The organism is Mastigocladopsis repens PCC 10914 (assembly GCF_000315565.1).
Classification (GTDB): Bacteria; Cyanobacteriota; Cyanobacteriia; order Cyanobacteriales; family Nostocaceae; genus Mastigocladopsis; species Mastigocladopsis repens.
In genome coordinates this window covers 576714-806098 of the sequence record NZ_JH992901.1, presented here as the reverse complement: position 1 = coordinate 806098, position 229385 = coordinate 576714, and the positions used below count along the sequence as shown (strand labels likewise).

General features: G+C 43.7%; 237 protein-coding genes, 2 tRNA genes and 6 pseudogenes (2 of these 245 cut by a window edge). 123 read left to right on the top strand and 122 right to left on the bottom strand.

Translation table 11 applies throughout. The annotated features are described in order from the left end of the window. Positions 1-824: the start of an IS1182 family transposase gene (locus MAS10914_RS0105865; RefSeq protein WP_017313974.1), read on the bottom strand. Its footprint begins 829 nt before the window's first position; the window shows 824 of its 1653 coding nt (coding positions 1-824); it begins with the start codon at positions 822-824; its stop codon lies beyond the left edge, outside the window. Between the two features lie 1160 nt (positions 825-1984). Here MAS10914_RS0105865 and MAS10914_RS0105860 point away from each other — a divergent pair. The 5 genes from MAS10914_RS0105860 to MAS10914_RS0105845 all read left to right on the top strand — a co-directional run bounded on the left by MAS10914_RS0105860 (position 1985) and on the right by MAS10914_RS0105845 (position 8490). Beyond that, complete coding sequence (locus MAS10914_RS0105860; RefSeq protein ID WP_026082353.1) at positions 1985-2587, top strand: helix-turn-helix domain-containing protein; 603 nt, start codon at positions 1985-1987, stop codon at positions 2585-2587. Between the two features lie 21 nt (positions 2588-2608). Further along, a complete protein-coding gene (locus MAS10914_RS0105855) occupies positions 2609-5680 on the top strand; it encodes a peptidase domain-containing ABC transporter (protein WP_017314975.1) in 3072 nt (1023 codons plus the stop codon). A gap of 26 nt (positions 5681-5706) precedes the next feature. Further along, positions 5707-5856 (top strand): hypothetical protein, encoded by a 150-nt coding sequence (locus MAS10914_RS33935; RefSeq protein WP_156818095.1) that lies wholly within the window; start codon positions 5707-5709, stop codon positions 5854-5856. Between the two features lie 32 nt (positions 5857-5888). Beyond that, a complete protein-coding gene (locus MAS10914_RS0105850) occupies positions 5889-7451 on the top strand; it encodes an HlyD family efflux transporter periplasmic adaptor subunit (protein WP_017314974.1) in 1563 nt (520 codons plus the stop codon). A gap of 274 nt (positions 7452-7725) precedes the next feature. Then, a complete protein-coding gene (locus tag MAS10914_RS0105845; protein ID WP_017314973.1) occupies positions 7726-8490 on the top strand; it encodes a peptidylprolyl isomerase in 765 nt (254 codons plus the stop codon). A gap of 113 nt (positions 8491-8603) precedes the next feature. Here MAS10914_RS0105845 and MAS10914_RS0105840 read toward each other — a convergent pair whose 3' ends face one another. The 10 genes from MAS10914_RS0105840 to MAS10914_RS0105795 all read right to left on the bottom strand — a co-directional run bounded on the left by MAS10914_RS0105840 (position 8604) and on the right by MAS10914_RS0105795 (position 17834). Then, a complete protein-coding gene (locus MAS10914_RS0105840) occupies positions 8604-9422 on the bottom strand; it encodes a peptidylprolyl isomerase (RefSeq protein WP_017314972.1) in 819 nt (272 codons plus the stop codon). Between the two features lie 51 nt (positions 9423-9473). Beyond that, the gene (locus tag MAS10914_RS0105835; protein ID WP_017314971.1) at positions 9474-10508 is read right to left on the bottom strand and encodes an aldo/keto reductase; all 1035 of its coding nucleotides are present in this window, start codon (positions 10506-10508) and stop codon (positions 9474-9476) included. Beyond that, positions 10505-11608 carry a T3SS effector HopA1 family protein gene (locus MAS10914_RS0105830; RefSeq protein WP_017314970.1) on the bottom strand — a complete coding sequence of 368 codons (1104 nt, stop codon included), beginning with the start codon at positions 11606-11608 and terminating at the stop codon, positions 10505-10507. The genes MAS10914_RS0105835 and MAS10914_RS0105830 overlap by 4 nt, the downstream gene beginning before the upstream one ends. Positions 11609-11697: 89 nt before the next feature. Next, positions 11698-12879 carry a phosphotransferase gene (locus MAS10914_RS0105825; RefSeq protein WP_017314969.1) on the bottom strand — a complete coding sequence of 394 codons (1182 nt, stop codon included), beginning with the start codon at positions 12877-12879 and terminating at the stop codon, positions 11698-11700. Positions 12880-13251: 372 nt separating this feature from the next. After that, a complete protein-coding gene (locus tag MAS10914_RS0105820; RefSeq protein ID WP_017314968.1) occupies positions 13252-13449 on the bottom strand; it encodes a hypothetical protein in 198 nt (65 codons plus the stop codon). A 53-nt stretch (positions 13450-13502) separates the two neighbouring features. Then, a complete protein-coding gene (locus MAS10914_RS0105815) occupies positions 13503-13700 on the bottom strand; it encodes a hypothetical protein (RefSeq protein ID WP_017314967.1) in 198 nt (65 codons plus the stop codon). A 53-nt stretch (positions 13701-13753) separates the two neighbouring features. Further along, a complete protein-coding gene (locus MAS10914_RS0105810; protein WP_017314966.1) occupies positions 13754-13951 on the bottom strand; it encodes a hypothetical protein in 198 nt (65 codons plus the stop codon). A 53-nt stretch (positions 13952-14004) separates the two neighbouring features. Then, complete coding sequence (locus MAS10914_RS0105805) at positions 14005-14202, bottom strand: hypothetical protein (protein ID WP_017314965.1); 198 nt, start codon at positions 14200-14202, stop codon at positions 14005-14007. 502 nt (positions 14203-14704) lie between these two features. After that, positions 14705-16114: a M16 family metallopeptidase gene (locus tag MAS10914_RS0105800; RefSeq protein ID WP_232224261.1), complete on the bottom strand. Its 1410-nt coding sequence runs from the start codon at positions 16112-16114 to the stop codon at positions 14705-14707. 142 nt (positions 16115-16256) lie between these two features. Continuing rightward, positions 16257-17834 carry a M16 family metallopeptidase gene (locus MAS10914_RS0105795; protein WP_017314963.1) on the bottom strand — a complete coding sequence of 526 codons (1578 nt, stop codon included), beginning with the start codon at positions 17832-17834 and terminating at the stop codon, positions 16257-16259. Between the two features lie 259 nt (positions 17835-18093). Between MAS10914_RS0105795 and MAS10914_RS0105790 the strand changes: the two genes are divergently transcribed. After that, entirely contained in the window at positions 18094-18708 is a 615-nt protein-coding gene (locus tag MAS10914_RS0105790; protein ID WP_017314962.1) for a TetR/AcrR family transcriptional regulator, read from the top strand. A 183-nt stretch (positions 18709-18891) separates the two neighbouring features. Here MAS10914_RS0105790 and MAS10914_RS0105785 read toward each other — a convergent pair whose 3' ends face one another. Continuing rightward, positions 18892-19338 carry a DUF4332 domain-containing protein gene (locus tag MAS10914_RS0105785; RefSeq protein WP_017314961.1) on the bottom strand — a complete coding sequence of 149 codons (447 nt, stop codon included), beginning with the start codon at positions 19336-19338 and terminating at the stop codon, positions 18892-18894. 348 nt (positions 19339-19686) lie between these two features. Here MAS10914_RS0105785 and MAS10914_RS0105780 point away from each other — a divergent pair, with 348 nt between their 5' ends. From MAS10914_RS0105780 to MAS10914_RS0105745, 8 genes are all read left to right on the top strand, one after another. Continuing rightward, entirely contained in the window at positions 19687-22092 is a 2406-nt protein-coding gene (locus MAS10914_RS0105780) for a methyl-accepting chemotaxis protein (protein ID WP_017314960.1), read from the top strand. Between the two features lie 528 nt (positions 22093-22620). Beyond that, positions 22621-23997, top strand: a complete 1377-nt coding sequence (locus MAS10914_RS0105775) for an aminopeptidase P family protein (RefSeq protein WP_017314959.1) — start codon at positions 22621-22623, stop codon at positions 23995-23997. A gap of 251 nt (positions 23998-24248) precedes the next feature. Beyond that, positions 24249-25703: a signal recognition particle protein gene (ffh, locus tag MAS10914_RS0105770; protein WP_017314958.1), complete on the top strand. Its 1455-nt coding sequence runs from the start codon at positions 24249-24251 to the stop codon at positions 25701-25703. Positions 25704-25978: 275 nt separating this feature from the next. After that, positions 25979-26239 carry a 30S ribosomal protein S16 gene (gene rpsP / locus MAS10914_RS0105765; RefSeq protein ID WP_017314957.1) on the top strand — a complete coding sequence of 87 codons (261 nt, stop codon included), beginning with the start codon at positions 25979-25981 and terminating at the stop codon, positions 26237-26239. Next, on the top strand, positions 26202-26633 hold the full coding sequence (locus MAS10914_RS0105760) for a KH domain-containing protein (protein ID WP_071599798.1): 432 nt from the start codon (positions 26202-26204) through the stop codon (positions 26631-26633). Before rpsP ends, MAS10914_RS0105760 begins: the two co-directional genes overlap by 38 nt. A 227-nt stretch (positions 26634-26860) precedes the next feature. After that, on the top strand, positions 26861-27037 hold the full coding sequence (gene rpsU, locus MAS10914_RS0105755) for a 30S ribosomal protein S21 (protein ID WP_017314955.1): 177 nt from the start codon (positions 26861-26863) through the stop codon (positions 27035-27037). Positions 27038-27280: 243 nt separating this feature from the next. After that, positions 27281-28234 (top strand): PhoH family protein, encoded by a 954-nt coding sequence (locus tag MAS10914_RS0105750; protein ID WP_017314954.1) that lies wholly within the window; start codon positions 27281-27283, stop codon positions 28232-28234. Positions 28235-28342: 108 nt separating this feature from the next. After that, complete coding sequence (locus tag MAS10914_RS0105745) at positions 28343-28750, top strand: ChuX/HutX family heme-like substrate-binding protein (RefSeq protein WP_017314953.1); 408 nt, start codon at positions 28343-28345, stop codon at positions 28748-28750. 65 nt (positions 28751-28815) lie between these two features. Here MAS10914_RS0105745 and MAS10914_RS0105740 read toward each other — a convergent pair whose 3' ends face one another. From MAS10914_RS0105740 to MAS10914_RS0105710, 7 genes are all read right to left on the bottom strand, one after another. Next, positions 28816-29184 (bottom strand): roadblock/LC7 domain-containing protein, encoded by a 369-nt coding sequence (locus tag MAS10914_RS0105740; protein ID WP_026082351.1) that lies wholly within the window; start codon positions 29182-29184, stop codon positions 28816-28818. A 144-nt stretch (positions 29185-29328) separates the two neighbouring features. After that, positions 29329-30324, bottom strand: a complete 996-nt coding sequence (locus MAS10914_RS29665) for a DUF4388 domain-containing protein (protein ID WP_017314951.1) — start codon at positions 30322-30324, stop codon at positions 29329-29331. Positions 30325-30796: 472 nt separating this feature from the next. Next, positions 30797-31171 (bottom strand): roadblock/LC7 domain-containing protein, encoded by a 375-nt coding sequence (locus MAS10914_RS0105730; protein WP_017314950.1) that lies wholly within the window; start codon positions 31169-31171, stop codon positions 30797-30799. Positions 31172-31484: 313 nt separating this feature from the next. Further along, the gene (locus MAS10914_RS0105725; protein WP_232224116.1) at positions 31485-31976 is read right to left on the bottom strand and encodes a hypothetical protein; all 492 of its coding nucleotides are present in this window, start codon (positions 31974-31976) and stop codon (positions 31485-31487) included. Between the two features lie 409 nt (positions 31977-32385). Further along, positions 32386-32877, bottom strand: coding sequence for a hypothetical protein (locus tag MAS10914_RS0105720; RefSeq protein WP_232224115.1), 492 nt, complete (start codon positions 32875-32877; stop codon positions 32386-32388). A gap of 438 nt (positions 32878-33315) precedes the next feature. After that, entirely contained in the window at positions 33316-33864 is a 549-nt protein-coding gene (locus MAS10914_RS0105715) for a GTP-binding protein (protein ID WP_017314947.1), read from the bottom strand. After that, positions 33865-34749, bottom strand: coding sequence for a DUF4388 domain-containing protein (locus MAS10914_RS0105710; RefSeq protein ID WP_017314946.1), 885 nt, complete (start codon positions 34747-34749; stop codon positions 33865-33867). It lies immediately after the preceding gene. A 237-nt stretch (positions 34750-34986) separates the two neighbouring features. Here MAS10914_RS0105710 and MAS10914_RS0105705 point away from each other — a divergent pair, with 237 nt between their 5' ends. The 4 genes from MAS10914_RS0105705 to MAS10914_RS0105690 all read left to right on the top strand — a co-directional run bounded on the left by MAS10914_RS0105705 (position 34987) and on the right by MAS10914_RS0105690 (position 38290). Next, positions 34987-35778 carry a DUF6816 family protein gene (locus MAS10914_RS0105705; RefSeq protein ID WP_026082350.1) on the top strand — a complete coding sequence of 264 codons (792 nt, stop codon included), beginning with the start codon at positions 34987-34989 and terminating at the stop codon, positions 35776-35778. A gap of 88 nt (positions 35779-35866) precedes the next feature. Further along, positions 35867-37678 (top strand): ABC transporter ATP-binding protein, encoded by a 1812-nt coding sequence (locus tag MAS10914_RS0105700; protein WP_017314944.1) that lies wholly within the window; start codon positions 35867-35869, stop codon positions 37676-37678. Between the two features lie 359 nt (positions 37679-38037). Further along, positions 38038-38120 (top strand) — tRNA-Tyr (locus MAS10914_RS0105695). 98 nt (positions 38121-38218) lie between these two features. Next, a tRNA-Thr gene (locus MAS10914_RS0105690) sits at positions 38219-38290 on the top strand. A gap of 238 nt (positions 38291-38528) precedes the next feature. On the opposite strand, the gene MAS10914_RS0105685 is transcribed toward MAS10914_RS0105690, so the two are convergent. The 11 genes and pseudogenes from MAS10914_RS0105685 to MAS10914_RS29655 form a co-directional block, all read right to left on the bottom strand. Next, positions 38529-38771, bottom strand: coding sequence for a peptidoglycan-binding domain-containing protein (locus tag MAS10914_RS0105685; protein WP_017314943.1), 243 nt, complete (start codon positions 38769-38771; stop codon positions 38529-38531). Positions 38772-39047: 276 nt separating this feature from the next. Next, the gene (locus MAS10914_RS0105675) at positions 39048-40070 is read right to left on the bottom strand and encodes a metal ABC transporter solute-binding protein, Zn/Mn family (RefSeq protein WP_026082348.1); all 1023 of its coding nucleotides are present in this window, start codon (positions 40068-40070) and stop codon (positions 39048-39050) included. Positions 40071-40632: 562 nt separating this feature from the next. Then, positions 40633-41115: a hypothetical protein gene (locus MAS10914_RS0105670; protein ID WP_017314940.1), complete on the bottom strand. Its 483-nt coding sequence runs from the start codon at positions 41113-41115 to the stop codon at positions 40633-40635. 82 nt (positions 41116-41197) lie between these two features. Next, positions 41198-41785, bottom strand: coding sequence for a protoporphyrinogen oxidase HemJ (gene hemJ / locus MAS10914_RS0105665; protein ID WP_017314939.1), 588 nt, complete (start codon positions 41783-41785; stop codon positions 41198-41200). A 203-nt stretch (positions 41786-41988) separates the two neighbouring features. Next, on the bottom strand, positions 41989-42843 hold the full coding sequence (locus MAS10914_RS0105660; RefSeq protein ID WP_017314938.1) for an alpha/beta fold hydrolase: 855 nt from the start codon (positions 42841-42843) through the stop codon (positions 41989-41991). 158 nt (positions 42844-43001) lie between these two features. Then, positions 43002-44165 (bottom strand): NAD(P)/FAD-dependent oxidoreductase, encoded by a 1164-nt coding sequence (locus MAS10914_RS0105655; RefSeq protein WP_017314937.1) that lies wholly within the window; start codon positions 44163-44165, stop codon positions 43002-43004. A gap of 108 nt (positions 44166-44273) precedes the next feature. Then, positions 44274-44747 carry a photosystem II protein PsbQ gene (gene psbQ, locus MAS10914_RS0105650; protein ID WP_017314936.1) on the bottom strand — a complete coding sequence of 158 codons (474 nt, stop codon included), beginning with the start codon at positions 44745-44747 and terminating at the stop codon, positions 44274-44276. Between the two features lie 47 nt (positions 44748-44794). Next, positions 44795-45976, bottom strand: a pseudogene (locus tag MAS10914_RS36775) (IS110 family transposase). A 355-nt stretch (positions 45977-46331) separates the two neighbouring features. Further along, positions 46332-46655, bottom strand: coding sequence for a hypothetical protein (locus MAS10914_RS0105640; protein ID WP_017314933.1), 324 nt, complete (start codon positions 46653-46655; stop codon positions 46332-46334). A 200-nt stretch (positions 46656-46855) separates the two neighbouring features. Then, on the bottom strand, positions 46856-47776 hold the full coding sequence (locus tag MAS10914_RS0105635; protein ID WP_017314932.1) for an IS5/IS1182 family transposase: 921 nt from the start codon (positions 47774-47776) through the stop codon (positions 46856-46858). A gap of 52 nt (positions 47777-47828) precedes the next feature. Further along, positions 47829-48023, bottom strand: a complete 195-nt coding sequence (locus MAS10914_RS29655; RefSeq protein WP_017314931.1) for a hypothetical protein — start codon at positions 48021-48023, stop codon at positions 47829-47831. A gap of 115 nt (positions 48024-48138) precedes the next feature. Here MAS10914_RS29655 and MAS10914_RS36105 point away from each other — a divergent pair. Further along, positions 48139-48324: pseudogene (locus MAS10914_RS36105) on the top strand (DnaB-like helicase N-terminal domain-containing protein); the annotation flags it as partial. Further along, on the top strand, positions 48319-49308 hold the full coding sequence (locus tag MAS10914_RS0105625) for an AAA family ATPase (RefSeq protein WP_198014963.1): 990 nt from the start codon (positions 48319-48321) through the stop codon (positions 49306-49308). The pseudogene MAS10914_RS36105 and the gene MAS10914_RS0105625, both read left to right, overlap by 6 nt. Positions 49309-49586: 278 nt before the next feature. On the opposite strand, the gene MAS10914_RS32000 is transcribed toward MAS10914_RS0105625, so the two are convergent. Together MAS10914_RS32000 and MAS10914_RS0105615 are read right to left on the bottom strand one after the other, a co-directional pair. Continuing rightward, on the bottom strand, positions 49587-49895 hold the full coding sequence (locus MAS10914_RS32000; protein WP_017314929.1) for a hypothetical protein: 309 nt from the start codon (positions 49893-49895) through the stop codon (positions 49587-49589). Continuing rightward, positions 49892-50479: a tyrosine-type recombinase/integrase gene (locus tag MAS10914_RS0105615; protein WP_156818094.1), complete on the bottom strand. Its 588-nt coding sequence runs from the start codon at positions 50477-50479 to the stop codon at positions 49892-49894. The genes MAS10914_RS32000 and MAS10914_RS0105615 overlap by 4 nt, the downstream gene beginning before the upstream one ends. Positions 50480-50677: 198 nt before the next feature. On the opposite strand from MAS10914_RS0105615, the gene MAS10914_RS0105610 reads away from it, so the two are divergent. The 10 genes from MAS10914_RS0105610 (at position 50678) to MAS10914_RS0105565 (ending at position 58532) form a co-directional block, all read left to right on the top strand. Continuing rightward, the gene (locus MAS10914_RS0105610) at positions 50678-50983 is read left to right on the top strand and encodes a hypothetical protein (RefSeq protein WP_017314927.1); all 306 of its coding nucleotides are present in this window, start codon (positions 50678-50680) and stop codon (positions 50981-50983) included. Positions 50984-50985: 2 nt separating this feature from the next. Beyond that, complete coding sequence (locus MAS10914_RS0105605; RefSeq protein ID WP_017314926.1) at positions 50986-53694, top strand: hypothetical protein; 2709 nt, start codon at positions 50986-50988, stop codon at positions 53692-53694. Beyond that, a complete protein-coding gene (locus MAS10914_RS31450) occupies positions 53694-54251 on the top strand; it encodes a hypothetical protein (RefSeq protein ID WP_017314925.1) in 558 nt (185 codons plus the stop codon). Before MAS10914_RS0105605 ends, MAS10914_RS31450 begins: the two co-directional genes overlap by 1 nt. A gap of 360 nt (positions 54252-54611) precedes the next feature. Further along, complete coding sequence (locus MAS10914_RS0105595; protein WP_017314924.1) at positions 54612-55187, top strand: hypothetical protein; 576 nt, start codon at positions 54612-54614, stop codon at positions 55185-55187. Continuing rightward, entirely contained in the window at positions 55184-55420 is a 237-nt protein-coding gene (locus MAS10914_RS29640) for a hypothetical protein (protein WP_017314923.1), read from the top strand. The genes MAS10914_RS0105595 and MAS10914_RS29640 overlap by 4 nt, the downstream gene beginning before the upstream one ends. Continuing rightward, entirely contained in the window at positions 55421-55897 is a 477-nt protein-coding gene (locus MAS10914_RS0105585) for a hypothetical protein (RefSeq protein ID WP_017314922.1), read from the top strand. It abuts the gene before it with no gap. A 2-nt stretch (positions 55898-55899) separates the two neighbouring features. Then, positions 55900-56205 (top strand): hypothetical protein, encoded by a 306-nt coding sequence (locus MAS10914_RS0105580; protein WP_017314921.1) that lies wholly within the window; start codon positions 55900-55902, stop codon positions 56203-56205. Beyond that, a complete protein-coding gene (locus MAS10914_RS0105575; RefSeq protein ID WP_017314920.1) occupies positions 56205-57341 on the top strand; it encodes a hypothetical protein in 1137 nt (378 codons plus the stop codon). The genes MAS10914_RS0105580 and MAS10914_RS0105575 overlap by 1 nt, the downstream gene beginning before the upstream one ends. 57 nt (positions 57342-57398) lie before the next feature. Beyond that, entirely contained in the window at positions 57399-57863 is a 465-nt protein-coding gene (locus MAS10914_RS0105570) for a hypothetical protein (RefSeq protein WP_017314919.1), read from the top strand. A 222-nt stretch (positions 57864-58085) separates the two neighbouring features. Then, complete coding sequence (locus tag MAS10914_RS0105565) at positions 58086-58532, top strand: hypothetical protein (protein ID WP_071599797.1); 447 nt, start codon at positions 58086-58088, stop codon at positions 58530-58532. 31 nt (positions 58533-58563) lie between these two features. On the opposite strand, the gene MAS10914_RS0105560 is transcribed toward MAS10914_RS0105565, so the two are convergent. Next, positions 58564-58965, bottom strand: coding sequence for a thiol-disulfide oxidoreductase DCC family protein (locus MAS10914_RS0105560; RefSeq protein WP_026082347.1), 402 nt, complete (start codon positions 58963-58965; stop codon positions 58564-58566). A gap of 142 nt (positions 58966-59107) precedes the next feature. Between MAS10914_RS0105560 and MAS10914_RS0105555 the strand changes: the two genes are divergently transcribed. The 3 genes from MAS10914_RS0105555 to MAS10914_RS0105545 all read left to right on the top strand — a co-directional run bounded on the left by MAS10914_RS0105555 (position 59108) and on the right by MAS10914_RS0105545 (position 62031). Then, positions 59108-60013 carry a helix-turn-helix domain-containing protein gene (locus tag MAS10914_RS0105555; protein WP_017314916.1) on the top strand — a complete coding sequence of 302 codons (906 nt, stop codon included), beginning with the start codon at positions 59108-59110 and terminating at the stop codon, positions 60011-60013. 228 nt (positions 60014-60241) lie between these two features. After that, entirely contained in the window at positions 60242-60826 is a 585-nt protein-coding gene (dps, locus tag MAS10914_RS0105550; RefSeq protein ID WP_017314915.1) for a DNA starvation/stationary phase protection protein Dps, read from the top strand. Positions 60827-61314: 488 nt separating this feature from the next. Then, a complete protein-coding gene (locus MAS10914_RS0105545; RefSeq protein WP_017314914.1) occupies positions 61315-62031 on the top strand; it encodes a pirin family protein in 717 nt (238 codons plus the stop codon). Positions 62032-62375: 344 nt separating this feature from the next. Here the strand turns inward: MAS10914_RS0105545 and MAS10914_RS0105540 are convergent, their stop codons facing one another. Then, positions 62376-63272, bottom strand: a complete 897-nt coding sequence (locus MAS10914_RS0105540; protein ID WP_017314913.1) for a LysR substrate-binding domain-containing protein — start codon at positions 63270-63272, stop codon at positions 62376-62378. Between the two features lie 118 nt (positions 63273-63390). Here MAS10914_RS0105540 and MAS10914_RS0105535 point away from each other — a divergent pair, with 118 nt between their 5' ends. The 24 genes from MAS10914_RS0105535 (at position 63391) to MAS10914_RS0105425 (ending at position 88367) form a co-directional block, all read left to right on the top strand. Continuing rightward, on the top strand, positions 63391-64272 hold the full coding sequence (locus MAS10914_RS0105535) for an oxidoreductase (protein ID WP_017314912.1): 882 nt from the start codon (positions 63391-63393) through the stop codon (positions 64270-64272). A 95-nt stretch (positions 64273-64367) separates the two neighbouring features. Next, positions 64368-64592: a hypothetical protein gene (locus MAS10914_RS33930; protein ID WP_156818093.1), complete on the top strand. Its 225-nt coding sequence runs from the start codon at positions 64368-64370 to the stop codon at positions 64590-64592. A 240-nt stretch (positions 64593-64832) separates the two neighbouring features. Continuing rightward, positions 64833-65216, top strand: a complete 384-nt coding sequence (locus MAS10914_RS0105530) for a nuclear transport factor 2 family protein (RefSeq protein ID WP_017314911.1) — start codon at positions 64833-64835, stop codon at positions 65214-65216. Positions 65217-65399: 183 nt separating this feature from the next. Next, positions 65400-65552, top strand: coding sequence for a hypothetical protein (locus tag MAS10914_RS33925; RefSeq protein ID WP_156818092.1), 153 nt, complete (start codon positions 65400-65402; stop codon positions 65550-65552). 16 nt (positions 65553-65568) lie between these two features. After that, on the top strand, positions 65569-65913 hold the full coding sequence (locus tag MAS10914_RS31445) for a Rossmann-fold NAD(P)-binding domain-containing protein (RefSeq protein ID WP_156818091.1): 345 nt from the start codon (positions 65569-65571) through the stop codon (positions 65911-65913). 448 nt (positions 65914-66361) lie between these two features. Next, positions 66362-69031 carry an MGH1-like glycoside hydrolase domain-containing protein gene (locus MAS10914_RS0105520; RefSeq protein WP_017314910.1) on the top strand — a complete coding sequence of 890 codons (2670 nt, stop codon included), beginning with the start codon at positions 66362-66364 and terminating at the stop codon, positions 69029-69031. 243 nt (positions 69032-69274) lie between these two features. After that, positions 69275-70552 carry a glycosyltransferase gene (locus MAS10914_RS0105515; protein ID WP_017314909.1) on the top strand — a complete coding sequence of 426 codons (1278 nt, stop codon included), beginning with the start codon at positions 69275-69277 and terminating at the stop codon, positions 70550-70552. Between the two features lie 392 nt (positions 70553-70944). Then, positions 70945-72294, top strand: coding sequence for an efflux RND transporter periplasmic adaptor subunit (locus tag MAS10914_RS0105510; protein WP_017314908.1), 1350 nt, complete (start codon positions 70945-70947; stop codon positions 72292-72294). Positions 72295-72510: 216 nt separating this feature from the next. Beyond that, on the top strand, positions 72511-75723 hold the full coding sequence (locus MAS10914_RS0105505; RefSeq protein WP_017314907.1) for an efflux RND transporter permease subunit: 3213 nt from the start codon (positions 72511-72513) through the stop codon (positions 75721-75723). A 364-nt stretch (positions 75724-76087) separates the two neighbouring features. Then, positions 76088-76732 (top strand): antibiotic biosynthesis monooxygenase family protein, encoded by a 645-nt coding sequence (locus MAS10914_RS0105500; RefSeq protein WP_017314906.1) that lies wholly within the window; start codon positions 76088-76090, stop codon positions 76730-76732. A gap of 130 nt (positions 76733-76862) precedes the next feature. After that, positions 76863-77963, top strand: a complete 1101-nt coding sequence (locus MAS10914_RS0105495) for an alkene reductase (RefSeq protein WP_017314905.1) — start codon at positions 76863-76865, stop codon at positions 77961-77963. An 11-nt stretch (positions 77964-77974) separates the two neighbouring features. Continuing rightward, positions 77975-78658: a hypothetical protein gene (locus MAS10914_RS0105490; protein ID WP_017314904.1), complete on the top strand. Its 684-nt coding sequence runs from the start codon at positions 77975-77977 to the stop codon at positions 78656-78658. A gap of 81 nt (positions 78659-78739) precedes the next feature. Then, complete coding sequence (locus tag MAS10914_RS0105485) at positions 78740-79936, top strand: MFS transporter (protein WP_017314903.1); 1197 nt, start codon at positions 78740-78742, stop codon at positions 79934-79936. Positions 79937-80107: 171 nt separating this feature from the next. Next, positions 80108-80278 (top strand): SDR family NAD(P)-dependent oxidoreductase, encoded by a 171-nt coding sequence (locus MAS10914_RS32630; RefSeq protein WP_017314901.1) that lies wholly within the window; start codon positions 80108-80110, stop codon positions 80276-80278. Positions 80279-80291: 13 nt separating this feature from the next. Further along, complete coding sequence (locus MAS10914_RS32625) at positions 80292-80417, top strand: NAD(P)-binding domain-containing protein (protein ID WP_017314900.1); 126 nt, start codon at positions 80292-80294, stop codon at positions 80415-80417. A gap of 37 nt (positions 80418-80454) precedes the next feature. Beyond that, positions 80455-81429: an NAD-dependent epimerase/dehydratase family protein gene (locus MAS10914_RS0105465; RefSeq protein ID WP_017314899.1), complete on the top strand. Its 975-nt coding sequence runs from the start codon at positions 80455-80457 to the stop codon at positions 81427-81429. 72 nt (positions 81430-81501) lie between these two features. After that, the gene (locus tag MAS10914_RS0105460; RefSeq protein WP_017314898.1) at positions 81502-81897 is read left to right on the top strand and encodes a VOC family protein; all 396 of its coding nucleotides are present in this window, start codon (positions 81502-81504) and stop codon (positions 81895-81897) included. A gap of 45 nt (positions 81898-81942) precedes the next feature. Continuing rightward, positions 81943-83607, top strand: a complete 1665-nt coding sequence (locus MAS10914_RS0105455; protein WP_017314897.1) for a response regulator — start codon at positions 81943-81945, stop codon at positions 83605-83607. A gap of 136 nt (positions 83608-83743) precedes the next feature. Next, the gene (locus tag MAS10914_RS0105450) at positions 83744-83965 is read left to right on the top strand and encodes a type II toxin-antitoxin system Phd/YefM family antitoxin (protein ID WP_017314896.1); all 222 of its coding nucleotides are present in this window, start codon (positions 83744-83746) and stop codon (positions 83963-83965) included. After that, complete coding sequence (locus tag MAS10914_RS0105445) at positions 83965-84351, top strand: type II toxin-antitoxin system VapC family toxin (RefSeq protein ID WP_017314895.1); 387 nt, start codon at positions 83965-83967, stop codon at positions 84349-84351. Before MAS10914_RS0105450 ends, MAS10914_RS0105445 begins: the two co-directional genes overlap by 1 nt. A 29-nt stretch (positions 84352-84380) precedes the next feature. After that, positions 84381-85784 carry an ATP-binding protein gene (locus MAS10914_RS0105440; protein WP_017314894.1) on the top strand — a complete coding sequence of 468 codons (1404 nt, stop codon included), beginning with the start codon at positions 84381-84383 and terminating at the stop codon, positions 85782-85784. A gap of 28 nt (positions 85785-85812) precedes the next feature. Further along, entirely contained in the window at positions 85813-86373 is a 561-nt protein-coding gene (locus tag MAS10914_RS0105435) for a GNAT family N-acetyltransferase (protein ID WP_017314893.1), read from the top strand. Between the two features lie 92 nt (positions 86374-86465). After that, the gene (locus MAS10914_RS0105430) at positions 86466-86927 is read left to right on the top strand and encodes a GUN4 domain-containing protein (protein WP_017314892.1); all 462 of its coding nucleotides are present in this window, start codon (positions 86466-86468) and stop codon (positions 86925-86927) included. A 15-nt stretch (positions 86928-86942) separates the two neighbouring features. Further along, on the top strand, positions 86943-88367 hold the full coding sequence (locus MAS10914_RS0105425) for an ATP-binding protein (protein ID WP_017314891.1): 1425 nt from the start codon (positions 86943-86945) through the stop codon (positions 88365-88367). 6 nt (positions 88368-88373) lie between these two features. On the opposite strand, the gene MAS10914_RS0105420 is transcribed toward MAS10914_RS0105425, so the two are convergent. Further along, entirely contained in the window at positions 88374-90206 is a 1833-nt protein-coding gene (locus MAS10914_RS0105420) for an ATP-binding protein (protein ID WP_017314890.1), read from the bottom strand. A 255-nt stretch (positions 90207-90461) separates the two neighbouring features. Between MAS10914_RS0105420 and add the strand changes: the two genes are divergently transcribed. Then, entirely contained in the window at positions 90462-91514 is a 1053-nt protein-coding gene (add, locus tag MAS10914_RS0105415; protein ID WP_017314889.1) for an adenosine deaminase, read from the top strand. Here the strand turns inward: add and MAS10914_RS0105410 are convergent. From MAS10914_RS0105410 to MAS10914_RS0105370, 8 genes are all read right to left on the bottom strand, one after another. Beyond that, the gene (locus MAS10914_RS0105410) at positions 91511-92050 is read right to left on the bottom strand and encodes a (2Fe-2S) ferredoxin domain-containing protein (protein WP_017314888.1); all 540 of its coding nucleotides are present in this window, start codon (positions 92048-92050) and stop codon (positions 91511-91513) included. The two genes, add and MAS10914_RS0105410, sit on opposite strands and share 4 nt — an antisense overlap. 103 nt (positions 92051-92153) lie before the next feature. Then, a complete protein-coding gene (gene nifT, locus MAS10914_RS0105405) occupies positions 92154-92357 on the bottom strand; it encodes a putative nitrogen fixation protein NifT (RefSeq protein WP_017314887.1) in 204 nt (67 codons plus the stop codon). Between the two features lie 74 nt (positions 92358-92431). Continuing rightward, positions 92432-92701 carry a nitrogen fixation protein NifZ gene (locus tag MAS10914_RS0105400; protein ID WP_017314886.1) on the bottom strand — a complete coding sequence of 90 codons (270 nt, stop codon included), beginning with the start codon at positions 92699-92701 and terminating at the stop codon, positions 92432-92434. Then, entirely contained in the window at positions 92688-93824 is a 1137-nt protein-coding gene (nifV, locus tag MAS10914_RS0105395) for a homocitrate synthase (RefSeq protein WP_017314885.1), read from the bottom strand. The genes MAS10914_RS0105400 and nifV overlap by 14 nt, the downstream gene beginning before the upstream one ends. 686 nt (positions 93825-94510) lie before the next feature. Next, positions 94511-94708: a DUF2949 domain-containing protein gene (locus MAS10914_RS0105385; RefSeq protein ID WP_017314883.1), complete on the bottom strand. Its 198-nt coding sequence runs from the start codon at positions 94706-94708 to the stop codon at positions 94511-94513. Between the two features lie 182 nt (positions 94709-94890). Further along, the gene (locus MAS10914_RS0105380) at positions 94891-95136 is read right to left on the bottom strand and encodes an Asr1405/Asl0597 family protein (RefSeq protein ID WP_017314882.1); all 246 of its coding nucleotides are present in this window, start codon (positions 95134-95136) and stop codon (positions 94891-94893) included. A 2-nt stretch (positions 95137-95138) separates the two neighbouring features. Further along, positions 95139-95894, bottom strand: a complete 756-nt coding sequence (gene cysE / locus MAS10914_RS0105375; protein ID WP_017314881.1) for a serine O-acetyltransferase — start codon at positions 95892-95894, stop codon at positions 95139-95141. A 563-nt stretch (positions 95895-96457) separates the two neighbouring features. Continuing rightward, positions 96458-97405 (bottom strand): NAD(P)-dependent alcohol dehydrogenase, encoded by a 948-nt coding sequence (locus MAS10914_RS0105370; protein ID WP_017314880.1) that lies wholly within the window; start codon positions 97403-97405, stop codon positions 96458-96460. Between the two features lie 968 nt (positions 97406-98373). Here MAS10914_RS0105370 and nifB point away from each other — a divergent pair. From nifB to nifD, 7 genes are all read left to right on the top strand, one after another. After that, a complete protein-coding gene (nifB, locus tag MAS10914_RS0105360; protein WP_017314878.1) occupies positions 98374-99834 on the top strand; it encodes a nitrogenase cofactor biosynthesis protein NifB in 1461 nt (486 codons plus the stop codon). 128 nt (positions 99835-99962) lie between these two features. Beyond that, positions 99963-100316: a DUF362 domain-containing protein gene (locus tag MAS10914_RS0105355; RefSeq protein WP_017314877.1), complete on the top strand. Its 354-nt coding sequence runs from the start codon at positions 99963-99965 to the stop codon at positions 100314-100316. Positions 100317-100377: 61 nt separating this feature from the next. After that, positions 100378-101586, top strand: a complete 1209-nt coding sequence (nifS, locus tag MAS10914_RS0105350; RefSeq protein ID WP_017314876.1) for a cysteine desulfurase NifS — start codon at positions 100378-100380, stop codon at positions 101584-101586. A gap of 74 nt (positions 101587-101660) precedes the next feature. Beyond that, positions 101661-102563 (top strand): Fe-S cluster assembly protein NifU, encoded by a 903-nt coding sequence (gene nifU, locus MAS10914_RS0105345; protein ID WP_017314875.1) that lies wholly within the window; start codon positions 101661-101663, stop codon positions 102561-102563. 155 nt (positions 102564-102718) lie between these two features. After that, complete coding sequence (locus tag MAS10914_RS0105340) at positions 102719-103075, top strand: group I truncated hemoglobin (RefSeq protein ID WP_017314874.1); 357 nt, start codon at positions 102719-102721, stop codon at positions 103073-103075. Positions 103076-103544: 469 nt separating this feature from the next. Next, a complete protein-coding gene (gene nifH, locus MAS10914_RS0105335; RefSeq protein ID WP_017314873.1) occupies positions 103545-104441 on the top strand; it encodes a nitrogenase iron protein in 897 nt (298 codons plus the stop codon). Between the two features lie 202 nt (positions 104442-104643). Then, complete coding sequence (gene nifD / locus MAS10914_RS0105325) at positions 104644-106086, top strand: nitrogenase molybdenum-iron protein alpha chain (RefSeq protein WP_017314871.1); 1443 nt, start codon at positions 104644-104646, stop codon at positions 106084-106086. A 249-nt stretch (positions 106087-106335) separates the two neighbouring features. On the opposite strand, the gene MAS10914_RS0105320 is transcribed toward nifD, so the two are convergent. The 7 genes and pseudogenes from MAS10914_RS0105320 to MAS10914_RS0105305 form a co-directional block, all read right to left on the bottom strand. Beyond that, entirely contained in the window at positions 106336-107211 is an 876-nt protein-coding gene (locus MAS10914_RS0105320) for a toll/interleukin-1 receptor domain-containing protein (protein WP_017314870.1), read from the bottom strand. A gap of 464 nt (positions 107212-107675) precedes the next feature. Then, entirely contained in the window at positions 107676-107834 is a 159-nt protein-coding gene (locus tag MAS10914_RS33920) for a hypothetical protein (RefSeq protein WP_156818090.1), read from the bottom strand. A 231-nt stretch (positions 107835-108065) separates the two neighbouring features. Continuing rightward, the gene (locus MAS10914_RS0105315) at positions 108066-108323 is read right to left on the bottom strand and encodes a hypothetical protein (protein ID WP_026082346.1); all 258 of its coding nucleotides are present in this window, start codon (positions 108321-108323) and stop codon (positions 108066-108068) included. Further along, positions 108310-108552 (bottom strand): annotated as a pseudogene (locus MAS10914_RS32620) (BrnT family toxin); the annotation flags it as partial. The gene MAS10914_RS0105315 and the pseudogene MAS10914_RS32620, both read right to left, overlap by 14 nt. 379 nt (positions 108553-108931) lie before the next feature. Further along, complete coding sequence (locus tag MAS10914_RS33915) at positions 108932-109144, bottom strand: hypothetical protein (RefSeq protein ID WP_156818089.1); 213 nt, start codon at positions 109142-109144, stop codon at positions 108932-108934. Further along, entirely contained in the window at positions 109128-109337 is a 210-nt protein-coding gene (locus MAS10914_RS0105310) for a DUF433 domain-containing protein (protein ID WP_017314868.1), read from the bottom strand. Before MAS10914_RS0105310 ends, MAS10914_RS33915 begins: the two co-directional genes overlap by 17 nt. A gap of 202 nt (positions 109338-109539) precedes the next feature. After that, entirely contained in the window at positions 109540-110118 is a 579-nt protein-coding gene (locus MAS10914_RS0105305) for a hypothetical protein (RefSeq protein ID WP_017314867.1), read from the bottom strand. A gap of 500 nt (positions 110119-110618) precedes the next feature. Here MAS10914_RS0105305 and MAS10914_RS0105300 point away from each other — a divergent pair, with 500 nt between their 5' ends. Together MAS10914_RS0105300 and MAS10914_RS33910 are read left to right on the top strand one after the other, a co-directional pair. Then, positions 110619-111065, top strand: coding sequence for a hypothetical protein (locus MAS10914_RS0105300; RefSeq protein WP_026082345.1), 447 nt, complete (start codon positions 110619-110621; stop codon positions 111063-111065). Next, positions 111037-111213, top strand: coding sequence for a hypothetical protein (locus tag MAS10914_RS33910; RefSeq protein ID WP_156818088.1), 177 nt, complete (start codon positions 111037-111039; stop codon positions 111211-111213). Before MAS10914_RS0105300 ends, MAS10914_RS33910 begins: the two co-directional genes overlap by 29 nt. A gap of 134 nt (positions 111214-111347) precedes the next feature. Here the strand turns inward: MAS10914_RS33910 and MAS10914_RS29630 are convergent, their stop codons facing one another. Then, positions 111348-112088 (bottom strand): transposase, encoded by a 741-nt coding sequence (locus tag MAS10914_RS29630; protein WP_269635044.1) that lies wholly within the window; start codon positions 112086-112088, stop codon positions 111348-111350. A gap of 128 nt (positions 112089-112216) precedes the next feature. Here MAS10914_RS29630 and MAS10914_RS0105285 point away from each other — a divergent pair, with 128 nt between their 5' ends. Next, positions 112217-112780: a Uma2 family endonuclease gene (locus MAS10914_RS0105285; protein ID WP_017314863.1), complete on the top strand. Its 564-nt coding sequence runs from the start codon at positions 112217-112219 to the stop codon at positions 112778-112780. 62 nt (positions 112781-112842) lie between these two features. Here the strand turns inward: MAS10914_RS0105285 and MAS10914_RS0105280 are convergent, their stop codons facing one another. Continuing rightward, complete coding sequence (locus MAS10914_RS0105280) at positions 112843-113301, bottom strand: MAPEG family protein (protein WP_198014961.1); 459 nt, start codon at positions 113299-113301, stop codon at positions 112843-112845. Between the two features lie 230 nt (positions 113302-113531). Further along, positions 113532-114374: a helix-turn-helix transcriptional regulator gene (locus tag MAS10914_RS0105275; protein ID WP_232224113.1), complete on the bottom strand. Its 843-nt coding sequence runs from the start codon at positions 114372-114374 to the stop codon at positions 113532-113534. Positions 114375-114827: 453 nt separating this feature from the next. Between MAS10914_RS0105275 and MAS10914_RS0105270 the strand changes: the two genes are divergently transcribed. Genes MAS10914_RS0105270 through MAS10914_RS0105260 form a run of 3 tightly spaced genes read left to right on the top strand, consistent with a single transcriptional unit; the run spans position 114828 to position 115848 of the window. Continuing rightward, positions 114828-115082, top strand: a complete 255-nt coding sequence (locus MAS10914_RS0105270) for a UPF0175 family protein (protein WP_017314860.1) — start codon at positions 114828-114830, stop codon at positions 115080-115082. Then, entirely contained in the window at positions 115066-115548 is a 483-nt protein-coding gene (locus MAS10914_RS0105265; RefSeq protein WP_017314859.1) for a DUF3368 domain-containing protein, read from the top strand. Before MAS10914_RS0105270 ends, MAS10914_RS0105265 begins: the two co-directional genes overlap by 17 nt. A 12-nt stretch (positions 115549-115560) precedes the next feature. Further along, complete coding sequence (locus MAS10914_RS0105260) at positions 115561-115848, top strand: hypothetical protein (protein WP_232224112.1); 288 nt, start codon at positions 115561-115563, stop codon at positions 115846-115848. 107 nt (positions 115849-115955) lie between these two features. Here the strand turns inward: MAS10914_RS0105260 and MAS10914_RS33905 are convergent, their stop codons facing one another. Continuing rightward, on the bottom strand, positions 115956-116138 hold the full coding sequence (locus MAS10914_RS33905; protein ID WP_232224111.1) for a hypothetical protein: 183 nt from the start codon (positions 116136-116138) through the stop codon (positions 115956-115958). A 7-nt stretch (positions 116139-116145) separates the two neighbouring features. Between MAS10914_RS33905 and MAS10914_RS35330 the strand changes: the two genes are divergently transcribed. Together MAS10914_RS35330 and MAS10914_RS0105255 are read left to right on the top strand one after the other, a co-directional pair. Further along, positions 116146-116286 carry a hypothetical protein gene (locus tag MAS10914_RS35330; protein WP_232224110.1) on the top strand — a complete coding sequence of 47 codons (141 nt, stop codon included), beginning with the start codon at positions 116146-116148 and terminating at the stop codon, positions 116284-116286. 146 nt (positions 116287-116432) lie between these two features. Then, complete coding sequence (locus MAS10914_RS0105255) at positions 116433-116972, top strand: DUF2267 domain-containing protein (protein ID WP_017314857.1); 540 nt, start codon at positions 116433-116435, stop codon at positions 116970-116972. A gap of 189 nt (positions 116973-117161) precedes the next feature. Here MAS10914_RS0105255 and MAS10914_RS0105250 read toward each other — a convergent pair. Further along, a pseudogene (locus tag MAS10914_RS0105250) lies at positions 117162-118580 on the bottom strand (site-specific integrase). A 101-nt stretch (positions 118581-118681) separates the two neighbouring features. Here MAS10914_RS0105250 and MAS10914_RS36595 point away from each other — a divergent pair. From MAS10914_RS36595 to MAS10914_RS0105185, 13 genes and pseudogenes are all read left to right on the top strand, one after another. Next, a pseudogene (locus tag MAS10914_RS36595) lies at positions 118682-118840 on the top strand (nitrogenase molybdenum-iron protein alpha chain); the annotation flags it as partial. Between the two features lie 208 nt (positions 118841-119048). Beyond that, complete coding sequence (gene nifK / locus MAS10914_RS0105240; RefSeq protein ID WP_017314854.1) at positions 119049-120584, top strand: nitrogenase molybdenum-iron protein subunit beta; 1536 nt, start codon at positions 119049-119051, stop codon at positions 120582-120584. Positions 120585-120800: 216 nt separating this feature from the next. Further along, positions 120801-121127, top strand: coding sequence for a Mo-dependent nitrogenase C-terminal domain-containing protein (locus MAS10914_RS32610; protein WP_071599796.1), 327 nt, complete (start codon positions 120801-120803; stop codon positions 121125-121127). A 79-nt stretch (positions 121128-121206) separates the two neighbouring features. Next, positions 121207-122643, top strand: coding sequence for a nitrogenase iron-molybdenum cofactor biosynthesis protein NifE (gene nifE, locus MAS10914_RS0105235; RefSeq protein ID WP_017314853.1), 1437 nt, complete (start codon positions 121207-121209; stop codon positions 122641-122643). Next, positions 122643-123980, top strand: coding sequence for a nitrogenase iron-molybdenum cofactor biosynthesis protein NifN (gene nifN / locus MAS10914_RS0105230; protein WP_017314852.1), 1338 nt, complete (start codon positions 122643-122645; stop codon positions 123978-123980). Before nifE ends, nifN begins: the two co-directional genes overlap by 1 nt. Before the next feature lie 103 nt (positions 123981-124083). Further along, positions 124084-124497 (top strand): nitrogen fixation protein NifX, encoded by a 414-nt coding sequence (gene nifX / locus MAS10914_RS0105225; RefSeq protein ID WP_017314851.1) that lies wholly within the window; start codon positions 124084-124086, stop codon positions 124495-124497. Further along, entirely contained in the window at positions 124494-124970 is a 477-nt protein-coding gene (locus tag MAS10914_RS0105220) for a NifX-associated nitrogen fixation protein (RefSeq protein ID WP_017314850.1), read from the top strand. Before nifX ends, MAS10914_RS0105220 begins: the two co-directional genes overlap by 4 nt. A 206-nt stretch (positions 124971-125176) precedes the next feature. Then, positions 125177-125377, top strand: coding sequence for a CCE_0567 family metalloprotein (locus tag MAS10914_RS0105215; RefSeq protein ID WP_017314849.1), 201 nt, complete (start codon positions 125177-125179; stop codon positions 125375-125377). Further along, on the top strand, positions 125374-125691 hold the full coding sequence (gene nifW / locus MAS10914_RS0105210; RefSeq protein ID WP_017314848.1) for a nitrogenase-stabilizing/protective protein NifW: 318 nt from the start codon (positions 125374-125376) through the stop codon (positions 125689-125691). The genes MAS10914_RS0105215 and nifW overlap by 4 nt, the downstream gene beginning before the upstream one ends. A 10-nt stretch (positions 125692-125701) precedes the next feature. Continuing rightward, positions 125702-126502: a HesA/MoeB/ThiF family protein gene (locus tag MAS10914_RS0105205; protein ID WP_017314847.1), complete on the top strand. Its 801-nt coding sequence runs from the start codon at positions 125702-125704 to the stop codon at positions 126500-126502. A gap of 355 nt (positions 126503-126857) precedes the next feature. Beyond that, entirely contained in the window at positions 126858-127229 is a 372-nt protein-coding gene (locus MAS10914_RS0105195; RefSeq protein WP_017314845.1) for a HesB/IscA family protein, read from the top strand. Between the two features lie 218 nt (positions 127230-127447). Continuing rightward, on the top strand, positions 127448-127747 hold the full coding sequence (locus MAS10914_RS0105190; protein ID WP_017314844.1) for a 2Fe-2S iron-sulfur cluster-binding protein: 300 nt from the start codon (positions 127448-127450) through the stop codon (positions 127745-127747). A gap of 134 nt (positions 127748-127881) precedes the next feature. Continuing rightward, on the top strand, positions 127882-128133 hold the full coding sequence (locus MAS10914_RS0105185; protein ID WP_017314843.1) for a FeoA family protein: 252 nt from the start codon (positions 127882-127884) through the stop codon (positions 128131-128133). A 444-nt stretch (positions 128134-128577) separates the two neighbouring features. On the opposite strand, the gene MAS10914_RS0105180 is transcribed toward MAS10914_RS0105185, so the two are convergent. Then, positions 128578-128787: a TOBE domain-containing protein gene (locus MAS10914_RS0105180; protein WP_017314842.1), complete on the bottom strand. Its 210-nt coding sequence runs from the start codon at positions 128785-128787 to the stop codon at positions 128578-128580. 227 nt (positions 128788-129014) lie between these two features. Between MAS10914_RS0105180 and MAS10914_RS0105175 the strand changes: the two genes are divergently transcribed. Further along, on the top strand, positions 129015-129671 hold the full coding sequence (locus MAS10914_RS0105175) for a class I SAM-dependent methyltransferase (protein ID WP_017314841.1): 657 nt from the start codon (positions 129015-129017) through the stop codon (positions 129669-129671). 220 nt (positions 129672-129891) lie between these two features. Here MAS10914_RS0105175 and MAS10914_RS29625 read toward each other — a convergent pair whose 3' ends face one another. Continuing rightward, the gene (locus tag MAS10914_RS29625) at positions 129892-130704 is read right to left on the bottom strand and encodes a DUF4142 domain-containing protein (protein WP_232224109.1); all 813 of its coding nucleotides are present in this window, start codon (positions 130702-130704) and stop codon (positions 129892-129894) included. Between the two features lie 676 nt (positions 130705-131380). Between MAS10914_RS29625 and MAS10914_RS0105165 the strand changes: the two genes are divergently transcribed. The 6 genes from MAS10914_RS0105165 (at position 131381) to MAS10914_RS0105140 (ending at position 139779) form a co-directional block, all read left to right on the top strand. Beyond that, positions 131381-132133 (top strand): winged helix-turn-helix domain-containing protein, encoded by a 753-nt coding sequence (locus MAS10914_RS0105165; protein ID WP_017314839.1) that lies wholly within the window; start codon positions 131381-131383, stop codon positions 132131-132133. A gap of 40 nt (positions 132134-132173) precedes the next feature. After that, positions 132174-133487 (top strand): sensor histidine kinase, encoded by a 1314-nt coding sequence (locus MAS10914_RS0105160; RefSeq protein ID WP_017314838.1) that lies wholly within the window; start codon positions 132174-132176, stop codon positions 133485-133487. A gap of 10 nt (positions 133488-133497) precedes the next feature. Beyond that, positions 133498-134184: a phosphate signaling complex protein PhoU gene (gene phoU, locus MAS10914_RS0105155; RefSeq protein WP_017314837.1), complete on the top strand. Its 687-nt coding sequence runs from the start codon at positions 133498-133500 to the stop codon at positions 134182-134184. A 409-nt stretch (positions 134185-134593) separates the two neighbouring features. Continuing rightward, entirely contained in the window at positions 134594-136843 is a 2250-nt protein-coding gene (locus MAS10914_RS0105150; protein ID WP_017314836.1) for a PhoX family protein, read from the top strand. Positions 136844-137379: 536 nt separating this feature from the next. Then, positions 137380-137991, top strand: coding sequence for a Crp/Fnr family transcriptional regulator (locus MAS10914_RS0105145; RefSeq protein ID WP_026082342.1), 612 nt, complete (start codon positions 137380-137382; stop codon positions 137989-137991). A gap of 153 nt (positions 137992-138144) precedes the next feature. After that, positions 138145-139779: an iron uptake porin gene (locus MAS10914_RS0105140; protein WP_017314834.1), complete on the top strand. Its 1635-nt coding sequence runs from the start codon at positions 138145-138147 to the stop codon at positions 139777-139779. A gap of 133 nt (positions 139780-139912) precedes the next feature. Here MAS10914_RS0105140 and MAS10914_RS0105135 read toward each other — a convergent pair whose 3' ends face one another. Further along, positions 139913-140167 (bottom strand): hypothetical protein, encoded by a 255-nt coding sequence (locus tag MAS10914_RS0105135; RefSeq protein ID WP_017314833.1) that lies wholly within the window; start codon positions 140165-140167, stop codon positions 139913-139915. A 136-nt stretch (positions 140168-140303) separates the two neighbouring features. On the opposite strand from MAS10914_RS0105135, the gene MAS10914_RS0105130 reads away from it, so the two are divergent. After that, positions 140304-140906 carry a DUF3318 domain-containing protein gene (locus MAS10914_RS0105130; RefSeq protein ID WP_017314832.1) on the top strand — a complete coding sequence of 201 codons (603 nt, stop codon included), beginning with the start codon at positions 140304-140306 and terminating at the stop codon, positions 140904-140906. A 618-nt stretch (positions 140907-141524) separates the two neighbouring features. Further along, positions 141525-141995 carry a hypothetical protein gene (locus MAS10914_RS0105125; RefSeq protein ID WP_017314831.1) on the top strand — a complete coding sequence of 157 codons (471 nt, stop codon included), beginning with the start codon at positions 141525-141527 and terminating at the stop codon, positions 141993-141995. Between the two features lie 416 nt (positions 141996-142411). On the opposite strand, the gene MAS10914_RS29620 is transcribed toward MAS10914_RS0105125, so the two are convergent. Then, complete coding sequence (locus tag MAS10914_RS29620; RefSeq protein WP_017314830.1) at positions 142412-142564, bottom strand: hypothetical protein; 153 nt, start codon at positions 142562-142564, stop codon at positions 142412-142414. Positions 142565-142741: 177 nt separating this feature from the next. Between MAS10914_RS29620 and MAS10914_RS0105115 the strand changes: the two genes are divergently transcribed. Further along, positions 142742-143110, top strand: a complete 369-nt coding sequence (locus MAS10914_RS0105115) for a hypothetical protein (RefSeq protein WP_017314829.1) — start codon at positions 142742-142744, stop codon at positions 143108-143110. Positions 143111-143276: 166 nt separating this feature from the next. Next, the gene (locus tag MAS10914_RS0105110) at positions 143277-143954 is read left to right on the top strand and encodes a Uma2 family endonuclease (RefSeq protein ID WP_017314828.1); all 678 of its coding nucleotides are present in this window, start codon (positions 143277-143279) and stop codon (positions 143952-143954) included. Between the two features lie 190 nt (positions 143955-144144). On the opposite strand, the gene MAS10914_RS0105105 is transcribed toward MAS10914_RS0105110, so the two are convergent. Continuing rightward, complete coding sequence (locus tag MAS10914_RS0105105; RefSeq protein ID WP_017314827.1) at positions 144145-145968, bottom strand: glycosyltransferase family 39 protein; 1824 nt, start codon at positions 145966-145968, stop codon at positions 144145-144147. A gap of 79 nt (positions 145969-146047) precedes the next feature. Then, a pseudogene (locus MAS10914_RS32605) lies at positions 146048-146402 on the bottom strand (GtrA family protein); the annotation flags it as partial. A 224-nt stretch (positions 146403-146626) separates the two neighbouring features. On the opposite strand from MAS10914_RS32605, the gene MAS10914_RS0105095 reads away from it, so the two are divergent. The 4 genes from MAS10914_RS0105095 to MAS10914_RS0105080 all read left to right on the top strand — a co-directional run bounded on the left by MAS10914_RS0105095 (position 146627) and on the right by MAS10914_RS0105080 (position 151930). After that, positions 146627-148231 carry a glycosyltransferase family 39 protein gene (locus tag MAS10914_RS0105095; protein WP_017314825.1) on the top strand — a complete coding sequence of 535 codons (1605 nt, stop codon included), beginning with the start codon at positions 146627-146629 and terminating at the stop codon, positions 148229-148231. A 148-nt stretch (positions 148232-148379) separates the two neighbouring features. Next, on the top strand, positions 148380-149522 hold the full coding sequence (gene cofH / locus MAS10914_RS0105090) for a 7,8-didemethyl-8-hydroxy-5-deazariboflavin synthase subunit CofH (protein WP_017314824.1): 1143 nt from the start codon (positions 148380-148382) through the stop codon (positions 149520-149522). 133 nt (positions 149523-149655) lie between these two features. Further along, complete coding sequence (gene psb27 / locus MAS10914_RS0105085; protein ID WP_017314823.1) at positions 149656-150054, top strand: photosystem II protein Psb27; 399 nt, start codon at positions 149656-149658, stop codon at positions 150052-150054. Positions 150055-150427: 373 nt separating this feature from the next. After that, the gene (locus MAS10914_RS0105080) at positions 150428-151930 is read left to right on the top strand and encodes a family 10 glycosylhydrolase (RefSeq protein WP_017314822.1); all 1503 of its coding nucleotides are present in this window, start codon (positions 150428-150430) and stop codon (positions 151928-151930) included. Positions 151931-151989: 59 nt separating this feature from the next. Here MAS10914_RS0105080 and MAS10914_RS0105075 read toward each other — a convergent pair whose 3' ends face one another. Both MAS10914_RS0105075 and MAS10914_RS0105070 read right to left on the bottom strand, forming a co-directional pair. Continuing rightward, the gene (locus MAS10914_RS0105075; RefSeq protein ID WP_017314821.1) at positions 151990-153132 is read right to left on the bottom strand and encodes an FAD binding domain-containing protein; all 1143 of its coding nucleotides are present in this window, start codon (positions 153130-153132) and stop codon (positions 151990-151992) included. A gap of 34 nt (positions 153133-153166) precedes the next feature. Further along, on the bottom strand, positions 153167-153835 hold the full coding sequence (locus MAS10914_RS0105070; RefSeq protein ID WP_017314820.1) for a DsbA family oxidoreductase: 669 nt from the start codon (positions 153833-153835) through the stop codon (positions 153167-153169). Positions 153836-153969: 134 nt separating this feature from the next. On the opposite strand from MAS10914_RS0105070, the gene MAS10914_RS0105065 reads away from it, so the two are divergent. Next, a complete protein-coding gene (locus MAS10914_RS0105065; protein WP_017314819.1) occupies positions 153970-154902 on the top strand; it encodes a LysR family transcriptional regulator in 933 nt (310 codons plus the stop codon). 288 nt (positions 154903-155190) lie between these two features. On the opposite strand, the gene MAS10914_RS0105060 is transcribed toward MAS10914_RS0105065, so the two are convergent. The 3 genes from MAS10914_RS0105060 to glsA form a co-directional block, all read right to left on the bottom strand. After that, a complete protein-coding gene (locus MAS10914_RS0105060; protein WP_017314818.1) occupies positions 155191-156798 on the bottom strand; it encodes an NAD(P)H-quinone oxidoreductase subunit 4 in 1608 nt (535 codons plus the stop codon). A gap of 323 nt (positions 156799-157121) precedes the next feature. Beyond that, positions 157122-158126 (bottom strand): homoserine kinase, encoded by a 1005-nt coding sequence (gene thrB, locus MAS10914_RS0105055; protein WP_017314817.1) that lies wholly within the window; start codon positions 158124-158126, stop codon positions 157122-157124. 189 nt (positions 158127-158315) lie between these two features. Then, entirely contained in the window at positions 158316-159293 is a 978-nt protein-coding gene (gene glsA, locus MAS10914_RS0105050) for a glutaminase A (protein ID WP_017314816.1), read from the bottom strand. A gap of 829 nt (positions 159294-160122) precedes the next feature. Here glsA and MAS10914_RS0105040 point away from each other — a divergent pair. The 3 genes from MAS10914_RS0105040 (at position 160123) to MAS10914_RS0105030 (ending at position 164229) form a co-directional block, all read left to right on the top strand. Continuing rightward, on the top strand, positions 160123-161259 hold the full coding sequence (locus tag MAS10914_RS0105040; protein WP_017314814.1) for a septal ring lytic transglycosylase RlpA family protein: 1137 nt from the start codon (positions 160123-160125) through the stop codon (positions 161257-161259). A gap of 165 nt (positions 161260-161424) precedes the next feature. Continuing rightward, the gene (locus MAS10914_RS0105035) at positions 161425-163026 is read left to right on the top strand and encodes a bifunctional pantoate--beta-alanine ligase/(d)CMP kinase (protein ID WP_017314813.1); all 1602 of its coding nucleotides are present in this window, start codon (positions 161425-161427) and stop codon (positions 163024-163026) included. A 333-nt stretch (positions 163027-163359) separates the two neighbouring features. Then, entirely contained in the window at positions 163360-164229 is an 870-nt protein-coding gene (locus tag MAS10914_RS0105030) for a DUF5895 domain-containing protein (protein ID WP_017314812.1), read from the top strand. 354 nt (positions 164230-164583) lie between these two features. Here MAS10914_RS0105030 and MAS10914_RS0105025 read toward each other — a convergent pair whose 3' ends face one another. Beyond that, positions 164584-166053 carry a ketol-acid reductoisomerase gene (locus tag MAS10914_RS0105025; protein ID WP_017314811.1) on the bottom strand — a complete coding sequence of 490 codons (1470 nt, stop codon included), beginning with the start codon at positions 166051-166053 and terminating at the stop codon, positions 164584-164586. A 109-nt stretch (positions 166054-166162) separates the two neighbouring features. On the opposite strand from MAS10914_RS0105025, the gene MAS10914_RS0105020 reads away from it, so the two are divergent. Then, positions 166163-167080: a LysR family transcriptional regulator gene (locus MAS10914_RS0105020; protein WP_017314810.1), complete on the top strand. Its 918-nt coding sequence runs from the start codon at positions 166163-166165 to the stop codon at positions 167078-167080. A 156-nt stretch (positions 167081-167236) separates the two neighbouring features. On the opposite strand, the gene MAS10914_RS0105015 is transcribed toward MAS10914_RS0105020, so the two are convergent. From MAS10914_RS0105015 to MAS10914_RS0105000, 4 genes are all read right to left on the bottom strand, one after another. Then, positions 167237-167923 (bottom strand): PHP domain-containing protein, encoded by a 687-nt coding sequence (locus MAS10914_RS0105015; RefSeq protein ID WP_017314809.1) that lies wholly within the window; start codon positions 167921-167923, stop codon positions 167237-167239. Between the two features lie 473 nt (positions 167924-168396). Continuing rightward, positions 168397-169425 (bottom strand): phosphoribosylformylglycinamidine cyclo-ligase, encoded by a 1029-nt coding sequence (gene purM, locus MAS10914_RS0105010; RefSeq protein WP_017314808.1) that lies wholly within the window; start codon positions 169423-169425, stop codon positions 168397-168399. Positions 169426-169498: 73 nt separating this feature from the next. Beyond that, on the bottom strand, positions 169499-169705 hold the full coding sequence (locus MAS10914_RS0105005; protein ID WP_017314807.1) for a hypothetical protein: 207 nt from the start codon (positions 169703-169705) through the stop codon (positions 169499-169501). 211 nt (positions 169706-169916) lie between these two features. Then, complete coding sequence (locus MAS10914_RS0105000; protein WP_017314806.1) at positions 169917-170516, bottom strand: superoxide dismutase; 600 nt, start codon at positions 170514-170516, stop codon at positions 169917-169919. Between the two features lie 1113 nt (positions 170517-171629). On the opposite strand from MAS10914_RS0105000, the gene MAS10914_RS35325 reads away from it, so the two are divergent. Next, complete coding sequence (locus MAS10914_RS35325; RefSeq protein WP_232224108.1) at positions 171630-171773, top strand: hypothetical protein; 144 nt, start codon at positions 171630-171632, stop codon at positions 171771-171773. A gap of 730 nt (positions 171774-172503) precedes the next feature. Continuing rightward, positions 172504-173727, top strand: a complete 1224-nt coding sequence (locus MAS10914_RS0104995) for an acyltransferase family protein (RefSeq protein WP_017314805.1) — start codon at positions 172504-172506, stop codon at positions 173725-173727. Between the two features lie 172 nt (positions 173728-173899). On the opposite strand, the gene MAS10914_RS0104990 is transcribed toward MAS10914_RS0104995, so the two are convergent. Next, positions 173900-174625, bottom strand: coding sequence for a DUF3891 family protein (locus MAS10914_RS0104990; protein ID WP_017314804.1), 726 nt, complete (start codon positions 174623-174625; stop codon positions 173900-173902). A 100-nt stretch (positions 174626-174725) separates the two neighbouring features. Between MAS10914_RS0104990 and MAS10914_RS0104985 the strand changes: the two genes are divergently transcribed. Next, a complete protein-coding gene (locus MAS10914_RS0104985) occupies positions 174726-175631 on the top strand; it encodes a carbohydrate ABC transporter permease (RefSeq protein WP_017314803.1) in 906 nt (301 codons plus the stop codon). Positions 175632-175820: 189 nt separating this feature from the next. Here MAS10914_RS0104985 and MAS10914_RS0104975 read toward each other — a convergent pair whose 3' ends face one another. After that, a complete protein-coding gene (locus MAS10914_RS0104975; RefSeq protein WP_017314801.1) occupies positions 175821-176171 on the bottom strand; it encodes an ArsR/SmtB family transcription factor in 351 nt (116 codons plus the stop codon). Positions 176172-176249: 78 nt separating this feature from the next. Here MAS10914_RS0104975 and trxA point away from each other — a divergent pair, with 78 nt between their 5' ends. The 8 genes from trxA (at position 176250) to MAS10914_RS0104930 (ending at position 186192) form a co-directional block, all read left to right on the top strand. After that, a complete protein-coding gene (gene trxA / locus MAS10914_RS0104970) occupies positions 176250-176573 on the top strand; it encodes a thioredoxin (RefSeq protein WP_017314800.1) in 324 nt (107 codons plus the stop codon). Between the two features lie 602 nt (positions 176574-177175). Next, positions 177176-178291, top strand: coding sequence for an alkene reductase (locus MAS10914_RS0104965; RefSeq protein ID WP_017314799.1), 1116 nt, complete (start codon positions 177176-177178; stop codon positions 178289-178291). A gap of 191 nt (positions 178292-178482) precedes the next feature. After that, on the top strand, positions 178483-179154 hold the full coding sequence (locus MAS10914_RS0104960; RefSeq protein ID WP_017314798.1) for a nitroreductase family protein: 672 nt from the start codon (positions 178483-178485) through the stop codon (positions 179152-179154). 111 nt (positions 179155-179265) lie between these two features. Further along, complete coding sequence (locus MAS10914_RS0104955; RefSeq protein WP_017314797.1) at positions 179266-179964, top strand: glutathione binding-like protein; 699 nt, start codon at positions 179266-179268, stop codon at positions 179962-179964. A 171-nt stretch (positions 179965-180135) separates the two neighbouring features. Then, the gene (locus MAS10914_RS0104950; RefSeq protein WP_017314796.1) at positions 180136-181332 is read left to right on the top strand and encodes an MFS transporter; all 1197 of its coding nucleotides are present in this window, start codon (positions 180136-180138) and stop codon (positions 181330-181332) included. Between the two features lie 14 nt (positions 181333-181346). Next, on the top strand, positions 181347-182048 hold the full coding sequence (locus MAS10914_RS0104945) for an NAD(P)H-dependent oxidoreductase (RefSeq protein WP_017314795.1): 702 nt from the start codon (positions 181347-181349) through the stop codon (positions 182046-182048). A 610-nt stretch (positions 182049-182658) separates the two neighbouring features. Next, the gene (locus MAS10914_RS35320; protein WP_017314794.1) at positions 182659-185247 is read left to right on the top strand and encodes an AAA-like domain-containing protein; all 2589 of its coding nucleotides are present in this window, start codon (positions 182659-182661) and stop codon (positions 185245-185247) included. Positions 185248-185277: 30 nt separating this feature from the next. After that, positions 185278-186192, top strand: coding sequence for an ABC transporter permease (locus tag MAS10914_RS0104930; RefSeq protein WP_017314793.1), 915 nt, complete (start codon positions 185278-185280; stop codon positions 186190-186192). A 53-nt stretch (positions 186193-186245) separates the two neighbouring features. Here MAS10914_RS0104930 and MAS10914_RS0104925 read toward each other — a convergent pair whose 3' ends face one another. Then, complete coding sequence (locus MAS10914_RS0104925) at positions 186246-186608, bottom strand: helix-turn-helix domain-containing protein (RefSeq protein ID WP_026082338.1); 363 nt, start codon at positions 186606-186608, stop codon at positions 186246-186248. A 199-nt stretch (positions 186609-186807) separates the two neighbouring features. On the opposite strand from MAS10914_RS0104925, the gene MAS10914_RS0104920 reads away from it, so the two are divergent. After that, entirely contained in the window at positions 186808-187275 is a 468-nt protein-coding gene (locus MAS10914_RS0104920; protein WP_017314791.1) for a hypothetical protein, read from the top strand. Positions 187276-187322: 47 nt separating this feature from the next. On the opposite strand, the gene prfA is transcribed toward MAS10914_RS0104920, so the two are convergent. The 34 genes from prfA to MAS10914_RS34870 all read right to left on the bottom strand — a co-directional run bounded on the left by prfA (position 187323) and on the right by MAS10914_RS34870 (position 207387). Then, positions 187323-188423, bottom strand: coding sequence for a peptide chain release factor 1 (prfA, locus tag MAS10914_RS0104915; RefSeq protein ID WP_017314790.1), 1101 nt, complete (start codon positions 188421-188423; stop codon positions 187323-187325). A 104-nt stretch (positions 188424-188527) separates the two neighbouring features. Further along, positions 188528-188770, bottom strand: a complete 243-nt coding sequence (rpmE, locus tag MAS10914_RS0104910; RefSeq protein ID WP_017314789.1) for a 50S ribosomal protein L31 — start codon at positions 188768-188770, stop codon at positions 188528-188530. 137 nt (positions 188771-188907) lie between these two features. After that, positions 188908-189324 (bottom strand): 30S ribosomal protein S9, encoded by a 417-nt coding sequence (gene rpsI / locus MAS10914_RS0104905; RefSeq protein ID WP_017314788.1) that lies wholly within the window; start codon positions 189322-189324, stop codon positions 188908-188910. After that, on the bottom strand, positions 189324-189779 hold the full coding sequence (gene rplM, locus MAS10914_RS0104900; RefSeq protein ID WP_017314787.1) for a 50S ribosomal protein L13: 456 nt from the start codon (positions 189777-189779) through the stop codon (positions 189324-189326). Before rplM ends, rpsI begins: the two co-directional genes overlap by 1 nt. A gap of 77 nt (positions 189780-189856) precedes the next feature. Continuing rightward, positions 189857-190702, bottom strand: coding sequence for a tRNA pseudouridine(38-40) synthase TruA (gene truA, locus MAS10914_RS0104895; protein WP_017314786.1), 846 nt, complete (start codon positions 190700-190702; stop codon positions 189857-189859). Positions 190703-190766: 64 nt separating this feature from the next. Then, a complete protein-coding gene (rplQ, locus tag MAS10914_RS0104890; protein WP_017314785.1) occupies positions 190767-191117 on the bottom strand; it encodes a 50S ribosomal protein L17 in 351 nt (116 codons plus the stop codon). 382 nt (positions 191118-191499) lie between these two features. Continuing rightward, entirely contained in the window at positions 191500-192447 is a 948-nt protein-coding gene (locus MAS10914_RS0104885; protein ID WP_017314784.1) for a DNA-directed RNA polymerase subunit alpha, read from the bottom strand. Between the two features lie 414 nt (positions 192448-192861). Continuing rightward, entirely contained in the window at positions 192862-192993 is a 132-nt protein-coding gene (locus MAS10914_RS36100; protein ID WP_269635043.1) for a hypothetical protein, read from the bottom strand. A gap of 279 nt (positions 192994-193272) precedes the next feature. Beyond that, entirely contained in the window at positions 193273-193671 is a 399-nt protein-coding gene (gene rpsK, locus MAS10914_RS0104880) for a 30S ribosomal protein S11 (protein WP_017314783.1), read from the bottom strand. A 53-nt stretch (positions 193672-193724) separates the two neighbouring features. Continuing rightward, positions 193725-194105, bottom strand: a complete 381-nt coding sequence (gene rpsM / locus MAS10914_RS0104875) for a 30S ribosomal protein S13 (RefSeq protein WP_017314782.1) — start codon at positions 194103-194105, stop codon at positions 193725-193727. Between the two features lie 111 nt (positions 194106-194216). After that, entirely contained in the window at positions 194217-194330 is a 114-nt protein-coding gene (gene rpmJ / locus MAS10914_RS32595) for a 50S ribosomal protein L36 (RefSeq protein ID WP_071599794.1), read from the bottom strand. Between the two features lie 426 nt (positions 194331-194756). Then, a complete protein-coding gene (gene infA / locus MAS10914_RS0104865; RefSeq protein WP_006276978.1) occupies positions 194757-194981 on the bottom strand; it encodes a translation initiation factor IF-1 in 225 nt (74 codons plus the stop codon). 234 nt (positions 194982-195215) lie between these two features. Then, positions 195216-195770: an adenylate kinase gene (locus MAS10914_RS0104860; protein WP_017314780.1), complete on the bottom strand. Its 555-nt coding sequence runs from the start codon at positions 195768-195770 to the stop codon at positions 195216-195218. Further along, a complete protein-coding gene (gene secY / locus MAS10914_RS0104855; protein WP_017314779.1) occupies positions 195770-197083 on the bottom strand; it encodes a preprotein translocase subunit SecY in 1314 nt (437 codons plus the stop codon). Before secY ends, MAS10914_RS0104860 begins: the two co-directional genes overlap by 1 nt. Positions 197084-197149: 66 nt before the next feature. Further along, on the bottom strand, positions 197150-197596 hold the full coding sequence (rplO, locus tag MAS10914_RS0104850; protein ID WP_017314778.1) for a 50S ribosomal protein L15: 447 nt from the start codon (positions 197594-197596) through the stop codon (positions 197150-197152). 187 nt (positions 197597-197783) lie between these two features. Next, positions 197784-198308 (bottom strand): 30S ribosomal protein S5, encoded by a 525-nt coding sequence (gene rpsE, locus MAS10914_RS0104845; RefSeq protein WP_017314777.1) that lies wholly within the window; start codon positions 198306-198308, stop codon positions 197784-197786. Positions 198309-198323: 15 nt separating this feature from the next. Then, the gene (locus MAS10914_RS33895; protein WP_017314776.1) at positions 198324-198497 is read right to left on the bottom strand and encodes a hypothetical protein; all 174 of its coding nucleotides are present in this window, start codon (positions 198495-198497) and stop codon (positions 198324-198326) included. Between the two features lie 43 nt (positions 198498-198540). Continuing rightward, the gene (gene rplR, locus MAS10914_RS0104835) at positions 198541-198903 is read right to left on the bottom strand and encodes a 50S ribosomal protein L18 (RefSeq protein ID WP_017314775.1); all 363 of its coding nucleotides are present in this window, start codon (positions 198901-198903) and stop codon (positions 198541-198543) included. 2 nt (positions 198904-198905) lie between these two features. Further along, complete coding sequence (gene rplF, locus MAS10914_RS0104830) at positions 198906-199454, bottom strand: 50S ribosomal protein L6 (RefSeq protein ID WP_017314774.1); 549 nt, start codon at positions 199452-199454, stop codon at positions 198906-198908. Between the two features lie 93 nt (positions 199455-199547). Then, positions 199548-199949, bottom strand: coding sequence for a 30S ribosomal protein S8 (rpsH, locus tag MAS10914_RS0104825; protein WP_017314773.1), 402 nt, complete (start codon positions 199947-199949; stop codon positions 199548-199550). Positions 199950-199969: 20 nt separating this feature from the next. After that, positions 199970-200518 (bottom strand): 50S ribosomal protein L5, encoded by a 549-nt coding sequence (gene rplE, locus MAS10914_RS0104820; protein WP_017314772.1) that lies wholly within the window; start codon positions 200516-200518, stop codon positions 199970-199972. Between the two features lie 87 nt (positions 200519-200605). Continuing rightward, the gene (gene rplX / locus MAS10914_RS0104815) at positions 200606-200962 is read right to left on the bottom strand and encodes a 50S ribosomal protein L24 (protein WP_017314771.1); all 357 of its coding nucleotides are present in this window, start codon (positions 200960-200962) and stop codon (positions 200606-200608) included. After that, entirely contained in the window at positions 200962-201330 is a 369-nt protein-coding gene (rplN, locus tag MAS10914_RS0104810) for a 50S ribosomal protein L14 (RefSeq protein WP_017314770.1), read from the bottom strand. Before rplN ends, rplX begins: the two co-directional genes overlap by 1 nt. Positions 201331-201377: 47 nt before the next feature. Continuing rightward, positions 201378-201626: a 30S ribosomal protein S17 gene (gene rpsQ / locus MAS10914_RS0104805; RefSeq protein WP_017314769.1), complete on the bottom strand. Its 249-nt coding sequence runs from the start codon at positions 201624-201626 to the stop codon at positions 201378-201380. A gap of 6 nt (positions 201627-201632) precedes the next feature. Further along, the gene (gene rpmC, locus MAS10914_RS0104800) at positions 201633-201863 is read right to left on the bottom strand and encodes a 50S ribosomal protein L29 (protein WP_017314768.1); all 231 of its coding nucleotides are present in this window, start codon (positions 201861-201863) and stop codon (positions 201633-201635) included. Between the two features lie 3 nt (positions 201864-201866). Continuing rightward, positions 201867-202292, bottom strand: coding sequence for a 50S ribosomal protein L16 (gene rplP, locus MAS10914_RS0104795; RefSeq protein WP_017314767.1), 426 nt, complete (start codon positions 202290-202292; stop codon positions 201867-201869). Positions 202293-202357: 65 nt separating this feature from the next. Beyond that, positions 202358-203110, bottom strand: a complete 753-nt coding sequence (gene rpsC, locus MAS10914_RS0104790) for a 30S ribosomal protein S3 (protein ID WP_017314766.1) — start codon at positions 203108-203110, stop codon at positions 202358-202360. 38 nt (positions 203111-203148) lie between these two features. Next, the gene (rplV, locus tag MAS10914_RS0104785) at positions 203149-203511 is read right to left on the bottom strand and encodes a 50S ribosomal protein L22 (RefSeq protein ID WP_017314765.1); all 363 of its coding nucleotides are present in this window, start codon (positions 203509-203511) and stop codon (positions 203149-203151) included. A gap of 63 nt (positions 203512-203574) precedes the next feature. Continuing rightward, the gene (gene rpsS / locus MAS10914_RS0104780; RefSeq protein ID WP_017314764.1) at positions 203575-203853 is read right to left on the bottom strand and encodes a 30S ribosomal protein S19; all 279 of its coding nucleotides are present in this window, start codon (positions 203851-203853) and stop codon (positions 203575-203577) included. Positions 203854-203947: 94 nt separating this feature from the next. Next, on the bottom strand, positions 203948-204811 hold the full coding sequence (gene rplB, locus MAS10914_RS0104775; protein ID WP_017314763.1) for a 50S ribosomal protein L2: 864 nt from the start codon (positions 204809-204811) through the stop codon (positions 203948-203950). Between the two features lie 4 nt (positions 204812-204815). Then, positions 204816-205136, bottom strand: a complete 321-nt coding sequence (locus MAS10914_RS0104770) for a 50S ribosomal protein L23 (protein WP_017314762.1) — start codon at positions 205134-205136, stop codon at positions 204816-204818. Then, the gene (gene rplD / locus MAS10914_RS0104765) at positions 205133-205762 is read right to left on the bottom strand and encodes a 50S ribosomal protein L4 (RefSeq protein ID WP_017314761.1); all 630 of its coding nucleotides are present in this window, start codon (positions 205760-205762) and stop codon (positions 205133-205135) included. Before rplD ends, MAS10914_RS0104770 begins: the two co-directional genes overlap by 4 nt. 104 nt (positions 205763-205866) lie before the next feature. Beyond that, complete coding sequence (rplC, locus tag MAS10914_RS0104760) at positions 205867-206499, bottom strand: 50S ribosomal protein L3 (protein WP_017314760.1); 633 nt, start codon at positions 206497-206499, stop codon at positions 205867-205869. 753 nt (positions 206500-207252) lie between these two features. Further along, entirely contained in the window at positions 207253-207387 is a 135-nt protein-coding gene (locus MAS10914_RS34870) for a DUF5367 family protein (protein ID WP_269635087.1), read from the bottom strand. A 251-nt stretch (positions 207388-207638) separates the two neighbouring features. On the opposite strand from MAS10914_RS34870, the gene MAS10914_RS29610 reads away from it, so the two are divergent. Further along, positions 207639-208808, top strand: a complete 1170-nt coding sequence (locus MAS10914_RS29610) for an RNA-guided endonuclease InsQ/TnpB family protein (RefSeq protein WP_017314759.1) — start codon at positions 207639-207641, stop codon at positions 208806-208808. A 154-nt stretch (positions 208809-208962) separates the two neighbouring features. Continuing rightward, the gene (ndhN, locus tag MAS10914_RS0104750; protein ID WP_017314758.1) at positions 208963-209439 is read left to right on the top strand and encodes an NAD(P)H-quinone oxidoreductase subunit N; all 477 of its coding nucleotides are present in this window, start codon (positions 208963-208965) and stop codon (positions 209437-209439) included. A 243-nt stretch (positions 209440-209682) separates the two neighbouring features. Here the strand turns inward: ndhN and MAS10914_RS0104745 are convergent, their stop codons facing one another. Further along, complete coding sequence (locus MAS10914_RS0104745) at positions 209683-210504, bottom strand: ABC transporter permease (protein WP_017314757.1); 822 nt, start codon at positions 210502-210504, stop codon at positions 209683-209685. A 235-nt stretch (positions 210505-210739) separates the two neighbouring features. On the opposite strand from MAS10914_RS0104745, the gene MAS10914_RS0104740 reads away from it, so the two are divergent. Further along, entirely contained in the window at positions 210740-211279 is a 540-nt protein-coding gene (locus MAS10914_RS0104740) for a DUF3172 domain-containing protein (protein ID WP_026082337.1), read from the top strand. 64 nt (positions 211280-211343) lie between these two features. Here the strand turns inward: MAS10914_RS0104740 and MAS10914_RS29600 are convergent, their stop codons facing one another. The 7 genes from MAS10914_RS29600 to mnmH form a co-directional block, all read right to left on the bottom strand. Then, positions 211344-212681 (bottom strand): AMIN domain-containing protein, encoded by a 1338-nt coding sequence (locus tag MAS10914_RS29600; protein WP_232224107.1) that lies wholly within the window; start codon positions 212679-212681, stop codon positions 211344-211346. Between the two features lie 92 nt (positions 212682-212773). Then, positions 212774-213280, bottom strand: a complete 507-nt coding sequence (locus tag MAS10914_RS0104730) for a hypothetical protein (RefSeq protein ID WP_017314753.1) — start codon at positions 213278-213280, stop codon at positions 212774-212776. A gap of 132 nt (positions 213281-213412) precedes the next feature. Next, positions 213413-215593 carry a cation:proton antiporter gene (locus MAS10914_RS0104725; RefSeq protein ID WP_017314752.1) on the bottom strand — a complete coding sequence of 727 codons (2181 nt, stop codon included), beginning with the start codon at positions 215591-215593 and terminating at the stop codon, positions 213413-213415. A gap of 414 nt (positions 215594-216007) precedes the next feature. Next, complete coding sequence (locus MAS10914_RS0104720) at positions 216008-217300, bottom strand: cation:proton antiporter (RefSeq protein ID WP_017314751.1); 1293 nt, start codon at positions 217298-217300, stop codon at positions 216008-216010. Between the two features lie 216 nt (positions 217301-217516). Further along, the gene (locus MAS10914_RS0104715) at positions 217517-218236 is read right to left on the bottom strand and encodes a GDSL-type esterase/lipase family protein (RefSeq protein ID WP_017314750.1); all 720 of its coding nucleotides are present in this window, start codon (positions 218234-218236) and stop codon (positions 217517-217519) included. Between the two features lie 365 nt (positions 218237-218601). Then, positions 218602-219270, bottom strand: a complete 669-nt coding sequence (gene nfi / locus MAS10914_RS0104710) for a deoxyribonuclease V (RefSeq protein ID WP_017314749.1) — start codon at positions 219268-219270, stop codon at positions 218602-218604. A gap of 152 nt (positions 219271-219422) precedes the next feature. Then, positions 219423-220493: a tRNA 2-selenouridine(34) synthase MnmH gene (gene mnmH, locus MAS10914_RS0104705; protein ID WP_017314748.1), complete on the bottom strand. Its 1071-nt coding sequence runs from the start codon at positions 220491-220493 to the stop codon at positions 219423-219425. Between the two features lie 436 nt (positions 220494-220929). On the opposite strand from mnmH, the gene MAS10914_RS0104700 reads away from it, so the two are divergent. Together MAS10914_RS0104700 and MAS10914_RS0104695 are read left to right on the top strand one after the other, a co-directional pair. Beyond that, complete coding sequence (locus MAS10914_RS0104700) at positions 220930-222009, top strand: hypothetical protein (protein WP_017314747.1); 1080 nt, start codon at positions 220930-220932, stop codon at positions 222007-222009. A 66-nt stretch (positions 222010-222075) separates the two neighbouring features. Next, the gene (locus MAS10914_RS0104695; RefSeq protein WP_017314746.1) at positions 222076-223041 is read left to right on the top strand and encodes an aldo/keto reductase; all 966 of its coding nucleotides are present in this window, start codon (positions 222076-222078) and stop codon (positions 223039-223041) included. 133 nt (positions 223042-223174) lie between these two features. Here MAS10914_RS0104695 and MAS10914_RS0104690 read toward each other — a convergent pair whose 3' ends face one another. From MAS10914_RS0104690 to MAS10914_RS0104665, 6 genes are all read right to left on the bottom strand, one after another. After that, complete coding sequence (locus MAS10914_RS0104690) at positions 223175-224473, bottom strand: DNA cytosine methyltransferase (RefSeq protein WP_017314745.1); 1299 nt, start codon at positions 224471-224473, stop codon at positions 223175-223177. Positions 224474-224693: 220 nt separating this feature from the next. Continuing rightward, complete coding sequence (lpxB, locus tag MAS10914_RS0104685; RefSeq protein WP_026082335.1) at positions 224694-225863, bottom strand: lipid-A-disaccharide synthase; 1170 nt, start codon at positions 225861-225863, stop codon at positions 224694-224696. A 79-nt stretch (positions 225864-225942) separates the two neighbouring features. After that, positions 225943-226764 carry an acyl-ACP--UDP-N-acetylglucosamine O-acyltransferase gene (lpxA, locus tag MAS10914_RS0104680; protein WP_017314743.1) on the bottom strand — a complete coding sequence of 274 codons (822 nt, stop codon included), beginning with the start codon at positions 226762-226764 and terminating at the stop codon, positions 225943-225945. 237 nt (positions 226765-227001) lie between these two features. Next, positions 227002-227535 (bottom strand): 3-hydroxyacyl-ACP dehydratase FabZ, encoded by a 534-nt coding sequence (gene fabZ / locus MAS10914_RS0104675; RefSeq protein WP_017314742.1) that lies wholly within the window; start codon positions 227533-227535, stop codon positions 227002-227004. Positions 227536-227652: 117 nt separating this feature from the next. Then, entirely contained in the window at positions 227653-228510 is an 858-nt protein-coding gene (lpxC, locus tag MAS10914_RS0104670; RefSeq protein ID WP_017314741.1) for a UDP-3-O-acyl-N-acetylglucosamine deacetylase, read from the bottom strand. A gap of 100 nt (positions 228511-228610) precedes the next feature. Further along, positions 228611-229385: the 3' portion of a BamA/TamA family outer membrane protein gene (locus tag MAS10914_RS0104665; RefSeq protein WP_017314740.1), read on the bottom strand. Its footprint extends 1862 nt past the window's final position; only the last 775 of its 2637 coding nucleotides appear in the window; its start codon lies off the right edge, out of view; it ends in the stop codon at positions 228611-228613.

Below are 229385 nucleotides of genomic sequence, written 5' to 3'. Positions count from 1 at the left end.
CGTAGTGCCGAAGGCGGGCCATCTTTTTCATTGCGTAACTGAATTTTCTCTGTTGGTGCATAGTATTGCTGTAACCAGACCTGACGCAAAACTTCTACGGCTGGCAGTTGTCGCAATTCAACGGGTGCTGTTTGAGAATAGATAGCATCAAGTAAATCAAAGCCATCAGCCCCAATTGTCACAGCCAAAGCTTCTCGTTCTGGAGCCGTTCTGGGTAGTCGGGAATCTTCAAAGCGTTTGCTATAGCGGTCATACCATTCGGGGGGAGCCAATGACTTCAGCCAGGTGGGTGCTATTTCTGCCACAGCATTTAAAGTATACCGCAGGGTTTCTCCCAGATGTTCCAGTCTTGTTAACTCTCTGACCACCGCTAGTATATGAGTTGAGTCAGTGCGCTGTTTTCCTCTTGCTGACAGCAGTTTGAGTTCCTGAAATCTCAACAGCATCTTGTCTAGTATTTGCTGCTCAATACCACCTGAGATCAATCGATCACGGAATTCGCTTAAAATACTAAAGTCAAAACCTGGATCTGTTAACTCCAACGACAAAGCATATTTCCAATCAATCCGTCCTTGCACTGCTTGGGCTGCTTGCCTGTCTGAAAGATTTTCTAAATATTGCATCACCAGTACCATTGCCAAACGCCAAGGTGCAAGTGCAGGTTGACCGCGTTGTGGATAAAGCGATGCGAAATCTTCATCCTGATAAAATACCCCAAGTTCATCACGCAATCGCATATATAAATTACCTTTGGGAAACGCGGCTTTGGCTACACGTACCGTTTCATTGGGAACAGGAGGAATTTTTTCCGGATGTAAGCACATATACTGCCTCCAAAGGTATTTCTTCTAGTTTATTGATAATTGAGGCAGCTAAGTTCATTTTTTGTTACCGTGTATTACATGGTGGAGTGTAGCTCTCTTTATCATGTAATACACCGTAAACTCTCCGTTTTTATGTTAAGTAATATTTCGCCAACGGTATCATAGCCGTAACGCGTGGCGTCAGCCATAGGATCATTCGTCATTTGTCATTAGTGGTTTCTCACAAATGATTTCGGACTGCTATAGTAGTTTCATACTCACGATAGAAGTCTTCATATTTATCTATCCTAAGTCTGAATTCTTTATTGATACATATAAATTTATAATTATGATTGTAAGTGGAAAATATAATGTTTATATCTGTATATTTCTTATATAAAAAAATATTAGATACTTGACAATATTTTAAGGAATTTACTAAGTAATAATTAAGGAACAAGGTGCTGTTGATATCCTTTTTAAGGATTTATGGTTGAAATTATCTAGCGGATGATTTCAAATCTATAATAAACTGGTGCTTTCTAAGCATTTAATATCAGGTTGCAGTAATAATACTTATTACACAGACACCTGACCTTGATGCTTCTACTTGTTAGCAGTGGGATAGTTTTCCAACTTTTTTGTTAATTAAATTAAATAAACTACAAGAGCAAGAGGTTAAGCTATGAACGTTATTCTGTCGCTGTGGAGAGAGAAATAAAAGTCAAATTCTCACATTCCTTTAGTGTCTCTAATTTGTCTGTAATGAGCGAAGGTAATTTTATTTTCAAAAAATTGCAAAACTCTTTTAACAAAAAGTTTTCATATTTCTCCTTAGCAGTAGTGAAAAAATATGAGTCTGTTTGGCAAACTTTAATAAAAACGTAAGACATCAAAATTAGAATTGGGTAAGGTTTCAAAGACCTTTACAGTTATCAAAAAAAATTGGTGAGACGTAACAAAAAAAATGAACCTAGCCTTCCCTAAGAGGGAAGAGGTAGGTAAATTACCTTCCTTCTGCAAGGAGAGATATCAGAGAAAATATCAAATTATAGTGATATTTAATGAAACCCACTGAACTTAAGAAAATGTACTGCTAGCATTGAAAGTTAGGGTGATTAATATTATACCATCAGCGGCATACAAATTTGCATACGTAAGATACAGGTGACAAAAGAATGATGTCAGACCACTTGAGAAAATCTGAAGAATTTGAGAGCGACGACCCTGCTTCTGGCAAGTTTTTAACACCTTTTCAACGGAAAGTCCTGCTCAAGAATTTGCAAACCAATTTCCAACCAGAATACCGTCGGAGACTAGAAATTATGTTGCTGGCAGATATGGGGAAATCTCAAACCGAAATCTGTCAAATCTTAGGTTGTTCCCAGGAGATGGCACGGTATTGGATTGCTTTAGCACAAGCAGGTTTGGCGCACAAATGGAAGGAGCATCCAATAGGTAGACCTAAGACTGTTAACGCTGAATATATCCAACGTTTGCAGGAATTGGTGAATCACAGTCCTCATGAATATGGTTATTCATTTAAGTGCTGGACCGCTCAATGGTTAAGCAAACACTTAGCAAAAGAATTTGGTATTGAAATTAGCGATCGCCACATCAACCGCCTACTGAAACAAATGGGGCTTTCCACCAAACAAAAACGCTCCTCCAGCAAACAAGCAACTGACCACACAAAGGATTCAAGCATTACGATTAGTGACCTACAGTTCACCTCAGAGCCTCGCTCCCACTGGTTATTCAATCTAATTAACACCAGTAAATAATTTTGTAGTTGAGCTAAAAAGATGGTATCAGTGTATTCAAAGCAACAGCTTGGTCAACTACTTACCCAAACCGTGGGAGAGACACTTTCACCAAAGGAAGTGCAAAGTTGTTTAACAACAGCAGAAATTTTAGAGCCACCAGTAACAAAGCTGTTCTGGCAATCAACAGACGCTCAAGCCGGAATTTACATAGTCCTTGCAGGTAAAGTAAGACTGCTGGATAGCTCCAATAACTTAATCACCACCCTTTCAGCAGGGGCATCATTTGGTGAAGCGACTCTGTTTCCTCAAGAGGACTTCAGTCCTTACGCCGCTAGAGCTTCTTATAACTTAAAGCTTTGCTATCTTAAGGAAGAAGCGTTGCAACCTTTAATGGGCAACAACCAAATCCGCGATAAGCTGTACCGTCAAGCAGAACTTTGGGATTTGCTGCTGTTATGTTGCCAGAACTCTCAACAGCGCAACATAAAGGAGATGCTCAACGCCTTACCAGTATTTGAGCGGCACAATTTGGAAATTGGCTCTATCCCAGAAACACTATGCAAAGATTACAAGCTGTGGCTGTTGCGTCGGGGTCAAGTGTTGCATTCTGGCGGTTACAGGCTCACTTCAGGCAACATCTATCCTCCTGAAAAACAGGGTAGTTGGCAGGCTACGCAACCAACAATTGCTTACTGTCTAAGGAATTCTGATTGGCAAACAGCACTGCTATACTGTCCCCAGTTAGCAGAATTGGTTGGCTCTGGCTCTGAGTTAACAGTTGCCACTGATGAAGACTTCAAGACGCGCCAAAGCAAATCCTTTCAAAAAACATTTGCCAAAGAAAGTAACATCATTTCATTTCGGCAGCCAACTTCCCCACCAAAACAAAAGCAAAAAAAATCACGACCTTACTTTCCCAGTCCTCAAGTCAAAGCGGGGCAAGTGTTAGGACGCTTCACCAAGCGCTATCCGTTCTTTGCACAACAAAGCGCCTCTGACTGTGGGGCAGCCTGCTTGGTAATGATTGGTCGCTATTGGGGCAAGCGCTTGAGTGTAAATCGCCTGCGGGATTTAGCCAACGTCAGTCGCAGCGGGGCATCACTGCGGGGTTTAACAGCAGCAGCAGAAAGCATCGGTTTTACGACCCGACCAGTCAAAGCTAGCCTCGATAAATTGGCAGAACAACCCTTGCCTGCCATTGTTCACTGGGAAGGCAAACATTACATCGTCGTCTACGAAATCACTCCTAAACGGGTGATTGTCGGCGACCCTGCCATTGCTCAACGCAACCTCACCCATGCTGAATTTAAAGCAGGTTGGACAGGTAATGCCTTACTATTGCAACCCACAGATCTACTTAAAGAAACCGAAGAAGCGAGTACACCATTCTGGCAGTTTCTCGAGTTAGTCAAACCTCACCGACAAGTCCTGCTAGAAGTGTTCATTGCTAGCGTATTTATTCAGCTATTTGGACTGGTCACGCCGCTATTCACCCAGCTGCTGCTAGACCGAGTGATTGTGCAGGGTAGCGCCCTCACTTTAACCGCCATCGGGTTCGGGTTGCTGATTTTTGGTTTGTTCCGAGTCGCCATGACCGGACTACGGCAATATTTGCTGGATCACACAGCTAACCGCGTTGGAGTAGCGCTGATGGTGGGTTTTATCAAACATACCTTCCGCTTGCCCCTGGCATTTTTTGAGTCACGTTACGTTGGCGATATTGTTTCTCGCGTCCAAGAAAATCAGAAAATTCAGCGTTTCCTTACCGGCGAAGCACTGTCAATCATTCTCGATTTGCTGACAGTGTTTATTTATGTAGGATTGATGTTTTGGTACAGCTGGCAGATGGCATTGCTAGCGCTTTTGGTTGTGCCACCATTTTTTCTGCTAGCGCTGGTAGCGACACCTTTCTTTCACCGTATCAACCGAGAGGTTTTTAATGCCTTAGCTAAGGAGAACAGTTATCTCATTCAATCCCTCACAGGGATTCGCTCGATTCGCTCAATGGCAGTAGAACAGACGGTGCGCTGGCATTGGGAGGAACTGCTGAATAATTTCATTAAAAAAATATTTGGCGGGCAGGTCATTAGTAACCAACTGCAAATTTTCAGTTCTACTATCGAAACGATGATAACCACGGGATTACTGTGGTATGGGGCATGGCTGGTGATTCAAAACCAACTCACCATTGGACAATTAGTTGCTTTCAATATGTTGTTGGGCAACATCATCCGTCCTTTCCAACGCCTCACAGTGCTGTGGAATCAAGTGCAAGAAGTTATCGTTTCTGCCGAACGCATTAATGATGTGTTGGAAGCGGAACCAGAAGAAGACTTGCACTCATCACCCCGCCAGTTTTTACCTAGGCTGCGCGGTCACATTCGCTTTGAGAATCTCACTTTCCGCTATCACCCAGAAAGCGATATTAATGTGCTGCAAAATCTCAGCTTTGAAATCAAGCCAGAGGAAACAGTAGCGGTTGTAGGGCGGAGTGGTTCTGGGAAAACCACCCTTTCTAAGTTAATTTTGGGTTTATATCCTGCCACCGAGGGCAAATTGCTGATTGATGGTCATGATGTCAGTAGTATTGCCCTGCGATCGCTTCGGTCTCAAATTGGTGTTGTCAATCAAGATATCTTCTTATTTGGCGGCACGATTCGGGAAAATATCAGTATTGCTCACCCAGAAGCCTCTCTAGAAGAGATTATTGAGGCAGCTCGTTTGGCAGGAGCAGACGAATTTATTCAGCAACTACCAATGGGTTATGAAACCCAAATTGGTGAAGGCGGGGGAATGCTGTCTGGTGGACAACGCCAACGCCTAGCCATCGCCCGTGCTTTGCTAGGCAATCCCCGATTTTTAATATTCGATGAAGCCACCAGTAACCTGGATGCGGAATCTGAACGCATCATCCAGAACAACCTAAAAACAATTCTCAAAGGGCGCAGCAGCCTAATAATTGCTCATCGCCTCTCTACTGTACGCAACGCTGACTTGATTCTAGTTTTAGATCGCGGCGTATTGGTCGAAAGTGGGACTCACAAGGAATTAATCGCCAAAAAAGGGCATTACTACTACCTCAACCAGCAACAACTTGCTCAAACAGGTTGAGTTTAAGAACTAAGGGCTAGAGAATTTTGAATCTCTTTATCTTCCCACCTCCCCATCTCTCCCTTCGGGTATCTCCTCCCCAAAAGTTGCGCCAACGCCAGTCGCCTCAACGGGGGAACCCCCCTCCGGCTATGCCTGAGCCTTCGGCACGGCTGCGCCGAACGGCACGGCGCTAGACTCACCATCTCTCTATTTTTGAAATAAAACTATGCCAAACCGATCTCACAATTCATCATCTGCACTCGCTAGAAGTGAGCAGGATGAGTATAAAAGTGACATCCAGCATGAGGAAATTGCGGAATCTACCAAGCTTAATGAGCGCACAGACGCATCAGGTGAAGCAAAAGATTGGTTCTACGGAACCGAAGAACTGCTCGATGCCTTACCGCAAGCATGGACGCGCTCGTTGCTGTATCTGTTGGTAGGCTTTGTAGCCATCGCCTTACCATGGGCAATGCTCTCAAAGGTGGATGAAACAGGAAGCGCCAGAGGGCGTATCGAACCATTAGGCGCAACCCAAAAACTGGACACTCAAGCCGAAGGCAGCGTTGTTGCCGTCAAGGTCAAAGAAGGCGAAACCGTCAAAGCTGGGCAGGTGCTGCTCGAACTCAAATCAGATGTGTTGAAAACTCAACTCGAGCAAGTGCAAGAAAAACTCGCCGGGCTGCAAAATAAGCGGCAGAATTTAGAACTGCTGAAAAATCAATTGTTGCTGAGTGTGCGTACCCAAGAGCAACAAAACCAAGCTCAACAATTGGCAAAACAGTCTCAGGTGCAACAAGCGCAACAGAACCTCGATGGTCTCAAAACTACTCTTAACTTACAAAAACAAGAAAAACTAGCGAAAGTTAACCAGATGCAGCAAGCTCTCGAGTCCAGTCAAGCTGCACATCAGTTAGCACAAGTTCGTTTACACGCCGCTCAAGAAAAAGTCCCACGCTATCAAAAAGCCTATGAAGACGGTGTGATGTCACTAGACCGCTTCAAGGAAGTGGAACAGTCTGCTAAAGAAAACCACGAACGCCATGTGCAAGCTCAGTCTGATATTTCTCAGGCTCACTCTAGCTTGCTTGAACACCAGAGCAATTATCACAAGAGTGTTGAGCAAGCTAAGTCTGATATCGAGCTTGCACAACTGCGTTTGCAAGAGGAACAACGCAGCTATCAAAGCCTGATTCATACTGGTCAACTGGCTTTGTTAAAAAGTCAAGAACAACTTAAAGATATGCAAACACAAATCAACTCCCTGCAATCGGAAATTGCTCAAACACTCAGCCAAATCACATCCTTAAAGATTCAGTTGCAACAACGAGTGGTGCGTTCGCCAATTGATGGTGTGATTTTTGAGTTGCCGGTGACTAAGCCTGGCGCTGTGCTACAAGCCGGTAACAGAGTTGCCCAAATTGCACCTAAGAATACTGAGTTAGTACTTAAGGCTCAGATGCCTAGCCAAGATAGTGGTTTCTTAAAAGTGGGGATGCCTGTCAAACTCAAGTTTGATGCTTATCCTTTCCAGGAGTATGGCATTGTCTCTGGGCGTGTTAGCTGGATTTCTCCTGACTCTAAACTCACTCAATCTCCTCAAGGTAACATCGAAAACTTTGAGTTAGAAATCGCTTTGGACCAGCAGTACATCCACAATGGTGACAAACGTATCTCCATCACTCCCGGTCAGACTGCAACTGCTGAGGTTATTGTTCGCCAGCGCCGTGTTATTGACTACATCTTAGACCCCTTTAAGAAGTTGCAAACCGGCGGTTTAGAGCTTTAGTGATTTGTTATTAGTCAACAACTATGAGTTATTGACTCTCGACGATGAACTTTCGGGCGTTACTAAATGAGGTAATGATATCAAGAAATGTAAATTTCTTTAGTAGCTGCATAAATCCCACATTTCGCAGGTTGAAGAAAAGAAACCGTTTTGTTATACGCATCAAATAAATACCTAATAGACTTGTCCGAAAATTCCTACCAAACTCTTGTAGTGATTGTATTGAAAGAGAATTTCCGGATAGGTCTATTAGCTTAATCGGAGGAATGCCATAATGTTAAGAGTGCTTAATGTTTCTCAGGAAGAGATTCTTTATCACATCAGAATCTCCTGCCAAATTCCTAGTTTATTGGAAGGTATTGCCACTCGAAAAATTATTGCTGATGCTGCTAAACAAGCAGATCTTAAAATCGAGCCAGAAGAACTTCAACAGGCAGCAGATAACCTACGTTTAGCCAACAAACTCCTCAAAGCAGAAGATACCTGGGCATGGCTAAAAAAATATCATCTTTCTGTCGATGACTTTGAAGAATTGGCATACACAAACCTGCTTTCTAACAAGTTAGCAATGCATCTATTTGCAGATCACATTGAACCGTTCTTTTATGAACACGAACTTGATTATGCCGGAGCAGTTATCTATGAAGTCATTTTGGATGATGAAGACTTGGCTTTGGAAGTGTTTTACGCCCTACAAGAATGTGAAATCTCTTTCCAACAAATCGCTCGGCAATATATTAAAGAACCAGCACTCCGGCGCGCTGGAGGATATCAGGGAATCAGACGCCATATTGATTTGAAACCGGAAATTGCAGCAGCAGTTTTTGCCGCCAATCCGCCACAGATTCTTAAGCCAATTATGACACCAAAAGGAGTCCATATCATTTTGGTTGAGGAAATTATTCAACCGCAATTAGACGAACAATTGCGCGTTAAGATTTTGGGAGATTTGTTTGCAGCTTGGTTAAAGCAACAAATGGCTGAACTAGAAATTTCTGCCCAAATTGAAGATGGCAATTCTTCGACTGAGGCTATCTAGCGGAAATCAGCGAATGCTGTGTGAGGAAAGCCCCTTAAGCTATCACATATATAATTTGCATAAAGCAATCAACCAGTAGGATGGGCACTGCCCACCCTATTAGAAAAATAGTTTTAACCATGATGGTTGGAATTTTTAAAATTCTTTAACCAACCTTGAAACAAAGAGTCCATAATTTGCTCTCTCACCGCTTGATTTAATACAGTGGGAAACCACTTTTCAACTCTGACAACGTGATAACCCAATTTGCTTTGAACTGGACCTAAAATTTCGCCTTCTTTGGCGTTGTTAATAGTTTCAGCAATTTCAGGAGTGAGTTCTACCAAAAAGCGAATTCCGACAAAACCCCCCTTTTCTTGGGATTGCTTACCCTTCGAGTATTCCAATGCCAAAGCACAGAAAGAAGCGTGTCCCTCGCGTAGCATCTGCACGATTTTCCAAGCGGTATCCAAGTCAACAACTAGTATCTGTGATACCGCCACCCTTCTGTAGCGATCGCGGTTTCTCATATATTCACCGTCCACACCTGCACCAAACAGATGTTCTTTAAGTTTTTTCTCTAGCAGCGCCACTCTAATTCCTTGCGACCAGTCCTCTACACCAATCCGCTGCTGGTCTAACCACGCCATCGTTTCCTGTAATCCCCATAACTTCCTTTCTTGGCGAAAGTCATCTCCAGCGGCTTGCACTTCCTCTTCAGACACCGTAATTCCAAACTTCTCGCATCCGGCTAAGACTAGTGCATCTCGTTCAGCTAAAGCCGCAATTTCTGCTAATTTAGCTGAACGACGCAGATATGCAATGACATCTGCATCTGTTGCCGGAGAGATTTGTTGTGCTGTAAATCCTTCTTGAGGCAGAGATTTTTGACTACGTTCAGCCTCATCGGTAGGGGGAAGTGCTTGTACAGGTGGTTCCAAATCTTGTTGCATGGCTGTTTTTATGGCTTTTTATTTTTATATAGATATATAGTGATGGTATTGCTACTTAGAACTTGCGACCAAGAGTCTTTCTGGCGCAACGTCTTGGATTTTCACGCGTTTACGATGCAGATCGCCATACAAGTTAAGGTAGTCCAATTCCTCAGGTTTTAATTTACCTTTCTGGACAGCCTTAATCGCCGCATCAACTTCCTGACGATTTCGCCAACCCGCTAATGCTACATCCACGCAGTTTTGGCTTAAGGAATAGCGATATAAATCTGGCACTGAAGGTTGCCAGCATTCAGAAGGTAAACCGGCTGGGGGATGCCACAATGGACCATACATACCACCAGACTTAAAGGTGACAATACCTGGTCGATGTGGATCGTTAGCATCCAAATGAGGGAAAACCTTAGTTTGGGCGGTGCGGTGTGCAACGTTGTGCCTGACCATGACCACATCCAATAAAGAGCTATTCAACCACTGTTGTGCCAGATCATGGTCGTGGAAAGAAGCACCGATATAGCGCACCGCACCCATTTTTTTCAGGCGTTCCGAAACGCCAAAGATTCTTTCTATGGTTCGCTGACAAACCGTATTTGGACCCCGCATATCGTCAGAGGCGCTCACGCACTTGGTAAAAGCGTCGGCATTATGGTTGTCAATCCAGCCCCAAAAAAACACATCAATGTAGTCCATTCCCAAGTCTGAAAACTGATCGAACAGACAGCTCAACACTGCATCTGGGGTTCTAATCATGTAACTTACAGTTGCTAGAACCACCTTTTCTCGTACCGAGGAGCCGCGTCCACATAAATTGCGGAGTGCCCCAGCCATCGAACTATAAAAATAGTGATGCAAATCGCTGGAGTAGAAGAAATAGTTAATTCCTTGGTCGAAGGCGTAAAGAGTATCTTCACTAGAGATCTGACCCCCACCTCCCAATCCCAGACAACTGACCGTTAAGTTAGTCCGCCCAAGTTTGCGGTAAAAAGGGAGATCCGACTCTGGAAATCTACTATTGGCGAGGGCAATTTCAGCCTCTGGGTTGATGGACGTTTGCTCAACTTTGGGTACAAGATTGGTAATTTTCATAGCTTCAATGGGGTGTACATATCCTCAGAGTTGGCATTGAGGTAAGGACGCTGCAATTCAATGTTTACTAAGGAGAATTGTTGCATGATCGCTGTCATCCGACCTTCAGGTGTATTATCCCCTTTATGCCAAGCTTCGAGTAAACCATTGGCAACAATTTGACAGCGATTCGTACCAAAACTTTCTTTTTCTGCAAATTTCTGGTTTGGTTCTTCGGCGATCGCCAACCCCGGTGCTAGTAACTTGGTAAACAAAGGGACTTTGGGCTGAAAATGGGATTGGTGTTCTGCATACACCCTCTCTAGTACTGAGTGGACAGCTTCATACTTGCTTTTATCAAAGTAAAGCACCGCTGAATCGTAACGCCCGTAGTCTTTTGGGTTGTATAGCGCTTTAAACTTGAAGGCAATGGCAATGGCGTTTAGTTGGGCAGTCAAGCTTCCCATGACTGCAACTGCACCTGGTGGAGTTAAGTTAAAGTAGACGCGGACAGTCTCTCCTTTGTCGTTCAATCTTGTTGCATTGCCAACTGCCATATAAAAGCCATTTTGCACCAAATTCTTGGGCATTTTGATGGCAACCAAGTCGCCGACTGTGGCAGTTTGCGCTTCTGGTTGGAGATGCTTCGCACGGTCAATATGCAGTGTCAAACCCTCCTTCTGCACTGCCAAAGCACCATCTGTTTCTTCTTTCATCACCTGCCAACCGTAGCTCAAGTAGCCTTCGCCACTGTTAGTTTCATGCAAACGGTCGTAAAACGCCACATCTACCCCTAGGTAGGTGTTGTTCTCTAAATTTTGGTTTATGTCCAAATTTGTTGCATCCTCGTCAGGTGCTAAGGCACGTTTCAGGGAAGCGTTGTAATAGATGCCGTAGAGAAAACGACATAGCCGTTGGTTGAGAAACTTATTTTGTATAGCTAAGGGCAATTGCTGAAAGCGTGGAATTGCCTCAGATGGAACTTCCAACGGTTTATAATCAGGATGCCTAATACAAAAGTGGGACTGAATTTCGACTTTATTAATTATGTCTTGCAGTGAAACCTGCAATGACTCTGGAATAGCTCCTGTTTGAATTTGTAGCGAATCTAACAGTTGCATAAAGACTGATCTGTAAATAAGGGGTAATGAAAAGTAAAAAATATTTTAACTTTTGACTTTTAACTTTTGATTTGTCTTTGCGTCCTCTTCTAAGCTAGAGATAAGCTTGTGCGAGTAAGGGCTGATGCTTCCATGCCAAAAATCGTCGGAATGGATGCTTCCGGACGGCATAACAAAGACTTAGCCACCTGAAGCATACAGATACCCATATTGCCAAAGGATTTTTGGTATTGTAGCATTGACTGAATGGCGGTAATCAAATTCCAACCAGAAGATTGCACGACTCGCTGCAAGAAATCAGGGCGATGTTCTAAAATTTCTGGAAAGTCAGCAAAATAAGCACTTGCTAAAGCCGCAAGGGAAGGTTGTATTTGTTCCAGAGGAGTTGTCGCCATCCCCAACGACTCATCAAGACTCATCGTTTTACTTGTAATCAAGCTTCTAAGCCAGATGAGCAAGTAGCTGCCGATGAGCGTGCCTAAATCTAAGGCAGGATCTCCCCAACCGCAGCGTTCCCAATCAATAAATCGTACCATACTGTTTCCCTCCTTAATCAAGGGAGGATTAACTTGCTGCCAATCATGAGACAATAGGATATTGTTCAGCTTCAGGTCATTGTGGGTCAAACAACAAGGAACTAAAGAAGAACCAAGTTCTGCGATCGCTTGCCCCAAACTGTCATAGCGCTGATAGAGCGAATAGAATTTTAAACCATCGGCTGGAACCAAACCAAAAATTTCTGGACCAATCCGTTCTATCTTCTTTACCAGATGGAGAACTGTTTTGGGAGATTGATTCTCCTGCTTTGGAGCAAAAAAGTCTTGATAGTCTTGACGACCGAGAGTTAGGCGATGAATATTGGCTAAAATCGTGCCGATCGCAGTAGCAATCTCCGTAGGAAAGATATTTTCCTTGGCGTAGAAATTCATCAAATCACGATAGTTCTCTAGATAGTTTAAAACAATAATTGAATGCTGCGCGTTAAAATAAATTCCTTCTGAGAGCCAAAAGTGCATCTGGTTTAATTCTGTGAATTTTTGTAAAAATTCGTGAATCTGCCATTCGCGCAAAAACTCCCCTGCTGTCTTTCCTTCTCGATTGCGAGGCTCTTGCTTAACAAGAAGTTTACGACCCTGTGGCAAAGTCAGTAACAGGTTAAAGTTTTTGGCGTATTTTTGTTCAATTTCACTTTGAGCTTTTTCTTCTGGAGTACACAGACCCTGCTCAATCAGATAATCTAAAACATTTTGAGAACTTAATACAAATGTCATGATGCAAAACTTTATTTAAAATAATTTTATTTTTTGATTTTCAATTTTTTGATTTTTATACACACTTAAAAAATCTCAAAAATACAGAAATTTTACTACTCCTTAATCCCTCTCCTAGAAGGAGAGGGATTATAACCCCTTCCAACTAAAAAATTTATTCCTTTTCCCTCCCCCGCAGAGGGGAGGGTTAGAAACAGGTAGGAAGGGATTTAGGGGAGTTAGGTTTGAGAAACTGATTCTACTTAACTGAGAACCGCTATAATTAGATTATGGATCACACTCAATCGGAGATTGAACAACTCCGATTGAGCTTAATTAGTCACATTGGTATGGACTAATGCCAAAAAAGTTGAGCGCTTAGGGTTCAAACAGTTAGCCAATTGAAACAGAGATATCTTTAGTCTTGATATCTACGCTGTCTACATTGCTATCAATGGTAACTACAACATCTCCGTCTCCACCGCCAAAAACAGACATTTCTTGGTCGTTGAGTTCGTTGAGGAAGCTTTCGCTATCTTGGAACAATTCAGCACCAGCAGGACGTAGTTCAGAGATTTTGATGTTAGCCATGATGTTTTCTCCTGAAATAATGATTTGACTTTTCTTGGTTTGGAATTCAACAATTAGCCAATGGAAACAGAGATATCTTTAGTCTTGATATCTACGCTGTCCACGTTGCTATCAACGGTAACTACGACATCTCCGTCTCCACCGCCAAAAACAGACATTTCTTGGTCGTTGAGTTCGTTGAGGAAGCTTTCGCTATCTTGGAACAATTCAGCACCAGCAGGACGTAGTTCAGAGATTTTGATGTTAGCCATGATGTTTTCTCCTGAAATAATGATTTGACTTTTCTTGGTTTGGAATTCAACAATTAGCCAATGGAAACAGAGATATCTTTAGTCTTGATATCTAGGGTATCGACATTGCTATCAACGGTAACTACAACATCTCCGTCTCCACCGCCAAAAACAGACATTTCTTGGTCGTTGAGTTCGTTGAGGAAGCTTTCGCTATCTTGGAACAGTTCAGCACCAGCAGGACGTAGTTCAGAGATTTTGATGTTAGCCATGATGTTTTCTCCTGAAATAATGATTTGACTTTTCTTGGTTTCGGATTCAACAATTAGCCAATGGAAACAGAGATATCTTGAGTCTTGATATCTACGCTGTCTACATTGCTATCAACGGTAACTACAACATCTCCGTCTCCACCGCCAAAAACAGACATTTCTTGGTCGTTGAGTTCGTTGAGGAAGCTTTCGCTATCTTGGAACAGTTCAGCACCAGCAGGACGTAGTTCAGAGATTTTGATGTTAGCCATTTTCTTTTCTCCTCAATAAATGATTTGACTTTTCTTGGTTTCGGATTAAACTTTGTTTGGCTTAATCCTTGATTCAACCTTAATTACATTCTTAATAAAACAAACTAGAAAATCAAGGTTTTCCACTCTCTTTTCTTGACACAACTAAAGATTTTATGTCTTAAGTTTTTAGTAATTATATGAAAATATCTACAAATGGGTAGAAGACCAATGTGAGATGTCTACTGAATTCATGATGTCTGACGGATATTAGCCAAACTCAAGTTGTATATCAATAGATAGATGTAATTATCTCCAACTTTAATATTGACGTCCTTTTCTAGAACTTTAAAAATGTCGTCATTGCTTTCCCTATCTGTTATTTCCTCGAAAAGTGTGACAGCTTGTAGAGACAACAGACACAACTAAAGGAATTTTGTCTTTTCAATTCAGGCAAATGCAATTAAAAAAGTAGGGGCAATTCATGAATTGCCCCTACTCTGTACAACCTTGGAGATATTGTTTAATTTTTCGCCTGTGTTGGTGAACCGGGAATCGTCACATCTATAGGCGTCACTTGTGTAGCTAGTTGCGTTAGTGGCGGGCTAATGGCGTTTTGATTTCCCACCACTAAAGTTACCAAATTCTCTGGCTTGAGGTATTTCCGCGCTACCCGTTGTACATCAGCTGCTGTTGTTGCTTGCACAGCACGCTGATACCGGAACAAGAAATCGGACGGATAGCCGTAATATTCGTAGCGCATGAGGCGAGATAATGTTTGCCCAGGGTCTTCAAAATTGAAAACAAACGAGTTGAGAGTTGATTCCTTAGCAAAAGCCAACTCCTGAGGCGTTACGGGTTGAGCTTGTATGCGCTTGATTTCTTCCTGTAGAGCTTGTACAAACTGCACTGTCGCATCGGATCGCGTTTGTCCGCCAGCAATGAACATTCCAGGATAGTCATGGCGGGGACTCCACAAACCGTATACCGAGTATGCTAAACCCTGACGCGATCGCACTTCATTAAACAAGCGTCCGCCGAATCCATTCAACACCCCATTCAACACATCCAATGCGGGATAGTCAGGATTATTGAATTGCCCTCCCAAATGCCCAATCAGAATATTACTTTGCGTCAGTTGTGGCTGATTGACAACAAAAACACCACCAACTTTATCTTGCGACACCTGAGGCAGCTGAGGTTTAGCTAGTTTGGGGTTAGGTTTCCAATCACTCAACTTAGCTTGAATAAGCGATCGCATTTTCTTGGAGTTAAAATCTCCCACAATTCCCAAAATCATATTATTGGGATAAAAATACTGCTCTTTAAACTTCACCAAATCCTCACGGGAAATTTTATCCAGCGTTGCATACTCTTCAGTACGGGCATAAGGACTTTCTTTGCCATAAATCAACTTTTTAAATTCCCGACTAGCAATATCATCTGGATCATCATTACGCCGAGCAATCGCACCCCGCAACTGCGTTTTCGCCAAATCCAGCTTTTGGGGGGCAAACACTGGCTCCCGTAGTACCTCAGCAAACAACCCAAAAACCGTTTCCAAGTCTTCACTGAGTGCCTCAAAACTAGCATTGCCGGCAGTTTCACCAATGCCAGTTTCTACCAAAGCCGCCCGTTGCTCCAACATCTCATTGAGCTGATCCGGCGAATGCTTCTGAGTTCCTCCAGAACGCATGACGGTACCCGTCAACTGAGCCAAACCAGCCTTATCACCAGGTTCAAAGCGCTCACCCGTACGTACCATCGCCGCACCACCTACCAACGGCAACTCATGATCCTCCATCAAATACACAACCATGCCGTTGTTCAACACATACCGCTCATACTTCGGTAACTTCACCTCAGGTAGTGGCGAAAACTGCAACTCCGTGTAATGCTTTGCCGCTGTCGCCGCCGAAGAAAAATCCAGCATTCCCAAGCACAGCAAGGGAACCAGCGCAACACTAACCAGCAACGAGTAAAGACTTGCCACTTTTATCTTATTCCTTCTACCCCTAAATCTCTTCATATCTCTCTTCCTCTGCGTCTCCTGATCCTGGTGTGGTTCATTCCTCTTACCCTTGCTTCGACAACAGCTTGCCAACTGTACGATTGTTTGTTGTAAAAGTCGCCTGAGCCACCCGTTGAATATCAGCAGGCGTCACAGCCTCAATTTCATCCAATTGCTTAAACAAATTCCGCCAAGAGCCGGTTTTCACCTCATACTCCAACAACTGCTGCGCCATTCCCATATTGGAATCGAGCATACGCAACAAACCCGCCCGAGCTTGGGTTTTCACTCGCTCCAATTCAATGGCAGAAACTGGCTCAGTTTTCAACTTCTCAATTTCCTTTCGCAAAGCCACCGCCACCTCATCAACCGTGTGACTCGGAGCCGTCAGAGCATAGAACAACATCAAATTCGGATACTTATCTCCGGGAAATCCACTAAAACCTTGTGCCGTGAGCGCCAACCGCTGCTGTTCCACCAAAGACTTATATAAGCGTGACGTACGCCCATCACTTAGCAACCTGCCTATAATGTCATAAACTGCCTGATCTGGATGAGTTATTGCCGGACGATGATAACCTTCCAGATACCAAGGTTGAGAACGTAGCTCAACAGTCACTTCCCGCTGTTGCATTTGTTTTGGTTCTGGGGGAATTGGAGTGACAGCTTTTTCTTTTGCCTTGAAACGCCCAAAGTAAATCTGTGCCAGTCTCTTAACTTCAGTGGGGTTAACATCACCAACAACGGCAATTGTCAAATTACTGGGGACATAATACGCCTCAAAAAATTTCCGCACATCTTCCCGTGTTAAATTGCGGATATCTTGATCGTAACCAATGACAGGACGCTGATAAGGATGAACTTTAAACGCCACATCAATGAACTTTTCTAACATCATTCCGATGGGCGAGTTTTCCACCCGCATCCGTCGCTCTTCTAAAATGACATCTTTCTCTTTATAAAACTCCCGAAAGACTGGTTCCAGAAATCTTTCTGATTCCAACGACATCCAAAGTTCTAACTTATTAGAAGGAAAGCTGTAAAAATAACGAGTCGCTTCTGTGGAGGTATTGGCATTTAAACCCACGCCTCCCGCCTGTTCCACAATTCGTCCTAATTCGTTTTGCTTGGCAAGTTTAGCAGCTTGTGATTCTATTTGCTTGAACTGGGCTTCTAACTTGGCAACTTCATCCTTTTTATTAGCGGCTTTTGCTGCTGCGATTTGCTCTGCCAATTGATCCAATTGCTCAAGGAGTGGTTTTTCTGCCTGGTAATTAGATGTCCCTATTTGCGTTGTGCCTTTAAAAGCTAAATGCTCTAAAAAGTGAGCTACTCCTGTTTTCCCATCTGGCTCATCCACACCACCGACATCAGCATAGGTTAGAAAAGAAACTACAGGCGCTTGATGCCGTTCCAAGACAATGAACTTCATACCATTGTCAAGGCGGAACTCTGTCAACTGCTTAATCACTCGATTCAAATACGGTTGAATCGAACTTTGAGCAGGTGGAGTTTGAGTCTTTGCTAAAGCAATTCCTGGTAGCAACCCCCACCCAAGGAGTATTGCTACAAGAAAAGAGACTAAAAGTTGACTTGCTTTGTTTTTAACTTCCCTTTGGTATAAGCAACTAGGCTTGTTCATACGCGAAAATAAAAGTAAATGTCTATGACAACAGAAATAGATTATTTAGTCAACTGGGTGAGACCAGTGCTGCGGGAGGGTTAGCCGCTCCTCCTGCAACTGGCGTAAGCGCAAGCGCACGCCTGACGGCGAAGGCGCAGCCTCTCCGGAGGAGATACCCGAAGGGTCTTAATCTTGTATTAAGCTTTCTATATTTATTGCACCTAACGATAGACAATAAGGCTACACATCCTGTTCCGGGTATATCACTATAACTGTTATGCGAATTTTTAATTCTCCCCCATCCTCAGAAACACAAACACGTATCCGCATTCTAGATGCGGCTCAACGACTGTTTGCCTCCCAAGGATTTGATGGCACAACGACCCGCGACTTGGCACAAGCAGCAGGCGTTGCTGAAGGGACTCTGTTCCGTCATTTTCCCAATAAAAAGGCGATTTTGATTGAGGTGGCAACTCAAGGGTGGGTAGAGATTTTGACAGATTTGCTGACAGAATTGAGTGAAATGGGCAGTTATAAGGCTGTTGCTCAGGTGATGCGCCGCCGGATGTGGAATTTCCATAAAAATGCTGACCTAATGCGGGTTTGTTTCATGGAGGCACAGTTTCACCCTGACTTGCGCGATCGCATCCAGTCTGAGGTGATTGCCAAAATGACTGATGTTGCTGAAGCATTCTTTCAAACCGCAATGGACAAAGGAATCTATCGGCAGATAGATGCCAAACTTGTCGCTAAGGTTTTTTTGGGAATGTTCGCTATTGCAGGCTTTTCCAACAACACCCTGATGGAACCAGACGCCTCACCCCAACAAATGCAGGCAATGGCAGAAGGACTGGCTGATATCTTCCTGAATGGAGTTTTAGTAAAGGACTAAGTGAGTAGTGGATATTGGATAGTGGATAGTCGGTAGTAGTTAAGAAAAACCAACTAATAACTAAGTACAGCTTGGCATGAATTCGTGGCGTTTTAATTTGTAGTAAGTGCTTTAGCACTCTTCGTGCTTACTACAAACTATATGCATTATCTTCATTTCGTTACCAACTTTTGCAATCCTGTACTAAGCAATTTCCGAAATTGTTTTCGCCTGTTGACTCCACTGTTGAACTTGTTCAATCGAAGGGCATAAATCACGCCGTTGCATTGTTGCTACAACCAAGCGCAGAAGTTGTTGGTGCAATCTGTGAATTGGGGTCGTTGCTAACTGTGCCACAGAAGCAATACCTGCATGCAGCAATAATCCACAATATTGCGTTCCTACGCTGGGAATACGAGCCAAATCTGCCAATGCAACCCATTTATTGACATATTGAAGATGAATCTGTAATTTATTTGCCAGCGCTAGCCTGTCCGCAGGTGTTTTCCCCTGTTTGACGAGCGCCGCTGTGGTTGTAAGACCGCAGTTTTGCAATTGGGATTGTTCTTGCTGACTCAATCCAGGCAATTGCTCAATGGGCCAATGACACGATGAGATCCGATTCACACTTGCTTTTTGTTTGGAAGACATTCCTTTAACATAGAAATACACTCTTTAAATATTGTGGCAAATGCATAGGGGGGAACAGATAGTCCGCCCTAAAAATAAAAACGCCTTGTAAGTAAATATTTTTGTCCTGAATAGTCAGTATATGCTATGTTTATGTTAAGTGGGCGTTGACAATTTCCCGTACATAATATAGAAGTTCTCATTCATGAGACATATACCAAATTGTAGTGGAGAACATCTGTTCTCCACTACAATTTGGTGTATCGCCTTTAATCGAAAATCACTATATTTCATCAAATCGTGCGCCCTCTGACATCTTGAGCATCTACGGCTAATGCTTGCCATGTGAGATAAGTGGAAAACTAGTTCATGACTCAAACTCCCTCCCCTCAGGATCATACGACCAAGGCTGTGCCTAGCAGTTCTTCTGATAAAGCGACCCCTAACCGCAAGCAGGTATGGAGTTTGAAGGCCAAGGCAATGGCTTTGGCACTTACTGTGAGTATGCTCCCAGTGCTGATGGTTGGTACAGCTACCTACTTGGGTGGTCAGTTAAATTATCAGCAGATGAGCCAGTTAAGACAGGAGGAGAGGCTAAGAGAAACTGAAGCCCTACAAAGGCAACTATTATCATTCCTGTTAATGAGTACTGGGGTAACAGCAGTATTGGCAGGTGCGATCGCTGCAATTGTTGTGAATCGTAGCATTCGTCGAGTTCTAAACGCTGCTGCAACTTCTACTACCGTCGTAAATAGACTGCGTCGGCAGGAAATTAACACTCGCTCGAGAGTAGCTCTTAAAGATGAACTGGTCGCCTTAGAGGCAAACCTCAAGTTGATAGAAGAGCAGCTTCCAGAACTGGTATGGAAACAGGAAGCAGCAGTAGAGATCTCCCAGCTATTAATAAACATTAGCCGCCGCATCTGGGGATCACGCTCTCAAGAAGACGTTCTGAGAACTGCTGTTGAGGAAGTTCGCCAAGCTTTAAAAACTGACCGTGTAACCATCTTCCGCTTCGACAAAAACTGGGATGGAACCTTTGTCGAAGAATCGGTGGCACCCGGTTGGCCAAAAGCGTTGTGGTCTACAATTCACGACCCCTGTTTTGCAGGGGGGTATGTGGAAAAATATCGCAAGGGTCGCGTTCGTGCGCTCGACAATATTTACGAAGCTGGTCTGAGTGATTGTTACATTGGGCTTTTGGAGCGATTTGCTGTTAAGGCAAATCTCATCGCTCCGATTATCCTAGATAACCAGCTATACGGCTTACTCATTGCCCATGAGTGCTCTGCTCCCCGTTCTTGGCAGCACGTTGAGATCGATTTATTCGCTCAGTTGGCTGCTCAGGTTGGGTTCGCTCTTGACCACGCCAGCTTACTAGAGCAGGTAGACACCAAAGCCGATCAACTCCAGGTATTTATTGACATTACCCGCCGCATTCGAGAGTCGCTTAACGAAGAAGACATCCTGAAAAGCACGGTTGAAGAAGCCCGCAAGGCACTGAGGTCTGACCGAGTGATCGTTTTTGGCTTTGACGAGAACTGGTATGGAACTGTCCTTGCAGAATCAGTGCTTCCAGGTTTTCCGAAGGCGTTGCGAGCCAAAATCCACGATCCCTGTTTTGCAGAGGGTTACGTAGACCAGTATCAAGCGGGTCGAGTTCAGGCGACCAACAACATTTATGAAGCTGGTTTGACCCCTTGTCACCTAAGCCAACTCGAACCCTTTGCTGTGCAGGCAAATTTAGTTGCCCCTATCCTCAAAGATGATAAGCTATTCGGTTTATTGATTGCTCATCAGTGCTCCAAAACCCGTGAGTGGCAGAAACCGGAAATTGATTTATTTACCCAGGTCGCCATGCAAGTAGGATATGCTCTCGACCACGCCCGACTCCTTAACCAGCTAGATCAAGCATACCAAGCAGCTGAAACGACCTCTGACGAGCAGCTTCTTCAAAAAGAAGCCCTTCAACGTCAGGTGTCGGAACTCCTGAGAGAGCGCAAAACAGCTATCAAAACCCTTGTCACAGAGGAGTCAAACCAGATGGAGTCTGTCCAAGCTGCTTACAATCATGTTAAAGCAGTGGCTGATTTGGCTCAGGGGATGGATATCATGATCCAACAAGTGAAACTCCACAAACAGCAAGTCAGTCGGGAAGTACAAGCTGGGGACGAGGCAATAATTCGGGTTTTGGACAGCTTTATTGCGATCCGACAGACAATTGTAGAAGCTACGGAGAAGCTCTCCCATCTAGACCAGACATCCCAAAACCTCTCCTCAGCATTGGTTCTCATTAGTAATGTTATCTCTGAACTGAATCTGCTAGCGATGAATATAACGCTTAAGGCAACCCAGAGTGGCAAAGCTGAGCAGGAGGGTATTGCGATCGCTGAAAGAGTTACCATCTCGACTCGGCAGTTGAAAGGGAGCATTGCAGAAACCGAATCCCTTGTAGCGAAAATGCAGGCACAAACCCAGGAAGTGATGGTGGCTATTGCCGTTGGAACAAAGCAGGCGACTGCAGGAACTCAACTGGTGGACGCAACTCGGCAAAAACTCAATTCCGTTGTTACTGTCAATACTCAAATGGACTCGCTCGTGGAGGAAATTGCCCAAGCTGCGGCAAACCAAACGCAAACTTCAACCACTGCAAATCGAGTCATCCTGGAAGTAGCAAGTATCGTCAATCATACTTCAAAACAATTTATGGCAGTGGTTAAGTCTTTCAATAAACTAGCGGAAATAGCCGAAGAATTTCCGGCAGACGAGGACTAGTTCCGATGCTAGTTAAATTTGGTACTAAGCTAATCGTCATTCATTTTTCCAGGATGATTTGCTTGTAGTAAGGGCTTCAGCCCTAGCTCTATGCAACTTGAATGCTCATTAGCTTATCCGTCGGCTAATATCAAGTTCGTTTAATTACTTATAATTAAAAAATCCCCGTGTCAAACCAAGTCAAAAGTAAAAAGAGAAAAGTAAAAAGAAAGAACCGATTTTCTTTTACCTTTTAACTTTGAACTTAGTAAAGTATCCTATTAAAAGAAAGATAAAAAGAAACAAAAAAGTACAAGCCCCTCAATTGATTTATGGAAAACAAACAAGATGTATTTCGCTCACTTCGCAGCGCGAGAAATATAGCGTCCTTGTTGTCAAGCCCCTCACTTTAGTTATGGGGATTCTTTACTTTTGCCTTTTTACTTTTTACTTTATTACTTGTTCTGACCAGTTTAGGGGTAAAAGTAGTGGTCAAGTTTGCTGCAACTCCTGTTGCAGGCTATAAACCTTTGCTTTGAGTTCCCAACCATGCAAAATACCTCCCGTTTCCTCACCGATACTCTACGCCTGCGACGGCAACGACTAGCCAACCTCATTGATTTTCCGGCAATTCTCTGGTCAGGAAGTAGCAGTCCGCGTAACTTTCCCGCAAATGTCTTTCCCTTCCGTGCAAGCAGTCATTTCCTCTACTTTGCAGGACTTGCACTGCCCAACGCAGCAATTCGCCTGTCAGCAGGCAAGCTAGAACTCTTCATGAATAATCCCCAACCAGAAAGCGCTCTTTGGCATGGAGAAATGCCTCATCGTGAGGAAATTGCTCAGATGATTGGAGCAGATGCTGCTAAACCGATGGCAGAATTGGAGTTGTGGACACCGGGGGCAGCAACAATTGCGGTGCAAGACGCTGGCAGTTGGACTCAACAGTCGCAACTCTTAAATCGATGGGTTTTGCCGCAAAAGCCACCGCAAGGAATTGACTTAGAGTTAGCTAAAGCAATTATTTCGTTACGCCTTATTCACGACGATGGCGCACTAGCCGAATTGCGAAAAGCCGCTGCTGTGACTGCAAAGGCACATAGAGCAGGCATGGCGGCTACGACTCGCGCCCAGATTGAAGCAGAAGTTCGTGCAGCAATGGAACAAGTCATTATCGCTCATCATATGACCACTTCCTACAACAGTATCGTCACAGTTCACGGCGAAGTTCTGCACAACGAGCAATATCACCACCCACTGCAACCAGGCGACTTGTTGCTTGCTGATGTTGGTGCTGAAACAGAGATGGGTTGGGCTGCTGATGTAACCCGCACCTGGCCTGTTAATGGGAAATTTTCATCTACACAAAGAGATATTTATGATGTCGTGCTGGCAGCGCATGATGCTTGCATTGCCAAAATACAACCTGGTATAGAGTATCAAGATTTACACTTACTCGCCTGTACTGTGATTACAGAAGGCTTGGTCGATTTAGGCATTTTGCAAGGAAATCCCCAAGATTTAGTGGAAATGGACGCCCACACGCTCTTTTTCCCCCACGGTATCGGTCATTTATTGGGTTTGGATGTCCATGATATGGAAGATTTGGGAGATTTAGCAGGGTATGAAGAGGGACGCACAAGGAGTAACCGTTTTGGTTTAGGCTACTTGCGTCTAAATCGTCCCTTGCGTCCGGGAATGTTAGTCACAATTGAGCCTGGATTTTATCAAGTTCCAGCAATTTTAAATGATGCCACTTGGCGGTCAACATATCAGAATGTTGTGAATTGGGAGCGTTTATCTCAATTTGCTGACGTGCGAGGAATTCGCATTGAAGATGATGTTTTAGTGACACAAGAAGGTAGCGAAGTTTTAACTGCGGCATTGCCGACAGAAGCTAGTGCTATCGAGAATTTAGTGAGTAGTTAAAAAGGATATTGACTTGTCGCTAATCACTTGATATTTAAGCAAATTTTTAAGTAGTAGTTAAGTTAAGCATTTGCTTAAGTTGTGGTAACGATGTCTTATGCTGAGTATCAATGTAGTTGTACTATAAAATTAATCAATATCCTTCAGACTTCTACACATAATCCCTTTGCTACAGTCGAAGTTAAAAAACACTAAGCTGTATATAGCGCGTTAAAACTCTGCTGGCTAACTACCCGTAACCTAACTCATTTATGTTTGAAGCACTCTCTGACCGTTTAGAAGCGGCCTGGAAGAAAATCCGGGGTCAGGACAAAATTTCCCAAACCAATGTTCAAGAAGCTTTGCGGGAAGTGCGTCGCGCCCTGTTAGAAGCAGATGTCAATCTCCAGGTAGTTAAAGATTTCGTTACCGAAGTTGAAGCCAAGGCACTGGGATCTGAAGTGATCGCTGGCGTACGACCTGACCAACAGTTCATCAAAATTGTCTACGATGAGCTGGTACAGGTGATGGGGGAAGAGAACGTTCCTTTAGCACAGGTTCAGCAGCCCCCGACAGTTGTCCTGATGGCAGGTTTGCAGGGTACAGGGAAAACCACTGCTACCGCCAAGTTAGCCTTGCATCTACGTAAACTAGAGCGCAGCTGCTTAATGGTAGCGACAGACGTGTATCGTCCAGCAGCGATAGATCAATTGCTGACGCTGGGTAAGCAAATTGATGTGCCAGTATTTGAACTAGGAACTGATGCTGACCCAGTAGAGATTGCGCGGCAAGGCGTGGAACGTGGTAAAGCGGAAGGTATTGATACAGTCATTATTGATACTGCGGGTCGCTTGCAAATAGACGAAGATATGATGGCGGAGTTAGCCCGCATCAAACAAACCGTCCAACCCCATGAAACGCTTTTGGTCGTGGATGCCATGACTGGGCAAGAAGCAGCAAATCTGACCCGCACTTTCCACCAACAGATTGGGATCACTGGTGCAATTCTCACTAAGTTGGACGGTGATAGCCGAGGTGGGGCAGCACTGTCTGTGCGGCACATCTCAGGAGCACCAATCAAGTTTGTCGGTGTAGGAGAAAAGGTTGAGGCGCTGCAACCATTTTATCCTGATCGCATGGCGTCACGCATTCTAGGGATGGGCGATGTTCTGACCTTGGTAGAAAAGGCTCAGGAAGAAATAGACCTTGCCGATGCCCAGAAAATGCAGGAGAAAATCCTGTCAGCGAAATTCGACTTTACCGACTTTCTCAAGCAAATGCGTCTGCTTAAGAACATGGGTTCCCTCGGAGGCATCATCAAGCTTATTCCAGGGATGAACAAGTTGAGCGATGATCAACTCAAGCAAGGAGAAACCCAGCTTAAGCGCTGTGAAGCGATGATTAATTCTATGACGCGCCAAGAACGCCAAAACCCAGATTTGTTGGCAAGTTCTCCTAGTAGGCGGCGGCGCATTGCAAATGGAGCTGGCTATAAGGAGGCAGATGTCAGTAAGCTGGTGAGTGACTTCCAAAAAATGCGGAATCTCATGCAGCAAATGGGTCAAGGAAACTTAAGCGGAATGCCGGGAATGTTCGGTGGTATGGGTAACCCCGCCGCTGCTAACCGTCCAGCTGCCCCGGGTTGGCGGGGTTACACTGGCGGAGCGAGCTCGTCAAAAAAGAAGCCAAAGAAAGACAAAAAGAAAAAAGGCTTCGGTACGCTTTAATTATGAGTTAGTAGTTAGTGGTTAGTGCTTAGTTGCAACTAACAAATAATAAATAAAAACTAACACCTAACACTAGGCAAGTGCTAAAATAGGCATTTTAGCATCATAGCTTCAGCCATCTACCCAATGGAAGGAGCTTACACAATAAGAGATAGACAGTTTTCACAAGGACTAAAGTTACCCTTAGAATTGTCTTCGGGAAGCTTATATAATCTGACTTCCCAATTAACTCAATGCAAACTGATTCCTAAAAACAGGAGAATGATTTCTTAACCATGATTAAACTGCGCTTGAAGCGATACGGTAAGAAGCGGGAAGCGAGTTACCGCATCGTCGCTATTAACAGCTTCGCTCGCCGCGATGGTCGTCCCTTAGAAGAGCTGGGTTTTTATAATCCCAGAACTGATGAAGTACGACTCGATGTTCCCGGCATCGTCAAGCGACTACAACAAGGCGCTCAACCAACTGATACCGTGCGTCGCATCCTGCAAAAAGCCAATGTCTTTGAACAGGTCAGTGCAAAAGCCTCCTCATAAGGTCGGAACAACATCCGCCATAACCAGTCCTGACTACGCTGGACTGGTAAGGTTTCTCATTCAACCGTTTTTAGATTCTCCGGAGTCTTTGAGCGTCGATTGTGAAATGTCTCACACCCGTAACCGCGCTTGGATTCGCATTGCTTTTGAAGGCTCAGATAAGGGGAAAGTCTTTGGTCGGGGTGGACGCAATATTCAGGCGATTCGCACTGTGGTTGCCGCAGCAGCTCAAGTTGCTGGACAATCAGCTTACCTGGACATCTATGGCAGCACTGCTGGTAGTCGGGAGGGGTTGTCTTTTGATGATGAAGGGGAAGAGCGATTACCGCCGCCAAAACCCAGAGAAAAACGTGGAAACGGACACAAACCTATTGCTAAATCGCGCTTCGTTTAAATAAGATTGCTGCCAAGGTACGCTTGCATTAACCTTGGCTTGTGTGATTATTGCAAGGGCGCACAGTGTATAGCAATAGCATTGTGGACACGCAATGCTATCTCAAATCTTCTCTTAGATTCAATAGATGGGGACTCCCCATCGGGAGAAACCAGCGCCATCCTACTTTCGGTAAGTGAAGATTGTATATGACTCAGATAATCTCTGTAAGGAGGTGAAACTAGGGAGTGGCTGAAATCCGTTTGGGTGAAAATGAGTCGATTGACTCGGCATTAAGGCGTTTTAAAAAGAAAATTCAAAAAGCCGGAATTTTATCCGAAGTCAAGCGCCGGGAAAGATACGAAAAACCCAGTCTGCGCCGTAAACGCAAAGCGGAAGCCGCACGCAAAGGTGGTCGCTACTAAAACAAAGAATATCTTTGTTTATGCGGTTAACCAATGCCAGCTAGCTGTTAGAGTTAAGGTCTGAAAACAGTTGTAAATCAAACCAAGATAAAAGTAGAGCAGCGATTCTCCGCATCTCTACTTTTCCTAACTAAGTATTATTTAAACGCGAACGTTCCTCATAAAATAAAGCAACAAAATTATTGGAATTGTCTAGTTCAAATAAAGTGTGTTGACTATTTTTAGTATTTTGAATGTATCCTTATGGCTGATGCCTTAAAAATTGAACTGCCGAGTATTCCAAGTGCGATCGCACTAGCAGGAGAGGGGGAAGAAAACCTTAAAACTTTAGCACGGCAAACAGGAGCGACCCTGGTTCTGCGGGGGCAAGACCTACATATCTCTGGTACAGGCAAGCAAATTGACCTAGCTAGTCGATTGGTGCGATCGCTTGAAGACCTTTGGAGTAAAGGCAATAGTATCTCTAGTACTGATATACTAACGGCTCGTCACGCTTTAGACTCCCATCGTGAAGAGGAACTGCAAGATTTACAGCGAGATGTCATCGCTCGGACGCGTAGAGGTGAGGAAGTCCGTGCCAAAACCTTCCGACAGCGGCAGTACATCGAAGCGCTACGTAAGCGTGACTTGACCTTTTGCACCGGTCCTGCTGGTACTGGTAAGACTTTCCTAGCAGTTGTTGTCGCTGTACAAGCTCTCCTCGCCAACCAATTTGAACGGCTGATTTTAACTCGTCCTGCTGTTGAAGCTGGCGAAAGACTTGGCTTTTTGCCGGGAGACTTGCAGCAGAAGGTTAATCCCTATTTGCGCCCACTGTACGATGCCATCAACGAATTCATTGATCCAGAAAAAGTACCATCATTAATGGAAAGAGGCGTCATTGAAGTTGCCCCTTTAGCATACATGCGGGGTCGTACACTCAACAACGCTTTTGTCATTGTTGATGAGGCTCAAAACACCACACCATCTCAGATGAAAATGCTTTTGACTCGTTTGGGTTTCCTTTCCCGTATGGTGATTACGGGCGATATGACACAAACCGACTTACTACCCAACCAACAATCTGGATTAACAGTGGCTTTACAAGTTTTAAAACACGTTGACGGCATAGCCTTTTGCGAATTCTCTCAAAAAGATGTCGTTCGCCATCCCCTTGTTCAGCGTATAGTTGCTGCATACGAACAATATGAAAAATAGTGATTGTATGTAGAGACGTGCTTTCATGAAAGCGCGTCTCTACATACAAAAGTTAGTAGTTATGTAATTATTGGTTAACAACTAACAACTAACAACTAACAACTACCTATGACAGCTACACTAAAAGAATTTTTGGAAGCTTGTGAAACTCTGGGAACATTGCGTCTTATTGTGACGAGCAGCGCTGCTGTTTTGGAAGCACGCGGTCAGATCGAAAAACTGTTTTATGCCGAACTCCCCAAAGGTAAGTATGCCAATATGCACACGGAAGGTTTTGAATTTCACTTGAATATGGATAAAATTACGCAAGTGAAATTTGAAACAGGTGAAGCGAAGCGAGGCAATTTTACAACCTATGCCATCAGGTTTTTAAATGACCAACAGGAGTCAGCTTTAAGTTTATTTCTACAATGGGGTAAACCAGGAGAATATGAACCCGGACAGGTAGAGGCATGGCACGCCTTACGAGAGAAATATGGGGAAGTTTGGGAACCGACTCCTTTGTCAGAGATTTGACAAGAGGATAAGGGGAGTATAATTAATATCTCTCCTTGTCTCCCCTTCCCCTTGTCTTTTTTTGACTAAGCCAACAAGGGTGCAATTTTGGCAACAGCCCGTTTGATTTCGAGAAACAAGATCCCTTGCTTTACAGCAGCATTAGCTAAAACCAATAAAACTGACTCAGCACCACAACCTACCAACACACCGTAGCCTTTTTCTCCTTCCATAACAATACGGTCAACCGTACCGCGAACTAGTTCGCGTCCAATTTGTTCGCCTAATGAAAGCATGGATGCAGACATAGCAGCCGTACGGTCTTTGTCCATTTTTGTTGGTAGCACGGAAGCTAGTGCCAAGCCATCGGGGCTGACGAGGATGACACCTTGAACCTCAGCACGACTAGAGACAAAATTTCGCAGCTCATCTTGCAATGTTGAAACGTTCATCATAACTCTGTTGTATGAGTCGAGATTGGATACTTCATGCGTTAGAGGTCATGCCTAACCACATTGACATCTTTGTGCAAGCCGACCACTTCACTCTGAGCTTGCTACACTCACCACACCCGATTTCTGCTCTTGCTCCCAGCGCTGCTAGATTTTGCCCTCCTGAGAACCAAATAACCATTGGAAAAATGACCGAATCACTCCCAGACAACTACCTAACTTTTGGAGAAACGATTGATGGACATTAATTTGGTTGGAAGCGTCTACAGGTTCTGGTAAATTTTCTGCTATAGGAGTAGTTTCTGCCACCGCGTAAGATTCCACTTGAGTGTCATCAGTTTGGTTGGAAGCGTCTACAGGTTCTGGTAAATTTTCTGCTATGGGAGTAGTTTCTGCCACCGCCTGATCTGGGGCAGCAACAGTCAGGCAAACTTCTTCTGCTAGATTACTCATGAGCAGTCGGAAGGCAATCTGCTGCACTTTTTCTACAGCAAGTCCAAGTTGAGTGGCAATTTCCCGTAGGGAAATGGTGCTGTTCATCAACTGCCAAACTTGCCATTCCAGAGAGTCTAACTGTAGCTGGGGCTGGCTGGTGTTCCTACTCGAGAAGACTGAAGTGGGGTCAGGCAGTTTTTCTGCCAGTGCATTCCAGTCTCGCAGCGTCCGCAAACCGATCAGTGTTGCCTCAGTGGCGGGCAAACTCATACCTGTCATCTCTGCTAAGGGTAAAGTGGCTTTGGCATCAAATTCAAACTGACCATCCTTTAGTTCAAACAAGTCAGACACTTGCTCCACAACCTGGATACGAAATAGGAGCTTCAGTTGTTCAGCTTGCAGCAATCCTTGGAACTTGAGGCATAGACCTATCGGTGTATTAACCGGGCATAGTTGAGCCATTCCCATGGCAACATCCTCGCTCACCCAGCCCCGTTGCGCGACCATCGAAACCAACCCTTTTTGATCTAGGCGATCGGCAGCAGCCACAATCCGACCTTGATGCAGCCAGATGTAATGAACTTGCACAACAGCAGTCAAATCAGCAGCTAAGATCCGAATTGTGAGCAATCCTGTCTTGTTTCCTTGCTCTAGAAATTGAAAGATTTTTGGCAAGGAAAATTCTGCCAAATTACCAGTAAACGCCATATTTAGTTCTACTTAGTAGTTTGTTAGACTACCAGGTTGAGAGATAAGTTTTAGGTGGCAACGATTTTACATCTAGTATCTCTCTCAAAAATTTCCTCAGGGCATGAAATCAAGTAACGAATTACAGATGTTTGCATTTAAATAGAGCACATTGCAATGAAAGTACATACTACGTCTCTACAAGGATTTTGGTATTATGCAAAATCATTTTCATACATGGAATCAGCAACGCCAGGATTTTAATGAATGCATATGTGGTTTATGTATTTGAAAACCACTGTAATAAGCTTCTAGCCGCTCTTCATGAGAGTTAGTTGCTATTGGAGTTGAATCTGGTGGAATGCTGGGATGATTTTAATCAAGCTAGGTCTTGCTGATACCAGACCTAGCTTTTTTCCCACGGATGTTCAAATTTTCTATAGGTAAAACTTTCTGCCTGGGTTATTCTTTCAGCAGAACATTAAAGGCAGAATTAGTATGTCATCGCCTTCTTTAAATCTGTGAGAACACGCTTGATTTCTAGCATGAGCATTCCCTGCTTGGCTGCATCACTTGCTAAAACTAGGAGTACAGCATCTTCGCCGCAGCCACTGAGAATTCCAAAACCCTTTTCACCTTCAACATAGATGCGCTCTATATTGCCTCTGGTTAACTCAGACCCAATGCGTTCACCTAGGGATATCATCGCCGCAGCCATCGCTGATACCCTTTCTTCGTCCATCCCACCGGGTAAACTTGACGACAAAGTTAGACCATCAGGAGAAACCAGCGCTGCACCTTGCACATCACTCGTTGCAGTGACAAAGTTTTGCATAATGCTGCCAAGTCTTACAGTGTTAATTGCCATCGTACGCTCCTGTTTCGTTTTGATTTAGTAACCTGTGGATAATGTCTCGTTGCCAATTCAGTTTTCTGTTTGACTGAAGAAAGAACTCAGGACTAAGGACTCATTAATGCCCACATCAACGAGATTGCAGGCAAGTCCTATCTACGTGAACCAAGTTGACTTAAGAGGATTGCTGCATTCGCTGCATTCAAGGCAATCCTCTGAACCTATGCCCGGCTCATGTCAAAGGGGTGAATTCAAAAACATCGAAGCTGCCGCCCCGGAGTATCAAATTCGGTATGTGTGCCCTACAAGCTTTGCCTGAGGTCAGATTTCAAAGGGGCGTGAACTCAAACTCTGTTTGAAGATTTACTTGTTCGCCAACAGAAACTTGCCGCCCCTGGTGGCGTTTTTTCATGACCTGATCGATAAAGCCACCCAGTACGCCCATAGTAAATGGGCACAGACGGTTTGAACCGGGGGTCTCACCAGACATTTCCAGTGGCTCGACCACCTTGACCCGAATAAAGCCTTCTTGTTGAGAGGCTTCTTCGATGACGCACATTCGTGTTCCTTCCATACCTAAACTGGTGTTTAAGCGCTGGAGTACACTTGGAAGATCTTTCGTTTCCTGTGTTGCCCCAAGTACTATGGCAATTTTCTTGCCGTAGGAACGACCCGCAGCAAGAATAATGACTGCGGCAGTCTTGGAACCCATGTTCTCTTCTATGCCGTCCAGCAAAGCTTTGTAGTCCATCACATTGACGAAATCCCCTAGCATGGGTCTGAGACTGTTGGAAGTTGACATCATACGGTTATTACTCATTGTGAAAGAAATATTCGTCCAAAACCTGTATAGATGCTCTGGTTCATCGACGTACCATAAAACAATTCATCCCTTGGAGGCAATTCCTAAATCAAATACCCGTTCGCAACGTGCCTCACGAGTACCTGCTGAGGTCGCTGCTTCATGGAACGTCTTGCACCCGAATTCCATTGAGCTTCAAGAGTTCTACGCCAAGCTGGATAGGCTCAGAAGCTACCAGTCACTTGCTTAACTGCCCCATCGTGCCCTTTGTTTAATTTTACAAGAAAAATTGCAGATATTACGGCTAATTACAGATATTTTCCAGTTATTTACATCAGGCTTAAAATTGCTAGGTAGAGCTACGCCTCGTACCCTTATGCGAGGCGTTTTGCTAAGTCCTGAGTTCTTAGTTGTGCGAATTCTGATTTCAAAGGGGCGTGAACTCAAACTCTGTTTGAAGATTTATTTGCTCGGCAACAGGAACTTGCCGTCCCTGGTGGCGTTTTTGCATGACCTGATCGATAAAGCCACCCAGTACGCCCATAGTAAATGGGCACAGACGGTTTGAACCGGGGGTCTCGCCAGACATTTCCAGTGGCTCGACCACCTTGACTCTAATAAAGCCTTCTTGTTGAGAGACTTCTTCGATGACGCACATTCGTGTTCCTTCCATACCTAAACTTTTGTTTAGGCGCTGGAGTACACTTGGAAGATCTTTCGTTTCCAGTGTTGCCCCAAGTACTGTGGCAATTTTCTTGCCGTAGGTACGACCCGCAGCAAGAATAATGACTGCGGCAGCCTTGGCACCCATATTCTCTTCTATGCCGTCCAGCAAAGCTTTGTAGTCCATCACATTGACGAAATCCCCTAGGGTGGGTCTGAGAGTGGTGGAAGTTGACATCATACGGTTATTACTCATTGTGAAAGAAATATTTGTCTAAACGTTGTAGATAGATGCGTTGGTTCATCGACGTGCCCTAAAACTACCTATCCCTTGAGGGCAATTCTTCAACCAAATACCCATTTGTATCCTGCCTCATGACTACCTCCTGAAGTCGCTGTGGCACGTCTCGCACCCGAATTCTATTGAGCTTCAAGGCTTCTACGCCTATCTGGATAGGCTCAGGAGCTACCAGTCACTTGGTTAACTGCTCCCTCATTTCTCAGTTTCATATTACACGCAAAATTGCAGATATACAGGATAATTAAGCAATTTTTTCATTTATCTAGATGAGGGTTAAAATTGCCACGTCAAGCCACGCCTCGTGCCCTTAGCCGAGGTGTTTCGCTAAATCCAGAGATTCTGCTTTTGCCTTGACACTCAAGCAGGGCTGGTGGTCAAGCACAAAAGTTCTACCTAACCAGGGGTGTGCTGGTAGTAGTTGGCAAATTCTTGGACAAGTGTAATCAAAGCTTGTTTGACCGAAGTAGGCTCAGTAGCATTAACTGCAATCATTGGCGGTCGAGCCGCCTTATCCTCCAGCCCCAATGCGATCGCCACATCTTCCGCTTCCCATGCATCTAGGCAATCGGTATGAGTCAGCCCAATTAGATAAGGAATTTGCACCCGTTGATTCATGAAGTTGATCAGCTTGCGACCATAACGGAAATGCTGCGGACGGTGAGCTGCTACTAGCAAAATGTAGGCATGGGCTTTTGCAATCAAAATCTCCCACATATAGTCAAACCTGCTTTGTCCAGGTGTGCCATAAAGGTGCAGTGATTGATTGGCTCCTATGGTAAGTCGCCCAAAATCCAAAGCTACTGTGGTTGTTTCCTTTAGTAGTGCTATTTCATCCGTCGCTCTCCTGTCAGTGTCTACGACTTCTATTTCACTGATTGTGCGAATCAAACTCGTCTTCCCTGCACCCATACCTCCCGTCACCACTATGCGTAGGATTTCCATCTATGCCTTGCTCCTTGTTAAAAACCCAACCAAATTTTGCAGAAATGAAGTGCTGACCTTGGGTGTTTCCGGTTGTTTGGATTGTTTGACTTGTGAACCACCAAAGGAATTTGTCAAATTCCGATTCCTGAGGTCATTATTCGGCTCTGGCGTAGATTTCACTACGGGCACTTCTTCTACCAACCCAGCAATGATCAACCGAAAGGCTGCTTGCTGGACTAAAGTTATTGGTTGGTTGAGTTGAGACGCGATCGCACTTAGGGAAAAACTACCATTAGCGAACTTCCACACCTGCCACTCGAAAATATTGAACTGCATTCGTGGTTCGTCTTGAATCAGACTTTGTATTCCTGAAGTCATCTCCGGTAGTACATCAGCCAGTATTTCCCAGTTTTTTAACTCTCTCAAAGCCATGAAAGCCACTTCCGTCGCCCTTAGGCTTAATCCAGTCATCTCCCTTAAAGGCGAGACTGCTTTGGTGTCTAGTTTAAAGATTCCCTCTTTAATTTCAAAAAGCTCTTGAACCTGCTGTAGTTGGCTGGCGAACAATAAGTTTAGCTGCTCATTACTCAGCACTCCTTGAGTTTTCAATTGCCAGCCGAGCGATTTGCTTGTAGATGTTTCAGTAAAAATTTGGTCTATGACTTGCAAGTTTGCCCACCCGCGTTGGGTTATTTTACTGATTAAATCCCGACCATTTAATCTGTTGGCAGCAGCGACAAGATACCCTTGTTCAAACCAAATGTAGAAATGGTTGGACATAGAGCCTGGAGAATGCCGATTTTCATAAGTATAAAGACTTAGGCGACCGGTTTTTCTTCCTTGCTCAATGACTTGAAACAATTCAGCTAAGGAAAAATCTGCAAAAGAACTGGATAGTTTCATTAGCTCAAGAATTCTAAATAGAGCAATTTACACTAGCTTGCACCTGATAACTACTTTCCTTATCTGCAAGCTTTATACCTGCTTCTCTCAAAAGCTACTTAAGCTACTTTATGCATTAGCGATTACATCTTTAGCATAATATACAGGGTAAAAATAGTGACAAAAATGCAACATAATTTTTTATTTTATTTAACTTATACTCAAATAAAAATTAACATTTTGCAAAATATCTTACTAATGCTTGCTATGAAGGTGATTTGGAGTTTTTGCTTGATTTTTTTATTCCTCCTATGTCAAGGGGAGGCGGCGGCTGGGGAGTTATATGAGAGGTTGACAAATTTTCCCCAATGGGAAAAATTAACTTCCGTACGACCTGCTATGGGAGATTTGATTTATCCTAACTGGATGATGGGTTCTTGGCAAGTGAAAAGTACACTAGAGGATTTGATTGCACCCTTAGCTCCCGATATTGTTACACCTGGATTTGAGGGGAATCGTCAGTATCTCAAGCAGCCTATAAGTTTCCAAGTGCGATTTGTTCGAGAAACAACGCCTCATCCTGGATTAAAAATCATTCCCCAAACAAGGAGTAAATCAGCAGTGGTAGCGGATAGACCTTTTAATGGCTTGAATTTGGCACGAGCATATTTAGGCGATACTGTGCTATCAGTCAAAGTAGATCCAGATTCTCCCAATCGTCAGATTACGTTTTTACGTGGTGAGCGTCAGCTGGTTACTATCGTCGCAGCACGCGCCACAGAAACTACATCAGATGGCAAGTTCATCACTACAGAAGTGTTTCAACAACTATTTAAAGGCGGTGAGCGTCCTTATTTCAACACGGTGGAATCCACGACCGCATATCGCAAACTGGCTGAATTTAACTCTGCAATAGAGGCAGATCAAGTCACTGCTGTGTATCTATCACCTCAAGATCCAGATTACTTTAAGGCTGGTTCTCGACCAGTTGCACTCTATCGCTATCGCTTGGAATTTATCCCCACTGAGGAGGTTCCAACTATTCCTTAAGGATGATTTACTAGTCAAGGTATTGACTCTTTTTGTAGTATAATTGTAGTATAAAATGCCAAGCTAAGGCTCTTGAACAGAGTGCATCATGGCAAAATTTCGAGATATTCTCAAATACTACGATCGCTATCGAGCGATCGCAATTTTCAGTATTGCTGCAGCCAGCATCTTTGAAATTATTGATTTAGTTGTACCCTATGCCACTGGACAGATTTTAAACGTACTTTCTGGACAACCGTTGGATCGTCCAGTACAGAATGCGATCGCCGCAATTGCCAACATCACCCAACTACCACAAAATCGGTTACTATCTCTTGCAGTGCTAATGAGTTTAATCTTCTTAGTCACTGTTGTAAGAGCGCCGATTCAGTTGTGGTCAACTTGGTGGTTTCATTGGGATATTGCTTTACGTACCCGGCGCGATCACTTCAAAAAAACGGTGGCAAAAATACTTACACTGCCGCTAGAATTTTACGACGAAAATAACCCCGGACGCATTGCCGGAAAAATTGCCAGAGGACTGGAAAACCATGCCTGGACTTATCCAGAAATCGCCGGACAATTGATTCCCAAGCTGTTTCGAGTGTTGGGAATTTTTGTAGTTATTTTGTTGATTGAGTGGCGCATCGCTTTACTATTTCTACTTTCGTTCGTGGTTATCCTCAGCTTCACTCTTAAAGATTTGAAGCAGTTGATGGAACAAGAACGACGGCTAGATAAATACATGGAAAATACCCAAAGCCGCAACTCAGAAATTATCACCAACATCAAAACTGTCAAAGCTTTTGCCTCAGAACCACAAGAACTAAAACGGCAAAGAGAACGCCTAAACCGCCATTTTGAAGTCGTTAATTACCGCATCCATCTTGGTTACTGCAAGTTGGCTACTTGGCAAAAGACTTTAATTCAGTTTTGTGTGTTTGCGGTGCTTGGTTTGGTTTTGGCGGCTACGGTAAAAGGAGAAATTTCCCTGGGACATTTCGTTACCACTTTAACCGTTTCCAGCATGGCTTATGCTGAGTTGGAACCTATCAGCAACCTAGCAGAAATTTTTGCCCGTCGTTATGCCTCAATGTTGGGGTATCACGAATTTATGCAGCAACCAATTGGGGTAGATGCAGCCAGTCTGGAAGAGAGTGAATCGGCTTATAGTTTCACAGGGAAAGTAGAGTTTTCTCATCTAAGTTTCGGGTATGATGCTAACCGCCCGGTTCTTTCTGACATCAATCTGTTAATTGAACCATATCAAACAGTGGCACTCGTTGGGCGATCAGGTTCAGGGAAGTCTACTTTAGTGAAATTGCTGTTTCGGTATTTTGAGCCGAATCAAGGGAAGATATTGATTGATGGTCAAGATATTCGGACGTTAGATGTTGGGAATTATCGGCGGCGATTGGCGATCGTTCACCAAGAAGTAGATGTTTTCAACGGAACCTTGTTAGATAACCTAACATACGGCAATCGACAAGCCAGTTTTCAGCAAGTTGAAGAAGCTTGTAGAATTGCCAGATTAGACGAAGTGATTCGCCAATTACCAGAAGGTTATTACACAGTTGTAGGTGAGAGGGGTGTGAGGTTATCTGGAGGACAACGACAGCGCCTGGGAATTGCTAGGGCGTTATTAGTGAACCCAGATGTCCTGATTTTTGACGAAGCGACATCTAGCTTAGATTACGAGTCTGAGAGATTGATTCAGATAGCTATGCGCTCAATTCAGGGAACCCGCACTACAATTATCATTGCCCACCGTCTGAGTACAGTACGCGAAGCAGACAAAATTGTGGTTCTGGATCAAGGCAAGATTGTAGAGATCGGTAGTCACGATGAACTGTTGCGCCACGAGGGAATTTACCGCCGCTTGCACTCCTTGCAAGAGACTGGTGAACTCGTGAGTTATTAAGAAGAACGCAGAACACAGAACGCAGTCATCAGAATATCCCCACGGATGGAATCCAGAGGATTTAAGAAAGAAAAGCTTTCTTGGTCTCCAAAGGATTTATCCGGGGGCGCTATACCAATACTCAAGACCAGAACTCTTAATTCCTACCCAAAAACGCGTTTAATATTCTGTATCTATCGTTCCTACTCTGCGGTCTTTCCTGGGTCACACTAGAGGGAGTAGGGAAAGCAGGGGAAGTTGGGGCAGTAGCGGGAGAAAATTGAATTATTTTATCTAGCCCATTCCCCATTCCCGATTTTTTCTCAAAAAAGCTTGCACTTCTAAAACATTGTGATAATATATTTAATCGTGGGCTACAAGGGTCGGTGTCCGAGTGGTTAATGGAGGCGGACTGTAAATCCGCTGGCTTACGCCTACGCTAGTTCGAATCTAGCCCGGCCCACCTCAAAATCAGTCTCTAGTCCTGAGCGAGGAGTCTGAAGTGAGTAAAAAGCTAAATAGTTACTTAGGACTCAGGATTGATTGCTCAGTATTAACATTGCCCGTGTAGCTCAGTGGTAGAGCACACCCTTGGTAAGGGTGAGGTCACGAGTTCAATCCTCGTCACGGGCTTTAGATATTTTAAGAAAAACCAAAGCTTTCAAGTGTAAGTGATAGTATTCTCCAGAATAGAGATTTCAGGATATCCTAATCTTGTTTTTTGGGTATCAAATGGGTATTCTCTTTCTAGAGCATAGAAATACATCAAATTTCTCAGCTTTCTAGCTGAGAGTGAAGCGGTTGATTAGCCCTCAGTTCTCACCGAGGGCTTTAATATCCTTTCAATTTTCCAGATGAGAACTAGCCCAACTTAATCCCAGAGAACACCACCCAACAGATCCCAGGTTTTCGGACCAACGATACCATCCACAGTCAAGTTGTTTTCTTCTTGAAAGTTTCTTACAGCCTCATCTGTTTGTTCCTGAAAGTTTCCAGTCCGTGAATCACTGTCAAGGTAGTCTAGAGCAATCAAGATATTCTGTAACAATTTCACAGCACCACCAGTCTCACCCTTTCGGATAACGGGCAATTCTTTATTAGTTGTTGCTGCCATGATTTACATCCTCCATAAATTGTAGTTTGGTAAGCTTAACCACGCTCTAAATACTTCTTAATGCAATGCACAGAACCTAAGTTTTGTGCAAAGGGGTGAAAATCAGCAAGTTAATAAACCACAAAACCTAGTTCTTCCCAAAGGCGTTTGTTTTCCGCATCAATGGGAGCCAGCCGCCTAATTACCATGACCGTATCTTGGTAGCCAGACATGATTTCCATGATACATATCAATGTGTTCATCTTGGCAAGTTTCGACACTTTTAGGATGAATAAACTATCTCCCTTGTGTTGGCGACTTCGAGATGATTGGTTCAAATATCAAATACGTTCCCCCCAACCCTTCTACAATTGTGCGTGTATTAGCAACCATCATTTTTTGGTAAGTGTCCGCTTCGCTTCCTGAAGCATCCAAGTTATCAGAAAATAGCTTCCTTTCTGACACTTTCACTTTTGTGTCTTGGGCGATAGATGTAATCAAATTAGAGTTATTTGTTGTGTCTGCAAAAAGTGTTGTTATCCGCGAGCGTTTGATATATCGCGCCAGTGCTTTAACTCGTGCCGTATTAGGTTTTCCCTGGGCACTAATACCTTTTAAAGCAGGTGCATATGAAAGATCGTAAGCTTTAGCATAATAGCCCATCACATCCTGGTTGGTGACTAATTCGCGTTGATTGGCGGGAATGCTAGCAATTCTTGACTTAATCCAAGAATCCAATTTTGTGAGTTCATTTTTGACTTTTTGCGCGTTGTTGCTGTAGAGGGAGGCATTTTCTGGTATCGCTTTACCCAAGTTACTGCTAATGACCTCTACCATTCTGATACCATTTTTGCTATTATGCCAAATATAAGGGTCAGGCAGTGTCTTGCCATTTCTTCTAAACTGTAGTGGCTTAGGAACAGCATTTTGAGCAACTGCAATTTTAGACCTACTGTTTTTACTTGCCCTGATTAACTTAAGCAAGCCTGGTTCTAAATTGTATCCATTATAAAGAATCAATGTAGCTTGCTCAATCGCTCTGCGGTCTTCTGGCTTTGGTTGATAAAGCTGAGGGTTTGCATTAGGGGGAATTAAGCAGGTGAGGTTAATTGTCTGCTGTGCAATCTGTTTGGTTAAGTTACATAATATACTTGTAGTTGCTACTACTTTAGGAAGATTATTGTTCAGTTCAGCAGAGGTGACAGTGGCAGTAGAAGAAGTATTAGCAATACTACCCAGATTTCTACACCCAAATAATCCAATAGCAACAGCGACGAGAAAAGCAGGTAAAGGTTGAGTTAATCGTAACTTTTTTGACATAACAATTTCTATTGGCACAAACACAATCAATAATGATGGCGCATATTCCTTCTAAGGATTGTTTTCGCCAGCTATAATTGTGCATCTTTAGGAAATTATAGAAAAATTCTCATCAGCGCTTTCAATGGTAGGTTTTTTTTAATGGACAAGAGAAGAGATTGTGAGAAGACCAAGGCTTAGGGAAAAAACAGGCACTGGCTAACGATTCCACAAAAGCAGTTCTTGAAAGCACTCCTCCCTCCTCCTATCAGCGTAAACTAGCAACTTAGCATATGCCATATACAGCAGACACATAATTTTAAGATCCTCGTCACCAACACTTCATATCTAGTTTGCTACACTTGTATAAGCAAACATTAAGTTTGCTCCTCACACCACACCGTAGCTCTCTTGTTTGTCAATGGCAAGAGAGCTTTTTCTTAGTAGAGCTTTGCATTTATTCATGGCGTTTTAATTTGTCGTAAGTGCTTTGGCACTCTTCGTGCTGACTCCGAACGATATACATCATCTTCATTTTGTTACCAACTTCTGCAATCCTGTACTGAACCAGCAAAAAGTTTGGTCATGTGTTGGCACACAGAAAAGGAAAACTCTCAGCCAATCGATCCTTAACGGTAATACCCTGTTTTTTTGCCCAAAACTGACTTAAAAAGTGAATTTGTCTCAAACCGACGATTAAATTCAATCCTGGTATAAACAGCCACCAAACTACCAACGGTTCTTTCATTCCTGCTTGGCGGTACAGTTCGTTGACTGTTTTATACAACCTAAACTGGACTATGTAAATCCAAACAACACCCAGCAAGGAAAACCAGCCAAACCATCCCGGAACATCTGGATCGAATATCCGCAAGGCTTGGGGAACTGCGACTCCCAAGACAAACGGCGCTAGCGATAGCGTTCCTGACCAACCATAGCCGTTGTAGCGCCGTAACTCCTCTTGGATGATCCATTTGTACCACCCGTAGTACAGCATCAAGGTGGCTACTGATAAGAGAATCACTCGCCACAGGGGACGAGGTTGACCCAATGGTATGCTGGACATATTTATATCTGAGATGTCAAAGCCATATTATTAACATTTCTTAATGTATAACAACTTTGACAACTCAGGTAACATTATCTAGCTAGCTGCTTTGCTGCTGTGGAATCTGTGGCACTTGTTCGGTAAGCTTTTCCTTATCTTTACGACGTTTTCGTGCGTAAAGCTGAATCGTAGCCGCCATCGCGATTACCAAGCCAACAATACCCCAAGCCGTGATATCTGTGGGTAGATTATTCTTGAACACAGCCAGCAAGACAATCACCACCAACATGACTGTGGGTGCTTCATTCAACGCACGCAACTGCTGACTACCCCATTTGCATTCGTCCTTTGCTAACTGCTTCATCAGACGCTTGCAGTAATGATGATAGCCAATTAAAACAAGAACAAATCCTAGTTTGATGTGCAACCAACCTTCTTTGAGAACATCCGGTTCCGTAGTCAATAAACCAATTGCCATTGCTACCGTCAGCAGCATCCCTGGAGTTGTGATGATGTTGTAGAGACGCTTTTCCATGATCTGATACTGATTTTTCAGTATTGTGCGTGCTGGTTCGGGTTCTTCGTTAGCTTCAACATGATAGATAAAAAGACGCACTAGGTAGAACAAACCAGCAAACCAAACGACTATACCGACAATGTGAAAAGCCTTAAACCAGGAATAAGCCATAAATCTTTTTCTCCATTATATGGATTTTGGGGGCAAGTTAAGTCATCCAAAAGTGCTATAGAAATCCTATCTGATTTGCCAAACTGAATTTTGGTTATTTAACTAACCGCAAAACAAATTGCGAACAAAATACCTACTTGACAGACGAGGAAATCTTAAGAATATATAAAGACGATTTCACTCGTGAATTGAGATTGCTATTATTAGCACCTAACATCTTTAACACGAACAAAAGGCAAAAGGTCTTCAAGAATTGTTTCGTGGTAGTGTTCTTGGGGATAATGTCCAACGTTGTTAAGTTTAATTAACTCTCCTTGTGCTAGGGAACTAACAAAATTTTGCGCTATATCTAGAGGTAGCCAAGGGTCTTTGATTCCCCAGAAAATTAAAATTTGCTGTTGCCAAGTTTTAAAGCCAGATTCGATTTCTGTCATTGCTGATTGCAACTGTAAATTACGGATACTTGCTAGAAGACTTCTTCCTGCACTAGAACTTTTCAAAAATGGTTTCCGATAAATATTTAAATCCTTCTCTTCAATGACGTAACGACAACCACCTTCTAAAGTTCTGTCAACAAGTAGCGGGTCTTGGGTCAACATTTCACCTGCTAGAGGTAAACCCATTTGTTGAATCTTCCAGGGTAACTTTGCCTGACTAGAAATTGGTGTATTGAGTATGGCGATATTAGCAATTTGTTCTGGATGTCGCAAGGCATATTGTAGACCTACAGAACCTAAGAAGCCTTGCACAACTAAGGAGAAATATTCAAGTTTTATGTATTTTACAAACTCTTCTAAAGCCGTAATAAAAGCATCAGGCGTGTAAGCAAAATCTCTTTTTTCAGGCTTTGAAGAAAAGCCAAAGCCAATCCAATCAGGCGCTATTGCTCTTGTCCCTTGCTTTGCCAAGGCTGGCATAATGTTGCGCCAACAGTAACTTTGTGATGGTAAGCCATGCAGCAGTAAAACAGGGAGCAAATCAGTTCTACCAATGGGTAAAGATTCCCGGTAAAACCATTCTAATGACCCGACTTGGATTTTATTTTCTGTTATTGACATTTGAATTCACGAATGAAAACTTTTATAAAAAGGTATTTGTTATTGGTAAGCTGTTACGCATATAAGAATGCGCCCCTACCCGTGAGGGTCGTTAAAAGTCAAAAGTTACTCTTGAGTTTTGACTCCACAAAGCGGTTAGGTTAAGATTAGGTTATCAATTATGATTGGTTAAAAATAATCATCTCACGAATCGCGTGAGCTGTTGCTGGTGCTAGTAAAACGCCGTTGCGATAATGTCCAGTAGCAAGGAGGACGTTACTATATCCAAGCAACTTACCAATGACTGGTGCTGGTCGTCCTTCAGGACGGGGACGTAACCCTGACCAAGTACGGATAGTCGTCGCTTTTGCTAAGTCTGGGCAAAAGGCGATCGCTTGTTGTTTAACGGACTCCAGCAATTCTTGATCGGCTATAACTTCGTCTTTATTAGTAGGAAATTCAACGGTTGCACCGATCCAGTAATCTCCGCCACCCAAGGGGACAATATGGACATCATCACCAGTGATCACTGGTTGGAAGTCAGGATTTCCAAGAGAATGTCCCAAGCGAACGTGTAAAGCTTGCCCTAGCACAGGGCAAAGATCAACCATTTGCTCTAATTGTGCTGTGAGCAATGATGAACCCAGTCCAGCCGCCACAACAAACCAATCCGCAGCTATTTTTCCCTCTGTCGTCTCCACTTGGTAGCAATATTTAGGAGTGACCTCTCCCCCCTCTCCTTTCAAGGGGAGGGAGTTTGAGGGGTGGGGTTGCGCCCCCAAAACATCAACGCCAAATCTGAACTGAACGCCGTAATGGCTTGCAGCATCAACTAAAGCCAATGTGAGTGCTGTAGGATCAACTTGGCGATCGCAAGCAGAGTAGACAGCGCCCAAAATCTTATCGTTATCGACCTGAGGACAAATTGACTTAAGTTTAGCAGTCTCCCAAATTTCTAGGGAAAAACCTTGAGATTGGCGAATTTCTTGCAGCTTTTCCCATTGTGAAATTTCCTCAGTCCCTTTTTCTGCGGAGAGCATTGACGGTTCAGGGAGCAGCATGAGAATTCCCTGACGGTTGAAGGGAATTTTACGACCGGTGAGGGCTTCCAGTTCAAGAATCAAAGTTTCATAACGCTGGATGCTGGTTTGTCGCATCTGCCAAGCCTTACCCTTGATTTTTTTGCTGATGATACCCATTAGAACACCCAGTGCTGCTCCTGTCGAAGCTTGTGCAGGTGGTTGTCGGTCAACGACTGTGATTTTTAGCCCTTGGACTTTACTAAGTTCGTAGGCAATTGCTGCCCCGACGACACCGCACCCGATGATAACTACATGACTCATGCTTTCTGCTTGGGAAGAGAGGGAGATGGGGGAGATGGGGAGATTTCGAGGTTATCACCCCATCTCCCCACCACCCTACCTCCCCATCATAGAAAGGCTATCAACCAATCATGCTTTGCTTTCTTCTGACTGGCTGCTTGTTTGAGGAAGCAGTTGTAGGAATTGGTCAAAGTCTGCGAAAGCAGCTACGTAGTTATTCAAGGCAATATTCGTGTCACCAACATCAGCGGCTTGGTCGATTTTAATCAGGTGGTTTAACAAATCACGCACTAACTCACGCGCTGCTGATTGGTCTTTGGGTAGCAGATTGGATGTGATGTAGTTCATCGACAGCCTTGCTTCTGCCATAGGACCGTGTATAAAGTTTTCAACTTTGATCCACTGTTTAGTTTGGATCAGTTTTTGCAGTTCTTGTGAGCGATCGCGTACAGCCTGAATTTCAGGAATATATTCCTGAATTTTCACCAATTGAGCTTGTGTGTAGGTTGGAGGTGGTGTTGCGATGCTAGGACCGCCACAACTGATGAGAAATGTTGCTAACAATACCAGAATCAATGACAAAATTGAGCGTTGACGCGCCATAAGCTGAACTTATTCCCTTGCCAATTATCAGTGTCACTCTAGTAGTTTCAGTTTGGCACTGTCAACTGCCTAAACAGCAATCTTACAGCGTGTGCAGCTACTCTCATCCTTACTAATTTGATAGGACGACCTGAAGCTTTTTCATCGTCTAACTGTTTACCCAAGATTTCACCAATTTCATTTTTGAGGCGCGATCGCTGAGGCTCGATTCTGGTAAAAACCCATTGCCAAAAAGATTTTCGACAAAGATCACTGCCACCACGCATCCTTATTTTTTTCATATCTCCTGATTGTTCTAGATTAGGAGCTAGTCCTAGTGCTTTTTGAAACCGTCTCAATGATAGATATCGCTTAGTTGGTTTTTTTGAGTTTCGCCCCTTCCTAATTTGCACCTCCGGTTTACCGTCCAGCATGAAGTTTTCAATGGGGAAAATTTGACTGAGAATAATTCCCTCTAACCGCAAACCAAAACCAAAATCTTTAAAAACTTGACGCTAGAGAATAAACCGGGAATCTTTGAGTAAGTTTCTCAATTCTGATTCGATACTAATTTCCTCACGGTGAATTTCACACAAGCGCGAAGCATGACGGCGGGTACTATCGTTGATACCCAGACCGACAGATTGAGCGTAAAGTTGATCATATTTTCTCGATTTTCTTTCATCGGCTAACCATGCCCACAGTAAAGGAACTGTTTCGGATTCAGTGGCACGGTAGCCGCGCCTAAGTGCAATTTCGGGAAACTGCCAAGCTAAATCCTGGCAAAGCCGATTGATGATCGGTGATTGTATTCGGTTGAGATGTGCAAGCCTTAATACCAGTTCTCGAACACGAGTAATCGTTTGATCACGGGTTTGAACAAATCGCCTTGGGTCTGCCGCATAATCGAAATAATAGCAGGCTAGTGCTAAAGAATCGGCATCATCATCTTTGTCTGGTAATCCTAGGTGATGCTGTCTGTAACTTCTTAGTTCTTTGTGACCTACTTGTCTAACTTCAACCCCAGCACGTTCTAAATGCACACGCCAAATTTTTGAGTAGTTTACCCCTGTTGGTTCCAGAATGGCTACATCTGGTTTTAATGCCAATAGTTTAGCGATTCCCTCGGTGCTTGCTTCTAACTTCCAAAAATTAGCTTGGTAATAAAATTGACGTGGCGAAGCAGGCTTTTCTGTTAACAGACAAGCCGAAACACTGGACTTGCTGACATCAAGTCCTAAAATTCTCATTTGATTTTCTCTCTATTGAGGTGGTTAAACCCTGTGTTATTAGCCTGTGAATCACCCGTAAGCCATAAGCTTGCTTCACTCTCAAGGCTTACCAAGGATGCAACCCCTTGGACACTAGGGACACGCACTAACGAAGACTGAGCTTATACACTGTTTAAAGCCGCAGCCTGATTCATTTTTAAAGCCCAGTCTTTTGTTTTGTGCGCTGCAATCTGATTTGGACTCAGACCGCGACGGTGGCAAGCCGCCACCGTTTCGCCGGCGAGTCATTCCGGCTCATTCAGGCGGTCAAAGATGTAGAAATAGCAAAGTGCGATACGCGGAGCGTCAAGCCTCCGGCTTATCGCTACAATCTTTAGAAAGGGTTATTCTCCTGCTTTAACAAAGAAACATCAGTAATTGCTGGTCGGGAGTGGCGCACTTGATTAATGAGCGCTTCAATTAACCCCTCCTGATCGCACACTGATAGTTGTGTCGGTATCTCCTGGGCTACAGTTTGGATCTCATTGCGCGCTTCTCTATCGGGGATAGTGCAGTACAGATGAGAAGCAACAGAGGTAATCAGATACAGCTTTTCGCGCTTGTTTATACCCTCGAGCTGTGCGCCGTATTTCTCCTGCAAAAGTTCGAGATAGGAGCCGTCACCGGGAGTGTGATGAGTCCAATAGCCAATAGACATCTCCGAAAATACTCAAATTGTTTGCCGAAGTGACTTTTAGCGTGCGATTGCCCAAGGGGCACTGCGCTTCGCGCAATCGCCAATTCCAAAAGTGAGCTAGACAACACGTAACAATAAGGGTTTGAGATGTTTCTTATTAAGAAGAGGGCAAAAATAAGTGGCTATGTACAGGAATTGTACTTGAGAATTATTCCGCTCTTTTATGATGAGAAAACTAAGGTTCCAAGTCGGAGTCTTACAAGTCCACAAATAGTCATAATTATTTGTTCATATTTATTAGGATTTAACCGAAACCGTTCTTGGGCTACTCGGAATATTTTCACGACACGAATTAAATGTTCAACAAATATTCGTTCCTTGGCCAATTCTTTATTTCGTTCTTTTTGTTCCGGAGTTAATTCTTGTTTTTTTGGCTTTTTCGTTGGGGTCTTGATTGATTCTTCTCCTGCGTATGCTTTGTCACCATGAAACCTCTGATTGGGGTCAAATCCTTTTTGATGTTCCCGAAATAAATTGATGTCACTTTTTGTTCCTGGTTTTCCTGCTACTACATCAATAATATCTTTCTCCTCAGGTAAAACGATAATTTGATTTTTCATAGTATGGTTTTTCTTTTTGCCAGAGTAATATTCTTTTTGCTCTTCATATTCCCCAGGCCGCTCTCTTGGCTGTTCATAGCTATCTACTATTAGCTCAAACTCGGTTAAAATTTCTTGAACAACTTGGTAGTCACTTGAGTTTTTTTTTACCTGCTCAAGTAGGCTTGGTGGTAATAATTCTCCTAGAATTGGAAACCAATAATTGAATGTATCGTTTGCAGTTGTCTCACTTACCCCAAATTGGATGCCCAGCAATTGAAATGTTGTTAAATGTCTGAGATATGTCAAAGTTAAAATTATTTGCTCTTCCAACGACAGTTTAGGTCTGCGACCTCCTCCACCCGCAATAATTCTTACCTTTTTAGACTCAGATGATACTTGTTTTTGGTTATGCACCTCTCTCGCTTGTTCTAAAAGTTGCTCTAATTGCTCATACTTGAGACCAATTAAACGCTGTGCATCTAGAGGATGATGTTGAATATGCTCAAATAGAGAACCCACAATAGTTTGGTAAAAATACATTTGTATATGATTTTACCAGGAATTATTTATTTTCCGGAGATGTCTAATAGGTTTAGTCATGAGGTTCCTTGTTGCTTTTGATGGGTTCAAGGTCAAAAACGACCTGAAAAACGGCATTTGGATTGTTTTGACGTAAAATAGATGCATAACCTTCGGCGTCGCTACGTTTGCGGAAACGAGCAACGCAGACGTTATAACTGAGGCAGCGGAAAACAGCCCAAGGCTTCGCTGCATTGAGTAATGACATTTGTTCCGTCTTAAGTAAATTAGGTAGAAAAGCACCAGCACCCAGCTGGTGCTATTTTATGCAAGAACTTGTGTAAACGTGCGATTCAACGAATTGGTATAGGCAGAACTTCCTTCTTGAGTCTCACCAGAGAATATATCGTGCTATACGTCATTTACACAAACAGCAAAAACACATCAACTTGCTGTCTGTTATTGACTACTTAGAGGATAAAGGAACTTTACAAAGTGTAGGAGGGAGAAATAAACTAAGTTCTTTAATACACACAACAGTTGGTTCAGTCACCCTAGAAAGCATGACCGATTTGGTCATAGAAAAATACATTCGGAGACTAGGAATCAGCTTAGGAAACAAAATCGTCTCTAGAGGCTTTGATGACTTTGTTAATCCTTTAGATTTTGTTAAACATATTGAGCAAGAAGTGCTTAAGTTTACAAAATCTTGGGATAAAGGAGAAGATTTTGATAAGTGGAAATACCAGAGACTGATTGAAGCAATCAGAAACATTGAATACACAATTTCTGACCCAGCATACAAAATTTGGAAACTACAAACACTGGCACAGGAGTTTGGGAAGTCTCAAAGAGAATTAGAACAGCTTTATCTCAAATCATTAGCTGATTTCTCAAACGAACCACTCAAGGGATTAAAAGAGTTAGATGAGGAATGCGGCACGAATGATAGGGAGTGGTTATTGCATGGATTTATTCCCAAAGCAACTACAATCCTGTTCCACGCTGAAGGCGGGGTGGGTAAGACCAAACTGATTTATGAGCTGGCATACAATCTGATAACCGGGCAAAGCTGGAGTGGGCATCCGGTAACAGCCAGTGAACGACGGGTATTGTGTTATCAGACCGATGAAAGTCCTCACGACATGAGGCAAGCACTCCGCGCCAGGGGCTTTCATCCAGATATGAACTTTAAATATCGAACCAATTGGGTCATTGATGCCATTCCTCAATTAGTAAAAGACATTGAGGAATTTCAGCCAGACCTGATAGTGATTGATTCTCTGACCTCAGTTAACCGCTACTCAATTTTTGAGGAGAATACAACCGAGTACGCCAGGCCACTGCTCCAACTGGTGCAAATCGCCAACCAGTACGGATGCACTGTTAGGCAGATGGGAGAGGATGGGTATGTTTGGGTTGATAGCTGTAAGTTGGTTGCCTTACCAAATCCACCAGTTAACACTTGGTACGTTTTTGAATCGCCGGCTGGCGAGTGGGTACGAGTTGCAGGTGATGATGAATTTGAAGTGCAACAGCGGTCATTGAGGTGATCCACAAACATTTGTACCATTGTGGAGTAGACAACCCTGATGCAAATTGCTTCAGAATCGTAATCCTGTTCTGAAGCAAATTTTCTTTATCTATGCAAGGGAGAACTCTTTTTGTTTTAGCGTGCGTAGCTTACCAGTAACGGAACCTCTTTAATGCCATCTGACACCAAGGCTTTCATATCCTGCTCAAAAGCAGCCCAACCGTTGGGAGTTCTGAGGACAATGCAACCAGCAGAGCCAGGAACGTTAGCATCCCGATGAACGCCAAAATCTCCTCGCTAGACTCCTTCCACTGTCACATATTCAGGAAGAATCTTGTAAAAGTTTCCCTCAACACCGCGAACGTTCGGTAGAGCGAAAGGTTGTGTTGCCACTGAGTAATGGTTGATCCGCATGGAATTGATTGGCGGAATCGGTCCTTTGCCACGAGCGCTAATACATCCAGAGGATTGATGACCCGGACAACCAGAAGTGGCAATGTAGGTGTTTTGAATACAGTTCTTTTGTGCATTCAGTAGTAACAGCCGCCCCTCGATGAGTTGGGAACTCTCCTGTAATTGCTGAAAGTAAAGTAGTAGTGGCTTCATAGAGTGGCGATCGCCTCCTTAATTTGGTCGTCTGAAACTTCGATATAACGTTGCAACGACTTCATATCCTGGTGTCCTGTGATTTTTCTAATGGTTGCGGTTGCGATTCCCCGCCGTGAAAGCTTTGTAATCAGAGTGCGCCGAAAACTATGGGTTGAAATGCCATTCGCTTCTAAGCCAGCTTTCACTAAAGCCCGCCTCAGTGCGTCGTCAGCCGTCTGAAACTGAAGGTGAGTGTTATTGCTGGGGAAGAGGAACCCGCTCAAGTTCGGTTTGTGGGCGTTCCAGTACTCACGCAAAATTTCCCGTAGATTGGGGTGTATGGGGACTTGCCGTGTCTGTCGCTTTCCATCCGGTGATGCTTTGCGGGTACGTGCTGGAAAAGTGATGTAATCTAATGGCTTGCCCTTAGCATCAAAAACGGCATTGGCTGGCAGTTGCACCACAGCACCAAGTCTCTCTCCAGTCCACCAGGCGATATCAAAAATCAGCTTGTGATGAGAGCTGATTAGGTGACTTTTAATTTTGAGATAGTCGGCATCAGTCAGAAAAGCTGCTTGCCCCATTCGATTAACCTTAGGCATTTACATATTTAACCTTTATTAATAGGTAAAAGTGGTATGAGTTTCGTTTCTCGCAAACATTAAACTTGCTCAAGTGTAAATGGGGTAAGTGTTTGATGACTTCAGGATATATACCTGTTTTACATAAAACTTGTCTATAGGAAATGAAATTGCAATCGTTTATAAAAGATAAAAGGCTTTTCTATTTCATCAATTAACATGACAGCACTCAACATAGCAACTGATATACCAAGCCAGATAAATACAGTAGAGAAATTAGCCGTATGGTGTGGTTTTGCATTATCAAATATTAATCCCTCAATGACAGCAATAGAAGGCGTAGGATACACAGAAAGAGTCTCTCAAGCAGGCGTCTTTTATGTGCAAGCAGATGTAAAACATCGTGCATTGATTCGTCACTCAATCCAAATGTCCGGAGATTATCAAGCAGGAGGCGCGAAAATCTGGACGTTTGCCCAAGAACTCTCTAATACAGCACTTCCTGCCATTTTTAAGGCGAATTAATAATGCCTGGATTTTCATCACTTGATTATGCAGATGCTGAGTTATTCGATAGTGTATTAGCACGTCCATCTGCTGCTGTTCCTTTAGACCTTCCTTTGACGCTGAAATCAAAGGCGGAAGGAGCAACTCCTGTTGTTAGTGCAACTGAACGTGCATTGTTGCGGGAAGAAGAAGCTGCAAAACAAGAATATTTCAGACAGCAGAAAGCTAAACAAGATGCCATCGAGGAGGAGATATTTAAGTGGGAACAGCTACGGCGGGACGAAATTAGAAGGCGAGTTGCTCCTGCGGAACCACCACAAGAACCTCGTGTTACTTCTCGCGATTATGAAAGTCAATATCGCCCTAAATCAGCAGATAATCCCACAGTCAACAAACCTCCCTCCCCGGCATCTCCCCCCGTAGATGTTGCCACGCAATCAGGCGCACGCCCCACGGCGTTAATTGACCCGACAGTTCCGCCATCGTCAGCAGTCCCGCGCAGCGCCGTGTCTGGTCCCGCGCCAGAAGCTACAGCTCGTCCCTCTGGATTGCCGCAAGCTATTGGTAGAGTGCCTGTGCCAGTGATTGGGGGGGCAATTGATTTTGGGTTTCGCTTGGTCGCAGGTCAACCAATTGTGCAAGCGGCTAGTGGTGCGGCTGCATCTACTCTTGGTTCTATTGGAGGAGCTGCTGTTGGTGCTGTTGTTGCAGGTCCTGTTGGTGCTTTTGTTGGCGGAATCATTGGCGGCTTTGTTGCTGGGGCAATTAGTGATGCTAATTTTCGCTCACTTCCAAAAACTGCAATCCCCGCGAGCGAACCATACGAAGGACTACCGCCATTTATTGGTGGTCAAACAATTGGCATACAGTACAACGCTATATTTTCTAACGACACAGCAGAATATATAAACGCCTTTACAGAAAAAGATGCCCGCTCTTCTGCAAGAACTGTTTCAGGTCAAGTTGTTTCTATCATTAAACTAGCTGATTATACATATGATGCGGGAGGAGGACAAATTTACGGATGGGCAAGTTATGACATTATCTCTTTTGATGGAACAAATTACACTAAACGATTAAATGGAGTTTATAGCGAAAACCGTCCTGTTAATGCACAAAATCCCACTCCAACTTTAGTTAAATTTGTCCCTGTGCTACCAGGACAAGATACTGGCGGCAACCCACCTGCACTACCAATAAAGCCCGATACACGTACACCTAGATCTATCGCTCATCCAGGGAACCAAGAGTTTGCTGTTCCTAGGGCTACCCCGGAAGCAAGAAACAATCCCGCTCCCAACAATTACGTTCCTGGCGGGTTGACTGCTGGCGGCACTCCTCGCGGCGATGCACCTGATTGGATACCACACGCCGGACTAGCCCCACGTCAAAACCCAAACCCGACTACAACACCTAGTAACTTAGGTGGAAACTTACCGGAAATAACCCCTACGCCAATCAATACTCCCAGTCCTAAAGAAAATTCACCACTGGTAAATAAAACCCCTCAAAACTCCCCTCCTGAAAATACTCCAGCACTGGGTGGAGGATTTAATGAAAATTCAGATCCTCATCATTACAAAACTAATGGTTCCTCTTACAGCCCTACAGGCTCATCTACTGGATTAGACGAAAAACCTTTACCTAGTGGGCTACCACAATCTAAAAAAACTGAAGTTCCTGAAGATGGGCTTAAGCTACTGCCCGTCATTCCCCCGCTGGCAATCCCCACCACAACACCCCAAACTCCAACAGACCCGTTATCAACACCCAATCAGCCGCCAACAGTTCCTCCTGGTGGCAATACTAATAATCCCTGTGAAGGAAATGCTTGTGCTTCCTCAATTAGGAATGCTGTACAAGGGAATTCATCAAAACTGGATGGGTTAAATGCAGCATTAAATGGCTTGGATTTAGCAGGTTTAGGAGAAGTTTTAAAAAGGCTTGATAAAATTGATGATAAATTAGGCGCTCAGATTCCCAATGGTGGGTTGTCTGGTTTTTTACAACAGTTTTTTGACAAATTTAATAAGGTTGCATCCTGGTTGCATTTAGATAGAATGCTGAATGTTTTAACTTGGATTAATACAACACATAACGCTTATATGCTCAGTAGTAGCCTAGCAGATACGTTGTTTAGTGTAATTGATAATATAGGTAATATTTTCTTTAAAAATGCAGATGGCAATGATATAGATACACGCTCTCTTATTGGAACTACAATTGAGAACTTTGCTAAAAATCTATTCGGAGTAGAAACTTGGACAGGAATAAAAACGACTTGGAAGAAATGGAACCGCATCTATCAAGCTGGAGCTAACATCATTAACTCTGTACGGTCAATAGTAGATAGTGTAAGAAACGTTTCTGAATTTGTTGCAGAAAATATAGGAAGAATTGGTAATGCCCTCAAAAAGTTTGGCGTTGTAGGTGAACGTGCCTATCGCTGGATGCCTGAGCAAGTCAACTCTCAAAGTGTTTGGGTACAAAGGCTTCAAAATTTAGAAGACGCTGCTAGTGGTCTTGAAATGATTACATCAGAGGTGTTAAGCGTCACTGAGAATATCAATCAAATTAAGCAGCAAACAGACGAATTCAAAAAATCAATTAGTGATTCTCCAACAAAAGAACAGAGTGAAAACACAGCAGTAAAAACTCAAGCAGATGCCAGTAAAGCAGTAAGCGCTGCTGTGGCTCTTGCGGAATCAGACAAGGAGGCTGATGATTAATGCCCCTCCCAGAAGGATTTAGTGAATGGGAAAACTTACAAGATTTAGTGCGAATTGAGCATAATAAAGCTGTCCGCGCCTACTTTAAAAATCAAGCTGATGATGATATCAGTACTCCTAAAGCTAGACTCAAGCACAGTTGTTTAATCAAGGATGATGACACTGTGGCAATGACTCAATTAAGAATGTGGTTATTTGAAGTAACTGTGGGTCATACTCAATCTTTGCAAACTCCAACTTATGGAATTCCTGTACAAGAATTACAAAGAGAAACTCAGTTTAAACCACAGGTAAGGCTTTATTTTCAAGAGAAATTAGACCCAACTCTTACAGATTCAAAATATAACCGTGTTCGGGCTGAAATTACCTTTAGATTAATGAATGAAACTTCAGAAACTATCGGTAGACCTAAAGCTGAATCTCTAGCAAGAGAAATTAAAAACTTATTTGCTAATCCTGTTTTTACGTGGGATAAGGGATGGTATAAGGCTACATACCTAGATTTAGAACATGGTTATGATTTGCGCTTATTAGTAAAATCAAAAACAGAAGGATAAAGAGTAATCAGACAAGTTTTACAAATACAAAATCACACATTTAATAATGATTACTTTCAATTTGTTGACCATGATAGAACTTACTCACTCAATCCTGGAACTCATAGAGTGTATGGCAGAACAATTAAAAAGCCTGTAAAACGTCCTAGAGTAGATGTCAGTTTTAAATACGCACAATTACTGATATGGGGACAGACTAATGCTATTAACTTAGTCGCCACTGGAAATGTGAAATTGCGTTCAGTTATTGAACGAGTGATTGCCGCATAAAATAGATTCCGAATAGTTAACTTTTCGACGTTAACAAAAGTGCCTAAATCCTGTGCTATCAAAGATTTAGTAGCTTTCTAAAAAACAACAATGGGAAAATACAACGCTTTAAATGCAGCTTTAAAATACTTGCGTAATGTTGGAAATTCGGAAGACACCCCAGTACCCAACGCTCCTGCTGGTACTCAGTTAGCAAGATATCAAGACTATAAAGCAGGCAAAATTAACGTAAACTACGTTAGATCTGCTGGTAGTAACCCTGGTGATTTAGAAGAGGTTGATGTTAAGCCATTCGCTGTTGCAGCAGCCAGCACAACGCTAGCGATGGTAGATTATTCCCAACGTGCCCGTAATAATATCGGTCAGACCGGACTTAGTGTTGATGCGCTTAACCACGTGGCAACATCTGCCAACTCAAGCCGAATCATTAGTTTCGTTCCGGCTCGCGCAACTGTAGTGATTTATGGGTTGACTGATGGAGTAGCAACAACGAGTAAAATTACCGGACGACCCTACAAAAAGCGCAATAATACCTCTTACACATATCCTTTTGGGCAGGGTGCAGACGCACCAAATTACGCAGCGGCTAAAGCAGCGATCGCCAACGCCGTGGCAGCAGGAAATACCAACAGGGGAGTTTCTTTCAAGCCGGAAGTTTACCGATGATACGGCGTTTTCTAGAATCAGAAATTTTCATTGCCAAGAGCGATAACTTGACGCTTTCCGACTGTGCAAGACTAATTCAGAAACAAGAGGTCGCAAACTTGGCGCTTGAAAAATTTATCCTAGGTCAAATCTCATTCCAGGATTACATCGACATCCTAGAAACTTGTGAAATGAATATTGACGATTATTTGATAACAGTTGAGCAAAATTTAATAACCTGCGGAATGCTTTGAGTGTCTGAACCAGTTCTTCAGCTAACGACTCAGGGTAACTGGTCGCAAATTTACGATGAATCAAGGGAAGCGGTCATCGCTACCTCCGCAGGGGGGCATTATCCCATCCCAGCTTTTGAGGTTCCCTTCCTGTTTGAGAAACATATCCTTGCTGTGCCCTGCCTTTCAAAATCAGCCAAAGCTCATTGGAGATTTGCAGGCAACTTAATCCAACGCATCCAAATTGGCACTGGCGGTTCTGCTTCTCCTCTACCACCAGTTGATGGCGCTCGCGTCTACATGAGATTGAATCGAACAGCGCTGGTAGTTTTTAAAAACTATACCTCAACTTACGAATTGCTTTTAGAAAACGCTCCCTGGCTTAAAGACTTGCGTGTGACAGTCTGGGAGTACAGAGGGCCGCAGTCGGACACGACAGAAGACCTAATTCAAACTTTAAAAATTGACCTTTTGCGAATTGAATCAAAGCTTGAGTAATTATGCCCTTAAACAGTCCGAATCAAGAAAATACAAAAAGCATTAAAGTGACTGCCACAAGTATCACCGCTTCTCCCACTTCAGTTGTTTTTCTAAAAGCCAATCAAAATCGTAAAGGGGCAACAATTTGGAATGAATGTCCAAATACTTTGTACATAGACTTAGCAGATAAAGTTGCGCTGAACGCATTTAGCACAAAACTTACATCTGGAAGCTACTACGAATTGCCTTTTGGATACGTTGGAGCAATTGCTGGTATGTGGGAGGCTGCGGGGGATGGTTTTGCTTTAGTTCGGGAGTTTGTGTGATGCCGCTATCTAGAGAAAGCGCTTCTACTATCAACGTTTACAATGGTAGCTCGCCCAATAACGACTATAAAGTTATAAGCAAAACTTTAAGTCAAGATGGTATTTTAGTTTCAGAAAACGCGACTGGTTACAGATTTTTCTCTTTTCAACTTATAGGAATTTTTGACTATTCAGCCACAATTAGTTTAGAAGTTTCTAATGATAGCATCAATTGGATTCCTCAAACCTTCGCTTTTTACAATCCTGATTACTCTAGTCAAATTGCCTTCCTAGAGCAAGTTAGATATCCTGGATTTTGTTATACAAACATTAAAGCAAGTTACTTGCGATTAGTGGTCTCAAATTATAACGAAGCAGGAGAAATACAAGCCTTCTGTTACTTGAGCAAAGAATCATTTGAGGATTTGGGTCAAGAGGCTATTTACAATAACGCAATAGTTCAAACCATCCAAAACCTTATACAGCAAGTTAATAGCCAATCAGTTACTTTAAGTTATTTGGCTAAACCTTATGATTATTACTCTGCTTATCCAAACAGTGGATTAAATACTGTTTTTTTTGAGAAAAATTTTCCAGACCCCAAGTTTTCTTATGCAGATGTTTATATCAAATTTTTAGATTTTGTAGGGAGCTTTGTTTGTGAAATTCAGTATTCCTCTGGAGATTGGCAGCCAATATCCTTTTACCAAATTTCCCCTTCTATAGAGGTTGTTACTTCTGCAACTCAAGAAGGGAATTATATTATCATCTTCCCTTTTACAAATAACAATATTCGATTTCGTATAGATTCTTACAGTAGTGGGCAAATTGGAGCCTCTGTCTCTTTTGCAGAAGGAAGCTTACCACAGCAAGTTATTTATCTAACAAAGCTGATTGGATTGCTGAAAGATTTACAACAGCGATTCACGCCCAAAACCAGGATACCCACACTCATACAGTCCTCTTCTGCTGGGAACACGCCAGATAACGTAGTGTCGTTGTCTATTGCCAACAGAGGTTCTGAGCCAGGGCTAGTGCTGGATATTCTCCTAGCCCCTGGTGACAGTCTTTCTTGGGAAGCCCCAGATGGAGATACCCTGGCATCAATTCCTTATGACGCAACAAATACGACGTTTTTAATTTCTGCTTTAGTTTAGGAGGACTTATGGCGATCGCCATAAATTCATTGAACAACGGCATTTTATTTTCAATCAATGGCTTTTACAAAATCTCTAATTGCTGTTAACAATTCTCCGTCACCATCAACAGGAGTTACTCTGACTCTAGAATCAACCGGAGTGATTTTAGGTATCTTAGTAAGTGCTTCCGTCTTGGCTGCTGCGGTCATCAAAATTATTACTTCATTTAACAATCTAGCCAATACTCTTAAGGAGCTTGATGAGGATTTAATCAAGCACATAGCTAGCGAGGGTCATGAAAAATTAATAGCTAGGCTTCATCAAATTGAAGCTTTGGATAAAAAACTTGATCTGCACATTCAAGATTATGTGAACCGAAAGGACACTGTGCAGATGGTGTTGGGGCAGTTGAACGAGAAAATCGACCACAAATTTAACCGCCTCTATAACTCTATGCGAGATATTGAGGGCTACTTGCAACGCGAGGGGGGTTTTCGCATCCGCCAGTATCACGAGGACAAGCCAGACCAGCATCAGTAACTTACTGGGGATTCATTTTAGATCGCTGGCGTATTCTATCGTGCTTGCTAGCGGAGGATTTTGCTGAAAATCCTCTATCTTCTCTGTCAAAAGCACAAATTCATGTTCTTTTCTTGAAATTTTGAGTAGAGTTGCTTAACATAGCGATACTAGTACAACAAAAACCTTGCCCTACATCCCGACAAGCTCACACCCCTAGTGAAACAACATAGGAGTGTTTTCGTGAACGCATCTGAGATGGCAACAAACCTTGAATTTGCGAGCAAGATTGCTACCGTAGTTAATTTATTCAAATTTGAGTTTCCAGATGCCAGATCGGATCTCAAACCCTGGAAAAATGACCCGCAAACCAGGGAGTTAGTCGATCCAGACTCCATAGACATAGGCTTTCACTTTCCTGGCATTAGCAAATCTTGGCAAAGCCGCAGTATCTTAATTCAAATCCGTTTTTATCAAGACCCCGTCAACGATGCACGCCGTGCAATAGGCGTGGAAGTCGCTGGCTTCAATCATCTTGGTGAACAGTGGCGACTTTCTACAGTAGAAAACTGGAGTTTTGTCGGTGCTTCTGTGCCTTCCTCACAGGTCGGGGAAAAGCTCAAACAGTTTTGCAGGCAGACACTAGAAGTCTTCAATAATAACTCGCTAAGTGATAACTACTCACAATGAACAGTTATCACTACTCACGGATAACTGTTCACTATTGGCAGCTACCGTCAACGCAATACACAGATTTGTAGGTACTAGAACGCTTGCCAAAAATGGTGTAACGGTTATCGCGGATTTGTTCATAAATTTGGTCACCCGCCCATTTTACCCCTGGTAAAGCGCGATATGCATCCACGAATACGCTGCCCCCAGGCAAAAGGCGACCAATTTCAAGAACAGCAGCACTGCCTTGCCAGCGTCTTTCTGGTGCATCTGCATCAATAAGAATCATACCTAACTCACAATCTTGAGGTGTAATTCCCCACTGTGCGACAGTTGGCTCATCTTGCATAGGGATGTAGCGAAACAGTTGTCCCTTGTCGAGGTTCTCCAGCATTTGCACGCTTGTGACGCAGAGATTGCAATTCCCGTCGTAGATAACAAAGTAACTCATGGGAGTGGTAGATTATTTTGAACACTTAGTGTGTTAATATTTTTAGCATGAAATTTTTTACTTTTGAATACAGCCATCGAGATTGTATGAGAAGTAAATATAGCGTTAAACCTTAAAAGCAATCGTTTCTGAGGTGAGAGCGATGCCAACGGAGGAAATCATAAAAGTCGATTTTGCTCAGGAAGAAGCGTGTTCGCAAATTCTTCCGCGATCGCCTCTTGCAACCAGTTACCATGCTAACTGGGATGGCATACGTCTAGATTATCATCAACAGCCAGCTTTTGAGACACCAGAACATAGTCCTCAACAGCACGTTATCGGTATCAGCCTTGTCAAACAGCCCATCAACGCAGAACGAGTGTTGAACGGATACATCCAGCATGAGTGTATTCAATACGGCGACGTTACAGTTATTCCAGCAAATAGTTGTCACAAATCAAGCTGGGAGTTAGAAACTGAATTTTTAATCTTGAGTTTAGAAAAAGCTCTGTTTGCGCGTGCTGTTTACGACTCAGTAGATTTGCAACAGACCGATATATTACCACATTTTGCAACCTCAGACCCATTGCTTCAACAAATTGGGCTGGCGCTTAAAGCAGAATTAGAATCCGATGGTATGGGTAGCCGTGTTTACATCGAATCTTTAGCAACGACCCTCTGCCTTCACCTGCTAAAACACTATTCTGTGTCTTCCACAAAGATTGCCATACACTCTGAAGGACTTTCAAGTTTGAAGTTACGGCAAGCAATTGAATATATCAATCAAAACTTAGAAAAAGATTTAGGTCTAGCTGAGATTTCTACAGCATTGGGGGTGAGTATGTATCATTTCTCACGCCTGTTTAAACAATCAACTGGTTATTCGCCGCACCAGTACGTGATGAATTGCAGAATAGAGAGAGCCAAAAGGTTATTAGCTAAAACAGAGGAAGCAATAGACGAAATCTGCCAACAAGTGGGTTTTCAGAGTCAAAGCCACTTTACAAACGTCTTTCGCAAACTTATAGGCACAACACCTAAGGCCTACAGAAAACAGGTGAAAATTTAGTCATATTCTGAATACTGGATACTCAGGATGTTTAGGATTCACAATCAAATCTACGGTGGTACATTCAGTGCAATAGGCAACCATCGTATTTAGTTATGAAGTTAAGAGTAAACAATTAACAAAAATTATAACTGTTTCAGCAAAAATTCCATCTGTCGGTAGAGAGTTTCCGACAGCATAGCAGTGTCTGTAGACTTGTCTTGTCACGCCGATGAGAGAGACAGAACCATGAGCGACAATAACCTATCAACACGTCTTTACCCAACCCGCATTGACATTCCTGCTGAGGCGCGCAAACAGATTGCTGCAACTCTCAACCAGACTCTAGCCGCAACATCGGATCTCAAAAGCCAAGTCAAGCAAGCGCACTGGAACGTCAAAGGCACTGACTTCTACCAGTTGCACGAAATGTTTGATGAAATCGCCGGTGAGTTAGAAGAGTACATTGATATGTTTGCTGAACGCATTACCGCCTTGGGTGGTTATGCTTGTGGCACAGTTCGTATGGCCTCTGCCAATTCATTCCTGCCAGAATATCCTACTGATATTTTAATGGGCATGGAGCATGTAACCGCTTTGGCAAACCGCTTTGCACCCTATGCTAAACAACTGCGCGAAGCCATTGACAAAACAACCGACCTAGGAGACGCTGACACAGCTGACCTTTACACCGAAGTGTCTCGCACCATTGACAAGCGACTCTGGTTCCTAGAAGCGCATCTACAAGCCGCTGTCACCCAAAATGGAAATGGTAATGCAGCCACTATTAAAACTGAAGAGCAAGCTGCTGTTAGACAACCTGCTGTCAAATAAGTTTCTTGTTGCTAATAGCTAATAGCTGTTAATCATGTATGGTAGGCTGGGTTTCGTTCTTCAACCCAGCTTATTTGTTAAGTAACATTTGCTCTCAATCCAAGCTAGTGATTAAGTCATTGTTAAGTGAAAAGAAAATAATTGAGCAGTATCTTTTTGGTAAGTACCGCACTTTTCAGTGCGTACTTTTCATTTTATATGAATGTATTTTAAGATTGAGATAGTTGAAAAAAAGGTGCAATAGACTAATTTATAATTAGTCATAATTAGTTTGAGTCAGTAATTACGAATTAAGGATGACTAATTACAAATTTGCATAAGTTAGTAACTTTTTTAAACGCAGATGAACGCAGATGAACGCGCAGAGGGGCGGAGAGTTTCACCCGATTTAATCCGTTACGAATTAATGAAATCCTGTACTAAGTCTTGCCAACTCTTGTAAAGATTAATACGAATTACAAATTACGAACTAGATGGAGGGAAAATCTATGGCTTCCAATACCAAAACTCACCTCATTCATGATAGAAATGCACGCGGTCGTACCAAGATAGGCTGGCTCGATAGTTACCACACATTTTCCTTTGGTGGTTTTTACGATCCAAACCGCATGGGATTTCGCACTCTACGAGTGATTAACGATGACCGCGTTGTTCCAGGTGCTGGTTTCCCAACCCACGGACACCGCGATATGGAAATCCTCACCTATGTTTTAGAAGGAGCACTAGAACATAAAGACAGTTTGGGAACTGGTTCAGTCATACTTCCAGGTGAAGCGCAAATCATGAGCGCTGGTACTGGTATCACCCACAGCGAATACAATCCTTCCCAAACTGAGCCAGTCCACTTGCTGCAAATTTGGATCCTTCCTAACAAACAAGGATTGCAACCAAGGTATGAACAAAAAGCTTTTTCTCTTGAAGAAAGGCATGGGAAACTGCGTTTAATTGGTGCTAAAGATGGACGTGACGGTGCTGTCACCATCTACCAAGATGTTGATTTATACACATCTATTTTGGAACCGGGTGACGTTGTAAACTATCACGTCAAACCCAATCGTCATGTCTGGTTGCAAATGGCTAAAGGGGTTGCAACCTTGAATGGTGAAGAACTCAGAGCAGGTGATGGGGTGCAAATAAGTGGTGAAGAACAACTCGAAATCAACACCAACATCGGCGCAGAAATCTTGCTTTTTGATTTAGCGTGAGAAACACCTGAAGCAAGGAAAATTCTTCATCAATTGCTAATTCTCCATAATTTTATAGGGAAGTAAAAAATCCCAGCCTTGCTCCTAGGTTCAACCTAGGAGCAAGATTACTGTTTAGCAAAGGAATAATATAGTCAGCTTACTTAAGGTAGTTACACGGAAAAATTCCCTATAATACCTGAATATGAATGTTATATAGAAAAATTCTGTATAATCACCTGATTTGGGGTAGTTATATAGAAAGTTTCCGCATAATAAACAGTTAGGCTGCTTCAGGTTACTGCTGAGACATTACTTGAAGGCTCCGCAGGTGAAGTGATTGATCCCTAACTGCTCACGTATCATCACGATTTAACTCCCCGCCGTGTCGTCTTCCGTGCCAGGTTGAGAAATGCGCTTATGACTGGTGAGAAATCATGCTGCCGCCAAGCCAGATAAAGTCCGATTTTAGGTATCTGCTCTTGTAAAGGTCTGTAAATGACTCCGCTTCTGTGGAAGTTTTGCAAGGAGGCGGGAACGATCGCAATGCCCAGTCCTGCTGCAACTAAGCCGATGATCGTCTGCATCTGAACTGCCTCTTGAGCCACTTTCGGACGAAATCCAGCTTGTTGACAAATGGTAATAATCTGCTCGTAAAAGACGGGTCCCATTTTGGCAGGAAATAGGATAAATAATTCCGAAGCCAATGTGGAGAGCGACACTTGAGTCTGGGCAGACAACGGGTGGGTTTCTGGCAACGCCAAGACCAATGATTCTGGCAAAAGGCATTCCACACTCAAACCTGGTTCGCTGATGGCAGAACGAACAATGCCGATATCAACCTGTTTGTGATGCAGCGCTTGAATCTGTTGAGCAGTCGTCAGTTCATGCAATCGCAGTTCTACGGCCGGAAACTGTTCTCGAAAGACCCTTACAATCTCTGGTAGTAACGTATACATTGCAGAGTCAACAAAGCCGATCGCCAACCGTCCAACCTCACCCCGCCCGATCTGTTGTGTCACTTCGATCGCCTGTTCGAGTTGCGCTAACACTCCATAGGAGCGCTCTAAAAACACTTTGCCTGCTTCAGTCAGATGCACTTGCCGCTTCGTTCGTTCAAACAGCTTGACTCCTAGTTCATCTTCCAAATCACGAATCTGCTGACTGAGGGGGGGTTGGGAAATGCACAACCGCTGTGCTGCTCGACTAAAGTGTAGTTCCTCAGCCACCGCGATGAAGTAGTGCAGGTGCCGTAATTCCATCTTACTTATATGTCTAACCTATTAATCTTAGTCAAATATATATTGGACAGTCACATGGCTGTCTCCTATCGTAAGAAATATGAGGCGCGTCTCATCGCTTTTGTATTGGAGAAAACAAATGACAAGAGACAAAAATCCTGTCGCTCCTAAAGTTTGGTTGATTACAGGATGTTCAACAGGGTTCGGACGTGCCCTAGCAGAAGCTGTGTTGAAGAAGGGCGACGAAGTGCTTGCTACTGCTCGCAAACCAGAGCAACTTCGCGCTTTGATTGAGCACTATCCAGAGACTGCAAAGGCTGTACGTCTGGATGTAACATCATCCCAAGACATACAAGCAGCGGTTGATACAGCAATCGCCACATTTGGTCGAATTGATGTGCTGGTCAACAATGCTGGCTATGGACTCATTGGAGCACTTGAAGAAGTCAGTGATGCTGATATTCGCCAACAGTTTGAAACCAACTTCTTTGGGCCACTCCGTCTGATCCGAACGGTCTTGCCTTTGATGCGTCAGCAAGGTAGCGGTCACATTGTGAATATGTCATCCACGGCAGGATTAGTGGGGTTTGGCGGCAGCAGCATCTACTGTGGCACTAAATTCGCCCTGGAAGGCACATCTGAAGCCCTGGCTAAGGAGGTTGAATCTTTTGGAATTAAAGTGACTTTAATTGAACCTGGGGCATTTCGCACAGACTTCAACGGACGCTCTCTAAGAGCAGCCGAACAATCCATTGATGCCTATGCGACCGTGAGCGGTGCTTCATTGCAGTGGTTCAAAGAGATGGATGGTCAGCAACCTGGCAATCCAGCGAAAGCGGCGCAAGCCATCATTCAAGCTGTGGAAAGTCCTCATCCACCGATGCGACTGGTATTAGGCACGGATGCTATGAGCCTGATTCATGAAAAACTGGAATGGATCAAAACGGATTTGGATGTTTGGCAGCAGGTGACTGTAAGTATGGATTATACAGATAGTAACAGTGAGGTAATAGTTGGGTAGCTAATACCAGTTCTCTTTGAAGGCGCACAGAATCGTAGGTTGGGGAGCCACTTGCACAGGAAGGGTTTCCCGACTTGAGGAGCCAGTGCGTTGCGGTGAGGGAGTCGCAGTCTTGGCGGTTCCCGTCGATTGCGAACTCCCGAACCGGAAGGGAGGTTCCCTCCGTTGTAGCAACTGGCGTCAAAGTGGCGTTTGAATGGCGTGAAACCCAACGAGTGCTGGATTTTGTTGGGTTTCGTTTGACTCAAACGCCAGACGCCTACGGAGGGAAACCCTCCTGCAGCGCTGGCTCCCCAACCTACAGTTATATGCAAGTCTAAAGAGACTTTCAACTCAACTAGGCGCGCGCCCCAACGGTTCGGAAGATAGATAGAGCCAGTCCACCCTCTACCCTTTAGCCTCTACCCTTTAGGATGTTATGCAGAAACTTTCGACCTATCCACCCAAATGAGCGTATTATGCGGAAAGATTCGGCTTAAACAGCAGCTTTGGAGTATTATACAGAAACTTTCTGTCTATCAATTGTTAGGCCCTACTGCGTATCCTTCACCACACCACTTATGTCAGATCAACCTACACCAGAAATCGAACTGCTCCGCGCGGCCTACGCGGCCTTTAACGCGCGGGACATTGACGCCGCCCTCGCCCTCATGACTCCGGACGTGACCTGGCCGAGAGCATTCAAAGGCGGTTTTGTCCGTGGACCTGAAGAAGTCCGCGCTTACTGGACGGAGCAATGGAGCGAGATCAACGGGCACGTGGAGCCGGTGACTTTTCACCCGGAGGAGGTCGGGCGTATCTTGGTCGAAGTGCATCAGGTCGTGCGCGACCTAGCTGGAGCAGTTCTTGCCGATGAGCACGTCGGTCATCGTTTCACCATCGCGCAGGGCTTGATTCAAGCCATGGAAGTCTGTCCGCTTCCATCTTCCGGCGACACAGCCTAACACGGCGCTCGATCAAACGCTTCAGGGCGGCCACCCCGGTTCCGTTCTTCACACCAACAGGCGCCCTGAAGCGTCGTTCAGCTTTGATCCGTTAGCTCACGTTAAGAAGCAACCTCCAGATTTTGATGAACGTCGTAAATCCATTCCAAGCAAGATAGGGGAGCAACCAACGAAACGCCATTTTTGACGCATGCCATCAGTATTAATTTAGAAGCACCAACATGGCTGGCTCAAGCTGCCTTTGGGATTATGAAGCGACAAAACTACGGACGGATTGTGCTGACGACTTCGGATAGAGCTATTTATAAGCAATATGCACTCAGTGGTCTCGCCTAGAGATGCTATGGGAAAAATGGCACAGATCGGTTTGATGAATGTGTTCGCGGTTGAAGGCAAAGAGCATGGAATTCTCGTTAATGCGATTTCGCCGGTAGCCAAAACGCGGATGTGGAACGTACAAGATCAGCCAGAGGATTTGCGACCCAATCGAGTAGCCCCTGGAGTGTTATATCTCGCTTCTCCAGAATGCCAAGAATCTGGATTTATATTAAGGGCAAGCAATGGTCAATTCACAGCCGCGCGCTGGATCGAGCGAGACAATGTGGACTATCCGTTAAACCTTGCCGCTGTTGAAAGTTCTACTGCGGAGGATTTGGCTACTCGCTGGCAGGAGATTGCTGCTGATGTTGCGTTTTAAGGACTGGGCTTGTACTTCGAGATGGTCTTTGGCGTTGGCGTAGCCTGTCCAGAGGACTCACGCCAGTTGCCTGGGTCGGGAAACCCTCCTTCAGCACTGGTCTCACTGCAACGCAGTATCCTCCAGATAAACACAGATAAATATCGGTGTGAATCTGTGTCTATCTGTGGTTTTATATAAAAAAATATACTTTTGCAAGAGTTCTATTGTCTAAAAGCCAGACACTGAGCCAATTTTACTTCTGACCGGAGGCAGAGCATCTGGTGGCTCCGCTTCTGACTTCTGTGCCTCCTAGGTCGGAACTGCGTTAACGCGCAGCGTACACGGAGGGCATATTCTGAATTCTGCTGTAAGAGGGATTTATTAGTAGCTGTTTCCCGACACGCTTGACATTAAGCTATTTAAAGCCGCGATTTGTCGCTATTTTTTGCTGAATTCGTATTGACCCATGAACCAGAACGATAAACTCAATGCCGAGTCTTTGCGTCTTGCCCAAGAGGTACGCCGGGAGAAAAACTGGAAGCGCTGGGGACCGTACCTTGCAGAAAGGCAGTGGGGGACAGTGCGCGAGGACTACTCAGCAGACGGGTCATCCTGGGACTACTTCCCCCACGACCATGCACGCAGTCGTGCTTACCGTTGGGGCGAGGATGGACTTTTGGGGATATGCGATCGCCAAGGGCGTCTATGTTTTGCCCTTACCCTCTGGAACGGATGCGACCCCATTCTTAAAGAGCGCCTCTTTGGGTTGAGCGGTAGTGAGGGAAATCACGGAGAGGATGTAAAAGAATATTACTTCTACCTCGACTCAACACCAACGCACTCCTACATGAAAGCGCTCTACAAGTATCCCCAAAGTGAGTTTCCCTACACGCGCTTAGTTGAGGAGAATCGCAACCGGAGCAAGGACTTAGGCGAGTTTGAACTTATAGATACTGGGATTTTTGAGGAAAACTGCTACTTTGACATTTTTGCCGAGTATGCCAAAGCTGCTCCCAACGACATTTTAATGAAAATTACCATTGCTAATCGCAGTTCACAAGCTGCGATTCTGCACCTTTTACCAACACTTTGGTTCAAAAATACCTGGTCTTGGGGTCGCACAGGCGAAAGCTATTGGTCAAAACCATGCATCGAATATAAACAAGATGGAGAGCTTTTGCTTTCCCATGAAACACTTAGTAAATTCCGTTTTGTCGTTGAACCTCTGCCAGATAGTGACGCACCAACTTTCCTGTTTACTGACAATGAAACAAACGCAGCAAAGTTATTTGGTGCAGAAAACCCCAGTCCCTACGTCAAAGATGCATTTCACGAGTACATTGTGGATGGACGTACCGATGCCGTCAATCCTGAAATGGTAGGAACAAAAGCAGCAGCTTACTATCGCTTGGAAGTCCCAGCCGAGCAAGAAATGACAGTGCGGTTGCGACTATTTGCTGAGGAAGAAGCCCCAGAACAACCATTCGACCACAATTTTGAGCAGATATTTCAACAACGTATCTGCGAAAGTGAAGAATTCTACAAAAATCGCATTTCCACAGAATCTCAACATGAAAACGTAGTGGTGCGACAAGCCTATGCTGGTCTGCTGTGGTCAAAGCAGTTTTATCATTATGGTGTAAAAGACTGGCTGGAAGGCGACCCAGCCCAACCGCCACCAGCAAGGGATGGAAACGTTCGCAATTCTGACTGGATTCACCTTTACAACCGCGACGTGATTTCCATGCCCGACAAATGGGAATATCCCTGGTATGCCACTTGGGATTTGGCGTTTCACCTCGTTGCTTTTGCCAAAATTGATCCAGACTTTGCCAAACAGCAGCTCATTTTGTTTCTCCGTGAATGGTACACGCACCCAAACGGACAGATACCAGCTTACGAGTTTGACTTTTGTAGTACAAATCCGCCAGTTCTCCCGTGGGCTTGTTGGCGTGTTTATAAAATCACAGCACAAAAGGGACAAAGAGATCGCGTTTTCCTTGCCCGTGTCTTCCAAAAACTTTTGCTCAACTTTACTTGGTGGGTGAACCGCAAAGACGTTGCGGGGAAAAACATCTTTGCAGGGGGCTTTCTGGGAATGGATAACATTGGTGTCTTTGACCGTTCCAAGCCCTTGCCTACTGGTGGAGATCTCCAGCAAGCAGATGGTACCGCTTGGATGGCATTTTTTTGTGTGATCATGCTGGCGATGGCTTTGGAACTTGCAGATGAAGACCCCACCTACGAAGACATCGCTTCTAAGTTCTTTGAGCATTTCATGGCAATTTCCGATGCGATGAACAAACTTGGGGGAACTGGACTTTGGGATGAAGAAGACGGCTTTTACTATGATTGGCTAGCGGTGGATGGCAAGTCTACTCCCTTAAAAGTGCGATCGCTCGTTGGAATTGTCATCTTATTTGCTGTGGAGATTTTGGATTTTCAAGTCATCCAGAATTTGCCGGGGTTCTTGAAACGGATGGAATGGTTTTTGGCAAACCGCAAAGATGTTACTGAACACATCTCGTGCATGAAGAAAGCGCAACAGACTAATCATCTTTTACTGGCAATTCCCACACAAGAACGTTTGCAACGGGTGCTGCATTATTTGCTAGACGAAAACGAATTTCTCTCCCCCTATGGTATCCGCTCTCTGTCACGCTTTCATCTAGAAAACCCCTATGTGTTACGTTTCGATGATCAAGAGTACTGCGTTGAGTATCTCCCAGGTGAATCTAACAGTGGCTTTTTTGGCGGTAATTCCAACTGGCGTGGACCAATTTGGTTTCCCCTCAATTACCTGCTTGTGGAAGCCCTAGAACGTTACCATCACTTCTACGGCGATAATCTACAGGTTGAGTGTCCCAAAGGTTCCGGACAGATGATGAATCTTGCACAGGTAGCGCAAGAAATACAAGAGCGCCTTTCTCGGATATTCCTTCCAGATGAGCAGGGATATTGCCCCTGGCAGGGTAAAAATCAATACTTTACTTCTGACCCTCATTGGCGCAACCTTATTTTCTTTCATGAGTATTTTTGTGGCGATACAGGTCACGGTTTGGGAGCCTGCCATCAAACTGGCTGGACGGCACTCATTGTCAGATTATTAGAAGATTGTGGTAGGAAAAAAGCTTAAAACAGTGAACAGTGAACAGTGAACAGTAAACAGTAAACAGTAAACAGTGACCAAAAAACTGACAAATGATAACTGATATTAGACCCCAAGTGAAACGTACCCGGAGCGTGATGGGGGCCTCCGGACTCCCGCTCAAAACTGGTAACTGCTAACTGCAAAAGATAAAGTTAATACAATAATTAATATTTTTTCATCAACCTCAGTGGTAATAACTTTACAGTAGCCTTTTACAACAGCACGTTCATGGGAAGAACTTTTGGTGTGATAGCTCCACCTGTTACTGGACACTTTAATCCACTGGCAGCCTTAGGACACGAGCTACAAGAACGGGGTCATAGGGTCATATTTCTGTCAGTGCCTGATTGGCAACAGAAAGTTCAGGCGGAAGGATTCGACTTTTATCCAGTAGGAGTGGCTGAATATCCACCAAGCACATTAGCAGTAACGATGGAGAAGATGAGCAGCCTCAATGGTTTGTCTAACCTTTCCTACAGCATTGCATACTACAAGCAAGAAGCTGAGATTTTCTTGAGAGATGTGCCAAGTGCGATTGATGCAGAAGGTATTGACGCTTTAATTGTTGACCAAACAGAGCGTGCCGGTGGGACGGTCGCTGAGTACAAAGGCAAGCCATTCGTCACTGTCTGTTGTGCATTAGCTTTAAATCAGGAGCCAAACATCCCGCCTTTCATCACTCCCTGGAACTACCAGTCTTCCTGGTGGGCTAGGCAGCGTAATCGCTTGGGCTACTTCACTTACAACCGTATCACCCATCCAATTAGGGAAGCGGTGCAACTTCAACGCCAGCGTTGGGGTTTACCCCGCCAAAAGAGGATTGATGACGCATCTTCTCGGCTTGCCCAAATCTGTCAGCAGCCACCAGGATTTGATTTTCCACGTTCCGCCTTGCCAGACTGCTTTCACTACACTGGTCCATTACGAGGGCGCTCTCTTGTACCAACAGAGTTTCCCTTTGATAGGTTAGATGAACGACCGTTAGTCTACGCCTCTTTAGGTACTATTCAGAATCGACGAGTCGAGGTCTTTCAAACCATTGCGGCGGCTTGTGCAGATTTGCCAGTACAGCTAGTCATCGCCCATGGAGGAACACTGTCTGCGGACGTAGTGAACCAACTACCAGGTGATCCACTGGTAGTTAGTTATGCCCCACAGATTGAAGTCATCCGCCGCGCCAACCTAGTCATTACACATGGAGGACTTAACACAACTCTTGATGCTTTGGCTTACGGAGTACCACTTGTTGTGATTCCTTTCGTCCACGAACAGCCTGCCATTGCTTGTCGGGTACAATGGACAGGTACTGGCGAAATAGTTTGGTCAAATCAGCTCACTACTGAGCGGCTGAGAGCAACAATTGAGCGCGTTCTTGGAAATCCCGCATATCAAACAGCTGCGCTGCGTCTTAAAGCATCATGCGAGCAAGCGGGAGGTGTGACCAAGGCGGCAGACATTATTGAACGCGTGATCACAACAGGTCAACCAGTCTTGGCAAATAGATAATCTGAGTATATGAAACTTAAACGGCAGTAAGGTTTCATATACTCAGTTTTGAGCAACTTGCTGAAAGCCTCTGGAATGTAAATCTGAGCTTTATTGTTCAACGGAGCTACCTCAAGTAGCACCACTCGGCACTCAGAACTATTTTGGTCAGTAATAGCAAGATTAAAACATTTTTAGCAAGAACTGAAAAGACAGTAAGGGAAAATTATTTGTAAGCTAGTATTTAGCATTACCCTTGAGATAGATTAGACAGCTAGTCTCAAAAAGTATATTGGTGTGGATTACTACGTGATTTTCATCCGAGCCTTATGCTAATTAAGCAATTTCTCTATCAACGGCTCCAATTTTGATTTGCTTCTAGTGTTTATTTTTTCTTAGGTGCCTTGTAAGTCATGAAATCCCCTGAGCCTCAAACTCATTTTGAAGACAATCATCCAGAAACCCAATTGGAAGAGCCACCCCGCAAATCGCGAAGGTGGCTTTGGTTATTATTAGCTCTAGTGCTACTAGCAGGCGGAGGCTTTGCACTTTGGCGTTGGCTGGCTCCTCAAAGGAGCGCACCCACAACTGCTAACGCTCAACCGCCAAAAGTACCAGTAAAGGTATCCATAGTGAAAGCTGGCCTCATTGAGGATAGTTCAGAGTTTGTTGCCAATTTGGAATCGCGCCGCTCAGTGACTCTTCAACCTAGAGTTCAAGGTCAAGTAGCCCAAATATTTGTCAGATCAGGAGATACAGTGGCTGCGGGAAATCCCATTATCCAAGTGGACGCTCGAGAGCAACAAGCATCTGTCAGTAGTGTGAACGCTGCTGCTGAGGTGTCTCAATCACAATTGGAGAATGCTCGTGCTACCCTCAGATCCCTGGAAGCAGAACGGCTATCCGACCTAGCTGATTTGAAATTGAACCAGCAGGAATACGAAAGGTATGCGAGCTTGTCATCTCAAGGAGCAGTATCTCGACAGACCAGGGATCAGTATGCTAACAGGCTAGCGACATCACAAGCTGGTGTGCGTGAAGTAGAAGCCCGGATTAGAGCACAGCAAGCTAGCATTAACCAAGCAGAAAAATCCCTAAAGCAAGCACAAGCTAATATCAGAGAAAAACAAGCCCAGCTTCAGTATTACAAAATTACGGCGCCCTTTCCTGGCACCGTTGGGGACATACCAGTAAAAATTGGTGATTTTGTCAATACATCTACACAACTCGTTAGCATTACTCAGAACCAACCTTTAGAAGTCAATATCTTCGTGCCAATTGAGCGAGGACCTCAACTGCGTAAGGGAACACCAGTGGAGGTCATGGACGCACAAGGCAATAGTTTAGGTATGAGTAAAGTATTTTTTATTGCTCCCAGTGCGAGTAACAATACACAATCGATACTTATTAAATCGCTCTATGATAACTCCAAAAATCAACTAAGAGCAGATCAGTTTGCTCGTGCAAGAGTGATCTGGAGTCAACGCTCTGGAGTATTGGTTCCAACAACAGCAGTCACTCGTATAGCAGGAGAAACTTTTGTCTATGTCACAGCACAAGTACCATCAAAACCTCCTCAAGGAGAAAAACCTCAACGAGATCAAGAAGCATTCCAACTGGTAGCTCGGCAAAAACGTGTGAGGCTGGGCACTATTAAAGGTAATAACTACCAAGTTTTGGAAGGATTAGAGCCAGGAGACAGAGTTATTGTCTCAGGGTTACTTAATCTTAAGGATGGCGTCCCCATTGCTCCTGAATCTTAGTGGAGATTGGTTAGTGGTTAGTGGTTAGTAGATATATAGCGGTTTTCATTTGGATGAAGTACACGCTTGTAGTCATCACTCTCAGTGATGAAATGAGCTGAGTGTATTGCACTCAATTGCAAACCGCTATAAAAAACAGCCAACAACTAACAATTAACTACTAACTACTAACTACTAACAATTCCTAATCCCAATTCCCCATTACTCTATTGCCCTATGTTCGTTGACTTCTTCATCAAGCGACCTGTCTTCACCAGTGTTTGCTCCATCCTCATTTTGCTGGTGGGGGCTATCAGCATCCCCACACTACCCACGGCGCGGTATCCAGAAATCAGTCCAACTGAAATTAATGTTACTGCTAACTACATCGGTGCCAGTGCTGAAGTTGTAGAAAACACCGTGACGACTGTCTTAGAGCGGCAGATTAACGGAGTCGAGGGCATGAAGTACATGAGCTCGAGCAGTAGTAACAGTGGCACCAGTACGATTACAGTCACATTTGACGCATCGCGCAATAAAGATATTGCAGCGGTCGATGTCCAAAATCGTGTATCGCAGGCTGAACCCCAGTTGCCAGAAACTGTGCAGAGAACTGGGGTTACAGTTAGCAAACAGTCCAGCAACATCCTTTTAGCAATAGGTTTATACAGTCAAAACAACGAGTACGACAACGTATTTTTAAGCAACTACGCCGACCTCTACATGGTAGATGCTCTCAAAAGAGTCAAAGGTGTAAGTGAGGCACGGATTTTTGGTGAACGCCGTTATGCTATGCGTTTGTGGCTAGACCCAAAACGCCTTGCCAGTCGCAACCTCACTGCTCAGGATGTGATCGATGCCCTCGAAGAACAAAACATACAGGTAGGTGCTGGGCAAATCGGTCAGCAGCCGACTCCAAAAGACCAGATGTATCAAATAGACCTGAGAGCGCTCAGCAGACTCACGGAACCATCCGAATTTAGCGAAATGGTTCTCAAAACAGGTGAGAATGGCACGCTCGTCAAGCTAAAAGATGTGGGTCGGGCGGAACTGGGAGCAGAAAATTACAACACATTCCTCCGTTTTAGAGGCAACGAGGGCGTAGGTATCGGGATATTTCCCATTCCGGGAAGTAATGCCTTAGACGTTGCCAGGGAAGTCAAAGCTGAAATGGTGCGACTCGCTCCAAATTTTCCGCCTGGGATGAAATATCAGGTAGCCTTCGACACAACCTTGTTTGTGGAAGAGTCGCTAGCGGAAGTGATCAAAACCCTGTTTGAGGCACTTGTCCTCGTAGTCCTGGTCATTTTTATCTTCTTACAGGACTGGCGCACCACTCTCATTCCTGTCATTGTCATTCCCCTAACATTGATTGGCACCTTTGCGTTTATTAAAGCTTTTGGGTTTTCAATCAACACCCTGACCTTATTTGGTCTAACTTTAGCCACCGGGTTAGTCGTCGATGACGCAATCGTCGTAGTTGAGAACATTGCCCGCCTGATCGAGGAGGAAGAAATGTCGCCGCGTAAGGCAGCCTCCGAGTCAATGCGTGAACTTTTTGGAGCGGTGATTGCCACTTCCTTGGTGATGATGGCAGTATTTGTGCCTGTTGCCTTCTTTCCCGGTTCTACAGGACAGATTTATCGCCAATTTGCGCTGACAATTGCCTTCTCGATGGCAATTTCTACCTTTCTTGCCATTACCCTGACTCCTTCCCTCTCAGCCCTGCTGCTGCGTCGCGGGCAAAAACCACGCGGGTTACTGGGCTGGGTGTTTACAAGGTTTAATAACTTTATTGATTGGACACGTAAGAAATACGAGCGATCGCTTATCTTCTTCAATCGTATCAGGGCTGTCGTAGTGCTGCTGTTTATCCTCTCTTTAGGGCTGACAGCTTGGCTTTACACCAGCGTGCCTACGGCATTTCTCCCTGAAGAAGACCAAGGCTATTTCATCACCATTATTCAAGGACCTGAGGGGGTTTCGCTCAACTACACCAGTAAAGTCATGGGTCAGGTAGAAGAAGAAATCCTCAAATTACCTGAAGTTACAGGTACCTTCGCCATAGGTGGCTTTGGTTTTAGTGGCAGCAGTGCTAACAATGGTGTCATTTTTACAACCCTTAAACCGTGGGATGAGCGTCACGAGCCGGGTCAGTCAGCAGAAGCAATCATCAACAATATGCGGGGGAAGTTCTCAGCAATTTCCGAAGCGAGAATTTTCCCAGTGAATCCGCCATCAATTGAAGGTTTAGGAAGTTTTGGCGGCTTTGAATTTCAGCTACAAGACAGAAGAGGCAACAGTGGCTTAGATAGCATGCTGCAAGTTATGGATCAGTTAATCCAGCAGGGGAACCAGACGCCAGGATTACAAGCTGTATTTAGCACTTTTGCCGCGAATACGCCTCAGCTTTTGATTGAACTAGACCGCAACAAAGCCAAGGCGCTGCAAGTCGATGTAGATGATATCTTTAATACCCTACAAAGTTACTTAGGTTCGCGGTATGTCAACGACTTTAATTACCTACAGCGGACTTATAGGGTGTACGTGCAAGCAGACGCGCAGTTTCGCTCCAATCCGGAGGATATTGGTCAATTGTATGTCCGTTCTGCTGATGATCAAATGATTCCCCTGAGCAATCTGGTCAAGGTGACTCCTACGACCGTCGCGCAAACAATTAATCACTACAACTTGTTCCGCTCAATTGCAATCAACGGTTCAGCTGCTCCTGGTTCTAGCTCCGGAGGAGCAATTCAAGCAATGGAGCAAGTAGCAAACCAGGTTTTACCAGAAAGTTTTGGTTACGAATGGTCGGGGATTTCGGCTGAAGAGCAACAGTCTGGTGGTCAAGGACCTCTGATTTTTGGTTTGGGTCTTGTCTTCGTCTTCCTAGTGCTAGCTGCTCAGTATGAAAACTACGTTGACCCGTTGATTATTATGCTGTCAGTTCCCTTGGCTATATTGGGGGCGCTAGCGGCGCAGTCCCTACGGGGTCTAAATAACGATATCTTTTGCCAGGTAGGTTTAGTGATGCTGATTGGTCTGGCAAGTAAGAATGCGATTCTCATTGTGGAGTTTGCCAACCAACTACGCGAGCAGGGGCGTTCAATTACCAAAGCAGCGATAGAAGCATCAGAACAACGATTACGACCAATTCTGATGACAACATTTGCTTTTATTTTGGGTGTTTGGCCATTGCTATTTCCTGAAGGAGCAGGCGCAGCTAGCAGAAAATCTCTTGGTACAGCCATCGTTGGCGGGACGCTTATCTCCACTTTGTTGAGTCTGTTTGTCGTGCCAATTCTCTATATCGTGATTGGGAAAATTCGCGATCGCTTGCTACGACGCCGCAAGCCTCAACAGCAGATCCAGCCAGTTGATGATGGTAAGCCAGTTGATGATGGTAAGCCAGTTGAGGATGGTAGAGTTCCTACTGAAAGCCATCGATAAATTTACTAAATAGGGTGGCATTGCCCACCCTATTTCTTGTTTGGCACTGATTGATCAACAAAAATTGTTTGATCAAGATTCATCCAATCATCACAATCCCTTATATTGCTAAAAACAATTATGCAATTCCAATTCAAGCTGGTTTGACTTATATGTAGTGAGGATTTCAGTCCTGCTAAATCGGTAAAAGAGGACTAAAGTTCTCACTACGAACTTCTAAAGGTTATATAAGCAAACTTGATATCATAACCTAGAAAAATGGCTAGTAGCGGTAGTGCATGACACAAGGTACGATGCTTCCTGGTTCCTAATTTTAAGCAATCCCAAATCATTCTAATTCACCAAAACATCAGGAGATAAAAGGATGCCTACGATTGCCAAAAACAATGATGTGATTACGGTGATCATTATCTTGGCTGTAGAACCGGAACGTCAGCAGGAACTCATTGAGACTATCATCGAATTCCTTGAAACAACAGTAAAGCACCAGCCTGGTTTTGTTTCATCTAGCATCCACAAAAGTATAGATGGCGTGCGGGTGATGAACTATGCCCAGTGGAAAACTCACGAAGACTACCAAGCGTTTATCAACCATTCCGAGGTGCAGGAAAAAGGAGCTAAACTTTCTCAGTTCCAGCTTCTTGATTCCCACATTTTTGAGGTCGTTGTCTCCAAGCCTGACAATCACACCCCCAAAATTACTAAAGGTGGTTTTCTCACTCACCTGGCAGAATTTCGTATGAAACCGGAGAACCAGCAAGCGATGCTGGATTTAGCGAACAAAGAGATAGTGACAGCAATAAAACAGAATCCGGGACTGATATCTGCAACGTTCCACCGTTCACTTGACGGTACACGCGTCATGAACTACGGACAGTGGCGTTCTCAAGAAGATTTTGAAGCAATTTTAAAGAAACCAGATTTTGAAATCGAATCAGGCTATTGGGTAGATTTAGCTGAGAACGAGTTTCATCTTTATGAGGTAGTTTACACTCAGCCTGCTGATTGATTAACTTTGTTTGTTTTAAATCTCACGCAAAGGCGCAAAGGCGCTAAGAGAAACTTTGCGTCTTTGCGCGAAATAATTATCCTTCCAATGTGCCATCCCGATTGATTCTTGCCAAAAGGAGCTAACCTCTGTGACCACCAATATCAATCTTTTCACTCCCGTTCAACTTGGTCCCTACACCCTTGCAAACCGGATGGTGATGGCACCAATGACCCGTTTACGCGCAATTGACAGCATCCCCAACCCATTGATGGCGACTTATTACGCGCAACGAGCCACAGCAGGGCTAATTGTCACTGAATGCACGATGGTTTCACCCTTGAGTTTAGGCTACATTAACTGTCCGGGTATTTACTCAGCAGAACAAATTGCTGGATGGCGGCTGGTGACGGATGCGGTACATGAGAAAGGAGGAAAGATTTTCTTGCAATTGTGGCACTCTGGGCGGATTTCTCATCCTTCTTTACTGAGTGGAGAGTTACCAGTTGCACCCTCTGCCATTGCTGCTCCTGGGGAACTGCACACTCCTCTAGGCAAAGTTGCAATGGAAACTCCCCGCGCCCTAGAAAGCCACGAAATTCCTGAAATCGTCGCTCAGTTTCATAAAGCGGCTGAAAATGCTCTGGCTGTGGGATTTGATGGCGTGGAATTGCACGGTGCATTTGGTTACTTAATTGACCAGTTTCTGCAAGATTGCACAAATCAACGTACTGATGAATACGGTGGTTCGATAGAAAATCGGGCACGATTTATGCTGGAAGTTGTGGAAGCAGTCGCGAGTGTGTGGGGGGAAAATCGTGTTGGTATCAAACTTTCGCCCAGTAACACATACTACGGGATGGGCGACTCGAATCCGCAAGAAACTTTTGGTTATGCAATAGATGCTCTCAACCGCTTTGAATTGGCATATCTGCACCTGATGGAACCAAACGCGGTTGATTTGGCAAATCGCCATGTGATGAATCCGGTAACACCATACTTCCGTAGAATTGACAAAGGAACTTTGATCACTAATGGCGATTACGACCATCCCAAGGGAAATAACGTACTCGCGCTTGGTGATGCAGACTTAGTTTCCTTTGGCAAGTTATTTCTTGCCAATCCTGACTTACCCAAACGCTTTGAACTGGATGTATCTTTGAACGTGCCAGATCCAAAAACTTTTTATGGTTCTGGCGATAAAGGATACACAGATTACCCATTTCTTGCTGTTCAATCAACAGGCTCATAGGAGATTTGCAAATGATATTTCGCTCACATACGGCATGGTTTGTTTCAGTAGCTGTTACATTACTTAGTGTTGGAGCAAGTTCCACAAGAGCGATTGCCCAGAGCGCAGCGCCGCAAACGGCGATCGCCCAAACCACATATCAATTTGACGTATCTTATGACACAGAGGTTATTCTTACGACCATCACGTCTGAGGTCTCTGAGGCATCTATCTCAGGTTATAACCCTGAAGCCGCGTATGGTCTGACTAACTTTGAGAGTACGAACTATAGTCAGTTTGACTCCAATGCTGGTGTATACACATTTGTTGCAGACGCAGCACAGTTTGGTTTAGAAGGCTTACCAGTAGGCACTGATGTCTTTTTTGGCAGTGGAGAAGATAAGCTGTTTGGAACCAGTAACGCCACAGCTGCAATTAACTATACAAACGGTACATTAGAGGGTTATGGCACCATAACTATTACTGGTGGTGCGGGCAGGTTCAGCGGCGCTACTGGCACATTGAACTTTTTCGAGACGGAGTCACTCAACCAAGACCCAACTGCTCCCTTAAGAGGTCAGGCTTTCTTAAATGGCTCCTTTCAAACTCCTCAGCAAGTGCCAGAACCGAGAATCAACTTGGTAATAGCTGGCGGAATCATTGGAGCCAGTTTCCTGCTGCGCCAACGCCGTCTTCGTTCTGCTGGTGAATCATAACGTCCAGTTGGGTAGGGTAGTTTACTCACCCATGCCCATAAATCCATCCCTATTTAATTCAATACAAAAAAATAAATTTTCATGCAACCAGCAAGGATTGATAGCGAGCAAACACCTCCCAAGAAGCTGTACATGGACATAAATTTTTATGTTATTTGTGCAGTTTCTCTCATGGCTGTTCTCGGAGTTGCTAGCGTAACTCCGGCTTTTCCTAAGGTATCTCTAGCATTAAATATCAATCCCAAAAATCTTGGATTGTTAGTTACAGTATACACCTTTCCTGCTGTCATTTTAGGTCCTATTATTGGTGTATTGGCTGATAGGTTCGGTAGGAAAAAAATTATTGTTCCTTCATTGTTTTTATTTGCGATTGCTGGGACAGCGTGTGCTTTTGCCCCTAATTTTAACCTTTTACTATTGCTGCGTTTCCTACAAGGAATTGGTGCTGCTCCTTTGGTATCTATGAGCCTTACCTTAATAGGCGATCTGTATGCAGGAGATAGGCGCACTACTGCAATGGGTTACAACAATGCCAGTATCACTAGTGTAGGCACAGCCATTTATCCAACCATTGGTGGGGCATTGGCAACTTTGGGCTGGTACTATCCCTTTCTTTTGCCCATTCTAGCTCTTCCTATTGGTTTGCTAGTGCTATTTGTTTTAAAAAATCCAGAACCACAAGGTGAAAGAAACCTCCAAGAGTATTTGAGAAATGCTGTGCAAGCTTTGAAAAACCGTAAGTTAGCTGGTCTTTTTCTTGGTAGTGCTGCTAACTTCGTTCTTCTCTACGGAGCATACATAAGTTATTTACCCCAATTAATAAACGATACTTTCAAAGCGCCTGCTGCTGCAATAGGACTAATACTATCTAGTGTTTCAATAGCAATTGTTATTGCCTCTTCGCAACTAGGAAGATTGACTAGAAAATTTCATACCACAACTTTAATTAGAGCATCTTTTATTTTGTATGCTTTGGCTCTATTGACAGTTCCCCTCATACAAAATCTCTGGTTACTATTAATTCCTACGACAATTTTTGGCATTGGTCTAGGGATTGGTGCTCCTAGTATCCAAACTCGTTTGACAGAAATTGCACCAAAACAATATCTGGCTACGATTCTCTCTGTAAACGGCACATTTTTCGGGTTAGGACAAACCCTTGGTCCATTACTCATGCTCTTAGCCTTTAGTTTGGGAGGTATCAATAGTGTGTTTTATGCAGGAGCAGTATTTGCAATTCTTACCCTTGTTGTGTTCAGGTATTGCACTTGCTTGTAATTAAGGAAATGAGATGAGATGAGTCAGTCAAAGGTTGCAGTTGTTCTGGGAGTAGGTTCGGGACTAGGAGCCGCAGTTGCTCATCGGTTTGCCGAGAAGGCTTTGCTGTAGCACTAATGGCGAGAAACACGAAGCAACTTGCTCACATTCAATCAGAAGAGGTGGATACGTATGAATTCGCAATTTCAAGGAAAATACGCCCTTGTCACTGGCGCGAATAAAGCCATTGGTTTTGCCATTTGTCAAGGACTGCTTGCAGCTGGGTTTGAGGTGATTATAGCAGCGCGATCGCTTGACAATGCCAAAGCAGCATCAGAAAAATTGCCATCTGTTTTTAGTTAGGAAACTGTAAACCATGAAAATTGGCACGATTGGTACGGGGAATATGGCAAGGTCTTTGGGGATCTTGTGGGCAGAACAGGATCACGAAGTTTTTTTCGGTTCCCGTGACTCTGAAAAGGGTAAATCTGTACTCTTTTAGTATTAAGTGCAGTAGGCAGTGAGAGCGAGTATTGAACATGGTAGAGTCAAAAGACACGACTTTAAGCCTTGTCGTCACGGGCGCAGATACAGAGCTTGGGTTAGAAACCATACGGCAACTGGTTGCTTGTAGGTACCAAGTTACTGGAATTGCACAAAGTAAGGATGGTGCCACAGCAATAACCTCTGTTGGTGGAACACCTGCTGATGCCAACCTAACCAGCGCCGCCGAACTCAAAGATGTTTTACGTACAGCCAAAGCAGAAGTCGTGCTGAACTTAACGCCACAACTGGCAAACACACTACTGCACGATGGGCAGGGCTGGAAAGGGTATGACAAGGTACTCCCTGCTACGACTACCGCATTGCTAGAAGCAGTAGAAGATACAAATGTCAAGTTTCTCGTCCATACTAGTTATGCCTTCCTCTATGGCAACGCAACAGATGCCACGGAAAGCACCCCTCTAACTGCACCCAGTAATGACGCGATTTTTACCGCAGCCATCGATGCAGAAAAGCGAGTTATAAACAGCAAGATTCCAGCTTGCGTATTGCGAATGGGATACTTATATGGTCCTCAATCTAAAGACCTGAAGCTGTATGTAAAATCGTTCAAGCTGGGTCGTCCTTATTTTGCAGGTCGCCCCAGTAATTTGGCAAACTGGCTGCACTTTGAGGATGCAGCGATCGCCTTGGTGCAAGTGGCACAAAAGCAACCCACAGGTGCAGTCTTGAACGTCGTTGATGGTAATCCGGTATCGTTTGCTGATTTTATTGATAACTTTGCCTTCACATTAGGAAGAAAGCGACCCGGACACATTCCTATGTGGCTCACGCCTCTAGCACTCATACTTGTAATTAAACCTCAGCAAGTGGAATTGCTCGAACTTTCTACCACCGTGAAAAATGACGCAATTCGTCAGCAACTTGGATGGAGTCCTCGCTATGCCAACTATCGTGAAGGTTTACAACAAACTGTACAGATATGGCGCAGTAACAACGAGATTGAATAATGGACTCTCAACCATGAGATGGTGGGCAAGATGCCCGCTACACAAAAGTGTAAAAAAAGAGGCATAAAGTAAATGAAAGTTGATAGAGCATACACAAGATTGTTAGTCAACGACTTAAAGGCTTGCTTTTTGTTCTACAAAGATGTCATGGAATTTGACGTTACTGTAGCAGATGAAGAAGGCGGATACATGGAGTTTAAAGCCGGAGATCTGAGACTTGCAATATCACACCGGCAGGAAATGGCACAAATGATTCACAATGGAGAGAAGCCTCCTCATGCGGAATGCCAAGATACAGCGGCATTGATTTTTACTGTGCATGATTTGGATGAGGAATATCAGCAATTAAGACATAAGGGTGTGCAATTTACCGCAGCACCTATGAATAATCCCTACTATGGAATTAAAACAGCTTATCTTCGAGATCCAGACGGAACTCTGATTGGTTTGTACGAGTTTCTTGTGTGATATATAAAAAACCAGCAATTAAACAAGAGAGGTCACCGAAGCGCTATGGCTAAACCTGTAATCATAACGGTTGACGATGACCCAGAAGTTTTGCAAGCTGTGGCGCGGGATCTGCGGCAGGAATATGGCGATCGCTTCCGCATTATCCGCGCCGAGTCGGGTGCGAGTGCCTTGGACGCTTTGGAACAACTCAAACTCCGCAATCAGCCAGTGTCACTATTCCTTGTCGATCAACGGATGCCACAAATGTCCGGTGTGGAGTTTTTGGAACAAGCCATATCAATGTTCCCAGAGGCAAAACGTGCTTTACTCACCGCTTATGCAGATACCGATGCTGCTATCCGCGCCATCAACTCCACAAAAATCGATTACTATTTGATGAAGCCGTGGGATCCGCCAGAAGAACTCTTGTATCCAGTACTGAACGATTTACTCGAAGACTGGCAAGCAACCTTCCACCCACCGTTTGAAGGTATTCGCGTCATCGGTAATCGTTGGTCGCCCCATTCCCATCAGGCTAAAGATTTCCTAGCGCGAAATCAAGTGCCTTACCAGTGGCTGGATATTGAATTATCAGAAGAAGCACAAAAACTCACAGAATATGCTAGTGGAGATAAAGTAAACCTGCCCGTCGTCCTCTTTGCTGACGGTTCCCATCTCATCCAGCCAACCAACTTGCAAATTGCTGAGAAAATTGGGCTACGAACTCAAGCAGAAAAACCGTTTTATGATTTGATTATCGTTGGTGGCGGTCCTGCGGGTTTAGCAGCTGCGGTGTATGGCGCATCCGAAGGGCTACGCACGGTGATGATAGAACGTGAAGCCCCAGGAGGACAAGCAGGGACAAGCTCACGTATCGAAAATTACCTTGGGTTCCCCACAGGCTTGAGTGGGGGTGATTTGGCACGGCGTGCTGTAACACAAGCAAGACGCTTTGGTGTCGAAATTCTCACACCGCAAGATGTTATGGGTCTTCGCTTAGAAGACCAGTATCGAATTGTGCAATTGGGAGACGGTAGTGAAATCAGTTGTCACGCCATGATCTTGGCGCTGGGTGTGTCCTGGCGGCGGCTGGATGTTCCTGGACTTGATCGGCTGACTGGTGCAGGGGTCTACTATGGTGCGGCGCAGGCTGAAGCAATGAGTTGCCAAGGTGAAGAAGTTTACATTATTGGTGGCGCAAACTCAGCAGGACAAGCAGCGATGTACTTTTCGAGATACGCCCACACGGTCACAATGTTGGTGCGTGGCGACTCCCTAACTAAGAGTATGTCCCAGTATCTGATTGAGCAAATTGCAGAAACACCAAATATCGCGGTTAAGACACATAGCAGTGTGATAGAGGCAAAAGGAGAAACAAGTTTAGAAGCAATTACTATTCACAATTCTTTGACAGGTGAAACGCAAACTGTTCCTGCAACATCACTGTTTATTTTTATTGGCGCAGTTCCCCGTACTGAATGGCTAGATGGCGTGGTGCAACGAGATGAACGCGGGTATATCATAACAGGTCCAGACTTGCACAAAGATGGGCAACGCATCAAAGGATGGACGCTAGAACGCGATCCCTTCTTACTAGAAACGAACATTCCTGGCATTTTTGCAGTGGGTGATGTGCGTCATGGTTCAGTGAAGCGAGTGGCTTCTGGCGTTGGTGAGGGTTCAATCTGCGTTCAGTTTGTTCATCGATACCTCAGCAACGTGTTGTAATGCTTGCTCTTGTCTGGCAGATAAATTCTTGATTTCTGTCAGTCAAGTCAGATTTTTCTATGTTGCTGAAAAGCCAAATACTGGGAATCTCTTGAATTTGATGTCAACATTGATTTAGAACCCAGAGGTAACAGCCATGCAAGAAATAACTCTCACTGAAGCATCTAAACAATTGCCTGAATTAATTGAAGCAGCCATGAGTGGTGAAGAGATCGTAATTACAAAAGACAATCAGCCCGTTGTCAAACTAACACCTGTATCGACTGAACGTCGTTCGCTGTTTGGGAGTGCTAAAGGCTTGATTACAATATCAGATGATTTTGATGAACCGCTAGAAGACTTTAAGGATTATATGTAATGAGGCTGCTGCTGGATACTCACACATTCATTTGGTTTTTTACAGGCAATACAAAAATCAGCAACCAAGCCAGGGCGCTAATTGAGAATCAGGATAACGAAAAGCTGCTAAGTACAGCTAGTGTCTGGGAAATGGCAATTAAACAAAGCACAGGCAAGCTCAGTTTTCATCTGCCATTTGAGGTGTTTATCAAGCAGCAACTCAGTCTTAATGACTTCAATTTACTAGACATCAAAATAGACCACCTTGCTGTTGTTGCTACTCTACCTTTTCACCATCGTGACCCATTTGACAGACTTTTGATTGCACAGTCTATCGTTGACAAAATACCTATTTTAAGTATTGATTCAGCCTTTGATGCCTATCCTGTTGAACGGCTATGGTAGGTAGCAATTATTTAATATAAGGAGTTGCCATGCTGCACGACCCAAATCAAATGACACTGTTTCCTAAATTGCCAGATGATGCTTTAGAGGAAATGAAGCAGTTTGGTAAAGAAATACAACTGAATGCGGGCGATGTGCTGTTTAGTGAAGGTGACTCGAACTACAACTTTCACATTGTCTTAGAGGGCGCAATCGAAATTACTAAGCAAGTGGGCGTTGAGATGAAAGTGCTAGCTGTTCATCGTCGTGGCGAGTTTATGGGCGAACTTTCGATGCTGACGGGTTCGGGTGCGATCGCCAACGCCCATGCGATCGCACCCAGTCGCGTTTTGCAAATAGACGTTGAAACATTTAGACATATCCTGATTGAATGTTCGCCTATTGCTGATACTATCCTCAGCGCTATGGCAGGACGCACAAAAGATGTAGAAGCACAACTGCGGCAACAAGAGAAGATGGCAGCGCTAGGTAAAATGTCAGCAGGTTTGGCACACGAATTGAATAATCCAGGGGCGGCAGCCCGTCGCGCTGCTTGTCAATTGCGTGAGAATTTTCAAAACTTGCAAACTCAGGCTTTGCAGCTCAATTTACTATCTAAAGAGCAACTAAAATTCATTAATGATATTCAACATCAAGCAACACAACACACCTGTCAGTTGTCCAAACTAGACCCCATTACCCAAAGCGACAAAGAAGACGAAGTGACAGAATGGCTAGAAGACCATGATGTTAGTGATAGTTGGAAACTTGCCCCCACATTAGTTAACGCTGGACTAGATACGGAAAAGCTTGACACTTTAGCTGACAACATCCCCGTTGAATGTCTTGGAAATGTTCTCAAATGGCTTGAAGCGACACTTTCATCTTTTGGGCTGATTTATGAAATTGAGCAAAGTACCGTCCGCATCTCCGAGTTGGTGAAAGCCATTAAAGGCTATTCCTACATGGATCAAGCCCCTCTGCAAGAAATAGATGTGCATGAAGGAATTGAAAACACTTTGCTCATCCTCCATCATCGCCTTAAAAAGGGAGTTATCGTTAACCGAGAGTATGACCGCACTCTGCCAAAAATTTCTGCTTATGCCAGTGAACTCAATCAAGTTTGGACAAATTTAATTGACAATGCCATTGATGCCATGAAAGGCAAAGGCGATTTGACCATTCGTACTTATAAAGAGAATAACTGTCTTGTTGTGGAAATTGTTGATACTGGGGTAGGTATTCCATCAGCAATTCAATCCCGGATTTTTGAACCATTTTTTACAACAAAAGGAGTAGGGCAAGGGACTGGCTTAGGTTTAGAAATTGCCTATCGTATTGTTGTTAACAAACATCACGGTGACATCCGCTTTGAATCCCAACCTGGTGATACGCGCTTTCGAGTACGTTTGCCTATTCAAGCTGTGAATTCATGTCAAGGGGTTTCTGAGTAGAATTTTCACGCCTGATTGATTGCAAGCTATGGCTGAGATTTTCCAAACACAGCGCCTGATTATCCGTGAGTGGATACCTGAAGCTGATGCGGCACAAGCCTTTGAAATCTACGGCGACCCAGAGGTGGTAGGCTTTCTTAGTGTTAACAAGCCGGAGGAGAGTGTAGCAACCCAGCGGGCGGCGCTGCAACGACTGGTTGACCGCTACGTTAAACTCAATAATGGCAGTGGCGTTTGGGCAATTGTTGAAAAGCAAACCGGAGAAATTGTAGGAACTGTCCTGCTGAAACAATTACCTGATAAAGAGGGTAAACCAACTCAGGATTTTCATGTGGGTTGGCATTTAAAGAAAGCAGCTTGGGGCAAAGGTTATGCAACAGAAGCCGGACGCGGTGCTATTGAGTATGGATTTAATATCCTTAAATTACCAGTCATCTATGCAGTGGCGACGCCTGACAATTACGCTTCAATTCGGGTAACTCAAAAGCTTGGCATGATACCAATGGGTCGCACTCACAAATATTACGCTGTTGAACTAGAGTTATTTAAACTGGATGCAGATCAGTTTTTTCTATCTTCCCAAATTTAACAGCATTTTCGTTTTGAGATGTCTATTACTAATACAGCCAAGGTTTAATATTTACTCATAGTGCTGAAAATTTTGAGACTTAGGAGGAGCGGGTGTCCGAAGTGGAACTATTATCTGATGTTGGTGCGGACTATACCCGACTGCGTGACCTGTTGGAAGCTGCCAAGTGGAAAGAAGCCGATGAGGAAACGGGTACACTCATGCTCAAAGTTGCCAGTCGGGAAACTCAAGGCTTACTAGATAGCGAATCTATCAGCAAATTCCCCTGCACAGACCTTCGCACAATTGATCGGCTTTGGGTGAAATACTCCAAAGGGCGTTTTGGCTTTAGTGTGCAAAAGCGCATCTATGATGAAGTTGGGAAAGACTCCGAGAAGTGGGGCGATCTCGTTGGATGGCGTCAAGGAGGCATCTGGTTGAACTTCTCAGACCTCACTTTCAATATCGATGCCCCAACTGGTCACCTACCGGGACGGTTTGCGCGTTTCCCGGTGGGGTGGGGGTGGTGGTTTGGTCCTTTTCTCGTATCGAGAATTGAAGAGTGTAGCCTATAATCTCAAGGTGTCATCATGCTTGCTATAGAAACTTTACGCCAAGTTCCTCTCTTTTCCAAACTAGCAGACGAACGGTTGCAATGGCTACTTGATCAAGGTGTTGAAGTATGGCGGGAACCTGGAGAAATTCATCGTTATGAAGGCGACCCTGCTGACCATGTTTTTGTATTGCTAGAAGGTCAAATTCGGATTACACAAAAAGTTGGCAATCAAGACATTTTGTTGGCGATGTACGAATCAAAAACGCTGTTTGGTGAATTGCCTGTGTTAATGGGGCAGACACATTTCTGGGCTACTGGTCGTGCTGTGACTCGTAGCCATATTTTGGAATTGCCAAACCAGGTGTTTTGGGAAATGCTTTCAAGTTGTACTTGTGTCATGACCGCGATTCTACGCACAATGGCAGAAAGGTTGCAATCTGTACAAACGATATCACAGCATAGAGAAAAACTAGTTGCATTGGGAACTTTGGCAGCAGGGTTGGCACACGAGTTGAATAACCCTGCCTCCGCTTGTCGCAGGGCTGTGGGACAATTACGCCAAACCAGGCAGGTGTTGCAGCCTTTAACTGTAAAGCTGAATCAAAAAGAAATGACCTGTGACCAAAAAGCGTTTGTTGCCAAGTTGCAACAAGATGCGTTAGCGAAGCTTTCCGAAGGAATCGCCCGTGCTAGAACAGCAGCCAGACTCGATCCGCTAACACAAAGCGATCGCGAGGACGAGGTGATGCAATGGTTAGAAGCACACAATGTTGGCAATAGCTGGAAACTAGCTCCCACACTGGTGACAGCAGGACTCGACATCGAATGGCTGGAAAATGTTAAGAAGAATGTAGGTGAATTGTTAGTGGGTAATGTCTTGACTTGGACAGAGATAACGTTACAAGAATGGGGATTGTTAGACGAACTTGACCATTGTACGACCCGAATCTCTACCCTAGTTGATGCGGTCAAAGATTATTCTTACATGGATCGAGCACCCCTTCAGGAAATAAACGTACATGAGGGGATAGAAAGTACTCTCACAATTTTGAATCACAAGTTAAAGCAGAGTCATGTAGTGATCACGCGGGAGTATGACTGTGAAGTGCCGCTTATCAGTGCCTATGGCAGAGAACTCAATCAAGTTTGGACGAATTTGATTGATAATGCGATCGATGCCATTCATGGGCAAGAAGGTCAAATCTGGATTCGTACCAGTTGCGAAAGTGACTTTTTGCTTGTGGAGATTGCTGATAATGGTTCCGGAATTCCCCCAGAGGTTCAGTCTCATCTTTTCGAGCCATTTTTCACGACTAAAGGTGTGGGTAAGGGTACCGGGTTAGGTTTGCATATTGTCTATGGTATTGTTGTGGGACAGCATCAGGGTGATATTCGGGTGTTCTCCCAGCCAGGAGACACAAGGTTTCAGGTGCGGTTGCCAATGAATTTGTCGTCATGAGCGCAGCTACTGTGACTGCTTGATGGGAATACTAATCACGAATTCTGTACCTTCTCCCAGCGCTGAATTGACTTCCAAAGTTCCTCCATGTTTTTCCACAATAATTTGATAGCTAATTGATAGCCCCAACCCTGTACCTTTTCCCACAGGTTTTGTAGTGAAGAAAGGATCAAATAGTTTGGAGCGTACTTCTTCGGTCATTCCAGAGCCATTGTCTAAAATTCGTATCACCATCCAGTTGTTGTCAAGTACCTGAGTGCGAATCCGAATCATAGGAGCAGGAGGTTTACTATTCCTCGCCGCCTCTTCAAGGGCATCTATAGCATTGGCGAAGGTATTCATAAACACCTGGTTAAGTTGACCTGGGTAGCAAAAGACTAAAGGCAGTTGTCCGTATTCTTTAATAACTTTAATTTGTGGATGCTCATGCGTCGCTTTCAATCGGTGTTCTAAAATCATTAACGTACTATCTATGCCTTCATGAATATCCACTTTTTTAAATTCGGCTTCATTCAGGCGAGAAAAATTTCGTAACTCGAGGACAATCTTAGTAATTCGTTGTGTTCCAACACTCATGGAATTAAGGAGTTTAGTTAAGTCTTCTGTAATAAAATCAAGTTCAATGGCTTTGATTTTCTCTTGAATTTCTTTTGGAGGTATTGGGTAGTGCTGTTGATAAATTTGTATCAGTTCCAGTAAATCTTGAGTATATGCTTGGGCATGAATGAGATTGCCTTGAATAAAACTGACAGGATTATTAATTTCATGGGCAATACCTGCTACCATTTGACCCAAACTAGACATTTTTTCAGATTGCATCAGTTGAGCTTGGGTAAGCTGAAGTTCTCTAAGTATTTGTTGAAGATGCAAATTTTTTCTGATTAATTCCTGAGTTCTTTCTTGGACTTTTTCTTCTAAATTAGAACTGTAAAAGTGCAACTGTTTGTTTGCTTCCTTCTGGTCTTCAAATAACTGCCTAACAAATTGAAGTAGGTAATTGAAAGAGGAAGCTAATACACCTAGTTCATCTTTGCTGATAACAGGAACTTGCAGGTCAAAATTCGCTTGTTGAGTGACTTTTTGGGCTAAATTAGTTACCATCTTCAAAGGATGGGAAATCGCCTGACTCGTTTGGATAGCAAACAGAGTAGAAGTTAAAACTGACAGAACTATACTAAGCAGCATAATTTCAACCCACAGCTTTTCCATAGCTTTAAGGTTGGCTAAGGCTGCTATTTTCTCTTTAGTAACCAGGTGTTCTACTTCATCTATACTCTTAACACAACTCTCAAATTTGAAAGCTACAGGACCACGGTTAAAATTCACCAGCAATTTTTGAGATGTCTCCACGTCTTTTAACTGCGATTTAGAGGGAGCCATTTGCTGCACAAGTTTCTCTATTTCTTGAAAATATGTTATTTCAATTAAATTGTCATATTTTTTCACAAGCTGCTCAAACGCTTCCACCTCTTGCGTTAACTCCTCGATTTCTGGCTTTGCGTAAGAATCTTTAAGTCTCGACCATGCTTGACGCGCCTTAGCAATATGTTCCCTAAAAAGGGAATATTCTTGCCAGAACTTTTCCGGCTCTGATAAGACAAATGCCAAGCTTTTCTGACGGGAGTGTGCGTATAACAGGTTAATTTGCAAAGATTCAATCAAAACATTTTCCTCTATGGCATCCTCTATCAGCTTCCTAGCTTGTCGCTGGTAGAAAGAGCCAATGAGGCTTCCAGTTACCATCCCAGAAATAGCAATTCCCAGCGCAAGGGTATATCCTAAGCCTATTTTTTGACCGACCTTAAGACGGTAAAGCCACTGTTTTAAACTTCTTAACATTGTAATACCGATTTGCTGTTAGCAATGTCTTCTCAGTTTGTAGTATTCCCACCGAAACGGGTAGTAGCGAAGCTGTGACAAGTTGCAATTGGACACCATCGACGTTTCTCATGTTTGCTGTAGTCCAAGTTATTTGCCTAAGCATTACTATCCCAATGTCAAAATGGGTATACCTTTGAAGCAAGAATTCTTTGACGTAAAATGGCAAAGCGGCCCTGATCAGGAAAAACGTCCGTCTGTTAAGGAAGCATTTTTATGCAATTTTATACTTCTGTGCAGATTTCTTCAACACTCGCTCATCGCCTTGAAGCCATGCCGAAAGTAGAAATTCATGTGCATCTTGAAGGTGCAACAGATGCAGAAACCATCTATGAGATGGCTAAACGGAATCAGGTAGAATTACCTGTTGCTTCACTTGATGAATGGAAAAAGTTCTATAAATTTCGGGATTTTAATCATTTTATTCAGGTTTATGTCACTGCTAGCAAGTGTATACAAACACCTGACGATTATGTCTTGATGGTAGAGCGATTCATCAAGCATCAATCAGAGCAAAATATTCGCTACAGTGAAGCCTTTGTGAGTGTTTCCCTACATTCTAAAAAATTAACAGATGATGAATTGCTTGCTGCCCTATCTGCCGGAATGTCTGCTGGCGAAGCTAAATACAATAGCCGTGTGAACTTTATTGCTGACATTTCCCGCGAATATCCTGACACACAAAGCAAAGTTTTAGAGTTTGCCCTTAAAGGTCAGGAAAAAGGAATTATCATTGGTCTTGGTTTAGGTGGAATAGAACTAGGAAACCCAGCACAAAATTTTGCTGAAACTTATAAGGAAGCTAAAAGACAAGGACTCAGAGTGGTCGCTCATGCTGGCGAAGCTGATGGCGCGCAAAGTATTCGTGGTGCGATAGAGAGTTTGCACGCGGAACGTATTGGACACGGGATTAGATGTTTAGAAGATGCAGAACTCCTTGAGGAACTACATCACAGTCAGATACCACTTGAAGTATCACCACAAAGTAACTACTGCTTAGGCAGTGTACCACGTCATCAACAGCATCCAATTCGTCAGATGATTGATGCTGGATTATACTGCACACTCAATTCTGACGATCCAGCCATGTTTTCAACCAGCTTGTATAACGAATATGTGACGCTGGCTGCTCAAGGCTTTTCCTGGGAAGAACTTTGGCAGTTGAATCTTAATACACTTGAAGCCAGTTTTTTAAGCGAAACGGAAAAAGCTAAGTATCGTGACCAGTGGCAGGAATTTTTACTATGTACACATCCGTTGAAAACTTAACTCAAATAATCTTCCAGCAAAGATACAATCGCCTCTGGACGAAGATTTCTATATTCTTTTTTCCCAATTTGCAAGATAAAATTAGGTGCGCTTTTACAACATTTTAAACAGCTAGTCCGCTCAATGATGACGTGGTCAGATAAACCGCGATCGCACAATATCTTTTGTAATTCTGTTAATAACCCTTTTCCACCCCGCTTTATACAACCAGATTTTTGACAAACTAAAATCTTGGCTTTGGGAGGGCACTTTTGTTGTTGAAGGGGTGTTTTTTGAGTGTGACAAAAACCAAGTGGTATTATCTTAAAAGCTTTTAATTTAATTTCGCCTGTGTGCGTGTCTAGCTTCCTAATACCAGACACACGAATTTGCTCACCAGGAACGAGGGATAAACTGAGAAGTTGACGCAACTCTTTGGGAATTTTAACTTGCACATCCTCGGATTCTAAAGCCAATCCAAAGTATTTAAATTTGCCTGGAGTATCACCTACAAAACCAAGAAACTGTCCCTCAAGGTTAAATTCTGATAAGCCCATATTGAATATTGGATTTAAGATTTTAGATTAAATTTTGTTAGTTGTTAGTTGTCGGTTATTCCACTAACGACTAACGACTAACCAGTTTCTATCAGTAAATTTTCTACGAGAGCCGTTTAGCTTCGTAAGTCTGGGGTAACTCTAGGGGGTCTGGCAAATTGGGAAATGCTAATTCCCAACCATTTGCTAAAGTAAAAATCTTGCCTTCTGCTCCTTCAGTTTGTTTAACAACTTCTTCTTCAAGGTCTTTCTTAGCAACGTAGGCAATCAAAGTTCCAGCAGCATTATGACGTAGCATGACTTTCATAAAAGTTTTCCCGCTTCTAGTGGTGATATTAATGTACTAGTAAAAAGACCTCATCTCCTTTTAGGAGAAGTCGTTTACGAATCTGACTCAACAAGTTCTAATTCGTTTTTACGACAACCTACAACAAATCCTGTGGAATCTAAGAAATGCACTGCATAAATATAAGACGTTTGTAAAAACGTGCCTACACTAACGATGTAACCGATATCTCCCTTTTTCGCTAAGATAGCTCCGATTTCTTGACCGGCAAAAGTACCGTCGTTCTTAAGCATTTTGCGAGCGCGGACTTTAGCACCGATTTCAAAAGCGGGTGGCTGGTTCATCTCTAATTCATCTAACCGCATGAGAATACCTCTGTTGTTCTCGTACCAAATTCAATAGTTCCTGCACACTTAAGCTGCGTTTTTTCTGTACTGACTCTTGTCGTACCGCGTCCAAGACAGATTGAGTTTCTTGCGAGTTCAAAAAAATACCGTGCTGCTGTAGCACACTAGACAACAAATGCCGACCAGAATGCTTACCCACAACCAAACGCCGCTCCCACCCTACCTCTTCGGGAGCAAACGGTTCGTAAGTTGTGGGGTTTTGCAGTACGCCGTGAGCATGAATACCTGCTTCGTGAGCAAAGGTATTTTCACCCACAATTGCCTTCCAAGGCGGTACATTGCACCCTGATGCCGCCGCAACAAGTCGAGACAGTTCTAACAAACGAGGAGTTTCAAGACCTACATTAACGCCGTAGATACGTTTGAGAGCCATGACAACTTCTTCTAAAGCGGCATTTCCAGCTCTTTCACCCAACCCATTCACTGTTGTATTCACTGATAAGGCTCCACCTTTAATACCCGCAAGAGCGTTAGCAGTTGCTAGACCAAAATCATTGTGGGTATGTACCTCTACGGGAATTAACAAAGCCGTCACCAATCGTTTTACTTTGGTGTATGTGCTGAAGGGGTCGAGAATGCCTACTGTGTCACAGAAGCGAAACCGAGATGCACCCCACTCTTGGGCATAATGTGCTACATCTAGGAGGAAGTTTTCATCAGCTCTCGAAGAATCTTCTCCTCCTACTGCGACCCAAAGACCTTTATCAACAGCGAAGCTAATACTGTCTTTAAGTTGTTGCAAAGTTATTCGCCACTGTCCGTGAAACTTGGCAGCAATTTGGATTCCAGAGACGGGAATTGCTATATGCACTCGCTTCAAACCACAGGCTATAGAAGCCTGAATATCCGATATCACAGCGCGGTTCCAGCCAAGCAATTTAGCTTGCAAATCCAACTCAGCAATTGCCGATATCGCTCGTGTTTCTTCCTGACCCATCGCCGGAATACCGACTTCTATTTCATGAACGCCGATCACATCAAGAAACTTGGCGATCGCAACTTTCTCTTCTAGGTTGAAGGCTACTCCTGCTGCTTGTTCACCGTCACGCAGTGTCGTGTCATTTATTAGGACTTGATTCATTTAAAAAAACCTCTTAGGAAATGATGAATGATAAAAAATAAATCATGAGTAGGAAAGAACCCAAAACTATTGGAGCGGAGCCACGCCTAGGCTCCGCCTGCTGTGAGAACTCACAAAGGTTTTTTGGTGAGCAGGTGTTGAGCCAGAATGCACAGCCACTAAATTTATATGGAGATGAATAGCACTTTCCTTGTTACAGCACATTGCAAGTAAATGAAGTACAACGCGCTTTGTCTAAAAGCCAGACACTGAGAAAATTTTACTTCTGGCTTCTGACGGATGTATTCTGTGTTCTGAGTTCTCATCAAAAATCTCACTATTCATAATTCATCATTCATAATTGATAATTCTTGCCCCATCTGTATGGTATAGAACAAGAACTTGGTATCAACTACAAATTATTCTCATCAGATGGAGCTTCTGTTTCACCAAATAGCATATGGCTGAGATATGTATTAGCAAGTCCTGAAAAAAACAAGATGCTGAATCCAGCGATTAAAGTTGAAATCATAGTGACGTCCTCCCTGAAATTTTTCAATTTTTTTTGACAAATCTGCAAAAATAACTACAAAATTCACTTCCGCTTTAGCTACAACATCCCTCTGTTAATTTACATGCTTCTAGAGCAGTGTCCGGATAGTCGCTATTATTGCTATTGACATTTTTTATGTTGTAGTTTGCATTGCTTAAGCTTGGTTTTCTAACCAATCCAAAATCCGTCCTAGCTGTTCTATGTCAACTAAACCATATTGCCAAAGAAGCATTGCTAAGGGTCCATTTTCTAACTCGTGTTTGCGTAATGCTACAGCAATATCCCTTTTTGAAAGTGACATTTCATTTTGTAAAAACACAATAAAATTTATGTCTTTGTGTTCGTTAGCCATAATACAGTTTTTTACTAAAAAGAATGAAGTATCAATATTTAAGGATAAAGAATAAAGAATGAAGGATAAAAAAATAGATTTTCACTTCATAGATTACCCTTCATACTTATTTTCAAAATTCATACTTTTTTTCATACTTCCTTCTTATTTCAGATATTTCCTGAATTAAGGTAGCCAAAAATTCAAAGCTGCCAACATCTTTCTAACAAATCAATTAATTCTTGGCGACTTGCCATAAATTGCAGTACCGTACTGCGGACGAGAATCGCTGTTAAACAATTATTCACTTGCACCCGCAAAGAACCGTCAGGGAGACACCAACTTTTAATCATCAACTCTTGCAAGCGGTGATAGATTTGCCAGCGTGCGCTTACAGGAATCTGCACAATATGCTCGTCTGAGGCTTGAAAATTACACGGTTGCAACATACTTAACGTTCCTTTGTCACCAATTCTTTTTCCTTTATTTGACTTGTCAAAGTTTGCAGCTTTTGTTCAAGTTGTTCGACACGTTCTAGCAAGCACTGAATCACGCTTGCTTCTAAATCGGGTAGCTTTCCGTGTTCTAAGGGAGAGTGTTCGTCCTGCTTGTGGGAAATAATGCGACCTGGGACTCCCACAACAGTGCAATAGTCAGGAACATTTCGTAAAACAATCGAACCTGCACCGATGCGGACGCGATCGCCAATTTGAATATTGCCTAAGACTTTCGCACCTGCTCCCACAACGACGTTTTTGCCTAAGGTAGGATGGCGCTTACCACTTTCTTTTCCAGTTCCGCCGAGGGTGACACCTTGGTAAATCAGTGTGTAGTCTCCCACAACAGCGGTTTCGCCAATCACAACACCCATACCGTGGTCAATAAACACGCCCTTGCCAATCTCTGCACCAGGATGAATTTCAATTCCTGTCAGAAACCGTCCCAAGTGAGAAATGAAGCGGGGGATAAAAGCCACTCCACGGCGATGTAACCAATGGGCAACACGATGCAAACCCAGTGCATGGAATCCAGGATAGCAACACAGTACCTCCAGCCAATGATGTGCTGCCGGATCTCGCTCAAAGATGATGCGAAAATCAGTTAATATTGGCTCAAAAGAAATGCCTGAAAGCATTCGATTGGAATGGTTACAATCTGGCGTTTTTGCAATCTTTGAATTCCTAATGTGGTCGAAGGGTTGTTGCATCGGTTCTGCAGGAGTGAAAATAGCCGTGTGCTACGTTCTCTGCTTATATCAGGTGTTTGCAACGAAGCCTGTATGTCCGATGCCCATTGGATTTATTGGATTGATTAAGGCTGTACTCACCAGCCCTAAACCTTTATTTAATGCAAATTTAAAATTTCTCTTGGGGTAGGGGTGCTAGTATTTTCAGGAGCGGGGTACTGGAATTTATGGGGGAGGGGGGTAAGTATTTCTGTACTCAATCTGAATTGACTTACCTGTAAGACTTTTAAGCAGTTTAGACAAGATATTTTTGCATAAATTCACAACTGCTTACCTGTACTCAAAGATGAGGTAAACGGGATGAAAAGGAAAAATTCTGTATATCCGGTTACTATTTATTATAGTATTCCTTTGAATGTAAAAAGACTATTTCTTCTATATTTGCTTAATAGTTTTTGTCTGTAAGTATAGATACTATTTTAAATATCAACTCTTGTAGTTTAATCAACTTTGCACGGACAAAAAATGAGGACTAAAGTCCTCACTACGAACTTCTTAAGGTTACATGAGCAGGCTTGATGGACTTATTTACTCCCAACAGTAATAGCAATTTTGCCTACGGCTCGCTCAGTTTCGCTATATGCGTGAGCGGCGGCTAGTTGTTGTAAGGGATAAGTGCGGTCAATCACCGAGCGGATTTTACCAGCTTCAATCAACTCTTTTAGGTAAACCAGGTCTTGGCTCTTAGGCGTTTCTAAGATGATTTTGGCTTTTTGACCAGGAATGAACGTTGTCAGGATACTCTGCACTAAGCTTTCAATGCTGGGAAGTGTCGTCACGTAAATTCCGTTAGGTTTCAAAACTTTTCTGCAACTGGAAAAAGACTGCTTTGCAACCGCATCCAGAACAATGTCGTACTGTGCCGAATCTTGGGTAAAGTCTTGTTGTGTATAGTCGATGATGCGGTCTGCTCCCAAAGATTTCACCAATTCAATATTTTTTGTACTGCAAACTGCCGTGACTTGTACACCTAAAGCCTTGGCAATTTGCACTGCAAAAATGCCCACCCCGCCAGAAGCGCCGTTGACAAGGACGGATTGTCCTGGTTGGATATTTCCCAAGTCTCGCAGGGATTGCAAGGCTGTCAGGGCTGTTACAGGTAGAGAGGCTGCTTCTTCGTAGCTCATGTTTATGGGTTTAAGAGCAGTGCTCTTTTCTGGGATAGCTGCAAGTTCTGCGTAAGCTCCTCCTAATAAACCAACGTTTCCGTAAATTGCGTCTCCTGGCTTGAAGCGAGTCACTTGTGAGCCAACTTCTACCACCTCTCCCGACAAATCAAAGCCCAAAATCATTGGGAATTTGTTACCCGTGATAAATTTCAACATTCCCTTGCGGATTTTCCAATCTACTGGATTTACGCAACTGGCGTGAACTTTTACAAGTAACTCATTAGGCTTAATTTTCGGTGGTTCCACTTCTTCGTACTGCAACACCTCAGGGGAACCATACCGACGAATAACGACTGCTTTCATAGTCTTGCTCCTGGTATCCTGATTCTTTGGCGGAATTAGGAAGACATTTTTTTCAGTGTAGCGATTATAGCGAGCGCCCCTTGGGCGGCTCCCTTTGGGGCGCTGTTCCTTGCACGATCGCAAGAGCGCACCACATTAGGATAAAATCTCATTTAGACAAAGTGAAAAACATCAGAGCTAAAGTGCCTTCTTAATTTGCTGCGACTGGATTAAAGCAGAACTTAATGAAAAAAATTACTATGGAAATGTGGAATTTATGAGGATATCAAATATTAAAAAAATTTAAATTGCATTTTTTCCTGAAAAAAAATGATAGGTTGTATACAGAATTGAATTTCGCAACTTTCTGGAGTAGCTCTCCGTAACCTACTCCATATTTCCAAAAGTCAAATACCCCTTTAGATGGTGCTCTGAGTGTTGCTGAATCAGCCTTTGAGTACAAGTAAAACAAGCTAAAAAAAAGCTAAAATTTTGCTCAAATCCTTGCTGAGATTGGGTTTTGTTTGAGTACACAAATACTTGTCCCCATTTCCATAAATACTCGAACCCCAACCCAAAAATTCTAGTACCCACCACCCAGAAAAAAATTTTGTGAGTCCTTAAAAGCCCAAAAGGTAAGGGTTTTTAGTTTTGAGTACAAGCTTAATAAATCCAATAAATTCTATCCAGGACACAAGCGCTGCCCTAGTTTGAGACGACTGATATAAAACCTATATCGCCAACACTTAAAGCGCTCACAAAAACGGCGCTATGAGTGAGTGGAGGGATGAGATAGCACCATGCCCCTGTGAACAGAAGTCGCGGCTTGACCCGCACGTTTCCCAAGTCAAAGAGCGTTGACACACCAGCCTTTGAAAACTTGAGTAGACAGCGTAAGTACAAGACGCGGCTTCCATTCCTGAAAAGTAAAGTAGCTATAACATCTTCCATAGTGGCAGCGTTAGTACCTGACAAGCATGCGGAATTCAATGACACAGTCAACAGGACTCGTTACACACCCAGGTGCAGAACCTACACCAACCAAAGCAAAATCCAGTGGTTGCGGCAGCGGCTGTGGCAGCGACAGCAGCACCACAGTGGAAATGGATGAAAGACTTCAACAACGTATTGCCAATCATCCCTGCTACAGCGAAGAAGCTCATCACCACTTCGCAAGATTGCACGTTGCCGTCGCCCCAGCCTGCAACATTCAATGCAACTACTGCAATCGCAAATACGACTGCGCTAACGAAAGCCGTCCTGGAGTGGTGAGCGAATTGCTTACCCCAGAAGAAGCAGCGCACAAAGCTTTAGTGATTGCAGGCAAGATTCCTCAATTGACCGTGTTGGGAATTGCAGGTCCTGGCGACCCACTGGCAAATCCAGAAAAAACTTTCCGTACCTTTGAGTTGATTGCCGAGAAAGCGCCAGATATCAAGCTTTGTCTGTCAACGAATGGTTTAATGCTGCCCGAGTATGTAGACCGCATCAAACAACTCAATATCGACCACGTTACTATTACCATTAACATGGTAGACCCAGAAATTGGGGCAAAGATTTATCCTTGGGTTCACTACAAGCGCAAGCGTTATAGAGGCATCGAAGGAGTCAAAATTCTGCACGAAAAGCAGATGGAAGGATTGCAAGCCCTCAAGGAAGCGGATATTTTGTGCAAAGTCAACTCGGTGATGATTCCGGGAATTAATGACGAACACCTGACAGAGGTGAATAAGGTTATTCGTTCCAAAGGCGCATTCCTTCACAATATTATGCCGCTAATTTCCGCACCGGAACACGGCACCCACTTTGGTTTGACTGGTCAGCGCGGTCCCTCTCCCAAAGAACTCAAACAAGTGCAAGATAGCTGCGCTGGTAATATGAAAATGATGCGTCATTGCCGCCAGTGTCGCGCCGATGCAGTCGGTCTTTTGGGTGAAGACCGTAGCCAAGAATTTACCAAAGATAAATTCATGGACATGACCCCAGAATATGACCTCCAAAAACGCCAAGAGGTTCACGCAGGTATTGCGAAGTTTCAAGAAGAACTAAAAGCAGCCAAAGAAAAAACTGTAGAGACGCGCCATGGCGCGTCTCTACAAAACAGCCCAAAAATCCTAGTTGCTGTGGCGACTAAGGGTGGCGGATTGGTGAATCAGCACTTTGGTCATGTTAAGGAATTCCAGATTTACGAAGTCGATGGTAATGATGCCCGCTTTGTTGGTCATCGCAAAGTTGACCACTATTGCCAAGGTGGATACGGAGAGAAAGCCACTCTAGACAATATCATCCAAGCGATCGCTGATTGTAAAGCGGTGTTGGTTTCTAAAATTGGCGACAGTCCCAAGGAAAAAGTACATAAAGCTGGTCTACAAACAGTCGAAGCTTACGACGTTATTGAAAAGGTTGCTTTGGAATTTTACCAGCAATATTTACAGGAACAAGAGAAATAATTTGGAAGTAAAAAGTCAAAAGTAAGAAGAATATTTTAACTTTTTACTTTTAACTTTTTACTTTCTTTCCCCCAATAAGCACTACATTTTCTCATCGTTCATCTCCACAATAAATAAGGGAAATAGTTATGACATACAAAATTACCAGCAAGTGCATTTCCTGCAAACTGTGTCTCTCTGCCTGTCCCACAGGCGCAATTAAAATAGTTGACGCTCACCACTGGATTGACTCTAACCTCTGCACAAACTGTAATGGAACTGCTTACAGTGTCCCTCAGTGCGTCGCTAGTTGTCCCACCTACGATGGTTGCGTCAAAGAAGGTGAGGATTATTGGGACTCCTGGTTTACCACTTACGATAAAGTCTTAGCGAAGTTAACAAAAAAACAAGATTATTGGGATAACTGGTATAACTTTTACTCCCAGAAATTCTCTCTTGCAGTGCAGAAGAACCAGCATCAAGCATCGGAAGTAAAAGCTTAAATCCACATCCCATACCGAGTTTCATAAATTTTTGGTTGTAGTTTAATTAAGATTGGAAGCAATGCAAAAAGAATGCATTTATCTCGATAATAATGCCACCACCAAGGTAGACCCGGAAGTTGTAGAGGCGATGCTGCCCTACATAACTGATTACTACGGTAACCCCTCGAGTATGCACACCTTTGGTGGGCAAGTCGGTAAAGCGGTTAAACAAGCACGAGAACAAGTTGCAGCCCTCTTAGGTGCGGATGACTCAGAAATTATCTTTACCAGTGGAGGAACTGAGGGAGATAACGCCGCTATCAAAGCAGCACTGTTAGCACAACCAGAAAAACGACACATTGTGACTACGCAAGTAGAACACCCAGCAGTGCTGAATCTTTGCCAACAATTGGAAACCCAAGGTTATTCTGTCACGTATCTTTCAGTAAATCGTCAAGGGCAATTAGATTTAAATGAACTGGAAGCCTCTTTGACAGGTAATACGGCTCTAGTGACGATTATGTATGCCAATAACGAAACCGGCGTGGTTTTCCCAATTGAGCAGATTGGTTTGCGGGCAAAAGAAAGTGGCGCACTCTTTCATGTTGATGCGGTGCAAGCAGTGGGGAAAATCCCCACGAACATGAAGACGAGCACTATTGATATGCTCACCCTCTCTGGTCATAAGATTCATGCACCTAAAGGAATTGGCGCATTGTATGTACGGCGCGGAGTTCGGTTCCGTCCCCTGGTGATTGGCGGAGGACAAGAACGCGGAAGACGATCAGGAACAGAAAATGTTCCCGGAATAGTTGCGCTGGGCAAAGCAGCTGAACTAGAATTATTTCATATAGAAGAGGCGACTACCAGAGAAAAGCGGTTACGCGATCGCCTCGAGCAAACCCTCATCGCCAAAATTCCTGATTGTGAAGTGAACGGTGATCCAACCCAAAGATTGCCAAACACCACCAACATTGGCTTCAAGTACATTGAAGGTGAGGCAATTCTCCTCCACCTAAACAAACACAACATTTGTGCCTCATCTGGTTCTGCTTGCAGTTCTGGCTCTCTAGAACCCTCCCATGTTCTACGAGCAATGGGCTTACCCTACACCATCTTGCATGGTTCTATCCGCTTCAGCCTTTGCCGTTACACCACAGAAGCCGAGATTGATAGAGTTTTAGCTGTCATGCCCAGTATTGTGGAACATCTACGCGCCCTCTCGCCCTTCAAGAGTGATCAAGCGAGTTGGCTGCAACAACAACAAAAAGCTCTGACTCATCACTAATGGGTTTGTAGTGAGCGCTTAAGCGCTTACTACAAGTCAATCCAAAATTCAAAATTCACAATCTAAAATCGGCTATGTGGGAATATACAGATAAAGTCATGGATCTCTTCTACAATCCCAAAAATCAAGGGGTGTTAGAAGACAAGAGCGAAACTGGAATCAAAATTGCTGTTGGAGAGGTAGGCAGCATTGCTTGTGGAGATGCTTTAAGGCTGCACCTTAAAATTGAGGAAGAAAGCGACAAGATCGTTGATGCTCGTTATCAAACCTTTGGCTGTACCAGCGCTATTGCATCTTCTGAAGCTTTGGTAGATATAATCAAGGGTTTAACCCTAGACGAAGCTCTCAATGTCTCTAACAAAGATATTGCCAACTACCTTGGCGGATTGCCACAAGCAAAGATGCATTGCTCTGTGATGGGACAAGAAGCGCTAGAAGCAGCAATCTACAATTACCGAGGTATTGCTCACGATGTGCATGAAGACGATGATGAAGGAGCGTTAGTTTGCACCTGCTTTGGCATCAGTGAAAACAAGATTCGGCGGGTGATTGTAGAAAATAATCTCACCGCTGCTGAAGAAGTCACAAATTATGTCAAAGCGGGTGGCGGATGCGGTTCTTGTTTGACAACGATTGATGATATCATTGCATCCGTGCATAGATCTGCTGCCCCTGTAAGTTATTCTCCCAAAAAGAATACGGCGAGTCAGCCAGCCGAAAAACAGTTGACACCTGTGCAAAAGATTGCACTTATTCAAAAAGTTCTAGATGAAGAAGTCAGACCCGTTCTAATCGCCGACGGGGGTGATGTCGAACTTTACGACGTTGAAGGCGAGAACGTGAAAGTTTTGCTACAAGGTGCTTGCGGTTCGTGTTCTAGCAGCACAGCAACGCTCAAGATTGCGATTGAAGCGAGATTGCGCGATCGCGTGAGTCAAAAGCTTGTAGTCGAAGCAGTTGAGCCATCATTGCTTTAGGACTTATGTACTCTACAAATATGCCATAGCATCAGCCAAGTACAGAAAGTAGGATTTGACTTAGATAATTGTCTTCCAATCAACGCTTCAGTCCTACTGACAACAAACAGCAACAGCACATATTCGTCATCCAACTCGCTTCAAAGGAGAAAGATATGGACAAGTTGTACGACAAGCTTGGCGGAAAACCAACTCTTGAGAAAGTCGTGGACGATTTCCACAAACGGATTATGGCAGACAACACCCTCAAGCCCTTTTTCGCTAATACAGATATGGAAAAGCAGCGTCGTCATCAAGTTGCTTTCTTCGCTCAGATTTTTGAGGGTCCAAACGAGTACACGGGTCGCGCAATGGAAAAAACCCACGCGGGTATGAATCTACAACCACAACACTTCGATGCAATTGTCAAGCACCTTACTGAGGCAATGGCTGCGGGTGGAGCATCACCAGAGGACACAAACGCCGCAGTTGCTCGTGTCAACAATTTGAAGGGCGCTATTTTGAACAAGTAATCGGACTTACGCATTGATTGCGTTGACAAATCGCTACGTCAAGTCCTACTTGGTATTTCCTCTGACACATATTATGACGTATTTGTAAAGTACATAAATCCTTTGTCATTAGTCAGGACAAATGACTAATGACAAAGAATAAACAAAAATTTAACGAGGAAATTGATGATGTTGCTTTCAATAGTTTTAGTGGTAGAGCGTGCGCCACCAGCGACGTTCTACAAGCGGTCCGCCCCTTCGGGGTTCGACAGTCGCTCCTAGGGGAAACCACGGCAAGTCCTACAAAGAAACGGACAGTTTCTTCCGGCAGGGTTACCCTCCTCCGAAGCGCGGTAGCTCCTCGCTTCGCCAGGTACTGTCCTGGGAAACCTCCAAGGGCGCGCTGCCCACCACTGTAACCCAACAGGTGTGAACCCATCACAAAAACGCAAAGACCCACCAATCAACCAATTGCAGGAGAAAAACAATCATGTCCGTTGACGAAAAAATTAGACAGATAGCTTTCTACGGCAAGGGCGGTATCGGTAAATCCACCACCTCTCAAAACACCCTCGCCGCTATGGCAGAAATGGGTCAGCGCATTTTGATTGTGGGTTGCGACCCCAAAGCTGACTCTACCCGTTTGATGCTGCACAGCAAAGCTCAAACCACCGTGTTGCACTTGGCTGCTGAACGGGGTGCTGTAGAAGACCTAGAACTCGAAGAAGTGATGCTCACAGGTTTCCGTGGTGTGCGTTGCGTGGAGTCTGGTGGTCCTGAACCCGGTGTAGGTTGCGCCGGTCGTGGTATCATCACCGCCATTAATTTCTTGGAAGAAAACGGTGCTTACCAAGACGTTGACTTCGTTAGCTACGACGTGTTGGGTGACGTTGTCTGCGGTGGTTTCGCTATGCCTATTCGTGAAGGCAAAGCACAAGAAATCTACATCGTGACCTCTGGTGAGATGATGGCGATGTATGCAGCTAATAACATCGCTCGCGGTATTCTTAAGTATGCTCACACCGGCGGTGTGCGCTTGGGTGGTTTGATTTGTAACAGCCGTAATACTGACCGGGAAATCGAACTTATCGAAACCTTGGCAAAACGCTTGAACACCCAAATGATTCACTTCGTACCCCGTGACAACATCGTTCAGCACGCAGAATTGCGTCGGATGACTGTTAACGAGTACGCACCTGAAAGCAACCAAGCTAAAGAATATCGGACATTGGCTACGAAGATCATCAACAACAAAAATCTAGCTATCCCCACACCAATCGAGATGGAAGAGTTAGAAGAATTGTTGATTGAATTCGGTATTCTCGAAAGCGAGGAAAATGCTGCAATGCTGATTGGCAAGAGTGCTGCTGAAGCTCCTGTAGTATAAATCGCTGCTAAGAAATAATGCTCTACCAAAAGGAAAAAGGGAAAAGAAAAAATTGCATAATTTCTCTTTGATCTTCTCCCAACATTCCTTTTATATCCCAAGGGGACCTGTGAGTCCCCAAACCCCAAAGGGGACAACGGGCAGTTAAATAGTCCTCCCCTACTCCCCCCATCTCCATTCCTTAGGTGCAACAGAGGCAAAAATGACTCCTCCAGAAGATAAGAACATCATCGAAGAAAGAAAAGAACTAATTAAAGAAGTTCTAGACGCTTACCCAGAAAAAGCTAAGAAAAAGCGGGAAAAGCACTTAAACGTATACGAAGAAGGTAAGAGCGACTGCGGCGTTAAGTCTAACATTAAATCCCTTCCCGGTGTCATGACCGCTCGTGGTTGTGCTTATGCTGGTTCTAAGGGTGTGGTTTGGGGTCCCATCAAAGATATGATCCACATCAGCCACGGTCCTGTAGGTTGCGGTTACTGGTCTTGGTCTGGTCGTCGTAACTACTACATCGGCACCACAGGTGTTGACACCTTTGGTACAATGCACTTCACCTCCGACTTCCAAGAACGGGATATCGTTTTCGGCGGTGACAAAAAACTCACCAAACTCATCCAAGAACTCGACGAACTCTTCCCCCTCAACCGTGGTGTTTCCATTCAATCTGAATGTCCCATCGGTCTAATTGGGGATGACATCGAAGCAGTTGCTAAGAAAACATCAAAAGAGATTGACAAACCAGTTGTCCCCGTACGTTGCGAAGGCTTCCGGGGTGTTTCCCAGTCCCTTGGACACCACATTGCGAACGATATGGTTCGTGACTGGGTGTTCACCAGATCCGATAAGGAAAGAAAAGAAGGAAAGCTGCAATTTGAGGGTACTCCCTATGATGTAGCAATTATCGGTGACTACAACATCGGTGGTGATGCTTGGGCTAGCCGTATCCTGCTAGAAGAACTCGGCTTGCGCGTAGTCGCCCAGTGGTCAGGTGATGGCACCATCAACGAGATGATGCAGACACCAAACGTGAAGATGAACCTCATCCACTGCTACCGGTCGATGAACTACATCAGCCGTCACATGGAAGAAGCTTACGGTATACCCTGGTTGGAATACAACTTCTTTGGCCCTACCAAGATTGCCGAATCCTTACGGGAAATCGCTTCTAAATTTGACGAGAAGATCCAAGAAAACGCTGAGAAGATCATCGCCAAGTATCAGCCAGTCATGGATGAAATCGTCGCTAAGTACCGTCCAGGTTTGGAAGGCAAGACTGTCGCCATGATGGTTGGTGGATTACGTCCTCGCCACGTCGTTCCCGCGTTCCAAGATTTGGGAATGAAGATGGTTGGTACTGGTTATGAGTTCGCTCACAACGACGACTACAAGCGCACCACCGACTACATCGAAAACGGCACCATCGTTTATGACGACGTGACCGCATATGAGTTCGAGGAGTTTGTGAAAGCACTCAAGCCCGACCTCATCGCCTCCGGTGTGAAAGAGAAGTACGTTTTCCAAAAGATGGGTCTTCCTTTCCGTCAAATGCACTCTTGGGATTACTCCGGACTTGGTAACTGGGGATGGAAGTCAGGTAAGGCAAGGTTTTTTAGCAGTCACAGAAAAAAGAGTCTATTTCTAGCCTAAATGGGAGTTTTAGGGTTATCCAGGAACAATCTGTTTTTATGCTTAAGACAGTATAACTCTTATTCTGTCTGGTTTTGAGATTTTGCTTGCATTTTGCTTAAAGAAAAACTGTAAACTCAAAAACTATTTTTAATGACGATTTTTTAGATTAAATGGTGCCGCAGCTACGCCCGTCGTAGACATTTTCCGTTCCGCGTGCAGCCATTTGTTAGGTATTCTAGCAGCATTAAATTAACACTTTTCTCCATTTTACATTCCATAGTATTTTGCACTAAAGCCTACTGTTAAAGGAGCTTCATCATATAAACAAGAAACACTTATTTTTAACTTTTTTCTATGATCATAATAAGTGTGGAAGTGTGTTTGCTTTCGTGCAAGTTCTAGTTCAGATGGATTTATACTAAGCGATCCAAGTATTGGTACTGAGTCAAACTCTTGTGTTTGCAAATGAGGTGCTGTTTTCTTCAGATCAATTTCAACATAATTGATGAAATTACCCTCAGCTTCAAGGAGCATATGACAATCATCATTATCAATAATTATATTGCCGACTTCATTCGGTCCTTGCCCCACGGCAGTTGAGGCGGAGGCAATGCTCATACCTATATATTGGAATGGTCTGTGAAATGGCTTACTAAATAAAGGAAGATTTATTATCGCTGCTTTGTTCAATGCTTGCCCCAAGGTAGCACCAGTAAGATTGCTTTCAAGAGCATTTTTATTACATACAACCTCAATACTACGCACAAGTTTTTCAAAAGCATCTTCATACCGAGACTCTTCGGTAAAATCAGCATAAAACTTACCAAATAAAAAACCCGGTAATTCACATTTCCGATACATAATCGGAAGAACTTTAACTTTTTTCTCCATAATTTCTTGGTTCATAGCTACATCTACTTCTCGCTGTACCCAAGACGAAGCAATTGAATTTGGAGATAAAATAACAGCAACATAGTCTACTTTATCCAAACCACTTCTGATTTTCCCTATTAAAGATTCTCCAACTTTTATTTCAGCTTCATCAAGCCAAATTTTAACGCCGTGGTTGTCCAAATCTCTTGCAAGTTTCCTAACAAAAGGTTTGTCTTCCTTGTTATGGCTAAGAAATACACTTACTGTCATCTATGTGCATACTCCATTTAGATACCTAACTAGTAATTAAACTGAAACTTTCCGTCTAATTACCGGATTTGGGATAGTTATCTGGAATTGTTCCATCTAATACTTAGATTAGAATACTATACAAAAAGTTTCCGTCTAATTACCTAATTTGGGGTGGTTATCCAGAATTTTTCCATCTAATATTCCTATTTGGACATTAGATGGAAATTGTCCCTATATTTACCCTAATTGAGGCTGTAATTGAAACAGTATCAGTTTCGTAGAGCAAGTTTAACTGCGTTACCAAACAGCCCGCCGTAGACATCGCTCCGACTTAATAATATTGTAGGCGGTCGTGTGATCTAGATGGGGGATGCGATGGGCTACGCCCGCCAAAGGCAATGCTGCCAAAGGGGCAAGCGCACTAAATAATACTCAATTTCGTAAGTAAGCTTAAACTGCGTAGGCGTAGTCCGTCGTAGCGATCACCTCGAAACACACAGCCACTGCATCAGGTTTGGAATTGTATGTGAGATGCGATCGCGTAAGCGCAAGCGCACGCCCAAAGGGCGAACGCGTAGCGTGTCCGGAGGACTCAGCGGGCGCTCTGCGCCATCGCTGCGAAGGCGGGCACTTTGTGCCATCGCTCAAACCAATATTCATCTCTATATTGAACTTACATCAATACCAAATAGCGAACGCTTTCGCTCAACAACACGCCAGTGCATATTCATACTGGATGAAGTTAAGCGCGCGCTTCTAACTCAGCGAATGGTTTGAGTTTCGTAGTTTTCAATTAAAACACCAATAACTTCCATTAGTGATCGGTTCTACAACTTAGGTAATGCAAGCTTTTTTAGTGGCGCGAACAGTTCTCAACCGTCCGGTGCATTTGAATTGTTAGCTTGCGTTGTGGGAGAAAGAGCTTGGTTATCTCGTATGACTCTGATCAAAAATCGTAACGCCTCATTAACCGCATCAGCTGTAGGAAACATCTCTGCAACATCAGGTTCTAACCACACAGTTGCTCCACCAAAACTTTTTCTTTCAGAGCCTAACCTTCTGACTCGTAAGCTCTTCAAGTCATACTCCATCCGCAGATCATCTTCCATCTCTGACTTATCCCTCTTCATAGGCTTCTCGCTCGGTTCGTGTCACTTCTCTTGCGCTGATGAGGCGAATCGAATCTCCTCTTTCGGTATACGACACAATCAGCAATCGCTCTCGATTTGACTTTCCAACAATGAGGTATCGCTCCTCGTCTTCAGAGTGGTCTGGATCATAAAAGTCAACATAGAGAGGATCATCAAAAACAGTTTTTGCTTCCTCAAATGAGACTCCATGCTTGGACAGATTGCTTGCTGCCTTGTTTTTGTTCTACTCAAACTGCATGATAATAGTATAATACTGCCATTCAAGAGCTTTTTGCCACGTTCTATCAACGAAAATCACCCGTAGCAGCAACGCCGGATCAGATTGAACCATTTGCAATCTATGAGTTATTGTATAGGAATTCTGTGTAATATCAAATTACATTGAGCTTGCACAGAATGTTAAAGCTTTAAGATGTTTATACATTAAAGGTAATCACGATGTGAGTGATTTCCTATTTTATGCAGGCTCATTGTAAAACGATATAAGGCGCGATTGCACTAAAATCATGCTTGGTTTCGTACAGCCAGTTTAACGGCGATCGCCCCAACTCAACAATATGCCATTGCATATTTCGAGATTATATGTGCTATGCACAAGAAGTAACTCCCGTCGTAGTGATCGCCTTGAAACAAACAGCTACTGCATCAGGGTTTGGAATTGTATGTGAGATGCTGCGATCGCGTAAGCGCAAGCGCACGCCCAAAGGGCGAACGCGTAGCGTGTCCGGAGGACTCAGCGGGCGCTCTGCGCCATCGCCGGAGGCGGGCACTTTGTGCCATCGCTCAAAACTTTTTCTCACGATTAGCAGCGAAAGCAAGACAAGCCTTAATATCCTCAGAAGTGAGTTCAGAAAAATCTTCGAGAATTTCCGCCTCAGTCATACCACCTGCGAGATATTCCAAGACATCGTATACAGTTATTCGCATACCTCGGATGCAAGGTTTTCCGCTACGTTTGCCAGGTTCAATCGTGATAATGTCGTGGTAGTCCATAAGCTATTTCTAAGTTATCCATCCATGTTATAAGAAAGCTGAAAATTCAGTGAAATGCATAAGCAATGCACAAAAAGTAGCCCGTCGTAGACATCGCACTTTTGTGTCTACATCAATTACCCCTACTTCATACCTCATCAAAACAGGAAGCGCTATATTTATGGGGATTTACTATGGGAATTTACTTTTTACTTTTTAAGGTTTAATCTGGGAAAGCCACACCAGTCATTGGGTCACGGATATACAGCCCTAGTGTGAGACTACGCATCACTTCATCCCAAACGGGTGTTAGCTGCTGTGCCTGATCTGCCCAATAATCGAATGTAATCAAGCACTGAACATTCGACCCTAAACCAATGCAAGTTCGCGAGAAAGCTTCGCGTGGTTCTGTCTGGGTATCGATAAACTTAATCTCTGTCCAGACAATCTTGGCAGTTTGGCGCTTGATGGTAAAGATTTCTCCCGATTCAATGACGTTGCGACTGTCGTCTTCTATGATTTTCTTCAAGGTGGATTTTAGCGGAAACTTGCTCCAGTCGTTGGGTGGTAAACGATTGAAAGATACTTCCAAACAGCAATCATCATCTGGTGATTTTTTATCGAGAAACTTGAACGATTTTTCTTGTGGCTCTAAAATCCAATTTTGGGGAACATTGAAGCGAACAGACCCCCGATCTGCGACAAAAATTTTGTAGCCTGGTGGAGATTCCCAGTGATGGTCAGGTTTTAGTTCAAGCGTTTCTTTAATCCACTGGAGATTGCTTTTTTTACGCTTTGCCATAGTGTTGAATGCAAATCTGCTAAAGAGGTGCGATGGCACCGAGTGCTCGCCATAGGCGATGGCGCAAAGCACCCACCAACGGTTATCGCCCACTTCGTTAATAGTATCAAATTGCTAGTAGGGTGCGTTGTCGCTTGCGGAACGCACCACATCAATATTGTTTTCTCAGTTTGCCTGTTTGCTTTCTCATCTGAGTAATTCACTTATTCATTTTGGTGTTTTCCACAAGCAAAATGACAAATTGCTTTCTCAATTTGCCTGTTTGCTTTCTTATTTCAGTAGTTCACGCATGCATTTTGGTGTTTTCCGCAAGCAAAATGACAGATTGCTTTCTCAATTTGCCTGTTTGCTTTCTTATTTCAGTAATTCACGCACTCATGACAACTATCGCGCTTGTAGCAAAATCGATTGGAAATTTGCCGGAATTCTCTGGTGCTGATTAATAGGTCAGTTTTTTAAAGTAAAGAATATTAACCGTACTGTATTCAAAGGTGTATGTCATGGCTCGTAGAAAAAGAAGCTCCCAGATGTTAGAAAAAGCAGCGCGTCGTGCGGCTAGCATAAACTCAATTGATCCGAATTTAGATTTAGGCAATGGACTCACCCTACCTGCTTTCTCAACCCTGATCGAGACGATGCGAACTAGAGAGAATGCTTACAACAGTGCCCTTTCCCAACTGGATAAGTTATACCGTGAAATGCTCCAAACAGAGCGCGAGTTGGGAGATATGGCAGAGCATATGCTGTTGGGAGTTGCGACTCGATATGGCAAAAGCAGTGTGGAGTACGGTATGGCGGGAGGAGTTCCTAAGAACCAGCGCCGCAAGGGACTGCGAGGCGAGTTGCCAACTCCCAGTCTTGAACAACAGAGATTTGTTGCCAGTGTGGACGGCAACGGCAGCAAAAATGGCAACGATAATGGAAACAAAGCAACAGCGACCAGTTAGGATGTGCGCTATTACTCAAAATTTTATCGGCGTTGCTGAATTGAAATATGAAACCAAATGTAGTGATGCAGTGCTACGTCTCTACAGGATTTTGGTCATGCAAAATCCTTTTCATTCATGGATTCAGCAACGCCAAATGATGACTTGACTTATGCTCGTGGTGAGTAACACTTCACCAATTCTGAATTTGGCAAATATTCATCAGCTTATCCTTTTGCCGCAACCGATTAATCCATTTGGAAAATAACAAATAACAGCTTTTGACACTCCCCATGCCTACACTCAATTCACTTCGTTCCGTTCGTTAAAGGCAGGGGATTCTTGTTCTGGCTTCACTAACCCCATACGGGAGTTAGATCCACTTACCTTGCTCAGAGGAGTGCCATTCACCTCGCCCGATTGAACGCCATTGACCATTACAGCCAAAGGTTGCTGAAGCTCAATCGGGCAGGACAAACCAACCCAGTTGCCAATATTTCTACTAGCTCCATAGTCAGCGTGTCCTCGATATCTACATCGATGGCAAGTATAATCGTGCTTGTTTCGCTCATTAATTGCGCCACACTTGGGACAAGATTTTGTCGTGTATGGTGCGGGTACTTTTTCGACTACAATTCCAGCTATTTGAGCTTTATAAAAGATGAATTGCTCTAGTTGAAAATAGCTCCAATAATCACGATTTTGGCTAGCATCCGACTTTTGTTTCTTCTTCTGCTTAGTCGTCTGTCTAATGTTAGACAAATCTTCCAAGCGAATCCCACACTTAAAGTCAACCGCTAGCTGCACAATTTCTTTGCTAATGATGTGGTTGATATGTTTTATCATCCGGCGCTCTTTCTGTTCTAGTCGCTTGATAACCCGCATCTTCTTGGCTTTTTGCAACCGTCTGCGTTTGGCAGCATAGTGCTTGCGAATTTTACGAATGCGGGCAAACTTCCAAAACTTAGGCATTCCAGATGGAAGACTTGCAACAGCAAGTATATTTTGCCCTCGATCTACACCAAATCTTGCAAGTCTATGCAAGTTAATGACGGGGATTAAAATCCCCTGCTCTCTACATCCCCATGTTTAGAAAACAGGGGCATTGAGCGCGCTATCGGTAAAATAATAAATAATAGCAGTGCAACTTACCCCTGTTAAGAAAACCTTAGATGGTACAGATTCCTGCCAAACCCCTAACTCTCAACGAATTTCTGAAACTACCGGAGACGGAACCTGCCAGTGAATATATTGATGGGCGTATTATCCAAAAACCAATGCCACAAGGAGAGCATAGCGTCATTCAAACTGAGTTAGCACCTGCAATCAACTTTGTCGTAAAATCCAAACAAATTGCGCGAGCTTTCTCAGAACTTCGCTGTACCTTTGGTGGACGCTCAATTGTCCCTGACATTTCAGTGTTTTTATGGGGAAGAATCCCACGCAAGGAAAATGGTGGAGTTGCTAACATCTTCTCAATTGCCCCAGATTGGACAATAGAAATTTTATCTCCTGACCAAAGTCAAACTAAAGTTACCAAAAATATTCTGCATTGTCTCAAGCATGGAACTCAGATGGGATGGCTCATTGATCCAGAAGAACAATCTGTGTTTGTTTACCCGCCAGATCAAAGCGCCAGTTTTTACGATGAACCTGGAACACGTTTGCCAGTGCCAGAATTTGCTAAAGATTTCAACCTTACTGTAGAAGGTTTGTTTGGTTGGTTGCTTGAGTAAGTTATACTTTGAGCCACCTAAAATCTAAACGACAATATTTTCCAAATTCGTCTTTTGCTTAACTAGAAAAGTGCCAGGATAGTTAAGGCGACTAAGCAGCTTAACTGAATCACTAAGCTGAAGAGCCGAAACTTTGGATCGATACTAGCGATGTGAATCACTGAGTGTACCAGCCGAAATACGATATACACAACTACCAGCAAATCTACCACTGTTCCGGAGACGCCCCGAACTGTAAGGAGAAACACAACTCCTACATACAAAGGAAGGTTTTCTATCAAGTTGGAGTGTACTCGAAATAGTCGCCAAAGCAAGCTTTCCTCGTTTGGTGTTGCGAAATCTTTTACAGAGCCACCCGCAGACAGATGCCGAATTCTGACTGTGAGCAGAAGGGCAACAACAGCAATCGTCCACACGATAAAAATTACTAAACCCCAAAGAGGAAAAGTCATATCGATAGACAAGCTGCTGGGCATCTGTCCGTCGTTGGTGGGAATCATCGCTTGTTCAATTTGCATCATCTTTCTCTAGTAGAACCTACTGCTGATAGCTTAGAAAGTTTGCTACTAAGGACTATAGAAAAAAGTTGCGAAATCTTGGTAAATTCTTGCTATCGCCCTTGGGCTTTCAAGAAACAAGGCAGGAGGCAGAGGGCAGAAGATTTGACTTGTTTATTCCATTTATAGGGGGTGGCGCGCCGTCCGTCGCACGCTCCTAAGGGGAGCATTGGAGAGCGCTGCTGATTTTCAGATTAGCCTTGCAGGAGTTTTTTAGGCGTCACACCAACAATCCGCTTGAAATATCGAGTAAAGTGACTTTGATCGCAAAAACCTAGCCTGGCAGCAATGTCTGCAATGCTGAGTTCGCTATGTTGCAACAGATATTTGGCTTTATCGATCCGACATTGCAAAATGTATTGGTGAGGTGTTACCCCCATACTTTGCTTGAACAGACGCAAAAAGTGATATTGACTCATCTGGGCGATCGCAGCAATCTCACTTAGCTTTACCTCTTGATGCAAATGTTCATTGATATACGACCTCACCTGTTGTAGCGTTGATTTGGATAATCTATCAGCATAACTAGAGAGCTTAGGTTGCGTGGTGCAATAGTTCCTTAACAGATGAATGGCTAATGTCGTTTTGAGACTATCAATCAACAAATCACCACCAATTTTGCCAGATTCTAATTCTTCTCTCAACGCACAGAAGATACCTTGTATCAATACATCTTGCCGAGTCATAAAATGAGGGATCAGTTCAATGCGATCAGGATTAACCAAATCTTGACCGACTTGTTTGAGGAGTGCAGGCTCAATTGCCAAAATCATAAACTGGACTGAGGTATTCCAATTACAGCGATGGGAAATACCTGCAGGGATGATGGCAATGTCTCCCAAATTGCGCGTCTCTTTTGTCAGCTTTCCATCCAACCATCGTTCTCCTGATGAGCAGACGCGTGATGAGCTGGAAAGTCCATAAGCAATGACGTGCATTGTGTGTTGATGCTCAACTACGTCAAACTTTGGCTGTTGATGGAGTTCAAGATAGATACTGTCCCAACAGCGGCTTGAGAGAACAGCGGGTTTAGGCACAAACGGAGCTGATGCATTTTCTCGTCTGTAATCAATAACTTTGATCGTTTGCCCTTGCGTTCTCATATGAGTGCTTAAACAGCTTGGGGATTCATCTATTGTGGCTGTTTTTCGATAGGGATGGGCGATCGCCTAAAAGGCACTGCGCCGCTTTGCGATCGCAGCAGCGACAAGCTAAAATCTGCGCTATTACTCAAAATTTTGTGAAGGGGAAATAAGTGCGATTGTTGAGAGCATAGCGATTGCAAGGGAAAGCACTGCCCCTTGGGCAATCGCTCTCACTGTTAACAGCAAAGTTGAGCGGCAGCAAATAACCTCGGCAACTCTATCAGGGGCTTTCGTCCGTCCGCTGCATTGTGTTGTTAACCCGCGCCGAGTGACAGATGTAGAGTGCTTGGGTGTACCATGATAGTAACAGACAAACTATTAATAATATTCATAAGTCTAAAGAAGATGGGACTCCAAATCTCGATCTCTGACTCTATTGTGCAAGCTCTTCGTTTACCGGAGCAGCGTATTGAGCAAGAACTGCGCCGAGAATTAGCCATTGCTCTCTACACACAAGACATTCTTTCCTTTGGCAAAGCACGAGAACTTGCTGAGATGGATAAGTATGAATTTGGACAATTGCTTGCTCGTCGCCCAGTAGTGCGGCACTATAGTTTTGAAGAATTGAATGACGACTTGACTTATGCCCGTGGTGAGTAACACTTCACCAATTCTGAACTTGGCAATTATTAATCAGCTTATCCTTTTGCAGCAGCAGTTTAATGAAATTCTGATTCCAAGTGCTGTACTGGATGAGTTGAAAATTAGTGAAGAGCGATCTGGTTCTCAAGCAATTCGTGAGGCGATTTCAGCCGGATGGATTCAGAGTCGAGAAGTGACTAATGAGCCACTTACCCAACTCTTGAAGCAAACATTGGACAAAGGAGAATCTGAAGCGATCGCCCTTGCCATAGAACTTAAGGCAAATTGGACACTTCTTGATGAACGTGAGGGGAGAAAAGTTGCTAAATCTCTGGGATTGAAAGTAACAGGAATTTTGGGGGTTTTGCTACGTGCAAAACAATCGGGTGAACTCAAATCGTTGCAGCCTGTGATTGATGCACTGATAAGTAAAGCCGGATTTCGGATTGCACCAGAGTTATTGGTACAAATTCTGACGCAGTAGAATAAACCTGCCTTGAAAATAGAGCCTGAAACCACGCAAAATCGTTCCAGCATCATTTTCATTGTTCCTTGTGAGCAAAAGCTCATGGAGTCTCTTGCAAAAGTCGATTTTCTGAAAAAAAACCACAGATGGACGAGCCAGCGCCTTGCGGAGAGAAGTTGCAAGGAGGGTTTCCCTCCGGGCAAACTGAGCGCAAAGCGCACGCTACGCGAACGGGGGGTTCCCCCCGTTGTGGCGACTGGCGTACAGATGGACACAGATAATTTATCTGCGTTTATCTGCGTGCATCTGCGGTTCTAAATATCGATTAATCATACTTTTGCAAGAAGTCTAATGAATTGAGTCTTTTGCTAAATCTACTTGTCAACGGTCTTACAGCACTGCTCCACAGATAACCTCACTGTAACTTAGCTTTGAGCGCAAGTTGGGAGATGATGTGCGCTATTACTCAAAATTTTGTCAAGCGGGAATAAGTGCGATCGCTGTGGTAGGGTGCGTTGCGCTGCGTGACAACGCACCACCTCAATCATGGGCATCCTAAAAACAAACGCCATCCCCTCACGCCCATGCCCAATTACCGCAGACCCCATATTTCCGGTGGCACCTACTTCATCACCCAAGGTAGCTACCAACGACAACGCCCCCTACGGTAGGAATGCGATCGCTCTTTACCCAATCTGCTTAGGCGAGCAAGTCATAGCGATCGTAATCACTAGGCGACTAGCTCGCGGGCATTGATGCAAGATATCTCAGTTTATCCGCTGGATTTCTAACTTTGAACAGATAACATCTCGAACTTTTGGATGATACTAAGCGTTTTTGATTTGTGAGACCTTACAAAGGTAAGCATAAAGACTCAATTTTAAGAAGCACAAGAAAAAACAATGCCGGATGAAACATTCAGGAAAAACGTTCCAGAAGTTGACCCAACGGAGATTGAAGATTCTCGAACTGCGATCGCCGACGAACATCACTCGTTCCTGGAAAAGGTCATGGTAAAAAGCGGATTTGGCGATCTGTATGACGCAAGAGACTTTACTGAAGTTGTGTTTCGCGTCATGCGCGACTTAATGACAAGGGAATCCATTGAGCGCGTCGAGTCAGAACTGCATCAAGAGGCTGTGCCTACGAAAGAGAAAGCACTTCAGATGGAAGTCGCTGACCTCTGGAAAGACACGAATCCAATTGTGGGATTTTTAAGTCGAATACGTCAACCTTTAACAGGTCCGGCTCCGATTGGAATTGATTCCAATCTATTTCTCACCCGAGTTGCCAATGAAGGAGGACTCCCACCGACAATCAAGCGAGAGCAGGCAGTTAAAGCAGTGTTTTCTGCCACCAAAGACGAACTTTCTCAAGAGCGGATTCAGGAAGTTGCTGGCTGTCTCCCTGACCGTATCCGTGAGCTTTGGGAGCAGGCTTAATTAGAAGCGTGGAAAAAGTTAAGTCTGTTTGCGGGTGATAATCACAAACAGGCTTTCTATTTGACAATCACCGACCTAAAGGTACGGTGATTCTTAAGACATTGTAAGTGGATAAGCTCTAAAACTGTAACAACTAGTAGGGTGCATTGCCGTTCAGCGCATCACACCAAATCAATTTTGTTAGCAAGTTTAACTACGCTTATAAACCAACTCCATTTTCAACTTTTCAATCTCAAGTTTCAAATTTTCATTTTCCATCCTCAGCTTTGCATTCTCTTCCTTAATTAACTCAATCTCATTCCTCTTACTTAAAGCCTGATTAATTGCCAACTTTCGCATATCCAGCGAAAACCAACGCTGATAAGTTTGGGTGTGAACTTGCACACTATGCCCTAAATTATCTGCTGCTGCTTTGATTGGTATTCCCAAAATATGCGCCCGAATTGCCCATGCATGACGTAAATCATACGGCTTAAAATCCAAGCCGATTTTCCGAAACCACCAACTCACGCGTTGTGTTAATGCTGTTATCTCTGCATGATTCGTATTATCTTTTTTACTAATTGTTGTTGCCAACATCTCTAAATATTTAGGATTTCTTAAATCAAATTCTTCAATCCATTGTTTATGTAATGGTAATGCTTGTCTTTCACCAGTTTTACATTCTTTATGAACTTTCCACGTCATGTCTGCATTCTCTTTACTTAACCACCAATTGATATCAGGTTTAATAAACAGTTCTCGTGGTCGTAAACCAAAAACTGCTAACATTCCATACGTCCATCGCCAAAGCTGCCAGCTATCTTGAACATTTTGATTAACTTGATTACCTCTGTTATTGAGATAATCTTCAAACTTGATAATTCCTGCTAATATTTCAGCATCGGTCGGTATATTCCGGGTATTATTCTCCGGCATTTTAGAATATTTAGATAAATCAATATCAATTTTGAATGTCAGGCAAAATGCAGATATGGCTCTAGCTGCATTATATCTAGCCCATTCTTTATCAATTTTTTCAATTGAAGTTATCAAATTTTCAGGAGTTGCTAAATCTTTAGGATTAGTGAATCGTTTAGTTCGGGAAAAATAATAAAAAAAAGTATGTTTGCTTTTTGTGGTTCGTTTATGAGTTTTAAAATATTCATCTTCAAATTTTTCGAGTAATTCTCCTATTGTTTGAAAATCTTTTCTAATAGCCTCATTGCCTAAATATTTATCATTCCATTCAAAACTTTTTCGAGCAATTAACTTCCCTAATTCATAAGCTTCTTCCTCAGCCGTCTTAAGTCCATCCAAGTTAGCGGGAATATTCAAACTGAGGTTGTATTGCTTTCTCCCAGTTCCGTTTTTGTCCTTATCACCCGGTTTAATTGGTAACGTCGCTCGTAATTGCAGACTTCCATTCGATTCTCTAATTGTCACCTTTGCCTTTCCAGACTTCAAACGTTGATTAACTTTCTCTAATTCTTGTAGTACTTTTGTTCTCATGTGTTCTCTTTACTGCTGTGCTTGCAGACTTGAACCAATAAAACTGCCGTCGGTAGATGAAACTGGCTCTAAGTCTGCAAAAGCTTGCTGATACTTGTCTTGACCTGAGTTCTGCATCGCTGTGTTTTTAGCCTATATTTAGCCTAAAAATAAATGTGTTATCAGCGAACAATGTTTAGAAATGACATTGATTACTGCAAACATTAGGCTAATTAAACCACAAAAAGGATTACTCCGGCCCTTATCACGGTTATGACGGCTTCGCCATCTTTGCCCGCGACATGGATCTAGCTCTCAACAGCCCCACCTGGGGATTAATCGGCGCTCCTTGGAGCAAAAAAGCAGAAGCTAAGACAGCAGCTAAAGCGATCGCCTAGGGAAATGGGAGAAAAAAAGACGTAGGGATAACCTGGGGTTTTCACCCCAGGGGGGAGTAGGGAATTCAAAGTTCAAAATTAAAATTTAAAAATTTTGAATTTTGAATTTTGAATTTTGAATTATATTCCCGCTCCCTACTCCCAACTCTTGTTACATACTCCCCATTCCTCGACCAGTAACTCATTACAGCAACCTAAGGATAGGAAAATGCCTCAGAATCCGGAAAAAATTCAAGATCACGTCGAACTATTCCATCAACCGGAATACCAGCAGCTATTTGAGAACAAAAAGCAATTTGAAAACGGACACGACCCTGAAGAAGTAAAAAGGGTTGCAGAATGGACGAAGAGTTGGGAGTATCGTGAAAAGAACTTCGCCCGTGAAGCATTGACCGTTAACCCTGCTAAAGGCTGCCAACCATTAGGGGCAATCTTTGCTGCTGTTGGTTTTGAAGGCACTCTACCTTTTGTCCAAGGTTCCCAAGGTTGCGTTGCTTACTTCCGTACCCACCTAACCCGTCACTACAAAGAACCGTTTTCTGGCGTGTCTTCTTCGATGACTGAAGACGCAGCGGTGTTCGGTGGACTGCAAAACATGATCGACGGCTTGGCGAATTCCTACCAACTCTACAAGCCCAAGATGATTGCTGTCTGCACCACCTGTATGGCAGAGGTTATCGGTGATGACTTAGGTGCTTTCATCACCAACGCCAAGGGTGCCGGTTCAGTTCCTCAAGATTTCCCCGTACCCTTTGCTCATACTCCTAGCTTTGTCGGCTCCCACATCACGGGCTACGACAACATGATGAAGGGTATTCTTTCTAACCTCACAGCAGGTAAGAAGAAAGAAACCAGCAATGGCAAAATCAACTTTATCCCTGGTTTTGACACTTATGTTGGTAACAACCGGGAAATCAAGCGGATTTGTAATCTGATGGGTATCGATTACACCGTGCTGGCAGATAACAGCGACTATCTGGATTCACCCAACACAGGCGAATTTGATATGTACCCAGGTGGTACTCCCCTAGAAGAAGCAGCAGATTCCATTAATGCTAAAGCAACAGTTGCTCTGCAAGCACACTCTACCCCCAAAACCCGCGAATACATTGAAAAAGAATGGAAGCAACAGACCGTAGTTTCTCGTCCTTGGGGTATTAAGGGTACTGATGAGTTCTTGATGAAACTCAGTGAACTGACTGGTAAACCCATTCCTAAAGAACTGGAAATCGAACGCGGTCGCGCAGTTGATGCGATGACTGACTCTCATGCATGGGTTCACGGCAAACGCTTCGCTATCTACGGTGAGCCTGATCTCGTGTACTGCATGGTAAGCTTCATGCTGGAAATGGGTGCTGAACCTGTGCATATCCTGGTTCATAACAGCAATGAACACTTTGAGAAAGAACTTAAAGTGTTGCTGGATTCTAGCCCCAATGGTAAGAGTGCCACCATCTGGCCTGGTAAAGACCTGTGGCATATGCGTTCTTTGTTGTTCACCGAACCCGTAGACTTGCTCATCGGTAACACCTACGGTAAGTACCTATGGCGTGATTGCAAGGTTCCCCTCGTGAGAATTGGCTATCCCATCATGGATCGCCACCACCTGCACCGCTACGCCACTATCGGATATCAAGGTGCGATCAACTTGCTCAACTGGATCGTGAATACCATCTTCGAGGAAATCGATCGCAACACCAACATTCCCGCTAAGACCGATATCTCCTACGACTTGATTCGTTAGGGATTGCATTAATCAAGCGACGTGCCAACAAAGGAAAAGGAAAAGGCAGAAGGATGAAGAGATTGGTTAATGATTAGTGATTAGTCGTTAGTGGTTATTTGGGATGACGAAGAACTAACAAATAACAATTAACAAACAACGCTTAATCAACGACCAATCCCTAATCTCACTTCCCAATTCCTTTTACCTTTTTCTTGAGTTATGAAGTTATTTACTATGAAAACTATAACTCACAATCATACTCATTCAAATCACCATTCACCTACGTATAACAAATCAAACACATTGGATATTTTCTATCCTTTGCGTCGTCTGGTGGATGGAACTCAAGTAAAAAATGCTCGACTTGCTCATCTTATTTGCCAAGTAATTCCTTGCTGTTGTCCCTTTGAGCGAAACATTAAATTGTTTGGGCGTACCTTCCATATTCCTGCACTGTGTAAACTCAATCCCCTGTACGACAATTTTGTGGGATTACGTTTTCGAGCATTATCTTACCTAGCTGATGAGTGTAGAGAGGATGTTACAAAATACATTTGCTAGTCATTAGTCATTAGTCATTGGCACTTGTACAACTGACAAAAGACAAATGACAAAGAAGACATAACAAAGGACAAAATAAATGAAAATCACCCAAAATAAAATTAACGAGTTGCTAACTCAGCCTGGGTGCGAACACAATAAAAGCAAGCATGGAGACAAGAAAAACAAGTCTTGCACGCAACAACCCAAACCCGGAGCCGCTCAAGGAGGTTGTGCTTTTGATGGTGCAATGATTGCCCTAGTACCCATTACCGATGCTGCTCATTTAGTCCACGGACCGATCGCTTGCTCTGGTAACTCTTGGGGAAGTCGCGGTAGTTTCTCTTCTGGTCCAAGGCTGTACAAAACAGGCTTTACCACTGATTTAGATGAAACCGATGTCATCTTCGGTGGAACGAAAAAGCTGTACAAAGCCATTCTGGAAGTAGAAAAACGCTACAAACCCCCTGCTGTTTTTGTTTACTCCACCTGCGTCACCGCCCTCATTGGTGAGGATATAGATGCTGTTTGCAAAACTGCTGCCCAGAAAACAGGAACTCCTGTGATCCCTGTTAATGCCCCTGGATTCATCGGTAGCAAGAATTTTGGGAACCGCCTTGCTGGTGAAGCTTTGTTGGAATATGTTGTAGGTACAGTTGAACCTGAATATACCACACCATTAGACATCAACCTCATCGGTGAGTACAACATTGCGGGTGAGATGTGGAACGTTTTGCCACTGTTTGAGAAATTAGGTATTCGAGTTTTGGCAAAAATTACAGGTGATGCTCGCTACAAGGAAATCTGTTCCGCTCACCGTGCCAAACTCAACGTCATGATTTGCTCCAAAGCACTACTCAATATGGCAACAAAGATGGAGGAGCGCTACGGTATCCCCTATATTGAGGAGTCTTTCTACGGTGTAGAAGACATGAACCGCTGTCTGCGGAACGTTGCTGCAAAGTTGGGTGACGCCGACTTGCAAGAGCGCACAGAAAAGCTCATTGCTGAAGAAACTGCTGCTCTGGATGTGGCTTTAGCTTCCTATCGCGAGAAACTCAAAGGAAAACGTGTTGTCCTTTATACTGGTGGTGTGAAAAGCTGGTCGATGATTTCGGCGGCTAAGGACTTGGGAATGGAAGTGGTTGCTACCAGTACCAGGAAAAGTACTGAGGAGGATAAAGCAAAAATCAAGAAGTTGCTTGGTCAGGATGGCATCATGCTTGAACAAGAGAGTCCCAAGGAACTTTTGCGGATCATCAAGGAAACGCAAGCTGATATGTTGATTGCTGGGGGTCGAAATCAATACACTGCTTTGAAAGCTCGGATTCCTTTCCTACATATAAATCAGGAACGCCATCATCCGTATGCAGGCTATGAAGGAATGCTGGAAATGGCACGAGAACTGTATGAAGCCCTTTATAGCCCTGTATGGGAGCAAGTACGCAAGCCTGCACCGTGGGAGAAAGAGGAGATGGGGAATGGAGAAGACATCTCCTCGTCTACCGCAGACTCTCTGTTACAGGAGGTGAGATGATGGCGATTGTGACTGTGACAAACTCATCAGTTGCTGTTAATCCACTCAAACTCAGTCAACCTTTGGGTGCTGCTTTAGCTTTGTTGGGCTTGAAGGGAATGATACCTGTATTCCACGGTTCCCAAGGCTGTACTGCTTTTGCCAAAACCCTGTTAGTGAATCATTTCTGTGAGTCAATTCCCCTTTCTACCACAGCAATGACGGAAGTTAGCACTATCTTGGGTGGGGAAGAGAATGTTGAACAGGCTATTCTCACCCTAGCCGAGAGAACAAAGCCAGAAATCATTGGTCTGTGTACGACTGCACTGACGGAAACCAGAGGGGATGATATGCCGCGATTTCTTAAGGAAATTCGCGATCGCCACCCAGAACTAGACTACTTACCGATTGTGTTAGTCTCGTCTCCTGATTTTAAGGGCACGTTGCAGGATGGGTATGCTGCTGCTGTCGAAAGTATAGTTAAGGAACTTGCCCAAAAAAGCGACAAGCAAGGCCCTTGTCCCACAGAAATCGTAATTTTGCCTAGTTCTGCCTTTACGCCTGGAGATGTAGAGGAGATAAAAGAAATTGTCAGCGCTTTTGGATTAAAGCCAATTGTCGTCCCTGATCTTTCTGCTTCACTAGATGGTCATTTAGAAGATTCTTACAGCGCCGTAACAGCCAATGGTACAACCTTAACAGAACTCCGGGAAATCGGTAATTCTGTGTTCACTTTAGCTCTAGGTGAGAGTATGCGGAACGCAGCGCAAATCTTGCATGAGCGTTTTGGCATTCCCTACGAGGTGTTTGGTGAACTGACTGGATTAGAATCGGTAGATAGTTTTTTGCAAGCATTGGCAGACCTAAGTGGTACTAGGGTACCAGAGAAATACCGCCGCCAACGTCGCCAGTTGCAAGATGCCATGCTGGATACTCACTTTTACTTTGGTTGTAAACGAGTGTCCCTAGCGCTGGAACCAGACTTACTGTGGTCAACAGTTCATTTCCTCAAATCAATGGGTGCTGAAATTCATGCAGCCGTGACAACAACTCGCTCTCCTGTGCTGGAAAAACTCCCTATCAGTAGTGTCGCCATCGGTGATTTAGAAGACTTTGAGCAATTAGCACCTACGTCTGACTTGCTTATTGGTAACTCCCACACAGTTCCTGTAGCCAATCGATTAGGAATTCCTCTTTATCGTCAAGGCATTCCTATTTTTGACCGCTTGGGTAATGGTCTGTTTACTAAAGTTGGTTACCGAGGCACAATGCAGATTTTGTTTGATATTGGGAACATTTTTTTGCAAGCTGAGGAAGCGAAAATTCAGTACCCGGGAAAGTTAGAGGTTTTGAGTTAGGTAATTTAATTTATAAATTATGAGTTATGAATTATGAGTTGTCGTAAATGCTTATTTACTACTCATTACTCATCACTCATAACTTGAGGAGAGGAGAATAAGGATGAAAATTGCCTTCACAACAAGTGACCGACTTCATATTAATGCTCACTTCGGCTGGGCGAAAGAAATTGATGTGTATGAAATTTCTGACAAGGGTTACGAGTTTTTAGAAACTCTTTCTTTTGATGGTGATCTTAAGCAAGATGGTAATGAGGATAAAGTCACACCAAAACTTGAAGCACTAGCTGACTGTAAGATTGTTTATGTTGCGGCAATTGGAGGTAGTGCAGCGGCTCGGTTAATTAAGAAGGGTGTGACTCCAGTTAAAGCGCGTTCTGAAGAAGAAGAAATTGCTGAAATTCTCAACAAGTTGGTGGAAACTCTGAAGGGCAATCCCCCGCCTTGGCTACGTAAAGCTTTACAGGCAAAACCCCAAATTTTTGAAGATGAGTTGGAAGAGGAAGCAACCGTATGAGTTTCACTAATAATGTAAATGGAACAACTTCAACCGATGTCTTAAACTCTCCTTTTCTTAAGGCAATAGTGTTACAAATCCGGGGACAAGATAGTTATGGAGTTTACCGGAATTGGTCGGATGAGTTAATTCTTAAACCCTTTATTGTTAGTAAACAAAAGAAAAGGGAAATTTCTATTGAGGGTGAAGTCGATCCGGTAACTCAGTTACGGATTATGGCGTTTTATCGAGGTATAGCTGTCCGCATTGAACAGGAAACAGGTTTGTTATCCCAAGTTGTGCTTGATTTGAACCATGAGGGATTTGGTTGGGCGCTAGTCTTTTCCGGTCGTCTTTTACTAGTTTGTAAAACATTGCGGGATGCTCATCGTTTTGGTTTTGACTCGCTGGAAAAATTAGCAGAAGAGGGAGAAAAATTCGTAAAAAGTGGTGTTGATTTGGCTAAACGTTTCCCTGAAGTAGGCAAAATTTAACGTTGTAGAGAAGTGCCATGGCACGTCTCTACATCAGTCATTAGTAATAATGAATCAATACGGTTCAGATAAGATGTTTTTCGGCATGATGGTCTATGTAGAGACGTAGCATGCTACGTCTCTACACGTATGAACGGTATTGAATGATAAATGACGAATGACTAATGACAAGGGACACATGACGAATGACAAAGGACAAATGACCAATGACAGTTGAGGAGCTAAAAAATCAGATAAAACGCCTTAATAGCAAAGCAGGTCAAATGAAAATGGACTTGCACGATTTGGCGGAAGGTTTGCCAACAGATTACCAACAACTGATGAATGTTGCCTCCCAGACTTATGAAATTTATCGTCAGTTAGATGAACTTAAGCAAGATCTGAAAAAACTGGAGCAGGGAAAATGACCTGGAATTTGGATGAATTCAAGAAGCTCGAAGATGCAGAGGAGTATTTTGAGTTTTTTAAACTTCCCTATGACCACAATGTTGTGAATGTAAACCGTCTGCATATTTTGAAAAAGTTTTCTCAATTTATCAAGGAAATTGATGAGAATTATACTGACCTCAGTATCTCAGATAGGTTAAGTAAATATCGTGAGGCTTTGGAACAAGCTTATCAGGTTTTTCTTGAATCAACCCCGCAAGAACAAAAGCTGTTCAAAGTGTTTAATCAGAAACCTAAAAATGTAATTACGCTGACAGAAATCACGTCGGATTAGGAGGTAAAAAGTGGTAAACCTAACGCCTACCGAATTGGAACGGTACCGTCGTCAAATGATGCTTCCTAATTTTGGTGAAACAGCACAGAAGCGCCTCAAGTCAGCGACGGTTCTGGTGACAGGTGTGGGAGGATTGGGCGGTACAGCTGCGCTATACCTTGCGGTAGCTGGCGTTGGGCGGCTGATTCTGGTTCGGGGTGGTGACCTGCGGCTTGATGATATGAATCGTCAGGTTCTAATGACGCACGATTGGGTGGGTAAGCCCAGAGTATTCAAAGCAAAAGAAACTCTGGAAGCCATCAATCCTGATGTCCAGGTGGAAGCAGTTCATGAGTATGTCACCCCGGAAAATGTAGACTCCTTGGTGCAATCAGCGGATATGGCTCTTGATTGCGCTCATAATTTTACGGAGCGCGATTTATTAAATGAAGCTTGTGTGCGCTGGCGTAAGCCTATGGTGGAAGCAGCAATGGACGGTATGGAGGCTTACTTGACCACGATTATTCCTGGTGTGACTCCGTGTTTATCTTGTCTGTTTCCTGAAAAACCTGATTGGGATAGACGTGGCTTTGCAGTTGTGGGTGCTGTTTCTGGAACACTGGCTTGTTTGGCGGCGTTGGAGGCTATCAAGCTCATCACTGGGTTTAGTCAACCTCTGTCGTCAGAACTTTTGACAATTGACTTAACCCAGATGGAATTTGTCAAGCGCCGTTCTTACCGCGATCGCTCTTGTCCAGTATGTGGTAACACTGCTCCTTGGAGATACTCGCAATCCAACCCTATGGAACCGACCAGTATTGCAAACAAATAGTAGCCATGTTTGTCTCCTCATTGATTGCCCTGGGGCTTGCCATAACTTCTATTTGCGTCAGTGCAAAAATCCCCAATCAAATCTTGCAGCTGCTGGCTATATCGATTGCCTTAATCTGTCTGATTCTAAGCTTCATTTTTTCACCAGTGCCAATTGAAGTGCTGATTGTGATTGCTTTACTCATTACCACTAGACAAATTCACACTTTGAATCACAACACAACAACTACAGCGGTTTGCAATTGGGTGAGGTACATAAAGAAATAATGAACCACAGATGGACACAGATGGACACAGATAAATTAGTACTTCATTCAATTGAGTTGCGCTGTAATTTCAACTAATTAGGAGGTTTGATGACGGTTACTTTGACGGAAAAAGCAGAATTTCGCCTACGGGCATTTCTGCGGGGTTCTGCACCCGAAATCAACACGCCAACTAAAGGTATCCGCATCTCTGTCAAAGATGGTGGTTGCAGTGGCTATGAGTATGCAATGGAAGTCACAAGCTCGCCGCAACCAGATGATTTGGTCAGACAGCAAGGTACGGTGCTAGTTTACATGGATGCTAAAAGTGCGCCGTTATTGGAAGGGTTGGTTATCGATTTTGTAGAGGGAGTGATGGAAAGCGGGTTTAAGTTCATCAATCCCAATGCAACTGATACCTGTGGTTGTGGAAAATCATTTAAAGCGGGTGACTGTTCGCCTGCGGGTGTACCTTGCACTTGAGAGAGTAGGGAAGCCACTGCGTTGCGGTAAGACCAGTACTGTCTCCCTCTGCTCTCCCTACTTCCCCTGCTCCCGTTCGCGCTGCGTGTCGCAAAGCGACTCAGCTTGCCTTAACCCGGCAATTTTGGGTTGGTCGAGTACTAGTCTTCCCCCGCCCCCACACCCTTGAAGCAATAAAACCAAAACCTAACTGTATCGCGTGTCAGAAGAATCACAAAATGGCTACATACCAAGTTAGATTAATCAGCAAGAAAGAAGGTCTGGATACTACGATTGAAGTTGATGAGGAGACAACTATCCTAGATGCAGCTGAAGAAAGCGGTATTGATTTGCCCTTTTCTTGTCACGCAGGTGCTTGTTCTAGCTGTGTTGGTAAAGTTGTTGAAGGTGAAATCGACCAATCTGACCAAACATTCTTGGATGACGAGCAAGTATCGAAGGGTTTCGCTCTACTTTGTGTAACTTATCCACGTTCTAATTGCACAATTAAGACTCACCAAGAACCGTATTTGGTCTAGTTTTTATTTTGTTGCATTGTTTTTATCTCTAAGGAAATATATTTCCTGACTCATGTAGAGACGTAGCATGCTACGTCTCTACAATCTTGATTAAAAAGGTTTGGATATACCAGAAAATAGATATTTAGTTATTAATGTTTTACAAATTTAGTGTCATCGGTTCCTCATTAAAATTGCTGAAGACGGGAGAGCAAGGAATCGTCAAATTCTGCAACATTAAGGACGAAAAAATTCTTAGAGAACTGATATCAATGGGGTTAAGACCAGGAATTTCCATCACTTTAGAACAGCGAGTTCCTTGTTTTGTTATCAGAGTAGGAGAAAGACGATTAACACTAACTCGGGAAATTGCTCAAAGAATCTATGTCCGGATTGATGATCACTGAACAAATGAGGAAGTCGTAAAATTATGATTGAAAATACCGCCACGCGCCACCGACCTTTGGTTTCCGGTCGTGTTTAGCCATCACATGCTTTAATAATTTGCCCTGGAATCGTGATTGATAGCTTACCATTGACTCATGGGCTAATGCGAGCAATTTTAGATTTAAGATTTTAAATTGGACATGACGCAAAAAAGGAAGAAGGGAAAAGGTAATATATATTACCTTTTCCCTGACACCTATACCTAATTGCTCATCTCACATCCAAAAACCAAACAACTGAGAAATCCTTCGATAGAGATAAGAAGTTGCAGGGGAAAGTCAGCCACTTTCTCAAGCAACAGCAACTATCATGCTAATAGTAGCCTCTTGTAAGGAGTATTGTCGTCCGTGAATTTACGGGGATAACGATCAAGCCTAGAAATCTGTTAGCTTCTTCTCATGAGATTAATCAACAGCTACTATGACATCTGTTGCCTTAATCACTGCATATGCTTGCTTACCTTCTACAAGTCCAAGTTTTTCTGATGAGGATTTAGTGATAATTGCCACCACTTCTACCCCAGGCGTAATTTCTAAAGTCACCTCACTATTAACCGCTCCAGGTACAACTTTTTTCACAGTTGATTTAAAAGAATTACGGGCGCTAATTTCCATCCTTAGTGAACCATGTATTTGTTATTTATGCGTATATACTAGCAAAGTATTATGTTTATATCTTTAAAATCAATTTTCTTTAGATTTAATTGGTAATATAGTATTTAATATTATGAAATATCCATATACATATTCCTAATTTTTCTACCAATTAGTGGAGCATGTATAGGTAACATCTGCTTATATCTACATGAGTTAATGGTTCAAAACACAAGCTTGTATATATTATGTCAGAATTCAATAATTATCAATCTAAGAATAAAATTTTTGAGCGCGATTGGTCGGCTTATTATAATGCTGTTGTAGCTCGTCCGCCACGAGACACCCTACTCGAAGCTTTAGCACGTTTTGACACCGAAAACCTCAACAAAGACGGGACACCTATGCAACAGCCGCAGTTTGCGGTTGACTTGGGCTGCGGGGAGGGGCGAGATACAGTAGAACTCTTGCGTCGGGGTTGGCGGGTTTTGGCTATTGATGGTGAAACTGAAGCAATTGAGCGTTTATTAAAACGTCCAGATATTAATCGCCAACTTCTGGAAACTCGCATTCTTTTCTTTGAAGAGGTAGTACTACCAGAATCAGTAGATTTAGTAAATGCCAGCTTTTCACTACCCTTTTGTCGACCAGAGTCTTTCCCTATTTTATGGCAAAAGATTCTTTCATCTTTGCGTTCTGGCGGTCGCTTTTGTGGACAATTGTTTGGGGAACGAGATTCTTGGGCGATTTATACTTCCATGAATCATCATACACGCCAACAAGTAGAAACCTTACTGCAACCTTTTGAAATAGAAATGTTAAAAGAAGAAGACCATCCTGGAAAAACAGCTATAGGGGAAGAGAAACACTGGCATCTTTTTCAGATTGTTGCTCGGAAAAAGTAATGTTTTTATCATACAAAACCATTGCAAGGCAAATCAATAGGGACTGCCTACCCATTCATCATTAGATAGATATTGCCCCAATACTGTTAGGTTAAGGCTTGTTGATAACAGTTGCAAACGAGTAGAGATGTGCCACGGCACGTCTCTACAGAAGTTATCGGTAGGTAGATTATCTTATCCGAACTGTATTGGATAGTGCCCACCGTATCCTTACTACTGGTTAACGTCCTGTACCTGGAGTTCCTGTACCTGGAGTTCCTGTGCCAGAAGTTCCTGTGCCTGGAGTTCCTGTGCCTGGAGTTCCTGTGCCAGAAGTTCCTGTGCCAGAAGTTCCTGTGCCTGGAGTTCCTGTGCCAGAAGTTCCTGTGCTTCCTGCCATGTTCTGTGCCATTTGTAGGTGGTCGGCAACGATTGGAGCAATCTTACCTGCAAACGCTGTCAACTCTGGGTCTTGTCCCTGCTTGAGGTAATTTTGGTAATTAGCTAGAGTTTTATTATGAGCTTGAACCTGCCCTTGCATATATGCTCGGTCAAAATTTGTACCATTTAGCTTTGTCAGTTTCGTCAACAAGCCTTTGTTTTCCTTGCCAACGTCTTTTGGTAGAGTAACACCCTTGTTCTGGGCTATTTGTGTGAGTTGTTGGCTCGAATTTGTATGCTCTTGAATCATGCGCTGTGCATAGTCTCTCACACTTTGGTTTTTAGACCGTTTGAGTGCCAATTGACTTGTTTGGATCTCTGTCTGGTCACTTTGCGCTGCCTTAGTCATGAATTCTCTGTCTACAGCAGTGAGCGAACGATTAGGACTGGTGGTGCGAGGAGAAGACGTGTTACCAGAAGAAGGTGTGGTATTAGGAGAAGGACTTGGTGTCTTTTGTGAGCTTTGGGCAAGAATGGACTGACTAGAACTGTCAGAAGAATCGAAATTTGAGTTGGCTTGTACCATTCCTGGGAAAACAACTAAGGTACTTACGCTAGCGACTCCCACTAAGCTGCCAACAAACTTTTTCATTAACCGTGTGTGATTGTGCATAGTATTTACTTGATACTTTAATTGTGTCTGATGAAAAGGTAACTACTGTAGTTTGTTTAAACTTCTACCTCAGGAATACCCTCGTGTTCCATCTGTAGAGTGACTTTAGAGTTATTGGTAACAAGGTTTCCTAGCAATCACGGTAGATGCTCACTCACTCAAATTCACAATACTTGTTAGCATCTCCCGGCTTTTTTCGTTTCTTTGATAACAGATAACAATTTTACTCAAAAGCTAATCACCTAATTTTAGGTCTATTAAGTCTACTAGTTAAGTCTTTAATGAAAACAGAACAATGCGTTAAAAAAAATGACTCTGGTTAGCGCTTATTTTTGTAGTTTGCTGTAGTTTATTTATAGGTGTAATGGGTGCGAAAAGTTAGCAGATGTCTGAGCCAGACTTTGATACTAAGGTGGATGACCCTGCATACATTAATAAGCATCGTAAGAGGATGTCTTGGCTGTGGATATTTTTCGTATTTTCAACGCTTAAGAAGCAAAGCTGTCAAAACACAATTGCTAGCTTTGTGTAGCATTGGTTTATAATAGACATATTAATGTTGCATATGTTACAAATTGCAAAATTAAATATCTTCTCTTTTTAGAGAAAGAGTAAATACGCTGAAATTCCATAATTAATATTGATACAATCACACCCACTTAATTCTGTGATATCAATGTATACTAGTGAATCGACCAAGTATCCTCACACAGCGGAAATCGGACAAAGAAGCCGCATTCTAGTAGTGGAAGATGAGGATCTCATCAGGGAAATGCTTGTTCTAGCTTTGGAAGAGGAAGGTTATGGAGTGGTAACTGCCGCTGATGGGCGGTTAGCTGTAGAGTATCTTAAAAGTTATGAACCCAACTCAGGAGAGGTTTCCTTTGATCTGGTTATTCTTGATTTGATGCTGCCTCAGATCAACGGATTAGATATATGCCGCTTGCTGCGATATCAAGGAAACCCAGTACCAATTTTGATGCTGAGTGCTAAGGGGAGTGAAACAGACCGGGTTCTGGGGCTGGAAGTGGGAGCAGATGACTACCTAACCAAACCTTTTAGTATGCGTGAGTTAGTGGCTCGTTGTCGGGCTTTGCTGCGCCGTCAACGCTTGAGCAGTTTGCCCCAGCTACCAGTACTGCAATATAAAGATGTCACTTTGTATCCCCAAGAATGTCGGGTGCTGGTTCGCTCTCAAGAGGTGAATTTGTCACCCAAGGAGTTTCGACTGCTGGAACTGTTTATGAGCTATGCCCGTAGAGTGTGGTCGCGGGAGCAATTGTTAGATCAAGTTTGGGGACCAGATTTTGTCGGAGACAGTAAAACTGTGGACGTTCATATTCGCTGGTTACGGGAAAAATTGGAGCTAGACCCCAGTCGTCCAGAATATATTGTGACTGTACGAGGTTTTGGCTATCGATTTGGATAGTTGTTAGTTTTTAGTTGTTAGAGAACAACTAACAACTCTAATGCTTATATTGGGATTTTTAGTGGGTTTAGCGGTAGGCGTAAGTTTTTGGGTGTGGCAACAGTTTCAACTGAATCGCTACCTAGCTCAAGTATTGCGACCCTTAACCGCGCATTCTTCTGATGTGGCGCTGCTCATTCCTAGCTTGCGGCACGAATTTGGACTAATCAAGCAACAACGGCAGCAATTGCAGCAGTTGCTTCAAACATACGAAAATCTGCTAGAGTTTGCGCCAGTGGGGTATTTGCAGGTGGACGAAGAAAATCAACTGCTCTGGTGTAATGAGCAGGCGCGGAAAATGTTGTATCTGCAAAGGTGGCAACCAGGGCAAGTGCGCTTGTTACTAGAGTTAGTACGGTCTTACGAACTTGATCGCTTAATTGAGAAAACTCGCGATCGCCAAAAGCCACAGGTTAGGGAGTGGGTGTTTCATCCATCTTACGAAAATGCTGCGGCAATATCAGAAGTAAAGCCTCTGATGTTACAAGCGACAAGCTTACCCTTGCCCAATGGACAAGTGGGAGTCTTTATAGAAAACCATCAGCCTTTGTTGGATATGAACCAAGCACGCGAACGTGCTTTTTCTGACCTAGCTCACGAACTGAGAACTCCGTTAACTTCGATACGTCTAGTTGTCGAAACATTACAAAACCGCATGGAACCGCCCTTGGATCGTTGGGTAAACCGCCTCTTGCAGGAGGTTGACAGATTGATTCACTTGGTGCAAAGTTGGTTAGAGTTAACTCAACTGGAAACCAACCCGACCATTCAACTCCATCGGCAAAGAGTGGAAGTGCGATCGCTGATTCTGTCTGTGTGGGAGACTTTAGCACCCCTTGCACAGCTACATCAGATTCAGATTGCCTATTCGGGTCTAGAAAATATCTGGATCAATGCCGATGAATCTCGCATTTACCAGGTGTTTCTCAACTTGCTAGACAACAGTATCAAATACAGTCAACCCAGTACAACCATTCTCGTTCAAGCAGAAATCATTCCGGGACAGAACAATCAGGAACCAACAATAGAAATTAACATCATTGACTCCGGAAGTGGTTTTTCTCCAGCAGATTTACCCCATGTGTTTGAGCGCTTTTACCGAGGGGATCAAGCACGCTCCCGTGTAACAACCTCAGAAAGTCATTCGGCTACAGGAATTGTTGGTAGTGGTTTGGGTTTGGCAATTGTCCAGCAAATTGTTCTGGCTCATGGCGGTTCCATAAAAGCTATGAACCATCCGAAGACAGGGGGAGCATGGTTGCAAATTGAACTACCTGGCATCATGGCAAATTCTAACAGCCAAGATTATATTTAAAGATATCTTCATGTTTGAGACTACAAGTGTGAAAGTCCCCCTCTATAGTCCCAATCCTGAAAGACCCCAGCTGGCTCGCGAGATTAGGCGCTTAGAGCAAGATGTATTGCGTATGGGGGCTTTGGTGGAACAATCATTTCGTATGAGTCACCAAGCCTTGTTCGCTCGCAACCTGACAGCAGCTGAGGCACTTCCTGTCTTAGATAAGAAAATTGATCGCTTTTATAGACAAATAGAATCAGACTGTACGGCAATTATGACGCTGCAAGCTCCTACAGCTCAAGATTTGCGTTGTTTGAGTGCCTTTATGCAGCTTGTGCGCGATCTAGAACGCATTGGCGATTATGCCAAGGATTTAGCTGAGATTGCAATGAAAATCTTTCCCTATCCGCCTCATCACTCTTTACCCGAGATTGCAGTCATGTCTCACCATGCTCAGGCAATGTTGGCAACGAGCTTAGTGGCGTTGGCAGATTTAGATGAAGTCAACGGACGAGGTATAAAGCAACTCGATGATGCTGTGGATACTGCTTATGAACAGCTTTATCAGACTTTAGCTCATCAACGGTACGACCAGGGTGTGGTCGAGCCTATTTTGCTGCTGGTATTAGCAATTCGTTGTTTGGAACGCATGGCAGACCATGCGACTAACATCGGTCAACGTGTGGCATATATTGTGACTGGTCAACGGGGTTAGATATTTTTGAAGAAATTACGGTATGTATGGGGACAGTCCGCTCAAGTCGCTTAACCCTTTCGGCAGTCGCCTGCATCGGGAAATCCTCCTGCATAGCGCTGCCTCACCAGATGGCTTCCCTCCCTGATCCCCACTAGATGAAGAGCGTTACCCCATCAGCTGACAACTCTTTCCTAATTACTACTTTAGATAGATGTCTGCAAGATGGTTAAATATTACACATATTATTGTGATAATCATTTCGCTTGCAGAGCCTCAAAACGCATCCCCACGGTGTCAAATATTTGTTAAATAGCGAACATTTACAAAAAGCTTACCTATTCTTAAACTTTGAGCCTTAGATTAGGCAAAGATAACGTGAAAGTTGTGCGCTATCCAACAGATGGCTTAGGTGTAATCGATAAAGCAAATGAGTATCACACGTCGGGATTTCCTGCTGTTGCTAGGAAGCAGCGCAGGTGCAGTAGCGCTGAATTCTTTGGCAGGATGCGAAAAAAAAATCGCAGTGCAACCTACCACAAAAGAACTCAAGGCAGCATTTGCATTTCAACCAATTAAAGGTCCGATTCCGTTAGAAACAGCCGGGTTCCGACCAGAACAGCAAAAAGAGCAATACAGTAGCTATGAAGTGCTGGATGATTTGGTATTGCCACAAGGCTTTCAGTACCAAGTCATTGCCGCATGGGGTGATAAAGTCGGTGATTCTCGTTTTGGTTACAACAACGACTATCTCTCTTTTGTACAAACCGGCGAGAATGAAGGATATTTGTCAGTAAACTTTGAATATATCAGCGCCATACCTTGGATGCAAACTTACGAACAGGTGATTGGGAAATCACTGCCGTTTACAGAGGTCAAAGCAGCGCTCAAAGAAAACAAATCAGGAAAAAATGAGATCAATGCCAACTCTTTGCCAGACTCAAACCCGATCAAGGCGAAAATACGGGAGATTAGCAAAGAAGCACTGCTAGACCAAGGGTTGGGGATTATTTCGATTCGCAAAACAGCCGATGGAAACTGGGAACGGACTAATTCCAAAGCAGATAGACGAATTAGCGGGATTTCTGGTTTAGAGGATGGGCGCTATCTCAAAGCAACCGGACCTGCGGTGGCGGTTTTTCGTAAGAAGCAAGGATTGGGATATATAGATAAGTTAGGCGATCGCATCATTGGTTCTTATGGCAACTGTGCGGGTGGAACCACACCTTGGGGTACAGTCCTTAGCGCTGAAGAAAACTTTCAGGCACAAGTCCCAGAACCAGTGTATGCTGATGGCACGTCCTTTGACCCCAGCAAGCGACCTTTCGCTTTAGGTGATGAGGAACTCTTCGGACAAGGTAACGTTTTTGGATTAGCAGGGAATAAATATGGTTGGATTGTCGAAGTTGACCCCGCTAATCCCAACGATTACGGAACCAAACACACTTGGTTGGGACGCTACCACCATGAAGCGGTAGGTGTACGCGTGGAGGCGGGGAAACCCCTGGCTTTTTATTCAGGGTGCGATCGCCGAGGCGGACACATTTACAAATTTGTCAGCCGTGACAAGGTCAATGATCCCAAAGACAAAGCCAATTCCCGGTTACTGTCTCAAGGAATGCTCTACGTTGCAAAATTCAACCCTAATGGCACAGGTCGTTGGATACCTTTACAAGCTGACACACCTATCAATCCAGACCTTCCCAGCACGATTGCTGGAAACGTGATTCGCTTGCCAAAAGGTCCGGCAAAAGAAGCTCAACAGAAAGGAAGGCAGGGTTTCCAGCCGTTACCAAAACGGGCCGAAGGTGGCGATTTTGAAGTCACCAAGGACGAGGAAATTGGTCAGTACAAGCAAAGGTTTAAAAAACTAGGCGACCTTTACATTGGTAATCCTGAAGAAAAACAAGGTGCAATTCTTATTGACGCTCACTATGCTGCCAATGCTGCTGGTGCAACCTGCACAGCACGTCCTGAAGATACAGAAATTGCTCCCAATGGTGACTTGTATATTAGCTTCACCTCCGGTTCTCCCGATGATGAAGGGGGTCCAGACATACGAGTTTTCAAGGGTCCTAAAGACGAAACTCCCTACGAGTATGGCTGGGGAATGCGCCTGACAGAAGAAGGTAACAATTTAGGAGCAACTACCTTCCGCTGGCAAATGGTAGCTACTGGCGGTGAGCCGTCTTCCGGTGGAATGGGTTTTGCTAATCCGGATAATTTGCTGCTGGATAACAACGGCAATGTCTGGATGGTAACAGATATGTCCACCAGCAAAATGAATAAATCTGTAAAAAGTCGCACAAACGATCAGGGAAAACCTGCAAATTTATCTGGTTTGTTTGGCAACAACGCCCTCTGGTACATTCCTACAAGTGGAGAGAATGCAGGTAAAGCTTTCTTATTTGCAATTGGACCAATGGAGTGCGAAACCACAGGACCTTGCTTTGCTTTAGACCAGCAAACAATGTTTCTTTCCATACAACATCCCGGAGAAGCCAGTGGGACTCGCAAAAATCAGGCGTCTGAGAATAGAGAATTTCTCATCTCTACCACGACTGGTGAAGAATTTTTACAATCTCGTCAAATCCCTATTGGTTCCAATTGGCCCAGCAAAAATCCTGATGCTCCGCCTAAACCAGCAGTTGTTGCTATCTCAAAATCCTCATCGAGTTGACAAATATATCAGTAGAGGCTAAAATTCTCTGCTGCAAGCCTTTATTTTTCTACACAGATAAAATTACTTTTTATACACGTAATCTTTGTTTTTCTATCATTTCTTAATAAATCGTTAGAAATAAAAATAACACAAGGAATCAACTTTACATGAAAATGATTTTATGTCACATAAAAATGATTCTATGTCAAATAAAAATCAATAGTATGCTCTGAACACTGCTTAACTGTATTGCGTTTTCTTCCTCACTTACCACAAAGCAAAGTCCTACACTTGTCAAGTGTTTACAGCAAAAGCAAGTTTATTTGTCAGTAATTACCACATTTACCAATCATTAATAGTCAACCAGCTCAGTAAGCTTAAGCTACCAAAGTCTCCCAAGTGCTGAATCTACCTTTTGGTTAAGCTTTATGCCTAGGAGCACCATTGTAATATCCCCCGGAACCAATTTCGTGACGAGGCAACGTCTGAAGCCAAATACCGCAAGTATGGCTCAGACAGGCTTTCAACCCATCAATCAATTTTTACAAAATCTCATGATGTATTCTACAAGTCGTACACAAAATCTTGCCCAGGCTCAGAACTCTTCTACTGGACAACTACCACAACGACTATTTGCACGCCGCGAAATTATCCCAGCACGCAATGATGTATTGTGGCGGATTGAACGTGGAGCAGTTCGCACATTAACCTGGAGTGAAGATGGAACGTTTATCACTTTGGGTTATTGGGGAACTGGAGATCTGGTTGGTTATCCTTTGTCTAAAGTCAAACCATACCAAATCGAATGCTTGACTAGCGTGGAAGTAACCGTAGTCCCGCCTCATCTGTGGAATCAAGATGTCAACGCCTTATTGTCTCACATCCAACAGGCAGAAGAATTACTTAGTATCGTACACCGTAAACCAATCTCCTTACGCTTATGGCAATTTTTGGTTTGGCTAAGTGAAAAGTTCGGTCGTGATGTAGATCAAGGAAAGCTCATCGACCTCAATGTCACTCATCAGGAGATGGCAGAAGTGTTAAATACAACAAGGGTGACAGTAACTCGATTGCTTCAGCAGTTTGAGGAAGAAGGATCTCTGTTACGTTACAAACGTCGCATGATACTACATTCGTCAAATTTGTCAAATAAAGGATGCAAATAGCTTTGAAGAAAAAGAGTGAGCATTAACTTGTTTTAATCGCCACTAACATCTGGTACAATTCTCGAAGAAAATCATTAGTAAATTCCCAAAAAACTATGTATTTTAGGGGGTTGTACCATGATTAAGTCGGTAGGTGTGAGTGATACATAAATCATGAAAAAACTATCTAAGAACTTTCTAAAGCTAAGTCCAGTTGTTGTCGCCGCCACATTTTTCGCAGCAAACAGCGCTTTTGCTGGAGAAGTCAAAGAACAAGTGACCTCCGTTTCCCAGTTGACAGAACAATCTGACAACCTTGGTCAGGTGACATCTGTTTCTCAGTTTTCTGATGTACAGCCAACGGACTGGGCATTCCAAGCATTGCAGTCTCTAGTAGAACGCTATGGTTGTATTGCGGGCTATCCCAACGGAACCTATCGCGGTAACCGTGCATTGACCCGTTATGAATTTGCGGCTGGTTTAAATGCTTGTTTGGATCGAGTGAATGAACTGATTGCAACAGCTACCGCAGATTTGGTAAGGAAAGAAGACCTGGCTACATTGCAGCGCTTGCAAGAAGAATTCTCCGCTGAATTGGCAACCCTGCGCGGTCGTGTTGATACCTTAGAAGCTCGGACTGCTGAGTTGGAAGCAAATCAGTTCTCCACTACGACCAAACTGGTTGGAGAAGCCATTTTCAATCTATCTGACACTTTTGGTAGCGATGAGCAGGCTGTTCCCTCTGGTGTTGACCAAGACACAGCTGATGATGTGGAATCTAACACCATTGCCGCTAACCGTGTTCGTTTGAACTTACTCACAAGCTTCTTCGGCTCAGACCAGTTGCAAACCCGTTTACAAGCTCGCAATATTACCCCCTACGATGAAGATGTAACGGGTACTAACATGACCCGTCTAAGTTTTGACGGAGATAATGGCAACGATATTGAAATTGACAAACTGAACTATGCCTTTAACCTAGGCAATGCTATAGCCGTCAAGGTTGATGCTTTTGGCGCTGAGTTATACGAAAACATCAATACCTTTAGCCCCGACCTCGCCAGTTCTGGTAGAGGTGCGGTATCCCGTTATGGTCGCTTCAGCCCCATTTATCGCCAAGGTGCTGGTGGTGCAGGTGCGACATTAACCTTCAATCCCAAAGGACCTATCTCTTTGTCGGCTGCTTATATAGCTGACAGAGCTAACGATCCTAGTGATGGGTCAGGTCTTTTTGATGGTGGATATGCAGCTGTCGGTCAGCTATCCTTCCAGCCTAGTCAGGTATTCAATATCGGTTTGACTTACGCTCACACCTACCAAAACCAAGGAGATATTAGCCTGTTTGACTCCACAGGTAGTACTTATGCAAATGACCCCTTTGGTGGTGCTGCTCTGACTGCTAACCACTACGGCGTAGAAGCTGCCTTCAGACTAAGCCCCAAAATTACAATTGGTGGTTGGTATGGTTATAGTGAGGCAGAAGCAAAGAGCGGTGCTGCTGAAGGAGATGAAGCAGAATTTAACTACTGGGCTGCTACTCTTTCTTTTAGAGACTTTGTTAAACAAGGTAACGTACTTGGTTTTATCTTTGGTAAACCACCCAAAGCAAGTGAGAACGATTTCGTCCAAACAGACGGTGTTCGTCGTGAAGATGAGGACACATCTTATCACTTAGAGGCGCTGTACAGACTGCAACTCACTGACAATATTGCTGTCACCCCTGGTGTTATAGTCATCTTCAACCCAGAACACAACAGCGATAACGACACCGTCTACGTCGGTACACTGCGTACCACCTTCACTTTCTAAAAATAGCCCGACAGCAACCCTTACCCTAGAAGGGTAGGGCTATGCAAAAAAAGCCTGCCTACGCAGGCTTTTTTAGTATGACTAACAACTCTTGACTCTTGAGATTTATTGGAGGGCGATGGCAAAGCCGCTGCTAGCGATCATCCTCAGGACGCCGTTCTTTGGGGCGATCGCTACTCCAAGCCCACCATACACAACCACAATGACACTGGTAAAACTCCTGCCATTTCCGACGATAGTCTTCCATCATCACAGGCGAACGACGATTTATCCAGACTTGTTCAGCTTCCAAGCTACTTGAGCGACAGTTAGGACAGCAAAATTCATAAGCATGTATTGCCGTGTTTGTCCATTCAGGTGGGGTTGGAGCAAAAGCATCGATAGTCATTATTATTCTTCATTAGTTGCAGTAATCATCAAAGACCATACAAAGTGGTTAGACTTGTGGTTGCCATTAAAGCCAATAAACCAGGTATTCTTAGCATAAGCATATATTAAAAGGTTTATGAAAGCTGATAGCTAACATGGAACCAAACGTTGAAATTCGCCGTTTGCTAGATGTGATGCCTGCTTCTGGTCGAATGATGACAAAAATCGTCAGCAAGCCTGAACAGGCAAAAGTGATTGATGCTTCCGTTCCATTGCCTTGGAATAAGGAACGACCAATCTATATTAATTTGGATTTATGGCGTCGCCTGACGAAACCCCAACGCGATTTGTTACTATTACGGACTGTCAGCTGGTTGACAGGAGTCAAGTGGTTTAAACCTGACATTTATCAAGGTGTGGCGATCGCTGGTCTTTTGGGCGCTTTCGTAGAATCAGCCCAAGCAGATGCAGTAGGTGTGGTTGTAGCTAGTGGATTAACTACGCTGGCTATAGTTCGCATCTGGCGGACTAACCACTCCCAGCAAGTAGAGTTAAATGCTGATGAAGCCGCCATCCGTGTAGCACAACGACGTGGTTACTCGGAAGCAGAAGCAGCACAACATCTGTTATCTGCAATTGAGGCTGTGGCAAAAATAGAAGGACGTTCTGCATTAGACTTTACTGAATTGATTCGCAGCCAAAACTTACGAGTCATTGCTGGTTTGTCACCGGTGGGTGTTCCCCAAGACTTCCAATAAGGTAGAGAGTAGAGAGTGGGGCGCTGCCTGGTCTTCGTGGTTCATTCTTCATCCCCATTTTATGCCAATACGGTTCAGTTAAGGATTTTAGTTGTATTCCCGTTTTCTGTAGAGACGCGCCATGGCGCGTCTCTACAATGTGGTTTTGACCCGGGTTCTGGTCTTATCTGAACCGTATTGCATTTTATGCAACGCCTAAAAGATTTGTAGGATGTGTTAGGACGTTCGTCCTAACGCATCTTCAAGCATATTTGTTGCAACGCCTTTTATGTAGTGCGATCGCGCGGAGCGCACTGCCCAAAGGGCAATCGCCAGTCATATCAAATCCGGTAGCATTTGAATGATAAAAAACCGCTCCAGACGCTAAGAACGCACCAGCGAGAGGAAGGAGAAATCATTATAGCTATAATTTATCTAGTTTAGTTGCGGAATTTGAAACAAAAGCGATGGTTAAAATGTCGGCAACTTAGACTTATAGTACGAATATTTTCCTGATTTTCAAGTACCCTGCTGGTATTTTTTCTGTTACCAGTCTTGGGAAAGCCATTAGCAAAATAAATATCCAGTAACAGTATTAACTCAAGTCGTGCTAATTACTAATTACTAAGGACATTTTCTATGGAACCTATGACAGTAACAGCAACAGCGATTGGTACTTTACTTCTGATGAAAATTGCTGAGGGAGCAGCGACAGAAGCAGGGAAACAAGTCTTTGAAAAAGTGAAAGGGTTGCTGACACCACAGCTTCAAGAAAAAGCAACTCAGTTGTTAAGGCTGCTTCGGCTCAAATCGCCAGAAACCGCAAAAGCGATTGAAAAAGCTCCTAATCCTCCATTAAATATAGATATCACTGAGAATGAGCTAAAGCAAGCTGTTCAAAATGATAGTGAACTTGCCAAAGTTGTTGGAGAAATAGATGCAGTTGTCAAGGCAGATCCAAAACTAACGCAAGCAGTTAAAGAGGTGATAGACGATTTAAAGTCTCAACCTCCAGGGAACCAGAATTTTACGAATATTGCAGAAAAAATAGTGAACTTGGCTCAGGGAACAGGCGCTACGATTAATATCGAGAGCCAAATCATCAATTGACAAATTATCCTAACACAATTACTATCCGTGAAAATTTGCAATACTTACGCGACAATGGCACGGAACCACCAGTTTAGTTAGAGACTATAAGTAAGCAAGTGGTAGCATTCTGCAAAAAAGCCATTAGATTGTTAACAAGGTTCAGAACACAATACGGTTCAGATAAAGCTAGAACCTTTATCAAGAACATAATGTAGAGACGCGCCATGGCGCGTCTCTACACACGTGATTCTTTACACATCAACCTTAACTGAACCGTATTGGTTCATAACATAAGCTTGGACTCATAAATTAACCGAGTTACAATCCCACAGTGGTAACTTGCGACAACCTTTGATGTGGACTGATAGAAGCCTACAGTCGAGCGATCGCAACTACAGCGTCTAGATTTTTTAGTCACCTTGAAGGGGCTAGTCTTACCCTGTAACAACTTCCGCTTTCCCCGTAACAACTTCCGCTTTCCCTGTAGCAACTTCCGCCTTCCCTGTAACAACTTCCGCCTTTCCTGTAATAACTTCCGCTTTCCCTGTAGCAACTTCCGCCTTCCCTGTAACAATTTCTGCTTTCACATTTCCGTGTTTCGCGCAACCTGTAGCGGCTTTTGCCTTAACCTAAAGAAGCTTATGCCCGCGTAAAATTACTGTGGTTGTACGTTTTTTTATAAATTCAATAATTTTACGTATGACAACTTTCTAAACAATTGTCCACTATGGAGTTAGGAAAAATTTAGAACATGGGTATCAATTATGGTAAGGCAAAAACGCAATTCACGGACTCTGAGCAAAGCCGAGATGCGTCTAGCAAGCATCAAATCTATTAGTGCAACTCTAGATGTCGGAGAGGGTTTGAACGTTAAAGATTATACTGAAAAAATCGAAACTCTGCGCCAGTCGCTGGAAGCATACAATACCACCCTCTCTACTATTGATGTTTTGTTAACCCAGATTATAGAAAATGAACAAAATTTAGCAGACTATTCTGAAAAAATATTACGTGGAATTGCTTATAAATTTGGTAGTAATAGCCACGAATATCAAATGGCTGGAGGGACTCGTAAAAGCGATCGTAAGCGTACTGTGCGTCAAAGCGCAGTTTTGTCTACTAGCCAAGGCTAGGACAGAATGACACTGAGTTTAGCAATTGTCATTGAGAACGGTTCAGATAAGATTATTTTTAGGCAGGACACATATGTAGAGACGTGCCATGGCACGTCTCTACACCCATGGAATTGTCACAAAAACCGTTAACAGCAACCGTAGTGGGATATAAGGAGGAGGATATATGACTCAAGCCTTCACCAAACAAGTAACCTTTGATGAATTTATTGCCTGGTATCCAGAGAACCCGCAACGAAGCTATGAACTGCATAATGGAGTCATTATTGAAATGCCACCACCTACAGGCGATCATGAAGAAGTTGTGGGGTTTTTGATGGCAGAAATAATCTCAGAATACAGCCGTCTAAATCTTCCTTACTTTATTCCCAAAACTGCATTCATTAAACCGCTTGATGGCAAATCAGCTTATTCACCAGATGTATTGTTATTAAATCGCCCCAATCTAATAAATGAACCTTTGTGGAAAAAGGTGTCAACTGTAACCAGTGCCGCATCAATTCCCTTAGTGGTTGAAGTTGCTAGCACGGCAGTTGCTTCAAGCCGGGAAACCCGTCCAACGCACTGCCTCACAAATTGGCGTGATGATTATCATAAAAAGCTTGCTGACTATGAGGAAATGGGGATTCTAGAATACTGGATTGTGGATTATGCTGCATTAGGTGGACGGGCGTTTATTGGCAACCCCAAGCAGCCCACTATCTCTGTGTACCAGTTGATTGAAGGTGAGTATCAAGTAAGTCAATTTAGGGGAAGCGATCGTATTCTTTCACCAGCTTTTAGCGAGCTTACCTTAACCGCTGAACAAGTTTTTCAAGCTGGCGCAGCAATACGGTTCAGTTAAGGTTGATGTGTAAAAAATAATGTGTGTAGAGACGCGCCGTTTGAAGCGTCTCTACATAGACGTTGCCCATCAAAAAATCTTAACTGAACCGTATTGAATTATATTCGCCCAATACTTTTCAAACATCCTCTTAGCGCCCCTCTGCGTTTAAAAACGTTACGAATTTTTGAAAGCATTCATGCAATCTTGTCTAATTACCACAATGATACAGTTTGTATTCGTAACCGTTGACTGCTGGTAAAGATTGAGTATCAGCAACACAATTTTTGACTTCTTCCGGTTCGGGAGCATAAAAGTTGACTAACCATAAGTCAAAAGGACGTGGCAGCGTTTTTACAGTCTTTTGTACGGCAGAAGTGGAAGTATTGGGATTTTCATCTTGATGTGCAAGGATAAATAGAGGAGAGGGGAATTTTAACTTTTGAATTTTGAATTCCCTTGCTATCCCCATCATTTCCCCAATCTGTACATGAGTTTTTTGGGTTGTGGTGATGAGTACAGGAACATGAGATGTTTGCTGAATAAGTTGCACAAATAAGTCTGGACGATAGTATTTTTGATAGCCTAGATTGCAGACAACAGTAATGGCGCTTGCTAATCCCATCAACCAAATTATCATCACAGCTTTTTTGCCATTCATTCCCCATTTCCCCTTCTGCAAAATGGGAGTTTGCCAACAAACAGCCAGACTTGCCCCGAGTAAGACTATCACAGCGGGAAAGTAGACAAAGTTGTAACGAGCGCCTCGTGTGAGGTCAATACCCAACAAGTAGGTAAAAATAAAAAATAAAGCTATAGCTCCTACAATCAAACTCGTAAAAACTTGAGTCATCAAATGGGTTTGTGGTTGTTTGAGCTGAACTTTAATCCCACGTACCAAGATTGGTACTGCCCAAATAAAGAAAATGAGCATCAATATTCCAGAAACAATCACAAGCGCTAACTGTGATGCTTCCACTGGGAGCAAGGAAATCATCGTAATCCATGCCGCCAAAGCTTGAAAAATTGGGTTGAGCCAAGCCATTCCAGTACGTGGACTTTGAATCCATTCAGTCAACTTACTTCCATAACTGTTTTGTAAAAACACGGGTAGCCAAACTAAACCCGCCACCAATGTCCCAGCAGCAACAGCATAGATTCGGAACCAAGGGGCTGAATGGAAGTGGGGAGATAAGGAGGTGGGGGGAGTACGGATCGAATGTTGTGCCTGCTGCGGAGGATCTGCGCTAACGCCTAGCGTACCCTTCGGGCATATTTTGAATTTTGAATTTTGAATTGATTTGTGCTTTTGTCTCCACTCTCGCCAAGCAAAAAAGAGCAAAACCAACGCTTCGGCGCAGAGGGTTAGGGTAAAGAAGTAATGAGTAGCAATACCTATAGCATTCACCCCCACCCACCAAAGTACAATCGAGATGGGTATCTGAGTTTGATTTTGGATGTGGCGAATAGCAATGACTAAGCAGGCAAAAGAAGCAATCACCCACAATATTCCCAAAGTGTAATGACGGGCTTCTTGTGCTAAAAAAATGCCGTAGGGTGAGGTTGCCATCATGGCAGCTGCTAAATGGCTCACCAGGCGGGAGCGAAAGGCTAGCTTGCCTAAAGCATAAATAGCTGGAATAGATGCTGCACCGAAAAGAGCAGCAAGCGATCGCGCTCCCCACAAGGACACCAAACCCTCATGTGTGGGAAACAACCGCATCCACCAGTGAGTTAAGACAAAGTAAAGCGGTGGATGATTACTTTCACTCGATAAGTGTTCCCATACGTCTTTTATGCCAGATGTTGGTTGTGGTTGTAGTGGTTGCAATAAAGCATCGACAGAAATTGGCTGATCTAACGGTACAGGTAAAAAGCTATTACCCAGGCTAAACACCAAAGTGGAAAACTCATCAGTCCAAGGGGGTTTAGCAGTCAAGTTAGTTAAGCGCAAGCTGATGCCGATCGCTAGCCAAATCATCAGCAGTAATAGAGTTTTGAATTTTGAGTTTTGAGTTTTGAATATTAAATTCATAAATAATGATTTATCACTCATAACTTATAACTCATAACTCATCACTGTTTGTTCCTTTCTATTTCACCTAAGTCACATATCACCTGAACTTCACATTCACCCAAAAGTTCCAAATAGTAGCAACAGCAATGGTCATCGGCTTGGCAATGGAGCGGTTGGGAATAACCAAATTGAACACCAAGATCTGCAAGACAGATGTTGTTGAATTTCAAAAACCGCTTCAAGCACTGGCGCCATTGCTGCTGGTGGCTGCTGAAATCAGCAAACGTCCATATATCATTCCACAAGAATTTATTGAAAATTGCTACTTCCCCAGCAATGATTTTGCTGCACCTCACATATAAACCCAATGTCTTCGGGTTCCTGAGCAAGTAACGCACTGCCATATCCACAAATACCCCTGATAGTCTCAGCCAGCCAAAGCGAACCATACGGAAACTGATGCTTTGACTGCTCTGTTGCTGCCTGCTTTTTGAAGCGTAGTTATTTTATACAACTTTAGTGCTGCAACCGTGAAGTATGAGCAAAGTATAGCACTCAGATTCTAAAAATAAATCACTGATGCCATAGGTAGTAGTTATACATTACACCCGTAGTTTTGACACATTTGCTATCAACACCCCAAAATAAATGGAGCTAAATACTTTGTTTTTTGCCAATGCGAGCAACAAGTAGAGAACGGTTCCTGCCAAAGCAGCATACCCCAACTTGGTTAAAGCTTCTCATTATCGTTGTGTTATGTTTGGGTATATTTTTTCGCTTCGTTAATCTTGAGCAAAAAGTTTACTGGCACGATGAAGCTTACACCGGACTACGGATTTCTGGTTACACAAAGAAAGAGTTTGTCCAGCAAGTCTTTAATGGACGTGTCATGAATGTTGAATCTATCAGGAAATATCAGTATCCTAATTCAGAAAAAGGTATCATTGACACAATGCACTCTTTAGCAGTAGAAGATGCTCAGCATCCTCCACTGTATTACGTGCTGATAAGATTATGGGTGCAAATTTTTGGAAATTCAATAGCAGTAACAAGAAGCCTATCAGCTGTCATTAGCTTGCTTGCATTTCCTTGCATTTATTGGTTGTGTTTAGAATTATTTAAATCACCCATAACGGGATGGATAAGTATAGCCCTTTTAGCAATCTCTCCCTTTCATGTATTGTATGCCCAAGAAGCACGACAGTTCAGTTTGTGGACGGTAACTATCTTACTTGGAAGTGCTTCACTGTTGCGAGCAATGCGCTTAGGTGGCAAGCGGCTTTGGGTAATCTATGCAGTCACAGTAGCAATAGGGCTGTACACATTCTTGTTTTCTGGGTTGGTGACACTTGCTCACGGTATCTACGTATTTGTGATTCAACGCTTTCAATTTACCAAACCTGTCAAAGCATACTTGGTTGCAGCAAGTGCTGGGTTTCTCGCTTTTGTCCCTTGGATTTTAGTTGTTATTAATAACTTATCGCAAATTGATAAGACAACAGCCAGCGCTCAACAAAGACAATCAATATCAGCTTTAGTCACAGATTGGAGCAGTAATATTAGTTATCTGTTTGGTGATTTTTGGCGCTACGAACCATTTTTTCCAGATTTACATTTTCCTGGGTTGCGCTGGGGTCGATATTTAGTTCCTTTAATACTTATCTTAGTTGGATTTTCGTTTTATTTTATTTATCTTCGAACCGCAAAACAAGTTTGGCTATTTATTTTTACTCTATTTGGAGTACCTGCTTTAGCTCTCATATTAAATGATGTCATTATTGGAGGCAAGCTGAGTGTTCGCTCTCGATATATCATCCCCTGTTATGTAGGGGTTCAGCTAGCTGTTGCTTACTTATTTGCAAGTCAAATCCTCTCCAATAAGGCGCTACAACGCCGATTTTGTAACTTAGTTTTAGTAGCAGTTATTTCCACTGGGGTTCTCTCTTGTGCAGTGAGTTCCCAAGCAGAGACATGGTGGAGTAAAGGGAGTCACGCAAATCCGCAAATAGCTCGAATAATCAACAGTTCTATTAAACCACTTTTGATTAGCAGCAATCATTCTCTCAATATTGGCGATATCATGTCTCTAAGTCATTTACTAAATTCAAAAGTGCAGATTCAGTTAGTTACAAAACCCAATATACCCAAAATTCCTAATGGTTTCAGTGAGATCTATTTATATAATCCCTCCAAACAATTTAGAACTGACCTTGAAAAGACATTCACCATAGATACTGTTTACAAAAATGGTGAACTATGGCGGCTCAAGAAGAAAATTTAAACTAACAGAGTCACAATAGTTAAGATGATTAGACAAGATTACGGAATGTGAGTTCCATCTGTGTCCATCTGTGGTTAATTATTCTTTTTTTTTGGACTTTTGCAAAAAGTTTATTGTAAAAATAATAGTATGTTGCTTTTCATAAACTGTGACTACTGTAACTGTTGATGCTATTCTTGACCGTGCCTTGACTGGGTACGATTTGTCCCCCAAAGAGGGAGTCGTATTGTTGAAACAAACTGACGAAAGTGCAGTCGCTGCTATTCGCGCTACAGCTGATAAATTGCGTCAACAGCAAGCGGGTGACACCATTACTTACGTCATTAACCGTAATATTAACTTCACCAATATCTGCGAGCAGCACTGTAGTTTCTGCGCCTTCCGTCGAGATGAAGGGGAGGCGGGTGCTTACTGGTTAGACTGGACGCATATTTTGGAAAAGACGGCGGATGCGGTACAGCGAAGTGCGACGGAAATCTGTATGCAGGGAGGATTAAACCCACAAGCCCAGGTGAACGGAAAATCTTTGCCGTATTACCTCAAGGTTGTGAAAACCATTAAGCAGAAATTTCCTCAACTGCATCTACACGCTTTTTCTCCTCAAGAAGTGCAATTCATAGCAAGAGTTGACGGACTGGAGTATGTCGATGTCATTTTAGCTTTGCAGGATGCTGGTGTTAATTCTATGCCAGGAACAGCAGCTGAAGTATTAGATGATGAAGTGCGGCAGATTCTTTGCCCAGAGAAAATCAACACAGCAACTTGGCTGGAAATTGTAAGTACGGCTCATAGACTAGGTTTGCACACCACTAGCACAATGCTATCGGGGCATATTGAGACGCCAGAACAACAAATTAAGCATTTGCAAAAATTGCGATCGCTCCAACAAATCGCTATTGAGCAGCAGTACCCTGCTCGCATGACTGAGTTTATTTTATTACCCTTTGTTGGTAAAGAAGCACCCAAACTTTTACGTCGTCGTGTAGGACACGATCAACCTATTTTGGCAGATGCACTGCTACTGACTGCTGTAGCACGGATTTTCTTGGGAAACTGGATTTCCAACCATCAGCCGAGTTGGGTAAAACTAGGGCTAGCGGGTGCAACACAAGCCCTTGATTGGGGTTGTAACGATATCGGTGGCACATTAATGGAAGAACACATTACCACAATGGCTGGCGCTCAAGGTGGAACCAATATGGAAGTCGAAACCTTGCAAGCAGCCATCACTTCCAAAGGACGTCCCTATCAACAACGCGATACACTTTATCGGTTGGTTGTTGGTTGTTAGTTGTTAGTTGTTAGTTGGTTATTCCACTACCTACTACCCACTATCCACTACCCACTAACCCTTTTATATGATCCCCAGGATACCAATCCAGGATACGATGGACGTTGATTTAGGTATTATTTCACTGAGGCTTATGAAGCGCTATTGGTCACGTCTGCTTGCCCTAGTTTTGGTTGTCGTCATTGGTTTGATGGGCTGTAACAGCAGTCCGGGTGCTTTAACAGGGGATTATCGTCAAGATACCTTAGCTGTCGTTAATATTTTGAGGAACGCTCTGGACTTACCAGACGATTCACCAAATAAAGTAGCAGCTCAAGCAGAAGCGCGTCAGAAAATCAATGACTTTGCAGCTCGCTACCAACGGGATGGCTCTATTTCTGCTCTGGGTTCCTTCACAACCATGCGAACCGCTCTTAACTCCCTAGCCGGACACTATAGTTCTTATCCAAATCGTCCCGTGCCAAAAAAACTCAAAGACCGCTTAGAGCAGAAGTTCGAGCAGGTAGAAGCGGCGTTAAAGCGTGGTGCTTAACCATCGGCGTCGAGTCAATAGTCAAGAGTCTATAGTTTTTTTCACCATTGACTATTGACTGTTGACTACCTTATTAAGAAAATTTGGTTTAATTTTTGAATTTTAAATTGCGTCCGTGGTAAGTTGGTTGCCACAAAAGCTTGTGGATACAAGAAATTTTTTCTGGCAACAAAGCAAACCACTTATACACTTGAATGTTGCGTGATAATTTCCCGTAATTAATGATTAAATAACAAAATTCGGCAACAGAAATAGGGTTTTGGGAGTCTATACAACATAGGCTTTAAAACCCCTATTTCTGAATTATAGCATTCGATACACATCATCCTACGTAATGTGGGTTGATGATTGTTTTGTCCTTCTACTTGTACGTATGTCCAACTGTCCTTTGAATGTTGCAAAACCAATATTCTTTTGGCAACGTCTGCTGGCTGCTACTATTTTTAGCAGTAGTTTGCTGATTCCCTTTTTAAAGACTCAGCCAGCAGCGGCGCAACTAACCGAGTATTGCCAGTTATCAGCTCCTCAGGCGCAAGAAAAAGAAAACTTACGTTTATCAGCACTCAGAGGCGAGCAAAAGGAAAAGGTTCGTTATCAACAGCTGTTGCAACAACACTCACAAGCCTTACAGGAATGCCGCAATCGTACTTGGCCTCAACTCCAAGCAATTTGGTTGCGCCTGTATCCCTGTGATGTTCAGCCGGGAGCCGTTGACCAAATCATGGATCGGATTGTCAACCGAGGCTATAACGAAGTTTATCTGGAAGTTTTTTACGATGGACAGGTTTTACTGCCAACAGGCGCTAACCCCACGGTTTGGCCTTCTGTGATTCGCACACCAGGCACAGAAAAGACTGATTTGCTCGCCACAGCGATTCAAAAAGGGCGGGAACGCGGTCTGAAAGTCTACGCTTGGATGTTTGCAACAAACTTCGGCTACACTTACGCCCAGCGTCCAGACAGAGAAGGGGCGATCGCCCGCAACGGTAAGGGTCAAACGAGCCTGTATGTTGTAGATAACGGTTCTCAGGTCTTTATTGACCCCTACAACGTGGAAGCAAAACGAGATTACTACCAAATGGTACAGGAAATACTGCGCCGTCGCCCAGATGGGTTGCTACTCGACTATGTGCGCTATCCGCGACAGGCAGGCAGTGATTCCATTGCTAGCAAAGTCACAGATTTATGGCTGTATAGTGAAGCTACCCAACAGGCTTTATTTCGACGGGCGCTGAATTATAAAGGATTGGAGTTAATTAGACGCTTTTTAAGTAAAGGATATGTCACCCCAGGAGATGTGGGAGAAGTTGATAAACTTTATCCTCAAGAAGGAGAACCCTTGTGGCAAGGTCGCAATCCTCCCGCAGAGCAAAAGTCAATCCTTCCCCCAACCCAAAGGCAACCGCAGTTGCAATTTGAGTTATGGCAGTTAGCAGTTGCTCATGCAATGCAAGGCATCCTCGACTTTGTAGCCCTAGCTGCTTACCCAGCACAGCAACAAAGGATACCAGTAGGAGCGGTCTTTTTTCCTGATGGCAACCAAATGGTGGGTCAAGGGTATGATTCCCGCTTGCAACCTTGGGATAAGTTCCCAAATACTCTAGAGTGGCATCCCATGGCTTATGCCAATTGCGCTGGTGCTGATTGTATTAAGGCACAAGTGCAGCGGGTTTTGAATGTGGCAAAACCTGGTACCCAGGTCATTCCAGCTTTAGCTGGTAAGTGGGGAGAATCCATCAGCAATCGTCCTCCACTAGAAGTGCAAATGCAGGCGCTGCGCCAACTTGCACCGCAACTGAGAGGAGTCAGCCATTTTGCTTATTCTTGGCAAGACCCACAGCATGATAACCAGCGCAAGTTCTGCCGCGTTCAGTAATCGCAGGAGTGAGGAGGTTGACACGTTAGCAGACAAAGTGAGTTTGGTGAGGTGTCAACTCATGAGCTGAACTGAGAGCGTGAGCCAAGTTGCTGCCCGTGTGCCATGAGTTGGTTTCCGTAAGCTAGTTGAGTCGGTTCCCAGGCTGGCAACGCTTTTATAACATCATGGTTATGCTCAACCAGTGCATCCGCTAAGGCTAAAGCATTTGCCGCCGCTTTGGAGGTACTTGCTGCTGTATGCGGGCGTGGAACGAAGGCTGCATCACCCACCAGTGCCACCCGCCCAAAAGCCATCTGGCTAACACTCAAGTCAAGAATTGCCTGGACAAACGGTTCAGGAGTTGCGGCAATCAGCTTCTGGAATGGCGGCGCAAGCACAGCATCTGCATACATCCGCATTTCACGCTCAACGAACGGTGCCAGCATACCTGGTGGAATGGAGTAGTCACGGTGTCTCTCCACTTTATCCGTCAAAATGCGAGGCAATTCATTGGCTTCATCATAATTGACATACCAGACCCAGTTGAAGCGCCGCTCGCCAGGTACCAAGGATTCATTTGCGCCAGGTATGACATATTGGAGAATGTGCGAGTTTGGGAATTGGTAGAAAACAAAGCGCTCAGTAAACAGAGCGGCGGTTGAGCGATCCAGTTCGGTCTCTTCCACCAAGCCGCGATAGGCGACATAACCAGCATACCGATATTGCACTTCTGGTAAGAATTGCTGACGCACCGTGGAGCCACCACCATCTGCGCCAATCAATAAATCTGCTGTGTCATAAGTACCATCGGCGAATATTGCAGTGACACGCTCACCATTCTGCTCAATATTAGTTAGGGTCTTCCCTTGGTGATAATGCTCGGATGGAAAATGCCGACGCATCGAACCATAGAGAAAATTCCAGGAAGTCAGCACCTGACGCATGGACATGGGTTGGGCAATGCTGCCATCGCGGTTCAAATAATATCGTTCATGCGCCACCACACCGAGCGGTTCAGAGTAGCGAATGCCAGCACGCTGAAATACTTCTACTACATCTGGCTGGAGCACAATGCCACCTCCCGGGCTGTCGAGGTCATGGTCAGAGCGTTCGTAGATATCGACATCCCAGCCAATGGAACGCAGCATGATCCCGGTAAATAAGCCGCCTAATGACCCGCCAATGACGATTGCGCGGTTAACTGTGGGTTTCATAGTCATTGAACCCTCCTTAAGATTCTTCTTATGATCGGCGTTATGCCGCCTTTAATTCATTCACTGCGGTTTGCAAAGCTATTAAAAAAACATCAACAGACTGTGCCCCGACGATCATTTCTCTACCAATTTTGATGGTCGGTACGCTACGTATATTCCGGTTAGCAGCCTGCTGTTCTAGCTCTTTCACTTCCGCAACCCCAACAGTTGAAGCTAGGAATGTTCTAACTTGCTCAGCGTCTATTCCGACTTCAGCAGCAAGTCTGGCTAAAGTCTCAATATCGCTAATATCCTGTCCTTCAGTAAAGTAAGCATTCAGAATACGCTCAACCATCTCGGTCGCTTTGCCGAACTGACACGCCTTCCAAGTCAAGCGATGAGCCTTGAGGGTGTTCGGAGTGACCTGCATTAAGTCATAGCGGAATTCAATACCGTCACCAATAGCCGCCTGCATCGTTTGAGCATCCAGCTTTTGTGAGTATTCCCAACTGCCAAATTTGTTGGAGCGGTAAGTTTTGCGATCCATGCCAGCTTCGGGCATGGTTGGGTTTAACTCGAATGGATACCAAATGCGCTGGATCTCAACAGGAGTCTTGAGTTGGGCGATCGCGCAGCGTGCGAGTAGCGCAATCGCTCGATTTAGTCGTGTATCTACGACGAGACACCAGGGGCAGATAAAGTCCGAGGTTATTTCGATCATTAAGGTCATGGTTGCCTCCTGAGTCCGTGTTGCACATTGATTTTCTATATCTCAACCATAACCTCATTCATATAAAATGATAATATAGCTATTACGCCAAACACCTTTGCGTTTCTTGCAAAAATAGGAGAATACGAGAGCCGATGGATCAGTTTGCAGCCATGCGTGCCTTCGTGAAAGTGGTGGAAACTGGCGGATTTTCCGAAGCTGCGCGGCAATTGCAGATGGCAGTTTCTTCTGTGACTCGCCAAGTGAATGCTCTGGAAGAAATGCTCAATACCCAACTACTCAATCGCTCAACTCGCAGCGTTACCCTCACACCGCAAGGTCACAAATACTACGACAAAGCAGTTCGTATCCTGCAAGATGTGGAGGAAGTGAACCAATGTGTGGCGGAGCAGGAGGATATCCCACGGGGACTGTTGCAGGTCAGTCTACCTGTTGCGTTTGGTCGCCTACACGTTGCACCAATCCTTACAGATTTTCAAGCGAGATATCCAGCCGTGAAACTGAACCTCCGATTCATTGATGCGTTGTCTAACCTAGTAGAGGAGGAACTGGATATTGTCATCCGCATTGGAAATCTTGATCAATCAGGTGCTAACCTGATTGTCCGTAAGCTTGCCTCGCATACACGTTTTGTCTGCGGTAGTCCGGCATATTTCAAACAGTATGGTTTGCCCAAGCATCCATCCGAGTTAGCGGACTATAATTGCCTATTATTCAAGTATTTCACAGGCTATGACGTATGGCGATTCCAGCGAGACACGGATGTGTTTGAAGTCAAAGTGAGTGGTTCACTGGTGGCGAACAATTCTCTTGTGCTACGCCAAGTCTGCTTGGATGGTTCGGGTCTAATCATGATGCCAACTTGGCTGATTGGTGAGGACATTCGCGCTGGTCGATTGCAAGCCGTACTCACCGACTTCCAAGTGCATCCACAGTCCAACATGGATATGGGTATTTACGCGCTTTATCTACCGAATCGCAGGCATTCTCTGCGAGTTAAAACGTTCATCGATTTTTTGATGAAACGATTTGGTGATCCGCCCTACTGGGAAGCAACCCTGATCTGAAGGGGGTTATGGCAACGATTCGATGACTTAACACCTAAAAGTCTGTGGACGGTGATGGTTGATTGCATTGAACTAAAAAAAACCTAACCCGTATCTGATTCAGGTTAGGTTTAGAGTGCTTGATGTTAATGCCGTGTCAATATTAAATATTTCACCAGAGCAATTTCATGAGACAAAAGTCCTGACCTGATGTGACAAAAGTCCTAAATTACAGGGGGTGATTGCTTAATCACCCCCTGATTACCTTCCTACGATTATTTAATAGCACCAGCCCTCTTGGAACAGATATTACTCAGCAATATTAACCAAACCTGGAACTTGTGAATTAGCCAGTGTTGGTGCTGTAAATATACGAGAATATAAAGTTGATGGTTGCTGCTGCGCGACAACTGGTAGAACTTGGCGGGCGTGCGTTGCGACTTGCATCGTCTTTACATCGTATGTTTGGGTCGCCCACTTGGGATAGAAGCCGATACCGATGATGGGAACTATCAAACAAGCGGTGATGAACAGTTCGCGGGGTTTAACATCCGGGATGACTGCATCCAGCACTAACTCTTGATTTTGCTTGCCATAGAACACTTCTCGCAGCATCGACAGTAAGTAAATCGGAGTCAGAATCACACCGACAGCTGAGAGCAGCACAACGACGAGTTTGAAGCTAGAACTGTAAACATCGCTTGTGGCAAGACCGAGAAATACCATCAACTCACCGACAAAGCCACTCATCCCTGGTAAAGCTAGAGAAGCCATTGCACCCGCTGTGAATAGAGCAAAGGCTCTGGGCATTGCTTCCGCCATGCCACCCATTTTGTCCATCATTAAGGTGTGGGTACGCTCGTAAGTGACTCCAGCGAGGAAGAACAAACTAGCAGCAATCAAACCGTGGGAAACCATTTGTAGCATTGCACCGCTGATGCCCAACTCTGTGTAGGAGGCAATACCAATCAGCACAAACCCCATGTGGGCTATTGAGGAGTAAGCCAAGCGGCGCTTGAGGTTTGTTTGAGCAAAGGCGCAGCAAGCACCATAAATAATATTCACAACACCCAAAATTGCCAGCACTGGGGCAAAGTAGACATGAGCGTTGGGCAACATCTCGATGTTGATGCGGATGAGGGCATAACCACCCATCTTCAACAACACACCAGCCAAAATCATCGAAACAGGCGCTGAAGCTTCACCGTGAGCATCCGGTAGCCAAGTGTGCAGAGGGAAAATCGGCAGTTTGACACCAAAAGCAATTAAGAAGCAAGCATAAACCAGGAGTTCAAAGGCTTTGGGATATTGCTTCATTCCCAAAGTTGTTATATCGAAGCTGACAGTGTCTCCAGAGAATGCCATTGCAAAGCCGGCAACCAAGATAAATATTGATGCAGCAGCTGTGTAGAGAATAAACTTAGTCGCTGCATAGCGGCGCTTTTCTCCTCCCCAGATGGAAATCAGCAAGTAAACAGGTACCAACTCGATCTCCCACATCAGGAAGAACAAGAGCAAATCCTGGGCGACAAACACACCAATTTGGGCGCTGTACATCAGCAGCATCAAACCATAAAACAATCGCGGCTTGTTGGTTACTTTCCAAGCCGCGAATATTGCAAGTGTGTTAATCAAACCTGTCAGCAGTATCAAAGGCATCGACAAACCATCAACTGCTACAGACCAATTCAAACCCAATTGAGGAACCCAAGGATATTTCTCTATCAGTTGGTATGCTGAACTGTGAAAATCGTAGTCCTGCCAAAAGGCGTAAATCATTAGCGCAAAGTTCGCGATCGCCACTCCTAGACCATACCACCGGACAGTTCTGCCTTCCTTATCTGGGATTAAGGGAATGGCTATAGCAGCCACTATTGGCAAGAGAATTATGGTCGTTAACCAAGGAAACTCACTCATATCAATCACTGACAATCATTTTAGATTTTTATTTTTAATTACATTATATTAAGCAATTCGTATTTTTGTGAACACACTTCCTCCAAAAAAATCAAATCTTTAGATTTTACTAGTAATAAATACTTAGCTTTTGAGCCGTTTTCCATTCTAAATGTAAAGTTTTACTAAGTCAACAAAAAACGGTGGCTACAGCCACCGTCAAAAAACCTAATACTTTATTTTCCTTTCCCCCACACCCTTACTCCCTTACACCCCTACCCCCCTAGTTTTTGTAAGGAGGGCGTGTAAGGATGTAAAGAAATTCAAAACTATTTTTTTGTAATTTATAATTTTAAATTTTGAATTGATTTTGCCCCCTGAGTATCAACACAAAGCGATCGCACCTCTGCCTTGATTCCCTCCTCCATCCAAGCTGCTGTCATTGCCACCGCAACAGCTTCAGAATGTGCCGTATCCGTTAAAGCCAACAGCGTTGGTCCAGCACCACTTATGACCATGCCATAAGCGCCAGCAGCAACAGCAGCAGAATGCACCGCATCGTAACCCCTAATGAGTGCTTTGCGATAAGGCTGATGTAACCTATCTTGCAAACCAGCCCTTAACCAATCACCCCTGCCAGTTTCCAAACCACGCAACAACAACCCCAGATGCGCCGTATTAAAAATCGCATCAGCACGGCTCACCTCAGTTGGCAGAACCCGCCGCGCCTCCTTCGTTGAAAGCTCAAAATCTGGAATCGCCACCACCGGCACAACATCCTCACACCAAGGAACCTCACAAATCTGCCATTCTTGGCACTCTTGGCGACGCCAGTCGCCTGCTGCGGGAAAATCTCCTGCAGCGCAGGTTCTTCTTGGCGGTTCATTTTCCACCCCCGTCGCCGCCAAACGACATCCCCCCAACAAAGCCGGTACCACATTATCAGGGTGTCCTTCCAAAGCGATCGCCAACTCCATAACTTGCAACTGACTCAAAGGCTCCCCTACCAATAAATTAGCACCAACTAACCCACCGACTATTGCTGTCGCTGAACTACCCAAACCCCGTGCTAAGGGAACACTAATATGAATATCAATCTGCACCGGTGGCGGTGTTTGCTCTATGTGTTGATAAAACTTCACAAACGCTTGATAGAGCAGATTACTTTCATCAGTAACAACCCGTTCAGCCTCCGTACCCGTGGCAGTAATAACCATCTGTGCCTCGGTGTGGCTTGTGAACTTAAACTCGTTGTACAGCGTTAAAGCCACACCAATGCAATCAAAACCCGGTCCTAAATTGGCAGTTGTAGCTGGAACCTTTACAGATACAGAAGAAATAACAGACATTAGCACCTAAAAACTAATTAATCAACCAGCATCCCACGTAACTGATTAATTTGCTCAGCACTCATCCCAATCTCTTGTAAATAACCAATAACTCCGCCATACTTTTGTTACAAAGACTGGAGAGTATCGAGCTGCACAAAAGGTGACACTGTGAATGTTAGGAGTCGTGGAGAGTTGAACAGACTGCTGTTAACTATCCAAATTTAACTGATTGCCTGAACAGTCGAACAAGTGTAAACCAAACTGCTGTGACAGTTCCTCACAAACCTTAACCCCTCGGACACTATTACCGCGTGAATCTAGTCGTGGTGAAAACACCCCAATTCCCATGCGACCTGGAATAACGGCGATAATCCCACCACAAATTCCGCTTTTTGCAGGAATACCAATCTTATATGCCCATTCACCTGCAAAATTATACATTCCACAGGTGTACATGACACTGAGAATGTCTTTAACATAACGGCTATCCACAGCTTGTTTCCCAGTGATGGGGTTAATACCTTTGTTAGCCAAGGTAGCAGCCATTACCGCTAAATCATGGCAATTCACCATAACAGAACACTGCTGAAAATAAAGGTCTAGCGCTTCATCAATATTTTGCTCAATCATGCCAAAATGGAGCATTAAGTGAGCCATTGCACGGTTACGATGTCCTGTAATGCGCTCTGAGGTAAATACTGAGATATCAACGAATACATTGTGAGCAGTATATCGCTGGAACATATCCAGCATCCGGTTGAGACGTTCTGTGGCATCTGACCCTTTAATCAAGCTGGTCGTTGCTATAGCCCCCGCATTTACCATCGGGTTGTAAGGTCGCTTTGATTTCTCATCGAGGATAATTGCGTTAAATCCGTCCCCTGTCGGTTCTACGCCAACTTTTGTCAAAAGGTAATCTCGTCTATGATCCTCAAGCGCCAGCCCGTAGACAAACACTTTGGAAATTGATTGAATCGTAAATAACTCTTTGTAATGCCCAACTTCGTAAACGTCGCCGTTAATTGTAGCGATGCAAATGCTAAATAAGTCTGGGTTTACCTTTGCGAGTTCAGGAATGTAGTTTGCGACAGACCCATCCTGTAGTGAATTGTACTTGGAATGCAACTCCTCAAGAAATGATTGAAATGACGATGCGACTGTTTGTAAATCTTCTTGCTTTGTCATGAAGCTGACAGTTGGGTGTGAAGAATTATACTTTTTCTTTTACCATGGGGAAGATTTTATGTATTCCATTTGCAGAGGCAAATATAGTTAATTTCTCTCTAGAAATCTTATTTTTAGAGGAAAAATTCTTTATTCAAGCAGCATCTACTCCACTTTTTTCTCTATTGCGAGCAATATGTCATTGATTTTACCAGAACCTACACAAAGATTTAAGCATTCTGTTTAGTATGACTTAATCTAATACATCATTTTTACTAAAAAATGAGAACGATTTTCAAATTACCTTGAATATTCCAATCATTTTTGAAGCGAAAACTCAATCATCGCGTGCAAACTTACGAAGAAATAAGGCTGAAAAATTAGTACAAAGCCTAATGATATTCCTATATAGTTATTAAAATAACTATATTTATTCATTTTATATTTAAATATATTATTTTAGGAGAATTCCTATAAATTAAGTGAATATATGGTATATTGGCGTTTAAAAAAAAGCTTTATTTACCATCAATTATCTTTATGGACAACCGTAAATAACCTCGTCATTAATTTAATTACCAAATAGTATTTAGGTTTTAAGAATAAAATTTCTAATTGAACAAAAAAACTGTTACATAGCCAAAAAGCCTTTTTCAGTAAGGTTTTGGGCTTGCAATTCGAAGTTAAATTGGAGAAAATTACCAATATTTGCGCTAAAACCCTGATCCCCAAGCATAGAAGTTCATGCTAATGTGTTGCAGTTATAAAGCAAAAAGTGAAAGCGAAACGAGTTTGAGTTTTTGAGTTTTGAGGATAAGTCACTCAACGCTGGTGCAATATCCCGCGAATTATGAAACCTCTGTTCTTCAGTCGCTTTAATATCGGACGCATGAATCAAAAATATTTGTGGGCTGTTGTCGTACTTACTACTGTTTTTGGGATACCTTCAGTAGGTCATGCACAGACGACCAAGGAAACATCTCCTGCTTCGTCACCTCTTGCTTCTACTGATGTGGTGAAAGTAGGAGAGTATAAATCCCCAGCACAAAACCCTGCTTCAGATGCTGCTGTGATTACTGAAATTCACACTCATGAAGTGGCAGGGCGTCAGGCGGCAACGCTCTATATTCGCAATATTCCCGTTCTCACCTTTGTTGGTAACAAGTCAGTTGCAAGTGCCCAGACAAAAGTGGGTGCATTTGCTAATGAGAACAACTTACATGTCACCAAAAATGCAACCAACCTAACAAAGGTAGCATCAATTGGGACAAACTTGAATATCAACAACCAGGCTAAGTTCATCAAAGATGACCCAGTTCAGAAGGCTTCAATCGTAGCCGCTAAGGTAAACCAGCTCATTTGGGACAAAGTGGACGCCAGCAAGATTACAGTGAGTTGGAAAGCAGGAGGCGAATCCACAGCCAATAAAGCCCAGAAAAACGACCAAGCCGATCAGCAAACGTCACAAGGTCGCTACATAATCCAAGCCAATGGCAAAGAAATCGTGGAAATCGATGGCGATACACGACTGGCAGATACAACCAACGAACCAGCAAAAGATGCACTACAAGCAACAAATCGCCTGCGGAGACTCATAGGTAATGCATCTGCCTTGAACGAAATTGCTGACTTACCGGCGCGAGCGTCAATATCGATACCAAAGTTACCACAGATGATTGCCCGACGAGTGCGATCTGGTGCTAGGGGTATGGCTTCCTATTATGGCTATGATGGTTCGGGAAATCGTACTGCCACAGGTGAGAGGTTCAATCCAGAAGGAATGACCGCTGCTCATCGCCACTTACCCTTTGGTACGCGAGTCCGTGTTACCAATACCCGCAATGGTCGTTCTGTAGTGGTGCGAATTAATGACAGAGGACCTTTCGCTCGGGGTCGAATTATTGACCTTTCTGTTGCTGCGGCACGGATTTTGGGAATGATGCGTAGTGGCGTTGCACCAGTGCGGATTGAAGTCATAGGTAGGTAAGAGTAAGGCAAGTAAGGCAAGTAAGGCAAGTAGGGGAAGAAAATATTTCCCCTACTTCCGCCAACTTCCTACCTCCCCATTCCCCATTCCCCTAGTTGCTGTTATCCTCCTCAATTTCAGATATAAACTAACTGGGGAGAGCTAGAGAACACTAGGGGTATTTTTGTGCGTCTGTTGACAACAGTTGCGGCATTACGCTGCTATTTGGCTAAACACCGTTTTGAAAACCAGCTTGTGAATCAAGTGCAGCCATTGCCATTTGAGGTGACTGCTAGGCCAAAAACAGCAGTTGGTTTGGTTCCTACAATGGGAGCGTTGCATGAAGGTCATTTAAGCTTAATTCAGCGGGCGCGGCAAGAAAATGCCATGGTGATTGTTAGTATCTTCGTGAATCCGCTGCAATTTAGTCCAAACGAAGATTATCAATACTATCCCCGGACTTTAGACCAAGACCGAAAACTGTGTGAACAAGCTGGGGTAGATGCGATTTTTGCTCCTACTCCGGAAGAGATAGGAATCGCCGAGAAGAGTATACAAGAATCAAAAGTTACACAAGTTATCCCACCATCTGCTATGATATCTGGCTTGTGTGGTCGTTTTCGACTAGGTCACTTTCAGGGTGTAGCTACGATTGTGACCAAGTTGTTCAACTTGGTACAGCCTGACCGAGCTTACTTCGGTCAAAAGGACGGTCAGCAACTTGCCCTTATTAAACGGCTAGTGGCTGATTTGAATTTTCCGATAGAGATTGTTGCTTGTCCAACGGTTCGGGAAGCATCGGGTCTTGCCTTGAGTTCTCGCAACCAATATTTGACTGCAACACAGAAGCAGCAAGCAGCAGTATTGTATCGCGGCTTGCAGAAGGCTGAGGCAACGTTTCGTACCGGCGAACGCGATTGCACTGCGCTTATAGCAGTCGTGCAGCAAGAAATAGCAATGGTCAGTTCTGTGTCTGTGGAATATATTGAGTTGGTTGAACCAAATACGTTGATGCCTATAGAAGAAAAAATTGAGGAGGAAGGAATGATCGCGATCGCAGCTCGTCTTGGTTCTACACGTTTGATTGACAATACCATTCTGCGCGATCGCAAACCCATCATCGCTATAGATGGACCCGCAGGTGCTGGGAAATCCACAGTCGCCCGTCAAGTGGCGGCAAAGCTGAATCTAGTCTTTTTAGATACAGGAGCAATGTACCGCGCCGTCACCTGGCTGGTGCAGCAAAAGGGAATTCCTTTAGACGATGAGTGCGCGATCGCAGAATTAGCTAACCAGTGTGTCATTGAACTAGCCCCTGGTCAAGACTTACAAACTCCAGCGCGGGTTTGCATTAACGATATTGATGTTACCCAGACAATTCGCTCTATTGAGGTGACATCTAAAGTATCAGCGATCGCCGCCCAGATCGCTGTACGTCAAGCTCTAGTAAAACAACAGCAAAGTTGGGGGAAAAAAGGTGGTTTAGTTGCTGAAGGAAGGGACATCGGTACCCAAGTTTTCCCAGACGCGGAAGTGAAAATTTTCTTAACAGCTTCTGTCAGTGAGCGTGCCCGCCGACGCCAACAAGACTATCAAAAACAAGGTCAAACAGAAGTGAGTTTAGCGCAGCTGGAAAAGGACATCGCTGAACGCGACTGGAAAGACAGCACCCGCAACGTATCCCCCTTGCAAAAGGCAGCAGATGCCGTTGAAATTAAGACTGATGGTATGAGCGTGTCTGAAGTCGCAGAACAAATTGTTGACTATTACCAGCAGCGATTATCTTAACGCCATTTGCTGTTAGTGTTCAACGGAACACCAGTTATGTTATGCCAATGTTAATTTAATGTATAAAGGCATAAAAACCCGATTAAAAAAAATCGGGTTTCTTAAAATGATTGTAGCGCATTTACCCGGTTCTCCGACAATACTATACAAAGGCGGTTTGACAGGCGGTTATTAAAATCTGGTTGAGATTGTGCATGACTTCCGGAATGGAATGATGGTGTCTTTTTACTCATAAATCTAGTTGTGTTTAAAGCCACCAGGTGCATCAAAAACCCAAGCATTGCCAAACCGTGTAAACTTGATCTGCAAAACACTCTTGTTGCGCCTAAGACGATGAAACCATCTGTAAAATTCGACTTTGAGGACGAGAAGTATAACGCACCAGCTTCTCAAGTACTCCCTTGGTGTCAGATGATAAATCCTCGCTATGGCACAAATGGTTTACAGCCTCACGGTTTGGCAATTAAGTTGGATAACGCCCACGCTGTTGGCTTTCAACCGGATGACAATTGGCATGAGGTAGAGCATGAATTTAGCTCCGGAGTTGAAACGGTGTATTTGACCACAACCCCTCGCTTAGTTATAGTGCGTCGGGGACCGTTATCTGTCAAAGACCGGGAAACTGGTGTGAAATTAGGTACGCTTAAAGACAATTACGATGCTTTTTTAGCAGACAAACTTAAATTTAAAACATTTACTCGCTATTTAATTTATTTAGTAGGAGAAGATAAAAAGTTTTTACATGAATCGCCCCTACAGTTAACTCTTAATGGAGCAGCTGGAGCAAGTTTCAGTAAAGCTTACTGTGAATACCAACAAGGTAGAGTAACCGGTGGGTTCCTTGCCGAACTAGAAAAGGCTTACTCTGGATACCGCAAGCAGCCTGTGACACCAAAAGGTCCATTGTTCCACTCCCACGGGATTTTCTCCCCCATTATTAACTGTGAAGAAAGAGGAATTGAACCAAACACGGTTTTGGTAGCTTCAACTGTGGACTATAAACATCCTACCGTTGCCACCTTAATACAGTATCTGATTGCTTCTGACTCTCAAGAATCTGAAATTATCTGCAAGACTTTTGAAGAATACAAAGATTTTGGCAAGGAAACTATGAAAGTAGAGACACCTCGGATGGAGATGGCTGGGGTTTCTAGTTCCTACATCTACCCAGACGAAGATGAGTTTGCTTATCCGCCATATTAAGACAAACAGGGAATAAATTCCCTAATTTTATAGAGAAACACCTCCTTAAAGGACTATTAAGTAGGGTCGATGTAAATAATTAAAGGTATGTAGTAAGCGCTACTCTACGAGAAGCCCTTCGGGTGTCTCCTCCGGAGAGGCTGCGCCAACGCAGTCGCCTGGGTCGGGACACCCTCCCCGAAGTTTGCTTGGAGGGAAACCCTCCTGGCAACTTCTCTCCGCAGCGCTGGCTCACCGCTGCGCGTCTATAGCGCTATAGACGCGCAGCGGCTTCTCGTAGAGTAGCGCTTACTACGAAGTAGTTTTCAAGCTTTACTTTTCTTTACATAGTTTGATTTTTTCTTGCCTACTTACTTACCCAAAAATATCAACAGAAGGTCTTAACTGGGCGCAAACTGACAAAGCTTGATGAATTTGATTCGTCAAAAAGTCCTCAAAAAGTTTTTCATCTATGTATTTGTTATCATCCAGTGCAGGGAAAGTCTGCTGACAGAAAATGTAATCGAATCGCGAAGCCCATTTTCTAGCTCCAAGCCGTGCTGTAATAGAGCAATTATCAACCATAAAAGCGACCCCTTTTTGATGCATATACGGGTTTAAAGAATCCACAGCTTCAATGATGGATTCATTCACAATTTCAGAGTAAAGGTGCCCCTTTTCCTTGAGTAAGTCTACTTGAGCCATCATAGTAGCGATATAAACTCCAGCAGTCACAGGATGAAGAGGAATTTTTTCGGGTTGTTTATTGGCACGAACATGAATGCCAATTTGCCACATTTCAGTCCCGTCAATTTTTCCTAAAGGGTAACGCTGATGGCGATTATTTGCTGCAATCACGCTGCGAATTTCGTTTCCGAAAGCAACTTCATCATAAATTTCCATCAAAATTTCTAAAGCAGGATGATAAGCAGCGCAATAAGCTTTCTTGAAGGTTTCTTTATCAGTCTCATTGAGAAACTCATAAACAGACAAAATTCCCTTTTTAGAAATCCTCTTGGTAATTGGTTCTGTAAGAGATTCTACAGAATTTACATAAGCTGCTTCCTGAGAATATCCATGACGGACAAACCAACGATATAAACTTTCTACAATCCCGTAAATCGCTCCTAACAGGATTCCTCTTTCTCCAAAGATGTCAGACTTATATTCTGATTCAAGGGTAGTTTGGAATATTGTAGGAGAACCAATCGCAACAGCCCATCCAATTGCATAATCTGTTGCTTTTCCATTGACATCTTGATGAATAGCAAAGCTGGAGTTAATACCTGCTCCGTTAATGTCTTTACCCTGTTCATAAAGACGCCTGACTGAAGGTCCCATCCCTTTAGGACAAACCGCAATGACGTTAATATTTTCAGGGAATGACTCATCAATATTTTTTAGGTGTCCAAGCAAAAAACCATGAGATAATCCAAGTGTAGCTCCAGGGCGAATAGCCTCAAAAATCTGCTGATAATTTTCTGCCTGTGCAGCATCGGAAATGAGAAGAATTGATAAATCTGATTCGGAAATCACTTCATACATTTCTCCTAGTGTGCCGTTCACTCTAGTAAAGCCAGCTTTTTCTGCCAATGGAATAGAAGAGGAATTTTTCCGAAGACCGACTTTGACTTTAATATTAGTTCCTACCAGAGAATCTCTTAAATTCTGTGCTTGAGCAGGACCTTGAGATGACCAACCAATAACTCCTATTTGATGAATCCCTTCAAAGGCTTTAGGTAAAAGCGGAAAAAGATGGCGTCCTCCTCGAACTATATATTCTTCCTTACCTGCTAAGATAATTTTTTCTTTCTCGAATGTCTTCGTGCTAAATTCCAAACTCATATTTAGTCGTCAAGTAGTATTTAATTCGCGTTGTTTATTCCCAACATAGATGCTAATTTTTTCACTGTCCAACACATTTTTTATAGCAATTAACACTTAAAACGTTCTAATGGAACTGCGACATTTACGTTATTTTGTTGCTGTGGCAGAGGAACTGCACTTTGGTCGAGCTGCTGAAAGACTGCACATGACGCAGCAACCTTTAAGCCAACAAATCCGCCAACTGGAGGATGAATTAGGGGTACTTCTGTTTCATCGCACTAAGCGCCAAGTTCAGCTAACAGAACCAGGAAAAGCATTTTTGGTAGAAGCACGCCAGATTCTGCTGAAAGCTGCTCAGGCTGTAGAGATAGCAAGGCAAGTGGCTCAGGGAGAGAGTGGACGACTCAAGGTGGGATTCTCTGGTTTTGCGACCTACAGCGTTTTACCTCAAGCTCTGAGGATTTTTCGAGAAAAATTTCCGCGTGTAGAACTGGAGTTGGAAGAAATGACAACGAGTGCTCAGGTACAGGCGCTACAAGAGCAGCAAATCCACCTCGGTTTGATGATTCCGCCTATACCTGACGCTAGCTTGACCCTTGAACCAATCCTCAAGGAGCCACTTGTCGTCATATTGCCAGAGACTCATCTGCTTGCAACTCAGGTAGAGTTAGCATTACCCATGCTGGCTAACGAGTCTTTTATTCTGGTATCACGTCACTTAGAACCTGGATACTACGACCAGTGCATCAGTTTGTTTCAACAGGCAGGTTTTAGCCCTAAAGTAGTGCAAAAAGCTAGCCAAAAGCAGACAATTCTCGGTCTTGTCTCTGCTGGTATGGGTGTCTCCCTCGCTCCTGCTTCTATCCGCAATATTCACAGAGCGGGGGTTGTCTACATTACTCTTAATACATCCAACGCAGAGGTGGAACTTGTAGCAGTCTGGCGACAAGATGAGCCATCACCAGTCTTGCGAACCTTTCTTAAGGTTATGAAAGAGGTTGTGGGTCAAAATTTATGTGAAGAGAGTGCTCAAGACACAATATAACAAGAATAAGCTGTCATGCATTTCATTTACATACAGCTATGACTACTTGCAAGCATTAAATTTCTTCATTGTGGATTTTGAATGCGTAAATTTTAAATTGTTAATAATCCCCTGGCTGATTGAACCAGGAGTATTGTGGCAAAATAGACCATCACTTTACAACCGTTGGAGCAAGCTTAAACCGTGAGTATCAGTACCACAGGTGTTCAACAGACCGTATTCACTAGCCAATTGTTGCACCTGTACCGATTCTCTATCACTGGGTTTCCAAGGGTTGGGGTTGTTGTAGGCGTAAAAAGTTTCAACGCCATTAATACCCAATTGTGCAGCAGCAGGAATCAATTCAAAATGCGATCGCTTATAACGTGCTGGGTGAGCTAGTACCGCCAGTCCCCCTGCTTGCTGAATGGCAGCAATTATGTTACCTGCTTGATATTCTTCTCCTGTAGTAATTTTTCTTTGGATGTATGGTTTCATGCTGGAGTGTTGTGGATCGAAAGAATAACCCAAAATATGAACTTCAATATTTAAAAGATGGGCATTAATTTCTACACCACTCCAGAGTGTGGGAGCATTTGCGCCAGGGTTGTTCCACTTCCAGTTTTCCAACCAGTTTTGAGCAGCTTGGTAGCCACTTATACTATGATGGTCGGTAATAGCAAGCCCTTTTAGACCAATAGCGATCGCTTGGTTCATCAATGCACTCGGCTGCAACCTACCATCTGAGAAGACAGTGTGCATATGAAAGTTGAAATACCTTGGACAACTTTTTGCATCAATGCTCTGGAATACTTGCTTTAATTGTTCGCTCTTAGTAGATACCTCAACAATATTGACAGTCATAACCCCCTCTTATCCAAAATAGGTTATTTTTAAAATGGGAACGTGCGACATCAACAGCCCAGAATGCACCAGCACCGTAAATGAGTGTTGGTAGCTATTTTTGAGCATCATTAGCAAAATTTTTCAATATGTTAAGACTACGTTAGCAAATTCAAAGGCTAGCGGTCATGCGTATTTTAGATTAGTTTTCTAATTAAAAGTCAAAAATATGACTACTATTCATCGTGAATTCCGCAATTAATAAATGCGGCAGATGTTGACTAAATTGACTTGCTTCTCGACATTAGATGACTGAAAACTAGTATCACACCAATGATGCCTATCGATTAAGGTGCTTTAGCGCAAGGTATAACACAGCAGATACGATAGGTCGTTTTTGAGTAAGAAGTAAGTAGAAAAAAGTACAGATAAGCTTTCTTAAAAAGAAAAGAAAACAAAACAAAACTTTTAATACTGTGTATAAATATTCTCAATCAAGTTGGTAATCCAATTAATTCACCTGAGCCAGTTATGACCTTACCAATTGTAAAGGCTGTTATATTTTGTGACTCAAAGTAGGTCATTGCTTGCTGTGCCTGATGGGGAGGTACCAGCAGTACAAATCCGATTCCCATGTTGAAAGTGTTATACATCGCTTGGGGACTCACAGAACCGACTTGTGCTAGCCACTGAAATAGAGGTGGAATAGACCAACTCTCGGAATCAATCTCAATAGCTTGACCTTGACCCAAACAACGAGGTAAATTTTCTGGCAACCCTCCACCCGTGATATGAGCCATACCGTGAATTTCTAACCCTGCTTGACGCGCAGCAAGTACAGGTTTAACGTAAATACGCGTGGGTGTGAGGAAAGTTTCTCCTAATGTTTGACCACCTAATAGTTCTGGAGACTCGCTCCACGAAAATCCTTTTTCGCTGACAATTTTCCTAACCAAACTAAAGCCATTGCTGTGTACGCCAGTGCTCTTGAGTGCGATCGCCACATCCCCCACTTGTACCTGGGAACCATCCAGCATCTGGCTTTTTTCCACAATTCCCACACAAAACCCAGCCAGATCATACTCACCCACCTGGTAAAAACCTGGCATTTCTGCGGTTTCTCCTCCCAGTAAAGCGCAACCCGCCTGCTGACATCCAGAGGCTATACCTGCAACTACCTGAGTAAGCTGCTCTTTGTCTAACTGACTTGTTGCTAGGTAATCTAAAAAAAACAGAGGTTCTGCGCCAGATGTCAGCACATCGTTGACGCACATTGCTACCAAATCAATACCAACGGTGTCATGACGGTTGAGAACTTGAGCGATTTTCAGCTTTGTCCCGACACCATCAGTCCCAGAAACTAACACAGGTTCCTGATAACCACTTGGTAGTTGAAAACAGCCACTAAAGCCACCCAGTCCACCAATGACCTCCGGTCTAAAAGTGCTGTGAACTAAATGACGAATTTTATTGACAAATTCTCGACCAGCCTCAACATCAACTCCTGCATCTTTATAATCCATTCTTCAGAACACCATCATCAATTCAACTTAAGAAAAGTAATCACTTTTGACTTTTGACTTTTGACTCTTGATTTTAAAACACCTCATCTTCAATACCCCGCCACCATTCCCCCAAATTCATCAAGTCTTGGTGAATATCTTCTAATTCTCGAACGTATTCATTTTCTGAAAGCGTGGCTCGTCGCTCTTGAAGTTTCTTCAGTCGCAGTTGCACTAATAGCCAAGGTTTGGCTATGCTGCCTGTTGCTTCCATATATTGGGCTAAGTTTGTGCTGTCCATAATCGATTTTAGGTCTTAGAAGGGCTTTGCTTGTAAGCGACTGATCGCTTTTTCTGTATGAAAAAGAGCCAGAAACTCAAGTTCCTGGCTCTTAGCTCAAGTCCATTTTAATGGACTGAAATTCTGACTAAGTCAGTGTTGAGTCCTATGTACAATGACTTTTGCTATCAGCTAGGGGTTGTAAAACTCCTAGCAGGCAGGTTTTTCTACCTTATTTAGCTTTAGCGTACTGTTCGGCAACAAAGTCCCAGTTAATCAACTGGTCTAGGAAAGTTTGCAGGTAGTCTGGACGACGATTTTGGTAATCCAGATAGTAGGCGTGTTCCCACACATCAGCGGTTAACAAAGGAGTTTGACCGTCGGTCATAGGGTTAGCAGCATTTGGTGTTTTCACAACCTTCAGTTCACCCTTATCCAGCACCAGCCAAGCGTAACCACTGCCGAACTGAGTTGCTCCAGCTTGTTTGAACTGGTTCTTGAACTCATCTAAGCTACCAAAGGAGGCATTTATTTTTTCGGCTAACTCACCAGTAGGACTACCACCGTCTTTCTTCAAGCCATTCCAGTAGAAGGTGTGATTCCAAACCTGAGCGGCATTATTGAAGATACCAGCTTTAGCTGAGTCATTAGCAGTTGCCAATATGACTTCTTCTAATGACTTATTAGCAAGATCTGTATCTTTAACAAGATTGTTGAGGTTGGTCACGTAACCAGCGTGGTGCTTGTCGTGATGGAACTCCAAGGTGCTAGCCGAAATAAACGGCTCTAGAGCTTTGTAGTCGTATGGTAATGGGGGAAGTTCAAATGGCATTGTGTCAATCCTCTCTTTACCGTTTTCCAGTTTAGAGCTTATGCGGTAGCTCTGGAAATCACAGGTTTATTTTTGGCAGTTGCTACTGCTTAATACTGCGAGATAAAACTTAACCACTCGATCTTACTAGGAAATGTCGCTTTAGTAGCCTCGTAAACAAGTGGGATATAGTGAAATTGCGATAGAAACGTTGAAAAATGAAGAAAAAGGGATACAAGCTCGCACAAAGCAGGCTTAAGCTTAAAAAATTTCAGACTTGATAGTCGTCAATTTTGTAGAAAGCACAATATCAAAACGGCGTAGCCACGCGTCATTAGTGAGTGAGGCCTTTTCCCACCTTTGTACCAGCTACTTTGTACAAACACTTCGACCGCTTGGAGGATTTACTCGACGAGTCAGCAAGGAAAACTCCGCGAACCACACCACTGGCTCCCGAATCTCTTGGTACAGAAAAAAGCCTTTGATGCTTGTTCAATTCCCCAAATTTATGTGTGGGTATTTACTCAGAACTGAGCACTTAGTACTGATGAATTAACTTTGGCTAGCAATATGGCTATTTTTTCTATTAATTCCTTTATCTATTGCCTCACATCAAAGTTCCCAACCCAGCTTGATGAGAGGGACAAGGGGGAATTACTTATGATGATCATTGAGTCAAGTAGTATTACGTATCAAAAGCTTCTCATTTAATCAAGACTTTATAAAGATTAATTTTTTCTATGTGAAAATTCTGTTAAATCCCTTGGAATCTATTGCTCTTTGTATTGTCCTAAATGTTAGGGTGTGTTTAATCATAAAAACATTAGACTGCTTGCAAAAACGGGAATCTTTGACTGCACTCAAAGATCTACGTAAACAATCGCAGATAGTTTGTCTGTATATATCACCTCTTTCTCCCCGTTATTTCCTCCTACTCCTCTATCAGTAGAGAAGAGCAAAGGAAAAACTTTGTTGGTGGGAAAACTAAAGGAATGTTTTTTATACTCGTTCATCTGTGGTTCTAAAAACTGAATAAGATTTTTGCCAAGAGTCTAATGTTAAAAGCAGGTGTGTATTTAGTAAGTATGTGCAGCCACTAGCAAACTGCACGATGGAAGCTCAGAGGTTATTCGTATGTTTAAGCTAGGTTTTATCCGCTCAATCCTTCTGGCTCACATCCAACAACCACTCCTAAAAGGAACTCTTTTTGTGGTGTATGAACTGGTACTTCAGAGAGTTCCTGCCGTAAGAATTCCTGGTGGTTTAACTCCCCCCTGATTTTAATAGATTTAAAAGGCTCGCTTGATAAAGATTAGAGGCATGACTTCTATTTTATCTAGTCTTGCAAGAGAGAGCTTTTACAAGACATGACTTAGTATAGAATTACACAAATTCGTTACGATTTCCAATTGCGAGTGCTGTAGATGTGTGGAGCTTGGCTTCAAGGGAAAGTAGCGTAACTTCACCCTATAAAAATGTGAGTTTGTGAGTATCTGTACTAAGTACAATACAAAAGTTTGTTTCAAAATAAAGCAAAATTACTAGAACTTCTGTTGAGGTAGAAGTTTGCGGTCAGTCTCAAAAATGGCTCAATTAGCTTTCGCCACTCATTTGCCATTGGTAGCAACAGACCTGATTTTACCTTTAAGCATAACATCTACATAAGTCGTTAACACTTATATATCGGTTGCGACCTCCTATTCCAGGAGTGATGTTTATAAGCTGTTTTCCTACCAGGTAAAAACTTCTGGTTTCTACGGTTTTGTTGAGATTGGGAGAAAAATTTTATCTGTGCAATCAGAAAATTAAGTCTGATTCTTGTCTTAATGAACCAGCTTTGTTACCAATGCTATTTGAGTTAAAGTTCCGATTTTTAGCCTAATCAAGCATTTTCTGACAAGAAGTTCCAGAAATATCTTGCATTCATTCGTTCCTAATAGGATGAGTATCTTTTCATAAACTCGTCCTGATGATTCTTGTGTGTCCAATAGTCAATTCTTAATTATTAATGCATCAAAATAAAATTCACGAATCTTCGGATACTTATTCTGAAAAACCCAGTAACCAGCGACTCCGTCTGGCTTACTTAGATGGCATACGTGGTTTGGCAGCTCTCTATGTGGTTCTAGTTCACTGTTGGGACGCCAACCTCTCTGAAGCTTTACAACCCGCCTTACTGTGGTTACCTATTACCAAGTTTTTGAGATATGGAATTTTTGCTGTTGTCATTTTTATTGTTCTTTCCGGCTACTGTCTCATGCTTCCGGTAGTTCGCTCTAACAAAAGATATTTGTCAGGAGGTTTACTAGGTTTTTTTAAGCGACGAATTCGGCGAATTCTGCCACCATATTATGCTGCTATGCTCCTGTGCGTGTTGATAGGTGTATTGATATTGTGGAGCAAGCAAATTGCTGCTTTAGACTGGAATAGTGAAAGATTAAATATTCTGAACGGTTTATTCTCTCCTATCTTCTCTTTCCACGATGTGCTTGTTTATCTTCTACTCATTCAAAATTTTGACTTACATCTAAATCAAATTAATGGTCCGACATGGACTATTGCTGTGGAGTGGCAAATTTATTTTATCTTTGCCATTTTGTTAATACCAATATGGCGACGGTTAGGCTTATTATCTACGGTAACAATCGCCTTTTTGGTTGGAATTACACTGAACTATCTATTGGGTGAAGTCTCCCAAAATGTCCACCCGTGGTTTCTAGGTCTTTTTGCCTTAGGAATGGCGGCAGCAGAAATCAGTTTTTCTCAAAAACCATCCTTGATGAGGATAAAAAATTCATTACCTTGGTCTAGTCTTGCTGCTGTTTTTGCTTGTCTTGCTTTCTTGACAGAGTGGCTGCGATTTGAGTATGTGACAGGAATGGAGCAATGGATAGTTCATTATTTTGTTGCCTTTGGAACGGCTTGTTTTCTCATTTACTGCACCAAGTTTGTGATGAACGGCAAACCACTTCCCTCTGTTGTGCGAGTCTTGGAAACGCCGTGGGTCGTAGCACTAGGCATATTCTCTTACAGCCTCTATATCACTCATGCTCCTGTGATATGGCTCGTGCATCAACTGCTACTTAACTTCCAGTTGTCTCCTACATTAATGGCTGTCAAATGGCTCCTCATCGCTGTTCCATTGTCAATACTGGTTGGCTACATATTTCACCTAATCTTTGAGCGACCTTTCATGTCCCACTACTCGGTTAACGTCAAGTCTCGAACATGAAGGAAGATAGGGAGGCAAATCAATAAATAGTTTTTTATACAGAAAAACTATGTTGTTACGACAACATAGTTTTTCCTAGATTTTACTGATACATTTAATGAAAAAGCTCTCCTTTACCCAATACCTGGTTCTAACCCCCATCACCCCTTTTGCCCTTGCCCAACTTTTCACATCAGCGCGCAAAAGTCCACTCTAGGGTTTTGATTGGTGCCGTCTGAAGCGCTTGCGTGAGTTCATCGTTACTCTCAAATTTCAATTGCTCTAGGTAGCTAGCTTCCACATTGACAGTAAACTTTTTTTCTAGAAAGGGCCAGGGTTTTACTGTCACATTCCCATCGCCAGACTCTATCACATCGTAGCGGTTGCCATCTGGCAGAGTTGCAATTTCTAAGGCACGTTCACCCACAGGTAACGCGTGATTGCAGAGGATGAGTGAAAGGCGATCGCACCATTGAAAAAATTCATAAGCTTGCGCTGCTTCGTCTTTTGTAATGTTCAACTCCTTGCGCCATTGCTCTTGATTCTGGAGTTGTTCGTCTAAAAAGCTATCCAATTGGGGTGATTCTCCGCGCTTACCCTCAGTTAGAAAGCTCATGTGCATAGAAATGAGCATTGCCACCCATCGTCCGCGATATCTGGAATTTTGGGTATGTCGGCGTAATTTGCTTAAATCAGTTTTCTTGTCCAAGGTAAAATCTAGCGGTGCGCCAGCTTCGGTGAGGTGATTGCCTTCCCATTCCTTTTCCAAATCGTCGTGATGGGAAATGGCTGCAATTGTCTCCAGCCAGCGCAGTGGACGTTTTTCTGGATGCCAGTGTCCGGCTATTTGAGCAGCAAGCAAAGCATGGGCGCGATGGTAAATAACTTCCCATCCCTTCTCATGTAAATTAGCAATCATGAATTAGGCTTAAAGGCTCGTGTAATATTGATTTGCTCTTTTATCTTGCACTTATCCAAAGCGGGAATTCATCCCTCAACAGCACGAAAAAAAACAACCTATGAACAGATTGACAGCCAAAAATTGGGTTCTTTTCTCACAGCGACTGACTCCTTACTTGTTTTTGCTGCCGGCGATGCTTATCTTAGGATTAACCGTCTTTTGGCCGGCACTGCAAGCGTTTTACCTCAGTTTTACCCGCTACGAATACGATTTGACTCAGATGCCGCAATGGGTGGGTTTTGCCAACTTCCAGCGCTTGTGGAATGACCCTGTATTTTGGCAAACCTTGGGAAACACCTTGCTGTACCTTGTGGGTGTCGTGCCAATTTTAGTTATTGCTCCTTTAGCAGTGGCAATTTTAGTGAATCAGAAACTGCGCGGAATGCATTGGTTTAGAGCCGCATACTACACACCAGTAGTCATTTCAATGGTGGTGGCGGGGATTGCTTGGAAGTGGCTGTACGCAGAAAATGGCTTACTTAATCAGTTACTGAAGGGTCTTTTCCCACAAGGAATTCCGTGGCTAACCAGTCCCCACTTTGCATTGTACAGCGTGATGGCTGTCACCGTCTGGAAAGGATTGGGCTACTATATGGTGATTTATTTAGCTGGGTTGCAATCCATCCCCACTGATATCTACGAAGCTGCGGCAATTGATGGATCAGACGGTGTCCGCAAGCATTGGGATATTACTGTACCCTTAATGAAACCATATATAGCCCTAGTTGCTGTGATTTCGGCTATTTCTGCCACCAAGGTTTTTGAAGAAGTCTATATCATGACCCAAGGTGGACCGCGCAATAGCTCGAAAACAATTGTTTACTATCTGTATGAACAAGCATTTAATAATTTGGAAATTAGCTATGCTTGCACAATTGGGTTAGTGCTATTCCTGATAATTTTAGGGCTATCCATTGTGCGATTAATAATTAATCAACAGGGCGGTGATAATATCACAGCATGACCTTGGAGCCGTTTTCTCAGCGCAGTTCATTCAGTAGCTTCAGCATTCCTTTTTTGAATATGAAACTGCGGACGGACGCAGATCATTTATCTGTGTCCATCTGTGTCCATCTGTGGTTCCAAATAGCCCTAAACCGAATTTTTACGAGTAATTGAATCATGAAAGTGCTGGCAAACGGCTCTTTAATCATTAAACTTGCTCTGACGTCGTTTGTTGAGAGGAGGAACAAATAGACCACGGTTTAGCCGATCGCAATACAGCCTCCAACAATCCAGGAAAAAGTGCTTCCAAATCATCTTTCCGCAACATATTAATGTGCTGTGTTCCTTCTTTGCGAGTTAAGACTATACCTGACTCGCGCAAAATCTTGAAGTGATTGGACATGGTAGACTTGGCAATGGCAAAATCGAAGTCAGCACAGCAATGCTCTCCTTCATACGCCAGTCGCCGCACAATTTCCAGCCGCACTGGATCACCTAAAGCATACAGCACTCCCGCTAAAGAAATATGTTTTCGGTCTGGGTGATATAAGAGTCTCATACTTGGATTATCTCACTTAGTTGACGATATTTTATTTATTCGATAATATCGAATTAACGAATAAATAGGAGGGCAAGTATGTCATCCGTAGCAAATGTAACAGAGTCCACGTTTAAGCAAGAAGTCCTTGAAAGTCAAGTTCCAGTGTTGGTAGATTTTTGGGCACCGTGGTGTGGACCTTGCCGTATGGTTGGTCCGGTGGTAGATGAAATTGCTGCCGAATACACAGGACAGGTAAAAGTAGTGAAGTTAAACACAGATGAAAATCCTACTGTTGCCAGCCATTATGGGATTCGCAGCATTCCTACGCTCATCGTGTTCAAGGGGGGTCGGCAAGTCGATACGGTGGTGGGTGCAGTGCCAAAAACAACCTTGAGCAAGACCTTAGCGCAGTATCTGTAGTTATAATTTGTAGGCGAACGCGCCTTGCGCGTTCGCCAAAATTCAGCAAAGCACGTTTAACTGCCCTGACCAAACGCTTTGCAACAATCGATGAGGTAGCAGCGATGGTCGTCTATCTATCCAGTTCCAGAACTGCAGCTACTCATGGTGCAGCTTTGCGGGTAGATTGCGGTGTTGTGCAGTCAGTTGTTTAAAGCATCTTGCCAACAGAATTCAACTACCTAGAATATACTGGTTCTTACTTAATTGAATGTACTACAACCTTTTTTCTTGTGGGATGGGCCACACGAACCGTCAAGCGGGCGCGCAGAACGCCCACCCTACAAGTTGCACCCAGCTGTATTAAATACGAACGAGAACAGCTAGAAATTTTCGGGCTAACAGGATAATTCCGTAAAAACGGACTGGAAAACTCAAGAGTTTAGCCAAGTCTAACTGACTTGAGTTGTCAGCTAGTGCCAGGAGTCAGAAATCAGAAGTCAGGGGAGAAAAAGACTTACATCAGCAGGGTTTTAACCTATTTCTAACTGTCTAGTTATTTCTCTCGTCCTGTACTAGAAAATTTAATTTTTTGCGTTGCACAGAATTTAGAGATTCAACCTATGAACACCAACATCAACTTACTCTCACCCTACAAGTTAGGTGATTTAGAACTGCCCAACCGCATAGTGATGGCTCCCCTAACCCGACAACGGGCGGGTGAGGGGAACGTACCGCATCAACTCAATGCCATCTACTACACTCAACGTGCCTCGGCGGGGCTAATTATCGCTGAAGCTACCCAGGTTTCTCCACAAGGTCAAGGGTATCCTCATACACCAGGAATCCACTCACAAGAACAAGTCGAAGGTTGGAAGTTAGTCACAGATGCAGTGCATCAGCACGGAGGTAGAATTTATCTGCAACTATGGCACGTAGGGCGTAGTTCACACCCTGATTTTCAACCGAATGGTGAGTTACCGCTAGCACCTTCTGCTATCGCACCCAAGGGTCAGGTACTCACCTTTGAAGGCATGAAACCCTATGTCACTCCTCGTGCTTTGGAAACTTCAGAGATTCCCGAAATTATCGAACAATATCGTCAGGGGGCTGAAAATGCTCTGGCTGCTGGTTTTGATGGGATAGAGGTTCACGGAGCTAATGGTTATTTACTTGACCAATTTCTCCGTGATGGTACGAATAAACGTACAGATGACTATGGTGGTTCTATAGAAAATCGTGCCCGATTGCTGCTAGAAGTCACTGAAGCAGTTGTCGGTGTATGGGGTGCAAAACGGGTTGGGGTACGCCTATCTCCCAGTGGGACGTTTAACGATATGCATGATTCAAACCCACTGGCGACTTTTGGTTATGCAGGCGAAGCATTGAACCAATTTGATTTGGCTTATCTGCATATTTTTGAAGCGATAGAATCAGACATCCGACATGGGGCGACAGTGGTGCCAACCAGTCATATACGAGAGCGTTATCACGGTACACTCATGGTTAATGGGGAATACACCCGTGAAAAAGGCGATGCCGTTTTAGCAAAGGGAGAAGCCGATCTAGTTTCTTTTGGAATACTGTTTATCTCAAATCCCGACTTACCCAGACGTATAGCTCTCAATGCACCGTTGACTGAGGCAGATTCAACGACTTTTTATGGTGGTGATGAAAAAGGTTACACCGATTATCCTACGGTAGAAGAGCAATATCCTTCTCTTGTAGGGGCAAATTAATTCGTAATTCATAATTACGGGCGTTGCTGATTCCATGTATGAAAATGATGAGTGCATAATACCAAAATCCTTGTCCAGACGTAGCACTGCACTTTCACTACATCCGGATTCATACTTCAATTCAGCAACGCCTAATTACGAATAGGTGCAATGCAACTTTATAATCTTTAAAAACTTGACGTATAGGTTTTATGGTTCAAGAACTCAGCCTTCAAACCCAACCTCTGGATGTCCCTAGCGCTATTCATCAGCGTCGTTCTATCAAAAGTTTCAAACCAGACCCCATATCCCCAGAATTACTCAAGCAACTCGTTGATCTGACTGTAGCAGCGCCTAGTAGCTATAACATCCAGGACTGGCGGATAGTTCTGGTACAAGATGAGGCACAGAAGGCAGCTCTTTCTGCTGCTTCTTGGAATCAAAAGCAAATCGTCGAAGCGCCTGTGACTTTTGTCTTTGCTGCTGACGCTACTGCTGGGGAAAAAGACCTGACCCCGATTTATGATCAAGGTATTCAAACTGGTGCCTGGAGTGAGGGCACAGTGAACTATTTTAAAACTGCTATCCCGCAGCATCAAGCAGGACTTGGAGAAAAACGGCGGGAGTACGCCATCAAAGATGCCATGATTGCCGCGACACATTTGGTACTAGCAGCAGAAAGTTTGGGTTTATCCACCTGCTTTATGAACGGTTGGATTGAGGAGAAGGTTAAGGAAGTGATTGGCGCTGCGGACAATCCAGATATTGCGATCGCAGTTGTGGTACCTGTTGGATATGCAGCAGAATCGCGACGCGATCCCGGACGCTTGCCATTTGCCTATAACGTTTTTGTCGATAAAGTCGGAAACCCTTATCAGGGTTAAATTTATTTAGCCCAAATCGTGTCTTGAAGTTGATTGGGGTATAAGGTGTAGGAACACCCTACCCCACACCTAAAGAATTTGGTTAAGTAAAATCTTTAACGGAGGTTTGTGATGATTGAGCTTTACTATTGGACAACACCAAACGGACATAAAATCACCATCTTCCTGGAAGAAGTCGGACTACCCTACAACATCGTTCCTATCAATATTGGCGCTGGGGATCAGTTCAAGCCAGAATTTCTCAAGATTTCTCCTAATAATCGCATCCCTGCAATTATTGACCATGAACCTGCAACGGGTGGTGAACCGATTTCCGTGTTTGAATCGGGTGCAATTTTGCTGTATTTGGCAGAAAAAACTGGCAAGTTGATTCCAACAGATTTACGCGCACGTGTTGAAGTCCTACAATGGTTATTCTGGCAAATGGGAGGTTTAGGACCCATGGCGGGACAAAACCACCACTTTAGTAAGTATGCGCCCGAAAAGATTGACTATGCTATCAACCGCTATGTGAATGAAACGGCACGCTTGTACGCTGTCCTAGATAAGCGGTTAGCAGATAGGGAGTTTATCGCAGGCGATTATTCCATTGCTGATATCGCTGCATATCCGTGGATTGTACCATATGAAAGCCAAAGCCAAAAGTTAGAGGATTTTCCCAATCTGAAGCGCTGGTTTGAGACAATTCAGGCGCGTCCGGCGACAATTCGTGCTTACCAGAAGGCAGAAGCCTTCAAAAATCAGGCGCTTGATGTCGAAAAGTCAAGAGATTTGTTATTCAACCAGTCGGCGAAAACGATTCAGCGTTGATTTACATTAGACCTCTTGCATAAGTAGATTCCATCTGTGTCCATCTGTGGTTATCAATTTTACCTCTTATGGGGATATGTACTGTTAAATGTCAGGAATAAATGAAAAATGTGGGTAATGGGAAGGGCTTCCAGCCTATGAGTAACTAGACTTAAAGAATAGGAGACATAAGTGGGTAGCTCTACAACAGAACAAGCAGGTAAGAAGCGCGTTTCATTGGGAATACTAGGTGCTGCTGCCTTTATGGTCATTGCTGATGTGCGTGTGATTGACCCTCTGCTTCACATTATTGCCAATGAGTTCAAAGTCGGTGTAGGTAGTGCGGCAATAATTGTCAGTGCCTACACCATTCCTTATGGACTGTTTCAGTTAGTGTACGGTCCACTGGGAGACCGTATCGGTAAGCTGAAGGTGATGACAGCAGCGATGGTTGCATTTGCTGTTGGGACGGCTGTATGTGCTTTTGTACCTAATATCGCGTTACTCACCTTGCTGCGTTTTCTCACGGGGATGGCTGCTGCGGGGATAATCCCTCTCTCGCTGGCTTATATTGGTGATAACTTCCCTTACGAGGAACGTCAGACTGCGATTGGACGTTATCTGAGTGCGCTTGTGCTGGGTCAGATTCTCGGCGGTAGTTTGGGAGGTATATTTGGGGAATATCTCAGCTGGCGTGATATCTTTTTGCTATTTGGGATTGTGTCGCTTGGTATTGCTGTGGCGATGTGGCGTGTGACTCGTCGCGTACCCGATAAGCATCGTCTTCACGGTCGGGTAGGTTTGGCAAATTTCAAGCCTTATTACCAACTCATGACTCAACCGGCTGCTCGTAATGTCATTGTGGCGGTCTTTATTGAAGGGTTTTTCCTTTTCGGGGCGTTTGCTTATACTGGCGCATTTTTGCGAGACCAATATAACATACCTTATATCACAATTGGGTTTATGCTGAGTGGTTTTGGAGTGGGTGGACTGATTTATAGTCGCTATGTAAAGTGGTTGGTCAACAAGCTTGGTGAAAGCGGTCTGGTTAGTGTTGGCGGGTGGTTAATGTGTGTTGGCTACTTGTCTATAGCTGTGTTCCACAACTGGATGCTGTTTATCCCCTTGAGTATTCTCATGGGGTTGGGCTTTTATATGATGCACAACACCTTTCAGACCCAAGCAACTGAATTAGCACCTGAAGCACGAGGGACTGCGGTTTCGCTGTTTGCATTCAGCTTGTTTATCGGACAGGGAATCGGCGCAGCTGCTTTTGGTAAGGTTGTGGATAATTGGGGTTACGTTCCCTGTTTTGTTGTGGCTGGTATTGCGATCGCGCTGCTCTGTGCTTGGTATGTGTATCATAAGCAGCGTATCGGAATCGGATAAATAAGGATGTCAAAATGAAATTCTTTATTGTTCACGCTCACCCAGAACCCAACAGTTTCAACAGTACGTTGACTCGCTATGCCAAGGAAGTACTTCACGCCACAGGACATGAGGTGATTATTTCTGACCTTTATGCTATGCAGTTCAACCCTGTTTCGGATCGTCGCAATTTCATTCATCAAAAAGACCCAAACTATTTTAAACAGCAAGTCGAAGAAATGTATGCAACTGAGGTTGATGGCTTTGCCCCTGACATCAAAGCAGAAATGGAAAAACTCGACTGGTGTGATGTGCTGATTTTTCAGTTTCCTCTTTGGTGGTTTGGACTTCCTGCGATCCTCAAGGGTTGGGTTGACCGAGTGTTTGCAATGGGGAGAATTTACGGCGGTGGGAGGTTTTATGACAATGGTGTCTTCCATGGCAAAAAAGCTATGCTGTCTCTCACCACAGGTGGTCCATTAACCATGTACACTGAAATAGGTATCAACGGTGATATTCATACTATCCTTTATCCGATTAATCACGGAATTTTCCGCTTTGTGGGTTTCGATGTTGTGCCACCTTTCATAGTTTGGAGTGCAAATCGCATTGGGAATGAGCGTTGCCAAGCCTATCTGCAGGAGTACAAGCAGCGGTTATTAATGATTAATGCAGCGCCTGCTATTGTTTATCCTACACTTGCAGATTTTGATGAAGATTTCCAACTCAAGCAGTGATGACAGTTAGTTAAATACTAATCTATACCTAGATTTAGTAAATTTGTGTTAACTGCTACATCTAGGTATTTCACAATTTCAAACAGTAGTTACTCAAGCTTAATATCAGTCTGTATTGCATTGAAGAAAAGTGCAAACTGCTACAAGCCGGATGAGGCTGATAATTTTGTAGTTATTTATTTTAAAATATAGAAGCACTCAATTTTACTTCGTGTACAACATTATTATACAACTTTAGAAATATACAGAAATTTAGTATAAAATAAACTATGTATAACTAAAGTTAATGTTAAAATTTCTACAAAATTTAGGCAAGAAATTAGATCTGTTAAATGAAGCTTTGAAAACAATGTTATATTTTTGTCATAAAAACCAATACCCCTAACAAGTAAGTCCAAAATATCGACTAAATTTTACTTGATGAGAAAAAAAGGTGAAGAGTCAAAGTATGAAGGATGAAAAAATATTGACTTTAGCTTTCACACCTAATCTTAAGCTATCAGGAGTCGCCCTTACGGCAGAACACCTGTATACGGAGGTTTCCCTCATCCTTGCCAGGTATTAAGTATCCGTCGTATCTTACAGTTAACCATTATTTTATCAAACACCTATGAGTAGGTTAGTTGTTTTAAGCTTAGGTCAGGGGAACCTAGACGGTGGCTTTGCCACTGTTACGGTCCAGCTTGGAGAAGCAGACAACCCCTACCGCATGAAATTTACTGCCAGTTTACCAGCCGCACCAAAAATTCCAGAGATCTACCAAAATTGGCAGTTGCTTTATTATGCTTTCTATCAACGTTTCAGTTGGCGGATTCGTACCGAAATAGACGATGATTTTGAAATTGAAGAAGCTGGTGTAACTAATATTTCTGAAGCTGACATCAATGATTTATCCCTATTGTTGTCAAAAAGAATGAATGCATGGCTCAACTCAACGAAGTTTCGCAAAATTGACCAGAAATTACGCACACAATTAAAACCATCTGAAGAAATTCGCTTTATTATTGAAACCAACGACAATATACTGCGACGACTTCCCTGGCATCTGTGGAAGTTCTTTGAGGATTACCCATATACGGAAGTTGCCTTCAGCGGAGCAGAGTATCAAAAACCTAATAAATTGCTGAACAATAAGTGCAAAGATCAAGTTAGAATTTTAGCAATTTTTGGGAATAGTCAAGGAATTGATATTAGTCAGGATAGGACTTTTTTAGAGAAATTATCAAACCGAGCAGAAATTAAATTTTTAGTAGAGCCGAATATTTGTGATTTAAACGAGCAGCTTTGGCAACAAGGTTGGGATATTCTCTTTTTTGCGGGTCATAGTTGCAGTAAAGAAAAAGGATTTTTGCAGCTAAATCAAATAGACACGATTACTCTTGAGCAATTAAAATATGGTCTCAAGCAAGCTATTAGTGGTGGGTTGAAGCTAGCGATTTTCAACTCCTGTGATGGTTTGGGGTTGGCGCAACAGCTCCAGGATTTGCACATTCCACAAGTGATTGTCATGCGAGAGCCTGTGCCAGATGTGGTGGCTCAAGAATTTTTAAAGTATTTTCTAGCTGAATTTTCGTGTGGAAAGTCTTTATACGCTGCGATGCGTTCTGCACGCGAAAGACTGCAAGGATTAGAGGGGAAATATCCCTGTGCCACTTGGCTACCAGTCATTTTCCAAAATCCTGCTGAACCGCCTATGCTTTGGTCACAAGAAAGTGTACGGAATAAATGGCAAGAGAAGATAGATTCCTCAATGGTGGCTTCCATTGTGAATGCTGGAAGCTTGCAAACAAACATCAGATTGCCAGTTGCAACTTCACTTTTGCCCAAAACAACGGCTTTTGATTCTGTGTTGGAGAATCTGAACCGGAAGCTACTGGAAAATCAAAATCGCCCTCTCAATTACACAGAAATATTACTCCTACGGGGAATCTGGCAGAATCAAACCTACAGCCAAATTGCCCAAGAGGTTGGCTATAGCTCAGGATACTTTACAAATGTTGTCGCCCCAGAATTACGCCAAAAACTTTCTTCTGTTATTGGCAAGCGTGTTACAAAAAAAAATTGTCGGCTGCTACTCGAGTCCTATGCTGCTGTAGAAGTTTCCCTAAAAACAACATTGCAAAGACAAAACCTGGCAAGTTTTGCCCTTGATGTTAACAGTTATATGTCGCCTCTGTTCCCAAGCGGTTCAGTCCCTGTTGACTCCCGGTACTACATTGAACACCCTGAAATTACTGCACAGGTTTATCAAGAAATCATTAAACCAGGAGCCTTAATTCGCATTAAAGCTCCTCAGGAAATGGGTAAAACCTCACTGCTGTTAAGAATTCTGGACTACGCCAATCGCATTGGCTACCAGACAGTGAGCCTGAACCTGGAGGAACAAGTTGACCAAGCAATTTTGAGCGATTTAAATCGGTTTTTGCGTTGGCTGTGTGCCAACGTCTCCCGTCAGTTGCAGCTTGAACCAAGATTAGACGACTGTTGGGATGATGATATTGGCAGCAAAGTGAGTTGCTCAATGTATTTGCGAAGTCATGTGCTGGAGCAAATTGACTCACCTGTGGTCTTGGCTCTGGACGAGGTGAATCAAATTTTTGAGCATCCGCAAGTAGCAAAAGAATTTTTACCTTTGTTGCGTTCCTGGTACGAAGACTCCAAAAGATTGCCCATCTGGCAAAAGCTACGCCTTGTTGTGGTTCACTCGACCGAAATTTATGTTCCCCTACAGCTTCATCAGTCACCTTTCAATGTAGGACTACCGATTCAGTTAACTTGTTTGTGTTTAGATCAGGTGGAACAGTTAGCGCAGTGCTTTGGTCTCAACTGGACAGATGGAGAGGAAGCAAGACTACTCATGGACATGGTGGGAGGACATCCTGCACTAGTACACCTTGCACTCTATCACCTTAGTCGTGGAGAGGTCACTCTGGCGGAACTGCTGCAAAATGCTTCCACATCTGTCGGCATTTATTCTCATCATCTGCAGCGTCATTGGGCAACTTTGCAAGCACAGCCGGAATTAGCGCTCGCTCTTCATAGGGTGATGAATGCTACTGAACCCGTGCAATTAGAATCTGTCTTTGCTTACAAGTTAAGCAGTATGGGGTTAATTAAGTTAGATAACAACAAAGTTACACCCACTTGTCAGTTGTATCGGCAGTATTTTCAGCAAAAATTCCTGACTGCAGCCAGCTAATACCAATTTTTTATTTAGTTATATAGGTTTGTGTCTACTCAAATTCCTCATCCTGATCTACATCCCCCAAATGATGTTGCTGCGTCAAAATTGCCTCGTCCACGGTTAAGCAGGTTACAACCTTTGGCATTGCTAGCACCTGCTGGAATTTGGATGTTGCTTTTGCTAGTGTTACCAACACTAATCATTTTTGAGTTGAGTTTAGTATCAAATATTCGACCTGGGGATATCGTCAATCCCAATGGGTTCGATAATTACATTCGGATACTTGATCCCTTATACCTGCAAGTCATAGGGCGATCGCTCTTTTTTGCACTCAGCTCCACAATGATTTGTTTAATCTTGGGTTTCCCTGTTGCCTATTGGATTGCTCAGATAGCGCCTTGGCGATGGCGAAATTTGCTCCTCATTGGCTTTGTCTTGCCTTTGTGGACTTCTTCCTTACTTCGCTCTTATGCTTGGATAACAATTCTCCGTCCTACTGGGTTACTCAACAGCATACTCAGCAGTTTAAGCTTACCGACTTTAGATGTCCTTAACACCAGTCCAGCTGTCTTAATTGGCATGAGCTATAGCTTGTTGCCGTATATGGTTTTGATTTTATACGCTGCTCTAGAAAAACTAGATAAGCGTTTGCTAGAAGCCGCAGCTGATTTAGGCGCAAATCCCGTCCAAACTTTTTGGAAAGTCACTGTACCACAAACTTTCACGGGAATTGCTGCAGCTTCTTTTTTGGTGTTCATTACAGCATTTGGCGATTTTATCAATCCAGAATTACTTGGCGGTGCTTCCAGCATGACGGCGGCGCGGTTGGTTTATAACCAGTTTCTTGGATCTACTCAAAATTGGGGATTTGGTTCAGCTTTAAGTATGACAATAATTTTGGTGGTCAGTATTGCTATTGCTCTTTTAATTAAGTTTGGTGATGCTACGCCAAAGCGATAGAAAAATTCTTTAAAACACATCTTTAAAAGACAACTGACAATTTAACTAGTGTTCTAACTAGCTTTCGCTTCATCGCCTAATGCTTCTGCCGCAGCAGCCAACCTAGCTGCCCCAGCTTGAACTATTTGAGCCACTTGGCTAAGAGGCAAATGATTGATTTGCCTAAGAATCAAACTTAAATCTGAAGCTTCTGGTACTGGCTTACCTTCTAAACAGCAGAGTAGCTCCTCCAATGTATAGCCTGCTCGTGCTGCAATTTGAGCCAAATTTTCTGTATCTGGCACCTTAACGCCCTTTTCCCACATCTGAACTGCAGTCGCAGAAACTCCCAACAGTTTGCCAAAACCTCGCTGACTCATCGAACCACGAGCTAGCTTGATGATTTCAATCAGTTTTTGTCTGCTTTCTGTATTCACTGCTGGGTTACTACTCAACTTTAATTACAAGTTTACTTGCATTATTACAAGTTTAGTTGTCTGTTGACAGCCTTCTGTTTAAGTAGTAATGTATTACTTAAGTTTTAATATTAAAACTTAAGTTTCTAAATTAACGAACTGGGTGCGTCAGAAGTATTGAGGTTTTAGGTAGATTTGCAGGTAACAGAAAAGGCGCATTATGGTTCGCTATTCACGGAAGATTCGTCGATATCATCGTAGAGGTCAAGGCTTAATTGCTGCTAATAAAATTAAACCAGAAAAATGGCACTTTTCCAAAGCTGAGGCTAAAGAAGCACTGCAAGCACAAGGCTGTAAGGTAAAAGAAATTAAGAAAATCCGCTGCTTAAAGCATCAAGTGTGTATTTCTTACTGGGACGAAAAGGGTAACGTATGCAGTGGTTTTTTTAGCTACAGGATTTTTACTCGTTGGCAAATAGAAGTAGAAAAGTTAATTGAGCGCTGCCTAACTTTGACGGAATGGCGTCACTTGAATCATATCATGCAGTACGAATTTGCTTATTATCCATATCCCAAAAATATCGATAATGCACTCCATAAGACATTAGAAAACCGCCTGTGTGTGTTAGAGGAAACAACACAACAAGCGGTCTTCCAAGATATTGAAAGCCAAGTGGTTAGTTGTTAATGGTAAGAAAACTCATAATTAACAACTAACTCTAACGACCTCAAAGATTAACTGCTAGCCCCAGAAGTGGCAAGTTCCGCTAAGCGTTCTTGCTGGTCTTGAGAAATACAAGCCTGAATAACGCCTTCAAGTTCGCCTTCAAGAAATGAATTGAGCGAGTAGTTTTGACCTAAACGATGGTCGGTGACGCGGTTATCTTTGTAGTTATAAGTGCGAATCTTTTCAGAACGCGACCCTGTACCTACTTGCGATCGCCGCATAGAAGTCACAGCTTCCTGTTGTTCGCGTAACTTCATTTCATACAACTTTGCCCGCAAGATTTGCATTGCCCGTTCTTTGTTTTGCAACTGGCTGCGTTCTTCGGTACAGAAAATGCGGATACCAGTGGGTTTGTGAAACAAGTCAGCCGCTGTTTCTACCTTGTTGACGTTTTGTCCACCAGCACCGCCGGAACGAGCTGTACTCATTTCAATATCCTTCGGGTCGATGTGGATTTCTACGTCATCCACTTCTGGCATGATCGCTACAGTTGCTGTAGAAGTGTGAACTCTTCCCCCAGCTTCCGTAACAGGTACGCGCTGTACCCGATGCACGCCAGCTTCAAACTTCAGCTTGCTGTAAACGTTGTCACCCTGAATTTCCAAAATTGCTTCTTTGAAGCCGCCCATTTCCGCCAGGGATTCGCTCACTAGCTTCACTTTCCAACCCTGGACATCAGTATATCGTGAGTACATACGTACTAAGTCACCCGCCCAGATACTTGCTTCATCACCGCCTGTACCCGCACGAATTTCCAGCATGATGTTTTTATCATCATTGGGGTCACGCGGTAGGAGCAATATCTTCAGGCGATTTTCTAGGTATTCTATTTTTTGCTCAAGTTCTTGAACTTCCAAGGCTGCCATTTCTTGGAGTTCTGGATCTCCTTGAGCTTCTTTTAGCACCTGACGCGCCCCTATTAATTCGTCTTGGGCTGTCTTCCAAGTTTCATAGGTATTTACGACTTCTTCCAAAGAAGAGCGTGCCTTTGCGACTGTTTGATACTCATCAGGGTTTTTGGCAGTATCGGGGTCGGCAAGGCGACGAGTCAATTCATTAAAAGTTTGTTCAACGGATTTTAATTTCTCCAGCAGATATGTTTCAGCCATGACGAATGCAGCGCTCCTTAAAAAATAGCAAATTGGCTTGAGCATTAAATACAACAATCGACCCAGCTGATGCAGGGTCGTCGTTAACAGCTAAAGCCAGCCCGCTACTTTTTCTTTCTGCCGCCTTTGGATTGACCGCCTTCCATCATGCCGTATTTACGCATGAAGCGTTCTACGCGACCTTCGGTGTCGATAATCTTCTGAGTACCTGTGTAAAAGGGGTGGTTTCCAGACCAAACATCTACGTGCAGTTCTGGCTTAGTGGAGCCGACGGTCATGACATGTTGACCGTTGCAGTAAACTTTTGCCTCTGGATACCACTGGGGATGAATCTCTGGTTTAGCCATTTTTCCTTTTGTGGTCTATCTATACATATTATAACTTCTAGCTTTCAGCCATCAGCACTAAAAAAGTTCCGAGCCATGAGTGCCTAAATAGACTAACTCGTTAACCTACTCATAACTCGGTACTCAGGGGATAGCTTTTAACGCTTGGAGTACTGAGGTGCTTTCCGAGCCTTGTGCAAACCATATTTTTTCCGCTCTTTTGCCCGTGGATCACGAGTGAGGTATCCTTCGGTTTTTAATGGTGAGCGGTTCTGTGGGTCAAGTTGGCATAGGGCGCGAGCGACTCCCAGACGAACGGCATCTGATTGTCCGGTTAAGCCGCCCCCTTCAGCTTTTACTAAAATATCGTATTCGTTTTCCAGACCCAGAGTTTCTAAGGGGGCTTTGGCAACGGAGATGTAGTTGGGGTTGAACTGGAAGTAAAGATCTCCTGGTTTACCATTGACAATCATTTGTCCGGTTCCGGGAATCAGGCGTACCCGCGCTATTGCGGATTTACGGCGACCTGTACCCCAGTACATGGCACGACCGCTATTGTTATCTGTTGCTTGCATTAGTCTTGTGCTCCTGGAATTGTCTGAATATTCAACTCTTTTGGTTTCTGTGCTGTGTGGGGATGAGTGGGTCCAGCGTAAACTTTGAGCTTAGTAAACAACTGCCGTCCCAAGCTATTTTTCGGTAGCATACCTTTGACAGCATGTTCCACAATCCGTTCTGGCAAACGTTGTTGCAGTTTGGCAAAGGTTTCGGTCTTCATTCCACCGGGACGACCAGAATGACGACGGTAAACCTTTTGTGTGCGCTTTTTACCTGTGACTTCCACTTTTTCGGCATTCACAACAATGACGAAATCACCTGTATCCATGTGAGGGGTGTATTGGGGTTTATTTTTCCCTCTAAGAATCATGGCGATTTCGCTTGCTAAGCGACCGAGGCGTTTGTTGGTAGCGTCTACGATGTACCACTCGCGCTCAATAGTATCCTGAGGAGGAAGGTATGTTTTGTTCATTGTTATTTGTCCTTTGTTATTTGTCCTTTGTCATTTGTTGATTGTTACTTGTTAGCTGTTAGTTTTTCTACTAACCATTAACGACTCACAAATGACTGATGACCGAAGACTAATTTAGGTTGGGCATCAAACCAAATCTCTGGGGGAAAGGGGAAATCAGGATAGCCGACTCGCAACAAGCATAAGCCCTGGGGGGGTGCGGCATATTTCACTTCTTGACGCCGTTGATATTTCCAAAGGTCGATGAAGTTATCAAGTGTCCGCTGTCCGGAACCAACCTGTACCACCATCCCCACCAACAGCCGCACCATGCCGTACAAAAATCCATCTGCCTGAATTTCAATCTGGAGAAATGGTCCGGTGCGATAACACTCTGCTGCTTGTACTTCTACCCAGGAATGCTGGCGTCTTGAGTTCGAGCGGCGAAAAGCAGCTAGGTGATGGTATCCAATCAGAGGTTTGAGTGCTGCCTGAATGAGGGATTCATCCAGGGGTACATAATAATAATGCCAACTAAAGGGTTTGGCAAACAAGTTCGGTAGCTCTTCAGTATAAAGCGTGTAACGATACCGTCGATAAGTGGCACTAAAGCGAGCGTGCCAATGGTGACTCACTTCTGCTGAAGCCCGAATCAGTATATCTTCGGGCAAATAGCTGTTAAGAATAGTTGCCCATTTATAAGCTGGTATCTTACTTGTGACATTAAAATGTGCTACCTGAGCAGCAGCATGAACTCCAGCATCAGTTCGTCCTGCACCATACAATGTCACTGGATGACCTACTACATGAGAGATAGCTTTTTCTATCTCTTCTTGGACGGTGCGTAATTGCAATTGCCGTTGCCACCCATGAAAATGAGTGCCCAGGTATTGAATTACCAAGGCGACTCGATAGGTCGGTGTAGGCTGGTGGCAATTGAGCATAAAGATTATGTCCTTTGTCATTTGTTATTAGTCAAGAATCATGGACAAATGACAAATGACTAAATTAGACTAGTTCGATTATTGCCATCTCAGAATTATCACCCCGACGAGGGACGGTATGTAGAATGCGAGTGTAACCTCCTTGACGATTGGCATACCGAGTAGGTGCTTGCTCAAACAGAGCATGAACGAGTTGTTTGTCGTAGATGTAGCCGAGGGCTTGACGGCGTGCTGCTAAAGAACCGTCTTTGGCTAGAGTAATCATTTTGTCTACTTCGGAGCGTACCACTTTAGCTCTGGTTAAAGTGGTTGTGATCCGTCCATAACGGATCAGTTCAGTGGTCAGCGATCGCAACAGGGCACGGCGCTGATCAGCTGGTTTACTGAGTTTTTTGATCCGACAACGGTGACGCATAATTTTTTCTGTTAGTTGGTAGCTGGTAGTTGTTAGTTGGCAGTTGTTAGTTGTTGGCGAGTCAGTGCGTTGCTGTGAATCAGTCCTCCTGGAGGGTTAGCCCGCTCTCACGGGAACTGGTGTAAGCGCAGCGTCCGGGCAGGAGATACCCGGAGGGGGGTTTCCCCCCAACCCCAACGCCAGTCCGCACCCTGCGGGAAGCCGCTGCGCGTCTACAAGTCGGGAGAGCCGTCTGCAGCGCTGCTTCACCACGCGGCTGACTCCTCCGTGGGAACCCCGAAGCCCCCGTTGTAGCAACTGCGTTAGCGCGGCCTCTGGGGAGGAGATACCCGACCCGAAGGGTTGTTCTACTAACCACTTACTACTAAACTAATAAGCAGTTTTAGGTGTGTTTGGAAGCCCTCTCAGTCGGTAGGGTAATGCCCAAACGTCGCTGTAGGGCTTCAACGACCTCTTCAGCTGACTTCTGACCAAAGTTTTTTATTTCTAACAGGTCTTCTTGGGTGTAATCCAACAAGTCAGCAACAGAGTTAACTTGTGCCCGTTTGAGACAGTTATAAGCTCGCACAGACAGTTGCAACTCTTCAATAGGAATCTGAGCGGTTGGGTCGTCTGGAATGTCGGAGGCTGTATCCGCAGGTTCCAGCGAGATATCTTTTAAGGGATTGAATAGGTCTACTAAGATACCTGCGGCTGAAGAAAGAGCTTCTTGGGGGTTTAAACTACCATTTGTCCAGACTTCCAACAGCAGTCTGTCTTTTGGTATCCCACTATCCCCACGAGTTTCCTCAACGCTGTAATTCACTTTGCGTACTGGCATAAATACCGAGTCGATTTGGAGAAAGTCCAAAGATGTGGCTTCTTCACGACCCCGCTCTACAGTGCGATATCCTTTGCCTCTTTCAATGCGAAACTCCATTTCCAACTTGCCACCTTCAGCTATGGTGGCGACATACTGCGTCGGCTCGATGATTTCTACTTCACTAGGCAAATCAAAGTGTGCCGCAGTAACTGTTGTTGGACCTGTAACGAGTAACCGACCAATCTGGGGTTGAGCGGAATAGCTTTTGAGGACGACTTCCTTCATTTTCATCAGGATTTCCAGCACGTCTTCCCGTACACCCGGAACTGTGGCAAACTCGTGTGTGACGCCCGCAATCCGAACTGCTGTGACTGCTGTCCCCTCTAGATTGGATAGTAAAACCCGTCTCAGGGCATTGCCAACTGTCGTTCCTTGACCACGCTCCAGAGGTTCTAAAACGAATTTACTGTACTGGCTCCTATTTTCCTCAGTATTAGACTCTACACATTCAATTTGAAATTGCGCCACGGAGTAGCCTCCCTTGTTATCAGGTCTTGCTAGCAGACAAATTCATTGCCTCGTTCGACACTTGGTTATGGGAAAAAGTACCCTCACCCGTGTCCAAGGGCGGGCAGTTCGATCAAGTCGAGTCAGCGCTATGCGGTGAACCAGCCCTGCAGGCGCTGAGCTTTTCGGGAACGCTATGTGAACGGGCACACTAGGTGTTAACGTAAGTTCCTCGCTCCGTGAGGCACGCACAGGGTGGCACGAAGTGCCTTAGGAGGGTTTTCCGACCCAGGCAACTGGTGTTGGCGCAGCCTCTTTGGAGGAGACACCCGGAGGGAGGTTCTGTCCGTTGTTGGCGTAAGTCCTGCGGACAGGCTGCGCCAACGCGTAGCGTGCTTGGAGGGTTCAGCGTCTCCGTGCCTCCTACGGAGGAGCTTACGCTAACGCCGTAGGCGTGCCGCAGGCATAGGAGATAGCAACTGCCGTGCGACTGGCGTGAGCCACTGCTTTGGTCAGAGTTGTCTGAGCGGAGATTTTCTCCGTTAGCGTAGCTCCGAAGGGGAGCAAGGCTCAAAACTACTGGCTCACCACACAGCTGCCCTCCCGAATGTACTTAATACCCTCTTAAGCTACGAGGTCTATCAAACTACATTTGGCGGTGATGCTTGACTCCTCAAAAAGCCAGTGGGTGATCATGGTATTTTGTGTTTTTTGAAGTTTTGAGTTTCTTGCGGAAGTTGCTGTATGCGAGTCAAGAAAACTCCCCATCATGGTGGTGTCTTCTGTAGTTCTTCTGCAAGGAAAGCTAACTTAAACTTCTTGCCCTCATCGCCCAACAAGTTTTATCTATACTCGGCGGCGCTTGGGCGGACGGCAACCATTATGAGGAATCGGGGTAATATCCCGAATTAGGGTGATTTCCAGTCCTGCTCCTTGGAGTGCCCGGATAGCCGTTTCTCGACCCGCTCCAGGACCGCTGACCATTACCTCAATTTGACGCATCCCTTGGTCGATCGCTCGACGTGCTGCGCTTTCAGCAGCGGTTTGGGCTGCAAAAGGAGTTCCCTTTTTCGCTCCTTTAAAACCGCTAGAGCCAGCACTTGCCCAGGAGAGGACATCTCCATTTTGATCGGTAATGGTGACAATGCTATTGTTGAAAGTAGACTGGATGTAGGCCATTCCATTTGGAACGTTGCGTTTTTGCTTTTTGCTCCCGGATTTTTTACTACTTTGTTGTCGCGCCATATCGGACTCAGTTAAGTTAAGATAAGTACTGCTGTAGGTAGGTGTAAAAAAAATTACTTGGATGGGGCTTTCTTCTTACCAGCCACTGTCTGCCGTCTCCCTCGACGAGTTCTGGCATTTGTGCGAGTTCTTTGTCCTCTAACTGGTAAGCCCATGCGGTGGCGACGACCCCTATAGGTTCCAATTTCGATTAAGCGCTTTATGTTTAGTGCCTCCCAGCGCCTCAGGTCACCTTCAACTTGGTAGTTGCTTTCTACTTCTGCCCGCAGAGCTGCTACGTCAGCATCGCTCAGGTCTTTAATACGGGTATCAGGATTGACACCCGTTGCTGCTAAAATCTCTTTTGACAGAGATAAACCAATTCCATAGATGTAAGTTAGACCAATTTCAACGCGTTTGTCTCGTGGAAGGTCTACTCCGGCAATACGTGCCACAACTTGTGTCTCCCTATTTCTCAAAGCTAGTGGTGTAACTTTTGTTCAGCTACTCAGTTATTAGATGGTGTCCCCTAATGACTTTTCACTGTTCGCTCTTGTTGTGTCGCTTTATCCTTGACGCTGTTTGTGCTTGGGATTGACACAAATCACCATTACACGACCACGACGTCTGATCACGGTACACTTTTCACATATTTTCTTGACAGAGGCTCTGACTTTCATGCCTTTTCTCTTGACTCCAAATAGAAGATTATAGCATTTTAATGTTAATTAATCAGTAAAATTCATCGGAAAACTAAAATTTTGGTTTTGTGGTATGATTTCCTACATAAGCTTACTTTCTTGGCATTTGACAAGTCATTCTACCTTCGGTGGTGTCCTTGTACTTAAATTTAACTTTGACGCTATTCTCGGTTGACATTTTCTGAATCTCGTGTCTGCCACTTTCATTAAGTTAAGCTGAGACATTAGAGCTATTGTCCGGTTCAACTCAAAAATTGTAAACAAAGACACTGGAACAATTGTCTGGTTCATCCCAAAAACAGGCATGAGGTAATCCGTCAGGAATAGTACTTTCTATTTGAATTGCATCTGAGTTAATTAAGAGCAATAATTGATTTACCTCCATGTAGATAGTTTTAGAAGTGGTTATTTCTTACGCAGTCGATAAGTAATCCTACCTTTTGTCAGATCATAGGGGGTCAGCTCCACTTTGACGCGATCGCCTGGTAGGATTTTGATGTAGTTACGGCGAATCTTGCCAGAAATGTGAGCCAAGACATTAAAACCGTTATCCAGGTCAACACGAAACATGGCATTTGGTAGTGACTCGGTGACCGTGCCTTCCATTTCAATCAAATCTTGCTTAGACAACTTTTTTCCTCAACTCAACAGTCTCCTCGTTTGTTGCAGCTAGTTCTAGTCTGCAAAGGAACATATTTCGAAGAATATATCAACAGTTTATTAATATATCTTATCCAAGATTGACATACATTTGCTTAGGAGATAGGGAACAGGGGATAGGGAAAAACCTATAAGCGTTAAACTGTAAGGTATTCTCTGTAACCCATAACCTATCACCTGTCATCTGTAACCTATTGCCTCTTTTTAAGAGGCAATAACCTTTTTCAATTCAGCGCTGACTTCTTCTAGGGACTGATTGCCGTTGACGCAAAGGAGTTGATGGCGACTGTGGTAAAAGTCAATCAATGGTGCTGTTTCAGAGCGGTACACTTCCAAGCGCCGACGAATCACCTCTTCGGTGTCATCTTTTCTGCCTCGCTCTAGCAACCGTGCTATCACAATTTCATCTGGCACTTCTAGATTGACTACCTTTTCGCCGTGCTGGTTTAGCTTGTGCAGCAATTCCTCTAAGAAAACTGCTTGATTCACAGTGCGGGGAAAGCCATCAAGAATCCAGCCTGAGTTAGTATCAGTCAAGCTAAGACGTTCCTGCACCATTTCCTCCACTAGCTGGTCAGGAACCAACTCACCTTTGTCCATAAAACTTTGAGCTTTAGCACCCAAAGGGGTTTGGTCTGTTAAGGCTTGGCGGAGGATGTCACCCGTAGAAATATGAGGAATATTGCAGTCATTAGCCAGCGTTTTAGCTTGAGTTCCTTTACCAGCTCCTGGCGGTCCCAAGAAGATTACTCGTGTCACTATTGTTTCACCATTCCTTCATAGCGCTGAGAGATGACATAGGTTTGAATTTGTCTTGATGTATCAATTGCTACGCCAACCAGAATTAACAAAGAGGTAGCACCTAGTCCTTTAAAAGTTGGCACTCCCAAAGCACTTTCAACGGCGGTAGGGATAATAGCAATCAAGCCCAAAAAGATCGCACCCAAAAAAGTGAGTCGATTCAGCACGCGCTCGATATACTCGCTAGTTGCCTTTCCTGGACGAATGCCAGGAATACTAGAACCCATCTTCTTCAAGTTCTGTGCCACATCAACTGGGTTGACGATCAATGAAGAATAGAAGTAGCTAAAGAACACGATGGACACTAAGTAGACCAAGGCATAGACCCAAGCCCCTGAACCGCCTGGGATAAGATAAGTCCTAATAATTCTGGAATACTCCGCATTGCGGATAAAGTTTTCTGCCAACAGTGGCAAACTCAGAATTGCAGTAGCAAAGATAATGGGCATGACGCCCCCTTGATTGAGTCGCAAGGGTAGGTAGTTACGCTGCTCTGCAAAGACTCGACGACCAACCTGACGGCGAGCCGAGATAATTGGGATGCGGCGGATGCCTTCCTGCACAAACACAATACCGATAATGGTGGCTATAAAAAGCAGCAATAGCACGATAACGCGACCCACAGTTTCCCGGCTGCCGCTCTGTACAAAATCGATTGTGTCACCCAAAGCTTTTGGCAATGTTGCCACAATATTGACAAAAATCAATAAAGATGCTCCATTACCAACACCTCGCTCTGTAATCAGTTCTGATGCCCACATGACAAACATAGAACCAGCTACGAGAGCAAGAGCTGTCTCAAACACAAAAATCGGTCCGTAGTTGAAGGCAAAAGGTCTAAGCCAGAACGCCGCCAAGAAAACACTTTGAATAATCCCCCAACCTAAAGATACATAGCGTGTAATCTGGGAAATCTTTCTTCGTCCTGCTTCACCTTCATTTTTCTGTAAATTTTCTAAAGCTGGGATAGCAGCAGTGAGCAATTGGATGATAATCGAGGCGTTGATATAAGGCAAAATCCCCAAGGCAAAGACTCCCAAAGCAGAGAGTCCGCCCCCGGAAAAGATATCCAAAAAGCTTAATATTTGGTTATTACCTTGAATGGCGCTGGCAAACTCGTCTCGATTAATACCTGGTATAGGCAAATGTATGCCAAGACGAATCAACAATATCATACCGACGGTGACAAGCAGCCGACCTCGCAGACCGGCTGCTTGCGCCATCTGCATAAAAGTTTCTTGAGCCGTTGGGGCTTTATCTCGACTGATCATAAAGGGCTACCTTACTAGTTAAGTGAGGCGCTGGCTGGGGTAGGCTTGTTGGTGCGCTGTTTTGGCTCACTCTAAAACTTCGCAACTCCCACCAGCTGCCTCAATTTTGCTACGAGCTGTACCTGTGAAAGCTGCCGCGTGTACCTTGAGCGGAACGCTCAATTCCCCATCCCCCAAAATCTTCAAAGGTCCTCGTGAGGAAGTGAGAATACCTGCTTCTTTTAACGAGGTCAGCGTAACTTCTGTATTTGCAGGCAGGGCGGCTAGCTTTTCTACATTAATCGTAGTGTACTTTTTCCGGTTGATGAGGGGAAAGCCTTTCAACTTAGGGATACGGCGGTACAATGGCTGTTGACCACCTTCAAATCCAGGTCGGGTACCGCCACCGGAACGTGCGTTTTGACCACGCATACCTTTACCAGCACTAGCACCCTGACCCGCAGAAACACCCCTACCTAAACGACGACGGCGTTTCTTTGAGCCTTTTTGAGGACGAACATCAGTGAGTCTCATAGTCGAAACCTTGTGTAATATTAGTCACTGGTCATTTGTGAGCCAGCGCTGCAAGAAGGTTTCCTTCTGTAGGCGACTGGTAAACCCGTAAGCGCAAAGCGCAGGCTACGCCAACGCGTAGCGTCTGGGTCAGGAGAAGGGCTATTTGTCATTTGGTAAGAACAAAAGATGCAGGACAAATGACTACTTAAATGTATAGATTTTCCACAGGAATGCCCCTGTCTTCGGCGACTTCTGCAAAAGTCCGCAAGGTAGATAGGGCATTAATTGCAGCTCTTGCATTATTGAGAGGATTGTTTGAGCCGAGTTGCTTGGCGAGAATATTACGAACCCCTGCCAATTCCAGCACCGTACGTACAGCACCACCAGCAATTACGCCAGTACCGGGTGCGGCAGGTCGCATCATCACTTGAGCGCCGCCACCGATGCCGTTAATAGGATGGGGAATGGAGTTGGATTTGGTCATGGGAATGTCAATGAGATGCTTTTTGCCGTCGGCGACGCCTTTTTTCACGGCACCAATGACATCTGAGGCTTTGCCCACTCCCACGCCAACTTGACCACGTTCGTTACCCACAACGACTATCGCCCGGAAGCTCAGTTTTTTACCTCCTTTGACCACTTTACTGACCCGTCGAATTTGGATAACTCGCTCTTGCCAGTTGGTTTCTTCTTTTTTAGTTCGGTTAGCTTTACGACGACCAGTTGCCATAATAAATGTCCTTTGTCATTTGTGAGCCAGCGCTGCAAGAAGGTTTCTTTCTGTAGGCGACTGGTGTGCCTCATTCGGGAGGTTCTGAACGCTAACGCCGTCAGGTCTGCCGGAGGCATCACCCGTAAGCGCAAAGCGCAGGCTACGCCAACGCGTAGCGTCTGGGTCAGGAGAAGGGTCTTTTGTCATTTGTCTTCTGCTAATAACGAATAACAAATGACGAATGACTAAATTAGAAATCTAAACCAGCTTCGCGGGCAGCGTCGGCTAGTGCTTTCACACGACCGTGGTAAAGATTACCACCCCTGTCAAAGACAACTTTAGTGATCCCTTTTTCTAGGGAGCGAGCTGCAATCAATTTCCCGACTTCCACTGAAGCTTCGCAATTGGAACCCGAACCTAATTTAGATTTCAACTCTGGTTCCACAGTTGAGGCGGCTACCAAGGTATGATGCTGAGTATCATCAATAACCTGAGCATAAATATGTTGGTGAGAGCGAAAGATGGCTAACCGTGGGCGTTCTGTAGAACCATCGACTCTGCCACGAATGCGTCTATGGCGACGCTGTTTTGATTCTCTACCTGTAAGCTTCATTTTTACTTCTTACCACCCTTACCAGTCTTACCAGCTTTACGTCTTACCACTTCACCGGCATAACGAATACCTTTGCCTTTGTAAGGCTCTGGTGGACGAACAGCACGAATTTTAGCTGCTGTGTTGCCTACTTCTTCTTTGTTATAGCCGCTGACAATCACGTTAGTATTATTTTCAACGGCAAACTGAATTCCGTCAGGTGGAGCGATTTGCACCTGATGGCTATAGCCCATGTTCAAAACCAGGTTACGACCTTGAACTTGTGCCCGGTAGCCAACCCCTTGAATTTCTAAACGACGTTGAAAGCCTTGAGAAACTCCCTCAACCATATTGGCAACCAAGGTACGGCACAAACCGTGTAGTTGGCGGGAGGTGCGAGATTCATCACGACGGTTTACCAGCAATGTTTCTCCTTCTTGGGAGACTAAGACATTGACAGGCAAGTCGCGAGAAAGTTCACCTTTAGGACCTTTGACAACCACTTTTGTGCCATCAATGGTTACTTGCACTTTGGCGGGAATTGTAATTGGGCGTTTACCAATTCGAGACATAACTTTTTGTCCTTTGTTATTTGTCCTTTGTCCTTTGTTATTTGCCTGTCGTCTTTTACTAATGACAAATGACTCATGACTAATGACTCATGACTACCAAACGTAGCAAAGTACTTCACCACCCAAGCTCTGACGTCGTGCTTCCCGGTCAGTCATAATGCCACTGGATGTAGAAATAATGGCAATACCGATACCGCCTAGCACTCTTGGTAGTTCTTTTTTATTGGAGTAAACGCGCAAACCAGGCTTACTAACCCGCTTCAGGGCAGTGATGAGAGGCTGGCGATTTTTGCCCTTGTATTTCAAGGAAATCACCAAATTGCGCTTCACTCCTTCCCCTGCTTCTTCAAAATCAGCAATAAAGCCTTCCTCGCGCAGCACTTTTACGATGCTACGAGTCATTTTTGTGGATGGCACTTGTGTAGTTTGATGCCGCGCCATGTTGGCATTGCGGATGCGCGTGAGCATATCTGCAATTGTGTCGTTAACCGCCATCGTTCCCTCTTTAGATGAACTTATTGATCCCGAAAGGGCATTCCCATTTCTTTAAGTAAGGCGCGACCCTCTTCGTCAGTCTTTGCCGTGGTGATGATGGAAATATCCATACCACGAATTTGGTCAATTCTGTCGTACTCAACTTCTGGAAAAATGAGTTGCTCTCTGACACCTAGAGTATAGTTGCCGCGACCATCAAAGCTTTTGGGACTAATACCGCGAAAGTCCCGAATTCTTGGTAGTGACAGGTTAATTAAACGGTCGAGAAAGGCATACATCCTTTCGCTTCTTAAAGTCACCATGATGCCAACGGGCATACCTTGACGAATTTTGAAGCCAGCGATCGCTTTTTTTGCCCGTGTCACTACAGGCTTTTGACCGGTAACGAGGGCAATTTCGCTTAAAGACGCTTCCAACGCTTTAGCATTTTGAGATGCTTCCCCTAATCCTCGGTTTACAGTGACTTTCACTAACTTCGGTACCTGATGAATGTTTTGGTATTCAAACTGTTTCATCAGTTTGGGGACAATTGTTTCTTGGTATAGAGTTTTAAGTCTTGTTGTTGCCATAGTTTTTTGTCCTTTTTATCCCTGGGCTTGGTCAGGGAACAATGAAGCTATGAGTTATGAGTTATTAGATTTATTCCTAACTCCTAACTATTTATCAATGATTTCGCCAGTTTTCTTGAGCATCCTAACTTTCTTACCTTCTTGTGTGAAAGTGTAGCAGATGCGACTGGCAACGTTTTGCTTAGTGGAATATAGCATTACGTTAGAACTGTGGATTGGGGCTTCTTGGGTCACAATGCGCCCTGATTCACCTTCTTGCTGGGGTTTGACGTGCTTGGTTACCAGGTTTACACCTTTGACCACAACTTTACTGACTTGGGGAAGCGCTCTGATCACTTCACCGACTTTACCTTTGTCTTTCCCAGCAATAACTTGTACGGTATCGCCTGTTTTTACATGCATTTTGTAAAAAACTTTCGGCTGATTCTTCTTCTTGATTGCCATTACAGCACCTCCGGAGCCAGAGAGACAATTTTGGTAAAGCTTTTGTCACGCAGTTCCCGTGCGACTGGTCCAAAAACCCGTGTTCCTCTGGGGTTCCCGTCTTTGTTGATGATGACTGCGGCATTGTCGTCAAAACGAATACTCATACCGCTGTCTCGATTAATGTTATGACGGGTACGGACAATAACTGCCTCTACAACATCGGACTTCTTCACAGCCATATTTGGCTGAGCATCTTTGACTACGGCGATAATCCGATCGCCTACGAAGCCGTAACGGCGGTTACCTGCTCCTAATACGCGGATGCACATGAGTTTGCGGGCACCGCTATTATCTGCGACATTAAGGTAAGTTTGGGGTTGAATCACAATTGTTCTCCCTTTTTGTGTTGTTAGTTATCTAACAACTAAGATGTTTAGCTGAGTTTGGTAGTCAGGATTTCTGTGACTGTCCAGCGCTTAGTTTTACTGAGGGGTCGTGTTTCCTGAATGCGAACGCGATCGCCCACTTTGCACTTATTATCTTCATCGTGTACTTTATAGCGCTTGGTTTGTACAACGATTTTGCCGTATTTGGGGTGGGGAGCGCGGTTTTCGATGGCGACCACCACCGTTTTTTGCATTTTGTCGCTGACGACTAAGCCAACTCTTTCTTTAATTGCCATAATCTCCTACTCTGACTCTTTGGTGGGTTGACTGGCTGCCGCCCGTTTGCGCTCTCCTTCCACAGTCATTAATTGTGCCAAACGATGGCGAGCGTGTCTGAACTTGTGGGGTTTGTCTAGTTGTCTGGTTGCTTTTTGCAAACGCAACTGAAACAGTTCCTTTTTGACAGCAATTATAGCTGTCGCCAATTGCTCGTCAGTTAATTCTCTAGCTTCTGAAATCTTGGGAAGAGGCATAACCTACACCTGCTGTTCCTCTTGGGAGCGTGTAATGAACTTAGTTTTAATGGGCAACTTATAAGCAGCCAAACGCATTGCTTCGCGGGCAGTTGCTTCGGGAACGCCTGCAATTTCAAACAGAATTCGTCCTGGCTTGACGACTGCAACCCAGTACTCAGGAGAACCCTTACCAGAACCCATCCGGGTTTCAGCCGGACGCATCGTCACTGGTTTGTCGGGGAAAATCCGAATCCAGATTTTGCCACCCCGGCGGATATAACGAGTCATTGCCCGACGAGAAGCCTCAATTTGACGAGAGGTGATCCAGCAGGGTTCTAAAGCTTGAAGCGCGAAATCGCCGAAGTTGAGGGTACTGCCGCGACTGGCTAGACCGGTCATCCGTCCGCGCTGTTGTTTGCGGAATTTAGTTCTTCTTGGACTTAGCATGATTTGTTAGTTGTTGGTTGTTAGTTGTTGGTTGTTAGTTGTTACCACTAACCACTAACCATTGACTATCCTTCATTGGAACGGTCTTCAAATTGCTGACGACGGCGTTGTTGACGGCGAGATGGAGGGCGATCGCGACTTGTTGTTGGGGGAGGCGTTTCTTCCTGTCCGGGAATGATTTCTCCTTTGAACACCCACACCTTGATACCGAGAATGCCGTAGACAGTTTTGGCTGTGCAGTATGCGTAGTCAATATCAGCACGCAAGGTGTGTAAAGGGACTCTTCCCTCACGAGTCCACTCTGTCCGGGCAATTTCTGCACCGTTAAGCCGTCCGCTGACTTGAATTTTGATGCCTTGCACGCCAGCACGTTGGGCACGCTGAATGGCTTGCCGTACCACCCGTCGGAAGGAAACGCGACGTTCTAGCTGTTGAGCAATGTATTCAGAAATCAGGTAGGCATCAGCATCAACTCGTTGTACTTCAACGACGTTAATGCGAATTTGGCGATTGCTGCCTAACAGTTGCTGAAGACCAGTACGTAAAGATTCAATGCCTTGTCCGCCTCGACCTACGACTACGCCAGGTCGAGCTGTACGTACCTCTAAATCGATTTGATCTGCTTTGCGATCAATGCGTACTTCAGAAATCCCAGCGTTGTTTTGAGCGTATCTACCCAGCTTTTGTTCTATATATTTACGGAGTTTATGGTCTTCTTGTAGAAGTTCTGGATAACGACTGGGGTCGGCAAACCAACGCGATTGATGCTCTTGGGTAATCCCCAAGCGAAAACCTACTGGATGTATCTTCTGTCCCACAAATGCTTCCTCTAAAAGTTCTTTCTGTACGCAATTTTTTATTGAGCTGCGTCAGGGTCAGTAGCAACAGCCACAGTGATATGACACGTCGGCTTGCGAATTTGGTAAGCGCGACCTTGTGCCCTAGGTTGGAACCGTTTCAGCACCGGACCTTGATCTGCGTAGGCTTGAGTAATGATCAGATCAGCTCTGTCTAGCCCAGCGTTATGCTCTGCATTAGCTGCAGCGCTTCTTAAAACCTTCAATACTGGGTCGCAAGCTCGATAGGGCATGAATTCTAGGATAATTAGTGCTTCTCGGTACGATCGCCCGCGAATTTGGTCGAGTACACGACGCACTTTATAGGGAGACATCCGTACATAACGGGCGATCGCTTTCACTTCAGTCGTATCTATTGCCATATTTTTCTCCATTTGTCAAGAGTCAATAGTCGTTGCTTTTGACTTTGGACTCTGGACTTTTGACTATCTACCTGATTTTTTGTCACTCTTGGAGTGACCTCTAAAAGTGCGTGTGGGTGCAAATTCGCCCAATTTATGTCCTACCATTTGGTCTGATATGAAAATTGGGACGTGCTGGCGTCCGTTATGAACAGCGATGGTATGACCTACCATGACAGGCAAAATTGTCGAAGCCCGCGACCACGTTTTAATGACTTCTTTTCTGTTGTTTTCGTTGAGCTTTTCAATTTTGCTAAGAAGATGATCCGCAACGAAGGGACCTTTTTTTAGAGAACGACCCATAATTAGTTAAGTTGGTAGTTGGTAGTTGGTAGTTGGTAGTTGGTAGTTGGTGGTTGCTGGTTGCAATTTCTACTAACGACTAACGACTAACTCTTTACGATTCACGACCACCGCGACCGCGTTTAGAAGATTTGCGGCGACGGCGCACAATTAACTTGCTACTGGCTTTCTTGGGCTTGCGTGTCTTTTTACCCAAAGCTGGTTTACCCCAAGGTGTCACAGGTCCTGGTCTACCGATGGGTGCCCGACCTTCACCACCACCATGTGGGTGGTCAACTGGGTTCATCACACTACCTCTGACCTGAGGACGGCGACCCTTCCAGCGAGTTCTACCTGCTTTACCCGAACTCAGGTTTCTAGCATCAATATTACCGACTTGTCCAATGGTGGCGTAGCACTCGCGGCGAATCATCCGGACTTCTCCAGAAGGCAACTTGAGTGTTACGTAGTTACCTTCTTTTGCCACAACTTGAGCGGTTGCACCAGCAGCACGAACGATTTGACCGCCCTTACCGGGTTTCAATTCTACGTTATGAACGCTGGTTCCTAAGGGAATGTTGGAAAGGGGCAAGGCATTGCCATCTTCTATCGGAGCATCTGAACCCGCAACAACTGTTCCTCCTACCTTCAAACCGTTGGGTTGAAGGATGTAACGCTTTTCGCCGTCTTCGTATTGCAAAAGGGCAATCCGCGCGTTGCGGTTGGGGTCATATTCAATGGCTTTCACTGTGGCACGAATACCACGCTTATCGCGCTTAAAGTCGATAATGCGGTAAAGGCGCTTGTGACCTCCACCTCGGTGGCGAACAGTGATCCGCCCCTGGTTATTCCTACCTTTGGGGCGATGTAGTGATACAGTTAGAGATTTTTCTGGCTCGGTTTTGGTAATCTCCGAGAAGTCAGAAATCGTAACTTGGCGAGTACTGGGGGTATAAGGGCGATAAGAGCGAGTACCCATTCTTTTAAACCTCTGGGAATAGAACCTGTCTAATCTTGTCTACGTCCGATGCCGCCACTGTTACGATGGCTCGCTTATATTGGGGCTTATAACCAATAAACTTACCAACGCGCCGCTTTTTGCGTGGTGGCATTATGGTGTTTACCTTTTCAACCTTGACGTTAAATAAATCTTCTATCGCCGCTTTGATTTGTGGCTTTGTTGCTTTTGGAGTGACTTCAAAAGTATATTGATTTTGCTCCATCAGAATAGTCGCCTTTTCAGTGACAATTGGGCGACGCACAAGGTCAGGAAGGTTGCGGGGGTCAATCTTAGTCTTACTCACTTATAGACCTCCTGAATTTTTTCCAGGGCTGATGCCGTAACAATAATCTTGTCGGCGTGCAGCAAATCATAAACATTTAACTGGTCAGCGCCAATCAGCTTTAACTTTTCTACGTTGCGGGCGGATAAATATACATTCTCCGTACGCTCGGACAAGATTAATAATGTTTGATTTTCTGGCTTTGACCCCCAACGGGTGATCACTTCCACTAACTCTTTAGTCTTAGGACGCTGTAGCTGGTCGCCAAAATCTTCTACCACGATTAAATCGTCAATGCGACTCGCAAAAGCTGTCCGCAAAGCTAAACGCCGCTCTTTGCGGTTCATCTTGATCTCATAATCTCGCGGTTTTGGTCCAAAGGTCACACCACCACCACGCCACAACGGTGAACGAATAGAGCCAGCACGCGCACGACCAGTCCCTTTTTGCCGCCAAGGTTTGCGACCGCCACCTCTGACTTCAGAGCGGGTTTTGGTACTAGCAGTTCCTTGGCGAGCATTCGCCATCTGTCTTACCAAGGCTCGATGTACGACATGAGATGCCGTTTCCTCTTTGGCAACTTTCCAGTCGAACGTTTTTTGTCCGACTTGTTCTCCTTGCCAATTTTTGACTATACACTCAAACATTTTTGTCCTTCGTCCTTCGTCCTTTGTCCTTCGTCCTTCGTCTTTTGTCCTTTGTCCTTCGTCATGTGTTTAATACTTTATCCCTCATGACTTATGACTCTTGACTAACCAACTTGTTTTGCAGGGACAATATTTACTAAGGCACCTGGTTTACCAGGAACACTTCCCTTGATAAGTATTAAGTTGCGTTCTGGGTCTACTCGTACCACAGTGAGTTTGCTAATTGTGACTCGGCTACCACCCAAACGTCCTGCCATCCGCTTACCTGGATAAACACGACCGGGAGTTGTACCAGCACCAATTGAACCTGGCTCTCTGTGGTTTTTGGAACCGTGGGACATCGGTCCTCGACCAAAGTTGTTGCGTTTTTGGTTACCAGCAAAACCGCGACCAATACTTGTACCGATTACGTCTACAGTTTGACCCGCATTAAAAATATCTGCTTTAATCTGTTGACCTAAAGCATAGTCACTAGAGTTATCTATGCGATACTCATTTAAATGACGCACTGCTGGGGCAGATGATTTGGCAAGGTGTCCCAACAGTGGTTTATTCAGCGCCTTTGGCTTGACTTCGCCATAGCCTACTTGGATGGCGGAGTAACCGTCGGTCTGTTTTGTTTTGACTTGGGTAACGGTGCATGGTCCTGCTTGAATGACGGTAACAGAAATAGCTACTCCTGCTTCGTCAAATATTTGGGTCATGCCCAGTTTGGTGCCGAGAATACCTACAGACACAGTTACTGGCTCTCCTTTTTACTTGTTTTTGTGGAAATTGGATTCTCAACGGACACTTGTGAACACCCTTAGGGGTGACTTCCAGCTTCTTTGGACTAACCTGTGAAGTCGCTCTGTTTAGGTTATGACAGATTCAACTTCTGTTGGTTCTTCACCAAGAGTCCGTAGTGTTTGATCAATCTGTTGACTTTGTATTCGTCACCAGAACGACCACAAGCACCTTCCTTCAAAGGAAGGGGTAACTTCTGGATTTTCTGCAAGGCTTTAGGGCTTTGCGCTTTGTACAGCTATGCCTTTATCCAAGCAATTGCTCTGGCACTTTCTTGCTGTACTAGGACTTAGGCAGCGTTCTGCCCAGTATCCATTAACTAAGACTTATGCAATGCGATAAACCAACATTACTGCTCAGCTTTTGCTTCATCGCTTACCTTCAACAATAATAGTTCAAGGTTGTTTGAAGTTTTGCTTGGCTGTTTTCATGTTCAGGAGTCAATGTTGTTGATACCCTAAGATGGGCATTGATTTTTTAATCAACCACTCCTAAGTTGTCTTCGCAGCTTTTCTAGTTTACCAGTCTCTTATCACTCTCTGCTATTTTATCCATATGGAATTTAGTCAGCAGCTTTTGATGCTAAAAGTAGCTAGAAATGGTAGTAAGATGACAGCCTAATTCAGTTTTTAGATCACGATCTCATAGTATAGATCATCTATTTATATTTGTCTAGAAATTTTCCTGTACAATATCAACTGCTTTTAGCCACCGTCTGTCCGAGGGATTAAAGTCGTCAGCAGCCAGATGCCATATCCCCACAACAGCCAAGGGCCAAAGGGACGGCTGGCGGATACAGGCTTATTGGAAAACACCTGCTCAAACCAATATAGCGTCAGAGCATCGAGTCACATACCCACAAGCATGACGACGCTGTACTTCCCTATGCAAATCTCCTAATCTTGCTCATAAGTTAATTTGTACAACTTAATCTATCTCAATAAAGCAAGAGGACTCCCGTTACAGTCGTCAGACTTAACGGGATGATGAATTGCGACCAGTATACAACCGACCGCAGGGAGACTTCTACATAAATTGACAAGGTGTGTAGAAACTCCTAAGATGTAAGAACATTCAAGTGGTCGAGAGAATGCTTACACTTACTTACGAATATAAACTCAAGCCAACAAAACAGCAGATTGAAGATATCGAAAACATTTTAACTGTGTGTCGTAAAGTGTGGAATTATGCTTTACGCGAAAGAAAGGATTGGGTTAATTCTAGGAAGTGTAAAGTAAATGCTTGTTCTCTTGAATATGAATACATCATTAAAGCTGATGAACCTTTTCCTAATTATCATGTTCAAGCTAAGAGATTGACTGAAGCCAAGAAAAACAATCCTGAGTTGAAAAGTGTAAATGCTCAAGTCTTACAACAAGTTTTAAGAACTTTAGATAGAGCATGGGAGGAGATGAAATCTAGGAATTTTGGATTTCCCAGATTCAAAAAACACTTCAAAATGAAAAGCTTTGTATTTCCTCAATTAAAAGGAGAAATTGTCAAAGCGTGTAGAGTTAAACTACCTCAACTTGGATGGATAAAGTTTCATCAATCTAGAGCAATTCCAGAAGGCTTTGTTGTATGCCGCGCTAGGGTAGTGAGAAGAGCATCAGGATATTTCGTTATGCTGTCATTGCAGTTAGATGTTAATGTTCCAGATATTTCTTTTCACGGACACCCAATCGGGATTGATATTGGTCTTGAAAGTTTTTTGGCTACTTCTGAGGGGATGCTAATTGCTAGACCGAAGTTTTTTAATTCTCTACAACGTAAGCTGCAATTGCTACAAAGAAGATTGAGAAATAAAAAATTAGGTTCTAATAATCGCCAGAAGTTGAATGCGAAGATAGCTAGATTACATCAAAAGATTTCTGATACAAGGAAAGACTTTCACTTGAAAACAGCACATAAGATTTGTGACCAAGGTGACTCGATATTTGTTGAAGATATTGATTTTATAACTTGGGCTAAAGGTATGTTTTGTAAACATACTCTTGATGCTGGTTTCGGGCAATTCTTTACAATATTGAGTTACGTAACATGGAAAAGGGGCAAGTATTTTGGCAAGGTTAATAAAGATGGAACTAGTCAAACTTGTCCTAATTGTGATGCATATACAGGTAAGAAAACGCTAGATGTAAGAATACATTCTTGCCCGGAATGTGGGTACACAACAAATCGAGATGTTGCTGCTTCGCAGGTAATTAGAAATCGTGGTGTAAATGCCGTTGGGCAGACGGTATTAGAAAAAGTTTGCTGACTCGTACTGACAGGGGTTAGTGGTAACACTAATCTAGTTAAGTGGGAATGAAGCAAGAATCTCCCGCTACAAGCTTCGCTTGTAGCGGTGAGAGTGTCAATGCTTAACGGTAAATAATAGAGATATCGAAGTGGGATAGGACAAAAATCAAATTATGGCACTAATTACCACTGGTAATGGTTTAATTCGCGATCTGGAAAAATTCGGATCTCTTGGTGTTTACGTACCTCTGGAAGGGGGTTTTGAAGGTCGGTACAGACGCCGCCTGCGTGCGGCTGGTTATGTCACCCTCCATATGACCGCAAAAGGATTGGGAGATGTCCCTGCCTATCTCACAGGAGTCCATGGTGTTAGACCTCCTCACCTTGGCAAAAAAAGCACTGGCAGTGGTGCGGCAGTAGGTTATGTGTACTATCTACCGCCCATTGTTAGCTATCAGCTCGAACAGCTACCACCCAAGTCAAAGGGACTGGTGTTGTGGATAATTGAAGGACACATTCTTTCCGATCAGGAAGTTGAGTTTTTGACAACCTTGCCTAGCTTGGAACCCCGAGTGAAGGTGGTCATTGAGAGGGGTGGCGATCGCTCCTTCCGTTGGATGCCTTTACAAAAGACTCTTCTAGCTAGTTAGGACGAGTGGACAAGGGATAGGGGACAACTGTAACCTATCACCTGTCACCTAGATGGCAAATGAAACTGGAATCTTTGCTCAAACTTAACCGTACTATCCGCATTATCGGTTTCGATAATGCTCTTTTTATTTGAGGTGCTGGTGGCAAAGTCCATAGAGCAAAAGCAGTAGTTTGCCATAGCCTAATGACTTGTTTTCAAACCATGGGTTGATATATCTTACAAGTCAAAATTTAAAATGTTATCAGTCTTGCTGGTGAGAAAATTGATATGCACCCCATAAGGAAAGAGCGATCGCCATCACTAGCAAAATCGGCACGCTATACCAAGGAAACTGAGACAATGGCATATAAGCAGCTGCACGCAGTCCGATGCTAGCGTAGGTGAGGGGTATCAAGTAAACCACGACTTTTAGCGCGGCTGGCAATGTACTGGGGTCAAAAAATGTCCCGCCTAAGAAAGACATGGGGATAATAACAAAGTTGTTGTAAAGTCCGACTGCTTCGAGGGATTTTACCGTCAACCCCACAATGACTCCCAAACCGGCAAAAACAGCACAACTCAGCACCAGTATCATCACAAACAACGGGTTGAGAAAATTCCAGTTCCTTGTGAACAGCAGCGCCACCAAAATTACACCCAGCGAAGTCATTAACCCCCGCATTACTCCTGCCAGCATTTTACCTATATGCAACGCCAAGGGATGTACAGGAACAAGCAACAATTCCTCAAAGTTTTTGGTAAAGAGTCTGTCTCCACAAATGGAAAACGTTGTTCCAACAAAGCTAACCGTCATTGACGACAGCGCAACCATCCCAGGCAAAATGAATTCTAGATAGTTATCATAATTACCACTCATTCCTGTCCCTGGTTTGATTGAATTACCCAAACCAAAGCCAAAAGCCAAAATGTATATTAGCGGAGATATTAATCCCGATGAAGTAATTTGTACAATTCTTACACGTAACTCTAGCCAATCCCCCCAAAAAATTGTCAGACTGTCCTCTATGAGGGTTTGAAATTGTGAGATTTTGAAACTCTTGCCCCAGGCTTGTTGATGTGACACTTTACTTCTACTGAATGTATTAATATTTTCTTAATTTTTAGTTTATATTTCTTGATACCTCTAGTATCAAGGGTAGTAAAAAGCTGTCATACTGAGTTATTAAAATTAAAAAATAGGCCTCTTGCATAAATGCCTTGAACTAACAGACAATTACCCTCAAGAATCGCCATACTGAAAGAGGGAGAGCACACAAATCCACTCCTGCTGTCCAAAGCGTAAAGTTGATGAAGCGAAAATGAGACGAAAATCCACTGGTAGAACAGCTACTATTCCTAAACCCTCTGTCTTCCAATCCCCTTTCTTTAATTTCACCACCATAGCAATTTTGGGAGGGGTGTTTGTTTTAGGCATTGGGATTGGTATTGCTTTTAGCTCCACAGCTACGTTTACTCCAAACAACGTGGCTACCCGAGAGTTTATCGACACCAAAGCACCAAATGCTGATATTTGCGTGCAGTATGGAGCCAGCGCTATGGTGATGGACACAAGATTGTTTGTGACTCTCAACCCCTTTAAAGTCTACGTCGGTCAGCCTAGTATGCGTCCTGGATGCGTTCTGCGTTCAAGTAACTGGGCAATTTTAGAGCAACGAAAGCTTGTCACCTCAGACCAGGTGAGAGATTGTAAAAATCGCCTGAACCACTTTGCCTATGCGGGTGACTTGAACAGTGATAAACCCGACATTAGTTGCACCTACGAGAACGATGATGCGAAAAATTTCTTCATCAATCAGCCAGGAGCTACTGCTCCAGCACTGGAAACAGAGAGATTCTAAATACAGAAGAAAGAAGAATGGCTTTATTATTAGTTCTTCTTTCTTCATTTCTTCTGAGTTCGCTTTACCTTGAGGGGTTGGGAAAGGGTTGACCAAACTCAATCACTCTAGAATTGGGAGAACTGGGTTGATAGCTGGGCGCGCTTGGGACTGGAGAATTTGGCGTACTCACAGAAGGAATACTGTTGTTGAGATGACCGGGCTGATATGGGAAAGCTGGTGAGGGAAGAATAGAACCAGGTTGTTGAGAAGGATTATTAGGAGTAAAAGGCGGTACTTGGACAGAAGGTGTTTGTGGAAAGTTACTGGTAGTTGGGGGTAAGGTTGTTAATGGTGGCGGTACGCTGAAATTGGGTACTTGTGGCGAATTGTAGGTAGCTGACGGTAGATTACCTGAGGGTTGTGGCGGATTGTAGCTTCCAGATGGTAGGTTTGGTGGATATTGTGGCGGATTGTAGCTTCCAGATGGTAGATTAGCTGGATATTGTGGCGGATTGTAGGTAGCTGAGGGTAGATTACCTGGATACTGTGGCGGATTGTAGCTTCCAGATGGTAAGTTTGCTGGAGGTTGTGGCGGATTGTAGGTAGCTGAGGGTAGATTACCTGGATACTGTGGCGGATTGTAGCTTCCAGATGGTAAGTTTGCTGGATATTGTGGCGGATTGTAGCTTCCAGATGGTAGATTAGCTGGATATTGTGGCGGATTGTAGCTTCCAGATGGTGTGTTAGCTGGTAGCGGTGGAGTAATAGTTGTAGGTGAAAAATTGCTGGGTAGAGAAGGCAAGTTCCTTTGTGGTAGAGAGGTACGGTCACTATCCACTAAAGGACGTAATACCCAACGGTTGGGATTCTCTCTAGAAACGGGTTGCAGTTGCACGCTTGTTGGATCTATGAAAGTTCCTGGTGCTAAATCCATGACAATACGAGTTACATCTGCGTTGAATTGGGAAACGCGAATGCTTTGGACTGCTCCGGAGAAATTTTGTAGGGTGGGAATGTTGCCTAATTTGGTACTTGGCAAATCTACAACAATGCGCGAGGGCTGTGCAAGGTAAAAGGATCGGGGTTGTAAGGCTGCTGAGAGGGAAATTTCCAGTTGTAACTCCTGTGGGTAAAAGCGCCAATCTTCCAAGATTGCTACTGGCGCTACACCACTATTATTGCTACTATTGTCAGTCTCAAGGGCGTAGACGGTTAGCGGCTTGCCGTAAAGCATCACTGCATACAAGCCAAACAAGCTAACCCGAAACAGATGCTTGCAAAACTGGAAAAATTGCCTATTCCTTAATTGCTTGTCCATACTCCTCACTGCTCCACAAAATTCATCCACAATTGTCCATGACAACTGTTTTTTTTGCTTGCCGCTTCTACCAAAGGTGTCGGATGGTACTAGGTTAGGCACTGCTGACCAGACACTCAAATGTAGGGCGAATACTATACCTACTTTTACTGAATACGAGGCAATAACCTATATAGCTAATTACCGATTTGTAGTCAATGACTGTTTGATTGCTTAGATTGTTCATTGACTTTTTGTGGTATTGCTATCAATCCAATAGTTCTAGAAGTGCCACTCACATTTATTTTTCCTATTAAATCCCCTTTATCTGCCAGTTGAATTTGTATTCTAACTGGGCTAGAGGATTTATCCTGTTGACTGCGGTTTGCTTGGGTTTGAGAACTTGAGATGTTACATAGAATGTACCTAGGAACATTTCCAGATAAACTCAATTGTTGATTTTCAAGTCTACCTGTGAGAGAAGAATCAGTTTCAGAGCGTGTGGAAGTTTTGGTGTGAGAGTTAACTGGCAGTAAAAACCCATTCACGTAAATTCCTGATTGTTGAATATTTAATAGTAGAGCATTTGATTTTTCGCATGTGGGCAAATTTTCATCAAATAAGAGACCATAGCGACTGTTAATTGCGGGAGGTGCTTTGAGTTTACTTTCTCCATAAGCAGTGACGACTTTAAACAAAAACAGTACTGAACTTATTGCCACACTATAAAAGATGAGGGATTTCAAGTTAAAATGATGCATGGTGATGAGTATATGCGGTAATAGGAAATAAAAGAAATGACGAATAATGAAAGCTAAATGATGAAAGAAGAAATTTCATTATTCATCATTTATCTAACTTTTCACTTCTAATTGGTCATTAGAAAGTACAGAGGCAAGGTGAGAGGTAAATTGACTGTAGCGACGAGTAATGAGCAGCGAGGATCGACACTTAATGGCTAGTTCGTCTGTGTATCGTCCTAGAGTGTGACGTTCGATACCCCAAAGGCGGCTAGTACCGACAATGGTAAGGTCAACGGCTTCTGAGGCTTCGACTACCGCTTGAATTGGCTCTGCGGCTTCAACTATTTTAATGTCAATGCGATCGCGTACATTTTGAGGCAATTGCTCCATTATGGAGCCAAGCTCGTAACTGAGTTCATGTTTGACCTGATTATCTGTCACAACCTGTAAAATCAGTAACCGACAAGTCTCGAGATTTACTAGCAGTCTCAGAGCAAGTATGAGTGCTAAGTCATCATGAATGTTTGCTGAGTAAGGAACCAACAAGCTTTCTAAACGCTCTTCTTGGCGTTCTATGAACACCGCCACATCAACTGGTGCAGTGGTAAGAATTTGACCAACTCGTCCACCCAAACGATTTTGACTAAAAGCTGGGCGATGCCATCCCACTAAAATTAAATTAGTTGGTTCGAGTAAGGCAATCTGTGATGTTTCCCGTGCAACATTTTTCGATATGCGAACAATAGGATGCACATAGGAGTGTGCTTCTGATGGTTCTAGACGTGAAATCAAGTCTTCTAACTGTTGGCGACGTTCTGCAATGAGTCTGTCTGCTTCTTGTGGGGTACTTTCAAAGGCATAGTCTTCTTCGAGTTCAATCAAACTGAGAGGATAAATAACGGCGGCTTGTTGATTGTTGACAGCAATTGCTACAGCTAACTGTACTAAACCTTTTTGGGTATTGGGATTTGCGACTGGAACCAAAATTCGGTAAGGACGAGTGTGAGAGTCTTCACGAGTAGAAGCGCCTACATCTGTTTCTTCTGGTTCTTGCTCAACCACATCTAACTTGATGAGTTTTTTCGGATATGTCCACTCTAGGAGTGGCGAGGTCATAAATGTTGTTACCAATGCCATAATTACCAGCATGGTAAACAGCAGGGGCGAAATGACACCGAGACTCAGACCTATGTTTAGCACTATAAGCTCAGTTAAGCCACGAGTATTCATTAACCAACCTAGTGCTGAGGCTTCTCGGTTACTTAAGCCGCTAAAGCGAGCTGCTACATAAGTACCAACGTATTTACCTATGATTGCCACTGCTACCACAGCTAGGCAGAGTAACCACAATTGCGGTCTATTCAGCAAACCAATTTGCGTCCGCAAACCACTGTAAGCAAAAAACACTGGTAGCAGAAATATCAGCACAAAATCTTCCGTTTTGATTGCTAATTCCCGTACTAAACCTGCATCCTTGGGCATAACAGCCCCTAGTAAAAACGCTCCAAATATCAGGTGAATGCCAATCAGTTCGGTAATTAGGGCAGAAGCAACCACTCCAACGTAAATCAAAGCCAGAACAAATTGGCTGAGGCGTCCGGCGCGGCGGTAGTGCGTAGCAAGGCGTTGCAAGAAAGTTCGCCCCACCGTCACCATCAAGGCTATGTAGACTAAGCTGGCAATAATCGTAGGAATAGCACCAGTAATACTACTTGTACGTGCCACTGCGATCGCCACCGCCAACAAGCACCAAGCAGTCACATCATCAACTGCTGCACAAGTGAGCGCCAAAGTTCCTAAACGAGTCCCTTGCAAATTATTCTCAGTAAGAATTCGTGCCAGTACTGGAAAAGCGGTAATCGACATCGCTGCTCCTAAAAATAGAGCAAAGGCGGTAAACGATACGCTCGCATTGGAAACGACAGGATACAGCAGTAATGCTAGCAGCGTTCCTAGAGAAAACGGTACTAAAATACTGACATGGGATGTTAATACTGCTATTTCTAAATTGCCGCTTAGGTATTTGGGGTTTAACTCTAGCCCAATCAAAAACATGAAGAATATTAGCCCTACCTGAGACAGCACATTAAGGAAGGGAATTGTTTCAGATGGAAACAAGGTAGCTGATAACTCTGGAGCAACCAAACCAAAAAGAGATGGTCCGAGCATAATCCCAGCAACAATCTCTCCAATGACTAGTGGTTGGTTAATCCACCGGAAGCCAAGTCCTACTAGCCGTGACAGTCCAATAACAATCAACACCTCAACGAGAACGAGAACAACTGTGTGCATCTTTTCCTCACAAGCGACTATCCGGTGTTCCTAAGATGATTCTTTATATTAGTGAAATATGTCAAGCTTCTCTAGCTCACTAGGGGTGTGCTAACGCTGTTAATTGTTGTTAACCTAAACTTGCAGAAGTCATAAGCAATGCAAAGTTAATTATTTGTAGCGAAAAAATTAATAATGTATGAAATCTCTTGTAAAAATCCAGTTTAGGGTTATGTCGAACCGCAGATGTACGAGGAAATGCGTTAAAGAATTGACTTAGGCAACAGATGCCTATGAGATGCACTCACAACGCTGTCTGGAAAGTACAAGATAAGTCTATTGTACGAATAAATAAATGGGTTTGTAGTTTGCAAAAAGTGTAACTACGAACCCATGACTAGCAACTGAATTTCTTGCTTAAGTCTTGCTTAAGTTTTAGTAAGCTTGGGATTTTTTATCACTTTTCTCATCTAAGAAAAAGGCAACCAGCGGTGATGCCATAAGTGTAGTGATAATTGCCATAATTACCATGATTGTGAATAAAGTTGGGGTAATTATACCTTGCTCCAAACCAACATTAAGGATAATTAATTCCATCAAACCACGAGCATTCATTAGTGAGCCAATCGCTGCTGAATTACGCCAAGTTTCACTTCCAAACCGCGCAGCCAGCATACACGATACTCCTTTACCAACAATCGCAATTATTAGAATAATTACCGTTACAGCCCATAGAAAGAGTGTGTTTACCAGCCCAATTTGAGTGTTGAGTCCAGAGAAAACGAAGAATATTGGTAGCAAAAACGAAGTTGTCAGAAATTCAGTTCGGTGGCGAACTTGTTGGGCAAACTCTCCGCGTGGCATCACTGCGCCAGCAATAAACGCACCGAATATTGCATAGATACCTGTTAAATCAGTAAACCATGAGACAAACATTAAAACTATCAACAGTACAGTCAGGGTTTGTCTCGTGACTCCTCCATCCCGCTTAGTCCAAAGAGTAAAAATGGTAAATATTGGTCGCCCAACAAAAATCATCAACAGTGTGTAGCCAATGCCACCACCAATGGCTATGGCTGCAATAAGTGCTGAATTTTTCAGACTGGCTAACACGATCGCAAGCAAACACCAGGCAACCCCATCATCAACTGATGCTGCCCCCAGCGCCAAGGTTCCAAGACGGGTTTTAGCCAAACCCCGTTCGTATAGGATGCGTGCTAACATGGGAAAAGCCGTAATTGTCATGGACGCGCCCAGAAATAAGGCGGCTGCCCAAAGTGCAACCCCTGGTTGAAAAAAATCGCCGTTGTTGTACAACAAAAAAGACGCGATCGCGCCTAACACAAATGGAGTAATTATGCCTGCTCCAGAGAGCAATCCTGCACTTTTTGCGTGGTGTTTTAATAGTTCGGTATTGAACTCCAGCCCTATTAAAAACATATAAATCACCAACCCAATCTGGCTAATAGCAAACAGAATCGACATTGATGGGTTGGGAATCTTCGCTCCTGTTTCCAATATGAGTGGAACTTTAGGAAACAGCCATTGTTGCATCTCTGGTGCGATCGCCCCAAACAGTGATGGTCCTAACATCACTCCTGCTATCATTTCGCAAACCACATCCGTTTGCCCAAGGTATCGCCGCCCTATCATCGTGACTACACGACAAGTGGCTAAAATCACCGTTAGTTGCAGCAAAAGCTTTACGACTAACTCAAAATTAGACATATTATTCTTTAATGGAGGATTAATGCTCTTCATTCTACAAGTTGGCTGTGAGCAACTTCACAGATGAAGAAACATTGCATCCCAATCTTTTGTAATTGCTCTTACATAGTGGTCATTTTATAAAGACTGTAAGGAATAAATTAATTTTGTTCACACACTGTTCAAAAATAGGAAACCCAGAACTAGTTAACATTTTGCCTGTTGTTTGTATGTAAATTAAGTGAGTTGGTAGGAGGAAGAGAAATTGTAGGAAGCAAACGCTTCCCAATCCATCACATCCTCCAACAAAGTTTGATACCCTAGCGTATTGGGGTGAAGACCATCGTTGCTTACGCGTTTGAGTCTCCAAGCTTCACCGCGATCCATCCATTGCTGGAAAATGTCGAGATAGGGAATTTTTCTGGCGGTACAAGCGACTCTCGTAGCTTCTTTGTAGCGGTACTGGTCAGCATGATTGTAGTACAAGCAATCCAGAAATGGCATCTTGGCTTCATCAACTGGTACGACACCCACAAATAAAACCGGACACAACTGCTGCGCCTGGTCAAGTAAAGATGCGAGTTGCGATTCAAAAACGGTAAAATCTGTATAGTTTCGTCCATTAGGACGACCTAAGCGCGCTGAATCATTAACTCCTACTGACAGAATAATCAAGTCGGGAACCTGATTTCGCAGCTCACCCCGATTGCGAAATTCCACTTCTAGCCTTTGCGCCACTTGCTGGATGCGATCGCCCCGCACCCCCAAATTATAAAGAACATGACCCGTGCTGTCGGGTAACATCCAACACCGTCGCAGTCTCTCGACCCAGCCACCTCCTTCTGGATCGCCAAAACCGTATACTAAACTATCTCCAAGCGCTACAATCTTGAGAGGCTGGGAATGTTTTGGTACAACTGACAGATGCATTGAGGAACGTGCTTCAAATGTCTGCATCTTCAAAATATATACTTGATATCTCTATAAGATTCTATACATTTCTATACCATTTATGGTTATCTTGCTTGTTCTGTAAAGTATAGCTTTGTGTTCAAAGACGCAAGTAAAGCAGATTCGATTTCATCCTTCTGACAGGCACACAATTTCTCAAGACGTGAATTTGCACGTCTCTATATGAAACCTGCCTTGAAACTCTACTTTCATCCTGACTTGTAAGCTTTTGCTTATGGAGTAAGATTGCAAAAGTCAATTGCTATGAAAATGAAACCACAGATAAACACAGATGGACACAGATAATTTATCTGTGTTTATCCGTGTCCATCTGTGGTTCTAAATATTAAATACAGACTTTTGCAAAAAGTCTATTCTTTAGAAGATGCTAGTTTATCGGCAATGCGTGTCGTTTCTGGCAAACGATATTTTGTTATGCAACGTAATACATAGTCAATTGCTGTAGGTAAACTGACTTTATGACCGCTAGAGACATAGACAGGCTTTACTCCTATGCGCGTCCGTAAAACTGCACCTATTGTTTCTCCTTGATGTATTAATGGTTGCCACATGCCTCGTGTGTCTGGCAAGTCTTCATGCTTACCAACCAATAACGATTTTGCGACACCAATTGTAGGTAGATCAATAAGTAACCCTAAATGACAAGCTATTCCAAATCTTCTAGGATGAGCAATTCCTTGTCCATCACATAAGATAAGATCTGGTATAGTTTTGAGCTTTTCCAGTGCGTCTAATACAGCGGGTATTTCCCGAAACGAGAGGAACCCAGGGATGTAGGGAAATGTTGTAGGACGGCGTGCGATGCTTGTCTCTTGGAGTTGCAAATCAGGAAAACTCAGCACCGCTACGGCTGCACGGCTAATCGTACCATTTGCTTCAAAACCCATATCTACCCCTGCTACATACTGCACGGGTTCTTTGAGTTTATCTTCAGTAATGACCTCATCTCTTAGCTTTTCTTGAATTTCTATAGCTTCAGCCACCGTAAGAGACCAAGCATGACGTTGAGAAATTTTCATAATTTATCGCTTTAATTTAAATTTTGTAGCTGACAAAATTGTTACTGGTTATTATTACAAAATGAAAATAATTTTGCGCTCAGTTGCAAAGATGCAAAGCTTTGTAGGTGCGTTAAAGTACCTAATACAATTTATAATTCCGTAAGAGTCCTTTACAAATTTACTACCACTTGATTTGGCAATAGAGAATTTAATAAAGTCTCAATACTCCTATCCGATAAATTAGGAATGGATAGCGATCGCTCTACTTTGATAAAGTCCCGTTTCATGGACTTACTATACGTTGGATCGTAGTGGAACTGTAACATATCTTGCACGAATAATTCCCACTTTCCCGCATCAATCAACTGATACCATTCGTTTAATTTTTCTTTACCATATCGGGATTTAAGTCTTTCTAGCTTGGCTTTTAAGATATTGGTATGAGTTGTTAAATGTGGGTATTCTTGTAAGAGATACTGGACTCTTGCTGTCATCGATACTTGAATTTCTACACAGCTAGCCTGTTTCATTTTCTCCCAAAAAGACTGGGGCAAATAAACTTGCCCAATTTTGTTGCTTTCTGATTCTACCCACACAGTTTCAGCAGGATTAAAACTTTGCATCTGTTGCAGTAACAAAGATTCAAAGTATTTTTGAGAAGGTTGGGGTGAAAGTTTGCCTTCCCATTCTTCACCCAACAGTGAACCGCGATGATTAGCCAAAGCTTCCAAATCTAAAACTTGAGCACCACGCTGCTTCATCTGGTGCAGAATATGGGTTTTACCACTGCCAGTTAGACCACATAATATCCGATAGCTAAATTTTTCTGGCAAGTGTTTTAATTGGTCGCGGACATAAGCGCGATAGGTCTTGTAACCGCCTTCAATGACCGTCACTCGCCAACCGATCTGCGTCAGCACCATAGCCATACTATTAGAACGCTGTCCACCCCGCCAGCAATACACCAGAGGATGGTAGTTTTTTTCTTTTTCAGCAAAATGGTGAGTTAGATGTTGGGAGATGTTTTTTGAAACTAAAGCAGCACCAATTTTGCGTGCGGTGAAGGGGCATACTTGTTTGTATATCGTTCCCACTTGAGCGCGTTCTGCATCATCCAACACTGGTAAATTAATCGCATTTGGGATGTGGTCTTCCGCAAATTCACTACTTGAACGGACATCAATTATTTCACTGTATGTTTCTGTCCAAGGCTGTTTGGTATATGTAGGAAAGGGTGGCATTAAGCAATTCAAAATTCAAAATTCAAAATTCACGCATTGGGAAAGCTTGTTCCCGCAATTGTTCTACCTCGATGCTGTCAGCAAATTAAATATGCATGACTCTTATTGTCTAACACGAGCTTTCTCAATTGTGGCACTTCCATGACTTGGTGTGTGGAAGGGTATAATTTTGCTATTTTCAGCAACTTTCTTTAAAACCACACCTAAGACAGATGCAATTACCTATTAAATTTACTATCACTCCCATTGGTTGCTTGGTGGGAGCGTAGTATTGTTTAATGCAACAACGAGGTTTTCTGTTCAATCTGATACAGCGGAATCTTGAAACGGTAAGCTTTGACAAATTCATGTAGAGAGGTAGCATACTATGTCTCTACATAAATTTGTTCCAAGGCGCAGAAATCTGTCCACTTAAGTAAAACAGAGTAGGTGTGAGATGAGAAAGTTTGGATTACCCATATGGTTTCCTTTCCCCAGTTCTTGGTTAAACGCCTTGATATTATCGATGTTTATGACTGGGTTGGTAGCCTTGATGAGCCGTAGCAACGGTTTGGAGTCCTATTTGGCTAAATGGTCAGACAACCTAGAATTGTTGACCGTGCAAGTCATACTGTTACTCATATTACCAATACCTGCGATCGCCTTTTTTCATCACTTTTTTATCAGTCGCTTCATCCCCGCCATTCCAGGAGAACGGACAAACAATATCAAGGGATTTGTTCCTGGATTCATAAGTTGGTGGGAAAGTTTATATAGCTGGCTTGTCTTTGTCCTCTCTACTCTGATTGCAATATTGTTTTCTACTCCTTTTTTACCTCTATTTAAACTCAACTACGAAAACCTCATTGACACCTACAACCAACCTCACAAAAATCTGCAAGCAATCTTTGCTATTTTCTGGATAATTAGCGCTGCTATTTTCTACCAAATTGAGTATTTATTTAAGTATCGTCTGGTTTTTGCTGATGCTGTTATTAGTGAACTAGAAATTACGCAGGAAAAAACTGATGAAAGAATAAATGTAAAACAGGAAAATAATAAGCAGAATGAAATCGGTGTTACAGAAATTCAAGAAACTAACCAAATATCTACAAAAAAGCCAACTGTTGTTGACTTGATTGTGAAACATCGAAAGTTACCAAAAAGAATTTTCACCCTTATTTTGATTTCTGTAATATCTTTATGGGTCTACTTGTTTGCTAACTTACCAGAAGTTAAACAAACTATATCATCTACAAATATCTCTCTTGAAAACTCCTTAAGAGTCACTCCTGAAACCACTCCTAAAGATGAGCCTTTTAATAAGGCAATTGACAAAGCAAGAATTGCAGCACAGCTAACAAAGTCAGCACAAACTAGAGATGAGTGGAAAATAGTTGTCAGTCGTTGGGAACAAGCGATTAGACTTTTGGAAGAAGTTCCAACTTCTAGCCGCAATTATCCAATGGCGCAGCAAAAAATCTTGCAGTATCAGATTCATCGGGAATTTGCTAGGCAAAATGCTACATTCAATTAGGACATTTAAAAGTATCCTTCCGCTAACATACAAAAAGAAAAGTGCATTTACCCCAGCAAGCAAACTATGTCAGGAAACACGACGCGGCGTAACTTCCTCATCACGAGTGTTGCAGTTGCAGGCAGTATAGCAGGAGCATCTGCCTTGCAACAAAAACCAGCTGACACTGCAACACCACCAGCGACTATGCTAGAACGAGTGCTGGGACGTACGGGAGTAAAAGTCCCCATTTTTGGGTTGGGAGGAGCAGGTCAAACGCCACTCTCCTCGCAAGAGAGAGAACGTGATGCTGTAGCAATTATTGAGAAGGCGCTTCAACTTGGCATTCGTTACTTTGATACTGCTGCTGATTATGGACCGAGTGAAGATTATTTAGGGAAAGTGCTACCATCCCATCGCTCAAGGCTGTTTCTTGCGAGTAAAACAGATAAAAGGGATCGTGATGGTGCATGGCGGGAATTAGAAAGAAGTCTCAAACGTCTAAACACAGATTATCTGGACTTGTGGCAATTGCATCACGTCTCTTTCCAAAACGAACTTGACACCATTTTTAGTTCATCTGGTGCAGTAAAGGCTTTAGAAGAGGCGATGCAGCAAAAACTCGTCCGGTTTGTGGGTATTACTGGACATCATGACCCAACGGTGATTGCTGAAGGATTGCGTCGCTATCCATTCCACACAACGCTTATCCCTGTCAATTCTGCCGACAAATACCATCCGCGTCCGTTTCTCCCAGTCGTTCTTCCAGTAGCACAACAAAAAAATGTTGGCGTGATTGCGATGAAAGTACCCGCTTATGGTCGATTGTTCAAACCTGGCGGATTGGATGGGATGCAGCAAGCTATGGGATACAGTTTGTCTCAGCCAGGCGTTCACTGTTGCGTCATTGCAGCTGAAACGGTCAAGCAATTAGAAGAGAACGTGAATGTAGCTCGAGCTTTTCAACCTCTTAGCAGTAAGGTATTAGCTGCAATTGAACAACGTACTGCCACAGTTTGGGAAGATGGCACGTTTTTCCGAGTTTGGACATAGTATTTACTTGGGGTGTCTTAGCGCGGTTCCTAAAGCACCCTACGGCTTACTCATAAATCCTGTAGTTTTTTTAATCTGTTTCGGAAAAGTGTTTTTCTTGTACTATTTTGTTTGACTTCGCTTTCGTCTAGCGTTATTTCAAATAATTTCTCTTCCTTCGCTCTATAAAATGAGGCTCAACACCATAATATCTAGCTGCTTGAGACATATCAAACATTAGTAAATTTTCGTTTCCTAGTTCTTGTATCATTCCAGGTTTAGATGGATTTACACCAAGAGCTTTAATAATTTCTGATGCTACTGCCTTAGCTAATAACGGTGGAACAGAATTTCCTATTTGTCGAAATCCATGCCATTTTGTTACATGAAATCTGAACCAGTCCGGATAAGAATGTAAACGGGCAGCTTCACGTACAGTAATACATCTTGGGGTGAATGGATGAATTGGTCTAGCAGAAGTAAAGGCTCCTCTATTACTAGCAGTTCCTGCTCTAAGTGTATTGCATATTCCTTGAGGGTTAAGTTTATGAAAGCGGCTAACAGGTTCTGTTTTCCCAACAGGAGTAGACTCAAATCTTTTGATAGATTCTAGAGTATGCTTTGTTCTTAAACTTGAGGTAAGTATTCTAGAGTCATATTTACGTGCATAGGAATAGTCATTATCACAAGAGCAAAGACCCCGAAGTTGTCTTCCGTAATCACTTGGTTTCCCAAAGTCTGCAATAACCGAATCTTTCTCAAAAAGTTCTATGTAATCTTCTACTTCAGGTAGGTCGCCAATTGCATCCCAAACTGTTGGACTTAATGGAATTTGGTTATTTAACCCTGCTTTATTTGATTTTGCAGTTCTAGTGATTTGCTCAGGATAATGTGGTAATTCTAAATCCTGACGACAACCTAGCAAAAATAATCTTTCACGATTCTGCGGCACTCCGTATTCAGCAGCATTTAAAACTTTGTAATCTTTACGAACTTTGTAACCAGTTTGCTCAAATTCATTGATGATGATTGAAATAAACTCTCTGTGTTTTCCTAAAGTCATTCCTTTAACATTTTCTAAAACAAAGTACTTTGGCTGCAATTCTATAACTAAACGTATAAAATCTTTAACTAGGGAATTTCGAGGATCGTCAAAAACACGTTTACCTATTAATGAAAAACCTTGACATGGTGGTCCACCAAACACTACATCTATTTCTCTATCACCAATAGAAGAAGCTCGTCTAATTTCTGCTCCTGTAATATCAACGACACTTTTACAAAAAATATTCCAAACAGGAAAATTAAATTCATGTGTTGCACAATGAATTGGATCAATTTCAACAGATGCAAGCACGTCAAATCCTGCTTGCTCAAAACCAAGAGTCATGCCACCAGCACCAGCAAATAAATCAACCGCGATAGGTCTTTCTTTCTTATTACTGTGAATCATGTTATGTTTTTAAGCTACCAATTGTGGATTTTAGATGAAAAATGCTTAAGGACACTGTTAACAGAGTCTCTAGGTTGGATTATTGACTTTTAGCCTAATTAACAGCGGTTTTCAAATAAATGAACCACATATGCACTCATTGAAACCCTGTAGAGACGTTGCACTGCAACGTCTCTACAATGTGATCTATTTAAATGCAAATGGCTGTAAAATCTAAAATCTAATGTTGAAAATTTGGTAGCATTTGCAAAATTTCTTTGGCAGCGCGATCGCACACTCCCATTTCTCCCAAACACTGTTGCATTTCTTGATAATCTGCCAGCATTTGCTCTTTACTTTTGGGATTTAGCAATAATTCCAGCGCCGCTTGGGTAATGTTCTCTGGTGTGGCTTGTTCTTGCAAGAACTCTGGTACAATTTGCTTCATCATCACTAAATTTGGCGGCGATGCAAAAGGTATGGAACCTTTGAGCACAGTACGAGCAATCCACGCTGTGATGGGATGAAGTCGGTAGAGGACAACTTGAGGCACGTTCAACAATGCTAGTTCCAGGTTGACAGTGCCAGATTTGGTAATTGCTAAATCGGCACTGGCGAGGACTTCCTGAGTTTTACTAGATACTAGAGAAGCTCGCAAACCATACCGTTGTATTGCTCGTTCAATGGGTTGTCGGTAGATTTCCAGAGACAATGGTATCCAAAAATGTACCTGGGGCAATTTGGCTTGAACCACCTGAGCAGCCTGGAACATGACTGGTAGAAGATGTTTAAGTTCTTGGGTACGAGAAGCGGGGAGAAGAGCTACACTTATCTCATCCTCTGCAATTCCTAACTGTGTACGCGCCGCTTCCCGACTAGGAAAGCTTTGGACTCTGTCTACTAAAGGATGCCCTACCCAGGTGACTTTTGCTCCCTTTTGTTGGAAGTAACGAGCTTCCCCTGGAAAGATTGCTAGCAGCTTGTCTGTTATACCAACAATCAAATTTGTATTACGTGAATTTATTGACCAAACCCATTCTTGTGGTGCAATATAATACACTACAGGGATGTGTGGCAGATTCCGGCGAATGTAGTTGCCAATGCCAAGATTTGGCCCCATGTAGTCAATGAGGACCACCAAGTCAGGTGGATGTTGCTTAAGATAGGCGATCGCTCGTCGTTGGGTCAGGAGTGTTGGTAACATATAAGGCAGTGATTCTAGAATACCCACTGAGCCAATCCCACTGGTATTGCCTAAAAGGGTCGCTCCAACAGTTAGCATTTTTTCACCACCCAAAGCCACAATCTCTAATTCCAAGCCAGCGGCTACTGCTTGGCGTTTGAGTGCAGCAATCAGTAGCGACCCTTGCAGGTCGCCAGACACTTCGCCAGTACTGATAAATATTCGCATTTATATATTAAGAATAGGGAATGGGGAGATAGGGAGATGGGGAGAGTAAAAGTGTCCCCGCGTCTCCGTGTCTCATAACCTATGATTCCTCGTCTCTAAGGGCTGCTTTCCCCTTTCCAGGAATCAAGCCGCGTCTTCCTGGCATTTGAGAAAGTAGCAAAAAGCGACGCAGATGCTGTAGCTGTTGGGTATCTCCTAGCAGTTCCAACTGTTCCAAGGATTGCTTAAAGGTCAACTCAGAACGGTAGAGAAGGCGGAAGCCTTTTTTCAAGATTTGCAACTCAGCAGCTGTGAAACCTGCGCGTTTGAGTCCTACAAGGTTAAGTGTTCGTACCCGCGAAGGATTACCCTCCACCATCATATATGGCGGCACATCTCGGTCAATGCGAGTCATACCGCCCACGTAAGCCAAGCTACCAATATGTACAAATTGATGGACACCCAAAACCCCACTGAGCCTTGCGCGTGACTCTATGTGGACATGACCCGCTAAAGCGACAGAGTTGGCGATGATCACAGAGTCTTCAATAACGCAGTTATGACCCACATGGACATAAGCCATGAGTAGGTTTCCGTTACCAATGCGAGTTTCTTCACCCGCACCAGTTGCTTTATTAATCGTGACGTATTCCCGAATTGAGTTATCGTTCCCAATCTTGACCCAGCTATATTCGCCAGAGTACTTTAAATCTTGGGGTTCCATGCCAATAACGGCTCCCGGAAAAATTTGATTTCGTGCCCCAATCTCCAGAGGTCCTTCTAGTACGGCATGAGCGCCGATGACTGTTTGAGAACCTACTTTGACATGTGCGCCAATCACAGCATAAGCACCGACTTCCACTGTAGGGTGCAATTCCGCATTAGGATGTATGACAGCAGTTGGATGAATTAGCGTTTTCAAGGGTGCATCTCCAGAACAGGCTTGAGTGCTAAGAGTAGAGACGCGCTAAGGGCGCGTCTGTACCTCAATAGGTCATTTATTGAGTAGCCGAACGTGTCAGACTAGCTACTTATGTGTGAGGGCGTCGAGAATCGAGAACTAAACAATGCTGTTGTGGGTTGTTTGTTTTACTGATATCCTTATTCAGGATTCAGCAAAGGCACGTCACGGTCGGGCCTTTACCACAAAAGCAAATCTTCAGGTTACGAGGGAAAACATCAGTTCGCCTTCAGTAGCGAGCTGACCGTCAACTTCGGCACGCGCTTGCATTTTACCGAAACGACGTTGTTTAACGCACAACAGTTCCACGGTTATCACTATTTGATCCCCCGGTACGACTTGACGGCGGAAGCGGGTTTTGTCGATCCCAGCAAACACAAAGAGTCCGCCTTCCATTTCTGGTAATTGAGTCAAGACGACACCGCCGACTTGTGCCATTGCTTCTACAATGAGCACTCCCGGCATAATTGGGCGTCCTGGAAAATGCCCTTGAAAATGGGGTTCATTGACAGTGACATTTTTAATGCCAACAGCTCGTTTCCCCGGTACATATTCAATAATCCTGTCTACAAGCGCAAAGGGGTAGCGGTGGGGGAGCAGCTTTTGGATTTCTTCTACAGAGAAAATGATTTTATTGTCAGACTTGTTTGTGATCGTATTATCTGGCTGGTCGTTGGTAGATGCTGGTGTGGGAACATCGATGGTATTGACTTGGCCGGTGGCATTTGACATTGATACTGTGATTTATTTTCTATTTTTGTTTTTTCCGTAGGTGCTTGTTTGAACCTCCCCCTAGAGATGATGGATTGTGGATTGGTAATTGGCTTGTCGTAAGTGCTTAAGCGCTCACTACGAACCAACTCCTACATCTAAAATCCTTTGAGCCAGTTGAATGTGTAAATTATGGCTGGCTTTGTACGCCAAAAAATGAGCGCAGGGGAAAGATCCGAGCAAGCTCAAATCTCCTACTAAATCCAAGATTTTATGACGTACTGGCTCATTTGCAAATCTCAATGGTGGATTTACCCAGCCTTCTGGTCCACAAACGAGCGCATTATCCAAGCTTCCACCTTTAATTAACCCCGAGTGCTGGAGTTGTTCAATTTGATGCAGTAACCCAAAAGTACGGGCAGGAGCAATTTCGGCAGCGAAGCTAGCATAAGGGTTTCCCTTGTTGGCAGTAGAAGACCAGCTGTGCCATTGATTACCAATTGCAGGTAAATCGAAATCAATACCGTAGGTAAAGCGAGTTTCTGGGGCTGGAAGGGCACAGGCAAAGGCATCGCCCTGACGCACCCAAATTGGCTGGTCGATAACTAGAGTCATCTTGTCCTCAGTTAAAGTTTGTGACACTAAGCCAGCTTGGGCAATTGCGTCTGTCCACTCCTTTGCCGAACCATCTAAAAGTGGCACTTCCGAACCGTCAATTTCAATCCGGGCGTTATCCACTCCCATCGCAGCAAGGGCTGCTAGCAAATGCTCTACCGTGCGGACATATGCCTCCCCTTTACCTAACTGAGTTGAAAGCAGGGTTTGATTAACCGCTGCGACTTGCGCTGGAATGATCGGAGTATCCGGCAAATCCACACGTACAAAGTAGCGCCCACTTCCTGTCTCGGCTGGTTGTATCCGAACTTGGGTAGTGACTCCGCTATGCAGTCCCACTCCTGTTTGGATGATTTCATCTGCTAATGTATGTTGTTGCATATCGTCACTTTGTCTTTTGTCTTTCGTCCTTAGTCCTTTGTCATTTGTCTGAAAAAATGACAAATGACTTAATGACTAATGACTAATGACTAATGACTATTTAAAACCTTTCGCCAATACCAAAGTTTATACGGCTATCTCCATCATCGTTGATACCGTAGTCAATGCGAATTGGTCCTAAAGGAGACTGCACGCGCACTCCAACACCATAGCCGTAGCCAGTACCGTTTTTGTTCAAGACCTCAGATGCTCTGGTAGCAGTTCCCAAGTCGGAACCGACATCAAAAAATAGTGCGCCACTCACGACTGAGAAAACTGGGAAGCGATACTCAACCGATGCTTGTACGAAACTCCGTCCACTGCCTAAGGAACCTTCGTCATATCCTCGAACAGAGTTGCTACCACCAAGAGAAAAGGCTTCATAGGGAGGTAAATCACCCAGAATAGTTCCCCCTTGAATGTTAAAAGCCAGGGTTTCCGGTCCTTTATTAAAGTTAGTAAAGTCTACAGGCAAGTATTGGCTGTAGCTACCTCGTAACCTAGTAAGGAGAATATTGCCCAATCCTATCGGCACCGATTGGTCTACCCCGAAACGCAGGTAAGAACCACTGGTGGGTTGCAAGGGGTTATTTCGGAGGTCGCGTGCAGCGCCCAGTTGCAATAGCAACAAATCGTCTTTACCTTCCCCAGATTGGCTTAGTTCAACGACCTCATTCGTGTCTTCGAGCCGTCCTAGTTCTTTAATATCGCCATCAGCATCTTGGGTAGTCACTCGTTGATACTGCAAACCAGCTGAAGCTGTCCATACTGACTTCTCGTAGGGATTTCTGGATAAGGGACGGGTGAAGTTAACACCGCCTCCCAGACGCACAACC

Excerpts from the sequence above, each read along its gene's own strand:
- MAS10914_RS0105850 (WP_017314974.1), top strand. The coding sequence starts at position 5,889 with ATGCCAAACCGATCTCACAATTCATCATCTGCACTCGCTAGAAGTGAG.
- MAS10914_RS0105615 (WP_156818094.1), bottom strand. The coding sequence starts at position 50,479 with ATGCCTAAGGTTAATCGAATGGGGCAAGCAGCTTTTCTGACTGATGCC.
- MAS10914_RS0105805 (WP_017314965.1), bottom strand. The coding sequence starts at position 14,202 with ATGGCTAACATCAAAATCTCTGAACTACGTCCTGCTGGTGCTGAACTG.
- MAS10914_RS0105150 (WP_017314836.1), top strand. The coding sequence starts at position 134,594 with ATGAGTATCACACGTCGGGATTTCCTGCTGTTGCTAGGAAGCAGCGCA.
- MAS10914_RS0105165 (WP_017314839.1), top strand. The coding sequence starts at position 131,381 with ATGTATACTAGTGAATCGACCAAGTATCCTCACACAGCGGAAATCGGA.
- nifH (WP_017314873.1), top strand. The coding sequence starts at position 103,545 with ATGTCCGTTGACGAAAAAATTAGACAGATAGCTTTCTACGGCAAGGGC.
- MAS10914_RS0105310 (WP_017314868.1), bottom strand. The coding sequence starts at position 109,337 with ATGGACTACCACGACATTATCACGATTGAACCTGGCAAACGTAGCGGA.
- MAS10914_RS0105725 (WP_232224116.1), bottom strand. The coding sequence starts at position 31,976 with ATGAGTAATAACCGTATGATGTCAACTTCCAACAGTCTCAGACCCATG.
- MAS10914_RS0105400 (WP_017314886.1), bottom strand. The coding sequence starts at position 92,701 with ATGCGGTTAGATGAATTAGAGATGAACCAGCCACCCGCTTTTGAAATC.
- rplO (WP_017314778.1), bottom strand. The coding sequence starts at position 197,596 with ATGAGACTCACTGATGTTCGTCCTCAAAAAGGCTCAAAGAAACGCCGT.
- MAS10914_RS0105720 (WP_232224115.1), bottom strand. The coding sequence starts at position 32,877 with ATGAGTAATAACCGTATGATGTCAACTTCCACCACTCTCAGACCCACC.
- MAS10914_RS0105115 (WP_017314829.1), top strand. The coding sequence starts at position 142,742 with ATGGTAAGGCAAAAACGCAATTCACGGACTCTGAGCAAAGCCGAGATG.
- psb27 (WP_017314823.1), top strand. The coding sequence starts at position 149,656 with ATGAAGCGCTATTGGTCACGTCTGCTTGCCCTAGTTTTGGTTGTCGTC.
- nifD (WP_017314871.1), top strand. The coding sequence starts at position 104,644 with ATGACTCCTCCAGAAGATAAGAACATCATCGAAGAAAGAAAAGAACTA.
- MAS10914_RS0105140 (WP_017314834.1), top strand. The coding sequence starts at position 138,145 with ATGAAAAAACTATCTAAGAACTTTCTAAAGCTAAGTCCAGTTGTTGTC.
- MAS10914_RS0105510 (WP_017314908.1), top strand. The coding sequence starts at position 70,945 with ATGAAATCCCCTGAGCCTCAAACTCATTTTGAAGACAATCATCCAGAA.
- MAS10914_RS0105790 (WP_017314962.1), top strand. The coding sequence starts at position 18,094 with ATGCGAATTTTTAATTCTCCCCCATCCTCAGAAACACAAACACGTATC.
- MAS10914_RS0104695 (WP_017314746.1), top strand. The coding sequence starts at position 222,076 with ATGTCAGGAAACACGACGCGGCGTAACTTCCTCATCACGAGTGTTGCA.
- MAS10914_RS0105485 (WP_017314903.1), top strand. The coding sequence starts at position 78,740 with ATGCAACCAGCAAGGATTGATAGCGAGCAAACACCTCCCAAGAAGCTG.
- MAS10914_RS0105095 (WP_017314825.1), top strand. The coding sequence starts at position 146,627 with ATGCGAGCAACAAGTAGAGAACGGTTCCTGCCAAAGCAGCATACCCCA.
- MAS10914_RS0105190 (WP_017314844.1), top strand. The coding sequence starts at position 127,448 with ATGGCTACATACCAAGTTAGATTAATCAGCAAGAAAGAAGGTCTGGAT.
- MAS10914_RS0105255 (WP_017314857.1), top strand. The coding sequence starts at position 116,433 with ATGCCGGATGAAACATTCAGGAAAAACGTTCCAGAAGTTGACCCAACG.
- rplV (WP_017314765.1), bottom strand. The coding sequence starts at position 203,511 with ATGGCAATAGATACGACTGAAGTGAAAGCGATCGCCCGTTATGTACGG.
- MAS10914_RS29610 (WP_017314759.1), top strand. The coding sequence starts at position 207,639 with ATGCTTACACTTACTTACGAATATAAACTCAAGCCAACAAAACAGCAG.
- MAS10914_RS0105455 (WP_017314897.1), top strand. The coding sequence starts at position 81,943 with ATGGCTAAACCTGTAATCATAACGGTTGACGATGACCCAGAAGTTTTG.
- MAS10914_RS0105810 (WP_017314966.1), bottom strand. The coding sequence starts at position 13,951 with ATGGCTAACATCAAAATCTCTGAACTACGTCCTGCTGGTGCTGAACTG.
- MAS10914_RS0105500 (WP_017314906.1), top strand. The coding sequence starts at position 76,088 with ATGCCTACGATTGCCAAAAACAATGATGTGATTACGGTGATCATTATC.
- secY (WP_017314779.1), bottom strand. The coding sequence starts at position 197,083 with ATGATCAGTCGAGATAAAGCCCCAACGGCTCAAGAAACTTTTATGCAG.
- psbQ (WP_017314936.1), bottom strand. The coding sequence starts at position 44,747 with ATGGCGCGTCAACGCTCAATTTTGTCATTGATTCTGGTATTGTTAGCA.
- MAS10914_RS0105640 (WP_017314933.1), bottom strand. The coding sequence starts at position 46,655 with ATGTCTATTGGCTATTGGACTCATCACACTCCCGGTGACGGCTCCTAT.
- rpsH (WP_017314773.1), bottom strand. The coding sequence starts at position 199,949 with ATGGCGGTTAACGACACAATTGCAGATATGCTCACGCGCATCCGCAAT.
- rpmJ (WP_071599794.1), bottom strand. The coding sequence starts at position 194,330 with ATGAAAGTCAGAGCCTCTGTCAAGAAAATATGTGAAAAGTGTACCGTG.
- MAS10914_RS0104740 (WP_026082337.1), top strand. The coding sequence starts at position 210,740 with ATGAGACGAAAATCCACTGGTAGAACAGCTACTATTCCTAAACCCTCT.
- MAS10914_RS0105750 (WP_017314954.1), top strand. The coding sequence starts at position 27,281 with ATGGCTGATGCCTTAAAAATTGAACTGCCGAGTATTCCAAGTGCGATC.
- MAS10914_RS0105040 (WP_017314814.1), top strand. The coding sequence starts at position 160,123 with ATGAAACCTCTGTTCTTCAGTCGCTTTAATATCGGACGCATGAATCAA.
- MAS10914_RS0105065 (WP_017314819.1), top strand. The coding sequence starts at position 153,970 with ATGGATCAGTTTGCAGCCATGCGTGCCTTCGTGAAAGTGGTGGAAACT.
- MAS10914_RS0105145 (WP_026082342.1), top strand. The coding sequence starts at position 137,380 with ATGATGTATTCTACAAGTCGTACACAAAATCTTGCCCAGGCTCAGAAC.
- MAS10914_RS0105025 (WP_017314811.1), bottom strand. The coding sequence starts at position 166,053 with ATGAGTTTGGAATTTAGCACGAAGACATTCGAGAAAGAAAAAATTATC.
- MAS10914_RS0105180 (WP_017314842.1), bottom strand. The coding sequence starts at position 128,787 with ATGGAAATTAGCGCCCGTAATTCTTTTAAATCAACTGTGAAAAAAGTT.
- MAS10914_RS0105315 (WP_026082346.1), bottom strand. The coding sequence starts at position 108,323 with ATGAAGAGGGATAAGTCAGAGATGGAAGATGATCTGCGGATGGAGTAT.
- MAS10914_RS32610 (WP_071599796.1), top strand. The coding sequence starts at position 120,801 with ATGAAAACTATAACTCACAATCATACTCATTCAAATCACCATTCACCT.
- MAS10914_RS0105520 (WP_017314910.1), top strand. The coding sequence starts at position 66,362 with ATGAACCAGAACGATAAACTCAATGCCGAGTCTTTGCGTCTTGCCCAA.
- MAS10914_RS0105460 (WP_017314898.1), top strand. The coding sequence starts at position 81,502 with ATGAAAGTTGATAGAGCATACACAAGATTGTTAGTCAACGACTTAAAG.
- rpsP (WP_017314957.1), top strand. The coding sequence starts at position 25,979 with ATGATTAAACTGCGCTTGAAGCGATACGGTAAGAAGCGGGAAGCGAGT.
- MAS10914_RS0104960 (WP_017314798.1), top strand. The coding sequence starts at position 178,483 with ATGGTTCAAGAACTCAGCCTTCAAACCCAACCTCTGGATGTCCCTAGC.
- MAS10914_RS0105785 (WP_017314961.1), bottom strand. The coding sequence starts at position 19,338 with ATGTCTTCCAAACAAAAAGCAAGTGTGAATCGGATCTCATCGTGTCAT.
- MAS10914_RS0104920 (WP_017314791.1), top strand. The coding sequence starts at position 186,808 with ATGGTTCGCTATTCACGGAAGATTCGTCGATATCATCGTAGAGGTCAA.
- MAS10914_RS0105685 (WP_017314943.1), bottom strand. The coding sequence starts at position 38,771 with ATGGCAGCAACAACTAATAAAGAATTGCCCGTTATCCGAAAGGGTGAG.
- MAS10914_RS29665 (WP_017314951.1), bottom strand. The coding sequence starts at position 30,324 with ATGGCGTTTACTGGTAATTTGGCAGAATTTTCCTTGCCAAAAATCTTT.
- MAS10914_RS0105020 (WP_017314810.1), top strand. The coding sequence starts at position 166,163 with ATGGAACTGCGACATTTACGTTATTTTGTTGCTGTGGCAGAGGAACTG.
- nifK (WP_017314854.1), top strand. The coding sequence starts at position 119,049 with ATGCCTCAGAATCCGGAAAAAATTCAAGATCACGTCGAACTATTCCAT.
- MAS10914_RS0105795 (WP_017314963.1), bottom strand. The coding sequence starts at position 17,834 with ATGAACAAGCCTAGTTGCTTATACCAAAGGGAAGTTAAAAACAAAGCA.
- MAS10914_RS0105105 (WP_017314827.1), bottom strand. The coding sequence starts at position 145,968 with ATGAATTTAATATTCAAAACTCAAAACTCAAAATTCAAAACTCTATTA.
- nifX (WP_017314851.1), top strand. The coding sequence starts at position 124,084 with ATGAAAATTGCCTTCACAACAAGTGACCGACTTCATATTAATGCTCAC.
- nfi (WP_017314749.1), bottom strand. The coding sequence starts at position 219,270 with ATGAAAATTTCTCAACGTCATGCTTGGTCTCTTACGGTGGCTGAAGCT.
- nifU (WP_017314875.1), top strand. The coding sequence starts at position 101,661 with ATGTGGGAATATACAGATAAAGTCATGGATCTCTTCTACAATCCCAAA.
- MAS10914_RS0105425 (WP_017314891.1), top strand. The coding sequence starts at position 86,943 with ATGCTTGCTATAGAAACTTTACGCCAAGTTCCTCTCTTTTCCAAACTA.
- rplD (WP_017314761.1), bottom strand. The coding sequence starts at position 205,762 with ATGTTTGAGTGTATAGTCAAAAATTGGCAAGGAGAACAAGTCGGACAA.
- MAS10914_RS0105450 (WP_017314896.1), top strand. The coding sequence starts at position 83,744 with ATGCAAGAAATAACTCTCACTGAAGCATCTAAACAATTGCCTGAATTA.
- MAS10914_RS0105730 (WP_017314950.1), bottom strand. The coding sequence starts at position 31,171 with ATGGCAATTAACACTGTAAGACTTGGCAGCATTATGCAAAACTTTGTC.
- MAS10914_RS0105780 (WP_017314960.1), top strand. The coding sequence starts at position 19,687 with ATGACTCAAACTCCCTCCCCTCAGGATCATACGACCAAGGCTGTGCCT.
- MAS10914_RS0104955 (WP_017314797.1), top strand. The coding sequence starts at position 179,266 with ATGATTGAGCTTTACTATTGGACAACACCAAACGGACATAAAATCACC.
- MAS10914_RS0105070 (WP_017314820.1), bottom strand. The coding sequence starts at position 153,835 with ATGACCTTAATGATCGAAATAACCTCGGACTTTATCTGCCCCTGGTGT.
- MAS10914_RS0105000 (WP_017314806.1), bottom strand. The coding sequence starts at position 170,516 with ATGCCATTTGAACTTCCCCCATTACCATACGACTACAAAGCTCTAGAG.
- MAS10914_RS0105380 (WP_017314882.1), bottom strand. The coding sequence starts at position 95,136 with ATGTTGCAACCGTGTAATTTTCAAGCCTCAGACGAGCATATTGTGCAG.
- MAS10914_RS0105675 (WP_026082348.1), bottom strand. The coding sequence starts at position 40,070 with ATGTCAAAAAAGTTACGATTAACTCAACCTTTACCTGCTTTTCTCGTC.
- MAS10914_RS0105285 (WP_017314863.1), top strand. The coding sequence starts at position 112,217 with ATGGTACAGATTCCTGCCAAACCCCTAACTCTCAACGAATTTCTGAAA.
- MAS10914_RS0104720 (WP_017314751.1), bottom strand. The coding sequence starts at position 217,300 with ATGTCTAATTTTGAGTTAGTCGTAAAGCTTTTGCTGCAACTAACGGTG.
- MAS10914_RS33920 (WP_156818090.1), bottom strand. The coding sequence starts at position 107,834 with ATGGCACAAAGTGCCCGCCTTCGCAGCGATGGCGCAGAGCGCCCGCTG.
- rpsI (WP_017314788.1), bottom strand. The coding sequence starts at position 189,324 with ATGCAAGCAACAGATAACAATAGCGGTCGTGCCATGTACTGGGGTACA.
- MAS10914_RS0105740 (WP_026082351.1), bottom strand. The coding sequence starts at position 29,184 with ATGATGAACGTTTCAACATTGCAAGATGAGCTGCGAAATTTTGTCTCT.
- MAS10914_RS0104945 (WP_017314795.1), top strand. The coding sequence starts at position 181,347 with ATGAAATTCTTTATTGTTCACGCTCACCCAGAACCCAACAGTTTCAAC.
- MAS10914_RS0105185 (WP_017314843.1), top strand. The coding sequence starts at position 127,882 with ATGTTTTACAAATTTAGTGTCATCGGTTCCTCATTAAAATTGCTGAAG.
- nifS (WP_017314876.1), top strand. The coding sequence starts at position 100,378 with ATGCAAAAAGAATGCATTTATCTCGATAATAATGCCACCACCAAGGTA.
- MAS10914_RS0105530 (WP_017314911.1), top strand. The coding sequence starts at position 64,833 with ATGTCAGATCAACCTACACCAGAAATCGAACTGCTCCGCGCGGCCTAC.
- MAS10914_RS0105440 (WP_017314894.1), top strand. The coding sequence starts at position 84,381 with ATGCTGCACGACCCAAATCAAATGACACTGTTTCCTAAATTGCCAGAT.
- MAS10914_RS0105370 (WP_017314880.1), bottom strand. The coding sequence starts at position 97,405 with ATGAAAGCAGTCGTTATTCGTCGGTATGGTTCCCCTGAGGTGTTGCAG.
- MAS10914_RS0105305 (WP_017314867.1), bottom strand. The coding sequence starts at position 110,118 with ATGGCAAAGCGTAAAAAAAGCAATCTCCAGTGGATTAAAGAAACGCTT.
- MAS10914_RS0105800 (WP_232224261.1), bottom strand. The coding sequence starts at position 16,114 with ATGCTGGATTTTTCTTCGGCGGCGACAGCGGCAAAGCATTACACGGAG.
- MAS10914_RS35325 (WP_232224108.1), top strand. The coding sequence starts at position 171,630 with ATGTTTAAGCTAGGTTTTATCCGCTCAATCCTTCTGGCTCACATCCAA.
- MAS10914_RS0105825 (WP_017314969.1), bottom strand. The coding sequence starts at position 12,879 with ATGACATTTGTATTAAGTTCTCAAAATGTTTTAGATTATCTGATTGAG.
- MAS10914_RS0104985 (WP_017314803.1), top strand. The coding sequence starts at position 174,726 with ATGAACAGATTGACAGCCAAAAATTGGGTTCTTTTCTCACAGCGACTG.
- nifT (WP_017314887.1), bottom strand. The coding sequence starts at position 92,357 with ATGAAAGTCATGCTACGTCATAATGCTGCTGGAACTTTGATTGCCTAC.
- rpmE (WP_017314789.1), bottom strand. The coding sequence starts at position 188,770 with ATGGCTAAACCAGAGATTCATCCCCAGTGGTATCCAGAGGCAAAAGTT.
- MAS10914_RS0105575 (WP_017314920.1), top strand. The coding sequence starts at position 56,205 with ATGCCGCTATCTAGAGAAAGCGCTTCTACTATCAACGTTTACAATGGT.
- MAS10914_RS0105355 (WP_017314877.1), top strand. The coding sequence starts at position 99,963 with ATGACATACAAAATTACCAGCAAGTGCATTTCCTGCAAACTGTGTCTC.
- MAS10914_RS0105715 (WP_017314947.1), bottom strand. The coding sequence starts at position 33,864 with ATGGAAATCCTACGCATAGTGGTGACGGGAGGTATGGGTGCAGGGAAG.
- MAS10914_RS0105830 (WP_017314970.1), bottom strand. The coding sequence starts at position 11,608 with ATGCAACTGTTAGATTCGCTACAAATTCAAACAGGAGCTATTCCAGAG.
- MAS10914_RS32000 (WP_017314929.1), bottom strand. The coding sequence starts at position 49,895 with ATGAAGCCACTACTACTTTACTTTCAGCAATTACAGGAGAGTTCCCAA.
- prfA (WP_017314790.1), bottom strand. The coding sequence starts at position 188,423 with ATGGCTGAAACATATCTGCTGGAGAAATTAAAATCCGTTGAACAAACT.
- MAS10914_RS0105570 (WP_017314919.1), top strand. The coding sequence starts at position 57,399 with ATGGCTTTTACAAAATCTCTAATTGCTGTTAACAATTCTCCGTCACCA.
- MAS10914_RS0105635 (WP_017314932.1), bottom strand. The coding sequence starts at position 47,776 with ATGTATTTTTACCAAACTATTGTGGGTTCTCTATTTGAGCATATTCAA.
- rplM (WP_017314787.1), bottom strand. The coding sequence starts at position 189,779 with ATGAACAAAACATACCTTCCTCCTCAGGATACTATTGAGCGCGAGTGG.
- MAS10914_RS0105175 (WP_017314841.1), top strand. The coding sequence starts at position 129,015 with ATGTCAGAATTCAATAATTATCAATCTAAGAATAAAATTTTTGAGCGC.
- MAS10914_RS0105280 (WP_198014961.1), bottom strand. The coding sequence starts at position 113,301 with ATGATGCAAATTGAACAAGCGATGATTCCCACCAACGACGGACAGATG.
- mnmH (WP_017314748.1), bottom strand. The coding sequence starts at position 220,493 with ATGCCACCCTTTCCTACATATACCAAACAGCCTTGGACAGAAACATAC.
- MAS10914_RS0104975 (WP_017314801.1), bottom strand. The coding sequence starts at position 176,171 with ATGAGACTCTTATATCACCCAGACCGAAAACATATTTCTTTAGCGGGA.
- MAS10914_RS0105465 (WP_017314899.1), top strand. The coding sequence starts at position 80,455 with ATGGTAGAGTCAAAAGACACGACTTTAAGCCTTGTCGTCACGGGCGCA.
- MAS10914_RS0105555 (WP_017314916.1), top strand. The coding sequence starts at position 59,108 with ATGCCAACGGAGGAAATCATAAAAGTCGATTTTGCTCAGGAAGAAGCG.
- MAS10914_RS0105670 (WP_017314940.1), bottom strand. The coding sequence starts at position 41,115 with ATGTCCAGCATACCATTGGGTCAACCTCGTCCCCTGTGGCGAGTGATT.
- MAS10914_RS33905 (WP_232224111.1), bottom strand. The coding sequence starts at position 116,138 with ATGGGGTCTGCGGTAATTGGGCATGGGCGTGAGGGGATGGCGTTTGTT.
- MAS10914_RS0105490 (WP_017314904.1), top strand. The coding sequence starts at position 77,975 with ATGATATTTCGCTCACATACGGCATGGTTTGTTTCAGTAGCTGTTACA.
- MAS10914_RS0105540 (WP_017314913.1), bottom strand. The coding sequence starts at position 63,272 with ATGGAATTACGGCACCTGCACTACTTCATCGCGGTGGCTGAGGAACTA.
- MAS10914_RS0105505 (WP_017314907.1), top strand. The coding sequence starts at position 72,511 with ATGTTCGTTGACTTCTTCATCAAGCGACCTGTCTTCACCAGTGTTTGC.
- rpsE (WP_017314777.1), bottom strand. The coding sequence starts at position 198,308 with ATGGCAACTGGTCGTCGTAAAGCTAACCGAACTAAAAAAGAAGAAACC.
- MAS10914_RS0105860 (WP_026082353.1), top strand. The coding sequence starts at position 1,985 with ATGTCAGACCACTTGAGAAAATCTGAAGAATTTGAGAGCGACGACCCT.
- rpsS (WP_017314764.1), bottom strand. The coding sequence starts at position 203,853 with ATGGGTCGTTCTCTAAAAAAAGGTCCCTTCGTTGCGGATCATCTTCTT.
- MAS10914_RS0105515 (WP_017314909.1), top strand. The coding sequence starts at position 69,275 with ATGGGAAGAACTTTTGGTGTGATAGCTCCACCTGTTACTGGACACTTT.
- MAS10914_RS0105420 (WP_017314890.1), bottom strand. The coding sequence starts at position 90,206 with ATGTTAAGAAGTTTAAAACAGTGGCTTTACCGTCTTAAGGTCGGTCAA.
- MAS10914_RS0104990 (WP_017314804.1), bottom strand. The coding sequence starts at position 174,625 with ATGATTGCTAATTTACATGAGAAGGGATGGGAAGTTATTTACCATCGC.
- fabZ (WP_017314742.1), bottom strand. The coding sequence starts at position 227,535 with ATGTCAAATGCCACCGGCCAAGTCAATACCATCGATGTTCCCACACCA.
- lpxC (WP_017314741.1), bottom strand. The coding sequence starts at position 228,510 with ATGCAACAACATACATTAGCAGATGAAATCATCCAAACAGGAGTGGGA.
- MAS10914_RS0104700 (WP_017314747.1), top strand. The coding sequence starts at position 220,930 with ATGAGAAAGTTTGGATTACCCATATGGTTTCCTTTCCCCAGTTCTTGG.
- cysE (WP_017314881.1), bottom strand. The coding sequence starts at position 95,894 with ATGCAACAACCCTTCGACCACATTAGGAATTCAAAGATTGCAAAAACG.
- MAS10914_RS0105135 (WP_017314833.1), bottom strand. The coding sequence starts at position 140,167 with ATGACTATCGATGCTTTTGCTCCAACCCCACCTGAATGGACAAACACG.
- MAS10914_RS0104715 (WP_017314750.1), bottom strand. The coding sequence starts at position 218,236 with ATGCAGACATTTGAAGCACGTTCCTCAATGCATCTGTCAGTTGTACCA.
- MAS10914_RS0104725 (WP_017314752.1), bottom strand. The coding sequence starts at position 215,593 with ATGCACACAGTTGTTCTCGTTCTCGTTGAGGTGTTGATTGTTATTGGA.
- MAS10914_RS0105215 (WP_017314849.1), top strand. The coding sequence starts at position 125,177 with ATGACAGTTGAGGAGCTAAAAAATCAGATAAAACGCCTTAATAGCAAA.
- MAS10914_RS0105545 (WP_017314914.1), top strand. The coding sequence starts at position 61,315 with ATGGCTTCCAATACCAAAACTCACCTCATTCATGATAGAAATGCACGC.
- MAS10914_RS0105080 (WP_017314822.1), top strand. The coding sequence starts at position 150,428 with ATGTCCAACTGTCCTTTGAATGTTGCAAAACCAATATTCTTTTGGCAA.
- rplX (WP_017314771.1), bottom strand. The coding sequence starts at position 200,962 with ATGGCAATCAAGAAGAAGAATCAGCCGAAAGTTTTTTACAAAATGCAT.
- MAS10914_RS0105060 (WP_017314818.1), bottom strand. The coding sequence starts at position 156,798 with ATGAGTGAGTTTCCTTGGTTAACGACCATAATTCTCTTGCCAATAGTG.
- rplQ (WP_017314785.1), bottom strand. The coding sequence starts at position 191,117 with ATGCGTCACCGTTGTCGGATCAAAAAACTCAGTAAACCAGCTGATCAG.
- MAS10914_RS0104995 (WP_017314805.1), top strand. The coding sequence starts at position 172,504 with ATGCATCAAAATAAAATTCACGAATCTTCGGATACTTATTCTGAAAAA.
- MAS10914_RS0105005 (WP_017314807.1), bottom strand. The coding sequence starts at position 169,705 with ATGGACAGCACAAACTTAGCCCAATATATGGAAGCAACAGGCAGCATA.
- MAS10914_RS33895 (WP_017314776.1), bottom strand. The coding sequence starts at position 198,497 with ATGACAAAAGACCCTTCTCCTGACCCAGACGCTACGCGTTGGCGTAGC.
- hemJ (WP_017314939.1), bottom strand. The coding sequence starts at position 41,785 with ATGGCTTATTCCTGGTTTAAGGCTTTTCACATTGTCGGTATAGTCGTT.
- rpmC (WP_017314768.1), bottom strand. The coding sequence starts at position 201,863 with ATGCCTCTTCCCAAGATTTCAGAAGCTAGAGAATTAACTGACGAGCAA.
- MAS10914_RS0105435 (WP_017314893.1), top strand. The coding sequence starts at position 85,813 with ATGGCTGAGATTTTCCAAACACAGCGCCTGATTATCCGTGAGTGGATA.
- MAS10914_RS0105030 (WP_017314812.1), top strand. The coding sequence starts at position 163,360 with ATGAAACCATCTGTAAAATTCGACTTTGAGGACGAGAAGTATAACGCA.
- phoU (WP_017314837.1), top strand. The coding sequence starts at position 133,498 with ATGTTTGAGACTACAAGTGTGAAAGTCCCCCTCTATAGTCCCAATCCT.
- MAS10914_RS0105700 (WP_017314944.1), top strand. The coding sequence starts at position 35,867 with ATGGCAAAATTTCGAGATATTCTCAAATACTACGATCGCTATCGAGCG.
- MAS10914_RS0105560 (WP_026082347.1), bottom strand. The coding sequence starts at position 58,965 with ATGAGTTACTTTGTTATCTACGACGGGAATTGCAATCTCTGCGTCACA.
- MAS10914_RS0105110 (WP_017314828.1), top strand. The coding sequence starts at position 143,277 with ATGACTCAAGCCTTCACCAAACAAGTAACCTTTGATGAATTTATTGCC.
- MAS10914_RS31445 (WP_156818091.1), top strand. The coding sequence starts at position 65,569 with ATGGCACAGATCGGTTTGATGAATGTGTTCGCGGTTGAAGGCAAAGAG.
- MAS10914_RS0105760 (WP_071599798.1), top strand. The coding sequence starts at position 26,202 with ATGTCTTTGAACAGGTCAGTGCAAAAGCCTCCTCATAAGGTCGGAACA.
- MAS10914_RS0105815 (WP_017314967.1), bottom strand. The coding sequence starts at position 13,700 with ATGGCTAACATCAAAATCTCTGAACTACGTCCTGCTGGTGCTGAATTG.
- MAS10914_RS0105125 (WP_017314831.1), top strand. The coding sequence starts at position 141,525 with ATGGAACCTATGACAGTAACAGCAACAGCGATTGGTACTTTACTTCTG.
- MAS10914_RS0105385 (WP_017314883.1), bottom strand. The coding sequence starts at position 94,708 with ATGGCTAACGAACACAAAGACATAAATTTTATTGTGTTTTTACAAAAT.
- MAS10914_RS0105160 (WP_017314838.1), top strand. The coding sequence starts at position 132,174 with ATGCTTATATTGGGATTTTTAGTGGGTTTAGCGGTAGGCGTAAGTTTT.
- MAS10914_RS0105220 (WP_017314850.1), top strand. The coding sequence starts at position 124,494 with ATGAGTTTCACTAATAATGTAAATGGAACAACTTCAACCGATGTCTTA.
- MAS10914_RS35320 (WP_017314794.1), top strand. The coding sequence starts at position 182,659 with ATGAGTAGGTTAGTTGTTTTAAGCTTAGGTCAGGGGAACCTAGACGGT.
- MAS10914_RS0105075 (WP_017314821.1), bottom strand. The coding sequence starts at position 153,132 with ATGACTATGAAACCCACAGTTAACCGCGCAATCGTCATTGGCGGGTCA.
- MAS10914_RS0105595 (WP_017314924.1), top strand. The coding sequence starts at position 54,612 with ATGGGAAAATACAACGCTTTAAATGCAGCTTTAAAATACTTGCGTAAT.
- MAS10914_RS0105270 (WP_017314860.1), top strand. The coding sequence starts at position 114,828 with ATGGGACTCCAAATCTCGATCTCTGACTCTATTGTGCAAGCTCTTCGT.
- glsA (WP_017314816.1), bottom strand. The coding sequence starts at position 159,293 with ATGACAAAGCAAGAAGATTTACAAACAGTCGCATCGTCATTTCAATCA.
- MAS10914_RS0105840 (WP_017314972.1), bottom strand. The coding sequence starts at position 9,422 with ATGCAACAAGATTTGGAACCACCTGTACAAGCACTTCCCCCTACCGAT.
- rplR (WP_017314775.1), bottom strand. The coding sequence starts at position 198,903 with ATGAAGCTTACAGGTAGAGAATCAAAACAGCGTCGCCATAGACGCATT.
- MAS10914_RS0105820 (WP_017314968.1), bottom strand. The coding sequence starts at position 13,449 with ATGGCTAACATCAAAATCTCTGAACTACGTCCTGCTGGTGCTGAATTG.
- ffh (WP_017314958.1), top strand. The coding sequence starts at position 24,249 with ATGTTTGAAGCACTCTCTGACCGTTTAGAAGCGGCCTGGAAGAAAATC.
- rplE (WP_017314772.1), bottom strand. The coding sequence starts at position 200,518 with ATGGCAACAACAAGACTTAAAACTCTATACCAAGAAACAATTGTCCCC.
- MAS10914_RS0105580 (WP_017314921.1), top strand. The coding sequence starts at position 55,900 with ATGCCCTTAAACAGTCCGAATCAAGAAAATACAAAAAGCATTAAAGTG.
- MAS10914_RS0105745 (WP_017314953.1), top strand. The coding sequence starts at position 28,343 with ATGACAGCTACACTAAAAGAATTTTTGGAAGCTTGTGAAACTCTGGGA.
- MAS10914_RS32625 (WP_017314900.1), top strand. The coding sequence starts at position 80,292 with ATGAAAATTGGCACGATTGGTACGGGGAATATGGCAAGGTCTTTGGGG.
- add (WP_017314889.1), top strand. The coding sequence starts at position 90,462 with ATGCAATTTTATACTTCTGTGCAGATTTCTTCAACACTCGCTCATCGC.
- truA (WP_017314786.1), bottom strand. The coding sequence starts at position 190,702 with ATGCTCAATTGCCACCAGCCTACACCGACCTATCGAGTCGCCTTGGTA.
- MAS10914_RS0105320 (WP_017314870.1), bottom strand. The coding sequence starts at position 107,211 with ATGACAGTAAGTGTATTTCTTAGCCATAACAAGGAAGACAAACCTTTT.
- MAS10914_RS29625 (WP_232224109.1), bottom strand. The coding sequence starts at position 130,704 with ATGCACAATCACACACGGTTAATGAAAAAGTTTGTTGGCAGCTTAGTG.
- MAS10914_RS0105625 (WP_198014963.1), top strand. The coding sequence starts at position 48,319 with ATGACCGATTTGGTCATAGAAAAATACATTCGGAGACTAGGAATCAGC.
- MAS10914_RS0105610 (WP_017314927.1), top strand. The coding sequence starts at position 50,678 with ATGACAGCACTCAACATAGCAACTGATATACCAAGCCAGATAAATACA.
- lpxB (WP_026082335.1), bottom strand. The coding sequence starts at position 225,863 with ATGCGAATATTTATCAGTACTGGCGAAGTGTCTGGCGACCTGCAAGGG.
- MAS10914_RS0105855 (WP_017314975.1), top strand. The coding sequence starts at position 2,609 with ATGGTATCAGTGTATTCAAAGCAACAGCTTGGTCAACTACTTACCCAA.
- MAS10914_RS29640 (WP_017314923.1), top strand. The coding sequence starts at position 55,184 with ATGATACGGCGTTTTCTAGAATCAGAAATTTTCATTGCCAAGAGCGAT.
- MAS10914_RS0105410 (WP_017314888.1), bottom strand. The coding sequence starts at position 92,050 with ATGGGCTTATCAGAATTTAACCTTGAGGGACAGTTTCTTGGTTTTGTA.
- purM (WP_017314808.1), bottom strand. The coding sequence starts at position 169,425 with ATGGATTATAAAGATGCAGGAGTTGATGTTGAGGCTGGTCGAGAATTT.
- MAS10914_RS0104690 (WP_017314745.1), bottom strand. The coding sequence starts at position 224,473 with ATGATTCACAGTAATAAGAAAGAAAGACCTATCGCGGTTGATTTATTT.
- MAS10914_RS0105265 (WP_017314859.1), top strand. The coding sequence starts at position 115,066 with ATGCCCGTGGTGAGTAACACTTCACCAATTCTGAACTTGGCAATTATT.
- rpsK (WP_017314783.1), bottom strand. The coding sequence starts at position 193,671 with ATGGCGCGACAACAAAGTAGTAAAAAATCCGGGAGCAAAAAGCAAAAA.
- MAS10914_RS0105705 (WP_026082350.1), top strand. The coding sequence starts at position 34,987 with ATGCTTGCTATGAAGGTGATTTGGAGTTTTTGCTTGATTTTTTTATTC.
- rplB (WP_017314763.1), bottom strand. The coding sequence starts at position 204,811 with ATGGGTACTCGCTCTTATCGCCCTTATACCCCCAGTACTCGCCAAGTT.
- MAS10914_RS0105655 (WP_017314937.1), bottom strand. The coding sequence starts at position 44,165 with ATGAGTCATGTAGTTATCATCGGGTGCGGTGTCGTCGGGGCAGCAATT.
- MAS10914_RS0105660 (WP_017314938.1), bottom strand. The coding sequence starts at position 42,843 with ATGTCAATAACAGAAAATAAAATCCAAGTCGGGTCATTAGAATGGTTT.
- MAS10914_RS32630 (WP_017314901.1), top strand. The coding sequence starts at position 80,108 with ATGAATTCGCAATTTCAAGGAAAATACGCCCTTGTCACTGGCGCGAAT.
- MAS10914_RS0105015 (WP_017314809.1), bottom strand. The coding sequence starts at position 167,923 with ATGACTGTCAATATTGTTGAGGTATCTACTAAGAGCGAACAATTAAAG.
- nifB (WP_017314878.1), top strand. The coding sequence starts at position 98,374 with ATGACACAGTCAACAGGACTCGTTACACACCCAGGTGCAGAACCTACA.
- MAS10914_RS0105130 (WP_017314832.1), top strand. The coding sequence starts at position 140,304 with ATGGAACCAAACGTTGAAATTCGCCGTTTGCTAGATGTGATGCCTGCT.
- MAS10914_RS33910 (WP_156818088.1), top strand. The coding sequence starts at position 111,037 with ATGGAAACAAAGCAACAGCGACCAGTTAGGATGTGCGCTATTACTCAA.
- trxA (WP_017314800.1), top strand. The coding sequence starts at position 176,250 with ATGTCATCCGTAGCAAATGTAACAGAGTCCACGTTTAAGCAAGAAGTC.
- MAS10914_RS31450 (WP_017314925.1), top strand. The coding sequence starts at position 53,694 with ATGCCCCTCCCAGAAGGATTTAGTGAATGGGAAAACTTACAAGATTTA.
- MAS10914_RS0105535 (WP_017314912.1), top strand. The coding sequence starts at position 63,391 with ATGACAAGAGACAAAAATCCTGTCGCTCCTAAAGTTTGGTTGATTACA.
- thrB (WP_017314817.1), bottom strand. The coding sequence starts at position 158,126 with ATGTCTGTTATTTCTTCTGTATCTGTAAAGGTTCCAGCTACAACTGCC.
- MAS10914_RS29655 (WP_017314931.1), bottom strand. The coding sequence starts at position 48,023 with ATGTCATTACTCAATGCAGCGAAGCCTTGGGCTGTTTTCCGCTGCCTC.
- MAS10914_RS0104965 (WP_017314799.1), top strand. The coding sequence starts at position 177,176 with ATGAACACCAACATCAACTTACTCTCACCCTACAAGTTAGGTGATTTA.
- MAS10914_RS0105835 (WP_017314971.1), bottom strand. The coding sequence starts at position 10,508 with ATGAAAATTACCAATCTTGTACCCAAAGTTGAGCAAACGTCCATCAAC.
- rplP (WP_017314767.1), bottom strand. The coding sequence starts at position 202,292 with ATGCTAAGTCCAAGAAGAACTAAATTCCGCAAACAACAGCGCGGACGG.
- MAS10914_RS0105775 (WP_017314959.1), top strand. The coding sequence starts at position 22,621 with ATGCAAAATACCTCCCGTTTCCTCACCGATACTCTACGCCTGCGACGG.
- nifE (WP_017314853.1), top strand. The coding sequence starts at position 121,207 with ATGAAAATCACCCAAAATAAAATTAACGAGTTGCTAACTCAGCCTGGG.
- MAS10914_RS0105195 (WP_017314845.1), top strand. The coding sequence starts at position 126,858 with ATGACGGTTACTTTGACGGAAAAAGCAGAATTTCGCCTACGGGCATTT.
- MAS10914_RS0105605 (WP_017314926.1), top strand. The coding sequence starts at position 50,986 with ATGCCTGGATTTTCATCACTTGATTATGCAGATGCTGAGTTATTCGAT.
- MAS10914_RS0105710 (WP_017314946.1), bottom strand. The coding sequence starts at position 34,749 with ATGAAACTATCCAGTTCTTTTGCAGATTTTTCCTTAGCTGAATTGTTT.
- MAS10914_RS0105340 (WP_017314874.1), top strand. The coding sequence starts at position 102,719 with ATGGACAAGTTGTACGACAAGCTTGGCGGAAAACCAACTCTTGAGAAA.
- MAS10914_RS0105300 (WP_026082345.1), top strand. The coding sequence starts at position 110,619 with ATGGCTCGTAGAAAAAGAAGCTCCCAGATGTTAGAAAAAGCAGCGCGT.
- nifN (WP_017314852.1), top strand. The coding sequence starts at position 122,643 with ATGGCGATTGTGACTGTGACAAACTCATCAGTTGCTGTTAATCCACTC.
- rpsQ (WP_017314769.1), bottom strand. The coding sequence starts at position 201,626 with ATGGCAATTAAAGAAAGAGTTGGCTTAGTCGTCAGCGACAAAATGCAA.
- dps (WP_017314915.1), top strand. The coding sequence starts at position 60,242 with ATGAGCGACAATAACCTATCAACACGTCTTTACCCAACCCGCATTGAC.
- MAS10914_RS0105445 (WP_017314895.1), top strand. The coding sequence starts at position 83,965 with ATGAGGCTGCTGCTGGATACTCACACATTCATTTGGTTTTTTACAGGC.
- rplF (WP_017314774.1), bottom strand. The coding sequence starts at position 199,454 with ATGTCTCGAATTGGTAAACGCCCAATTACAATTCCCGCCAAAGTGCAA.
- nifV (WP_017314885.1), bottom strand. The coding sequence starts at position 93,824 with ATGAATCAAGTCCTAATAAATGACACGACACTGCGTGACGGTGAACAA.
- nifW (WP_017314848.1), top strand. The coding sequence starts at position 125,374 with ATGACCTGGAATTTGGATGAATTCAAGAAGCTCGAAGATGCAGAGGAG.
- MAS10914_RS0105845 (WP_017314973.1), top strand. The coding sequence starts at position 7,726 with ATGTTAAGAGTGCTTAATGTTTCTCAGGAAGAGATTCTTTATCACATC.
- ndhN (WP_017314758.1), top strand. The coding sequence starts at position 208,963 with ATGGCACTAATTACCACTGGTAATGGTTTAATTCGCGATCTGGAAAAA.